At 64.1% G+C, this 224,275-nt stretch carries 221 protein-coding genes, 2 tRNA genes and 1 pseudogene (2 of these 224 running past the window's edge); 126 read left to right on the forward strand and 98 right to left on the reverse strand.

All coding sequences use genetic code 11. From position 1 onward, the window contains the following. Positions 1–311, reverse strand: the 5' portion of a protein-coding gene (locus FJ414_RS03055; protein ID WP_140641167.1) for a DUF899 family protein. Its footprint begins 439 nt before the window's first position; only the first 311 of its 750 coding nucleotides appear in the window; the start codon lies at positions 309–311; the stop codon falls past the left edge of the window. Positions 312–432: 121 nt separating this feature from the next. On the opposite strand from FJ414_RS03055, the gene FJ414_RS03060 reads away from it, so the two are divergent. The 3 genes from FJ414_RS03060 to FJ414_RS03070 all read left to right on the forward strand — a co-directional run bounded on the left by FJ414_RS03060 (position 433) and on the right by FJ414_RS03070 (position 3,429). Continuing rightward, positions 433–1,653 carry a helix-turn-helix domain-containing protein gene (locus tag FJ414_RS03060; protein WP_140641169.1) on the forward strand — a complete coding sequence of 407 codons (1,221 nt, stop codon included), beginning with the start codon at positions 433–435 and terminating at the stop codon, positions 1,651–1,653. A 28-nt stretch (positions 1,654–1,681) separates the two neighbouring features. After that, positions 1,682–2,686: an NAD(P)-dependent alcohol dehydrogenase gene (locus FJ414_RS03065; RefSeq protein ID WP_140641171.1), complete on the forward strand. Its 1,005-nt coding sequence runs from the start codon at positions 1,682–1,684 to the stop codon at positions 2,684–2,686. 101 nt (positions 2,687–2,787) lie between these two features. Further along, positions 2,788–3,429, forward strand: a complete 642-nt coding sequence (locus FJ414_RS03070; RefSeq protein ID WP_140641173.1) for a DUF5074 domain-containing protein — start codon at positions 2,788–2,790, stop codon at positions 3,427–3,429. 25 nt (positions 3,430–3,454) lie between these two features. Here the strand turns inward: FJ414_RS03070 and FJ414_RS03075 are convergent, their stop codons facing one another. The 3 genes from FJ414_RS03075 to FJ414_RS03085 form a co-directional block, all read right to left on the reverse strand. Continuing rightward, positions 3,455–4,543, reverse strand: a complete 1,089-nt coding sequence (locus FJ414_RS03075; RefSeq protein ID WP_140641175.1) for an acyltransferase family protein — start codon at positions 4,541–4,543, stop codon at positions 3,455–3,457. A 108-nt stretch (positions 4,544–4,651) separates the two neighbouring features. After that, a complete protein-coding gene (locus tag FJ414_RS03080) occupies positions 4,652–5,914 on the reverse strand; it encodes an MFS transporter (RefSeq protein ID WP_246672282.1) in 1,263 nt (420 codons plus the stop codon). Beyond that, positions 5,911–6,642, reverse strand: coding sequence for an MBL fold metallo-hydrolase (locus tag FJ414_RS03085; RefSeq protein ID WP_140641179.1), 732 nt, complete (start codon positions 6,640–6,642; stop codon positions 5,911–5,913). Before FJ414_RS03085 ends, FJ414_RS03080 begins: the two co-directional genes overlap by 4 nt. A 112-nt stretch (positions 6,643–6,754) precedes the next feature. Between FJ414_RS03085 and FJ414_RS03090 the strand changes: the two genes are divergently transcribed. After that, positions 6,755–7,420, forward strand: coding sequence for a metalloregulator ArsR/SmtB family transcription factor (locus tag FJ414_RS03090; protein ID WP_140641181.1), 666 nt, complete (start codon positions 6,755–6,757; stop codon positions 7,418–7,420). Positions 7,421–7,575: 155 nt separating this feature from the next. Here FJ414_RS03090 and FJ414_RS03095 read toward each other — a convergent pair whose 3' ends face one another. The 3 genes from FJ414_RS03095 to efp all read right to left on the reverse strand — a co-directional run bounded on the left by FJ414_RS03095 (position 7,576) and on the right by efp (position 9,647). Then, positions 7,576–8,298, reverse strand: a complete 723-nt coding sequence (locus FJ414_RS03095; RefSeq protein WP_140641183.1) for a DUF899 family protein — start codon at positions 8,296–8,298, stop codon at positions 7,576–7,578. A 102-nt stretch (positions 8,299–8,400) separates the two neighbouring features. Next, a complete protein-coding gene (locus FJ414_RS03100; RefSeq protein ID WP_140641185.1) occupies positions 8,401–8,784 on the reverse strand; it encodes a VOC family protein in 384 nt (127 codons plus the stop codon). A 293-nt stretch (positions 8,785–9,077) separates the two neighbouring features. After that, positions 9,078–9,647 carry an elongation factor P gene (efp, locus tag FJ414_RS03105; RefSeq protein ID WP_140542739.1) on the reverse strand — a complete coding sequence of 190 codons (570 nt, stop codon included), beginning with the start codon at positions 9,645–9,647 and terminating at the stop codon, positions 9,078–9,080. Positions 9,648–9,776: 129 nt separating this feature from the next. Between efp and epmA the strand changes: the two genes are divergently transcribed. Further along, positions 9,777–10,817: an EF-P lysine aminoacylase EpmA gene (epmA, locus tag FJ414_RS03110; protein ID WP_140641189.1), complete on the forward strand. Its 1,041-nt coding sequence runs from the start codon at positions 9,777–9,779 to the stop codon at positions 10,815–10,817. A gap of 2 nt (positions 10,818–10,819) precedes the next feature. On the opposite strand, the gene FJ414_RS03115 is transcribed toward epmA, so the two are convergent. After that, positions 10,820–11,926 (reverse strand): glycosyltransferase family A protein, encoded by a 1,107-nt coding sequence (locus tag FJ414_RS03115; RefSeq protein ID WP_140641191.1) that lies wholly within the window; start codon positions 11,924–11,926, stop codon positions 10,820–10,822. Further along, the gene (locus FJ414_RS03120) at positions 11,926–13,737 is read right to left on the reverse strand and encodes a glycosyltransferase (protein ID WP_140641193.1); all 1,812 of its coding nucleotides are present in this window, start codon (positions 13,735–13,737) and stop codon (positions 11,926–11,928) included. Before FJ414_RS03120 ends, FJ414_RS03115 begins: the two co-directional genes overlap by 1 nt. Positions 13,738–13,990: 253 nt before the next feature. Between FJ414_RS03120 and FJ414_RS03125 the strand changes: the two genes are divergently transcribed. The 6 genes from FJ414_RS03125 to lpxK all read left to right on the forward strand — a co-directional run bounded on the left by FJ414_RS03125 (position 13,991) and on the right by lpxK (position 19,652). Beyond that, complete coding sequence (locus FJ414_RS03125) at positions 13,991–15,334, forward strand: TldD/PmbA family protein (RefSeq protein ID WP_140641195.1); 1,344 nt, start codon at positions 13,991–13,993, stop codon at positions 15,332–15,334. Further along, positions 15,321–16,130, forward strand: coding sequence for a 3'(2'),5'-bisphosphate nucleotidase CysQ (locus FJ414_RS03130; protein WP_140641197.1), 810 nt, complete (start codon positions 15,321–15,323; stop codon positions 16,128–16,130). The genes FJ414_RS03125 and FJ414_RS03130 overlap by 14 nt, the downstream gene beginning before the upstream one ends. A gap of 75 nt (positions 16,131–16,205) precedes the next feature. Continuing rightward, positions 16,206–16,451, forward strand: coding sequence for a DUF4170 domain-containing protein (locus tag FJ414_RS03135; RefSeq protein WP_140641199.1), 246 nt, complete (start codon positions 16,206–16,208; stop codon positions 16,449–16,451). Positions 16,452–16,456: 5 nt separating this feature from the next. Beyond that, positions 16,457–17,236, forward strand: coding sequence for a lysophospholipid acyltransferase family protein (locus tag FJ414_RS03140; RefSeq protein ID WP_140641575.1), 780 nt, complete (start codon positions 16,457–16,459; stop codon positions 17,234–17,236). Next, the gene (gene waaA, locus FJ414_RS03145) at positions 17,233–18,549 is read left to right on the forward strand and encodes a lipid IV(A) 3-deoxy-D-manno-octulosonic acid transferase (RefSeq protein WP_140641201.1); all 1,317 of its coding nucleotides are present in this window, start codon (positions 17,233–17,235) and stop codon (positions 18,547–18,549) included. The genes FJ414_RS03140 and waaA overlap by 4 nt, the downstream gene beginning before the upstream one ends. Positions 18,550–18,623: 74 nt before the next feature. After that, entirely contained in the window at positions 18,624–19,652 is a 1,029-nt protein-coding gene (gene lpxK / locus FJ414_RS03150) for a tetraacyldisaccharide 4'-kinase (protein WP_140641577.1), read from the forward strand. 70 nt (positions 19,653–19,722) lie between these two features. Here the strand turns inward: lpxK and FJ414_RS03155 are convergent, their stop codons facing one another. The 3 genes from FJ414_RS03155 to FJ414_RS03165 all read right to left on the reverse strand — a co-directional run bounded on the left by FJ414_RS03155 (position 19,723) and on the right by FJ414_RS03165 (position 21,909). Next, positions 19,723–20,679 (reverse strand): UDP-glucuronic acid decarboxylase family protein, encoded by a 957-nt coding sequence (locus tag FJ414_RS03155; protein WP_140641203.1) that lies wholly within the window; start codon positions 20,677–20,679, stop codon positions 19,723–19,725. A 98-nt stretch (positions 20,680–20,777) separates the two neighbouring features. After that, positions 20,778–21,542 (reverse strand): glycosyltransferase family 92 protein, encoded by a 765-nt coding sequence (locus FJ414_RS03160; protein WP_246672283.1) that lies wholly within the window; start codon positions 21,540–21,542, stop codon positions 20,778–20,780. Positions 21,543–21,675: 133 nt separating this feature from the next. Continuing rightward, complete coding sequence (locus FJ414_RS03165; RefSeq protein ID WP_040986608.1) at positions 21,676–21,909, reverse strand: DUF2093 domain-containing protein; 234 nt, start codon at positions 21,907–21,909, stop codon at positions 21,676–21,678. A gap of 114 nt (positions 21,910–22,023) precedes the next feature. Between FJ414_RS03165 and FJ414_RS03170 the strand changes: the two genes are divergently transcribed. Then, positions 22,024–22,626, forward strand: a complete 603-nt coding sequence (locus FJ414_RS03170) for a hypothetical protein (protein ID WP_140641207.1) — start codon at positions 22,024–22,026, stop codon at positions 22,624–22,626. A gap of 236 nt (positions 22,627–22,862) precedes the next feature. Here the strand turns inward: FJ414_RS03170 and FJ414_RS03175 are convergent, their stop codons facing one another. Continuing rightward, a complete protein-coding gene (locus FJ414_RS03175; RefSeq protein ID WP_140641209.1) occupies positions 22,863–23,789 on the reverse strand; it encodes a LysR substrate-binding domain-containing protein in 927 nt (308 codons plus the stop codon). Positions 23,790–23,879: 90 nt separating this feature from the next. Between FJ414_RS03175 and FJ414_RS03180 the strand changes: the two genes are divergently transcribed. Further along, the gene (locus FJ414_RS03180) at positions 23,880–24,773 is read left to right on the forward strand and encodes a DMT family transporter (protein WP_140641211.1); all 894 of its coding nucleotides are present in this window, start codon (positions 23,880–23,882) and stop codon (positions 24,771–24,773) included. Positions 24,774–24,891: 118 nt separating this feature from the next. Then, positions 24,892–25,650 carry a hypothetical protein gene (locus tag FJ414_RS03185; protein WP_140641213.1) on the forward strand — a complete coding sequence of 253 codons (759 nt, stop codon included), beginning with the start codon at positions 24,892–24,894 and terminating at the stop codon, positions 25,648–25,650. Between the two features lie 49 nt (positions 25,651–25,699). Here FJ414_RS03185 and mutL read toward each other — a convergent pair whose 3' ends face one another. Both mutL and FJ414_RS03195 read right to left on the reverse strand, forming a co-directional pair. Next, on the reverse strand, positions 25,700–27,574 hold the full coding sequence (gene mutL, locus FJ414_RS03190) for a DNA mismatch repair endonuclease MutL (protein ID WP_140641215.1): 1,875 nt from the start codon (positions 27,572–27,574) through the stop codon (positions 25,700–25,702). 61 nt (positions 27,575–27,635) lie between these two features. Then, a complete protein-coding gene (locus tag FJ414_RS03195) occupies positions 27,636–28,598 on the reverse strand; it encodes a helix-turn-helix domain-containing protein (protein ID WP_140641217.1) in 963 nt (320 codons plus the stop codon). Between the two features lie 114 nt (positions 28,599–28,712). On the opposite strand from FJ414_RS03195, the gene FJ414_RS03200 reads away from it, so the two are divergent. Beyond that, positions 28,713–29,021: an antibiotic biosynthesis monooxygenase gene (locus FJ414_RS03200; protein ID WP_140641219.1), complete on the forward strand. Its 309-nt coding sequence runs from the start codon at positions 28,713–28,715 to the stop codon at positions 29,019–29,021. Between the two features lie 52 nt (positions 29,022–29,073). On the opposite strand, the gene FJ414_RS03205 is transcribed toward FJ414_RS03200, so the two are convergent. Beyond that, the gene (locus FJ414_RS03205; RefSeq protein ID WP_140641221.1) at positions 29,074–29,976 is read right to left on the reverse strand and encodes a LysR substrate-binding domain-containing protein; all 903 of its coding nucleotides are present in this window, start codon (positions 29,974–29,976) and stop codon (positions 29,074–29,076) included. An 89-nt stretch (positions 29,977–30,065) separates the two neighbouring features. Between FJ414_RS03205 and FJ414_RS03210 the strand changes: the two genes are divergently transcribed. The 4 genes from FJ414_RS03210 (at position 30,066) to FJ414_RS03225 (ending at position 34,544) form a co-directional block, all read left to right on the forward strand. Beyond that, positions 30,066–31,616, forward strand: a complete 1,551-nt coding sequence (locus FJ414_RS03210; protein WP_140641223.1) for a trimethylamine methyltransferase family protein — start codon at positions 30,066–30,068, stop codon at positions 31,614–31,616. Between the two features lie 64 nt (positions 31,617–31,680). Then, on the forward strand, positions 31,681–33,330 hold the full coding sequence (locus tag FJ414_RS03215; protein ID WP_140641225.1) for an ABC transporter substrate-binding protein: 1,650 nt from the start codon (positions 31,681–31,683) through the stop codon (positions 33,328–33,330). 100 nt (positions 33,331–33,430) lie between these two features. Beyond that, positions 33,431–33,904 carry a DUF3828 domain-containing protein gene (locus FJ414_RS03220; protein ID WP_140641227.1) on the forward strand — a complete coding sequence of 158 codons (474 nt, stop codon included), beginning with the start codon at positions 33,431–33,433 and terminating at the stop codon, positions 33,902–33,904. A 4-nt stretch (positions 33,905–33,908) separates the two neighbouring features. Continuing rightward, a complete protein-coding gene (locus tag FJ414_RS03225; RefSeq protein ID WP_140641229.1) occupies positions 33,909–34,544 on the forward strand; it encodes a hypothetical protein in 636 nt (211 codons plus the stop codon). Between the two features lie 92 nt (positions 34,545–34,636). Here FJ414_RS03225 and queF read toward each other — a convergent pair whose 3' ends face one another. Then, positions 34,637–35,098, reverse strand: coding sequence for a preQ(1) synthase (queF, locus tag FJ414_RS03230; RefSeq protein ID WP_140641231.1), 462 nt, complete (start codon positions 35,096–35,098; stop codon positions 34,637–34,639). A 120-nt stretch (positions 35,099–35,218) separates the two neighbouring features. On the opposite strand from queF, the gene FJ414_RS03235 reads away from it, so the two are divergent. Next, the gene (locus FJ414_RS03235; RefSeq protein ID WP_140641233.1) at positions 35,219–37,264 is read left to right on the forward strand and encodes an NADH:flavin oxidoreductase; all 2,046 of its coding nucleotides are present in this window, start codon (positions 35,219–35,221) and stop codon (positions 37,262–37,264) included. Positions 37,265–37,392: 128 nt separating this feature from the next. On the opposite strand, the gene FJ414_RS03240 is transcribed toward FJ414_RS03235, so the two are convergent. Beyond that, positions 37,393–37,800, reverse strand: coding sequence for a hypothetical protein (locus tag FJ414_RS03240; protein WP_140641234.1), 408 nt, complete (start codon positions 37,798–37,800; stop codon positions 37,393–37,395). Between the two features lie 139 nt (positions 37,801–37,939). On the opposite strand from FJ414_RS03240, the gene FJ414_RS03245 reads away from it, so the two are divergent. Then, on the forward strand, positions 37,940–38,377 hold the full coding sequence (locus tag FJ414_RS03245; protein WP_140641236.1) for a MarR family winged helix-turn-helix transcriptional regulator: 438 nt from the start codon (positions 37,940–37,942) through the stop codon (positions 38,375–38,377). Here FJ414_RS03245 and FJ414_RS31710 read toward each other — a convergent pair. From FJ414_RS31710 to FJ414_RS03255, 3 genes are all read right to left on the reverse strand, one after another. Continuing rightward, positions 38,368–38,568 carry a hypothetical protein gene (locus tag FJ414_RS31710; RefSeq protein WP_246672284.1) on the reverse strand — a complete coding sequence of 67 codons (201 nt, stop codon included), beginning with the start codon at positions 38,566–38,568 and terminating at the stop codon, positions 38,368–38,370. The genes FJ414_RS03245 and FJ414_RS31710 overlap by 10 nt on opposite strands. Beyond that, complete coding sequence (locus FJ414_RS03250; RefSeq protein WP_246672285.1) at positions 38,547–39,101, reverse strand: polysaccharide deacetylase family protein; 555 nt, start codon at positions 39,099–39,101, stop codon at positions 38,547–38,549. Before FJ414_RS03250 ends, FJ414_RS31710 begins: the two co-directional genes overlap by 22 nt. Before the next feature lie 249 nt (positions 39,102–39,350). Further along, positions 39,351–41,420, reverse strand: a complete 2,070-nt coding sequence (locus FJ414_RS03255; RefSeq protein ID WP_140641238.1) for an EAL domain-containing protein — start codon at positions 41,418–41,420, stop codon at positions 39,351–39,353. Positions 41,421–41,719: 299 nt separating this feature from the next. Between FJ414_RS03255 and FJ414_RS03260 the strand changes: the two genes are divergently transcribed. From FJ414_RS03260 to tdh, 3 genes are read left to right on the forward strand one after another with little or no spacing between them, the layout of a single operon-like run. Further along, positions 41,720–42,907 carry a glycine C-acetyltransferase gene (locus FJ414_RS03260; protein WP_140641240.1) on the forward strand — a complete coding sequence of 396 codons (1,188 nt, stop codon included), beginning with the start codon at positions 41,720–41,722 and terminating at the stop codon, positions 42,905–42,907. A gap of 28 nt (positions 42,908–42,935) precedes the next feature. Then, positions 42,936–43,379, forward strand: a complete 444-nt coding sequence (locus FJ414_RS03265; RefSeq protein WP_140641242.1) for an SRPBCC family protein — start codon at positions 42,936–42,938, stop codon at positions 43,377–43,379. 45 nt (positions 43,380–43,424) lie between these two features. Next, positions 43,425–44,459, forward strand: a complete 1,035-nt coding sequence (tdh, locus tag FJ414_RS03270; protein ID WP_140641244.1) for an L-threonine 3-dehydrogenase — start codon at positions 43,425–43,427, stop codon at positions 44,457–44,459. Between the two features lie 200 nt (positions 44,460–44,659). On the opposite strand, the gene FJ414_RS03280 is transcribed toward tdh, so the two are convergent. Continuing rightward, entirely contained in the window at positions 44,660–45,133 is a 474-nt protein-coding gene (locus FJ414_RS03280) for a MarR family transcriptional regulator (RefSeq protein ID WP_140641246.1), read from the reverse strand. Positions 45,134–45,216: 83 nt separating this feature from the next. Between FJ414_RS03280 and hmgA the strand changes: the two genes are divergently transcribed. The 4 genes and pseudogenes from hmgA to FJ414_RS03300 form a co-directional block, all read left to right on the forward strand. After that, positions 45,217–46,530 (forward strand): homogentisate 1,2-dioxygenase, encoded by a 1,314-nt coding sequence (gene hmgA, locus FJ414_RS03285; protein WP_140641248.1) that lies wholly within the window; start codon positions 45,217–45,219, stop codon positions 46,528–46,530. After that, a complete protein-coding gene (locus FJ414_RS03290) occupies positions 46,527–47,426 on the forward strand; it encodes an MBL fold metallo-hydrolase (RefSeq protein WP_140641250.1) in 900 nt (299 codons plus the stop codon). Before hmgA ends, FJ414_RS03290 begins: the two co-directional genes overlap by 4 nt. After that, entirely contained in the window at positions 47,423–48,436 is a 1,014-nt protein-coding gene (locus FJ414_RS03295) for a fumarylacetoacetate hydrolase family protein (RefSeq protein ID WP_140641252.1), read from the forward strand. Before FJ414_RS03290 ends, FJ414_RS03295 begins: the two co-directional genes overlap by 4 nt. Positions 48,437–48,544: 108 nt before the next feature. After that, positions 48,545–48,640, forward strand: a pseudogene (locus tag FJ414_RS03300) (BrnA antitoxin family protein); the annotation flags it as partial. 29 nt (positions 48,641–48,669) lie between these two features. Here the strand turns inward: FJ414_RS03300 and hppD are convergent. Beyond that, the gene (gene hppD / locus FJ414_RS03305) at positions 48,670–49,785 is read right to left on the reverse strand and encodes a 4-hydroxyphenylpyruvate dioxygenase (protein ID WP_140641254.1); all 1,116 of its coding nucleotides are present in this window, start codon (positions 49,783–49,785) and stop codon (positions 48,670–48,672) included. Positions 49,786–49,923: 138 nt separating this feature from the next. Between hppD and FJ414_RS03310 the strand changes: the two genes are divergently transcribed. Continuing rightward, positions 49,924–50,391, forward strand: coding sequence for an Lrp/AsnC family transcriptional regulator (locus tag FJ414_RS03310; protein ID WP_140641256.1), 468 nt, complete (start codon positions 49,924–49,926; stop codon positions 50,389–50,391). A gap of 44 nt (positions 50,392–50,435) precedes the next feature. Here the strand turns inward: FJ414_RS03310 and FJ414_RS03315 are convergent, their stop codons facing one another. Beyond that, on the reverse strand, positions 50,436–50,774 hold the full coding sequence (locus FJ414_RS03315; protein WP_140641258.1) for a TIGR01244 family sulfur transferase: 339 nt from the start codon (positions 50,772–50,774) through the stop codon (positions 50,436–50,438). A gap of 286 nt (positions 50,775–51,060) precedes the next feature. Here FJ414_RS03315 and FJ414_RS03320 point away from each other — a divergent pair, with 286 nt between their 5' ends. Continuing rightward, positions 51,061–51,405: a RidA family protein gene (locus FJ414_RS03320; protein WP_112098006.1), complete on the forward strand. Its 345-nt coding sequence runs from the start codon at positions 51,061–51,063 to the stop codon at positions 51,403–51,405. A gap of 267 nt (positions 51,406–51,672) precedes the next feature. Here the strand turns inward: FJ414_RS03320 and hutC are convergent, their stop codons facing one another. Continuing rightward, entirely contained in the window at positions 51,673–52,419 is a 747-nt protein-coding gene (hutC, locus tag FJ414_RS03325; protein ID WP_140641260.1) for a histidine utilization repressor, read from the reverse strand. Positions 52,420–52,433: 14 nt separating this feature from the next. Then, a complete protein-coding gene (locus FJ414_RS03330) occupies positions 52,434–53,789 on the reverse strand; it encodes a formimidoylglutamate deiminase (RefSeq protein WP_140641262.1) in 1,356 nt (451 codons plus the stop codon). 97 nt (positions 53,790–53,886) lie between these two features. Between FJ414_RS03330 and hutI the strand changes: the two genes are divergently transcribed. The 8 genes from hutI to FJ414_RS03370 all read left to right on the forward strand — a co-directional run bounded on the left by hutI (position 53,887) and on the right by FJ414_RS03370 (position 71,734). Next, positions 53,887–55,116, forward strand: a complete 1,230-nt coding sequence (gene hutI, locus FJ414_RS03335; RefSeq protein WP_181181509.1) for an imidazolonepropionase — start codon at positions 53,887–53,889, stop codon at positions 55,114–55,116. Beyond that, the gene (hutH, locus tag FJ414_RS03340; RefSeq protein WP_140641266.1) at positions 55,113–56,654 is read left to right on the forward strand and encodes a histidine ammonia-lyase; all 1,542 of its coding nucleotides are present in this window, start codon (positions 55,113–55,115) and stop codon (positions 56,652–56,654) included. Before hutI ends, hutH begins: the two co-directional genes overlap by 4 nt. After that, positions 56,654–57,472 (forward strand): N-formylglutamate deformylase, encoded by an 819-nt coding sequence (gene hutG, locus FJ414_RS03345; protein ID WP_140641268.1) that lies wholly within the window; start codon positions 56,654–56,656, stop codon positions 57,470–57,472. Before hutH ends, hutG begins: the two co-directional genes overlap by 1 nt. Positions 57,473–57,497: 25 nt before the next feature. Next, the gene (hutU, locus tag FJ414_RS03350; RefSeq protein ID WP_181166972.1) at positions 57,498–59,171 is read left to right on the forward strand and encodes a urocanate hydratase; all 1,674 of its coding nucleotides are present in this window, start codon (positions 57,498–57,500) and stop codon (positions 59,169–59,171) included. Positions 59,172–59,286: 115 nt separating this feature from the next. Next, the gene (locus tag FJ414_RS03355; RefSeq protein WP_140641270.1) at positions 59,287–59,874 is read left to right on the forward strand and encodes a HutD family protein; all 588 of its coding nucleotides are present in this window, start codon (positions 59,287–59,289) and stop codon (positions 59,872–59,874) included. 268 nt (positions 59,875–60,142) lie between these two features. Beyond that, the gene (locus tag FJ414_RS03360; RefSeq protein ID WP_140641273.1) at positions 60,143–68,725 is read left to right on the forward strand and encodes a glucoamylase family protein; all 8,583 of its coding nucleotides are present in this window, start codon (positions 60,143–60,145) and stop codon (positions 68,723–68,725) included. Between the two features lie 374 nt (positions 68,726–69,099). Continuing rightward, positions 69,100–70,869, forward strand: coding sequence for a glucan ABC transporter ATP-binding protein/ permease (locus FJ414_RS03365; RefSeq protein WP_140641275.1), 1,770 nt, complete (start codon positions 69,100–69,102; stop codon positions 70,867–70,869). A gap of 106 nt (positions 70,870–70,975) precedes the next feature. Continuing rightward, on the forward strand, positions 70,976–71,734 hold the full coding sequence (locus FJ414_RS03370) for a heme ABC transporter permease (RefSeq protein ID WP_140641277.1): 759 nt from the start codon (positions 70,976–70,978) through the stop codon (positions 71,732–71,734). Positions 71,735–71,766: 32 nt separating this feature from the next. On the opposite strand, the gene FJ414_RS03375 is transcribed toward FJ414_RS03370, so the two are convergent. Next, the gene (locus tag FJ414_RS03375; RefSeq protein WP_140641279.1) at positions 71,767–72,825 is read right to left on the reverse strand and encodes a D-TA family PLP-dependent enzyme; all 1,059 of its coding nucleotides are present in this window, start codon (positions 72,823–72,825) and stop codon (positions 71,767–71,769) included. Between the two features lie 202 nt (positions 72,826–73,027). Between FJ414_RS03375 and FJ414_RS03380 the strand changes: the two genes are divergently transcribed. After that, positions 73,028–73,714 carry a D-lyxose/D-mannose family sugar isomerase gene (locus tag FJ414_RS03380; protein WP_140641281.1) on the forward strand — a complete coding sequence of 229 codons (687 nt, stop codon included), beginning with the start codon at positions 73,028–73,030 and terminating at the stop codon, positions 73,712–73,714. Between the two features lie 15 nt (positions 73,715–73,729). On the opposite strand, the gene FJ414_RS03385 is transcribed toward FJ414_RS03380, so the two are convergent. Genes FJ414_RS03385 through FJ414_RS03410 form a run of 6 tightly spaced genes read right to left on the reverse strand, consistent with a single transcriptional unit; the run spans position 73,730 to position 79,647 of the window. Next, entirely contained in the window at positions 73,730–74,608 is an 879-nt protein-coding gene (locus FJ414_RS03385) for an RDD family protein (RefSeq protein WP_140641283.1), read from the reverse strand. Continuing rightward, positions 74,595–75,611 (reverse strand): stage II sporulation protein M, encoded by a 1,017-nt coding sequence (locus tag FJ414_RS03390; RefSeq protein WP_140641285.1) that lies wholly within the window; start codon positions 75,609–75,611, stop codon positions 74,595–74,597. The genes FJ414_RS03385 and FJ414_RS03390 overlap by 14 nt, the downstream gene beginning before the upstream one ends. Further along, a complete protein-coding gene (locus FJ414_RS03395) occupies positions 75,608–76,912 on the reverse strand; it encodes a DUF58 domain-containing protein (protein WP_140641287.1) in 1,305 nt (434 codons plus the stop codon). The genes FJ414_RS03390 and FJ414_RS03395 overlap by 4 nt, the downstream gene beginning before the upstream one ends. Next, complete coding sequence (locus tag FJ414_RS03400) at positions 76,909–77,865, reverse strand: MoxR family ATPase (protein ID WP_140641289.1); 957 nt, start codon at positions 77,863–77,865, stop codon at positions 76,909–76,911. The genes FJ414_RS03395 and FJ414_RS03400 overlap by 4 nt, the downstream gene beginning before the upstream one ends. Beyond that, positions 77,852–79,066 (reverse strand): DUF4350 domain-containing protein, encoded by a 1,215-nt coding sequence (locus FJ414_RS03405; protein ID WP_140641291.1) that lies wholly within the window; start codon positions 79,064–79,066, stop codon positions 77,852–77,854. Before FJ414_RS03405 ends, FJ414_RS03400 begins: the two co-directional genes overlap by 14 nt. After that, positions 79,063–79,647, reverse strand: a complete 585-nt coding sequence (locus FJ414_RS03410; protein WP_246672286.1) for a DUF4129 domain-containing protein — start codon at positions 79,645–79,647, stop codon at positions 79,063–79,065. Before FJ414_RS03410 ends, FJ414_RS03405 begins: the two co-directional genes overlap by 4 nt. Positions 79,648–79,838: 191 nt before the next feature. Between FJ414_RS03410 and FJ414_RS03415 the strand changes: the two genes are divergently transcribed. Next, positions 79,839–80,621: a hypothetical protein gene (locus tag FJ414_RS03415; protein ID WP_140641295.1), complete on the forward strand. Its 783-nt coding sequence runs from the start codon at positions 79,839–79,841 to the stop codon at positions 80,619–80,621. 31 nt (positions 80,622–80,652) lie between these two features. Here FJ414_RS03415 and FJ414_RS03420 read toward each other — a convergent pair whose 3' ends face one another. The 8 genes from FJ414_RS03420 to FJ414_RS03455 all read right to left on the reverse strand — a co-directional run bounded on the left by FJ414_RS03420 (position 80,653) and on the right by FJ414_RS03455 (position 89,199). Further along, positions 80,653–82,338: a tetratricopeptide repeat protein gene (locus tag FJ414_RS03420; protein ID WP_140641297.1), complete on the reverse strand. Its 1,686-nt coding sequence runs from the start codon at positions 82,336–82,338 to the stop codon at positions 80,653–80,655. A 132-nt stretch (positions 82,339–82,470) separates the two neighbouring features. Beyond that, positions 82,471–84,111, reverse strand: a complete 1,641-nt coding sequence (locus FJ414_RS03425) for an ABC transporter substrate-binding protein (RefSeq protein ID WP_140641299.1) — start codon at positions 84,109–84,111, stop codon at positions 82,471–82,473. A gap of 263 nt (positions 84,112–84,374) precedes the next feature. Further along, complete coding sequence (locus FJ414_RS03430) at positions 84,375–85,418, reverse strand: alpha/beta hydrolase (protein WP_246672287.1); 1,044 nt, start codon at positions 85,416–85,418, stop codon at positions 84,375–84,377. 5 nt (positions 85,419–85,423) lie between these two features. Then, a complete protein-coding gene (locus tag FJ414_RS03435) occupies positions 85,424–86,101 on the reverse strand; it encodes an isochorismatase family protein (RefSeq protein ID WP_140641301.1) in 678 nt (225 codons plus the stop codon). 8 nt (positions 86,102–86,109) lie between these two features. Beyond that, positions 86,110–86,370 (reverse strand): hypothetical protein, encoded by a 261-nt coding sequence (locus FJ414_RS03440; protein ID WP_140641303.1) that lies wholly within the window; start codon positions 86,368–86,370, stop codon positions 86,110–86,112. Beyond that, on the reverse strand, positions 86,370–87,674 hold the full coding sequence (locus FJ414_RS03445) for a Xaa-Pro peptidase family protein (protein WP_140641305.1): 1,305 nt from the start codon (positions 87,672–87,674) through the stop codon (positions 86,370–86,372). Before FJ414_RS03445 ends, FJ414_RS03440 begins: the two co-directional genes overlap by 1 nt. 122 nt (positions 87,675–87,796) lie before the next feature. Next, positions 87,797–88,774: a GlxA family transcriptional regulator gene (locus tag FJ414_RS03450; protein WP_140641308.1), complete on the reverse strand. Its 978-nt coding sequence runs from the start codon at positions 88,772–88,774 to the stop codon at positions 87,797–87,799. Then, complete coding sequence (locus FJ414_RS03455; RefSeq protein ID WP_140641310.1) at positions 88,771–89,199, reverse strand: NUDIX domain-containing protein; 429 nt, start codon at positions 89,197–89,199, stop codon at positions 88,771–88,773. The genes FJ414_RS03450 and FJ414_RS03455 overlap by 4 nt, the downstream gene beginning before the upstream one ends. Before the next feature lie 90 nt (positions 89,200–89,289). Here FJ414_RS03455 and FJ414_RS03460 point away from each other — a divergent pair, with 90 nt between their 5' ends. After that, the gene (locus FJ414_RS03460; RefSeq protein ID WP_140641312.1) at positions 89,290–89,799 is read left to right on the forward strand and encodes a GAF domain-containing protein; all 510 of its coding nucleotides are present in this window, start codon (positions 89,290–89,292) and stop codon (positions 89,797–89,799) included. Between the two features lie 25 nt (positions 89,800–89,824). Here the strand turns inward: FJ414_RS03460 and FJ414_RS03465 are convergent, their stop codons facing one another. Next, a complete protein-coding gene (locus FJ414_RS03465) occupies positions 89,825–90,844 on the reverse strand; it encodes a YeiH family protein (RefSeq protein WP_246672295.1) in 1,020 nt (339 codons plus the stop codon). 388 nt (positions 90,845–91,232) lie between these two features. Here FJ414_RS03465 and FJ414_RS03470 point away from each other — a divergent pair, with 388 nt between their 5' ends. The 3 genes from FJ414_RS03470 (at position 91,233) to FJ414_RS03480 (ending at position 93,704) form a co-directional block, all read left to right on the forward strand. After that, positions 91,233–91,697 (forward strand): GNAT family N-acetyltransferase, encoded by a 465-nt coding sequence (locus tag FJ414_RS03470; RefSeq protein WP_140641316.1) that lies wholly within the window; start codon positions 91,233–91,235, stop codon positions 91,695–91,697. 29 nt (positions 91,698–91,726) lie between these two features. Next, entirely contained in the window at positions 91,727–92,110 is a 384-nt protein-coding gene (locus tag FJ414_RS03475; protein WP_140641583.1) for an ACT domain-containing protein, read from the forward strand. A 160-nt stretch (positions 92,111–92,270) separates the two neighbouring features. Then, the gene (locus tag FJ414_RS03480; protein ID WP_140641318.1) at positions 92,271–93,704 is read left to right on the forward strand and encodes an aldehyde dehydrogenase family protein; all 1,434 of its coding nucleotides are present in this window, start codon (positions 92,271–92,273) and stop codon (positions 93,702–93,704) included. Positions 93,705–93,790: 86 nt separating this feature from the next. Here FJ414_RS03480 and FJ414_RS03485 read toward each other — a convergent pair whose 3' ends face one another. Beyond that, positions 93,791–94,573 carry an aspartate/glutamate racemase family protein gene (locus FJ414_RS03485; RefSeq protein WP_140641320.1) on the reverse strand — a complete coding sequence of 261 codons (783 nt, stop codon included), beginning with the start codon at positions 94,571–94,573 and terminating at the stop codon, positions 93,791–93,793. A 139-nt stretch (positions 94,574–94,712) separates the two neighbouring features. Between FJ414_RS03485 and FJ414_RS03490 the strand changes: the two genes are divergently transcribed. Next, positions 94,713–95,627 (forward strand): LysR family transcriptional regulator, encoded by a 915-nt coding sequence (locus tag FJ414_RS03490; RefSeq protein ID WP_181181511.1) that lies wholly within the window; start codon positions 94,713–94,715, stop codon positions 95,625–95,627. 15 nt (positions 95,628–95,642) lie between these two features. Here FJ414_RS03490 and FJ414_RS03495 read toward each other — a convergent pair whose 3' ends face one another. Both FJ414_RS03495 and FJ414_RS03500 read right to left on the reverse strand, forming a co-directional pair. Then, positions 95,643–96,086, reverse strand: coding sequence for a hypothetical protein (locus FJ414_RS03495; protein ID WP_246672288.1), 444 nt, complete (start codon positions 96,084–96,086; stop codon positions 95,643–95,645). A gap of 489 nt (positions 96,087–96,575) precedes the next feature. Next, entirely contained in the window at positions 96,576–96,755 is a 180-nt protein-coding gene (locus FJ414_RS03500; RefSeq protein ID WP_140641327.1) for a hypothetical protein, read from the reverse strand. A gap of 307 nt (positions 96,756–97,062) precedes the next feature. On the opposite strand from FJ414_RS03500, the gene FJ414_RS31355 reads away from it, so the two are divergent. Then, a complete protein-coding gene (locus tag FJ414_RS31355) occupies positions 97,063–97,236 on the forward strand; it encodes a hypothetical protein (RefSeq protein WP_181181512.1) in 174 nt (57 codons plus the stop codon). A gap of 126 nt (positions 97,237–97,362) precedes the next feature. Here the strand turns inward: FJ414_RS31355 and FJ414_RS03505 are convergent, their stop codons facing one another. The 3 genes from FJ414_RS03505 to FJ414_RS03515 all read right to left on the reverse strand — a co-directional run bounded on the left by FJ414_RS03505 (position 97,363) and on the right by FJ414_RS03515 (position 98,993). Further along, positions 97,363–97,596 carry a hypothetical protein gene (locus FJ414_RS03505; RefSeq protein ID WP_127306973.1) on the reverse strand — a complete coding sequence of 78 codons (234 nt, stop codon included), beginning with the start codon at positions 97,594–97,596 and terminating at the stop codon, positions 97,363–97,365. A gap of 188 nt (positions 97,597–97,784) precedes the next feature. Continuing rightward, a tRNA-Gln gene (locus FJ414_RS03510) sits at positions 97,785–97,858 on the reverse strand. 202 nt (positions 97,859–98,060) lie between these two features. Continuing rightward, positions 98,061–98,993, reverse strand: coding sequence for a YbhN family protein (locus FJ414_RS03515; protein ID WP_140641329.1), 933 nt, complete (start codon positions 98,991–98,993; stop codon positions 98,061–98,063). A 265-nt stretch (positions 98,994–99,258) separates the two neighbouring features. Here FJ414_RS03515 and FJ414_RS03520 point away from each other — a divergent pair, with 265 nt between their 5' ends. Together FJ414_RS03520 and FJ414_RS03530 are read left to right on the forward strand one after the other, a co-directional pair. Next, positions 99,259–100,626, forward strand: coding sequence for a Ppx/GppA phosphatase family protein (locus tag FJ414_RS03520; protein ID WP_140641331.1), 1,368 nt, complete (start codon positions 99,259–99,261; stop codon positions 100,624–100,626). Positions 100,627–100,963: 337 nt separating this feature from the next. Next, complete coding sequence (locus FJ414_RS03530) at positions 100,964–101,677, forward strand: RlmE family RNA methyltransferase (RefSeq protein WP_140641333.1); 714 nt, start codon at positions 100,964–100,966, stop codon at positions 101,675–101,677. Positions 101,678–101,803: 126 nt separating this feature from the next. On the opposite strand, the gene FJ414_RS03535 is transcribed toward FJ414_RS03530, so the two are convergent. Further along, positions 101,804–103,225 carry an MFS transporter gene (locus FJ414_RS03535; protein WP_140641335.1) on the reverse strand — a complete coding sequence of 474 codons (1,422 nt, stop codon included), beginning with the start codon at positions 103,223–103,225 and terminating at the stop codon, positions 101,804–101,806. Positions 103,226–103,431: 206 nt separating this feature from the next. On the opposite strand from FJ414_RS03535, the gene FJ414_RS03540 reads away from it, so the two are divergent. The 4 genes from FJ414_RS03540 (at position 103,432) to FJ414_RS03555 (ending at position 106,363) form a co-directional block, all read left to right on the forward strand. Beyond that, complete coding sequence (locus FJ414_RS03540; protein WP_140641337.1) at positions 103,432–103,668, forward strand: type II toxin-antitoxin system prevent-host-death family antitoxin; 237 nt, start codon at positions 103,432–103,434, stop codon at positions 103,666–103,668. 162 nt (positions 103,669–103,830) lie between these two features. Further along, positions 103,831–105,333 carry an IMP dehydrogenase gene (gene guaB, locus FJ414_RS03545; protein ID WP_140641339.1) on the forward strand — a complete coding sequence of 501 codons (1,503 nt, stop codon included), beginning with the start codon at positions 103,831–103,833 and terminating at the stop codon, positions 105,331–105,333. Further along, complete coding sequence (locus FJ414_RS03550) at positions 105,257–105,925, forward strand: hypothetical protein (RefSeq protein WP_246672289.1); 669 nt, start codon at positions 105,257–105,259, stop codon at positions 105,923–105,925. Before guaB ends, FJ414_RS03550 begins: the two co-directional genes overlap by 77 nt. Before the next feature lie 18 nt (positions 105,926–105,943). Then, on the forward strand, positions 105,944–106,363 hold the full coding sequence (locus FJ414_RS03555) for an MAPEG family protein (protein WP_140641341.1): 420 nt from the start codon (positions 105,944–105,946) through the stop codon (positions 106,361–106,363). A gap of 71 nt (positions 106,364–106,434) precedes the next feature. Here FJ414_RS03555 and rnd read toward each other — a convergent pair whose 3' ends face one another. Further along, positions 106,435–107,586, reverse strand: a complete 1,152-nt coding sequence (rnd, locus tag FJ414_RS03560) for a ribonuclease D (RefSeq protein ID WP_140641343.1) — start codon at positions 107,584–107,586, stop codon at positions 106,435–106,437. Between the two features lie 321 nt (positions 107,587–107,907). Next, positions 107,908–109,134, reverse strand: coding sequence for an MFS transporter (locus tag FJ414_RS03565; protein ID WP_140641345.1), 1,227 nt, complete (start codon positions 109,132–109,134; stop codon positions 107,908–107,910). Between the two features lie 119 nt (positions 109,135–109,253). On the opposite strand from FJ414_RS03565, the gene FJ414_RS03570 reads away from it, so the two are divergent. Together FJ414_RS03570 and aspS are read left to right on the forward strand one after the other, a co-directional pair. After that, the gene (locus tag FJ414_RS03570; protein WP_140641347.1) at positions 109,254–110,012 is read left to right on the forward strand and encodes a DeoR/GlpR family DNA-binding transcription regulator; all 759 of its coding nucleotides are present in this window, start codon (positions 109,254–109,256) and stop codon (positions 110,010–110,012) included. 114 nt (positions 110,013–110,126) lie between these two features. Next, complete coding sequence (gene aspS / locus FJ414_RS03575) at positions 110,127–111,920, forward strand: aspartate--tRNA ligase (protein WP_140641349.1); 1,794 nt, start codon at positions 110,127–110,129, stop codon at positions 111,918–111,920. Positions 111,921–112,155: 235 nt separating this feature from the next. Here the strand turns inward: aspS and FJ414_RS03580 are convergent, their stop codons facing one another. After that, positions 112,156–113,346, reverse strand: coding sequence for a hypothetical protein (locus FJ414_RS03580; RefSeq protein ID WP_140641351.1), 1,191 nt, complete (start codon positions 113,344–113,346; stop codon positions 112,156–112,158). 415 nt (positions 113,347–113,761) lie between these two features. On the opposite strand from FJ414_RS03580, the gene parC reads away from it, so the two are divergent. Both parC and FJ414_RS03590 read left to right on the forward strand, forming a co-directional pair. Then, the gene (gene parC, locus FJ414_RS03585; RefSeq protein WP_140641353.1) at positions 113,762–116,017 is read left to right on the forward strand and encodes a DNA topoisomerase IV subunit A; all 2,256 of its coding nucleotides are present in this window, start codon (positions 113,762–113,764) and stop codon (positions 116,015–116,017) included. A gap of 332 nt (positions 116,018–116,349) precedes the next feature. Beyond that, a complete protein-coding gene (locus tag FJ414_RS03590) occupies positions 116,350–117,549 on the forward strand; it encodes an AI-2E family transporter (protein WP_140641355.1) in 1,200 nt (399 codons plus the stop codon). Here the strand turns inward: FJ414_RS03590 and FJ414_RS03595 are convergent. The 4 genes from FJ414_RS03595 to FJ414_RS03610 form a co-directional block, all read right to left on the reverse strand. After that, on the reverse strand, positions 117,537–118,433 hold the full coding sequence (locus FJ414_RS03595) for a DMT family transporter (RefSeq protein ID WP_140641357.1): 897 nt from the start codon (positions 118,431–118,433) through the stop codon (positions 117,537–117,539). The two genes, FJ414_RS03590 and FJ414_RS03595, sit on opposite strands and share 13 nt — an antisense overlap. A gap of 123 nt (positions 118,434–118,556) precedes the next feature. Beyond that, on the reverse strand, positions 118,557–119,321 hold the full coding sequence (locus FJ414_RS03600) for an arginyltransferase (protein WP_140641359.1): 765 nt from the start codon (positions 119,319–119,321) through the stop codon (positions 118,557–118,559). Positions 119,322–119,470: 149 nt separating this feature from the next. Beyond that, a complete protein-coding gene (locus FJ414_RS03605) occupies positions 119,471–119,941 on the reverse strand; it encodes an RDD family protein (protein WP_073989170.1) in 471 nt (156 codons plus the stop codon). Positions 119,942–120,049: 108 nt separating this feature from the next. Next, positions 120,050–120,730 carry an isoprenylcysteine carboxylmethyltransferase family protein gene (locus tag FJ414_RS03610; RefSeq protein ID WP_246672290.1) on the reverse strand — a complete coding sequence of 227 codons (681 nt, stop codon included), beginning with the start codon at positions 120,728–120,730 and terminating at the stop codon, positions 120,050–120,052. 185 nt (positions 120,731–120,915) lie between these two features. On the opposite strand from FJ414_RS03610, the gene sthA reads away from it, so the two are divergent. Continuing rightward, complete coding sequence (gene sthA, locus FJ414_RS03615) at positions 120,916–122,304, forward strand: Si-specific NAD(P)(+) transhydrogenase (RefSeq protein ID WP_140541258.1); 1,389 nt, start codon at positions 120,916–120,918, stop codon at positions 122,302–122,304. A 37-nt stretch (positions 122,305–122,341) separates the two neighbouring features. Here the strand turns inward: sthA and FJ414_RS03620 are convergent, their stop codons facing one another. The 5 genes from FJ414_RS03620 to FJ414_RS03640 form a co-directional block, all read right to left on the reverse strand. Continuing rightward, positions 122,342–123,448 (reverse strand): hypothetical protein, encoded by a 1,107-nt coding sequence (locus FJ414_RS03620; protein ID WP_140641361.1) that lies wholly within the window; start codon positions 123,446–123,448, stop codon positions 122,342–122,344. Continuing rightward, positions 123,448–124,065 carry a 5-bromo-4-chloroindolyl phosphate hydrolysis family protein gene (locus tag FJ414_RS03625; protein ID WP_140641363.1) on the reverse strand — a complete coding sequence of 206 codons (618 nt, stop codon included), beginning with the start codon at positions 124,063–124,065 and terminating at the stop codon, positions 123,448–123,450. Before FJ414_RS03625 ends, FJ414_RS03620 begins: the two co-directional genes overlap by 1 nt. Before the next feature lie 8 nt (positions 124,066–124,073). Then, positions 124,074–125,645 carry a substrate-binding domain-containing protein gene (locus tag FJ414_RS03630; protein WP_140641365.1) on the reverse strand — a complete coding sequence of 524 codons (1,572 nt, stop codon included), beginning with the start codon at positions 125,643–125,645 and terminating at the stop codon, positions 124,074–124,076. Positions 125,646–125,655: 10 nt separating this feature from the next. Then, positions 125,656–126,735, reverse strand: a complete 1,080-nt coding sequence (locus tag FJ414_RS03635; protein ID WP_140641367.1) for a toxic anion resistance protein — start codon at positions 126,733–126,735, stop codon at positions 125,656–125,658. A gap of 107 nt (positions 126,736–126,842) precedes the next feature. Beyond that, a complete protein-coding gene (locus FJ414_RS03640) occupies positions 126,843–127,529 on the reverse strand; it encodes an alpha/beta hydrolase (protein WP_140641589.1) in 687 nt (228 codons plus the stop codon). A gap of 192 nt (positions 127,530–127,721) precedes the next feature. Here FJ414_RS03640 and opgC point away from each other — a divergent pair, with 192 nt between their 5' ends. Next, positions 127,722–128,936, forward strand: coding sequence for an OpgC domain-containing protein (gene opgC / locus FJ414_RS03645; protein WP_140641369.1), 1,215 nt, complete (start codon positions 127,722–127,724; stop codon positions 128,934–128,936). A gap of 57 nt (positions 128,937–128,993) precedes the next feature. Here opgC and FJ414_RS03650 read toward each other — a convergent pair whose 3' ends face one another. Continuing rightward, positions 128,994–130,073 carry a LacI family DNA-binding transcriptional regulator gene (locus tag FJ414_RS03650; protein ID WP_140641371.1) on the reverse strand — a complete coding sequence of 360 codons (1,080 nt, stop codon included), beginning with the start codon at positions 130,071–130,073 and terminating at the stop codon, positions 128,994–128,996. Between the two features lie 176 nt (positions 130,074–130,249). Between FJ414_RS03650 and FJ414_RS31360 the strand changes: the two genes are divergently transcribed. Next, complete coding sequence (locus tag FJ414_RS31360; protein WP_181181513.1) at positions 130,250–130,393, forward strand: hypothetical protein; 144 nt, start codon at positions 130,250–130,252, stop codon at positions 130,391–130,393. A 59-nt stretch (positions 130,394–130,452) separates the two neighbouring features. Beyond that, complete coding sequence (locus FJ414_RS31365; protein WP_181181514.1) at positions 130,453–130,590, forward strand: hypothetical protein; 138 nt, start codon at positions 130,453–130,455, stop codon at positions 130,588–130,590. Between the two features lie 14 nt (positions 130,591–130,604). Here the strand turns inward: FJ414_RS31365 and FJ414_RS03655 are convergent, their stop codons facing one another. Then, positions 130,605–130,979, reverse strand: a complete 375-nt coding sequence (locus tag FJ414_RS03655) for a DUF423 domain-containing protein (protein ID WP_140641373.1) — start codon at positions 130,977–130,979, stop codon at positions 130,605–130,607. 38 nt (positions 130,980–131,017) lie between these two features. Then, positions 131,018–132,265 carry an MFS transporter gene (locus FJ414_RS03660; protein WP_140641375.1) on the reverse strand — a complete coding sequence of 416 codons (1,248 nt, stop codon included), beginning with the start codon at positions 132,263–132,265 and terminating at the stop codon, positions 131,018–131,020. A 130-nt stretch (positions 132,266–132,395) separates the two neighbouring features. On the opposite strand from FJ414_RS03660, the gene FJ414_RS03665 reads away from it, so the two are divergent. Both FJ414_RS03665 and FJ414_RS03670 read left to right on the forward strand, forming a co-directional pair. After that, positions 132,396–133,061, forward strand: coding sequence for a GntR family transcriptional regulator (locus FJ414_RS03665; protein WP_140641591.1), 666 nt, complete (start codon positions 132,396–132,398; stop codon positions 133,059–133,061). Between the two features lie 115 nt (positions 133,062–133,176). Then, a complete protein-coding gene (locus tag FJ414_RS03670) occupies positions 133,177–134,148 on the forward strand; it encodes a glycosyl transferase family 90 (RefSeq protein ID WP_140641377.1) in 972 nt (323 codons plus the stop codon). 16 nt (positions 134,149–134,164) lie between these two features. Here the strand turns inward: FJ414_RS03670 and FJ414_RS03675 are convergent, their stop codons facing one another. Next, positions 134,165–135,208, reverse strand: a complete 1,044-nt coding sequence (locus FJ414_RS03675) for an aldo/keto reductase (protein WP_140641379.1) — start codon at positions 135,206–135,208, stop codon at positions 134,165–134,167. Positions 135,209–135,463: 255 nt separating this feature from the next. On the opposite strand from FJ414_RS03675, the gene ppk2 reads away from it, so the two are divergent. Continuing rightward, positions 135,464–136,384 (forward strand): polyphosphate kinase 2, encoded by a 921-nt coding sequence (gene ppk2 / locus FJ414_RS03680; protein ID WP_140641381.1) that lies wholly within the window; start codon positions 135,464–135,466, stop codon positions 136,382–136,384. A gap of 245 nt (positions 136,385–136,629) precedes the next feature. Here the strand turns inward: ppk2 and FJ414_RS03685 are convergent, their stop codons facing one another. The 5 genes from FJ414_RS03685 to FJ414_RS03705 form a co-directional block, all read right to left on the reverse strand. Continuing rightward, positions 136,630–137,277, reverse strand: coding sequence for a dihydrofolate reductase family protein (locus FJ414_RS03685; RefSeq protein ID WP_140641383.1), 648 nt, complete (start codon positions 137,275–137,277; stop codon positions 136,630–136,632). Positions 137,278–137,467: 190 nt separating this feature from the next. Continuing rightward, entirely contained in the window at positions 137,468–137,827 is a 360-nt protein-coding gene (locus tag FJ414_RS03690) for a HepT-like ribonuclease domain-containing protein (protein WP_140641385.1), read from the reverse strand. After that, positions 137,827–138,123, reverse strand: a complete 297-nt coding sequence (locus FJ414_RS03695) for a nucleotidyltransferase domain-containing protein (RefSeq protein ID WP_140641387.1) — start codon at positions 138,121–138,123, stop codon at positions 137,827–137,829. Before FJ414_RS03695 ends, FJ414_RS03690 begins: the two co-directional genes overlap by 1 nt. 49 nt (positions 138,124–138,172) lie before the next feature. Further along, the gene (gene hemB / locus FJ414_RS03700; RefSeq protein ID WP_140641389.1) at positions 138,173–139,204 is read right to left on the reverse strand and encodes a porphobilinogen synthase; all 1,032 of its coding nucleotides are present in this window, start codon (positions 139,202–139,204) and stop codon (positions 138,173–138,175) included. A 122-nt stretch (positions 139,205–139,326) separates the two neighbouring features. Next, positions 139,327–140,148: a DUF2066 domain-containing protein gene (locus FJ414_RS03705; RefSeq protein ID WP_140641391.1), complete on the reverse strand. Its 822-nt coding sequence runs from the start codon at positions 140,146–140,148 to the stop codon at positions 139,327–139,329. 90 nt (positions 140,149–140,238) lie between these two features. Between FJ414_RS03705 and FJ414_RS03710 the strand changes: the two genes are divergently transcribed. The 21 genes from FJ414_RS03710 (at position 140,239) to FJ414_RS03810 (ending at position 160,663) form a co-directional block, all read left to right on the forward strand. Beyond that, positions 140,239–140,484: a hypothetical protein gene (locus tag FJ414_RS03710; RefSeq protein ID WP_140641393.1), complete on the forward strand. Its 246-nt coding sequence runs from the start codon at positions 140,239–140,241 to the stop codon at positions 140,482–140,484. Between the two features lie 111 nt (positions 140,485–140,595). Further along, the gene (locus FJ414_RS03715; protein WP_140641394.1) at positions 140,596–141,639 is read left to right on the forward strand and encodes an enoyl-CoA hydratase/isomerase family protein; all 1,044 of its coding nucleotides are present in this window, start codon (positions 140,596–140,598) and stop codon (positions 141,637–141,639) included. Further along, a complete protein-coding gene (locus tag FJ414_RS03720) occupies positions 141,636–142,058 on the forward strand; it encodes a DUF6163 family protein (protein WP_140641396.1) in 423 nt (140 codons plus the stop codon). Before FJ414_RS03715 ends, FJ414_RS03720 begins: the two co-directional genes overlap by 4 nt. Positions 142,059–142,360: 302 nt before the next feature. Next, positions 142,361–142,876 (forward strand): MarR family winged helix-turn-helix transcriptional regulator, encoded by a 516-nt coding sequence (locus FJ414_RS03725; RefSeq protein ID WP_040983294.1) that lies wholly within the window; start codon positions 142,361–142,363, stop codon positions 142,874–142,876. A 485-nt stretch (positions 142,877–143,361) separates the two neighbouring features. Beyond that, positions 143,362–144,615, forward strand: a complete 1,254-nt coding sequence (locus tag FJ414_RS03730; RefSeq protein ID WP_140641397.1) for a L,D-transpeptidase family protein — start codon at positions 143,362–143,364, stop codon at positions 144,613–144,615. 488 nt (positions 144,616–145,103) lie between these two features. Then, on the forward strand, positions 145,104–146,105 hold the full coding sequence (locus FJ414_RS03735; protein ID WP_140641399.1) for a LacI family DNA-binding transcriptional regulator: 1,002 nt from the start codon (positions 145,104–145,106) through the stop codon (positions 146,103–146,105). Between the two features lie 53 nt (positions 146,106–146,158). Further along, positions 146,159–147,148 (forward strand): BMP family ABC transporter substrate-binding protein, encoded by a 990-nt coding sequence (locus FJ414_RS03740; RefSeq protein ID WP_181167104.1) that lies wholly within the window; start codon positions 146,159–146,161, stop codon positions 147,146–147,148. An 83-nt stretch (positions 147,149–147,231) separates the two neighbouring features. Beyond that, the gene (locus FJ414_RS03745; protein ID WP_140641403.1) at positions 147,232–148,767 is read left to right on the forward strand and encodes an ABC transporter ATP-binding protein; all 1,536 of its coding nucleotides are present in this window, start codon (positions 147,232–147,234) and stop codon (positions 148,765–148,767) included. Then, complete coding sequence (locus FJ414_RS03750; protein ID WP_140641405.1) at positions 148,767–149,795, forward strand: ABC transporter permease; 1,029 nt, start codon at positions 148,767–148,769, stop codon at positions 149,793–149,795. Before FJ414_RS03745 ends, FJ414_RS03750 begins: the two co-directional genes overlap by 1 nt. Positions 149,796–149,806: 11 nt before the next feature. Next, positions 149,807–150,724: an ABC transporter permease gene (locus FJ414_RS03755; protein WP_140641407.1), complete on the forward strand. Its 918-nt coding sequence runs from the start codon at positions 149,807–149,809 to the stop codon at positions 150,722–150,724. Then, positions 150,721–151,680 carry a nucleoside hydrolase gene (locus FJ414_RS03760; RefSeq protein ID WP_140641409.1) on the forward strand — a complete coding sequence of 320 codons (960 nt, stop codon included), beginning with the start codon at positions 150,721–150,723 and terminating at the stop codon, positions 151,678–151,680. Before FJ414_RS03755 ends, FJ414_RS03760 begins: the two co-directional genes overlap by 4 nt. Continuing rightward, on the forward strand, positions 151,677–152,432 hold the full coding sequence (locus FJ414_RS03765; protein ID WP_140641411.1) for a glutamine amidotransferase: 756 nt from the start codon (positions 151,677–151,679) through the stop codon (positions 152,430–152,432). The genes FJ414_RS03760 and FJ414_RS03765 overlap by 4 nt, the downstream gene beginning before the upstream one ends. A gap of 1 nt (position 152,433) precedes the next feature. Next, a complete protein-coding gene (locus FJ414_RS03770) occupies positions 152,434–153,195 on the forward strand; it encodes an alpha/beta hydrolase (protein WP_140641413.1) in 762 nt (253 codons plus the stop codon). Continuing rightward, positions 153,180–154,118, forward strand: a complete 939-nt coding sequence (locus tag FJ414_RS03775) for an acetamidase/formamidase family protein (protein WP_140641415.1) — start codon at positions 153,180–153,182, stop codon at positions 154,116–154,118. Before FJ414_RS03770 ends, FJ414_RS03775 begins: the two co-directional genes overlap by 16 nt. A 104-nt stretch (positions 154,119–154,222) precedes the next feature. Beyond that, a complete protein-coding gene (locus FJ414_RS03780) occupies positions 154,223–155,863 on the forward strand; it encodes a Na+/H+ antiporter (protein WP_140641417.1) in 1,641 nt (546 codons plus the stop codon). A gap of 126 nt (positions 155,864–155,989) precedes the next feature. Then, on the forward strand, positions 155,990–157,303 hold the full coding sequence (glyA, locus tag FJ414_RS03785) for a serine hydroxymethyltransferase (protein WP_140641419.1): 1,314 nt from the start codon (positions 155,990–155,992) through the stop codon (positions 157,301–157,303). 110 nt (positions 157,304–157,413) lie between these two features. After that, positions 157,414–157,998: a hypothetical protein gene (locus FJ414_RS03790; protein WP_140641593.1), complete on the forward strand. Its 585-nt coding sequence runs from the start codon at positions 157,414–157,416 to the stop codon at positions 157,996–157,998. A gap of 113 nt (positions 157,999–158,111) precedes the next feature. Beyond that, a complete protein-coding gene (nrdR, locus tag FJ414_RS03795; RefSeq protein WP_027167964.1) occupies positions 158,112–158,591 on the forward strand; it encodes a transcriptional regulator NrdR in 480 nt (159 codons plus the stop codon). 2 nt (positions 158,592–158,593) lie between these two features. Further along, on the forward strand, positions 158,594–159,721 hold the full coding sequence (ribD, locus tag FJ414_RS03800) for a bifunctional diaminohydroxyphosphoribosylaminopyrimidine deaminase/5-amino-6-(5-phosphoribosylamino)uracil reductase RibD (protein WP_181181515.1): 1,128 nt from the start codon (positions 158,594–158,596) through the stop codon (positions 159,719–159,721). A 60-nt stretch (positions 159,722–159,781) separates the two neighbouring features. Continuing rightward, positions 159,782–160,399: a riboflavin synthase gene (locus FJ414_RS03805; protein ID WP_140641421.1), complete on the forward strand. Its 618-nt coding sequence runs from the start codon at positions 159,782–159,784 to the stop codon at positions 160,397–160,399. Between the two features lie 99 nt (positions 160,400–160,498). Then, positions 160,499–160,663 (forward strand): hypothetical protein, encoded by a 165-nt coding sequence (locus FJ414_RS03810; RefSeq protein ID WP_181181516.1) that lies wholly within the window; start codon positions 160,499–160,501, stop codon positions 160,661–160,663. A gap of 13 nt (positions 160,664–160,676) precedes the next feature. Here FJ414_RS03810 and FJ414_RS03815 read toward each other — a convergent pair. Continuing rightward, positions 160,677–161,428 (reverse strand): IS5 family transposase gene (locus FJ414_RS03815; protein ID WP_210239633.1). Its coding sequence is split into 2 segments (ribosomal slippage): positions 160,677–161,098 and positions 161,098–161,428, totalling 753 coding nucleotides; the frame shifts between segments, so codons are not numbered across the junction. A gap of 64 nt (positions 161,429–161,492) precedes the next feature. Between FJ414_RS03815 and FJ414_RS03820 the strand changes: the two genes are divergently transcribed. The 9 genes from FJ414_RS03820 (at position 161,493) to FJ414_RS03860 (ending at position 171,249) form a co-directional block, all read left to right on the forward strand. Further along, entirely contained in the window at positions 161,493–162,311 is an 819-nt protein-coding gene (locus tag FJ414_RS03820; RefSeq protein ID WP_140641423.1) for a methyltransferase, read from the forward strand. A 140-nt stretch (positions 162,312–162,451) separates the two neighbouring features. Further along, complete coding sequence (ribH, locus tag FJ414_RS03825; RefSeq protein WP_140641425.1) at positions 162,452–162,946, forward strand: 6,7-dimethyl-8-ribityllumazine synthase; 495 nt, start codon at positions 162,452–162,454, stop codon at positions 162,944–162,946. Beyond that, positions 162,943–163,437 carry a transcription antitermination factor NusB gene (gene nusB / locus FJ414_RS03830; protein ID WP_140641427.1) on the forward strand — a complete coding sequence of 165 codons (495 nt, stop codon included), beginning with the start codon at positions 162,943–162,945 and terminating at the stop codon, positions 163,435–163,437. The genes ribH and nusB overlap by 4 nt, the downstream gene beginning before the upstream one ends. Further along, positions 163,434–164,657: an MFS transporter gene (locus tag FJ414_RS03835; protein WP_140641429.1), complete on the forward strand. Its 1,224-nt coding sequence runs from the start codon at positions 163,434–163,436 to the stop codon at positions 164,655–164,657. The genes nusB and FJ414_RS03835 overlap by 4 nt, the downstream gene beginning before the upstream one ends. A gap of 158 nt (positions 164,658–164,815) precedes the next feature. After that, a complete protein-coding gene (locus FJ414_RS03840; RefSeq protein WP_140641431.1) occupies positions 164,816–165,727 on the forward strand; it encodes an ABC transporter substrate-binding protein in 912 nt (303 codons plus the stop codon). Between the two features lie 278 nt (positions 165,728–166,005). Next, positions 166,006–167,172: an ABC transporter permease gene (locus FJ414_RS03845; RefSeq protein ID WP_140641433.1), complete on the forward strand. Its 1,167-nt coding sequence runs from the start codon at positions 166,006–166,008 to the stop codon at positions 167,170–167,172. Further along, complete coding sequence (locus tag FJ414_RS03850) at positions 167,169–168,107, forward strand: ABC transporter ATP-binding protein (protein ID WP_140641435.1); 939 nt, start codon at positions 167,169–167,171, stop codon at positions 168,105–168,107. The genes FJ414_RS03845 and FJ414_RS03850 overlap by 4 nt, the downstream gene beginning before the upstream one ends. Further along, positions 168,104–168,853 carry an ABC transporter permease gene (locus tag FJ414_RS03855; protein WP_140641437.1) on the forward strand — a complete coding sequence of 250 codons (750 nt, stop codon included), beginning with the start codon at positions 168,104–168,106 and terminating at the stop codon, positions 168,851–168,853. Before FJ414_RS03850 ends, FJ414_RS03855 begins: the two co-directional genes overlap by 4 nt. 254 nt (positions 168,854–169,107) lie before the next feature. Further along, positions 169,108–171,249, forward strand: coding sequence for a sodium-translocating pyrophosphatase (locus FJ414_RS03860; RefSeq protein WP_140641439.1), 2,142 nt, complete (start codon positions 169,108–169,110; stop codon positions 171,247–171,249). Between the two features lie 96 nt (positions 171,250–171,345). On the opposite strand, the gene FJ414_RS03865 is transcribed toward FJ414_RS03860, so the two are convergent. From FJ414_RS03865 to FJ414_RS03875, 3 genes are all read right to left on the reverse strand, one after another. Continuing rightward, positions 171,346–172,335 (reverse strand): glycosyltransferase family 2 protein, encoded by a 990-nt coding sequence (locus FJ414_RS03865; protein ID WP_140641441.1) that lies wholly within the window; start codon positions 172,333–172,335, stop codon positions 171,346–171,348. 1 nt (position 172,336) lies between these two features. Then, positions 172,337–172,882, reverse strand: a complete 546-nt coding sequence (locus FJ414_RS03870; RefSeq protein WP_246672291.1) for a dTDP-4-dehydrorhamnose 3,5-epimerase family protein — start codon at positions 172,880–172,882, stop codon at positions 172,337–172,339. 130 nt (positions 172,883–173,012) lie between these two features. Continuing rightward, positions 173,013–173,537, reverse strand: coding sequence for an outer membrane protein assembly factor BamE (locus FJ414_RS03875; RefSeq protein ID WP_140641443.1), 525 nt, complete (start codon positions 173,535–173,537; stop codon positions 173,013–173,015). A 117-nt stretch (positions 173,538–173,654) separates the two neighbouring features. On the opposite strand from FJ414_RS03875, the gene FJ414_RS03880 reads away from it, so the two are divergent. The 7 genes from FJ414_RS03880 to FJ414_RS03910 all read left to right on the forward strand — a co-directional run bounded on the left by FJ414_RS03880 (position 173,655) and on the right by FJ414_RS03910 (position 178,433). Beyond that, positions 173,655–174,197 (forward strand): ubiquinol-cytochrome C chaperone family protein, encoded by a 543-nt coding sequence (locus tag FJ414_RS03880; RefSeq protein ID WP_140641445.1) that lies wholly within the window; start codon positions 173,655–173,657, stop codon positions 174,195–174,197. A gap of 11 nt (positions 174,198–174,208) precedes the next feature. Continuing rightward, positions 174,209–174,757: a DUF177 domain-containing protein gene (locus tag FJ414_RS03885; protein WP_140641447.1), complete on the forward strand. Its 549-nt coding sequence runs from the start codon at positions 174,209–174,211 to the stop codon at positions 174,755–174,757. Between the two features lie 130 nt (positions 174,758–174,887). Further along, positions 174,888–175,955, forward strand: a complete 1,068-nt coding sequence (gene plsX, locus FJ414_RS03890; protein WP_140641449.1) for a phosphate acyltransferase PlsX — start codon at positions 174,888–174,890, stop codon at positions 175,953–175,955. A 9-nt stretch (positions 175,956–175,964) separates the two neighbouring features. After that, the gene (locus FJ414_RS03895) at positions 175,965–176,936 is read left to right on the forward strand and encodes a beta-ketoacyl-ACP synthase III (protein WP_140641451.1); all 972 of its coding nucleotides are present in this window, start codon (positions 175,965–175,967) and stop codon (positions 176,934–176,936) included. Between the two features lie 104 nt (positions 176,937–177,040). Further along, the gene (locus FJ414_RS03900) at positions 177,041–177,364 is read left to right on the forward strand and encodes an integration host factor subunit alpha (protein WP_023815657.1); all 324 of its coding nucleotides are present in this window, start codon (positions 177,041–177,043) and stop codon (positions 177,362–177,364) included. Positions 177,365–177,496: 132 nt separating this feature from the next. After that, positions 177,497–178,036 (forward strand): MerR family transcriptional regulator, encoded by a 540-nt coding sequence (locus FJ414_RS03905; protein ID WP_042640150.1) that lies wholly within the window; start codon positions 177,497–177,499, stop codon positions 178,034–178,036. 94 nt (positions 178,037–178,130) lie between these two features. Beyond that, positions 178,131–178,433 carry a DUF883 family protein gene (locus FJ414_RS03910; RefSeq protein ID WP_140641453.1) on the forward strand — a complete coding sequence of 101 codons (303 nt, stop codon included), beginning with the start codon at positions 178,131–178,133 and terminating at the stop codon, positions 178,431–178,433. Positions 178,434–178,508: 75 nt separating this feature from the next. On the opposite strand, the gene FJ414_RS03915 is transcribed toward FJ414_RS03910, so the two are convergent. The 3 genes from FJ414_RS03915 to FJ414_RS03925 form a co-directional block, all read right to left on the reverse strand. After that, positions 178,509–178,769 (reverse strand): hypothetical protein, encoded by a 261-nt coding sequence (locus FJ414_RS03915; RefSeq protein WP_140641455.1) that lies wholly within the window; start codon positions 178,767–178,769, stop codon positions 178,509–178,511. A 567-nt stretch (positions 178,770–179,336) separates the two neighbouring features. Next, positions 179,337–179,531, reverse strand: a complete 195-nt coding sequence (locus FJ414_RS03920) for a hypothetical protein (RefSeq protein ID WP_140641457.1) — start codon at positions 179,529–179,531, stop codon at positions 179,337–179,339. Positions 179,532–179,754: 223 nt separating this feature from the next. Then, the gene (locus FJ414_RS03925; protein WP_140641459.1) at positions 179,755–180,363 is read right to left on the reverse strand and encodes a hypothetical protein; all 609 of its coding nucleotides are present in this window, start codon (positions 180,361–180,363) and stop codon (positions 179,755–179,757) included. Between the two features lie 297 nt (positions 180,364–180,660). Here FJ414_RS03925 and FJ414_RS03930 point away from each other — a divergent pair, with 297 nt between their 5' ends. From FJ414_RS03930 to FJ414_RS03960, 7 genes are all read left to right on the forward strand, one after another. Beyond that, positions 180,661–180,927, forward strand: a complete 267-nt coding sequence (locus FJ414_RS03930) for a helix-turn-helix transcriptional regulator (RefSeq protein ID WP_140641461.1) — start codon at positions 180,661–180,663, stop codon at positions 180,925–180,927. A 154-nt stretch (positions 180,928–181,081) separates the two neighbouring features. Continuing rightward, entirely contained in the window at positions 181,082–181,540 is a 459-nt protein-coding gene (locus tag FJ414_RS03935; protein ID WP_140641462.1) for a YbaK/EbsC family protein, read from the forward strand. A 257-nt stretch (positions 181,541–181,797) separates the two neighbouring features. Further along, entirely contained in the window at positions 181,798–183,126 is a 1,329-nt protein-coding gene (locus FJ414_RS03940; RefSeq protein ID WP_140641463.1) for an NAD(P)H-dependent oxidoreductase, read from the forward strand. A 2-nt stretch (positions 183,127–183,128) separates the two neighbouring features. Further along, a complete protein-coding gene (locus tag FJ414_RS03945; RefSeq protein WP_140641465.1) occupies positions 183,129–184,157 on the forward strand; it encodes a thiamine pyrophosphate-dependent dehydrogenase E1 component subunit alpha in 1,029 nt (342 codons plus the stop codon). Next, positions 184,157–185,155 carry an alpha-ketoacid dehydrogenase subunit beta gene (locus tag FJ414_RS03950; protein WP_140641599.1) on the forward strand — a complete coding sequence of 333 codons (999 nt, stop codon included), beginning with the start codon at positions 184,157–184,159 and terminating at the stop codon, positions 185,153–185,155. Before FJ414_RS03945 ends, FJ414_RS03950 begins: the two co-directional genes overlap by 1 nt. A 3-nt stretch (positions 185,156–185,158) precedes the next feature. Next, positions 185,159–186,508 (forward strand): pyruvate dehydrogenase complex dihydrolipoamide acetyltransferase, encoded by a 1,350-nt coding sequence (locus FJ414_RS03955; protein ID WP_140641467.1) that lies wholly within the window; start codon positions 185,159–185,161, stop codon positions 186,506–186,508. Between the two features lie 137 nt (positions 186,509–186,645). Continuing rightward, positions 186,646–187,809 carry a DUF930 domain-containing protein gene (locus tag FJ414_RS03960; RefSeq protein ID WP_140641469.1) on the forward strand — a complete coding sequence of 388 codons (1,164 nt, stop codon included), beginning with the start codon at positions 186,646–186,648 and terminating at the stop codon, positions 187,807–187,809. 84 nt (positions 187,810–187,893) lie between these two features. Here the strand turns inward: FJ414_RS03960 and FJ414_RS03965 are convergent, their stop codons facing one another. Then, positions 187,894–188,568: an HAD family phosphatase gene (locus FJ414_RS03965; RefSeq protein WP_140641471.1), complete on the reverse strand. Its 675-nt coding sequence runs from the start codon at positions 188,566–188,568 to the stop codon at positions 187,894–187,896. Positions 188,569–188,657: 89 nt separating this feature from the next. Then, positions 188,658–189,299, reverse strand: a complete 642-nt coding sequence (locus tag FJ414_RS03970; RefSeq protein WP_140641473.1) for a hypothetical protein — start codon at positions 189,297–189,299, stop codon at positions 188,658–188,660. 190 nt (positions 189,300–189,489) lie between these two features. On the opposite strand from FJ414_RS03970, the gene FJ414_RS03975 reads away from it, so the two are divergent. Genes FJ414_RS03975 through ptsP form a run of 5 tightly spaced genes read left to right on the forward strand, consistent with a single transcriptional unit; the run spans position 189,490 to position 194,211 of the window. Then, positions 189,490–189,927: a transcriptional regulator GutM gene (locus tag FJ414_RS03975; RefSeq protein WP_140641475.1), complete on the forward strand. Its 438-nt coding sequence runs from the start codon at positions 189,490–189,492 to the stop codon at positions 189,925–189,927. 53 nt (positions 189,928–189,980) lie between these two features. Continuing rightward, a complete protein-coding gene (locus FJ414_RS03980) occupies positions 189,981–190,748 on the forward strand; it encodes a PTS glucitol/sorbitol transporter subunit IIC (RefSeq protein WP_127867858.1) in 768 nt (255 codons plus the stop codon). Positions 190,749–190,763: 15 nt separating this feature from the next. Then, positions 190,764–191,768, forward strand: a complete 1,005-nt coding sequence (locus FJ414_RS03985) for a PTS glucitol/sorbitol transporter subunit IIB (RefSeq protein WP_140641477.1) — start codon at positions 190,764–190,766, stop codon at positions 191,766–191,768. 27 nt (positions 191,769–191,795) lie between these two features. After that, complete coding sequence (locus tag FJ414_RS03990; protein ID WP_140641479.1) at positions 191,796–192,176, forward strand: PTS glucitol/sorbitol transporter subunit IIA; 381 nt, start codon at positions 191,796–191,798, stop codon at positions 192,174–192,176. 49 nt (positions 192,177–192,225) lie between these two features. Continuing rightward, complete coding sequence (gene ptsP, locus FJ414_RS03995; RefSeq protein ID WP_140641481.1) at positions 192,226–194,211, forward strand: phosphoenolpyruvate--protein phosphotransferase; 1,986 nt, start codon at positions 192,226–192,228, stop codon at positions 194,209–194,211. A gap of 17 nt (positions 194,212–194,228) precedes the next feature. Here ptsP and FJ414_RS04000 read toward each other — a convergent pair whose 3' ends face one another. Then, positions 194,229–195,014: a hypothetical protein gene (locus FJ414_RS04000; protein WP_140641483.1), complete on the reverse strand. Its 786-nt coding sequence runs from the start codon at positions 195,012–195,014 to the stop codon at positions 194,229–194,231. Between the two features lie 152 nt (positions 195,015–195,166). On the opposite strand from FJ414_RS04000, the gene FJ414_RS04005 reads away from it, so the two are divergent. Then, positions 195,167–196,180 carry a sugar-binding transcriptional regulator gene (locus tag FJ414_RS04005; RefSeq protein WP_140641485.1) on the forward strand — a complete coding sequence of 338 codons (1,014 nt, stop codon included), beginning with the start codon at positions 195,167–195,169 and terminating at the stop codon, positions 196,178–196,180. 61 nt (positions 196,181–196,241) lie between these two features. On the opposite strand, the gene FJ414_RS04010 is transcribed toward FJ414_RS04005, so the two are convergent. The 5 genes from FJ414_RS04010 to FJ414_RS04030 all read right to left on the reverse strand — a co-directional run bounded on the left by FJ414_RS04010 (position 196,242) and on the right by FJ414_RS04030 (position 200,998). Continuing rightward, positions 196,242–196,318: transfer RNA gene (locus FJ414_RS04010), tRNA-Pro, on the reverse strand. A gap of 54 nt (positions 196,319–196,372) precedes the next feature. Then, on the reverse strand, positions 196,373–197,665 hold the full coding sequence (locus FJ414_RS04015; protein WP_140641487.1) for an O-antigen ligase family protein: 1,293 nt from the start codon (positions 197,663–197,665) through the stop codon (positions 196,373–196,375). Continuing rightward, the gene (locus FJ414_RS04020) at positions 197,662–199,197 is read right to left on the reverse strand and encodes an undecaprenyl-phosphate glucose phosphotransferase (protein WP_140641489.1); all 1,536 of its coding nucleotides are present in this window, start codon (positions 199,195–199,197) and stop codon (positions 197,662–197,664) included. Before FJ414_RS04020 ends, FJ414_RS04015 begins: the two co-directional genes overlap by 4 nt. 96 nt (positions 199,198–199,293) lie before the next feature. Beyond that, entirely contained in the window at positions 199,294–200,424 is a 1,131-nt protein-coding gene (locus FJ414_RS04025) for a glycosyltransferase (protein ID WP_140641491.1), read from the reverse strand. 10 nt (positions 200,425–200,434) lie between these two features. After that, the gene (locus tag FJ414_RS04030; RefSeq protein ID WP_140541319.1) at positions 200,435–200,998 is read right to left on the reverse strand and encodes a polysaccharide biosynthesis/export family protein; all 564 of its coding nucleotides are present in this window, start codon (positions 200,996–200,998) and stop codon (positions 200,435–200,437) included. 262 nt (positions 200,999–201,260) lie between these two features. Between FJ414_RS04030 and FJ414_RS04035 the strand changes: the two genes are divergently transcribed. Together FJ414_RS04035 and FJ414_RS04040 are read left to right on the forward strand one after the other, a co-directional pair. Beyond that, on the forward strand, positions 201,261–203,498 hold the full coding sequence (locus FJ414_RS04035; protein ID WP_140641493.1) for an exopolysaccharide transport family protein: 2,238 nt from the start codon (positions 201,261–201,263) through the stop codon (positions 203,496–203,498). Between the two features lie 275 nt (positions 203,499–203,773). Beyond that, positions 203,774–204,208, forward strand: coding sequence for a peptidylprolyl isomerase (locus FJ414_RS04040; protein WP_140641495.1), 435 nt, complete (start codon positions 203,774–203,776; stop codon positions 204,206–204,208). 98 nt (positions 204,209–204,306) lie between these two features. Here FJ414_RS04040 and FJ414_RS04045 read toward each other — a convergent pair whose 3' ends face one another. Both FJ414_RS04045 and FJ414_RS04050 read right to left on the reverse strand, forming a co-directional pair. Next, on the reverse strand, positions 204,307–204,543 hold the full coding sequence (locus FJ414_RS04045) for a hypothetical protein (protein ID WP_140641497.1): 237 nt from the start codon (positions 204,541–204,543) through the stop codon (positions 204,307–204,309). Positions 204,544–204,669: 126 nt separating this feature from the next. Further along, positions 204,670–205,899, reverse strand: a complete 1,230-nt coding sequence (locus tag FJ414_RS04050) for a GNAT family N-acetyltransferase (RefSeq protein ID WP_140641499.1) — start codon at positions 205,897–205,899, stop codon at positions 204,670–204,672. A gap of 91 nt (positions 205,900–205,990) precedes the next feature. Between FJ414_RS04050 and FJ414_RS04055 the strand changes: the two genes are divergently transcribed. Next, positions 205,991–207,049 carry a polysaccharide deacetylase family protein gene (locus FJ414_RS04055; RefSeq protein WP_140641501.1) on the forward strand — a complete coding sequence of 353 codons (1,059 nt, stop codon included), beginning with the start codon at positions 205,991–205,993 and terminating at the stop codon, positions 207,047–207,049. Positions 207,050–207,062: 13 nt separating this feature from the next. Here the strand turns inward: FJ414_RS04055 and FJ414_RS04060 are convergent, their stop codons facing one another. Together FJ414_RS04060 and FJ414_RS04065 are read right to left on the reverse strand one after the other, a co-directional pair. Beyond that, on the reverse strand, positions 207,063–207,467 hold the full coding sequence (locus FJ414_RS04060) for a hypothetical protein (protein WP_140641503.1): 405 nt from the start codon (positions 207,465–207,467) through the stop codon (positions 207,063–207,065). A 100-nt stretch (positions 207,468–207,567) separates the two neighbouring features. Next, positions 207,568–207,783, reverse strand: a complete 216-nt coding sequence (locus FJ414_RS04065) for a DUF2842 domain-containing protein (RefSeq protein WP_140641505.1) — start codon at positions 207,781–207,783, stop codon at positions 207,568–207,570. Between the two features lie 151 nt (positions 207,784–207,934). On the opposite strand from FJ414_RS04065, the gene FJ414_RS04070 reads away from it, so the two are divergent. Next, positions 207,935–209,026, forward strand: a complete 1,092-nt coding sequence (locus FJ414_RS04070) for a COX15/CtaA family protein (protein WP_140641507.1) — start codon at positions 207,935–207,937, stop codon at positions 209,024–209,026. Between the two features lie 3 nt (positions 209,027–209,029). Here FJ414_RS04070 and FJ414_RS04075 read toward each other — a convergent pair whose 3' ends face one another. The 4 genes from FJ414_RS04075 to speB form a co-directional block, all read right to left on the reverse strand. Then, positions 209,030–209,344 carry a hypothetical protein gene (locus tag FJ414_RS04075; RefSeq protein ID WP_140641509.1) on the reverse strand — a complete coding sequence of 105 codons (315 nt, stop codon included), beginning with the start codon at positions 209,342–209,344 and terminating at the stop codon, positions 209,030–209,032. 84 nt (positions 209,345–209,428) lie between these two features. Next, positions 209,429–210,262: an aminoglycoside phosphotransferase family protein gene (locus FJ414_RS04080; protein ID WP_140641511.1), complete on the reverse strand. Its 834-nt coding sequence runs from the start codon at positions 210,260–210,262 to the stop codon at positions 209,429–209,431. Positions 210,263–210,268: 6 nt separating this feature from the next. Beyond that, a complete protein-coding gene (gene argC, locus FJ414_RS04085; RefSeq protein ID WP_140641513.1) occupies positions 210,269–211,201 on the reverse strand; it encodes an N-acetyl-gamma-glutamyl-phosphate reductase in 933 nt (310 codons plus the stop codon). Between the two features lie 29 nt (positions 211,202–211,230). Further along, positions 211,231–212,232: an agmatinase gene (gene speB, locus FJ414_RS04090; protein ID WP_140641515.1), complete on the reverse strand. Its 1,002-nt coding sequence runs from the start codon at positions 212,230–212,232 to the stop codon at positions 211,231–211,233. Between the two features lie 125 nt (positions 212,233–212,357). Here speB and FJ414_RS04095 point away from each other — a divergent pair, with 125 nt between their 5' ends. Both FJ414_RS04095 and FJ414_RS04100 read left to right on the forward strand, forming a co-directional pair. Next, entirely contained in the window at positions 212,358–213,572 is a 1,215-nt protein-coding gene (locus tag FJ414_RS04095; protein WP_140641517.1) for an acyltransferase, read from the forward strand. 166 nt (positions 213,573–213,738) lie between these two features. Further along, positions 213,739–214,797 carry a glycerophosphodiester phosphodiesterase family protein gene (locus FJ414_RS04100; RefSeq protein ID WP_140641519.1) on the forward strand — a complete coding sequence of 353 codons (1,059 nt, stop codon included), beginning with the start codon at positions 213,739–213,741 and terminating at the stop codon, positions 214,795–214,797. A gap of 200 nt (positions 214,798–214,997) precedes the next feature. Here FJ414_RS04100 and FJ414_RS04105 read toward each other — a convergent pair whose 3' ends face one another. Beyond that, positions 214,998–215,870, reverse strand: coding sequence for an aldo/keto reductase family oxidoreductase (locus FJ414_RS04105; RefSeq protein WP_140641521.1), 873 nt, complete (start codon positions 215,868–215,870; stop codon positions 214,998–215,000). Between the two features lie 95 nt (positions 215,871–215,965). Here FJ414_RS04105 and FJ414_RS04110 point away from each other — a divergent pair, with 95 nt between their 5' ends. Beyond that, a complete protein-coding gene (locus FJ414_RS04110; protein ID WP_140641523.1) occupies positions 215,966–216,874 on the forward strand; it encodes a LysR family transcriptional regulator in 909 nt (302 codons plus the stop codon). A 125-nt stretch (positions 216,875–216,999) separates the two neighbouring features. On the opposite strand, the gene rpsI is transcribed toward FJ414_RS04110, so the two are convergent. The 3 genes from rpsI to FJ414_RS04125 form a co-directional block, all read right to left on the reverse strand. Next, positions 217,000–217,470, reverse strand: coding sequence for a 30S ribosomal protein S9 (gene rpsI, locus FJ414_RS04115; protein WP_140641525.1), 471 nt, complete (start codon positions 217,468–217,470; stop codon positions 217,000–217,002). Further along, positions 217,470–217,934, reverse strand: coding sequence for a 50S ribosomal protein L13 (gene rplM, locus FJ414_RS04120; protein WP_140641527.1), 465 nt, complete (start codon positions 217,932–217,934; stop codon positions 217,470–217,472). Before rplM ends, rpsI begins: the two co-directional genes overlap by 1 nt. Positions 217,935–218,164: 230 nt before the next feature. Beyond that, the gene (locus FJ414_RS04125; RefSeq protein WP_140641529.1) at positions 218,165–218,629 is read right to left on the reverse strand and encodes a PaaI family thioesterase; all 465 of its coding nucleotides are present in this window, start codon (positions 218,627–218,629) and stop codon (positions 218,165–218,167) included. A gap of 136 nt (positions 218,630–218,765) precedes the next feature. On the opposite strand from FJ414_RS04125, the gene FJ414_RS04130 reads away from it, so the two are divergent. The 6 genes from FJ414_RS04130 (at position 218,766) to FJ414_RS04155 (ending at position 223,481) form a co-directional block, all read left to right on the forward strand. After that, positions 218,766–219,587, forward strand: coding sequence for an enoyl-CoA hydratase (locus FJ414_RS04130; RefSeq protein WP_140641531.1), 822 nt, complete (start codon positions 218,766–218,768; stop codon positions 219,585–219,587). 44 nt (positions 219,588–219,631) lie between these two features. Beyond that, a complete protein-coding gene (locus FJ414_RS04135) occupies positions 219,632–220,414 on the forward strand; it encodes an AAA family ATPase (RefSeq protein ID WP_140641533.1) in 783 nt (260 codons plus the stop codon). After that, positions 220,395–221,174 carry a GNAT family N-acetyltransferase gene (locus FJ414_RS04140; protein WP_246672293.1) on the forward strand — a complete coding sequence of 260 codons (780 nt, stop codon included), beginning with the start codon at positions 220,395–220,397 and terminating at the stop codon, positions 221,172–221,174. The genes FJ414_RS04135 and FJ414_RS04140 overlap by 20 nt, the downstream gene beginning before the upstream one ends. Then, a complete protein-coding gene (locus FJ414_RS04145; RefSeq protein WP_140641535.1) occupies positions 221,171–221,692 on the forward strand; it encodes a CoA-binding protein in 522 nt (173 codons plus the stop codon). The genes FJ414_RS04140 and FJ414_RS04145 overlap by 4 nt, the downstream gene beginning before the upstream one ends. Before the next feature lie 162 nt (positions 221,693–221,854). After that, complete coding sequence (locus FJ414_RS04150; RefSeq protein WP_140641537.1) at positions 221,855–223,135, forward strand: O-acetylhomoserine aminocarboxypropyltransferase; 1,281 nt, start codon at positions 221,855–221,857, stop codon at positions 223,133–223,135. A 1-nt stretch (position 223,136) separates the two neighbouring features. Beyond that, positions 223,137–223,481, forward strand: coding sequence for a cupin domain-containing protein (locus tag FJ414_RS04155; protein WP_140641539.1), 345 nt, complete (start codon positions 223,137–223,139; stop codon positions 223,479–223,481). A 362-nt stretch (positions 223,482–223,843) separates the two neighbouring features. Here FJ414_RS04155 and FJ414_RS04160 read toward each other — a convergent pair whose 3' ends face one another. After that, on the reverse strand, positions 223,844–224,275 hold the end of the coding sequence (locus FJ414_RS04160; RefSeq protein ID WP_140641541.1) for a cytochrome P450. Its footprint extends 807 nt past the window's final position; the window shows 432 of its 1,239 coding nt (coding positions 808–1,239); its start codon lies off the right edge, out of view; the stop codon is at positions 223,844–223,846.

Here is a 224,275-nt window from a genome sequence, read left to right on the forward strand (position 1 = left end):
CCGACCTGGTCAGCGCCGAGCGAGCAGCCGCGGCAGGCATGTTCGGGCCAGCCAAAGACGCCGGGCTCGAAGAAGGCGCGGTAGACGACAAGCTGCCGGCGGCCTTCGAAGAGGTCGAGAAGGCTCGCCTTGCCGTTCGGGCCTTCGAACACATAGTCCTTCTTGACTTCCATCCACGGCATGCGGCGGCGTTCGGCGGCCAGAGCGTCGCGGGCGCGGGTGACGGCCTTTTCCTTCACCAGCATCTCTTCATAGGCGCCTTCCCACGCTTCCTGCGAAACGACCGGCGGTGTCTTCATGTGTTGGGTCATTGCTCTTGTCCCGTTCTTGGGTTTGGTTGGGGGTGACGAGGACAGACATAGGGCCGCATCCGGCGATGGTGAGAGTTACAAGTGTGGCGCGATTTGCTGCAGCGGGCTTTGAGGCGGCGGCATGGACTCGCTGATCAACGCCGCCGGCCGCGCGCTTGCCGCGGGCGATCCGCTCGGCGCCTTGAAGCGCGTCGCGCTGCGCGACGATGCGCCGGCGCTGGCGCTGCGCGGCATCGCGATGGCGCAGCTCGGCGATTTCGCCAAGGCCAAGGCGTTGCTGAAGGACGCCGCCCGCGCCTTCAGCCCGAGGGAAGCGGTAGCGCGTGCGCGTTGCGTCGTCGCCGAGGCCGAGATCGCGCTGGTCTCGCGCGATCTTGGCTGGCCGGAGAAGGCTCTGCGATTCGCCCGTGCGACGCTCGCCGCGCGTGGCGACCGGTTGAACGCTGCCTATGCCGGCAGTCTTGAGGCGCGCCGCCTCATCCTGATCGGCCGCCTCGACGAAGCCGAGCGCCTGCTGGCGGACTTCGATCCGGCGCCGCTGCCGCCGGTGGCGCGCGTCGCGCATGAACTGGCGGCCGCCGGCATAGCCGTCCGCCGCCTCAGGACCAAGGCGGCGCGCTCGGCCTTCGGCCGGGCATCGCTTGCCGCCTATCAAGCCAACATCCCGGCATTGAAGGCCGAAGTCGAAGCGGCGTCCCTGGTGCTGAACACGCCGGTTGGCCGGCTGATCGCGCGCGGCACCGAGAAAGAACTGCTGCTCGACGAGGTCGAAGCGCTGCTGACCTCGGGCGCGCTGGTCGTCGATGCCTGCCGCAACGTCGTACGCCAGGCCGACGCGGTCGTTTCGCTTGCGACCCGGCCTGTATTGTTCGCGCTGGCGCGCACGCTTGCCGAGGCATGGCCGGCGGATGCCTCGCGCGAAGTGCTGCTGAGGCGCGCCTTTCGCGCCAGGCACGCCGATGAATCGCATCGCGCGCGGCTCAGGGTCGAGATGGGACGGCTGCGCGCCGAGCTCGCCGGGCTGGCGGAAATCAACGCGACGGCCGCCGGTTTCACGCTCACGCCGGTCAGCGCCGCTGAGGTCGTCGTGCTGGCGCCGCCGGTTGAGGAGGAGCATGGTGCGGTGATGGCCTTCCTGACCGACGGCGAGGCCTGGTCGAGCTCGGCTCTGGCGATCGCGCTTGGCGCCAGCGCGCGCACCGTCCAGCGCGCACTGGAGCAGCTTTCGGCCGAACACAAGGTGCAGGCCGTCGGCCGCGGCCGGGCGCGCCGTTGGATGATGCCGCCGGTGACCGGATTCCCGACTGTGTTGTTACTCCCGGGTCCGCTGCCCAGCGACTAGTTTCCCGATACTGGATCGAGGAGACGTCATGAAACTGATCAGATTGCGGGCGCCAGGCGGCCTGGAAAAACTGGAACTGGTTGAGGAGGATCGGCCCGAAGCCGGATCGGGAGAGTTGCTGGTCCGGATCCGGGCGTGCTCGCTGAATTTCCACGACAGCATGGTTGTCACGGGCAAGAAGCCCTGCGCCGACGGTCGTATTCCGCTATCCGATGGCGCGGGCGAGGTGGTTGCTGTCGGGGACGGTGTCGAAGCATTCAAGGCTGGCGATGCCGTCGTCAGTTGCTATTGGCCCGATTGGCTGGGCGGCGAGGCTTCGCGCGCGAACAAGCGGGGCGAATTGGGCGACGATTTCGATGGCTATGCGCGGGAGTATGCGTGCATGCCCTGGCAGGCTTTCACAAAAGCGCCGGCGGGTTACACCCACGTGGAGGCGGCTACACTCACTTGCGCCGGGGTCACTGCCTGGAGAGGCCTGGTGGTGTGCGGTCAGGTGAAGCCCGGCGATACGGTGCTGATCCTCGGCGCGGGCAGCGTGTCGCTGTTCGCGCTGCAGTTCGCCAAGATGGCTGGTGCCCGTGTTATTGCTACATCCTCCTCGGATGCGAAACTCGAAAAGCTACGGCGACTCGGCGCCGATGCTCTCATCAACTACAAGGCCGTGCCGGACTGGGGCAGCAAGGCGAGGGACCTGACCGATGGACGCGGTGTCGATCATGTAGTCGAGGTCGGCGGTCCAGGCACGCTGGCCCAGTCGACAACGGCTTGCAGGATAGGCGGCCACATCGCTCTGATCGGGGTGTTGACCGGCTTCGCCGGAGAAGTGTCGATCCCGGCGCTGTTTTCCAATCAGATCCGCGTTAGTGGAATTTCCATCGGGAACAGGGCTGACCAGGAAGACATGATCCGGGCGATAACGGTCAATGGCCTCAGGCCCGTGATCGGTCGCAGTTTTCCGCTGCACGAGATTGCTTCGGCCTTCAGGTCGTATGAGAGCCAAAAGCATTTCGGCAAGGTCTGCGTCGAACTTTAAGGCGCCGGCTTCGGTAAATTCGCGACTGTGTTGTTACTCTCAGGTTTGAAGTCGGGCGGCTAGAGTCGAAGCTGACACAAGAGACCGATGGAGATTGGAAAATGAAACGAGCCGCTGCCGAGATCCTGCGTGAATTCGGACCGTTCCCCGGCGTCGAGCGCGTCAACGGCGTTACCTATGACGGCGAAAATGTCTGGTTCGCCAGTGGCGACAAGCTGAACGCGCTCGATCCCGACAGCGGCATGATCGTGCGTACGATCGATGTCGCCTCACATGCCGGTACTGCCTTCGACGGCGAATATCTCTACCAGATTGCCGAGGATCGTATCCACAAGGTCGACCCGAAGATTGGCAAGGTCGTCGCAACCATTCCTGCCCCCGGCAACGGGGGTGACTCAGGCATGGCCTGGGCCGAGGGTTCGCTCTGGGTCGGCGAATACCGGGCACACAAGATCCATCAGATCGATCCTGAAACGGGCAAGGTGATCCGCACGATCGAATCGAAGCGCGTCGTCACCGGCGTCACCTGGGTCGATGGCGAGCTCTGGCATGCCACCTGGGAGGGCGAGGAGGGCGATCTGGTGCGCGTCGATCCCGACACAGGCGACGTGCTGCAGGAACTGGCGATGCCCTCCGGCGTGTCGGGGCTGGAATCCGACGGCGGCGGCTGCTTCTTCTGCGGCGGCGGGAGCAGCGGCAAGATCAAGGCCGCGCGGCGCCCGGGACACAGCGGTGGCAAGTAACGGGCTAATGGATGGGGCGGCCTGATCAGGCCGCCTCGCGTGCCGGCCGCGGCATGGGCTTGCTGGAGGCCTTGGCGGCGTTCGGCCTGTCGACATGCGCCCAGGCCGGCCGCTCGAACAGGAAGGTGCCGAAGCCGATGCGCTTGACGATGAAGTAGAGCACCACCGGGCTGACGACCGAGACGAGCAATACGGCGAGGCTCAGCATGCCGGTGTCGGTCAGAAGGCCGCTTGCCAGCATGACGCCGCGGAAGATCGACATCGGGATGGTGAAGGCGACATAGACGACCAGCGAATGCTCGCCGAGCCAGCGCAGCCATTCCATCGAGGCGAATTTCGACAGGAAGCCGCCGGCGACGCAGAGCGCCACCGCGCCGGCTACGGCAAGCGACAGATGCAGCGGCGGCCATGCCGCCAGGCCCATCTGCATGCCGACCGGCTGCACGGCGTAGCCCGGCGAATAGACGAGCAGGCCGTTGACGAGCGCCCAGGCAAGCAGGCCCGCAACGGCGATCGCCGAGCGAGCCTGTGTCCACTCGACCAGCCGGAATATCAGCGGCGCCAGGACGAAGCCGAGATAGAAGAACACGAAATAGGCCGCGAACTGCTCGAGCGCGTAGCTGTCGGGCTTCGGCGCCCACATCTGCAGCGCGGCGGCAGCCAAGATGACGATCCAGTGCGGCACGCGAAGCTCCCGCAGCAGTCGTATGACGATCCCGAAAACCGCCAGCATGTAGATGAACCACAGGACGCCGTAGGGCTGGACGGCGGCCATCGCGAGATCGTGCAGCATGCCGGCGGGGTCGCGGCTGAAAATGCCGATCTTCAGCCCGATCGAGATGATCGCCCAAAGCACATAGAAATAGAGGTAGTGGACGACGCGGCGGTCGACATAGCGCCGCCATGGCCGGTCGATCACCTGCGACAGGAACAGGCCCGAGATCAGGAAGAATTCCGGCATGCGGAACGGCGTCGCGAAGCCGATGACATAATGCAGGAACCCGACGCCGCCGGTGTATTCACCGGTGTTGTAGGCCGAGTACATCATCACCACCAGGAGGATGGAAAGACCTTTTGCCGTATCCACCCACGGCATGCGGTTCGGATTGCTCATGAACGATCTCGAGGAAAATTCAACTGCCGCAATTGTAGCGGACGGGCAAATCCCGCGCAGCATCAAGCTTCCATTAACGTAAACGCGGCCCTCGTTTCGGAGGCGGTCTCAACTGTCGGCTGATGTCGGAACCACGGCGGCGGCACGCGTCTCGCGCATCGCTATCGCGACGATCGCACCCGACAGGAAGGTCAGCGCCGCGATTGCCCCGATCGCCGCTGAGAAGCCGAAGAAGTCGGCGATCAGGCCTGCCGACAGCGCCCCGATCGCATAGCCGAGGTCGCGCCAGAAACGGTAGACGCTGAGCGAGCGCGCCCGCCAGGAGGGATGCGATGCGTCCGACACCGCCGCGATCAGGCACGGATAGACCATCGCCGTGCCGAGGCCCAGCAGCAGGCTCGCCAGCAGCCACCAGCCGAAATCGCGCGTCATGGCGGTCAGCAGAAGCCCGGCCGCCTGCACCCACATGCCGGCGACGATCAGCCCTTTGCGGCCCCAGCGGTCGCTCAACGGTCCGGTCGCGACCTGGAGGATGCCCCACACCGCCGGATAGACCGCCTTGAGGATGCCGATGCGCTCGATGCCGAGCCCGTTGGCAACGAAGAAGAGCGGAAACAGCCCCCAGCTCATGCCGTCGTTCAGATTGTTGACCAGGCCCGCCTGCGAGGCCGCGAACAGGTTGCGATCGCCAAACGAGGTCCGCATGAAGATCTCGCGGAAGCCGAGCGGCGAAGCTGCTTTCGGATGGTTCGCCAGCTCCAGCCGCACATGCTCGCGCGTGTCGCGCACAAGCAGGATCGATAGCGCCGCACCCAGGATCGCATAGCCGACGCCGAGATAGATCGGCACGGGACGAAAGCCGTAACGGCTTGCGAGATAGCCGGTCAGGAATGCGGTGACGCCGACGGCGAGGTAGCCGGCGAACTCGTTGAGGCCGACGGCGAGCCCGCGCGATTTCGGCCCGACCAGGTCGACCTTCATGATTACCGTCATCGACCAGGCGAAGCCCTGGTTGATGCCGAGCAGCGCGTTGGCGGCGACAATCCAGCCCCAGCTCGGTGCTGAGATGATGATGAAGGGCACAGGCAGGCCGAACAGCCAGCCGAGGATCAGCACGCGCTTGCGGCCCCATGTGTCGGCGAGCTGGCCGGAGACGAGGTTGGCGCAGGCCTTGACCACGCCGAAGCTGACGATGAAGGAGACGACCAGTGTGGTGGAAGCCACGCCGAATTCCTCCGCGCCGATCAGCGGCACCACGGTCCGCTCGATGCCGACCATGCCGCCGACGAAGGCGTTGATCAGCACCAGCAGCGCGAACTGCTTCCAGTTGGCCTTGAGGCCAAGCGCGACGGCGGGCGCCGCTGTGCTCAAGATTTCGCCCCGGCGTTGACGGCCCGGGTCCGCGCTGCCTCCGGCGGCGGGGGAGGGATGTCGGCGGTCATCGCGGCCACGAACTCATCCTCGTCCTCGATGCGGAAGGCCTTGTTGAAGCGCCGTTCGAAGCCGATGGTCGATGTCGGCTTGCCGCTCAGCGAGCGGCCGCAGACCGAGCCGGAATAGGCGCCGGGCAGCACCTCGATGTGGTCGGGCAATTCCTTCAGGCGACGCACGCTGGCGTAGAGCGCGCGGGCGCCGTCCTCGGCGTTTGAAGCAAGCTCGGTGCGGCCGAGATCGCCGACCATCAGCGTGTGCCCGGTGAGCACGAACCAGGGTTCGGTCGATCGCGTCCGGTCGGTGACCAAAAGGCTCAAATGTTCCGGCGTGTGGCCCGGCGTATGCATGACGGTCGCCGTCACATTGCCAAGCTCCAGCACCTCGCCGTCCTTGACGCGCCGGAACGGGAAGTCGGCCGCAGCGCCTTCGAACAGCACGTATTCGGCGCCGGTCGCTTCGGCAAGCGCCCGGCCGGCCGAGATATGGTCGGCATGGATATGCGTGTCGACGACATAGAGGATGCGCATGCCGGTCGCGCGCGCCGCCTCGACATAGGGCGCGATGTCGCCGAGCGGATCGACCACGGCCGCAGAAGCCTTGCCGCCGCAGCCGAACAGGTAGGAGGCGGCCACCGGGTCGCTATGCAGGAACTGCCTGAGAATCATCGCTTTTTCCTCCGAGCAGGCGAACGGCCGGGCAGCGTGCCCTGCTTGACAGTCCGAGCTGAAACTGTCATTCAATAATTCTATTGAATGACGATGCGTTAGTAAAAAGGCGATGTCAATCCGCAATCCGAAACAGGCGCTGTACGAGCAGTTCGCGATCGTCGCCAAGGCGCTCGGCCATCCGCTGCGCCTGGAAATGATCGAGCATCTGGCGCAGGGGCCGCGCAGCGTCGAGGCGCTGGCGGTCAAGCTGGGCCAGCCTGTCGCCAACATCTCCCAGCATCTGCAGGCGCTGCGCCGCGCCGGCATCGTCTCGGCCGAGCGCGACGGCAAGTTTGTCCGCTACGCACTCGCTGATGAAAGCGTGCTCTCCGCTTTCGCCTCGGTGCGCGGCGTCGCCGAACGGCATCTCGCCGAGGTCGACCGCATCGTGCGCGGCTATTTCGACGCGCGCGACGACATGCGGCCGGTCACGCGCGACGAGCTCCGCACGCTGATGCGCGACGGGCTGGTGACGCTGGTCGACGTTCGTCCTGCCGATGAATTCGCGCTCGGCCATGTGCCCGGCGCCATCAATGTGCCGTTGGGGGAAGTCAGGGCGTGGTCTGCCACCGTCGCTCCCGACCGGGAGGTCGTCGCCTATTGCCGCGGCCCGTGGTGTGTGATGTCCTTCGAGGCTGTCGCGGCGTTGCGCTCGCTCGGGTATTCCGCGCGCCGCCTTGAGGACGGCATGCCGGAATGGAAAGCCGCCGGCCTGCCGGTGGAAGTGGCGGCCTGATCGTGACCAATTGGACAGCGCGGAATGCTCGCAAGCGGATAGGCCGCTGAGCGCCAATTGCAGATGCTTGGTGACAACATGGCGAATGCCTTGAGCGGGGCCGTGAGCCGATTAAGCAGGTCTCCGCCCTTTTCCGGGCGAACCATCTCGACCGCTTAGTAGGTGATCTTCGGGTACCAGTCGGTCCCGCGGCCTTCCGGCGTCCAGTCCAGGACGTTCCACAGCATCATCAAGTCCGGCTCGGTTGTCGGGTCTTTGCCCGGATCGGCTGACTCGAAACCCAGCTCCGCGCCCCAGAAGTGCCGAATGGTTCCGTCGCGTCGGGTGAAGACGTTTTCGGCGGCGGTATCGGTCCCATCGTCCATGATCGCGTGGTAGTCCCGGCTAAAATTCCCGTTGACGTCGGCGTAGAAAGGCAGGTTCTTCCAGCCACGCTCTACCTTGAAGGCGATCTGCCGCTCGATGACCGAAAGGCCGACGACGGCGAGGGCGATTCGCTGGCGGAGGTGGTCGGCGTTGCCATCCAGGCAACTCAGGAGCGCGGTGCACATTGGGCAAGGGCGCTGGCGCTTGGGGCCATACATCCAGTTGTAGACGAACAGAGTATCCTTATCGCCGAAGAGCTCCTCGAAGCCGACGGGATTGGCGCCGGCCACGCTACTGGCTTCGCCAATGAACTGATAGTCGCCCTTCACCTCGCCGCCAGGCGGCAAGGCGCGACGCTGGGCGGCGACGCGCGCGATGTGGCGGTTGAGTTCGATCTCCTCGATCAACAGGGCCTCGCGCGCCTTGCGGTACTCGACGCTCTCGTTCGGCTGGCGGGCGCGGTTCTTGTGAGCGATCGTAGCAGCGGGTTGCAAGGTGGAACCGTCGGCCATGACGTGTCTCCTTTCCAATCCCTTTCAACTGGTCACCCGCCTTGGGGTTCCGCCTGGATCGCTGCTGCGCGCGATACGCAGACTGTCGTATTAAACGGTGCTTTATTGCGCTTCGTAGAGTTCCAACGGCAATCCGTCCGGGTCGCTAAAGAAGGTGAAGCGCCGATCCGTATATGGGTCGATCCGGATTGGCTCTACGGCAACGCCGGCGGCTTCCAGGCGCACAACCACGAGGTCGATGTTCCCCACAGCAAATGCCAGGTGCCGCAGCCCTGTCGCCTCTGGATAAGACGGCCGCGGCACCGGGTCAGGGAAGGAGAATAATTCCAACTGGGCGGATCCGATTCGCAGGTCGGCCTTCCAAGACTGCCGGTCCTCCCGATAGACCTCGCGGATCAGGTCCAGGCCGAGGAACTCGACATAGAACCGTCGCGACCGATCGTAGTCGGTGCAGATAAGCGCGACGTGGTGAATGGCGTCCAGCATCTTTCGAACTCTAGCCAAGCCGGGCTTTTGGGCCAAGGTCAGAGCTGCCGCGCGGGGAAGTGCCATGTCGGCTTTTCGAGCGCAACATTTGCCCGAGGTAAACGTACGGCGCCTTTCAGGATTGGCTCGCGGTCGTTGCACGGCGACATTTGAGCGCGGCTGCCGTTCACGTCGCGGCAAATGTAAATTCGCTTCGGGTCGGAGCCTGACATCCAGGCGGCGGACAACCGTACCATGGCCCGCTTGGTCGCGGGCGGGCCATGGCGGTTGGGCCGCTGTGAAACTGCGGACTCTCAGTCCTTGGCGCGCTCGACATAGGAGCCGTCGGCGGTCATCACCACCACGCGCGTGCCGGCGGAGATATGCGGCGGCACGGCGGTGCGCACGCCGTTGGAGAGCATTGCCGGCTTGTAGGACGAAGACGCCGTCTGGCCCTTGGTGACCGGCTCGGTGTCGACCACCTCGAAGGTGGCGCGCTGCGGCAGCACCAGCGAGATCGGCACGCCGTTGAACTGCGCGAGCTGGACGGCCATGCCTTCCTGCAGATAGGGCGCCATGTCACCGACCACGGCTTCCGAGGCCACGACCTGGTCGTAGCTTTCCGGGTTCATGAAGTGAAAACCTTCGCCGTCGGAATAGAGGAAGGTGTGCTCGCGCTCCTCGACATAGGCGCGCTCGACCATTTCGGTCGTGCGGTAGCGCTCCGAGACCTTCACTCCGTCGCCGATGCGGCGCATGTCGAGCTGGGTCACCGGCGTGCCCTTGCCAGGGTGGATGTTTTCGGCAAAGAGGATGACATAGAGCTTGCCGTCCTTATCGACGACGTTGCCTTTGCGTAAGGAACTGGCGATGACCTTGACCACGGTATTCGATCCCATTCGAGTTTGTCGGCCTGCAAGCGTCGATTTCCGCGAAGCGGCGACGGCGGCCATCGCCTGCGCCGTAGCGCATCTTGCGCTGAACCGCCAGCCTGCCGAGCGATTTTCCTGCCCATGACCGCCGCCTCGCCCTGGTGGACGCCGTATATCCATGCCGACCGCCGGCCACGGCTGATGGCGCGCAATGCCATCGCCGCCGCCCTTCGCGGCTGGTTCGCGCAACGCGATTTCGTCGAGGTGACGACCTCGGCGCTGCAGGTTTCACCGGGCAACGAGGCGCACCTTGCCGCCTTCGCCACCGAGGCGATCGGGCCCGACGCGTCGCGCCGGCCGCTCTATCTCCACACCTCGCCCGAATTCGCCTGCAAGAAGCTGCTCGCCGCCGGCGAGGAACGCATCTTCAGCCTCGGCCCCGTCTGGCGCAACCGCGAGCGCGGGCCGCTGCATCACCCTGAATTCACCATGCTCGAATGGTACCGCGTCGGCGATACAGTTGAACGTCTGATGGACGATTGCGCCGACTTCCTGGCGCTCGCCGCGCAAAAAGCCGGCGCCACAAGCTTCCGTTTCCGCGGTCGCGAGGCCGACCCGTTCGCCGAGCCGGAGCGGCTGAGCGTGGCCGAAGCCTTTACTCGATATGCAGGCATCGACCTTCTTGCGACCGTCTCGGTCGACGGCGGCACCGATCGCGACGCGCTTCACGAAGCGCTGGTCCGAGCCGGACTGCGCACCGCGCCCGACGACAACTGGGCCGACCTGTTCAGCCGGGTGATGGTCGAAAAGATCGAGCCGGCGCTGGGGCAGGGGCGCGCCACCATCCTTTACGGCTATCCGATTTCGGAAGCGGCACTCGCCCGGCCGAGTGCCGAGGATCCGCGTGTTGCCGAGCGCTTCGAGCTTTATTGCTGCGGTGTCGAGCTCGCCAACGCCTTCGGCGAGCTCACCGACCCTGCCGAGCAACGTCGCCGCTTCATCGCCGAGATGGACGAGAAGGAGCGCGTCTATGGCGAGCGCTATCCGCTGGACGAGGATTTCCTCGCTGCCCTGGCCAACATGCCGCAAGCCAGCGGCTCGGCCCTCGGCTTCGATCGGCTGGTGATGCTGGCGACGGGCGCCGCAAGGATCGACGACGTGATTTGGGCGCCGGTGGCGTGATGTCAGCGGCCGTTGGCCTTTGAGTCAGGTCGGGATTTTCCCCGACTCTGCAAGGCCAGGAATTGTTTGTAACCTTTGCGCCCCATGCGGGCGCGCAAAGCCTCGCGCGTCTCGGCTTCTCCGCATGCCGCCAGGATCTCGTCGAAATGATCGGCCAAAATATCCTGAATTGCAGGGTCGTTGAAATATGCGTTCAACGGAACCCCATCCGGCACGCTGGGGGCATCCATCAGGGTCCAGAAAGCACGTCCGTGGGTCGAGACAAAATCCCGGGCACGTGAAGCCAGTTCGCGCACGATGGCGCTTCGCCGCGCGCACGAGCGCTGATGGGCGGCTTTGCTGAATGTCCTCAGGCCCGGCATGGAGGGCTGCGCGCCATGCGCGTTGCTTCCGTGAATTCGGTAGGCCGAAAGCGGAAGATCTATGCAGGCCGAACCAGCCAAGGCATGCACGAACGGCATGAAATAATTGTCGGTCGCGGCATTGCCGACAACGGCCCGAGATGGCTTGCATCGGGCAAGATAATGCCGCTTGTACATGTTCGCCGTTCCAGGCGACCAGTGCCAGCCGGGTTCGTGCGGTTCTATCACTGTTGAGTGTTGCCAGAGCAACTCGCGCTCTCGTCCTCCCAAGATCATGTGATCTGAATTTGAGCGATCGGGATCGAAGGGCCTGCCCACCCTGCGGTGCAGCAGCCATGCAAAACCGGAAGACAGCGGCCGCCCGGCATGGTCGGTTTCAAGAACGCCGCTCGACGTTGCCGCGATCGTCGGGCAGTCGCGATGAAGCTGGGCGTGGAAGGCCGCGAAGGTCGCGAACAGGAAATCGTCGGCGTCCACGATACAGACCAATTCCCCCGCCAGGCGATCCACGACGTGAAGGAATGCGCCCATCTGGTGCAGGTTGCTGTCCAGATATTCGAACGCCAGCCTGGGGTCGGTATTCTCGAACTCCGCGATGACATCGCGGCTGTCGTCGGTCGAGGCGTTGTCGACGACGAGGCATTCGAAGTCGTCATAAGTTTGCGACAGAACGCTCGATATCGCCTGGCCGACATAGCGGCTGTAATTGTGGTTGATGATGAGGAAGCTGATTTTCGGCGCGGTCATTATCGTCTCGGCTTCCTCTTCAGGAAGGCGCGGAGATCGCGGGACAACATTTTGCGAAGGACGCGCATCGGAATTCCGCCTCCGAAACCGGCTCTGAGGATAGATCTTGCCTGTGCGCCGGAAAACCGGGCCGTGACCTCCCTGCTGAATCCTTTGGCACCGAAGACAGACCTCAATTGCGGCGCGTTGCGCTTGAATATCTCGACCGCGGTCTCATTGCTGAAATAGTCGCGCAACTTATCAGGGTTTTCCCGTGTGACCCGGTCTACGACAGGCCAAAACTCTGCCCCCAGAAGCCAGTCGAAACGGTCGCTTTGTTCGATCAGGAATCTTACGCTTTCATATGTGAATTGCTCCAACTTGACAGTGTAATCTCTTGTTCCGCTACGCATGCCCTCGATGCTTTCACCGGTCGCGAAATAGTTGCTCGAGTGCAGGCGATAGCCGGACAAGGGCATGTCGATCAGAGCGCTACCGGCAACGGCATGGCAGATCGTATTGAAATAGCCGTCCGCCGACGTCATCCGCGGGTTGCTGCCGTCGTCCAGGCTCAACAGACGCAGCACCGATGTACGGAACATGTTCGCGCTACCCGGTGCCCAGAGCCAGCCTATTTGCCACCGCGGTATGGTCGCCGTGTTGGCGTCGAGGAGCCGGTATTGCGAGGGGGACACCGTCGGCAGTCTCAACACGGTCTGCTCGCCTCGAAGGCCTCGTTGCGCGTCCGGTCTGTTCAACTGGAGTTGCTGGTAGGAGGCCGTCAGGGCCTTGCCAGTCGAATCCATCTCGGCGACGTTGGCTGACGTGAAGCCGACGCTTCGTTGCAACGCCATGTGCACCTGGATGTGCGTCGAAGCGTAGTTGTCGAACAGCACATCATCCGCGTCCACGAAGGTCACGAATCCGCCATTCACCTTGTCCAGCGACCACAGGGCGGCGCCGAGCTGGCCGCCGTTTTGCGCCAGCGTCTCGACCCGGAAACGCGGATCGCCCTCGACATGCCGGGCAATCACCTGCACGCTGTCGTCGGTCGAGCCGTTGTCGATGACGATGCACTCGAAATGCGGATAGTCCTGCCGGCGTATGGAATCGATCGCGGCGCCGACATAGCGGCCGTAATTCCAGTTGATGACGACGAAGCTGACGAGCGGCGGCGACAGCGCGCCGCCGGCCAGTTCCCCGATGTCGCGTCCAGCGATCGTGAATGACTTGGCCGCGACGATCCCGTTCTTGCGAATGGCGATCTGCCGGTCCCGGTGCAACAGCTCGTATTCCCCGGCGACCTGGTTCAGAAAGGCTTCGATCCCTGCCTCGGGGCGCCTGGCCATCGGCAGATCCGGTCCCCACCGATGATCGTCCAGGATCATCACGCCGTCATTGTCGAGCAGGTCCCAGGCCAGTCGGGCATCGCTGTAAGTGGCTGTGGCGGAATGGTCGCCGTCGACATAGATCACGTCGTATAGCCGGTGTTCGGCGGCAAGGCCCGGCAGGATCGTTACCGTGTGGCCCTTGCGTTTCTCGACCCGGCCGGCGAAGGGCTTGAGGTTGCGGTCGAAGCGCCGTTCGACCTCGGCCATGTCCGATTCATACTTCGAGCCGACATGCTCTTCGCCGATCTGGAAGCTGTCCACGCAGGTGATGCGGGATTTTGGCAGGAACTGCAGGAAAAACAGCGCCGAACGGCCCTCGAAGGAGCCGATTTCGAGCACCGCCGTCGCCGTGCCGGCCTTGTCGCCGAGAAGCTCCTCCCAAAGCTTCAGGTGATGGGAGGTCCAGTCATACGCAAACTCTCCACCGACGAAATAGTCCATCCTTCCCCCATTTTAGCCGGGCGCCATCAGCTCGGCGCTGACGCAGGCGGCCAAACCCCTTCATCAGAGCGTGAACGCTCTTCCCGCGATCGGAACCCCTTCCTGTCGCTTTGGGCGATTTGGTCGCGGTATCCTGATTGCCCGCCGCCCATTGCACAAGCGGCAATGGAACAATAGATGGTGCGGTGGCAGCCACGGATGGACGCGGCCGGATCCGGCTTGGCAGACGGCGTGAACAAACAGGAACAACCTTATGACCGATAAGCTCGACGCAGCGAAATTGACCGATCGCGTCGCGGCGCTCGTCGAGGCTGCCAGGCGCGCCGGCGCCGACGCGGCCGACGCGGTCGCGGTGCGCGGCCGTTCGGCCGGCGTCTCGGTCCGGCTGGGCAAGGTCGAGGGCACTGAATCGTCGGAGAGCGAGGATGTGTCGCTGCGCGTCTTCGTCGGCCAGCGTGTGGCGAGCGTCTCGGCCACCGCCGCATCCGACCCGAAGGCGCTTGCCGAGCGTGCCGTTGCCATGGCCAGGGTTTCGCCCGAGGATCCGTTCCAGGGCCTCGCCGATCCCGCGCTGCTCGCCCGCAATTTGCGCGATCTCGATCTCTTCGACCCGACCGAAGTTTCCGCCGACCAGCTCAAGGAAGCTGCCCTTGCCGCCGAAGCGGCCGCATTGGCGGTCAAGGGCGTCACCAATTCCGCGGGCAGCAGCGCTGGCGCGGGCCTTGGCGGCCTGGTTCTCGCCACCTCGCATGGCTTTGTCGGCCAGTATGTCGCCTCACGTTTCTCGCGCTCGACCAGCGTCATTGCCGGAGAGGGCACGGCGATGGAGCGCGACTATGAATTCTCCTCGCGCCAGCATTTCGCCGATCTCGACGCGCCGGAAGAGATCGGCCGCAAGGCCGGCGAACGCGCGGTGCGCCGCCTCGGCGCCCGCAAGGCGGCGACCGGCCCGGTCGACGTGGTGTTCGATCCGCGCGTCGCGCGCGGCATAGCCGGCCATCTGGCCGGCGCCATCAACGGCGCCGCGGTCGCCCGCAAGACCAGCTTCCTGCGCGACATGATGGGCAGAGCGGTGGCCTCGGCCGCCATCACCGTCACCGACGAGCCTTTGCGGCGGCGCGGCCAGGCCTCGCGCCCGTTCGATGGCGAGGGCGTCGAGGGCGACAAGCTGCTGATGGTCGAGAAGGGCGTGTTGAACCACTGGTTCCTGTCGACCTCGGCCGCGCGCGAGCTCGGTCTCGTCACCAATGGACGCGGCTCGCGCAGCGGCTCGTCGGTTTCGCCGTCCTCGACCAACTTTGCCATCGAGCCGGGCGAGCGTTCGCCGCAGGATTTGATCGCGTCGTTGAAGAGCGGCTTCTATGTCACCGAGGTCTTCGGCCAGGGCGTCGACATGGTGACCGGCGAATACAGCCGCGGCGCTTCCGGCTACTGGATCGACAACGGCGCGCTGGCCTATCCGGTGGCCGAGGTGACGATCGCCTCGAACCTGAAGACCATGTTCCTCAACATGGTGCCGGCCAACGATCTCGACCGCAATTTCGGCACGGCGGCGCCGACGCTCCTGATTGAAGGGATGACCCTTGCCGGCGCTTGACCAATTGACTTCGAATGAGGCCCGCGACGACCTCGCTCTGCTGCGCGAGGCCGCCCGCGAGGCCGGCGCCATCGCCATGCGCTATTTCGGCAACAGCCCGCAGGTGTGGATGAAGGGCGGCACCTCGCCGGTAAGCGAGGCAGACCATGCCGCGGACGCCTATCTGCGCGAGACCTTGCTCAAGGCGCGTCCGGATTATGGCTGGCTGTCGGAGGAGACCGCCGACGACCATGCCAGGCTGTCGGCCCGCCGCACCTTCGTCGTCGACCCGATCGACGGCACGCGCGGCTTTCTCGACGGCCTGCATTCCTGGTGCGTCAGCGTCGCCGTGGTCGAGGACGGGCGTTCGCTGGCCGGCGTGCTCGAATGCCCGGCCAAGCGCGAGACCTATTGGGCGCTGCCGGGCGAGGGCGCCTATCTGAACGACAAGCGCATCCATGTGCGTCCGCTGGGCGAAAGCGTTGATATCGGCGGACCCAAGCCGCTGGTCGACTTGATGCCGGAGGCCTGGCAAGACAGGCTGCGGCGGACGGCCTACATTCCTTCGCTTGCCTATCGGCTGGCGATGATCGCCGCCGGCAAGCTCGACGCCACCTTCGTCAAGCCGAGCGCGCATGACTGGGATATCGCCGCCGCCGATCTGATCCTCACCGAGGCCGGCGGCGCATTGCTCGACCGTACCGGCAAGCCGCCGCGCTACGCCGGCGAGGTGATCAATCACGGCGCGCTCGCCGCCGGCAGCGGCGAGCTGCTTGCTGTGCTCGCCGGCGTAATTGCCGGCATTGACCAAGGGTGAGTCGGCCCGCAGTTCCAAAATCGGCCGCTTTGGGCTAAACGTTTCACAAAACTCATGAATCTGCGAAGGGTCGGCATGGCCGTGGAAGACGGAAAGAAGCAGCTTTTGCACCTGGTTTTCGGTGGCGAGCTGAAAAAGCTGGGTGGAACCGAGTTCCGTGACCTCGACTCCCTCGACATTGTCGGCATCTATCCCGACTATCAGACCGCGCTTGGCGCCTGGAAAGCCAAGGCGCAGGCCAGTGTCGACAATGCCCATATGCGCTATTTCGTTGTTCATCTGCACCGTCTGCTCGATCCAGAATCGAAGGTCGGCGGTTGACGTCGATGGAGCATGAAGCGGTGAAAGGGGCGACCAGGCGGCGCGCCGCCAGGCGCGGCGGAACGCGCACGCTGTGGCGGCGTATCCGCGAGCCGTTGGCGCAGTCGAGTTTCGTCAAGAACTTCATCGCCAGCCTGTTCGCCTGGTTCCTGCGGCTGATTCGCCTCACCAGCCCGCTGGTCGAGGGCTCGACCCAGGTAGCTGGTGGCGCTTATGCCCATCTCGAGCCCGGCATCATCGCGCTCTGGCACGGCCAGCATCTTTTGACCCCCGCCTATTATCCCAAGGGCCGGCAGCTGGTCGCCATGGTTTCGCGCAGCGCCGACGCCGAGCTCCAGGCGCTGATGATCGAGAAATTCGGCATCGAGGCGGTGCGCGGCTCGGGCGGCCGCAACAGTTCGAGGCATCTCGACAAAGGTGGCGCCAAGGCCTTGATCGCGCTCAAGAAGTCGCTCGTCGCGGGCAAGAACGTCGCCATGATCGCCGACATCCCGAACGGCACGCCGCGCGACGCCGGGCTTGGCATCGTTCTCCTGGCAAGGCTTTCCGGCCGGCCGATCCTGCCCTCGGCGATCGCCACCAGCCGCCGCAAGGTGCTGGAGAAGAGCTGGGACAAGACCACCATCAACCTGCCTTTCGGCCGCTCCGCGGTCATCGTGGGGCCGCCTGTCTTCGTGCCCGCCGATGCCGACGACGCCGAGATGGAGCGCAAGCGCCAGGAGCTCACTGCCTCTCTCAATGTCGCGACGGCTGAGGCTTATCGCCTCGTGGACGGCGGCAAATGAGCGAGCGCTGGGCGCGTGCGGCCCTGACTGCCTATCGCTATGCGGGGGCGGCCGCCTATCCGCTGATCGGCCCCTATGTCGCCTGGCGCGCCTCGCGCGGCAAGGAGGATCGCGTCCGCCGCCGCGAACGCTATGGCGTCGCCGGCCGTCCCCGTCCGGAAGGGCCGGTGATCTGGATCCATGCCGCAAGCGTGGGCGAGACGATCGCGGTGGTGCCGCTGGTCCAGAGCATCCTCGACTATGGCGTCAACATCGTCCTGACCACCGGCACCGTGACCTCGGCCAAGGTCGCCGAAGAGCGTCTCGGCAGCCGCATCATCCACCAATATGTGCCGCTCGATCTCAAGCCGGCGGTAAGCCGCTTCCTCGATCACTGGCGGCCGGAACTGGCGATCATCGCCGAATCGGAAATCTGGCCGATGACCATCCTGGAGCTTGGCGCCCGCAACGTGCCGCAGGTTCTGGTCAATGGCAGGTTGTCCGACCGCTCCTTCATGTCCTGGAAGAAGCGCGCCGGCGTTGCCGAGGCGCTGTTCGAGAATCTTGCCCACGTCATCGCCCAGTCGGATGTCGACGGCGAGCGGTTCCGCGCGCTGGGCGCCAGGCCGGTCACCGTCTCCGGCAACCTCAAGGTCGACACCAGCCCGCCGCCGGCCGACGAGCGGGCCTTAGCCACCCTGCAGCGCCAGATCGGCGGCCGTCCGACCTGGGCTGCGATCTCGACCCACGATGGCGAGGAGGTCGTGGCCGCGGAGGTCCATGCCAGCCTGCACAAGCGCCATCACGGGCTCTTGACCATCATCGTGCCGCGTCACCCCGATCGCGCCGATGCGCTGGCCGCGCAGATTTCCGGCATGGGCCTGTCCGTGGCAAGGCGCGGCAAGGGTGACCGCATCTCCCACGATACCGACATCCTTCTCGGCGACACGATCGGCGAAATGGGCCTTTATCTGAGGCTGACGGAGATCGCTTTCGTCGGCCGCTCGCTGACTTCGCAAGGCGGCCAGAACCCGCTCGAGCCGGCGATGCTCGAAACCGCAGTATTGGCCGGCCGTAACGTGCAGAATTTCCGCGAGGCCTATCAGCGTCTGCTCGACAGCGGCGGCGCCAAGCTGGTGCGCGACCGCGACATGCTGACCGGAGCCGTCAATTTCCTTTTGAGTAACGAAGTGGCGCGCCACGAAATGATGGCGGCCGGTGCTGCCACCGTCGACGAGATGCGCGGCGCGCTTGCCCGCACGCTGAAATCGCTGGAGCCCTATATCCAGCCGCTGGTCGTCAAGGCGCGCCTGAAAGGCGCAAACGGGCGCTAGATCATGATGCCAAAAATCGGGACCGGTTTTTGGAAAAGTCCATGCGCGAAGCCGAGACGCATGGGGCAAGCGCGATGACCAGCGAAGCGCCACCCTTCTGGTGGGAAAAACCGGACTGGCGCGTGCTTGCGCTGTCGCCCGCATCGGCGATCTATGGGCTGGTCGCCGGCCGCCGCATGCGCCACGCCCCGCGCGAGAAGGTCGCAGCGCCGGTCCTGTGCGTCGGCAACCTTACCGTCGGCGGCAGCGGCAAGACGCCGGTCGCCATCGCCTTGGCCAGGCAGGCCAGGCGCATGCAGCTCACGCCGGGCTTCCTGTCGCGTGGCCATGGCGGCTCGTTCGCCAGGCCGCATGTGGTCGATGCGCATCACGACGCCGCCAAGCATGTCGGCGACGAGCCGCTGCTGCTGGCCGAACATGCGCCCGTCGCGGTGACGGCGAACCGCGCCGCCGGCGCGAAGCTGCTCATCGAGGAACATGGCTGCAACTTCCTGATCATGGATGACGGCTTCCAGTCGGCGCGAATCCACATCGACTATGCGCTGGTCGTGGTCGACGCCCGCTTCGGCATCGGCAACGGCCGCGTCATCCCGGGCGGGCCGCTCCGCGCCAGGGTCGTCGACCAACTGGTCTTCACCAGCGGCTTGCTGAAGATGGGCGAGGGGGCCGCCGCCGACGGCGTCGTGCGCCAGGCGGCGCGCGCCGGCCGGCCGATCTTCCTGGCGCATGTCGAGCCGGCTAACCCGTCACGCTTCGCCGGCGGCCGCTTCCTGGCCTTCGCCGGCATCGGCCATCCGGAGAAATTCTTCGACACGGTGCGCGGCGCGGGCGGCGAAGTCGCGCTGTCGCGAGCCTTCCCGGACCATCATTTCTACGCCCAGGACGAGCTAGGCGACCTCCTGACGCTTGCCCGGCAGGAGGGGCTGCGCCTCGTCACCACGGCAAAGGACGCCGCGCGGCTGCGCCATGGCGAGACGCCCTCCGGTTTCCTCGACCAACTGGACGTGCTCGATATCGAGGCCGTGTTCGAGCTCGATCATGTGCCCGAACGCATCGTAGACGAGACGCTCGACGCCTGGCGCCTGCGCAAGATGCGGGGCTGAGCTTCGAGCGTGGTGCCGAAAAGCGTCAAGCGGTCTTCAGGTCCAGCGCCGGCTTGCCCGGTGCCCGCCGTCAATTGCCGTCGATCAGCCGGCGGAAGTAGCGAACCGTCTCGCCGAGCCCATCTTCGAGAGCGACGCGAGGAGACCAGTCCAGCGTCGCTCGCGCCAGGCCTATGTCGGGTTGGCGCTGGCGGGGATCGTCCTGCGGGAGGGGCTTGAACTCGATTTTGGACTTGCCGCCGACGATACCCAATACAAGTTCGGCCAGTTCCAGGATCGTGACTTCCGTCGGGTTCCCAACGTTGAGGGGGCCCACGAAATCGTCGGGCGTAGCCATCATCCGAACCATCGCGTCGACGAGGTCGTCGACATAGCAGAAGCTGCGCGTGTGGCTTCCGTCGCCGTAGATGGTTATGGGGTCGTTCCGCAGGGCCTGGACGATGAAATTGCTGACCACCCGTCCATCCGACGGGTGCATGCGCGGCCCGTATGTGTTGAAGATGCGCATCACCTTGATCGGTAGTTTCGACTGGCGCCAGTGGTCGAAGAACAGCGCTTCGGCACATCTCTTGCCTTCGTCGTAACAGCTGCGCGGCCCGATCGGATTGACGTGGCCCCAATAGGCCTCGGTCTGAGGATGGACTTGCGGATCGCCATAGACCTCGGATGTCGATGCCTGAAGAATCCTGGCTCCGGAAGCGCTTGCGAGATCGAGCATGTTGATCGCTCCATAGACGCAGGTCCTGGTCGTCTCGATCGGAATGCGCTGATAGTGAACGGGCGAGGCCGGGCAGGCGAGATTGAAGATCTCATCCGTTTCGACTTTGAGCGGCACGGTAACGTCGTGCCTGAGAAACTCGAAATTTGGATTGCCCAGAAGGTGACGGATGTTTTCCTCCGAGCCGGTCGAAAAATTGTCGGCACATATTACCTGGCGTTCCCGTGCGAGCAGCAGGTCGCATAGATGCGAGCCGATAAAGCCGGCCCCACCCGTCACAAGAACCTTCACGATAACCCCCGTACCCATCGCCCTTTGCTGTCCAATAGCCTCAGAAATGCGAAAGTGTCAGCACTGAAATGACGGCCTGGGACCGTCGATGGGAGGGGAAGAGGAGGTGGCTACGGCTATCGTGCGCGCCGCATCGCCTTCAGGATCGCCTCGTCGCGCTCGACATTGAGCTTGCTCTCGAAGTCGAAATGCCAATCCCTGTCGCGCAGCGCGGAAGTCGAGGCGTCGCCGCGCCGGATTTTCTGGTCGAGGTCGGCGAGCGAGCGCGACCAATAGTGATTGATCCTCAGGATATCGAGCTGGGGAGGCACGCCGGGCGCGATGGTTCGTCGATGGGTGTCCATCCCTTCACCGGACAGGAATTTCGACTGATGGACGCCCGGCTTGTAGACCATGCGGGGATTGAGGATTGTCTTGACCGTCGTGATGTCCGGCCCGGCTCGCATCGTGTATGCCTCGACCACCCGCCGTTCCGGTCGCTCGACATGGCCGGAGGAGCCATAGAACGCTTGCCAGACGCAAACGCCTGGCAGGTCGCGATAGTCCCTCAGAACCGAGGGCACGTCACGTCCGTCGGGCGCGAAAAGAAACTCATCGATGTCGAAGAATCCGATCCACAACGCGTCACGCCAGTGCCTGCGGATGCAGTCCCTATAAGCCGACAACTGCCCCACCGGCCGCGGCCAGTCGACCAGCGTAACCAGCCCCTCCTGGATGAACGGGTTCAACACGGCTTTGAAGTCGTCGGTCGAGAAGTTGTTGTAGAGATAGAAATGCTCAAATCCCACATTCTGGTGGAACCTGATCCATTCGGCCAGGAACGGCGCTTCCTCACGGAAGATGGCGCAGGCCGTCAGCTTGAATCGGGGCGCTCTCGACACCGCCCGATCGCGCAATCTCGCACGCATGACAAGCGGCATGCGAACAAGGGTCTTGAGAGATTTCCTGAAGTTTTTCAATGCAGTGCCCTAAGCGGTCGAGGTCGATGGCCGCGGTGCCATGGGCTCGCATGGCCTATCCCCGCTTGCGCAATTCCGGGTGCATCTCGATCTCGCGGGCAAGCGAGACCGCCGCGTTCACATAGGGCTCCTGCCGGGCGACGCTCCAATATTTGAGCTCGTCGAGGGGAATGTTCTCGCCCGTCACCGCGCAGCGCACGAAAGAGCCGGGACTGGTGACCTGGAAGTCGCCGTCGAGATAACGGATCCGGGCTTCCCTGCCGCCCGGGCCTTCAAAACGGTTCATCATGAAAGGGCGCTTGAGTTCATCGGGTTTCAATCGCCACAAATCGCAAGCAACGTCAAGCTTGACGCAATGCTCATCCAGTATGGCTGAGCGGCAAAACGGTTTCCGGAATCCGGCATGGACATCGCCTCGACCCGCCTGAACACGCTGATCAATGAGGCGCTCACGCCGCAGGCGGTGCCGTCGCCCAAGGCCGATCCGGCGACGACGGCTTTGATCAAGGCGCTGATCCAGCCGCCGGCGCCCACGACGGGGCAGGCGGCGCAAATCGCGGCCCAGTCGCTGCAAAGCGCGCAGCCGCGCCAGGCCGCTCAGGCATCGCAACGCCTGTCGTCCTCCGAGGTCGAGGACGCCTACCGGGCCGTCATGGAGCCCGATGCCGCCGCCGACGGTACGCCGGCAAGACCCTCGACCGGCAGGGCGGCGACGGATACCGATCAGGCCCCACGCGGCTTCGTCCCGCCACCGGCAGCGGTTACCGACAATACGTCCAGGCCCGCGGTTGCGCCCACATTATCCACGTTTTCGCCGGCCATCGCTTCCGCTTCAGCGCTGGTCGCGGCCAATGCCAATGCGCCTCAGCCGCGCGGTGCCTCCGTCCGCCCGGCTGGACACGCCCCGCGATCGGAAGCCCCGCCGATATCCCTTTGGACGATCTCGGTTGTCACGGCCATCGTCTCTGCGGTGACGGCAACGATCATGGTGCTGCTGCTTCGCTAACCCCGCTCAGAGCAATTCCAGGAAAAGCGCGAGCGGTTAGGTCCGGCGACTTCGCCGTAGCCTTTCCGTCCGGAATTGCGTCAAAAAATAAGGAGATGGAGCGGTTCGCCGTTTTCGTGAAACGGTGAAACGCTCCGATGCATGTCACCCGGAAGTGCGCAGCGGTTCTGGGACAACGACATGCATCAAAACAAAGACTTAAGCTCGTCGCTGAATCCGTTTCAGCGCGACGCGCTTTAGCCGTCGTCCTGAAGGAAAGCTTCGGGCTTTTCCGGAGCAAGCCCTGCCTGTTCGGCGATGCGCCTGGCAAGGTCCGCCGCCGCCGCGCGCGGCCGGCCGACCGGGCGGTCCATCCAATAAGACACCGGATTGAGCGCGACGCGCTCATCGACGGCGACGATACGGCCGGACCCGATCTGGTCCGCCGTGAGTGGCGGTCGCGCCAGCGCGATACCCAGCCCGTGCGCCGCCGCGTCGAGCACCAGATTATAGTCTTCGAAACGCCGGTCCTGCGGGCGCGGGCGATAATCCACGTCCTGCGCCGCGAACCAGGCGCGCCAAGCGGAAGCGTCGGAATCGTTGATCAGCGGGAATTTCAGCAGCCGGGCTGGGTCGCCTCGTCCGATCTCCTTCGCCAGCTCGGGCGAGGCGATCGGGAAAATATGCTCCTCAAACAGCTGCACCGAGACGCGGCCCGGGATGCGGCCGCGCCCGCAGCGCACCGAAAGGTCGATGCCTTCGTCGGCGAGGTCGGCCTGGCGGTTGTCGACGTCGAGCACGATGCGCAGCTTGGTCGGATGGTTCTCCAATGCGGCCATGCGCGGCATCAGCCATAGCCCGCTCACCGACGGGATCGAAGCCAGCCGCACCACGGCGGTGCCGCGCGGCTCGACCCAGCGGTCGGAGTTGACCGAGATCAGCGCGAAAGCCTCGGTGGTCCGCAAATGCAGGCGGTTGCCCTCGATCGTCAGCGTCACGCCACGCGCGTTGCGCTCGAACACCTTCAAGCCAAGCCAGTCCTCCAGCTTGGCGATCTGGCGGCTCACCGCGCCATGGGTGAGGTTGAGTTTTTCAGCCGCCGCGGAAAAACTCCCCATACGCGCCGCCGCATCGAAGGCGCGCAAGGTTTCGAGCGGCAGTATCTGGTTAGAGCTGTGATCCATATTCACAGCTGACCCTCGAATTGGTCGTTTGTCAATTGCCCGGCAATGGCGTTTTCTGCGTCCATGACACGGAAAGACGAGGTTACGGCAATGAGCGCTTACACCGGCACGTTGAATGAGACACAGCGCATGGACACCACCGCCGCGATCGCGGTGACGTTGACGGTCATCGGCTGGGCCTCGGCTTTCCCGGCAATCCGCGCCGGCCTTGCCGCCTTCCAGCCGCTGGAGCTCGGCGCGCTGCGCTTTACCATCGCGGCGGTCCCGGCCGCCATCTTCCTCGCGGTGAAGCGCCCGGCGCTGCCCAGGATCGACGAATTGTGGCGCTTCGGCTTCGGCGGCGCCATCTTCGTCGCGCTCTACACCGCCATGCTCAATTTCGGCGAGCTCACCGTCTCGGCGGGCGCGGCCGGCTTTATCATCAATGTCAGCCCAATCTTCACCGCCATCATGGCGATGGCGCTGCTTGGCGAGCGCTTCTCGGGGCTTGCCTGGCTGGGCACCGTCATTTCCTTCGCCGGCATCGGCATCATCGCGGTCGCCGATGGGCACGGCCTGCATTTCAACGCCGGCGCGCTGCTTGTCTTGGGTTCCGCCCTGTGCTCCGCCGTCAACACCATCGTCCAGAAGCCGCTCTTTGCCCGCCATCATCCGCTGACGATATCCGCTTCCAATATGGTGCTCGGCGCGCTCTGCCTGTCGCCGTTTCTGCCGGAAGCGTTTTCGCAGGCGGTGGTCGCCGACACCGCCGGTCTCGGCGCCGTCATCTATCTCGGCATCGTGCCCTCGTTGATCGCCTATGCCGCCTGGGCGACCGCGCTCTCGCGCCTGCCTGCCGCACGTGCGTCGAACTTTCTCTACCTCGTCTCGCCGACCTCCGCCTTGATCGGCTTCTTCTGGCTGGGCGAAGTGCCGTCGCTGCTAGGCATCCTCGGCAGCGCGCTGGCGCTGGGCGGCGTGATCGTGGTGAATTTGAAGCGGTAGATCAGAGAGTTGTGATCGTTTCCCGACTCGATTGATGATTTGCGATCCGTCACCGATGCCCTCTGTGATGTAGGCACAGGGCGAGCTATCCTGATCGGACTTGATGAGGGGGACCGGGATGGGAAGAGGGCTTGTAGCCGCGTTTTTCTGTTTGCTCATGCTGAGCGGGAAAGCCTTCGCGGGCTGGTATCAAGTGGAAAACTACGAAGGCTCCATCGGGCCGAACCCGGTCCATTTCTCCCTGCAGCGCTATGCCAGCTTCGGCAGCGGCATCACCGTCGAAGGAAGCTATTTCTACGACGCCAGGCAAAACCCGATTGCGATCTACGGCAAGGCGGAGGGCTCAAAGCTGACGCTGTGCGAGATCGCGGACGACAAGGAATTTCAACGCGTCCTCGTCATGGGGTCGAGGACACCCGTCGACACCACGGGATGTCCTTTCTCTCTCGAGATCAGTGACAGCGGCGGGGTGGGAAGCTGGAGCAAAGGCGCGGACAAGCTTCCCGTTACGCTCAGAAAGGTCGCGAGTCTCGACGATACAGGCGACCTGAAGATCGACGGGACCGTCGAAATTCCCTTTTGGGCTGAAACGAACCGCGACAGATTTGCGGGGATCTACACAAAGTCCGACGCCGGCATCTGCATGACGAAAATGCTGGTGATCGACAAGAAGAAAAAGAAGGCCGTTCAGGAGATCGGCTTCGACGACGAGGACTGCAACGCCGGTATCTCGACGACGCCCATTTACATGAACGTGCAAAAATGGGTGGAGGGCGGCAAGGTCATCATTTCAGTGGATTTTGGAGGCGGCAAATTCGCAAGCGCGAACGACTATGTCCTCAACCTCAAGACAAGAAAATACCATCTGAAGAAATGATGCTCAGGCACATCTCACCAAACCTTGGCAATGCGCAACAGCCAAGAGATCACCGCCGCCCGAACAGCCTTTCTATGTCGGCGAGCTTGAGCTCGATATAGGTCGGGCGGCCGTGGTTGCAGGTACCGGAGCCGGGCGTCGCCTCCATCTGGCGCAGCAGCGCGTTCATCTCCTCGGCCTTGAGCAGCCGGCCTGACCGCACCGAGCCGTGGCAGGCCATGGTCGCGGCTATTCTGTCCAGCCGTTCCTTCAGCGTCTCGACGGTGTCGTTGTCGGCGATCTCGTCGGCAAGGTCGCGCACCAGCTGCTGTACATTGGTCTCGCCCAGCATCGACGGCGTCTCGCGCACCGCCACCGCGCCGGGGCCGAAGCGCTCGAGGCCGAGGCCGAATTTGGCGAGCGTGTCGGAATGCATCGCCAGCCGCTCGGCATCTTCTTCCGGCAGGTCGACGATCTCGGGCAAAAGCAACATCTGCGAAGGCACCGCGCGCGCATGCAGCGCATTCTTCAGCGCCTCGTAGACCAGCCGCTCATGCGCGGCATGCTGGTCGACGATGACGAGCGAATCCCGCGTCTGGGCGACGATGTAGTTCTCATGCACCTGCGCGCGCGCCGCACCCAGCACCATGCCGAGCAGCGCCTCAGTCGGCTCAGCGACGCCGGCCCGAGCGTCGGCACTGGCGAGCGGGCCGGTGTCGAAGGCGGCCTGCTCGTTTTCGGCAAAGCCATTGGACCGCGGCCTTGGTTCAGCGTAGCCCATGTCGAGTGGCCGCTGCGCCGAGCGCAACGGATCGAAGCCTCCGGAGCCGGAAGCGTGATAAGCGGCCTCGTAGCTGCGATGGCCGTTGGCCGGGCCGGCATGCGAGTAGGGCGCCGCCCCCGGCCGGAATGCCGCCATCATGCCGGCGGCCCCCGTGGTCGCCGCGCGGATGCCGGCGCCGGCCAGCGCCTCGCGGATGGCGCCGACGATCAGCCCGCGCACCAGTCCGGGATCGCGGAACCGCACATCGGCCTTGGCCGGATGGACATTCACGTCGACGGTCGATGGATCAAGCGACAGGAACAGCACCGTCACCGCATGCCGGTCGCGCGGCAGAACGTCGGCGAAGGCACCGCGGATCGCGCCGGCGATCAGCTTGTCGCGCACCGGCCGTCCGTTGACATAGGCATATTGCTGCAGCGCGTTCGCCCGCGTGTAGGACGGGATCGAGACGTGGCCGGCGAGGTGGACACCCTCCCGCGCGGCATCGATGGCAATGGCATTGTCGGGAAAATCCTTGCCCATCACCTGCGCGACGCGGGCAAGGCGGCCTTCCGGCGTGTCGTCCGTAGCCGGCAGTTCCAGCGTCGAGCGGTCGGGACCGGCAAGCGTGAAGCGCACGGCCGGGAAAGCGATCGCGATGCGCTTCACCACGTCGCTGGTGGCCGAGCTTTCGGCGCGCTCGCCCTTCATGAATTTGAGCCTGGCCGGCGTGGCGAAGAAGAGGTCGCGCACTTCGACCGTGGTGCCGCGATTGGCCGCCGCCGGCTTCACCGGTAAGACGCGCCCGCCGTCGATGGCGATCTCGGCCGCGCTGTCGCCGCTTGCCGTGCGCGAGCGGATCGACAGCCGCGCGACGGAACCGATCGAGGGCAGCGCCTCGCCGCGGAAGCCGAGCGAGCGGATGTCGTGGATGTCGTCGGAGAGCTTCGAGGTGCAGTGCCGCGCGATCGCCAGCGCCAGCTCCTTTTCGGGAATGCCCGAGCCGTCATCGGTGACGCGGATGAGGTTCAGACCGCCGCCCGCCGTGACGATCTCGACGCGCGAGGCGCCGGCATCGAGGGCATTCTCGACCAGCTCCTTCACCACGCTCGCCGGACGCTCGATGACCTCGCCGGCAGCGATCTGGTTGATCATCGTTTCGGAAAGCTGGCGGATGGGCATGCGGTCATTATAGGCGGATTCGCGGCCGGTGGGGGAGGGACAGAATGACGGCGGCGGTGGATCAGCTGGCGGCGCGGATCTCGCGCACCCCCTTGCGCAGCCGTCGCCGCAACAAGTTGCGCAACGTCACCCCATCGCCGTAGCCGACCTTGGCCGCGATCTCCTCGACGCTGTCCGATGTGGTTTTCAAGAGATGCACCGCCTGTTCGACGCGCAGATCCTGGAAGAAGGACAGCGGCGTCTTGCCCAGCACATCGTTGACGCGCCGTGACAGTGTGCGCTTGCTGGCGCCGAGCGCCGCGGCCGCCTCATCGAGGTTGAAACCGTCGGCAAGCCGTCCACGCGCCCAGCGTTCGAAGCGCTCGACCAGCGGATTCGAATGGGCAAGGTGATCTGAAATTGCGTAGGCAGATTGGAGCGGCCGGCTGTCGACGATCAGATATTTCGCGGTCATCGCAGCGAGTTCCGGACTTGCCTGCCGGATCACCAGCAAAGCGAGATCGATATGGCCGAGCGCTGCGCCCGCGGTGACGAATTGGCCGTCATTGACCAGCATGCGTGAAGCGTCGAGCCGTACTCCGGGATAACGCTGCCTGAACATCGGCGCCAACCACCATGTCGTCGTCGATGGCCGTCCGTCGAGCAGGCCGCTTTCGGCGAGAACGAAGGTGCCGATGCACGCCGCGCCGATGCGTGTGCCGTCGCCGGCACGAGCCTGCAGCGCTTCGACCGCCGCGCCGACATCGTTCCGCTTCAGGGCAGCGCCTAGTGGCTCGGGCATTTTCTGGCCGAGCGCAGGGATCAAAAGCCAGTCGGGGGCTGGTTCGCTGCCAATCGGCACGGCTGGCACTTGCATTCCCTGTGCGGTGCGCACGCTGTCGCTAACCCCCACGATGGTGGTGACGAAGCGGTTGGGCGGCGCCGGCAGCATGGCGGCGAGTTCGTTGGCCGTGCCGAAGACGTCCAGAACGCAGGCCAGCCCGGTGTCGAATGCGCCGTCGAGAACAAGTACGGAAATGTTCATGGCAAGAATGGTATCAAAGAAGTCATTTCTGCCAATACTGTTTTCGCTTCAGTGCTGCGACCCTGCTCCGCGACGGTCGATCTGGCCGTGCACCGAAACCGAAGGAGAGAAGAAATGATCAAGCTTGCACTGTTCGCCCGTTTCGAAGCCAAGCCCGGCAAGGAAAAGGACGTCGCCGCCTTCCTGCAGGCCGGGCTGCAGCTTGCCAACCGGGAGGCCGGGACGCCGATCTGGTTTGCCCTGCAGCTTTCGCCAAGCGTCTTCGGCGTTTTCGACGCCTTTCACGACGAAGCCGGGCGCGAGGCGCATCTCACCGGCGAGATCGCCAAGGCCTTGATGGCCAATGCCGAGACGCTGTTTGCCGGACCGCCGACCATCGACAGGATCGATGTGCTCGGGTTGAAGAACGACGGCTCGGTGTGAGCCTGTCGGCCGCACCGTGAACTGGCTATGCGCCGGCTTGCGGTGCGCAGTTTCACGCCTGCGCCACCAGCCAGTCCCTGACCCTGCGCGCATTGTCGCTGAGGTCGCGGTTCTTCGGCCAGATCACGTGGAAGCCGATGCCGGTCCGCATCACATGGTCCGTCACCGGCACCAGCAGCCCGGACGCAACCAGCCGCTCGACCAGATGCCGCCATCCGAGCGAGATGCCTTGCCCCTCCATCACCGCCTGGATCACCAGCGCATAATCGTTGATGCGCAAGCCGCGCTCTGCGTTGCGCAGGCTGGTTCCGGCCGAAGCAAACCATTCGTCCCAGTTCGGCGCCTCGCGATAGGGCTCCTCGAGATGGATCAGCCGGTGCGTGGCCAGTTCCTCGACCGTCCTCGGCTTGCCGAATTTGGCGAGATAGCTCGGTCCCGCGACCGGGAAGATCTCCTCATCGGAGAGCGACAGCGAGTGATAGTCCGGCCAGTCGCGCGGCACGCCGCCGCGCACCCCGAGCGGAATGCCCTCGGCGATGATGTCGAGATCGCGGTCGGCGGTCTGGATGCGCAGGTCGACGCCCGGCAGTTCGTCGCGGAACTGCTGCAGGCGCGGCATCATCCAGAACGAGCCGAAGGCTGTCGAGGCGGCAAGCGTCACGTGCCCGCCCGTCGCCTGCAGGCGCAGGTCCTCCGCCGATTTGCGGATATGCGACAGGCCGAGCGAGACGTCGGCATGGAAGCGCTCGCCGGCCTCCGTCAGAATCACCTGGCGGTGGCGCCGTTGGAAGAGCTTGGCGCCGAGCTGCTCCTCCAGGCCGCGCACGGCATAGGAGACGGCCGCCTGGGTCATGCCGAGCTCGCGTCCGGCGGCGGTGAAGCTCGACAGCCGGCCCGCGGCTTCGAAGACGATGAGGCTGCCGGCTGAGGGCAGGAGGTGGCGCAGGCTTCGCATAAGGTGAGCTTATACAGAAGATCAGGATTTTCCAGCGTCACAGCCATATTTTGCCTCGCTAACGTGAGTGGCGGGAAGAAGGAGGCTCCATGAACGCACCGGCCGTTGAATTGACCGAACAGACCCACCGCCGCGGCGGTGGCCGTCTTGGCCGCAAGGCGCTGAGAAGCACGCCGATCGCGTCCTTCCCGACCCTTGTCCGCAAGATCCCCGCTTACGAGATCGTGCCTGACGAGGCGGTGGAGCTGATCCACGAGGAATCGCTCAAGATCCTCGAGGAGGTGGGGTGCGAATTCCGCGACGACGGGGCGATCGAGCTCTGGAAAGCGGCCGGCGCGGACGTGCGGGAGACGCGCGTCCGTATCGACCGCGCTTTGCTGATGGAACTCGTCTCGAAGGTTCCGGCGGAATTCACGCTCAACGCGCGCAACCCCGAGCGCACCGTGCGCGTCGGCGGCAAGAACTCGATCTTCGTGCCGATGTATGGCGCGCCCTATATCCGCGACCTCGACAACCAGCGCCGTTACGGCACGCTCGCCGACCTCAACAATTTCCACAAGATGGCCTACATGGCGCCGGCGCTGCATTCGTCGAGCTCGGTCATCTGCGAGCCGATGGAAATCGCCGTGCCGAAGCGGCATCTGCACATCATCCATTCGGCCCTGAAACATTCCGACAAGCCGTTCATGGGCATCGTGACGTCGAAGGAACGCGCCGAGGACACGATGGCGATGGCTGGCATCGTCTTTGGCGAGGACTTCGTGCGCGACAACCCTGTGCTGGTGGCGATCACCAACTGCAATTCGCCGCTGGTGTGGGATGCCACCATGATCGACGCCATGCGGGTCTATGCCAGCCACAATCAGCCGCTGATCCTGGCGCCCTTCGCGCTGTGCGGCGCGTCGACCTCGGCTTCCGCCGTCGGGGCCGTGGCGCAGGTCAACGCCGAGGCGCTTGCCGGCGTGGCCCTGACCCAGCTCATCCGCCCGGGCTCGCCGCAGATCTACGGCCAGTTCATGGTCACCGTCGACATGAAGACCGGCGCTCCGATGGGCGGCACGCCGGAGGCGGCCCAGATGATGTATCTGATGGGTGCGCTGGCCAGGAAATACAAATTGCCCTGGCGCACCTCCGGCTTCCATGTCGGCTCCAAGCTCAACGACGCGCAGGCCGGCTATGAGGCGAACATGCTGATGCATGCCGCGATCCTCTCCGGCGCCAATTACATCTGGCATTCCGCCGGCTGGCTGGAAGCGGGCCTCACCTGCGGCTATTCGAAATTCGCCACCGACTGCGAGCAGCTGGTCGGCTGGTACAAATATGCCGGCGGCGTGCCTTTCGACGATTTCAAGGAAGCGATGGCGGCGATCCGCGAGGTCGGTCCACAAGGGCATTTCCTCGGCACGCAGCACACGCTCGAGCATTTCGAGAGCGCCTTCTTCATGCCGAACATCATGGACTTCAATTCCTTCGAGCAATGGAACGCCGAAGGCGCGAAGGACCATGACACGCGCGGTCGCGAAAAGGCGCGCGCCATGCTCGCCGACTACCAGGAACCGAAGCTCGACGAGGGCATTGCCGAGGGTCTCGCGGATTTGATCGCGCGGCGTGAGGAAAAGCTGCCGGACAGCGTTAGTTGATGGATAGCAGCGTTAGTTGAAACCAACCGGGCGAAGACCTGAAGAAATCAATGGGAGAACGAGAATGACACTTTTCAGAAGCAATGGTGACAGGGTCCCGGCCGCTATCGAAGCGATGGCAGAGGAAGCGCGGGCGGGTCGTGTCGACCGGCGCGAATTCCTGGCTCTGGCGAGCGCCTTCGGCGCGTCGACGGCTTTCGCCTATGGCATGCTCGGCCTTGCCGTGCCGACCAAGGCACTCGCCGATGAGCCCAAGAAGGGCGGAACGCTGCATGTCGCGATGTCGGTCAAGGCGCAGAAGGACCCGCGCACCTATGACTGGACGGAGATGGCGAACATCACCCGCACCTGGCTGGAGCCGCTGGTGCGCTACACGCACCAGTTCACCTTCGAGCCGGTGCTGCTCGAAAGCTGGGACGTCAATGACGACGCCACCGAATACACGCTGCATCTGCGCAAGGGCGTCACCTGGAACAATGGCGATGCCTTCAACGCCGACGACGTGGTCGCCAATCTGAACCGCTGGTGCGAGAAGGGGGCGTCCGGCAATTCCATGGCCGCCCGTGTCGGCGCGCTGATCGACGCCAAGACCGGCAAGGCCAAGGATGGCGCGATCACCAAGGTCGACGACCACACGGTCAAGCTGAAGCTCAACGAAGCCGATATCGCCATTATCCCGGGCCTCACCGACTATCCGGCCCTGGTCGTCCACCGGGACTTCGACAAGGATGGCGCCGATCCGATCAAGAAGCCGATCGGCACCGGAGCCTTCGAGCTGGTGTCTTATTCGGTGGGGTCGAAGGCGGTCGTCAAGCGCCGCGAGAACGGCAAGTGGTGGGGCGGCGAAGCACCGCTCGACGGGGTCGAGTTCATCGACTACGGCACTGACTTCAACGCCACGCTGAATGCCTTCGATTCCGGCGAGATCGATCTCGATTTCGAGACGCCGGCCGACTTCATCGACCCGCTCGACAAGATGGATCTGGTGAAATCGGAGGTGGCGACGGCAACCACGCTCGTTGCCCGCACCAACGTCACGCACAAGCCCTATGACGACAAGCGGGTGCGCAACGCGCTGCAAATGGCGGTCGACAACAACCAGGTGATGCAGCTCGGCTACAATGGGCGCGGCACGGTCGGCGAGAACCACCACGTCAGCCCGATCCATCCCGAATACTATCCGCTGCCCAAGAAGGAGCGCGACGCCGCTGGCGCCAAGAAGCTGATGGCCGACGCTGGCCAGGCCGACTTCGAGCATGAGCTGATCACGGTCGAGGACGAATGGCAAAAGAACACCGGCGACGCGATCGCCGGCCAGTTGCGCGACGCCGGCATCAAGGTGAAGCGCACGGTGCTGCCGGGCTCGACCTTCTGGAACGACTGGACGAAATATCCTTATTCCATGACCATCTGGTACATGCGCCCGCTGGGCGTCCAGGTGCTGGCGCTCGGCTACCGCACCGGCGAGGCCTGGAACGAAACGGCTTATTCCAACCCGGATTTCGACGCCAAGCTCAAGGAGGCGCTGTCGCTCGTCGACGTCGCCAAGCGCAAGGAGGTGATGAAGGATGTCGAGACGATCCTGCAGGACTCCGGCGTCATCGTCCAGCCCTTCTGGCAGAAGCTCTACTGCCATATGAACAAGAAGGTGAAGAACTACTCGATGCACCAGACCTATGAAATGGACTTCCAGAACGTCTGGCTGGATGCCTGAGAAGGACAGCGCAAGGACTTCATGAGCCGCAAAAAAGCCGATATGCAGGATGCGTGGTGGCGATCTTGCCACCACGCCGCCGAACGTCCGGAGATCCTGCATGAAGCCGATAGTGCTTGCCGCTGCCATGTCGATTGCGTTGCCCGGCGCCGCGCTTGCCGGGCCGGCGTCCAACGCCGTGAAGTTCTTCTACGTGCCGGAAGTGAAGTTCGAGGCGGACGCCAAATATCGCGACCGCTTCACCGAGCCGGTCACCAGGCTGTTCGAAGCCAACGACAAGGCGCAGAAGGAGAAGCCCGACGAGGTGTCCTGCATCGATTTCGACCCGGGCCTCGACGCCCAGGATTTCGATCAAAAGACCCTGTCGAAGACGCTGAAGCTCGCCGAGACCGTCAATGGCGACACCGCCGAGGTGACAGCAAACTTCAATCTTTTTCCGGAAGGCGATGACTCCAAACGCGAAATGGTGTGGTCGCTGAAGAAAGTGGACGGCAAGTGGAAGATCGCCGACATCACCTCCAAGACCAGCGGCTGGAAGCTCAGCGCGCTGGAATGCGGCGCCTCGACGGAGTGATGCCGTGCTTCGTCATCTCGTCCTTGCGCTGTCGAGCTTGTCGATGCTGGCCGCGGGGCTGAACGGCGGTGCCTGTGCGCAGGGGCTCTTCGGCGCGCCGCCGCCGAGCGCGTCCTCGGGCGACAATGCGCCGGCGGATAACACTTCGCCTCCGGCGGTCGACAAGTCGCCGCCTGCGGTCGATACCTCGCCGCCCGCCGCAACCCAGGCGCCGGAAAGCAAGCCGGTCGAACTGCCGCCGCCCGCGCCTGTCCTGCCTGGATCGCCGACGGCGGTGGTCAAGCCTTTCTACGAACATCTCGGGCTCGAGCTCGATCCGGTCCAGCGCAAGAACTTCGTCGATCCGGCGAAAACCGTGCTCGACAAGAGCGATGCGCTGCGCGCCTCGGGGCAGGGCGAATGCCTGGATCCCAACATGGCGCTCGACAATGCCGATTATGACAAGCTCGCCATCGACAAGAGCCTGCGCACCATCGAGGCCGTCAACGGCGATGAGGCCAAGGTGGTCGTCGCCTTCGTCGTCGAAGGCCATCAGCATCGCCTCGAATGGAAGCTGAAGAAGGTCGGCGGCGGCTGGAAGATCTCCGATCTTCTGTCGGTGACCGGCGAATGGGCGCTCAGCCAGTACCAGTGCGAGTGATGGCGATTAAAGATCCGCGCCGGCAATCCTTCGCGCCCCCTTCTGTCCTGCACAGAGGGGGGCGCTGTCCCGCCGGCTTCTCGCAACAAATTTCAGCCCCTTCCGCGATAAGGCGCGACGCCGGTATCCGGCAGCCATACGTCCTTGGGCGGCGCGCCGGTCTGCCAGAAGACGTCGATGGGGATGCCGCCGCGCGGGAACCAGTAGCCGCCGACGCGCAGCCAGATCGGTTTCGTCGCCTCGACGATGCGGCGGCCGATCATCACCGTGCATTCCTCATGGAAGGCGCCGTGGTTGCGGAACGAGGTCATGAACAACTTCAGCGACTTCGATTCCACCAGCGTCCGGTCGGGCGCGTAGTCGATAACGATGTGGGCGAAGTCGGGCTGGCCGGTGACCGGACAGAGCGAGGTGAATTCCGGGCAAGTGAAACGCACGATCGCCGGCGGGCCGTCGCCGCGCTGGAACGGCACGGTCTCCAGGACCGCCTGTTCGGGGCTCTGTGGCGTCTCGACGTGCTTGCCGAGCTGGGTGAGGTTCTTGGCGTCGGTCATGGGCAACTCCTTGCTGCCGCCGACGGGTTCGACGGGCGGCAGCGCAATCATTTGGCGCCGCGTTCAATCGGGCGCGGCGCGCTCATTAGCACAATTTGATTTTGAAACGGCAGGAAGAAGATGACCAGCAACGACCCGCTTCTCCAACCTTACCAACTCAAGCACCTGACGCTGAAGAACCGGGTGATGTCGACCAGCCATGAACCGGCCTATTCCGAGGACGGCATGCCGAAGGAGCGCTACCGGCTCTACCACGCCGAAAAGGCCAAGGGCGGCATGGCGCTGACCATGACAGCGGGCTCGGCGATCGTCTCGCGCGACAGCCCGGCCGCCTTCGGCAATCTGCATGTCTATGACGACAGGATCGTGCCGTGGCTGGCTGAGCTCGCGGATGCCTGCCATGAGCATGACTGCAAGGTGATGATCCAGATCACCCATCTCGGCCGCCGCACGGGCTGGAACAAGGCCGACTGGCTGCCGGTGCTGTCGGCCTCGCCGGTGCGCGAGCCGGCGCATCGCGCCTTCCCGAAGACCATCGAGGAGTGGGACATCGAGCGCATCGTCGCCGACTATGCTTCGGCCGCGCAGCGCTGCCAGGCGGCCGGCCTCGACGGCATCGAATTCGAATCCTACGGCCATCTGATGGACGGCTTCTGGTCGCCGCTCACCAACCATCGCGACGACGAGTTCGGCGGCTCGCTCGACAATCGGCTGCGCTTCACCGACATGGTGCTCGACGCCGTGCGCGCCGCGGTCGGTAAAGAATTCATCGTCGGCATCCGCATGGTCGCCGACGAGGATTTCGAAAAGGGCATCTCGAAGGAAGTGGGCGTCGAGATCGCCAAGCGGCTCGCCAATTCCGGCAAGGTCGATTTCCTCAACATCATCCGCGGCACGATCGAGACCGATGCGTCGCTGACCAAGGTCATTCCGGTGACCGGCATGCGCTCATCGCCGCATCTCGATTTCGCCGGCGAGGTGAGGGCGGCGACGAAGTTCCCGACCTTCCACGCGGCGCGTATTTCCGACGTCGCCACCGCCCGCCACGCCATCGCCACCGGCAAGCTCGACATGGTCGGCATGACGCGCGCTCATATCGCCGATCCGCATATCATCAAGAAGGTAATGGAAGGCCGCGAGCACGAGATCCGCCCTTGCGTCGGCGCGACCTATTGCCTCGACCGAATCTATGAGGGCGGCGAGGCGCTTTGCGTCCACAACGCCGCGACCGGCCGGGAAGCAACCGTTCCGCACATCATCGCAAAGAGCGAAGGACCGAAGAAGAAAGTCGTGGTCGTGGGCGCCGGCGCCGGCGGTCTGGAAGCGGCTCGCGTGGCGGCCGAGCGCGGCCACCAGGTCATGGTGCTTGAAGCCTCCAGCGAGGCGGGCGGCCAAGTGCGGCTCGCCACGCAGAACCCGCGCCGCAAGGAGCTGATCGGCATCATCGACTGGCGGCTCGCCGAATTGGATAGGCTCGGCGTCGAGATCCGCTACGATACCTGGGCCGAGAAGGACGATGTGCTGGCGCTGGCGCCGGATGTGGTGATCGTCGCCACCGGCGGCCTGCCGCAGAACCCGCCGCTGACGGCCGGCGACAATCTCGTCACCTCGAGCTGGGACATCATGGCCGGCAGTGTCAAGCCGGCCGAGAACGTGCTGCTTTACGACGACAATGGCGGCCATCAGGGCATGGGCGCCGCCGAGCTCATCGCCAACAGTGGCTCCAGGCTGGAGCTTGTCTCGCCCGAGCGCTTCTTCGCACCGGAAATGGGTGGCCTGAACCACGTGCCCTACATGCGCGTTTTCCATGAAAAGGGCGTCACCGTCACCATCAACACGCGCCTGCGCTCGGTGCGGCGCGAGGGCAACCAGCTCATCGCCGAGCTGGCATCGGACTTCGCCGATGGCTGGCGTGGCGAGCGGCGCGTCGACCAGGTGGTGGTCGAGCATGGCACCGCACCGCTCGACGATCTTTATCTGTCGCTCAAGCCCCTGTCGAAGAATGGCGGTGCGGTCGACTATGAGCGGCTGGTGAGCGGCGGCGACATCTTCCCCGCGCGCAATGCCGAAGGCGGCTTCGTGATGTTTCGCATCGGCGACGCGGTTGCCTCGCGCAACATCCACGCCGCCATCTATGACGGCATCCGCTTCGGGATCCGGATCTGATTGGCCGGGGCATGATCCCCGAGATCATGCTCAAAAAACAGGCGCGCAACGGACCATTGCAAGAAGAGCCACCTGCCGCTTCGGTCCGTTGCGCGCCGCGCCCGGTCGGTTTCGCCGGCCGTGCGATTTCAAAATAGCTTGGCAGTCGCCATGCAAAACACGGTGACGACCAGCAGCCCGCCGGCGATGCGTTCGCCTCTGGTCATTTTCGCCCGCAACTGGGTCTGCGTGGCTTGATCGGCGCCGGCCAGCTGCCTGCTGGCGGAGGCAACAAGCGCGCCCTGCACGCCGGCGGCGATCAGCGCCGTCAAAATGCCGAGCGCCAGCACCTTCTCCATCGAGCCGAACGCGCCCTCGTGGAAGAAATACCAAAGCAGTATGCCGGTCAGGAAAACTATGCCGGAGGCGCCGAGCTGCGGCCGGATGAAACGCTCCGCTTTGATCTCCGGATCGCGGGCGACAGCGATGGTCGTGCCGGCCCAGAATACGCCGGCCATGACGTGCAGGCCGATGGTGACGATATAGACATATTGCATGACCGCATTCCTCTCTGCCGCCCGCCGCGCGTCGCAGCATGTCGACGCCATCAATAAGACAAAGTTAGATATCTAACGGTTAGATGTCAATCATGAAGCCAGGTTTCATGTTCCAATCGCTTTGCTCTACTGTCAGGTCATGACACCGTTTGACCGTCCGCCCGTCGGCATGAATCTCGCCCGCACCTCGAAAGTGGTGGCGCAGGCTTTCGATGCCGCGATGGTCGAGGCTGGCGGCACGCTGCCGGTCTGGGTGACCCTGCTCTCGGTCAAGTCGAAGGAACTGGCGAACCAGCGCGAGCTTGCCGGAATGATCGGCATCCAGGGCGCGACGCTTACCCATCACCTCAACGGCATGGAGGCGCAAGGGTTGCTGACACGCCGCCGCGATCCGGAAAACCGCAGGGTCCACCAGGTGGCGTTGACGGAAGCCGGCGAAGCGCTGTTCGAAAAGTTGCGCCTCGCGGCGGTCGCCTTCGACAAGCGTCTGCGGGCTGGTATCCCCGATGACAAGCTCGCCGAATTCACGGAGGTGCTTGCCGCACTTAGGCGCAACGCTGAGCCGCCTCAGTCGTAACCCGCTATCGCGCCGAAGGCGTAGTGGCGCAGCTTGAGCGCCGCGATCAACGCGGTCAGCTTCGCCTTGCCGTCGAAGGTGTCCTGGAACATCTCGTCATGCATGAGCAGGATCAGCTTGTTCGGCTTGGCGAAATGACCGTAGCCGAACAGATGATCGATCTCGCTGATCAAGTGGTCGACGCTCTGCACCGGCTTGCCGCTGTCCTCATGTACCCATTCGTGTCCCAGCCATAGAGCCAGAAGCCCGACGCCGCGACGAACTTGTAGTCCGGATCCTCGCGCCCCGCCTCCGCCAGCCCGAGCGAATTGTCGTCCTTCGAGTAATTGGGCAGCCGGAACACGTCGCGTCCTGGCAGCCGCGCATGCACGGCCGGCTTCAAGCCCAGCACGGCGTTCGCCCTGAGCATGTCGGCGACCACGCCTTCGGTGTCGCCGTAGAAATGCCGGTAGTGATTGTAGGCATGGCTGTAGCTGTGGTTGCCGATCGTCACCAGCGGCATCGATTTCGCCCGCTGCAGCAGTGCCCGGTTGGTGGCGTTCGCCTCGGCATGCATGCCGACCATGAACAGCGTCGCCGGCACCTGCTCGGCCTGCAGCACGTCGAGGATGTTGCTGGTGCCGTTCAGCGGCCCGTCGTCGAAGGTGAGATACACGGTGCAGTCGGCGGCCAAAGCCGGCGACGCGACAAGCAGCAGAAGCGACAGGATAAAACGAAGCGGCATCCGCAAGAACTGCTTGCGATCATGGCAAGACGCTATGGCAGCGTGGGTCTTATCGAGCATGGCTGGATGCCGAGATGCGTTGAGATTCAGGTCAGGCCGAATCGAAAATGGTGGTTTCCGAGAACCGGCCTAGGCCGGCCGTAGCCCTAATTTAACTGCCACGTCACTCAGGAATGCTTCGGCCGGCGAAGGCCGGAAGCGCAGGAAGCCGCCATTTGCTGCCCGGCCTCACCTGAATATCGGCGCATCTCAAGCCAAGCTGCCTTGCAGCACTTTCAGCTTCGCCTTTTTCGGGCTGCGCGCCAAAAGCCATTCGCGCGCCTTGTCCTGCGGCATCGGGAAGGCGATCGAATAGCCCTGCACCTGATCGCAGCCGATCGCCATCAGCGAGTCGAGCTCGGCTTCAGTCTCCGCACCCTCGGCGACGATCGAGATGCCGAGCCCGCGGGCAAGCTCGGTGATGGCGCGCACGATCTTGGAATTGTCGCCGTTCTCGTTGATGTTCTGGACGAAGCGGCGGTCGATCTTCAGCCGGTCGATTTCGTTCGGATTGACGTGGCTGAGCGAGGCGTAGCCGGTGCCGAAATCGTCGAGCTCGAGATGCACGCCGGCGGCGCGGATGTGGCGGAGCTTGGCGGCGATGCCGGTCTTCTCGTCGTCGAGGATGACGGATTCGACAATTTCCAGCGCCAGCTTCTGCGGCCGCAGCCCGGCACGCTCCAGCGTGCCGAACAGGAAGGTGTCGAAATCGGACTCGCGCAGCTCCGTGCCCGAGACATTGACGGCGATGCGCCCGAAATCGATGCCGGCGCGGTCCCATTCGGCGGCTTCCTCGATCGCCTTGCCGATGACGATGCGGCCGATATCCGGCATGAAGCCGCATTTCTCGGCGACCGGAATGAACTCGCCGGGCGATATCATGCCGCGCGTCTCGTGCTTCCAGCGCACCAACGCCTCGATGCCGCTGATCTTGCCGCTGGTCAGCGACACCTGCGGCTGGAAATAGACCTCGAAGCTCCTGTTGGCGATCGCCGTACGGATGTCCTGTTCGAGCTGCTTGCGATAGTCGAGCTCGCGGCGCAGTTCTTCGGAGAAGAAGGAGAAATTGCCGCCGCCGAGTTTTTTGGCGGAATAGAGCGCGAGATCGGCATGGACGAGCAGGTCCTGCGCGTTGTCGGCGTCGACCGGATAAACCGCTATGCCGGCGCTGGCTCCGGGCATGATGGTCGTGCCCTGGAACGTGATCGGCTCGTTGATCTCATCGAGGATGCGTTTGGCCAGCGCATGGATGTCCTCGGTGGTGCCGGCGCCGTTGAGGATCATGACGAACTCGTCGCCGCCAAGCCTGGCGCACAGATCGGACGCCCGGCAGGAATCGCGCATGCGCTGCGCCGTCACCACCAGCACATAGTCGCCGGCGGCATGGCCAAGCGTGTCGTTGATCTGCTTGAAGCGATCGAGATCGAGCTGGATCACCGCAAGGCGCTCGCGGCGGCGGTGCGCTCCCTTGATCAGCGTTTCGAAATGGTCGGTGAGGAAGGTGCGGTTGTGCAGCCCTGTCAGGCCGTCATGCACGGCGATGAAGGCCATCGAGTTGCGGGCATCGACCAGCTCGCGCGTCTTGCGCAGGATGGCGTTGGACATCGGCCGGAAGATGAACAGCGCCACCAGCACGATGACGCCGAGCGTGGCGAAGAACAGCGTGCGATGCAGGTCGAGGATGTTGCTGGATTTTTCGTCGGCGAAGGCGCTGATGCGCTGGCCGAGCGCGGCATAGCCGGACATCGTCGCATTGGCGACGGAGGCGTCGAGGCCGACGCGTTCGCCGCTGCCTTTATAGCCGTCGTTCTGCATGCCAAGCTGCGAGGCGAAGGACGAGACCAGCCTGTCGCCATTGGCGACGAGGCCGATCGAGAAGTAATCGAGGTGGAAAGGCTTGCTGAACAGCACGTATTCGATCGACTTCGGGTCGTTGCGCGCCGGCGAGAGCGGGTCGGCGCCGGTCTCCTTGAGCAGCCGGTCGTAGTTGGTCTCGAACTCGCCCGTCGCCTGCTTGAGCGCGGTGACCAGTGCCGGCTGCTTGTCGCGCGAGGCGGCGCCGGTGGCGCTGGCCAGGAAGACGATGCGCTGCGACAGCGCCTTCTGCGTCGAGACGATGTCGAGCAGCGCATGATTGTGCTGCTGCTGCGCCATCAATTGCTGCAGAAGAATGAAGGAGGCCACCACCATGGCGGCGATGATCGCCAGCGCCAGCCAGTAGCCGGTCTTGATGAGCAGGATCAGCTTGCGCGAAACGCTATGCACTGGCTGCTGCGACATAACTGGGTGACCCCTCCGGTCGACGGATTTCTGCCTGGATTCGTGGCGGGAAAACGCTTGCCTTGAAAGGGTTAACAGGTCGGCAAGGGACGCTGGCGGCATGAGCGGCGGCGCGGCAAAGCTCGCAAGATGGTTATCATGTCCTTTCCCGCTCACCCCATTTTTGATCGTATCGCGGCCGCGCCTTCGCAAAGAATTGCGAGCGGGCTTTCGCGGCGCCACCGAAGCGGTCGCTTTTGCGATGGATTTTTTGCAGCCATGGCGCGACAGTCCGGCCTCGAACCGAACAGGGCAGGACCATGAGCAAAGCATTCCTTTCCCACATCGACAGCGAGCTCCAGGGCCTCAAATCGGCCGGGCTCTACAAGTCCGAGCGGGTGATTTCCTCGATGCAGTCCGCCGAGATCGAGGTCGGCGGCGAAAAGGTGCTGAACTTCTGCGCCAACAACTATCTCGGCCTCGCCGATAGCCCGGATTTGCGCGAAGCGGCAAAGCACGCGCTCGACCGCTATGGCTATGGCATGGCCTCGGTGCGCTTCATCTGCGGAACGCAGGAGGAACACAAGCAGCTCGAGGCGACGATCTCGTCTTTCCTCGGCATGGACGACACCATCCTCTACTCCTCCTGTTTCGACGCCAATGGCGGCCTGTTCGAGACGCTGCTCGGCGAGGAGGACGCCATCATTTCGGACGCGCTGAACCACGCCTCGATCATCGACGGTGTCCGGCTCTCCAAGGCCAAGCGCTTCCGCTACGCCAACAACGACATGGCCGATCTTGAAGCGCGGCTGAAGGAGGCGAAGGACTGCCGCTTCCGGCTGATCGCCACCGACGGCGTGTTCTCGATGGACGGCATCATCGCGAATTTGCACGGCGTCTGCGACCTCGCCGAGAAATACGACGCCATGGTCATGGTCGACGACAGCCATGCGGTCGGCTTCGTCGGCAAGAACGGCCGCGGCTCGGCCGAGCATTGCGGCGTCGAGGGTAGGGTGGACATCATCACCGGAACGCTCGGAAAAGCGCTGGGCGGCGCCTCCGGCGGCTACACGTCGGGCAAGAGCGAGGTGGTCGACTGGCTGCGCCAGCGCTCGCGGCCCTATCTCTTCTCCAACACGCTGATGCCGGCGATCGCCGGCGCCTCGATCAGGGTGTTCGACCTGATCCGTCATGGCGACGCGCTGCGCCAGCGCCTATATGCCAACGCGGACCGGTTCCGCTCCAAGATGGGCAAGCTCGGCTTCACGCTGGCCGGCGCCGATCATCCGATCATCCCGGTGATGCTGGGCGACGCCGCACTGGCGCAGGAGATGGCCGCGCGCATGCTGAAGCGCGGCATCTACGTCATCGGCTTCTCCTTCCCGGTGGTGCCGAAGGGCCAGGCCCGCATCCGCACGCAGATGTCGGCCGCCCATTCCAGCGCCGATATCGACAGGGCGGTCGCGGCCTTCGGCGATGTGGGAAAAGAACTGGGTGTAATCGCTTGACCCACGCCGAGGAAAACAGAAGTCGGCCATGACGATCGATGTCACGAGCAGGATCGAGATCGCCAGGCCACGCGCGGTCGTCGCCGCCTTTTCCGCCGATCCGGACAACGTGCCCCGCTGGTACGTCAATATCAAATCGGTCGAATGGAAGACGCCCCGACCCGCGCAGGTAGGATCGAGAATTGCATTCGTGGCGCAGTTCCTCGGACGGCGGCTTGTTTACACCTACGAAATTGTAGATCTCGTGCAGGGCGAGCGGCTGGTGATGCGAACTGCCGAAGGACCGTTTCCCATGGAAACGAGTTATGCATGGCGCGATACCCGAGAAGGCGCTACCCATATGGCGCTCCGGAACCGCGGCATCCCGACAGGCTTTTCCCGTCTCGTGGCACCGTTTATCGCCCTGGCCGTTCGGCGTTCGACCGATCGAGACTTGCTCCGGCTGAAGAACATTCTGGAGGCGGCGCACTGATGAAACCGATCCATCGAGACAGGCAAGATTTTTGAGGAGCGTCTGATGTCCAACATGATGAAGGCGCTGGTGAAAGCCAAGGCCGAGCCGGGCATCTGGATGGAAGAGGTGCCGGTGCCGGAGATCGGCCCCAACGATGTGCTGATCAAGGTCAAGAAGACCGCGATCTGCGGCACCGACGTCCATATCTACAATTGGGACCAGTGGGCGCAGAAGACGGTGCCGGTGCCGATGGTGACGGGCCACGAATTCGTCGGCACCGTTGCCGACTACGGCGCCGCGGTCACCGAATATAAGGTCGGCCAGCACGTCTCGGGCGAAGGCCATATCGTCTGCGGCCATTGCCGCAACTGCCGCGCGGGCAGGGGGCATCTCTGCCGCAACACGCTGGGCGTCGGCGTCAACCGCCCCGGCGCCTTCGGCGAGTATCTGGCCATCCCGCAGCACAATGTCGTGCCGATCCCCGACGACGTGCCGGACGAGATCGCGGCGATCTTCGATCCGCTCGGCAATGCGGTACACACCGCATTGTCCTTCGATCTCGTCGGCGAGGACGTGCTGGTCACCGGCGCCGGGCCGATCGGCATCATGGGCGCGCTGGTCGCGCAATGCGTCGGCGCGCGCAAGGTCGTCATCACCGATATCAACCCGGTGCGGTTGGATCTGGCGCGAAAACTCGGCGTCCAGCACGTCGTCGACGCCTCGAAGGAAAAGCTACGCGACATCATGCCGTCGATCGGCATGACCGAAGGTTTCGACGTCGGGTTGGAGATGTCGGGCGCCGCCCCCGCCTTCCGCGACATGATCGACACCATGAACAATGGCGGCAAGATCGCCATCCTCGGCATCGCGCCCACCGGCTTCGAGATCGACTGGAACAAGGTGATATTCAAGATGCTGCATCTGAAAGGCATCTACGGCCGCGAGATGTTCGAGACCTGGTACAAGATGATCGCCCTGGTGCAAGGCCCGCTGGATGTCTCGGGGCTTATCACGCATCGGATCGGGATCGACGATTTCCAGGTCGGATTCGACGCGATGCGCAGCGGCAGTTCGGGCAAGGTGGTGATGGATTGGTAGGGGCCTGAGGAGAAGTAGAGTTCCTTCGCCCCCCTCTCTGTCCTGCCGGACATCTCCCCCTCAAGGGGGGAGATCAGCAGCTTTGGCGGCGGCGCTCATCTTGCAACGTCTGCGATTGGCGAAGGCCAGCGTGACGGCCAATCTCCCCCCTTGAGGGGGAGATGTCCGGCAGGACAGAGAGGGGGGCCTCGCGTCAACATCTATACCCTGTCTGACGCCAAGCTGGCCTCCAGCGCAGCCACACCCTTCGCTATCGCCGTCCGTTCCTCCGCACTCAACCTCCCCAGTAACGCCTGCTCAAACATCTTCGCCAGCGGCACCATCTCGCGATAGGCGGCGAGCCCCGCTTTGGTCAGCGCTAGGTGCTCGACACGCCGGTCGTTCTCGTCCGGCGTGCGCACCAGCCAGCGCCGGCGCTCCAACTCGGCCACCGCGCGCGACACCTTGGTCTTGTGCATGGCCGACTGCTCTCCGAGCTCCGTCGCCGTCATCGTTCCGCGTTCACCCAGCCCGGAAAGCGTGCGCCATTCCGGCCGCGTCAGACCGTGGCGCTCCTTGTAGATGCGCGAGAACTCGCGGCTGACCGCATCGGCAAGCCGATAGAGCCTGTAGGGCAAGAAGCTTTCCAGTTCGAGGATTTCAGGGTCGTTGACCGCGTCGCTTCCGTTTATCATGTCCCGCGTCTCAGCGTTGCCATTGATAGTTACATTTTCAATGGTTACAAATGAAACCAGTTTGGTCAATCCGGGAGGAACCGATGGGCTTTTCCTACATGCCGGGTTTCGGCAATGATTTCGAGACCGAGACGCTGCCCGGCTCGCTGCCGCAGGGCCGCAACTCGCCGCAGCGGCCGGCCTACGGCCTCTATGCCGAGCAGCTTTCCGGCTCGCCCTTCACCGCGCCGCGCGGCACCAATGAGCGGTCCTGGCTCTACCGCATCCGTCCGAGTGTGAAACACACCGGCCGCTTCAAGGGGGCGAGCTATCCCTTATGGAAGACCGGGCCGAATATCGGCGACCACGAGCTGGCGCTCGGCCAATATAGATGGAATCCGACGCCGATGCCCGGCGAACCGACGGACTTCATCTCCGGCATGCGCACCTTCACCACGGCCGGCGATGCGGTCGGCCAGTCTGGCATGGCCGCGCATGTCTATGTCGCCAACCGCTCGATGGTGGATGACCATTTCTTCAACGCCGACGGCGAGTTGCTGGTCGTGCCGCAGGTCGGCGCGCTGCGCTTCGTCACCGAAATGGGCGTGATCGAGCTTCGGCCCGGCGAGATCGCCGTGCTGCCGCGTGGCCTCGTCTTCAAGGTCGAGCTCGCCGATAAGGAAGCGCGCGGCTATGTCTGCGAGAATTACGGCGCCAAGTTCACCATGCCCGACCGCGGCCCGATCGGCGCCAATTGCCTGGCCAATCCGCGCGACTTCAAGACGCCCTGCGCCTGGTTCGAGGAGAAGGAGACGCCCTGCCGGCTGATCGTCAAATGGTGCGGCTCTTTCCATGTCACCGAGCTCGGCCATTCGCCGCTCGACGTCGTCGCCTGGCACGGCAACTATGCGCCCTACAAATATGATCTGGCGACGTTTTCGCCGGTCGGCGCCATCCTGTTCGACCATCCCGACCCGTCGATCTTCACCGTTCTGACGGCGCCGAGCGGAGAAGAGGGCACGGCCAATGTCGATTTCGTCATCTTCCCGCCGCGCTGGCTGGTGGCGGAAAACACGTTCCGGCCGCCCTGGTACCACCGCAACATCATGAGCGAGTTCATGGGCCTGATCCACGGCCAGTACGACGCCAAGGAGGAAGGGTTTGTCCCCGGCGGCATCAGCCTGCACAACCAGATGCTGGCGCACGGGCCGGACGCCTCCGGCTTCGAAAAGGCCTCGCGCGCGGAGCTGAAACCGGTCAAGCTCGAACACACCATGGCCTTCATGTTCGAGACGCGATTCCCGCAAATGCTGACGCGCTACGCTGCGGAACTCGGCACCTTGCAGGAGAACTACATCGACTGCTGGGCCGACCTGAAGAAGCGTTTCAACGGCACGCCCGAGGGCGACTGGTCTTGAGTACCGAAAAGCTGGATCGGCTGGTCGTGCTTGGCTCCAAGGGCGGCCCAGCGGTCCGGCCGGGCGGACCTTGGCCGAGTTCGTCGCTGCTGGAGATCGGCGGGCGCAATATCGTCGTCGATTGCGGGCTGGGCGTCACGCGCGGCCTGGTCGATGCCGGCATGGGCCTCAAGGCGCTCGACCTGATCTTCATCACGCATCTCCATTCCGACCATCTTCTTGAGCTCGGGCCGCTGATCCACACCGCATGGACGGCGGGTTTGGCGACACCGGTGACGGTCTACGGGCCGTCAGGCACCCACGACCACTGGCTGCATTTCTGCCGGGCGATGGAGTTCGACATCGAGATCCGCATCGTCGACGAGGGGCGGCCAGATATTCGCGAACTGGTCTCCGTCAAGGAATTTGGCGAGGGGACCATCCTGGCGGAGGGTGGCCTGACGGTGACGGCGCTGCGCGTCGACCACCCGCCGGTGATCGACTGTTTCGCGCTGCGTTTCGAACATGGCGGCAGAAGCGTGGTGTTTTCCGCCGACACGGCGTTCTTTCCGCCGCTGGCCGACTTTGCCAAAGGGGCCGATGTCCTCGTCCACGAGGCCATGCTGGAGGAAGGTGTGGAAAGGCTGGTCGCTAGGACCGGCAATGGCGCTCGGCTGAAAGAGCACCTTTTCGCCAGCCACAGCCTCGCCGAGGAGGCGGGTCACATCGCCAACGATGCCGGCGTGAAGCGACTGGTGCTCAACCACCTCATTCCAGCCGACGATCCCGCGATCGGCGAGGCGGACTGGGTCGCCGCTGCTAGGAAATCGTGGGCCGGTGACTTGACGATTGCCCGAGACGGCCTTGTTGTGGGGTTAAGCGGTCAGAAGGCCGCGTCAGGAGAGGAAACCGCATGAAGCTTGCCACATTGAAGAACGGGACGCGCGATGGAAAACTGGTCGTCGTCTCGCGCGATCTGACCCGGTTCACCGACGCTTCGTTTCTGGTGCCGACGCTGCAGGCCGCGCTCGACGATTGGCGCCGCATCGCCCCGCATCTGGCGGCGATGGCGGAATCGCTCGAGACCAATGCGGTGCCTTCGGCGCGCTTCCACGAGCATGACGCCCATTCGCCGCTGCCGCGCGCCTATCAATGGGCGGACGGCTCGGCCTATGTGAACCATGTCGAGCTGGTGCGCAAAGCGCGCGGCGCCGAGATGCCGGCAAGCTTCTGGACCGATCCGCTGATCTACCAGGGTGGCTCCGACTCCTTTATCGCGCCGCGCGACCCGATCCGTATGGCCGAGGAAGCCTTCGGCATCGATATGGAGGCGGAGATCGCCGTCATCGTCGACGACGTGCCGATGGGCGTCGGGCTGGACGCGGCAAGAGAGGCGATCCGGCTGGTGATGCTGGTCAACGATGTCACGCTGCGCGCCATCACCGGACCGGAACTGGCCAAGGGCTTCGGCTTCTTCCAGTCGAAGCCATCTTCGGCCTTCTCGCCGGTCGCGGTCACGCCGGACGAATTGGGCGACGCCTGGGACGGCGGCAAGGTCAGCCTGCCGCTGCTCGCCGATCTCAACGGCAAGCCATTCGGCCGCGCCAATGCCGGCATCGATATGACTTTCGACTTCCCGGCGCTGATCGTGCATGCCGCAAAGACCCGGCCGCTCGCCGCTGGCACCATCATCGGCTCGGGCACCGTCTCCAACAAGCTCGATGGCGGCCCGGGGAAACCGGTTTCGGCGGGAGGCGCCGGCTATTCCTGCATCGCCGAGCTGCGCATGATCGAGACCATTGACAGCGGCGAGCCCAAGACGCCTTTCCTGCGTTTCGGAGACACGGTGCGCATCGAGATGAAGGACAAGGCCGGACATTCGATCTTCGGCGCCATCGAGCAGAAGGTCGAGAAATACGAGGGCTAGGCGATGCCTGGCGAAGCGCTCTATGTGCTGTTCGGGCTCTGGGCGCTGGCCATGCTGGTGGTCTTCGTCCAGGCGACGCGGCTGAGCTACCGCATCGAGGCGCGTTCGCGCCTCGACAGCGATGTGGTCGCCCGCTTCCGTGCCGGCGGACCGGGCTGGCAGAGCCGGATAAACGAGATTCTGCGGAAGGCCGCCGGCCTTTAGGATAGCCGGCGGTTTGGTCCTTCGGCTGGCTACGCCGCCTTGCCGTCCAGCTTGATCACGCCGCGCTTGATCTGGTCCTGCTCGATCGACTCGAACAGCGCGCGGAAGTTGCCTTCGCCAAAGCCTTCGTCGCCCTTCCTCTGGATGAACTCGAAGAAGATCGGTCCGATGACGGTCTTGGAGAAGATCTGCAGCAGGATCTTGGTCGTGCCGCCGTCGACGACGCCTTCGCCGTCGATGAGGATGCCGTGCTTCTTCATGCGCTCGATCGGCTCGTCATGGCCGTTCACGCGGGTCTGCGACATCTCGTAATAGGTGTCGGGTGGGCCGGGCATGAACTTCAGCCCGTTGGCGGCGAGCTTGTCGGTGGCCTCGTAGATGGCGTCGGTGCCAACCGCGATGTGCTGGATGCCCTCGCCATTGTACTTCTTGAGATACTCGGCGATCTGGCTGGTCTCGTCCTTGGACTCGTTCAGCGGAATGCGGATCTTGCCGCAGGGCGAGGTGATGGCGCGGCTGACCAGGCCGGTGATCTTGCCGTCGATGTCGAAGAAATGGATCTGCTTGAAGCCGAACAGGTCGCGGTAGAAATCCCACCACTTGTCCATGTTGCCGCGATAGACATTGTGGGTGAGGTGGTCGAGGAAATAGAAGCCGACGCCTTCGGGCTTCGGGTCGCGCTCGGCCAGCCATTCGAACTCGGCGTCATAGGCCGAACCCTTTTCGCCATAGGCCTCGATGAAATAGAGCAGCGAGCCGCCGATGCCGACGATGGCCGGCACGTCCAACGCCTTGTCGGCGCCTTCATAGGGCGTGGCGCCCTTCGATACGGCGTGGTCGAAAGCATGCTTGGCATCGACCACGCGCCAGGCCATCGAGGCGGCGCAGGGGCCGTGCTTTTCGACGAACTTCATCGCATGCGAGCCGGGCTCGGCATTGACGACATAATTGATGTCGCCCTGGCGCCAGACGGTGATGTCCTTGCTGCGATGCTTGGCCACCGCGACATAACCCATGCGGGTGAAAAGCTCCGCGAGTTTTTCGGGCTCTGAATGCGCGAACTCGACGAATTCGAAACCGTCGGTGCCGGCGGGGTTTTGCTTGCTGATCCTGGCGGGTGGGGCGTCGTGCGGGAAGGGGCCCATGGCAGTCCTCCGAAAGCTGTTGCGGCCGTGCTCGGCCAACTTTCATGACAATAGCGCGGAGCGTCCGCACGGTGCTTGCATTCAACCGCTTGAAATGCTCATCATGCGCGCAAATTGTGCATGGTTGGAGAAAAATCCATGGATGATGCGCGCCTTGACCAATTTGACCGCAAGATATTGGCGCTTTTGCAGGATGATGCGCGATTCACCAACAACGATCTGGCAGAGCGGGTGAACCTCTCGCCATCGCAATGCTCGCGCCGCCGCCTGCGGCTGGAGGACGATGGCTATATCAAGGGCTACCGCGCCGTGCTCGACCGCGATCGCCTGGGCTTTTCGCTGGTCAACGTCATCTCCGTGACTTTAGCCACCCACAACCGTGACAACGCGCGCCGCTTCGGCGAACTGGTGGCGCGCCTGCCCGAAGTGCAGGAGGCGCACGCGCTGACCGGCGAGATGGATTACATCCTGAAGGTGGTGACGCGCGACCTCAAATCATTGTCCGAGTTCGTCAACGGCGTGCTCTTGCCGCACGAATCCGTACAGCACGTGAAGACGGCGATCGTGCTGGAGACGCTGAAGGAAACCGGCGCGCTGCCGATATAGAGAAGCGGATTTCGCGGATTGGCATCGTGCCAACGCGCTAAACCTTAGTCTCTCTGCTGCTGGATCAGCCCGTAAAGGTTGGTGCAGCGCGCCCCTGAACGGCAATAGGCGAACACCGGGCCTTCGAGTTCGTCGAGCGCCTGGGCCTGGTCCTCGACATTGTCCATGGTGATCTGGCCGCTGATCACCGGGATATAGCGGAAGCCAAGCCCGGCTGCCTCGGCCGCCGCCTGGACGCTCCCGGCGGAAGGCTGGCCGGGCTGCTCGTAGTCCGGCCGGTTGCAGATCACACTTTTGAAGCCGGCGTCCTTGATGGCGGCAATGTCCTGCGGCTGGATCTGGCCGGAGACCGAATAGTCGTCGCTGATCTGGCGGTATTCCATGGTATCATCCTCGCAATCTCTTTGGCCGCAGTCTTGCCACTCCGGGTGAGGGGCGGCAATCCATGCCGCCGCAATTCCCTGCCAAATAGACATAGCCGGCTGGAAAATCCAACTAGGCCAATTTTGACCCGGTTGGGAACGCGCCTGGATCCGCAGCAGAGCGTGGCATGCCGGGCTATTGGCACAACTCAATCTTCTTGCGCGCCGCATGGATTTGGCGACCCGGCCTTGCCCGGAGTTGGAAGCGACTTTAAACAGGCGCGACCCTCAAACGAAGGAACCTCCAATGAGCATTCGTCGCATCGATGTCGGCCCGCGCATGAGCCAGATCGTCATTCATGGCAACACCGTCTATCTGGCCGGCCAGGTCGGCGAACCCGGTGGCAACGTCGCATCGCAGACCCGCGACATCCTGAAGACCATCGACGAATTGCTGGCCAAGGCCGGCACCGACAAGACCAAGATCGTGCAGGCGATCATTTGGCTGGACGACATGAAGACCTTCGCCGAGATGAACGCGGAATGGGACAAGTGGGTGCCGCAGGGCCACACGCCCGCCCGCGCCACCGGCGAAGCCAAGCTCGCCACCCCGGAATATCTGGTCGAGATTATTGTCACGGCGGCGCTGTAAGGGCGCGGTGCCGGAACTGCCAATCTCCCCCTTGTGGGGAGATGCCCGGCAGGGCAGAGGGGGGCGCTGTCCCGCCACGCCACCGCGATCGTCATCCTCGGGCTTGACCCGAGGATCCATGCGGTGACCTCTGACGTAGGGCGCAACGGTGCAGAATTCTGTAAACGTTGCAAAGCCTTAGCGTCACGGCATGGATTCTAGGGTCTGCGCGCGTCGCTTCGCTCCTTGCTTCGCCCTAGAATGACGACAGCGATGGGCGGGGATCACTCACCCCTGCGACGGCGTGAACCGCGCCACCAGCGTATGGCTCTCCGCCGGATAGACAAAGCGCACATGCGTCACCGGGTGCTCGGCGCTCCAGGTGCGGCGTTCGACCACCAGGCAGGGCGCGCCCGGATCGATGTCGAGCGCGTCGGCGATTGTCTCGTCGGCGGCCATGGCGCGGATTCGGTGCTCGGCCTCGCTCCACGGCACGCGGCCGATCAGCCAGGGGCCGGGCGCGATCTCGAGAAATTCCTCCTCGCTGGCCTCGGCCACGGCTGAGAGATTGATCAGCCGCTGCTCGAGCGCGAACGGCCGTTCGCCGGCGAAATGCAGGCCCTCCAGCGCCAGCACCGGACCCGGAGCGGAAAGCCCGAGCAGCGCGCGGTCCTCGGCGCTGCTGCGCCGCTTGAGGCGTTCCAGCCGCTCATAGCGATAGGGCAGGCCGAGCGCCTCGACCTCGATCCGGATGTCGTGCAGTTCCAGCACCGCTGCCTGCGATTGCGGCTGGCGCACGAAGCTGCCGGAGCGGCGGCGGCGCTCGATCAGCCCGGCCTTGGCGAGTTGAGACAGCGCCTTGTTCACCGTCATGCGCGAGCAATTATAGTGAGCCGTCAGCTCATGCTCGAAGGGGATGCGATGGCCCGGCGCCCAGGCGCCCGAGAGGATCTTTTCGCGGATGTCGGACAGGATGCGCTGATGCAGCGAGAGGATCTCGCCGCCCTCGACATCATCCGTTTCGACAAGGCTCATTGGATGTTTCCTGTTCAGCTCTGCGAGAGCGCGGTCATGACATCGCGGAACCGCTTGGCAACCGCCTCGCGCCTCGCATGCTTGCCGCCGCTGACCTGCTTTTTGCCCTGCACCCAGACGCAATCGACATTGCTGCCATTGGCAAAGATCCAGGCGTCGAGGATCGCGTCGCCCGCCTTGCCGGCCAGCGATGGATGGTTTTGGTCAAGCGAAACGAGATCGGAAGGGCCGCCGGCGGCAATTCGCGACGGGCCGGCGCCAAGCGCCTGGCTGCCGCCGTCGAGCGAAGCGTCGAACAGCGCGCGTCCCGTGGATCCGCCGGCGCGGGCCAGCACATTGCGGGCACGGTGGACGAGGCGCTGCGAATATTCGAGCTGCCTCAACTCGTCCGGCAGACCGATCAGCACATTGGAATCGGAGCCGACGCCGAAGCGGCCGCCATGCTCGATGAACAGCGGCGCGGCAAACGTGCCATCACCGAGATTGGCCTCGGTGATAGGGCAGAGCCCGGCGATGGCGCCGCTTTTGGCCATGGCGATCGTTTCGGCCTCGGTCATATGCGTGGCGTGGATCAGGCACCAGCGCTCGTCCACCGTGGCATTGGAGAGCAGGAATTCGACCGGACGCTTGCCCGACCAGGCGATGCAGTCCTCGACTTCCTTCACCTGCTCGGCGATATGGATATGGATCGGCCCGTTCGGCGCCATCGCCGCGACGGCATTGAGCTCGTCCGGCGTTGCGGCGCGCAGGCTGTGCGGCGCGACACCGACGACAGCCTGCTCCAATGGGCGAACGCCCTCGCGAGCTTTCTCAAGCAGCCGTCCGAAATGCTCGACATCATTGATGAATCGCCGCTGGCCCTCGTTGGGTGCGGCGCCGCCGAAGGCTGAATGAGCATAGAAGACCGGCAGCAGCGTCAGCCCGATGCCGGTGTCGGCAGCCGCGGCGGCGATCCGCTCCGCCATCTCCGCGATATTGGCGTAAGGCTGTCCGTCGCGGTCGTGATGCAGGTAATGAAATTCGCCGACGCGCGAGAAGCCGGCCTCCAGCATTTCGACATAAAGCTGTGACGCGACCGCCTCGACCTGGTCGGGCGTCATCGACAGCGCGAAGCGGTACATCACCTCGCGCCAGCTCCAGAAACTGTCGGCCGAAGGGCCGCGCAATTCGGCAAGACCCGCCATGCCGCGCTGGAAGGCGTGGCTGTGCAGGTTAGGCATGCCGGGCAGGACGATGGCATGACGCTCGTCGCCGGCTTGCGCGGAAGCGCCGGCCTCGACCGTGGAGATGCGGCCGCCATCGAAAGCGATCCTCACATTGCCCTGCCAACCGCCGGGCAGCAGCGCCTGTTCCGCAAAGATCAACGTCACCTTTATCTCCGAATCTCGATGCGAGAGCGACATTACCACTTGCGCCGCTTTTCAATATGTATATACATAATGGTCGTCCAAGCAAACGGAAAAGATGATGGGTGGAGCAAACGGGAAGAGCGGCCTTCGGGTCTGGCGCAATGCGCGCCTGGCGACCATGGCCGAGGGGGCGGCCGGCCTCGGCATCGTCGAGAAAGGCGCGGTCGCCGCGCGTGATGGGCTTATTGTCTATGCCGGTCCCGAGGCCGACATGCCGGCCGCTGCCGGGCAGGGCGCCGAGGCCGTCGATTGCGAAGGCCGCTGGATCACGCCCGGCCTGATCGACTGCCACACGCATCTTGTCTATGCCGGAAACCGCGCCAACGAGTTCGAGATGCGGCTGGCCGGCGCCACTTATGAAGAAGTGGCGCGCGCTGGGGGCGGCATCGTCTCCTCGGTCAAGTCGCTGCGCGCCGCCAGCGAGGACGAGCTCGTCGCTGAGACGCTGCCGCGTCTCGACGCGCTGATGGCCGAAGGCGTCACCGCCGTCGAGGTGAAATCGGGCTACGGCCTCGACCTCGAGAACGAGAAGAAGTCGCTGCGCGCCGCCCGCCGGCTGGGCAATGAGCGCCCTGTCACGGTCCGCACGACTTGTCTTGCCGCGCACGCGCTGCCGCCCGAAGCCAAGGGCGACAAGGACGCGTTCATCGATCTCGTCTCCGGCACCATCCTGCCGGAAGTCGCCGCCGAAAAGCTCGCCGACGCCGTCGACGGTTTTTGCGAGGGCATAGCCTTTTCGCCGGAGCAGATGGCACGCGTCTTCGACAAGGCCAAGGCGCTTGGCCTGCCTGTAAAACTGCACGCCGACCAGCTTTCCAACCTGCATGGCGCGGCCCTTGCCGCCCGCTATGGCGCGTTGTCGGCCGACCATCTCGAATATACGGACGAGGAGGGCGCCACGGCGATGGCCAAGGCCGGCACCGTGGCGACGATCCTGCCTGGCGCCTACTACTTCATCCGTGAGACGAAGAAGCCGCCGGTCGACCTGTTCCGCCGCCACGGCGTGAAGATGGCTGTGGCCACCGATTCCAATCCCGGCACCTCGCCGCTCACCTCGCTGCTGCTCACCATGAACATGGCCGCGACGCTGTTCGGCATGACTGTCGACGAATGCCTTGCCGGCGTCACCCGCGAGGCCGCGCGTGCGTTGGGGCTTCTCGACAAGACCGGCACTTTGGAGACCGGCAAATCGGCCGATCTCGCCATCTGGGATATCGAGCGCCCGGCCGAACTCGTCTACCGCATGGGCTTCAATCCGCTCCGTGCCCGTATCTGGAGAGGACAATGACCGAACTGACCCTGACGCCCGGCAACGCGACGCTTGCCGACTGGCGCGCCATCTATCGCGGCGCCGTGCCGAAGCTTGACGCCGCTTGCCGGCCGAAGATCAAGGCCAGCGCCGAGGCGGTCGCCCGCATCGTCGCCAAGGGCGAGCCCGTCTATGGTATCAACACCGGCTTCGGCAAGCTCGCGAGCGTCCGCATCCCGGCCGACGATCTCGAAACCCTCCAGCGCAACATCGTGCTTTCGCATGCCGCCGGCGTCGGCGAGCCGATGCCCGTCGCCGTCGTGCGGCTGATGATGGCGCTGAAACTCGCCAGCCTGGCCCAGGGCGCCTCCGGCGTGCGGCCTCAGACCATCGAATTGCTGGAAGCCATGCTCGCCAACGACGTCATCCCCGTCGTGCCGGCGCAAGGCTCGGTCGGCGCGTCCGGCGACCTTGCGCCGCTCTCGCATATGACCGCGGTGATGATCGGCGTCGGCGAATGCTTTACCCCACATGGCCGCTTTCCGGCCAAGGTCGCCTTCGTCTCGCATGGGCTGGAGCCGGTGACATTAGGCGCCAAGGAGGGCCTTGCGCTGCTCAACGGCACCCAGTTCTCGACCGCCTATGCTCTGGCCAGCCTGTTCGAGGCCGAGGTGCTCTACCAGTCGGCGCTGGTCGCCGGCGCGCTGTCGACCGACGCGGCACGAGGCTCCGACGCGCCCTTCGACCCGCGCATCCATCTTTTGAGAAAGCATCGCGGCCAGATCGAAACGGCGGATGCCCTGCGCAATCTGATGGCCGGCAGCGCCATCCGTGAATCGCACCGCGTCGGCGACGAGCGCGTGCAGGACCCGTACTGCCTGCGCTGCCAGCCGCAGGTGATGGGCGCCGCGCTCGACGTGCTGCGCAAGGCCGCCGACACGCTTGAGACCGAAGCCAATGGCGTCACCGACAATCCGCTGATCTTCGCCGAGGACGACACCGCGCTTTCGGGCGGCAATTTCCATGCCGAGCCTGTGGCTTTCGCCGCCGACATGATCGCGCTTGCCGTCTGTGAGATCGGCTCGTTGTCGGAGCGGCGCATCGCCATGCTGGTCGATCCGGCGCTGTCCGGCATGCCGGCCTTCCTGACGCCGAAGCCCGGCCTGAACTCGGGTTTCATGATCCCGCAGGTCACGGCCGCGGCGCTTGTCTCGGAAAACAAGCAGAAGGCCTATCCGGCAAGCGTCGATTCGATCCCGACCTCGGCCAACCAGGAAGATCACGTCTCGATGGCGGCGCACGGCGCTCGCCGCCTGCTTGGCATGATCGAGAATGCGACCGCCGTCATCGGCATCGAGCTACTGGCCGCGGCGCAAGGTTGCGACTTCCATCAGCCGCTTGCGTCCAGCGAAGCGCTGGAAGCGGTGCGCAAGCTGGTCCGGGCCGAGGTGCCGCATCTCGACAATGACCGGCATTTCCATCCCGACATGGAAAAGGCGATCGCCATGGTCCGCAGCGGCGCCACCGTGAAGGCGGCGAGCGCCGTGGCGCTGCCGTCGATTGCGGGAGCCGCATGATGGCTGACTCGCCCTGGCTCACCGTCACCCAAGGCACGGCACCCCTGCTGGTCTCCATCCCGCACACCGGCATTGACCTCGCTGGCCTCGACAACCGGCTGGTCTCGACGTGGCTCGGCCGCCGCGACTGCGATTGGTGGATCGACAAGCTCTATGACTTTGCGATCGATCTCGGCGCGACCGTCGTGCACACCGCGATCTCGCGCACCGTCATCGACGTCAACCGCGATCCGTCGGGCGTTTCGCTCTATCCCGGGCAGGCGACGACGACGCTTTGCCCCACGGATACCTTCGATGGCGATCCGCTCTACCGCATGGGCGAGGAGCCGACGCCGGCCGAGATCGACCAGCGCCGCGAGGCCTATTTCAAGCCTTATCACGCCGCCCTGCAGGCCGAGATCGATCGGCTGCGCGGCATGCACGACAAGATCGTGCTGTACGACTGCCATTCGATCCGCTCGGTGCTGCCGCGGCTGTTCGAAGGCACGCTGCCGGTCTTCAACCTCGGCACCAATGACGGCAAGAGCACCGATCCTGTGCTGCAGCAAAAGGTTGCCGCCATCCTCGCCGCGACCGGCGAGACCTGGGTGGTCAACGGCCGCTTCAAGGGCGGCTGGATCACCAGAAGCTTCGGCCGGCCCGAAAATGGCGTGCACGCGCTGCAGATGGAGCTCTCCAACCGCGGTTACATGCGTGAGCCGTCGGAAAGGGGTTCGCCGGAAAATTGGCCGGTGCCTTACGACGCCACCTACGCAGCGCCGATCCGCGCCACGCTGAAAACCATCCTCGAAACCGCCATTGAATGGGCCGGGCGCTGAGGCGCCGCCTTACTCGAAAGGGACAATGATGAACGATCCCCGCCACAACATCCGCGAAGTGCGCAGCCCCCGCGGCGACAAGCTCAACGCCCGCTACTGGACGACCGAGGCGCCGCTGCGCATGCTGATGAACAACCTCGACCCGGAGGTCGCCGAGAATCCGAACGAGCTCGTCGTCTATGGCGGCATCGGCCGGGCGGCGCGCACCTGGAACGACTTTGACCGCATCGTCGCGTCGCTGAAGACGCTGGGCGAGGACGAGACGCTGCTGGTGCAGTCCGGCAAGCCGGTCGGCGTCTTCAAGACCCATTCCAATGCGCCGCGCGTGCTCATCGCCAACTCCAACATCGTGCCGCATTGGGCAACCTGGGAGAAGTTCAACGAGCTCGATAGGAAGGGCCTGATGATGTACGGCCAGATGACGGCTGGCTCCTGGATCTATATCGGCACGCAAGGCATCGTTCAGGGCACTTACGAAACCTTCGTCGAGGCCGGCCGCCAGCACTACAACGGCAACCTCAAGGGCAAGTGGATCCTGACCGGCGGCCTCGGCGGCATGGGCGGCGCCCAGCCTCTGGCCGCCGTCATGGCCGGCGCCTCCTGCCTTGCCATCGAGTGCAACCCCGACTCGATCGATTTTCGCCTGCGCACCCGCTATCTCGACGAGAAGGCCGAGACGCTCGACGAGGCGATGGAAATGATCGACCGCTGGACCAAGGCCGGCGAGGCGAAGTCGGTCGGGCTGCTCGGCAACGCCGCCGAGATCGTGCCGGAGATGTTCAGGCGCGGCATCCGTCCCGATATGGTCACCGACCAGACCTCGGCGCACGACCCCATCAACGGCTATCTGCCCAAGGGCTGGACCATGGCCGAATGGCGCGAGAAGCGCGTCTCCGACCCCAAGGCCGTCGAGAAGGCCGCCCGCGCTTCGATGCGCGAGCATGTCGAGGCGATGGTGGCGTTCTGGAACGCCGGCGTGCCGACGCTCGACTACGGCAACAACATCCGCCAGGTCGCCAAGGACGAGGGTTTCGAGAACGCCTTCGCTTTCCCGGGCTTCGTGCCGGCCTATATCCGCCCACTGTTCTGCCGCGGCATCGGTCCGTTCCGCTGGGCGGCACTCTCCGGCGATCCGGAAGACATCTACAAGACCGACGCCAAGGTGCGTGAGCTCACCCCCGGCAACACCCATCTGCACAACTGGCTGGACATGGCGCGCGAGCGGATCTCCTTCCAGGGCCTGCCGGCGCGCATCTGCTGGGTCGGCCTTGGCGATCGCCACCGGCTCGGCCTCGCCTTCAACGAGATGGTGGCCAAGGGCGAGCTCAAGGCGCCGGTCGTCATCGGCCGCGACCACCTCGATTCCGGCTCGGTCGCCTCGCCGAACCGCGAGACCGAAGCGATGAAGGACGGCTCGGACGCCGTTTCCGACTGGCCGCTGCTCAACGCGCTGCTCAACACCGCGTCCGGCGCCACCTGGGTGTCGCTGCATCATGGCGGCGGCGTCGGCATGGGCTTCTCGCAGCACGCCGGCATGGTGATTGTCGCCGACGGCACGGCGGATGCCGCCAAGCGCTTGGAGCGCGTGCTGTGGAACGACCCGGCGACCGGCGTCATGCGTCATGCCGATGCCGGCTACGACATCGCCATTGAATGCGCCAAGGAGCACCAGCTCAACCTGCCGGGCATTCTGGGCTAGAGCATGATGCCGAAAAGTGTGAAGCGGTTTTCGGACAACATCATGCTCCCAACCAAAAAGACAGAGCCGGATGATTTCAGGTCGAATCGACTTGAAATCGTCCGGGGCTAGGCCGATGCGCATCCTTCGTGCCGCCGATTACCGCGTCATGCCGTGGAAGAATCGCGGCGGCACGACGACCGAAATCGCCGTTTCCCCGGCCGACGCCGGGCTCGAGGATTTCGACTGGCGCATCTCCATGGCCCGCGTCGAGACCAGCGGGCCGTTCTCCAGCTTCGCCGGCATTGACCGCACATTGTCGGTGCTGGAGGGCGAGGGGGTTATCCTCGACATCGCCGGCCAGCCGCCGGCGCGGCTGACCACGGCTTCAGTGCCGCTCGCCTTTCCGGGCGATGTGCCGACCGGGGCAGCGCTGATTGGCGGTCCGATTACCGATCTCAACGTCATGACCCGGCGTGGTCGCATGGCCCACAAGGTCGAGTGTCGGCCGCTTGCCAGTGAGATTCGCATCACGCCGCGCGCCGACACGACGCTGGTTCTGGCCGTCGGCGGAAGCTTCACGCTCTTCACGGGCGATGCGCCGAGCCTGGGACCGCTCGACACGCTGATCCTCGACCGCGACAGCCCGGAATTGCGGCTTCAACCCAAGGGGCAGGGCCGGCTTTTCGTGATCGAACTCCATCGCCTCGCCGCCAACCATTAACGGCTGTTGCCAAACATGATCGCGGCTTGGGTGAATTATCGCCCGGCCCCTTGCATGTATCACGAAAAAGCCTGAATTCTTGCCCTGATCCAATCGGGGCGGAGAGCGAGGGGCGTTCGCCCACGAGCTGTCGAAAGGGCACGCCCTGTTGTGGTGCGCAAGACAAACTTTCGGCCAACCAGTCATGCAACCAATTGCAATTGAACCGGTTTTAGGGGCATTGCCGTGGCGGTGACGCCGCATTGCGCCCCCGCTTACGGAATTTTCAATGAACATTCAGACGAACCCGAACAAGATCGAACAGACAAGCGCCGGCTTCCCGGTGGTGACGGAAGCGCCGATACGCTCCAATTTCCTGCCCGAGGACCGGCTGCGCGCCTTGGGCGTTGCGCTCGCCAAGGGCGAAGTCAAGGAATTGTTCGGGCTCGCTCCGTTCGAGTTCCAGGCCCGCATCCGCGACAGCGCCAAGAAAATACTCGAAGTCTACCGCTCGACCAACGCCGCCCAGGCCGAGGGCGAGACCATCACGCCGGCCGCGCAATGGCTGCTCGACAACAACTACCTGGTCGAAGAGACCATCTTCCAGGTCAAGCGCGACCTGCCGCGCCGCTTCTATCGCCAACTGCCGACGCTGACACTCGGCGACGGCACGGTGCTGCCGCGCGCCTTCGTCGTTGCCTGGGGCTATGTCGAGCATTCCGACAGCTCCGTCTCGGCCAATATGTTCAAGGCGATCGTCGAGGGCTTCCAGTCGGTCGAGCCGATGAAGATCGGCGAGCTCTGGGCGCTGCCGTCGCTGCTGCGCTTTGTGCTGATCGAGAACCTGCGCCGCATCGCCGTGCGCGTCGATCGTACCAGGCAGATGCGCCACATCGCCAACGAGGTCGCGGACCGTGTTCTGGCGACCGACGACAATGCCGACCGCACGAGGATCCTGTCCAACTACGGCACGCATGCGCAGGACACCACCTTCGCCACCCAGCTGCTCTACCGCTTGCGCGACGGGTCGCAGAACGCCGGCCGCGCGCTGGAATGGCTGGAAGGCGAGCTCGAAAAGACCGGCTCCGACGCCGAGGAGATCATCATCTCCGAGCATCAGACGCTCTCCAGCGGCAACGTCACGACCGGCAACATCATCCGCGGCCTGCGCCTCATCAACGACGTCGACTGGACGGTCTGGTTCGAGGGCGTCAGCCGCATCGACACGCTGCTGCGCCAGAAGACCGATTTCGCCGACCTCGACTTCTTCTCGCGCGACCAGTACCGCACAGCGATCGAGCAGCTGGCGCGCCGCTCGGATCTGTCCGAATACCGGGTGGCCGAAAAGGCGATCGAGCTTGCCGGCCACACGCCCGGCGTCACCGACGCGTCCGGCGTGCCCGAAACCGCCGACCCCGACGTGCATACCGATGTCGGCTTCTTCCTGGTTGGCCCGCGCCGCCAGGAACTGGAAAAGGCGATCGGCTACCGGCCGCCTTTCTATGTGACCTTCAAGCGCGGCTTTGCCAGCGCCGGCTGGTTGGGCATCGTCGTGCCGGTCTTCCTTTTGACGGCGCTGCTGCTCGTGCTGTCGGGCAGGGCGCTTGCCAATCTCGGCCTGTCGGTGGAATCGATCACGCTGATGCTGGCGCTGTTCGCGGTGCCGGCAAGCGAAGGCGCTCTAGCCTTCTTCAACACCGTGGTGGCACTGTTCCTGAAACCGACCAGGCTTGTCGGCTACGATTACAACAAGCACGGCATCCCGGCTGAATCGCGCACCCTGGTCGTGGTGCCTTCGCTGATCGGCTCGCGCGACGACGTCGAGGAAAATATCCGCAACATCGAGGTGCATCATCTCGCCAACACGGCCGAGGAGATTCACTTCGCGCTGTTGTCCGACTGGCCGGATTCCAAGACCGAGATCGACGCCGCCGATATCGAGATCCTGCAATATGCCCGCGACGAGATCGCCAGGCTGAACACCCGCTATCCGTCGGAAGGCTCGCCGCGCTTCTATCTCCTGCATCGCCGCCGGCTCTACAATCAGGCGCAGGGCTGCTGGATGGGATGGGAGCGCAAGCGCGGCAAGCTGCATGAGCTGAACCTCCTGCTGCGCGGCGACAGCGACACCACCTTCCTGCCGCTCAACGTGCCGCTGCCGGAAAAGGTCGTCTATGTGATGACGCTCGACGCCGATACGCGCACCACGCGCGATGCGGTTTCGGACCTGGTCGGCAAGCTTGCCCACCCGCTCAACCGCCCGCATTTCGATCCGGTCAAGCGCGTCGTCACCGCCGGTTACACCATCCTGCAGCCGCGCATCACCGCTTCGCTCACCAGCGGCGACGACGCCTCCTTCTTCCAGCGCGTCTTCTCGGCCAATCGCGGCCTCGACCCTTATGTGTTCGCCGTTTCCGACGTCTATCAGGACGTCTTCGGCGACGGTTCCTTCACCGGCAAGGGTCTCTACCATGTCGACGCCTTCGAGGCGGCGCTGAAGAACCGCATCGACGAAAACACCATCCTCAGCCACGATCTGCTCGAAGGCGCGCTCGCGCGAGCCGCACTGGTGACGGATGTCGAACTGGTCGAGGACTATCCGACACGCTACTCGGTCGACGCCTCGCGCCACCATCGCTGGGCGCGCGGCGACTGGCAGTTGCTCGGCTACATCTTCGACCCGCGCTCCGGCGTGCCTGCGCTGTCGCGCTGGAAGATGGTCGATAATCTGCGCCGCTCGGTCACCCCGATCTTCTGGGTGATGGCCTGTATCGCCGGCTGGACGCTGCTGCCCTTCACCCAGGCGGCGCAGTGGCAGGCCCTTCTGATCCTCAGCCTGTTCATGGCGCCGACCTTCGACATCGTGAACGGCATCCTGCCGAAGAGCGGCGACCAGACGCCGCGTGGCCATTTCTCCGCCTTGGCGCGCGACACCGTGTTCGGCACCGCGCTTGTGGCGCTCAAAGTGCTGTTGATGGCGCATCTCGCCTGGATGATGGGCGATGCCATCGTCCGCACCATCTACCGGCTCTTCGTCAGCCGTCAGAACCTGCTCGAATGGCGCACCGCCTCGCAGGCCGCCAAGAACAGCGGCAGCGATCTCGGCGCCTATTACGGCATGATGTATGGCGCGGTGATCATCGGCGTCGTCGGCCTCGCGATTCCGGTGCTGGCCGATTCCACCGGCGCTTTCGTCGCTTTCTTCTTCGCCATCTTCTGGATCGCTTCGCCCGCCGTCGCTTGCTGGATCAGCCGCTCGGCCGAGACCGAGGACAGGCTGCGCATCTCGAGCGCCGACATCCACGCGCTGCGCACCTTCGCGCGCCGCACCTGGCACTATTTCGAGACCTTCGTGACGGCCGAGCAGCATCATCTGCCGCCGGACAATTTCCAGGAAAGCCCGGCGCCGGTGGTGGCGCCGCGCACCTCGCCGACCAATATCGGCGTCTATCTGCTTTCGGTGGTGTCAGCGCGCGATTTCGGCTGGATCAGCCTGTCGGACGCCATCACCCGCATCGACGCCACGATGACGACCATCGAGAACATGCCGCGCGATCGCGGCCATCTCTACAACTGGTATGACACGACGACGCTGAAGCCGCTCTATCCGCTCTACATCTCCGCTGTCGACAGCGGCAATCTCGCTGGACATCTGGTTGCGGTGGCCGCCTCCTGCGCCGAATGGGCCGAAGCGCCGTCGGTGCACCTGCAGGGCGATTTCGAAGGCATCATCGACACCGTCACCATTCTCGACGAAAGCCTGGACGAGCTGCCGGACGACCGTCGGCAACTGCGGCCGCTGCGCCAGCGCCTGGCCGACCGTCTCGACGGGATGCGTCGCGCGGTTGCGACCATCAAGGCACAGCCTGAGATGGCGTCGATCCGCACTATCAACCTTGCCGTGCTGGCTGGCGAGATCCGCAAGCTCGCCACCGCCATCCACACCGAGGCGGCCTCGCCGAAAAGCGATGTCATCGCCGACTGGGCGGAGCGGCTGGAAGCGACCTGCGAGGCGCATGTGCACGATTCGCACAATGACGAGAGCGCGGTCGCCGCTCTGCGCGCCAAGCTGCTTGCGCTGCGCGAGCGCTGCCGCCGCTATGCCTTCGAGATGGATTTCTCCTTCCTGATGCGCCAGGAGCGCAAGCTGCTCTCGATCGGCTACCGGGTCGAGGACCGCCAGCTCGACGAGAGCTGCTACGACCTGCTTGCCTCGGAAGCGCGGCTCACCAGCCTGTTCGCCATCGCCAAGGGCGACCTGCCGACCGAGCATTGGTTCCGTCTCGGACGGCCGATCGTCGAGATCGGCTTCCAGGGCGCGTTGATGTCCTGGTCGGGCTCGATGTTCGAGTATCTGATGCCGCCGCTGGTGATGAAGGAGCCGCAGGGCTCGATCCTCAACCAGACCAGCAAGCTCATCATCAAGCGCCAGATCCAGTATGCGCGTTCCAAGAACGTGCCCTGGGGCATTTCGGAAGCGGCCTACAATGCCCGCGACCGCGAGCTCACCTACCAGTACACCAATTTCGGCGTGCCCGGGCTCGGCCTGAAGCGCGGCCTTGGCCAGAACACCGTGATCGCGCCCTATGCGACGATCCTGGCCGCCCAGTTCAGTCCGCGCGAGGCGGTGCAGAACCTGCAGCGGCTGCGCTCGATCGGCGCGCTTGGCCGCCACGGCTTCTACGACGCGGTCGATTTCACACCGCAGCGCGTGCCTGAAGGCACCGACCACGCCGTGGTGCAGAACTACATGGCGCACCATTCCGGCATGTCGATCGCCGCGGTAGCCGACGCCATTTTCGAGGGCCGGCTGCGCGAGCGTTTCCACAGCGATCCGGTGATCGAGTCGGCCGAGCTTCTGTTGCAGGAGAAGGCGCCGCGCGACATTCCGACCGCAACCGTCAGGACAGAAGCGGACGAGCGATCCAAGGACGAAACCGAGACCGAGAGCCCCGACAGCCGCGTCATCCTCGATCCGATCAAGGCGCTGCGAGCGACCAACGTCATGTCCAACGGCCGCTATTCGGTCATGGTCACCGCGACGGGCTCCGGCTACAGCCGCTTCGGCGAGCTTGCCGTCACCCGCTGGCAGCCGGATCCGAGCGAGGACCGGCTCGGCTCCTACATCTTCCTGCGCGACACCGCGACGGGTGACTGGTGGTCGGCCACGGCGGAACCGAAGCGCGCCGAGGGCGAACGCGTCCAGACGCTGTTCGGCGACGACAAGGCGAGCTTCACCAAGACATTGGGCTCGCTGCGTTCCGAAGTCGAATGCATCGTCATTTCCGAAGGCAATGGCGAAGGCCGCCGCATCACCCTCTACAATGACGGCGCTGCCGACCGGCATATCGAGGTGACCTCCTTCACCGAACTGGTGCTCGGCAACGAAGCCTCTGACAACGCGCATCCGGCATTCTCCAAGATGTTCGTCGAGACCGAGATCGCGCCGAACAACGGCGCGATCTTCGCCACGCGGCGCAAGCGCGACAAGAACGACCCCGACCTCACCATGGTGCATTTCGTCACCGACCCGTCGGGCCCGTCGCGCGATGCCGAGGCCGAGACCGACCGGCGCGCCTTCATCGGCCGTGGCCGCACCATTGCCGATGCCGTCGCTTTCGATCCCGGCGTCAGGCTTTCGGGCAGCCAGGGCTTCACGCTCGACCCGGTGGCAGCACTTCGCCGCCAGGTGCGCGTGCCGGCCAACAAGAAGATCTCGCTGACCTTCTGGACCGCCGTCGGCGCCAATCGCGCCGAGCTCGACGAGGCGATCGCCCGCCTCGACCACCAGGAGAGCTTCGCCCGCCAGGCCATGCTGGCCTGGACGCGGAGCCAGGTGCAGACGCGCCATCTGGGCCTCAGCCTCACCGACGCCGCCAATGTGCAGAAGCTGGCGCGCTACCTGATCTATCCCGATCCGTTCCTGCGCCTGCCGGCGGAATCCATCGCGTCGGGCCTCGGCCGCCAGTCGAGCCTGTGGCCGACCAGCATCTCCGGCGATTTCCCGATCTTCCTCGTGCGCATCGGCGACGTCGCCGATCTCGAGATCGTCGCCCAGGCGCTCCGTTTCCAGGAATATATGCGGGCGCGGGGCATGATGATCGACTTCGTCGTCGTCAACGAGCAGGCCTCGTCCTATGTGCAGGACCTGCAGCGCGCGGTGGAGACGCTGTGCGAGAACAGCCGCCTGCGCGGCCGCGAGCTCGGGCCGCGCCAGCACATCTTCGCGGTGCGCCGCGACCTGATGGATGAGCCGACCTACAAGACCTTGCTGTCGGTGGCGCGCGTCGTGCTGCACACGCGCAACGGCACGATCTTCGACCAGCTCGAACGCGCCGAGACCGCGGCCCTGCAGGCCCGCGATGCCTTGCTTCAGGCCGAGGGCGGCTCGCCGCGCGAACCTGTTCCGCCGCTGCCTTTGCCGGTGCCGGCAAGCCATGGTGGAAGTGATGTCGCCGCCGACGGCAGCGGTCTCAGCCTGTGGAACGGCTTTGGCGGCTTCGACGGTGACGGCCGCCACTATGTGACGCGGCTGACCGGACGGCGTTCGACGCCGCAGCCCTGGATCAACGTCATCTCCAACGCTGCCTTCGGCTTCCACGTCTCGGCCGAAGGCGCCGGCTTCACCTGGAGCCGCAACAGCCGCGACTACCAGCTGACGCCGTGGTCGAACGACCCGGTGTCCAACCGGCCGGGCGAGGGCTTCTATGTCTTCGACCACGCCAGCGGCAAGGCGTTCTCGCCGATGGCCGCGACGGTCCGCGATCCGTCGATGACCTATGAGACCTGGCACGGCCAGGGCTTTTCCACCTTCCGCTCGAAGCGCGGGCCTCTGTCGATGGACCTGACGCAGGTGGTCGATCCCGTCGATCCGGTGAAGATCACCCGGCTGCGCATCCAGAATTCGGGCTCCGTGCCGGCGCGCCTGCGTGTCTATGCCTATGCCGAATGGGTGCTGGGCGGCCACCGCTCGCGCACCGCGGCGACCATAGTGCCGACTCGGGACGCGGCGACAGGCGCGCTTCTGGCGCAGAACCCCTATGGCCTCGATTTCGGCGAGCGTGTCGCCTTTCTGGGGGCCAGCCATCCGATCCATTCGGTGACCGCTGACCGCTCCGAATTCGTCGGCAGGCACGGCACGACGGAGTATCCGCAAGCCGTGCTCGGCGGGCTTGCGCTTTCGGGGCGCATCGAAGCGGGCGACGACCCTTGCGCGGTTGTCGCCAGCGACATCGACATTCCGGCCGGTGGCGACGTGACGCTGCTCTGGCTGCTTGGCGACGCGGCCACGCCCGCCGAGGCAAGCGCCCTGGTGCAGACCCATCGCGGCAAGGATTTCGACCAGCGCCTGGCCGACAATGAAAAGGCCTGGCGCGGCTTCCTCGACACCATCCAGGTCGAGACGCCCGACGAGGCGATGAACGCCATGGTCAACCATTGGTTGCCCTATCAGGCCGTTGCCTGCCGCATCCGCGCGCGCTCGGCCTTCTACCAGGCGAGCGGCGCTTTCGGCTTCCGTGACCAGTTGCAGGACACGCTCTCCCTTCTGGCGCACGACCCGAAGCTGGCGCGTGACCAGATCCTCAATGCCGCGCGCCGGCAGTTCCCGGAAGGCGACGTGCAGCACTGGTGGTTGCCGCGCACCGATGCCGGCGTGCGCACCATGATCTCGGACGACGTCGTCTGGCTGGCGCATGCGACGGCCCGCTACATCGAGGTGACCGGCGACGCCGCCATCCTCAAGGAGCAGTTGCCCTTCATCGACGGGCAGCAGCTCGGCGAGGACGAGCATGACGCCTTCTTCACGCCCGAGATCACCAAGAACACCGCGCCGCTCTATGACCATTGCGCGCGGGCGCTCGATCTAGCGATCAAGCGCAGCAGTCCTGCCGGCCTGCCGCTCATCCTCGGCGGTGACTGGAACGACGGCATGAACCGTGTCGGCGAGGGCGGCAAGGGCGAGAGCGTGTGGCTGGGCTGGTTCCTGCTGAAGACGCTCACCGACTTCGCGCCTGTCGCCAAGGGACAGGGCGACGCCAAGCGGGCGCAGGCCTGGGTGAAGCACGCGGACGCGCTGAAGCGGGCCCTGGAAAGCACCGCCTGGGACGGCCAGTGGTACCGGCGCGGCAGCTTCGACGACGGCACGCCGCTCGGCTCGCACAATTCGCACGAGTGCAAGATCGATTCCATCGCTCAGTCCTGGAGCGTGCTGTCGGGCGAGGGCGATCCCGCGCGCTCGACGACGGCCATGGAACAGGCGACCGAGATGCTGGTCGACGACGATCTCAAGATCGTAAAGCTGTTCACGCCACCCTTCTCGAAAAGCGAGAAAGACCCCGGCTATATCAAGAGCTATCCGCCGGGCGTGCGCGAGAATGGCGGCCAGTACACCCATGCCGCCACCTGGTTCGTCATCGCGCTGGCCGAGATGGGCCGCACCGACGAGGCCTACCGCTGCTTCTCGATGCTGAACCCGGTCAATCATGCTGCGGACGAGGCAGCGGCCGAGCACTATCGCGTCGAGCCCTATGTCGTGGCCGCCGACATCTATGCCGGCGAAGGCAAGGGCGGCCGTGGCGGCTGGACCTGGTATACGGGGTCGGCCGGCTGGCTTTACCGCGCCGCGGTGGAAGGCATCCTCGGCATCGAGCGGCGCGGCAAGGAGATCACGTTTAGGCCGAAGCTGCCCGTGCACTGGGACGGCTACGCCGCGACGCTCAAGATGTTCGACGGCGAGATCAAGCTTCGCGTCATCCGCGACAAAAAGACCAAGTCGATCTCGCTAGAAGTCGACGGTTCGAAGAAAAAATCGGCCTCTTTTGAGCCGAAGGCCGGCGGCAAGGCAGAGGTCGTCGTCAGGATACCAGCGTAAAATCAAAGGCTTGGGCTATCGGCCGCGCGTCCATCGGGATGCGCGGCCGATCGCCGTTTTTTACTTGGCGAGGCTCCCGCGCCCGGGCGCGTGCCTTACTTTAGGGCAGGCTAAGCAAGAGCTTGTGATTAAAAATGTGGCAGCGCGGGGCAAGTGCCATTATTTTGCCGCAAGGCTGACATTTCACCTTTTATCTCAAACCGTTAGGCGATCACGTCAGATTTCGTACCGTCGTCATCTTTTGTTCGCTAAATGGGAACGGAAGGGATAGACGACGCATTGTTTCGCGACACATTAACCGATACGTGTCAAAAAATGGTGCGGTGCACAATACGGGCATTGAGCACGGACAAGAGTTTGGCGGAGTAGCTGAAGTGTCACTTCTGCAGATCTACTTTAGAGCGCTGGGTTATCTGGCGGCCGACAAGAAGCGCGTCGCGCTGATTTGCTGCGCCAATGTCGCGCTCGCGGCGATCGCAATCCTCGAGCCGATCCTGCTCGGGCGGGTGATTGGTGCCATCTCGGAAAAAGGCCCGGTGTTTTCGACGCTCGCCGTCTGGGCCGCGCTCGGCATCTTCAACGTCGTCGCTTTCGTGCTCGTGGCGCGCGGCGCCGATCGCTTCGCCCATGCCCGCCGCTCCGAAGTGCTGTGCCAGTCCTTCGAGCGCGTGATCACCATGCCGCTCGCCTGGCATCACCAGCGCGGCACGTCCAATTCGCTGCACACGCTGCTGCGCGCCGTTGAGACCCTGTTCAGCCTGTGGCTCGAATTCATGCGCGTGCATCTCTCGACCGCCATCGCGCTGGTGCTGCTGGTGCCCACCGCACTCGCCATGGATATCCGCATGTCCATCGTGCTGCTCGGCCTCGGCGTGCTCTACGTTGGCATCGGCCGCATCGTCATGCGTCGCACCAAGTCGGGGCAGACCGCCGTCGAGCGCCACTACCACACCGTCTTTGCCCATGTCTCCGACAGCGTCAGCAATGTCGCCGTGCTGCAGAGCTACAACCGCATCGGTCATGAGACCGCGACGTTGAAGCGTTACGTCAAGGACCTGCTCGACGCGCAGAACCCTGTGCTCGACTGGTGGGCGATCGCCAACGCGCTGAACCGCCTGTCGTCGACCATCTCGATGATGATCGTGCTGTCGATCGGCGCCTATCTCGTTACCCGGGGCCAGCTCCGCGTCGGCGACGTCGTCGCCTTCACCGGCTTTGCCGGAATGCTGATCGCCCGTCTCGACCAGATGTCTGCCTTCACCACCCAGATTTCCGAGGCGCGCGCCAAGCTCGAGGACTTCTACCGCCTCGAGGACTCGGCCGCCGAAACCGTCGAGCCCGATGGCCTGCGCGAGCTCGCCAACGTCACCGGCCATGTGCGCTTCGAGGACGTCAGCTTCGAGTTCGCCAATTCCGGTCACGGCATCGAGGACGTCTCGTTCGAAGTCCAGGCCGGCCAGACGGTCGCCATCGTCGGTCCGACCGGCGCCGGCAAGACGACGCTCATCAATTTGTTGCAGCGCGTCTTCACCCCGTCCAGCGGCCGCATCCTGATCGACGGCGTAGACACCCGCACGGTGACCCGCAAGTCGCTGCGCCATTCGATCGCCACCGTCTTCCAGGATGCCGGCCTGCTCAACCGCTCGATCGAGGACAACATCCGCGTCGGCCGCGCCGATGCGAGCAATGACGAGGTGCACGCTGCCGCCAATGCCGCCGCCGCGCAGGACTTCATCCTCTCCAAGAGCTGCGGCTACGATACCGTCGTCGGCGAGCGCGGCGGCCAGCTCTCGGGCGGCGAGCGCCAGCGTATCGCCATTGCCCGCGCCGTGCTGAAGGACGCGCCGATCCTCGTGCTCGACGAGGCGACCAGCGCGCTGGACGTGGAAACCGAGGACCGCGTCAAGGAAGCGATCGACGAGCTGCGCCGCAATCGCACGACCTTTATCATCGCTCACCGCCTGACCACGGTCCGCGACGCCGACCTCGTCGTCTTCATGGACAAGGGCAAGGTGGTCGAGTCCGGTGGCTTCACCGAACTGTCGCTGCGCAACGGCCGCTTCGCCTCCCTGCTGCGCGCCGGCGGCCTGCTCAACGACGAAGAGGTCCGCCGCCTCAGCCGTCCGGTTACGGAAGCGGCGTAATCCTAGAGCTCCCCCTTCTCCCGCAAGGGGAGAAGGCAAGGGCGCGCTCCCGCCTGCGACATCCGTCCAATTGCCCCAAACCTCATGCCGGTCTATTTAGGTCGGCATGAGCGACACCACCTCACGGCTAGCCGCCTGGACCGATCTCGCCAACCCGACGCGCTTCGTTGGGCTGGCGGACAAGATCATTCCGTGGCTGGCGGCGGTCGCGGCGATCCTGCTCGCCGTCGGCCTCTATATGAGCTTCACCGCGCCGGAGGATTTCCAGCAGGGGATCACCGTGCGCATCATGTACATCCACGTGCCTTTCGCCTGGCTGGCCATGATGTGCTACACGATCATGGCGATCGCGGCGCTGGGCACCCTTGTCTGGCGTCATCCGCTGGCCGACGTGGCGCTGAAATCGGCGGCCCCGATCGGCGCCACCTTTACAGCACTGGCCCTGATCACCGGCTCCATCTGGGGCAAGCCGATGTGGGGCACCTGGTGGGTGTGGGACGCGCGGCTGACCTCGGTCTTCGTGCTTTTCCTGATGTATCTCGGCATCATCGCGCTGACCCGGGCGCTGGATGATGCCGGCCGCGCCGCCTGGGCCGCCGCCATCATCACCCTGGTCGGCTTCATCAACATCCCGATCATCAAATTCTCGGTCGACTGGTGGAACACGCTGCACCAGCCTGCCTCGGTCTTCCGCCTCGGCGGCCCGACCATCGATCCCTCGATGCTGTGGCCGCTCGCCGTGATGGCGCTCGGCTTCACCGTGCTGTTCTTCGCCCTGCATCTGATGGCGATGCGCACGGAGATTTTCAGGCGCCGCGTGACCGCGATGCGCAGGGTCGCGGCGCGACAGGCGGAGCGGGCTTAACCTTCTCCCTAGGGGAGAAGGAAATGCGCTGCTCACCCCATCCGTCCCCTTGCCGCCACCGGCAGCGTTTCCAGCACCTTGTCGCCGTCGATCAGGTGCACCTGGTCGAACAAATTCGTCACCACGCAGCAATGATCGGGCACGACGCGCACGCGCTGGCCGATGCCAAGGCCCGCGCCGTCCGAGAGTGTCACGGTGCCATGCTCTTCGCTCAATCCGGTGACCCGCGCGCCCGGCACCCCGAGCAGCTCGCCGAACTCGGGCAGCCCGAGCGTATCTGAAGACAGCGCCTTGCTGCCGCTGTCGAGGATGGCGCGGGTCGCAGTCGGATGGCTGACCACCGTGGCAAGCACCGTCAGCGCGCAATCGTCCAACGTGCCGACGCCTTTGGCGACCTGGTAGCGGTCGAGATAGATATAGGTGCCGGGCCGGTATTCGGTGACGACGCTGTCTTCGCCGGAGCGCCACATGTCAGGCGTGCCGCCGCTGGAGATGCGTTCGCATTCGAGTCCCGCCGCGGCAAGCGTATCGCGCGCGGTCTTCAGCCAGGCTTCCGCCTCGCCGGCGCGCCCCGCGGCCGGATAGGTCATCAGCCCGCCGAAGCTTAGGCCCTCGGCCTTGTCGATCACCTTCGCCAGCGCCAGCGCGTCGTTGGCGCTCTGCACGCCGCAACGGCCCATGCCCGTATCGCACTCGACCAGCACGGACAGCGGATGACCGGCATCGGTGAAGGCGGCGGCAAGCCCTTCCAGCGTATCGTGGCTGTCCGCCGTCACCGAGAGTATGACACGGCCATGCAGCGCCTTCAGCCGCTCCAGCTTGGCGCGGCCGAGGATGTTGTAGGGCAGGAAAATGTCGGTCAGCCCGGCATCGGCCATCACCTCCGCCTCGCCGATCTTCTGGCAGGTGATGCCGATGGCGCCCGCCGCCACCTGCTTCTTTGCCCAGTAAGGCAGCTTGTGCGTCTTGATATGCGGCCTGAGCTTCAACCCGCGGGCATCGGCATGCGCCTGCGCCTTTTTGATGTTGGCTTCGGCGCGGGCCGCATCGATGAGGATCGCCGGGGTGTCGAGGTCGTCTATGCTTGCCATGGGATCACCGTCCAAAGCATGTCTTCCGAGCGGCAACCGCTGCGGGATAAGACATTGCGTTAAAACAAATCAGTTGGGTTTATGGCCCCGAAAGCCGCCCATGTCACGGGGCCAACCCGTCAGTTTGCGTCGACAGCGGGCGGGCATTGGGCTATTCGGATGGGCAGATTTCAGCAGGCAACGGCCGGGAGGAAACACGACCATGAAGCGCTCCAAGATCAACGACATCATCCGCGAAGCCGACGCCTTCATCCGCTCCTTCGGCTATATCATGCCACCCTTCGCCTATTGGTCGCCAGAAGAGATGAAGGCGCATAAGGCCGACTCCTCGGCCATCTTCACCTCGCGCCTCGGCTGGGACATCACCGATTACGGCCAGGAGAAGTTCGACGAGCTAGGCCTGTTCCTGTTCACCGTACGCAACGGCCGCTACGAGGACATGAAGCTCGGCATGGGCATGCTCTATGCCGAAAAGATCATGATCTCGCGCAAGGACCAGCTGTCGCCGATGCATCGACACAACATCAAGGCCGAGGACATCATCAACCGCGGCGGCGGCAAGCTGGTGCTGGAACTCTTCATGCACGATCGCGACGGCGGCATCGACCCGAAGGCGGAGGTGTCTGTGCCGGTCGACGGCACCATCCACCGGATGCCGGCCGGCGGCCTGCTGAAGCTCGATCCGGGTCAGAGCGTGACGCTCCTGCCCGGCGTCTGGCACGCCTTCTGGGCCGAGGGCAAGGACGTGCTGATCGGCGAGGTCTCGACCGTCAACGACGATTTGACCGACAACGTCTTCCGCGAGCCGATCGGCCGCTTCTCCAACATCGACGAGGACGTCGCGCCGCTGCACCTCTTGGTGTCGGATTATGAGAAGTGGGTGGGGTAGGCGAGGGATGCTTCACTACCGAGCGTACTTATCCGCCTTGCGGTTCCCAAGCAGCAGCTTGCGTTCCAGATGCGCTCGGAGCTCGCCGTAATAGGCGGTAAGAAAAGCCTTTGAATCGATCGGCTCGACCCTGGCGCCGATCTTGCGGGCGATGGTCTCGGCCACCGCCTTCAGCGCCGAATAGTCATCGCGGCGCAACACTTCCTCCAGCTTCTGCAACTCGGCAATGCCATAGGCGTCGAGCTGTGCGGGGCTGAACTGGAAGCGGGCCGCGACCAGGTCCTTGCGCTGCGAAAGGTCTTCGACCAACGCCACTTTCGGCGCCTCGACCACCCAAGTGCCGGCGAGCAGGTCGCCGATCCTCAGCCGATCGCGGTTGAACAGCGGAAACAGCGAGAACAGCAGCGCCCAGACCAGGCCGAAGATGGTCGTCAGCGTGTCGGCGACATCGGCGCTGGCGCGCGCGGCGAGGATCGACAGCGGCAGGAACACTTCGATCTCGCGCATCAGATTGCGCGCGATGACCTGGTCGATGGTGAGGCCGGCGCCGCTGCGCGACGCGACTCTTGCGCCAACCATGCGCTTGCCCGGCGTGGCTGCCCGCCGGCCCGCCTCGAAGGCGATGAAATAGACGTTGCGGAGGAAGAAGATGAAGATGATCCAGACGATGAACAGTGGCTGGGCATCCTGGATACCAAGCCCGGCAAGGCCGAAGATCATCACCAGCGAGACGACCACGGCCGCGACGGCGATGATCACCACGTCGAGCAGGAATCCGGAAGCGCGGGTGCCGGCATCCGCCAGCTTGACCCGCAGGTCCACGCCTTCGGGTGTCACCAGCGGACGTATCAGCGCGGCAGGGTTCTTTGCCTTGGCTGTCCTAGCGGTCGCCATGCCGCACCATCCGCAACAGGTAGAAATATGAGATCCAGAGCGCCAGCATGCCGCCGCCGATCGAATAGCGGGCGAGGTCGCTGGTGATCGTCTGCCGGCCGATGCCTTCCAACAGTCCGGCAAAAAGCAGCATCACCGTGACGCCGATCATGGCGGTCGCCGCCACGCGCCCGGCTCGCGCCGCGGCCGCCATGCGGGTCAGCTCGCCGGGAAAGGCGATGCTGGTGCCGATGCGCATGCCTGCCGCACCCGCGATGGCGATGGCGAACAGCTCCGTCGTGCCGTGGATCGAAAGCCAGCCGCCGAGCTCGAAGCCCAGGCCCTTGGCGGCATAGATCTGGAAAATGGCGCCGAGCATGCAGCCATTCATCAGGATGATCAGCACGCTCGGCACGGCGAAGGCGAAGCCCAGCGCGAAGGCCAGGATCGACACCTGCGTGTTGTGGGTGAAGAGATAGGCCGCGAAGCCCGACAGGAAATGATCGCCGCCGCCGTAAAGCACGCTGCGCAGCGTCTCGGCCGACGAATCCGGGTTGCGCCCGCCCGCCAGGCTCGGCGCGATGATGGCGTCGTACCAGCGCTTGTCCGAAGCGACCAGCCAATAGCCGGCAATGGCACCGATGACGGTGAGCCCGACCGATGTCCATACTTCGCGCCAAAGGTCGCGGATCGCCGCCGGCCAGTCGTGCAGGAAGAAATCGCCGATGCGCGTTCTCAAGCTCCGCCGGGCGCCATAGAGATAAAAATAGCCGCGCAGGCACAGCGCCTCGAGATAGGCGATCAACGCGCTGTCGAGCGAGGTCGCGCGCGCCACCGAAAGCGACGACAGCGCCGAACGGTAGAGGAGCGGCAACGACAGCAGCTCGTCTTCTGAGAGCGCGCGCGGCGCGCGTTTTTCGACGCGCGCGAGCAGCGCCTCGAAGGCTTTCCAGTCGGCCTCGCGCTCCTGGCGGAAGCTTGCCAGCGACTGGCGCACGGAATCGGTGCCGGCCGACAGCGTCATAAGAGGTTCTCCTCCTTGAGCTGGATATAGCGCTCGACCAGCGCCGGACCGAGCCGCTGGTGGTCGGCCTCGATGACATGCGCGCCAAGCAGCCTGAGCCTGCCGATCACCACCTGCCGCTGCCGCAAGAGGTCGCCGGCGGTGACGGAGCGGGCGACATCCTCGGGCGCCGCCGGCGCCATGTCGGCCAGCGTTTCGAGTTCCACATCCTTCATCAGCATGAACAGCACCAGATGCCGCTCGGTAAGCCGGCCAACGGTGCGCAGCATCAATTCGGCGCTGATCGGATCGACGAAATCGGTAAAGACGATGACCAGCGAGCGCCGGTCGAGCTTCGCCGAAAGCGTGGTGAGCGCCAGGGTGAAGTTGGTCTCCTCGGTCGAATAGTCGATCTCGGCGGCGCGCTTCTGGATCATGGTGAAGCTCGGCGAGCCGCGCACCGCGCCGCTCGACACGCGCGGCCTGGCATCGAAGGAGAATAGGCTGACGAGGTCGCCGCCCTTGAGCGCGATGAACGCCGACAGAAGCGCCGCCGTCACCGCCCGGTCGACCTTCGGCACCCCGTCGACCGGCTCGCACATCAGCCGGCCGCTATCGATGGCCAGAACGATGTTGTTGTTCTCCTCGATCCGGAACTCGCGCGCCAGAAGCTTGCCGTGCCGAGCGCTGCGCTTCCAGTCGATCATGCGCCGCCCCATGCCGGGCTGGTAATCCTTCAGCGCTTCGAACTCGCGGCCCTGGCCGGCACGCTTCTGCGTATGGCCGTCGGCAAGGGCGGAACGGTGCAAGAGCGTGATCGCTTCGTCGCGCGCGCTGTCGACATTGGGCAGCACCGCGACCTTGCGGTCGACCGGCAACACGACCTGATTCCAGATCAGCCCGAATGGACCCTGCCAGCGCAGCCAGAGACGGTCGAAGCCGGCGATGCCGCGGCGGATGGCCTCGAATTCGAGATCGAGCGTGCCGCCACTGGCCGGCAGCGCACCGCCGGTTCCCGCGACCGGCTGCAGCCGCTGGTCATGCCCGACACGCGCCTGCAGGCGCCGCAGCTTTGCGCCGGCGCCGGCCGCGACGTGCAGCGTGAAGCGTCCGCCGACGCCGACTTGCGGCGGCGCCGTCAGCGTGGCCTTGAGCGAGGCGCGGCCCCTGCCTGCGGCCGCGTCCACCGCCAGGAAGGCAAGCAGTAGGCAGATCCACAACAGGCCGAGATACCAGACATGCGGCAAAACGAGCGCGATCAGGAAGGCGGGGATCGCCCCCGCCGCCGCTGCCCAGACCGCTCGGCCGCTCGGATAGATCAACGCGGAGCTTCCGTATTGTCGACGAGGTCGGAGACGATCTGCTCGACCAGCCGCCCGTCGATCTGCGCGGCCGGCGAGAGAACGACACGGTGGCGCAGAGCCGGCACGGCCAGCGCCTTGACGTCGTCGGGGATGACATAGTTGCGGCCGTCGAGCGCCGCCCTGGCGCGCGCGGCTCTCGCCAGCATGGCGCCCGCGCGTGGACTCGCTCCCACTTCTAGGTCAGGGCTTTCGCGCGTGCCGCGCACAAGTGCCGCGATATAGCCGACGACATCGTCGACCAGCGTGACGTCGCCGACCGTGGCCAGCGCTGCTTCCAGCGTCTTGCGGTCGGTCCGCGCCTTGATGCCGTATTGCTCGATATCATGCGAGGCCGAGCCGCCGCCGTGATGGACGATGATGGCGCGCTCTTCGGTGAGATCCGGATAGCTCACCCGATGCTTGAACAGGAAGCGGTCGAGCTGCGCCTCGGGCAGTGGATAGACGCCCTGATGCTCGATAGGGTTCTGCGTCGCCACCACCATGAAATTCCGGCCGAGCGAATGGGTGGTGCCGTCGAAGGTGACGGCATGCTCCTGCATGGCCTCGAGCAGCGCGGCTTGCGTCTTCGGCGGCGTGCGGTTGATTTCGTCGGCGAGCAGAAGATCGCAGAAGATCGGGCCGCGCGTCAGCGTGAACTGCCCGCTCTGGAAATTGTAGATGTTGGAGCCGACGATATCGCCGGGCATCAGGTCGGGCGTGAACTGGATACGGCCATAGGCGACGCCGAGCGCCTGCGCGAAGCAGCGCGCCGTCATGGTTTTGGCGGTGCCCGGCGGGCCTTCGAGCAGGATATGCCCGCCGGCAAACAAAGCCGTCAGCATCAGGTCGACGGTATCGCGCTGTCCGGTGATCGCTTTCGCGACTTCTTCCCTGATCGCGCCCGCCAGGGCTTTCACTTCATCGACGTTCACCGAGCCTCCTTGCCGTCCAGTCATGCAGCTGTTCGGCTGCTTCATGCATTGCGGCCAAATTGTTGGATTCATTCGCGGCCTTGAAGCGCCGGCTGAAGCCATGCGTCTCGCCCTTGTCGCGGGAATCGAGCCAGTGGTCGAGCGCTTCGCCCTGCAGCCCGTGCGGCGCGCCGAGCAAGGCGCCGGCGCGCTGCCGCATCAGCGTTGCATAGCGGTCGCCAAGTTCTTGCAGCCGCCCGGCGCGCCTGAGCAGCATCGCCGTCGTGTCGACCAGCGCCTGCTTGCCGAAGGCGATGGCGCGGCCTTCCGCGCGCGGCGGGCCGAAGCGGCCGAGCCCATGCAGAAAGGCGAGCGCGGCCGCCACCAGCACCGACAGCGTCAGCGCCAGGAAGGGCGGTTCGACCAAAAGCTTGGCAAGATCGTATTTCTGGCCGATGCCGTGCAGTGTCAGGTCGAACATGACGGCGCCCTTGGCGGGCTCGATCATGGCGATCATGTCGAGCGCGGCGGCTGCCGTCCGCTCGTCCTTGAGCCCGGCATTGTTGATGAAATCGGGATCGGTGAGGATGTAGAAGGGTTCGTTGTCGAGCTCGGTCAGGATAGCCCTGCCGTTTCCGGCCGCGATCAGCGGATGGTCGTCCGCCACCCATTGCAGTTCCTCCGGCGCGGGCACCGTTCGGCCGGCGATATTGATCTGCGAGAGCGTGTTCTTCACCTCGCCGAGCTTCGCCTTGGCGATGCGGCCGAGCCAGTCGTTGACAACAGTATTGGGCAGCCGCTCGACCTTGGTCTCCCAGCCGTCATGGCTGAACAAGGGAAAGGTCTGCCATTTCGGCAGGACGAAAAGCGTGTCCTTGCCGGAGCGCAGCTTGATGATGCGGTCGAGCGCGGCCGGGTCGCTGCCCGGCGCGATGGTGACGATGAGCAGAAAAGTCGAGGCCAGCGGCGACCCCAGGTCCTTCTCGCCGCGCTCCATCGGTGGCGCCTGTCCGTTGGCGAGCTTCAGCCATTCGACAAGCCCTGCATAGCCGGTGCCACCCTTCGAAAACGGCGTGGCGCCGCCCTCGGGCTGGCGGAAATCGGGCGCATAAGTGGACAAAAGGAAAAACCCGGCCGCCGCCAGCAGGCTGGCGAAGATGCCCCAGAACAGGGTTCTGCGGCTGAACGGTTCTTGCGCTGCGCCTGTCATCTGCGCGGTCATGCCCAGGCGTCCCGGAAGGCGAACCGCTCATAGGCGCCGCGCGCCTGCCGCCAGCCCTCGGCGCCGACGGGACGGCGGGCAAACAAGGCCGCCTCGACGATGCGGGCGATCTCGCTGAACGCGGCGCGGGGCCGCGTGGGGATAGAGCCCGCGGCGGCGATATCGCGCGCGGTGAGCGACGGGCGCAGGAAGTTGGGCAGCCGGGTGGCTATGTCGGCGACGCTGCGGCGCAACAGAAGATGCACCGCCTCGTCAAACTCGCCGCGCGCTGCGAGCGCATCGGCCTCGGAGAGCAGAACCTGGGCGGCCCCCGCGTCAGGGCGCCATTCTTCCCTCGCTTCGGTTTCTTCGCGTTTCCGCCGCCATGGCAGGCGCCAGGCAACGCCTTTGGCCTCGAGAAAAAGCAGGAAAGCAATGATCGCGACGCCGATGATTACCGCGCCCCAGAACAGATAGATCATGTAAGGGCCGAGCTTAGCTAGGCCCTCCAGTACAGGCTTCAGCCATTCGGGAGGCTCGGGCCGCACATAGGTCGGCAGCCCGAACTGGATCGAATCGTCGGCCAGCAGCTGCTTGTGCAACTGCGCCAGCCGTCCGGCCTCATCCGTCGCTGCGGCTGTCACCCGCTCATTCCCCCTGCAACCTGCGGTTCGGGGCCGACACTGGCAATACGCCATGACAATTGCAAGCGCACTGGACTTAGCCCTTCAACCTTGGCAAATTTACTTTGAAGTCATCGGTCGGATACGGTGGTGACTCGGGGGAAATTATCATGACTACTGCGACATTGGGGCAACCCGGCAGATTCGAGATCGGCAGGGTATTCAGCAACACCTTCGGCGTGATTGGCCGAAACATCGGACTTTGCGTGGGCTTGGCGGCTTTGTTTGCGGGCCTGCCGGCATTGCTCGTCAGGCTGTGGACCCAGCCGCAGATCGACGCAATGATGCAGCGCGACCCCGCCACCATGGCCGACCCGGGCGCCATGTTTCGCAATTCCTACATCACCATCATCGCCGGGCTGATCTCCTTTGTGTGCGCGCTGCTGCTGCAGTCGGCGCTGGTGCGGGCGACCATCGAGGACCTCAACGGCAAGCGCCCGTCCTTCGGCGACTGCATCCAGATTGCGATCCGCTTTCTGCTGCCGACGCTTGGCATCGGCCTTCTCGTCGGTCTCGGCGCGGGTATCGGCCTGATGCTGTTGATCGTGCCGGGCATCATCCTCTGGCTCGGCTGGTCGATGTCGGTGCCGGTTCTGATCCAGGAGCGGCGGGGCGTGTTCGGCTCGATGTCGCGCAGCCGGGTTCTGACCAAGGGCAGCCGCTGGGCGCTGTTCGGCCTGTTCCTCATTCTCATCATCATCGCGATGATCATCCAGTGGGGAATATTGCTCGTTCTTGTGCTGTTCGGCGGCATCATAGCCGAGATCGGAGCCGCGCTGGTGCAGACCGTGGTGTCGATGGTGCTGTCGATCGCCACGGCGGTGAGCTACGTCGAACTGCGCCAGGCGAAGGAAGGTGCAAGCATCGACGAACTGGCGGAGATATTCTCGTAAGAAACGCCGCGGGGCGCCGAACCCCGCAGCCTCAATGACAACAGCAATGGTCTGCCTGCACGCTGGTCCGGCACAGGCACGACGAGGTTATCGCCACGTCCGCCTTGGCAAGTGCTGCCGCGAGCTTCGCCTGCAATCCCAGCAGTTCCTCCTTCTCGCCGCGTCGCTTCAGGCATTCGACCAGCCCGTGCAGCGCCCAGATATTGTCCGGGTGCTGGGCGCAGCGCTGCACGGCGCCGCTCAGGCCCAGATCGTCGCGATAGACCTGCTCGGCCTCCGCGGCGTGGCCCTGGTCGAGAAGGAGTGCTGCCAGCGCGTGGCGCGGCGGGTGCATCCAGGCCCACGGCTCGGTGTAGGAGAGATTGTCGTCGAGCTCGACCGCGCGCCGCAGATGCTCGTAGGCTTCATCATACCGCCCCTGGTGATAGGCGAGTTCCCCATCGAGCAACGCCGCGCCCACGGCGAGCGAGGCTTTCGTCGGGTTGCTGAGGAAGCGGCGCTCCGGTGCAATGCTGTCGATTTGCCGGCTAAATAGTTCGCGTTCGCGCTCGGCCGCCGCGAATTCGCGCAGCGTCGCATGCGCCACGCCCTTGGCGTAGTGTTGCAATGCGGTGGTCACCACATAGAGTTCAGGCTCGCCATTCATCGGCTCGTCGATGATCTCGCGCCAGCGCCCGAAGCGCACCTGCACATGCGATTTCATCGCGTGGTAGCCCTCGACCGTCTGCGTCAGTTTCGGCCGCCCGGCAATGCTGACGACGTCGCGCGTCACCAGGCTGCGCACCTTGTCGGCGGCCCACAAGGCAGGGCGGTACTGGCCAAGGAACATGCAGGTGAACATCATCAGATGCAGGTCGTGGCAGCATCCAAGCAGGTAATAGGTCGGCTCGCCGGCATAGGCGAGGTAGAGATCGTTGGCGCGCACCGCCTTCTCGCTGGCGATCTTCGCCTTCTCATACTCACCGCAGAGTACGTAGATATGTCCGGGCATGTGGTTCATATGGCCGGCATCGGGGCACATCGTACTCAGCCGTTCCGCCGAGCGCGTGCCACGCTCGGGCTGCGTCGACATTTCGAGCAGGTGGATGTGAAGATGCAGCGCCGCCGGATGCGGCGCGGCACCTGCCTCGTCCGAGAGCCGGATCGAACGTTCGCAGATCTCCAGCGCTTCGAGCACGTCGGAATTCGGTGCCGGCGCGCCGGTCTTGAGGTTCCACAGGCGCCGCACCGTGCGCATCATCAGCGCCTCGACCGTCAGCGCCATCACGTCATGGTCGTCTGGAAAGTCGCGATAGACCTTTCGCATGGCAGTGGCATAGGCGTCGTCCCATTTTTCGAACTCGGCCGCGCTCACGCCATGCGGCTGCTGGAATCGGGCGGCCAGCGCCTCGATCAGCCGCCGTTCGACAGGGCTCGCGCTTGCCGCGTTGGCTTGCGCAAGCCGCGCATGCTCGAAGCAGCGCCTGGCGGCATGGTCGGCCTCGGCCTTGCCATGTTCCTTCCAGGTCAGATTGTAGAAAGGCCCGGCGGCATAGGCGATGCCCCAATGCACGAAGGCGCAGCCGGGATCGGTCTCCAGCGCCCTCTCGAAGCATTTGATGCCTTCCTCATGGTTGAAGCCGTAGCACCAGTTCAGCCCGATATCGAACCAGCGTTGCGTTTCCGCCGAGGATGTAGAGATGGGGCGCCGATAGGTGCCGAGATCGAAGTGGTCCATGCCTTGCTGCTTCTCGCATTCCCCCGGCGGACAGCCGGTCGGCGCACTCTGTGCCGAAATGCGTTGGCTTGGCAAACAGCAAACGGCCGGCGCGGCCTTGAACGCCGCGCCGGCCGCTCGGTCCTGGGAGGATCAGGACTCCAGCCACACCTTCTCGAAATGCTGCTCGAGGGCCTGATGCTGTTCGCAGCCCTGCACGCCCTTGCGATAGGTGCGATAGACCGAGCGCCAGTAGGGCTGGATGATGATGCCGGAGTCGCGCAGATTGGTCTCGATCTTGGCCATGATCTCCTTGCGCGCCGCCGCGTCGGGCGTTGCCAGCGCCTTGTCGAGCAGTTCGTCGAACTCCTTGTTCGCGTAGGCGCTTTCATTCCAGGCCGCGCCGGACTTGTAGGCTAAAGCCAGCACCTGGACGCCGAGCGGCCGGCCGAGCCATTCGGTGCAGGAATAGGGGAACTTGCTCCAGTCGTTCCAGAAAGTCGCGGCCGGCAATACCGTGCGCTTGACCTTGAGGCCCGCCTCGCGGATTTGCGCCGCGATCGCATCGGCGGTGCTCTTTTGCCATTCGATGTCGACCGAGATCAGCTCATATTCGTGGTCGGCCTTGCCGGCTTCGGAAATCAGCTTCTTGGCCTGATCGACATCGCGCACCGCAGGGCCGATATCGGCGAATTCCGGATGCATCGGGCCGACATGGTGGTTGTCGGCGGGTTTTCCGCGACCGTCGAGGCCGAGCTTCAGCACGGCCGCATTATCGACGGCGAACTGGGCGGCGCGGCGCACCTTGACGTCGTCATAGGGCGCGTTGGAGACATTGAAGCGCGCGACGATGGTCGAGCCGGTGGCGATCTCGGAGTTCTGCAGGCCCATCTGGTCGGTCTGCGACACGGCGTCCGAAGCGGTCTCGTGATCGGTGTCGATCTCGCCGGATTCGAAGGCCGACAGCATGGCGTTAGGGTCCGAGCCGTAGTCGACCCATTTGATGCCGTCGAGATAGAATTCGCCCTTCCACCATGGCTTGTCCTTGCGCTTCACCTCCGCGCCCGTCTCGGCGTCCCAGCTCACCAGCTCGCATGGGCCGGTGGTGATGGCCAAAGCCTTCTTCGGGTCGGCATCGCCCTCATAGGAGCGGTGCATGATCAGCGCCGGATAATCGGCCATGCCGGCGATCAGCGAGATGTCGGGCTTTGGCAGGTTGATCTTGACGGTATGGTCGTCGATCTTCTGGATGCCGCCGTCGACCGGCTTCTTGGTGTCGGCGTTGACCAGCGCGCCCATGCGCGCGGCAACCGAATTGCCGGCGACCGAGGCGTCGCACCAGCGGTTGAGGTTGTGGATCACATCGTCGGCGTTGAAAGTGTCGCCGTTCGACCAGGTGATGCCCTTGCGCACGTGAAGCGTGATCGTCTTGGCGTCATCGCTGGTTTCCCAGCTTTCCAGCAGCCAGGGCTCGAAAGAAAAGTCGGTGTTCCAGCGCACCAGATATTCGTTGCACTGACGCGCGACATTCGACATCTCGACGCCGTCGAAGGTGCGCGGGTCTTTAAAGCCTTTGACGTTCATCGCCACGCGCAGCACGCCGCCCTTTTTCGGCTCGGCGGCGCGGGCAGGCGAGGGAGCGATCCCGCCCAGCGCCATCGCGCCGGCGGCGCTGACGCCAAAGCCGGCCATCAGCGCCAGATATTCGCGCCGGCTGATCGCGCCCTTCCTGAAATCGTCGGCGATCGGCCTGGCGCGCGGGTGCAGTTTTCTGTCGGTCAGCATGAACTTCATCGTCGTTCCCTCTGTTGTTGGGCGCCCCGGGGACGCCATGCGCGGGGGCGGATGCGACCGCCGGAGCGCCATTGCCTGCGAAGGATGATAGGTCCGCTTTCCGCAGGGAAATGTTTGGTTTTCCGCAGTTCTTATGCGCTGTTCCGCAGGAGGACAGCTGATCTCCCCCCTTGTGGGGGAGATGTCCGGTAGGACAGAGGGGGGCGCTGTCCCGCCATACGTCTCAGCGGATTGGAGATGTCTTCTCAGACAGATGTCGGACGTTAGGAAACCGAAGGGTCCTGATCCTTCGCGCCCCCCTCTGGCCTGCCGGCCATCTCCCCCACGAGTGGGGAGATTAGCGCTCCGCCACCGGCACCCAGCCTTGCAATGTCGCTGATAATCCTTCGAAACGCCGCCGCCGCGCGCGGCACCGTCGGGCGCGCCCGCAGAAAGCTGTGCACCAGCCGCGGCTCCTCGCGCCACATCGCCTGCCCACCGGCGGCGAGGATGCGGTCGCGATAGGTCTCGCCCTCCGACGACAGCGGATCGCATTCGGCGGTGACGATCACTGTCGCCGGCAGACCGGAGAAATCACGAGCCATGAGTGGAGAAAGGGTCGGGTCCTCAGGCGATTGCCCAGGCGCCGAGCGGACGCGGCGGTAGAACTCGATGTCGGCGAGCGTCAGCAGCGGCGCCTCGGCGTGCTCGACATAGGAACGCCCGCTCTCGCCGCCGCCCAGGCCGGGATAGATCAACATCTGGCCGATGGCATGCCGCGCATGATGTCGCGTCGCTTGCGCCACCGCGGCGGCGAGGTTGCCGCCGGCGCTCTCGCCACAAAGCAAGATCGGCAGCGTGCTGGTCGCGGCGACCCATTCGAACACGGCAAGAGCATCGTCGAAGGAGGCTGGATGCAGATGCTCCGGCGCCAGCCGATAGCCGGCCGAGACTACCTCGAAACCGGTGCCGGCGCAGATTTCGGCACAGATGTCGTCATGGCTGTCGAGATCGCCGAGCACGAAGCCGCCGCCATGATAATAGACGACGATCGCCGCTGCCGCCTTGCCCGCCATGCGGTAGCGCCGGACCGGGATGGCATGCGCCGCCGTGGCGACAAGGCCGTCGCTGGTCGTCACGCCTTCGGGATGTCCTTGATGGAAAGCCACGCACATTCTGTCGTACACGGCGCGCTGCTCGGCGATCGGCGCGGCCACGATCTCCGGCGGGTACCAGCTGTCCACCTTGTCGATATAGTCCCACAGCTCCGGGTCGAGCCGATCGGCATAGTTGCCGCGCCTCGCCGAGTTGCTTGGGTTGCTGGCCACTGCCGTCAGAGCTCGGCGTAGAGCCGCGCCGCGTTCTCGAAGGTGAAGCGCAGCGGCACCGAGCCCTCGACCTGCCAGACATTGACCGTGTCGCCGGCCATCAGCCGGCAGGCGTCGAGCGTGTTGGCGACGGCGCCGCCATAGAGCCGGTTGGCGAGGTTGAGGACGCCGGTCTGATGCATGGCCGCACTTGCGCTGCCGCAGGCGTCCTTGACCAGCAGCACGCGAAAGCCTCGCGCCACCGCGTCCTTCACCGTGGCGTCGATGCAGGCCTCGGTCCAGACGCCGGCAATCACCAGCCATTCGATGCCGGCTGCCTTGAGCTTGTCGCCGAAATCGTTCTTGCCGAAGGCGCTGGCTTCCTGCTTGATCAGAGTGGCTTCGCCGTTTTGCGGTGCCACCTCATGGCAGATCGCCGTCAGCGGATCGTCCTTGTCCGAGAAGGCCGACTTGCCGCTTTCGTCCACCGGGTGGAAAGGCCGCGCCTCAGCAAGATCCACGATATAGGCCCAGTGGTGGAGCGGCACGAAATTGCGCCGCGCCGCCTCCTGCAGGCGCTGCACATTGGCGAGGATGTCGGCAAACCCCTCGACCAGATAGCGTCTGTCCTTGCGATGCTCCTCCTGGAGATCGATGAACACCGCGGCCACCGTGCCGCGTCGAATGGAAATGGGCGTTTTCATGCGTATGCTCAAACTTCGTCATTCCAGGGCGAAGCAGCCGCGTAGCGGCGTCGCGAAGACCCTGGAATCCATGCCGTTACCTTGATCGTCAATTGCTGCCTAACAGAATTCCGCACCGCGGCGAAGCGGAGACGGAACGGCATGGCTTCCAGGGTCTGCGCCGCGTCGCTTCGCTCCTTGCTTCGCCCTAGAATGGCGACGGCACAGGTGTTGCGGCCAATCGCCAAGGTTTGCGATGCCGGACCGGCGCTCATCGTGCTTGCCTGCATCAAACCTGCGGCTCCAGAAACTCATCCTCATAAGGAAAGCGCGAGAGCAGTTCGGTGCCGGTCTCGGTGATCAGGATCTCGTCCTCGAGCTTGACGCCTTCGCGGCCGCCTTTCTCGCCGATATAGCTTTCCACGCTCACCACCATGCCAGGCACGATGATGCCGTCGCGGCCATAGGTCTCGTAGTCCATCGAGTGCGCGATGAAAGGCGTTTCGCCATGCATGCCGACGCCGTGCATGACCGAGGTGTAGCGCTGGTCGACGAAGCGATCGGGGATTTTCCAGGCCTTCTCGGCAATCTCGCGGAACGCCATGCCGGGCTCCACGATTGAGATATTGTGCTGCACCTGGTCGTGCGCCATGCGGTAGAGCGATTTCTGATAGGGCGTCGGCTTGCCCGGGCCGCAGCGGAAGGTGCGCGAGAAGTCGGAATAATAGCCGTAGCAGCCGATCGTGTCGGTATCGAGCGCCAGCAACTCGCCCGGTCTGATTTTGCGGCCGCTTGCCTCGTTGAACCATGGATTGGTGCGCTGTCCCGAGGTGAGCAACCGGGTCTCGATGAACTCGCCGCCTTGCCGGATCACCTCGCCGTACATGATGGCGAACAGGTCGTTTTCGGAGACGCCGGGCTTGATCGCTTCGCGCACAGCCGCCACCGCGGCTTCGGCGCCCGCCATCGACACCTGCAGGCATTTGACTTCCTCCGGCGTCTTCACCGCGCGCACGGCGAGAATCTCGCCCTGGCAATCGCGCACCTCGCAGCCGCGCCTTTCCAGGGCCAGCGCCTGGAGATGGCTGCAGCGGTCGAGACCGAGCTTCATCGATCCGCCGCCATGCTTCTTCAGAAGCTCGGTGATCTCGTCGGCGAACGGCCCGGCAGTCTCGTCATCGCGGCCGGAGACGGAGGACCAGACGAGCTTGGAAGGCCGCGCCTCGTCGATGGTGTCGAGCACCATGGAGACGTGGTAGCTCTGCGGATATTCGAACAGCACGATCGGCCCTTCGGTCGGGATGAAGAAGTACCGCGTCGAGTTGCGCAGGAAATAGCCGAACATGTTGCGCGAGCCGGTGGCGTAGCGCTGGTTGTAGGGATCGAACAGCACCACGCCGCCATAGCCCGCCTCGCGCATCCAGGCGCGCAGCTTGGCGAGCCGCCCCTTGCGCAGCGCGTCGGCATCGATGAAGGACGGCTCGGTGTCGGACAGCCACATGCCGCCGGCCGGATCGGCCGCCGCCGGATGGCGCATGCGGTCCTTGAAGTCCACATCCTCGGTGCTGTCGGGGTCGAAAACGACGATACTCATGCGGGGTCTCCTGATGCGGAGAACATGAGCTATGCGTCACGCAAAATGTGTGCGGATTCCCGCAGATGTCGTGCCGAATGCCGCACCAACGACGAAGGAAACGGAGAGCCGCACCATTCCAACTAATGCCGCCGCATCGCCTTCGGCGCGTGCCCATGTTCCTCGCGAAACGCCCGCGCAAAGCTCGACATCGAAGCGAAGCCGCACGCTAGCGCCACATCGCGCACCATCAGCGTCGAATGCGCCAACAGGTCAGCCGCGCGCTTCAGCCGCAGCCGCCGGTAATATCCGTTGGGCGAGACATCCAGTTCGGCGCGGAAATTGCGCTCGAGTTTGTCGGACGACACGCCGAGCCTTGCCGCCAGCTCCGCCATGCCGAGCCGCTCTTCCACAGCGTCCTCCATGATGGCGATGGCCGACAGCACCAGCTCGTTCTGGACGCCGGTGCGCAGCCTGAGCGGCATCAGCTTGCGGTCGACGCTGGAGCGCAATGGAGAATGCACGAACCATTCGGCGACGCCCGCCGCAATCTCGGCGCCACAGTCGCGCGTGATGATCTCCAGCATCATGTCGAGGCTGCCGACGCCGCCGGCCGAGGTGAAGCGCTTGCGGTCGATGACGAAGAGATCGCGCCGAAGCTCGATATCCGGAAAAGCCTCGCTGAAGGCGGCCTGGCTGGTCCAGTGCAAGGTGCAGGCATGGCCGTGGAGCAGGCCGGCGCGGGCGAGGAAGAAGGCGGCGTCGGCAACAGCGCCAATATGCGCGCCGCCGCGCAGGCTTTTGCGGATCCAGCTCATCGCCTCGTCGGCCACGACATGGTCGGCATCGCCGCCCGAGCAGACGACGATGCGGTCGACCTTCGGCGCGTCGGAGGCGCAGAAGCCCGGCTGGATGACGACGCCGTTGGAGGCCTCGACCGTGCCCCAGTCTGCGCCGACGATCACCCAGCGGTAGCATTCGCGCCTGGCAAGCACGTTGGCCGCGCGCAGCGGCTCGATGACGGAAGAAAACGCCATCATTGGAAAGCCGGGAAAGACCAGCACCGCGAAGGTCAAAGGCGCTCCGCCCGCCGCCTGTTTTGGCTGGTTGCGTGAACTCATGGCTGGCGGCCGTAGCGCGGCAGCACGATATGGGCTGTGATCGGCGCGAGTTCCATGCCGCTCGCCAGCTCCGGGTTCAGCCAGATCATCTCCTCGATCTCTGCCGCCGGGACTGGCTCGCCGGTGATGGAGAGTTCGAACAGCTCGGCCTCGACGCGGGCGTCAGGCTCATTGGCGGCGGGCGCCGAGAAGGAACCGAGATGGAAGGCCTCGGCCGGATCGACGGCAACGCCCAGCTCCTCGCGCAATTCGCGCGCAAGGGCGGCGGCCGGCAACTCGCCCGGCTCGATCTTGCCGCCGGCCTGCATGAAGGCGCTGGTACCGCGCTTGCGCACCAGAAGCAGCCTGCCGCCGTCGTCGCGGATGACAGCGGCGGCGATGCGGATCGTCCTGGCCCTCGCTGATCTGGAATGACTGGAGGTCACGATAGGCTGTTTCCCGACGGCGGTTTTGGTGGCACAGAGAGGTGAACTGTAGCCGGCCGCGCGGCCGGCTTGCAACGGAGAGATCAAACGATGTTCGCGGCAACGGCAATCGACACAAGCAACAAGCCGGCCTTCTACAAGGAGTTGGCCACGCAATTGAAAGCGCTGCTGGAAGGCGAGGGCGATTCCGTCGCCAATGCCGCCAACACGGCGGCGCTGATCTACCAGATTGTGCCCGATCTCAACTGGGCCGGCTTCTATTTCCTCGCCTCCGAGGACGAGCTGGTGCTCGGGCCCTTCCAGGGCAAGCCCGCCTGCGTTCGCATCGCTGTCGGCAAGGGCGTCTGCGGCAAGGCCATCGAGCTCGACATGTCGATGCTGGTCAAGGACGTCAACGAATTTCCCGGCCACATCGCCTGCGATGCCGATTCGCGTTCCGAGCTGGTGGTGCTTTTGCGCGATGCCGAAGGCGCGTTCGGCGTGCTCGACCTCGACAGCCCGCTGCCCGGGCGCTTCGACAAGGATGACCAGGCCGGCATCGAGAAACTCGCCGCGATCTATGTCGCGGCGTGCTCGTTCGAGGACGATGACGGCGACTGAGAGGTGAGGCCGGCCCCGGCCTGCCTCAGGCGAACCTCACCAGCACCAGGCTGAAGCCCGCGATGAAAATGAAGGCGGAGAAGGCCAGCATCAGCGGCCGAAGACCGCGCGAGCGCAGCTCGGAAATGTCGGCCTGAAGGCCCATGGCGGCAAGCCCCATGGTCAACATCACCTGCGCGGCCAAAGCAATTGCTGAGTGGAGCTGAGCCGGGATCGCGACCAGGCTGTTCAGCGCCACGACCGCGACGAAGGCAGCCACGAACCAGGGCATCGGCGGCTTGGCTCCGGATGCGTCGGTGCTGCCACGGCGCGCCATCAGGCCGAGCGCGATCACCATCGGCGCCAGCATGGCGACCCGCGTCAGCTTGGCGACGGTCGCGGTCTCGCCGGAGAGCGTGCCGTTCTGGAAGCCGGCGCCGATCACCTGCGCCACCTCGTGGATCGAGGCTCCCGCCCACAGACCGAAGGCGTGCTGATCGAGCCCAAGAACCGGCGCCAGCAGCGGAAAGCCGAGCATGGCGACGGTGCCGAACAGCGTGATCGCGGCAACGGCGTAGGTGACGTCCTCGTCGCGCGCATCGGTGACGATGTTGGTGGCGACGATCGCCGAGGCGCCGCAGATCGAGGTGCCGGCGGCGATGAGTTGCGCGAGCTTCCGGTCGACGCCGATCAGCCGGCCGAGCGTGATGGTGAAGAGGAAGGTGGCGCCGAGCGTGGCGGCGACGATGCCGACGCCGCCAAGGCCGATGCCCGCTACCTGGCCGAGCGTGAGCTGGAAACCCAGCAGCACGATGGCGAAGCGCAGCAGGCGCTTTTGCGAAAAGGCGATGCCGGCCTTGGCATGGGCGGGAAGGCCGAGCACGTTGGAATAGACCATGCCGGCGACGACCGCCAGGATCATCGGGCTGAATAAGGTGAGGCCGGAGAAACCGCGCGCAGAGTAGGCGACACTGGTGATCATCGCCACCAGCACCAGTCCCGGCACGACGCCGGTTGAGATCGAGGTTGGGGCAGGGCGCTTGCGCTCGGCGTTGGCCGAGTTCAGGCGATTTGGAAGATCGTTCGCGGTGGCGGGCAGGAAGGACAATTCAATTCTCCAGGCGCTTCGCAGCCGGAATGCCATTCCAGAACCAATCTTTCCAACGAATTATTCGGGTTATAATGATCGATTTTTACGAACGATGCGGGAGAGGTTCGCCGGATCGGGCGAGATGCCTGCCGTGTCGACGCTGCCGGCTTGACAGCGTCTCGGCTCCCGGTCCAATTTCCGACCATGACCGCCTTTTTCGCAAATCCGCAGCGACGCCGCCGTTCGAAGGAGCGGCAAGCTGATTGCGTGAAGACAAAGGCCGGCTAGCAAGTCACCCGGTTCGTCCGTCCCAGCCCCGCCCATCGCAACGATCGGCGGGTTTTTTGCATTTTGGAGTGTCTGAATGAGCGTCGTTTCTTCCCTGGAGTTTCGGCCAGCCGAGCCGGCGGACGCCGCGGCAATCAAGGCCGTCGTGCGCGAAGCCTATGCCAAATGGGTGCCGGCGATCGGCCGCGAGCCCTTGCCGATGCGCGCCGATTACGACAAGGCCGTCCGCGAGCATCGGTTCGAGCTCGCCATCGAGAACGGCTGCATCATCGGCCTGATCGAAACCATTGCGCGTGACGATCATATTTGGATCGAGAATGTCGCCGTGGCTCCCGAGGCGCAGGGCAGGGGCATCGGGCGCAAGCTGCTCGACAGCGCCGAGCGCAAAGCCGTTGAAGCAGGCCTTCGCGAGCTTCGCCTGCTGACCAACAGTGCCTTCATGACAAATGTGTCGCTGTACAAAAGGCTCGGCTATGCCATCGATCGTGAGGAGCCGTTCATGAACGGCACGACGGTCTATATGAGCAAGAGCCTTTCATGACCACGGCAACCAGAGACGGAATTCGACGAATGCCTGCCCGGATCAGATTGAAGCAACTTCCCGGTCTTTATGCGATTGCACGGCTTGAAGCTGGAGAAACTATTCCTGACTGGGCAGACGGACCAGGCTTCGTCAGCATCAGCAGGACGGACGACGAACTGTCGATCGCCTGTTTGCAGGAGCGTGTCCCGGCTGCCGTCAGGCAGGACAACGACTGGGTCGCCTTCAAATTCGAAGGCCCATTTGCCTTCGGCGAAACCGGCATCGTGCTGTCTGTAATCAGACCGCTGTCGGAAAATGCTCTGGGCATCTTCGTCGTCTCTACCTTCGACGGCGACCACCTGTTGGTGAAGGCCTCGGACGAGGCCGCGGCGATCCGGTTGCTGGGCGAAGCAGGACACACACTGTTCTAACTCTGTGGCGGCGGCATTCGCTCTGGCGCAACGCCTGACGCGCTGGCTCAAACACTTCAAGCTTGCGTTTGACAGAGCACATGCCGCATCGTTATTTCTGGCGATATACGACGACCACCTCACCACAATCGACCAAAAGCGGCCCGCAGGGAGCGAAACCATGTCACACGATCTGCAATTCTATATCGACGGCGCCTGGGTCGATCCCGTGGTGCCGAACACTCTCGACGTCATCGACCCCTCGAACGAAGACGCTTTCGCCCAGATTTCACTCGGCTCCAAGGCCGATGTCGACAAGGCGGTGGCCGCCGCCAAGCGCGCTTTCGCCACTTTCGGCTTCACCTCGGTCGAGGAACGGCTCGATATCCTCAACCGCGTCATCGAAGTCTACAAGAAGCGCAGCAAGGACCTTGCGCTCGCCGTTTCGCGCGAGATGGGCGCGCCGCGGCAGATGGCGCTGGACAGCCAGGTCGGGGTCGGCCAGGCACATCTGGAAAAGATGGCCGAGGTGCTAAAGAGCTTCCAGTTCCGTCATGTCAAAGGCTCCTCGCTCATCGTCAAGGAACCGATCGGCGTCGTCGGCCTGATCACGCCGTGGAACTGGCCGCTCAACCAGATCACCTGCAAGGTCGGCCCGGCGCTTGCCGCCGGCTGCACCATGGTGCTGAAGCCGTCGGAGATCGCGCCGCTCGACGCCATCATCTTTGCCGAGATCATCGACGAAGCCGGCGTGCCGAAGGGCGTCTTCAACCTCGTCAACGGCGACGGTCCGGGCGTCGGCCAGGCGCTGGCCAGCCATCCGGATGTCGACATGATGTCCTTCACCGGTTCGACCCGAGCCGGCATCCTGGTCGCCAAGGCGGCGGCCGACACGGTCAAGCGCGTGCATCAGGAACTCGGCGGCAAGTCGGCCAACATCCTGTTCCCCGATGTCGATCTGGAGCGGGCCGTCACCAAGGGCGTCGCCGGCTGCTTCGGCAACAGCGGCCAGTCCTGCAACGCGCCGACCCGCATGTTCGTGCCGCGCGACCGCCACGACGAGGCGGCCGGCTATGCGAAGAAGGCGGCGGAGAAATTCACCGTCGGTCCGGCCGACGCTCCCGCGTCCAAGCTCGGCCCGGTGGTCAGCCAGATCCAGTTCGACAAGATTCAAGCTTTGATCCAGAGCGGCATCGACGAGGGCGCCACGCTGGTGGCCGGCGGCCCCGGCCGCCCGGCCGAGCTCAACCGCGGCTACTACGTCCGCCCGACCGTCTTCGCCAATGTCACGCACGACATGCGCATCGCCAGCGAGGAAATCTTCGGGCCGGTTCTGTCGATCATGCCTTACGACACGGTGGAGCAGGCGGTCGAGCAGGCCAACGACACCGTCTTCGGCCTCGCCTCTTACATCCAAGCCAGGGACATCGAGAAGGCGCGCGACGTGGCTGCCCGCATGCGCTCCGGCAATGTCTACATCAACTACCCAACCTGGGATGCGGGCCTGCCTTTCGGCGGCTACAAGCAGTCCGGCAATGGCCGCGAATATGCCGAATACGGCCTGGAGGATTTTCTCGAGATCAAGGGCATCGCCGGTTACGAGGCGGCGGAGTAGGCATCACGGGTCGAACCAGGCCTCCGAAGAAGCTTATGAAGGGCGCGGCCTCGGCCGCGCCTTTTCATTCGGGCTGACCGCGCAGGTCAGACGTGGCCGTAGAAATCCCGGTGCACGGCGACGGAATAGGCATAGTCCAGCAAGGTCGACCAGCTGAACACGGGCATGTCGATTTCGCGCTGTATCGCCCGGCCAAAGGGCTGAAACCCGGTGCACTCCAGGACCATGGCTCCCATGTCCGAATGGGCGGCGGCGAAATCCTTCGCGACCTTGACGATGTCGCGCTCGGCCAGGTCATAATCCGCGGTAGGGATTTCGGGCCGGATGTCCTTTGTCCAGAGATTGTCGAATTGTGGGGTCTTGCCGTCATCCTTGGCGCCGTGGACGACATAGTTCGTTCCGAGCGTCACGCCGACCGAAGTCAGGTGCCGGTCACTGAGCCGGTCGCCCTCGGCGACGAGAATGCCGACGACCTTTTCGGGACCGATGATCATCTGGGCGAGGGGCACCTGCAGCAGGCTCGACGCGAAAACCGGCACATCGACGCTGGCCGCGATCTCCTTCTGGAACCAGGCGAAGTAGCCGCATTCGGCGGCGATCGCCCGGCATCCCATGCGTTCCAGCTTCCGCGCGGCCCCGACGATCGGCTCGAGCAGGGCTTTCTTGTCGTCGCCGCGGACGAGGTTCTGGATGTCCACGCCTTCGGCGATTTCATACTGGATCGGAAAGGGATAGGCGCTGGCGTTGCGCACGTCGCCGGGGAACCCGGGATACACCTCGTCGAGAATGATGATGCCCAGGCCCATTCCATAGCAGGAATGATTTTTGCGGGCATGAATTCGTTGAACCCCTGAATCGCGAGCCGTCATCCAAATCTCCGCACATCGTTGCGGCGAAGCTAGTTGCTTATGAATGCGCCAGGAAATAGCGTTTCGTTATGGTCATCCAAAGACGCTTATGAAGGTGCCCGTCATGCTTTCCCGACGCGGTGAGATATCCGTGCGCCGTGTGCGCAGCCTGCTGACAGTGCTGGAACTGAACTCGTTCACCCAGGCCGCGGAAGAGCTGGGCCTTACCCAGCCGGCCATCTCGCAGCACGTCACGCAGCTGGAAAAGCAATTGGGCTTCACGCTCCTGGTCCGCGACCGCGAAGGGCTTCGGCTCAGCCCCGCCGGCAGTTCGCTGCTGCCCGGGCTGCGGCGGCTTGTTGCGGGCAACGAGGCGATCGTCGATCAGCTCGCTTCGCTCAGCCTCGGCACCGAGCAGATCCTGCGGGTTGCAAGTGTGGCGTCCTTCGCCGCGATGTTCATTGGCCCCGCCTTTCATGCGCTGCGGCCCCGGTTCCCGAACCATGTGCTCGATATCGTGGAGATCGACAGCGAGGAAACGTTTCAGCTCGTGAGGTCGAACGAGATCGATTTCGGCATCAGCAGCGTGTTCGTTCCGTCGCCCGGTCTGCTGTTCGAGCTGCTCTGCCAGGACGGCGCCTGCGTGGTCCTGTCGACATCGCATCCTCTCGTCGCCAGATCCGAGCTTGCCGATGAAGAGGTGCTTGCCGAACCTTTCATCCGCTTTCCCTCGGGAACGACATCGGGCAATTGGCTGGCCATGATGTCGGAGCGGTCCGGCCTGCAGCCGAGAACCGTCGTCGAGGTGCGCCAGCTGATGACCGGCTGCCAGCTCGCGCGGCAGAACATCGGCCTGACCGTCGTCCCCGAGATCGCCGCCAGATCGTGCCCGCTGCCCGGCCTTGCCGTTGTTCCGTTGCGGGATGGCCTGCCTCCGAGAAAGCTGGGCGTGGTCACCAGCGAGTTTCACCAGCCGTCGCAATTCGAGAATGCCGTTCTCGCGGAGCTTCGCAGGATGACCCAGCCAGTCGAGGTTAAGCCGAGAGACGCCCTTCGGCGGCAGGCAGATGGTTGAAAACCGCCGACCTGATCACGAGTCCGTCCGCCGCGCGAAATGCTCATACGTCACACGCCAGGGATCGCCATCGGCGGCTCTTTCCTCCCCGATCCAATGAAAGCTGTCGGCCGTGATCTCGGTGAAGCGCCATCTCGCTTGCAGGCCCCGCCAGTCTTCCCCGATCTGGACGATGTCCTTGCCCTCGGCCCGTCCGATCTGGCGTGAATAATCCTGGTTGAGCGGATCGCTCCAGATGATGTGCCAGCCACCGATCCCGGGATCGAAGATGCGCAAGGTCGTGCCGTACATGGTGGACGGGGCAGGGCGCTTGGGCCTGATCCAGAGGTCCTGGATGGCGCGGCCTTCGAGCACCCAGCCGAAATGGCATTCGCCAGTCGATTTCTGGATGGCGCCGTCATCGAGGTGATGGATCGTATCCATGTCCCAGCTCCCGACCAGCCATCCATAGAGACTCATCTCCTTCCGCCGCTCGGTTGGAGAACCTTCGGACGTAAGGGCAGTGAAAAACGAGGATATTGGCATGATCTTTCTCAACCGAACGGCAGGGCAGCGGCCATGCGCTGACAACCCTCGCAGCGTTGCCGGTTCCGGGCTTGGGAAAAATTGCTGTAATGCGGCGATGGATCAAACTGCCGGCAAGGCGACTGGCGTCCACGCACCATGCTTTGAATGCGAGACGTCAGCGCGACGCTGGTGGGAAATATGCCCCCTCTATTCCCCGTCAATCCGGCACCATCTCGCGATCCGGGCAAGCTCATTTGCTGCTGCTCCGCATCCATGTGGAGGCGTCGCCCACCGGATAGCCGCGCAGGTCATGCCCAGATATCGATACCGACCGGGAGGTTGGCCTTGCTGACTGAGGGCGGCGAGCGGCCCGGCAGCACTTCGAACAGAAAGAGCCCCGCCGGCGAGATGCCTGCGGGGCTCTTTCAGCGGACGTGTCGATTACCGACGATCGCTTCCGCGGCCATCATGGTGGCTGCCATGCGCACCGTTCAGGCACTGGGTCCAGTAATCGTCGTGATTGCTGCAGGAGTTGATAGTCGCCTGCTGAGCATAAGCCGAGCCAACGAGCCCAGAAGCAGCAACAATTGCAAGAACTGCATTACGAAGGAACTTGGTCATTTCATTTTCCTTTGTTTTTAAATCCGGTCGAGCCGGTCGATGACGGTTTTGCCGCGCATTCGTTTCGGTCCGATGGCGCCTGGGCGCGTATTTGTTTCGAAAAGGAAACTGCGCGATGGCGGCAGATCGATTCGGCCGGGGGCCTTGAACTCATTTGCACGCAAATGTTTCAGGGCGAACTGTTCCGGTTACGGGCCTCCTGTTTCCGTGCAATGCGACGGAAACATTCATCGATCATTTAGCTCGCCATAACGAAGGCAGCAGGGATCGACCCCCTCCCTGCCACGGCGAACCAGGGATGAGATCTATGTCGATACTGAAGACGTTGAACCGCATGGGCGCGGCCTTGAAATATGCGCAGGATGCCCGCAACCCGACGCGGATGCGGAACGGGCTGCCGTCCGACAATCAGTCGGATGTTTGCTGGCAAGTAATGCCGACAACCAAACATTTGTCGTCGAACACTTGGGGCGCGATCTGAAATAGCGATCGCTCCCAAGCCGGATCATTGATGTGCAGATGGCACGATCACGTTGCAAGCTTCGGGTAACGGGCCGCAACCGCGCCTCTCGGCACCTCCCGAGCTCGTCGCGAGTGTGTTTGCGGCTTACCCACGTCCCGCCTCGATGATACCGACCATTGCCCGGGTAAATTCGACCATGCTGTTTGCCGTCATGGCTGCATTGTCGGGAGACTGCCCGATATGCTCGGCCGCTCCGCAGCATGACCGGCGGATGCTGTCGTAGTATGGATCTCTCTCATCGTCCGGCATCGTCGCCAAATTGAGGGCGCGACGATGGATCATGCGCAACAGCTGCGCCAATGCCGTTTCGACACTCATGCGTTTGCTCCGCATCGGTCGGGCGTCTCGGCATACTGGGTGCCGGATCGTCGATCGGGGGCCTCCCGATTCGAACAGGCTGCGCCTCAGCCGTTAACATATCGTTTATTGCTAATATAACTGCAGATCGGGCGGAGCTCAGCCCATGGCGAAGCGCACTGTGATGTTTGGTAATTCGCGGAAACTTGTGGCTGGGGAACCTGGATTCGAACCAGGACTAACGGAGTCAGAGTCCGTGGGTCTACCGTTAACCTATTCCCCAGCAGGCGCGATTGGTATCGCGCGAAGCGGGCGGCTTATGCGCCGCGAGCGCTGCCTTGTAGCCGCCATCGAAAAATAGTCAAGCCCGCAGCAGAGATCAACCGCAGGCTTTTTGAGCCTTTGTCCGATGCATGTCGTTCGCCCAAAACCGCTCCGCGCTTTTGGGCGACAGCATTGGCTCCGCCGCCAGACGCCGAAGGGCTTCAGTTCTCCTCGCGGCTATATTGCGAATGCTCGAAATAGAGCACCACGCCAAGGCCGATCAGCAGCGGGATGATGAGATAGAACAGGCGGAACACCAGAAGGGCGGCGAGCACGCCGACTGGGTCCATGTCCGAAAGGCCGGTGAGGAAGACGAACTCGAACACGCCGAGCGCGCCCGGCGCGTGCGACAACAGCCCGATCGAGAACGACACCATGAACACGCCGAGCACGACGAAATAGCCGGGATTGCCAACCTCGGGCAGGGCAAAATAGATGATCGCGGCGGCCCCAAGCAGTTCGACCGGCCCGATCAGCAATTGCCGCGCCACGATCGGCAGCGCCGGATAGTGCAACTGGAAGCTGCCTATCTTAAGCGGTCTGAGCCGCAACCAGCTGCCGAAGGCGTAGGCGCCGACAAGGATGAGCATGGCGAGCCCGGCGGCGAAGGCCGCGCCGTGATGCGGCGCGCCCGTGAAACGATCGATGATCTGGGGTTCGAGCAACAGCACGAGGCCGCCGAGGAAAACGCTGGACAGGATGAAGGTGAACCAGCAGATCGCCACCAGCACGCCGACCTCCTGGCCGGTCAGTCCTCTCGTGGCGTAGGCGCGGTAGCGGATGACCGCGCCGGAAAACACCGAGCCGCCGATATTGTGCGACACCGCGTAGGTGGTGAAGGAGCACAGCGTGACGAACAGCCACGATACCTTCTTGCCGATATGCAGCAACGCGATGTGGTCGTAGCCGGCGAGCGCGGCGTAGGCGACGATTGAGCTCAGCGCCGCGAGCAGCCAGCCGCGCGGCGGGATGGCGGAGATGCCGATCCAGACATCGTTGAGCGAAATGCCGCGCAGTTCGTGAATGAGCAGCCACAGCGAGAATGCGACGGCCGCGATGCCTATGACCGGCCAGAAATAGCGCCTCCAGTTCATGGCGTCGTCATCATGCGTTGCAGCTCATTGATAGATGTGCCCAAAACCCTTTCGAACCCTCATTTGAGACATGCCCGATTGAAGCCGGCTATTCAACCGGCAAGACATTGCCCCAACGTGACGCTGGCAAAATGCGACGTTAGCGAAATTCGGCCATGCGCTCTTGGTGATTGCGAACGGCGCTGCTACTCTGCCCTCAACTTGAAACAAATCGAGGTGCCTGCTGCGTCCGTTCCCGGTTCGCGCGGCGCCGGAAGGAACTGAAGTGGAAGACCACGATACCGGCGCGGGCGCGTCGGCAGTGGGCATGTCCGGGGCATCGCCGACGCAATCGGCGGGCCAACACACGGCGCGATTCAGCCGCCACGCGGGTGCGCACCAAAGACATGCCGACCCCAGACATGCCAACCAGAGGCAGGCTGGCGCAAGTCAGGCCGACCAGCACGGCGATCAGCCGAAAGGCAAGACGCGCAAGCGCCGCAAGCGCAGGCGCGGCCGCAAGGTGTTCGCGCGCGACGACAGCGGTACGCTGCCGCATGCCGCGCCTGCCAGCACGGCGGCAAACCAACCTCGGAACGCGCCGCCACAGGTTGAGCCAAGGCTGTCGATCCCACAGCGTCCGCCGCAGCAGGAATTGCCGGTTTTCGCCGCGCTCGACCTCGGCACCAACAATTGCCGGCTGCTGGTCGCGGTGCCCGGCCGTCACGGCCAATTCCGCGTCATCGACGCTTTCTCGCGCATCGTCAGGCTGGGCGAGGGGCTGACGGCCAGCGGCCGGCTAAGCCAGGCCGCGATGGACCGCGCCGTCGAGGCGCTGAAGATATGCGGCGAGAAACTGCGCAACCGCAAGATCAGGAAAGCCAGGCTGATCGCCACCGAAGCCTGCCGTTCGGCCGCCAACGGCGTCGAATTCCTGGACCGCGTCGAGCGCGAGGCCGGGCTGAAGCTCGAAATCATCGACCGCCAGACCGAGGCCCGCCTTGCCGTTTCCGGTTGCGGCTCGCTGGTCGAGCGCGACACGCAGGGCGTGGTGCTGTTCGACATTGGCGGCGGCTCGTCCGAAATCGCCCTGATCGACCTGACCGGGCGGCGCTCTCCGCGGCTCGCCAATCACATCGTGTCGTGGACTTCGCTGCCGGTCGGCGTGGTGTCGCTCGCCGAGCGCTTCGGCGGACGCACGGTGACGCGCGAGACCTTTGCCGCCATGGTCGACGACGTGGCCGCGCGGCTGAAGGTCTTCGACGGCCGCGATCGGCTCGCGCATGTGCTGGCCAGCCCGAACTTCCATCTGCTCGGCACCTCGGGCACGGTGACGACGCTGGCCGGCGTGCATCTCGATCTCGAGCGCTACGACCGCCGCCGTGTCGATGGCCTCTGGATGGATCGCGACAGCGTCGATCGTATGATCGAGCGGCTGATCGGCTGGGATTTCCAACAGCGCTGCGCCAATCCCTGCATCGGCGCCGACCGCGCCGACCTGGTGCTCGCCGGCTGCGCCATACTGGAAGCGATCCGCGGTGTCTGGCCGTCCGAGCGGCTGCGCGTCGCCGACCGCGGCCTGCGCGAGGGAATCCTGAGCGAACTGATGGCCGATGACGGCGTCTGGCGTGGCGATGGTGGGCGCCGGGCATGATCCCAAAAGGTGGCCGCGTTGTTTTGATCAGCAGTCGACCCCCGCTCCGTCGAGCTTCGCTCGACACCTCTCCCCCGATCGACGGGGAAGAGGAAAGGCGCGAGGTCGCCAGCCTTGGCTCCCTTCCTCTCCCTCCGGAGGGGGGAGAGGTGGCGCCGCGAAGCGGCGACGGAGTGGGGGAAGCCCTCCGTGAAACGCGAAGCCGTCGCAAAACCGGCACGATGAAGCGAGCGAGAAAAAGCGGACCAGAAATCCTGATGCCGAATCTCAAGACCGGGCCAGCGAAAAGTGGCGATCGGTTTTCTCACAGGATCATGCTCGGGCAAGAAATCAGGCAATGACCAAGAAACCCGAAAAGCCAGGATCTGCCGGCATTCGCGTCCTCAAGACCAGGATCAAGAAGAAGAGCGGCTTGAAGGAGTCTTCGCGCCGCTGGCTCGAGCGCCACATGAACGATCCTTATGTGCAGCGCTCCAAGGCCGATGGCTACCGCTCCCGCGCCGCCTACAAGCTGATCGAGATCGACGACAAGCATCGTCTGCTGAAGCCCGGCATGAAAGTGATCGACCTGGGCGCCGCGCCCGGCGGCTGGTGCCAGGTGGCGGCGGCGCGGACGAAGTCCACGGCGGACAATCCGCATGTCGTCGGCATCGACTATCTCGAAATGGACGCGGTCCCGGGCGCCGTCATTCTGCGGATGGATTTCCTCGATCCCGACGCACCGCAAAAACTTGCCGAGGCGCTGGGTGGCCAGCCGGATGTGGTGCTGTCCGATATGGCGGCACCCACGACCGGGCACCGCCGCACCGATCATCTGCGAACCATGCATCTGTGCGAAGTCGCGGCCGATTTCGCTCTGCACGTGCTCAAGCCCGGCGGGCATTTCCTCGCCAAGACATTTCAAGGCGGCGCCGAGAACGAGCTTTTGTCACTGCTGAAGCAAAATTTCCGCTCGGTCCATCACGTCAAGCCACCGGCCTCGCGGGACGAGTCGGTGGAGCTTTACCTGCTGGCGAAGGAGTTCAAAGGTCCTGGAACTTCGTCATTCTAGGGTCTGCGAAGCGTAGACCCTAGAATCCTGTGTGTTGGTTCTGGCATGGATTCCAGGGTCTGCGCGCGTCGCTTCGCTCCTTGCTCCGCCCTGGCATGACGAAGTCACGCAGGGCGGCGCCGTGAGCTACTTCCCCGCTGTCCCCACCGTTTCCAGCGTCTTTGGCGTGGTCAGGTGGCCGTGGCCCGAGACGGCGTTGCCGGCGTCCGGCGCCAGCCGCATGAAGGTGATCGATGCCGCCGCCGAAACGGCCGCCACGATGAAGAAGGCGATGTGGAAGTCGCTGAGCGTCAGCGGCCCGCCATGGATGGACGTCGATACTTCGAGGATGCCGCCCGCAAGCGCAACGCCGAGCGCGATCGACAATTGCTGGAAAACCGCCGTGATCGGCGTCGCCTTGCTGGTGTCGGCGGGCGCGATCTCGGCATAGGAGAGCGCATTGACGCCGGTGAAGAACATCGAGCGGATGAAGCCGCCGACCAGAAGTATCGCCAGCATCAGCGCATAAGGCGTCTGCGGCGTGAACAAGCCGTAGATCGCGATCGAGGCGGCCGCGACAAGCGAGCCCCAGATCAGCACCCGACGGAAGCCGGCGAGGCGGAAAAGGAGTGCCGTGACGAACTTCATGCCGATGGCGCCGATCGCCGAGACGAAAGTGATCATGCCCGACTGGAAGGGCGTGAGCCCGAAGCCGATCTGGAACATCAGCGGCAAAAGGAACGGCACCGCGCCGATGCCGATGCGAAACAGCGAGCCGCCGAGCACGGAGGATCGGAACACCTGGTTGCGGAACAGCTCCAGCGCCAAGAGCGGGTTCCTGGCGCGCCGGGCATGGAGGAGATAGAGCATCCCCGAGACCACGCCGACGGCGACAGTGATGAAGCCCGCCATCGGCGGCAGCGCCGGCAGGCTGACGACGGAAAGGCCGAACACGACGCCGGAAGCGGCAAGCCCCGAGAGCACGAAGCCGGGGAAATCGAGCGGCGGCGTCTGGGCAGGCTCCGTCTTGGGCAGATAACGCGTGGCGAGCCACATGCCGATCAGGCCGATCGGCACATTGATGAGAAAGATCCAGTGCCAGGTGAAATAGGTGGTGATGAAACCGCCGATCGGTGGGCCGACCAGCGGGCCGACCAGCGCCGGCACGGTCAGCCAGGACATTGCCGCGACGAGCTCGTTCTTCGGCGTGGCGCGCACCAGCACCAGCCGGCCGACCGGCGTCATCATCGCGCCGCCCATGCCTTGCAGGAAGCGCGACACAACGAAAGCCGGCAGCGAATTGGCGAAGGCGCAGGCGACCGAGCCGGCGATGAAGACGCCGATCGCGGCGCGAAACACGTTCTTGGCGCCGAACCGGTCCGCCATCCAGCCGCTGATCGGAATGAAGATCGCCAGCGACACCAGATAGGCGGTCAGCGCCAGCTTCAGCGCGATCGGGCTAGTGTGGATGTCGACGGCGATCGCCGGCAGCGACGTCGCGATCACGGTCGAATCCATGTTCTCCATGAAAAGTGCGACCGCCAGGATGAGCGGGATGATGCGGTTCAAGGGAAACGCCCTGATTTGTCTTCGCGATTCTAGCCCGGTTTGGGGGCGAACCGGTGCGACGGGGCGGTTATCACGCCTCGGCCCGGATGTCGCATTAAATTGCTGTCACTTTTGCGGGATCGCAACCACTGGTAGGGCAAATTTTTCGGCGGAATGTCGTTCTACCGGGCGTATTGTCATACTACCGATCTGCATGGAGTGCTGGCATGGACGACATCGTCTCCATAGCTGACGTCGAACGCAAACTCTCCTTCATCCTGCGTGGAGCCAGTGAAGGACAGAGCTATGTCGTGGTCAGCAATGGGCGGCCTGTGGCGCGGATCGTTCCCGCCGACACGCAGGAACTATTGCCCTACTCGCGCGCAGCGTTGTTGTCGCGGCTCGAGCAACAGCCGGTCGTCGCTGTCGAAAACTGGACACGCGACGATACTTACGAACGCTAGCGATGAACGCTTTGGCTCGAAACGGGTGCTGTCACCTCGCAACGATCGGCTTTTCAACCGCCACAGGACGTGTTACCAGCCAGCGCCAATCCTGAAAGGGAAGATGAGAGTCGGCGCTGGCCAATCGGCCCAGCGCCTTTTCCGCATTCAAAAGGACTGGCCATGGCAAAAATCATCGAAACGTCCACCGGCGCGCTGGCGCTGACCTTCGACGACGTGCTCTTGCAGCCCGGCCATTCCGAAGTCATGCCGGGCGAGACCGACATCCGCACCCGCATTGCCGGCGACATCGATCTCAACGTGCCGATCCTGTCGGCGGCGATGGACACCGTCACCGAGGCGCGGCTGGCGATCGCCATGGCGCAGGCCGGTGGCATCGGCGTCATCCACCGCAATTTCTCGCCGGCCGAGCAGGCCGAGCAGGTCAGGCAGGTGAAGAAATTCGAGTCCGGCATGGTGGTGAACCCGGTCACCATCGGCCCGGACGCCACGCTGGCCGACGCGCTGGCGCTGATGCGCACCTATTCGATTTCGGGCATTCCAGTGGTCGAGAATGGCGGCAGCGGCGGCCACACGGTCGGCCGGCTCGTCGGCATCCTCACCAACCGCGACGTGCGCTTCGCTTCCGATCCGGCGCAGAAGGTCTACGAGCTGATGACGCGTGAGAACCTGATCACGGTCAAGGAGAATGTCGACCAGGACGAAGCCAAGCGTCTCCTCCACAAACACCGCATCGAGAAGCTGGTGGTGGTCGACAGGAATGGCAATTGCGTGGGCCTGATCACCGTCAAGGACATCGAGAAGTCGCAACTCAACCCGCATGCCACCAAGGATGCCCAAGGGCGCCTGCGCGCGGCGGCCGCCACAAGTGTCGGCGACGACGGTTTCGAGCGCGCCGAGCGCCTGATCGACGCCGGCGTCGACCTTCTGGTCATCGACACCGCGCACGGCCATTCGCAGCGCGTGCTGGACGCGGTGGCGCGGGCGAAGAAGCTCTCCAATTCCGTGCGCATCCTGGCTGGCAATGTCGCCACCGCCGACGGCACGCAGGCGCTGATCGACGCCGGCGCCGACGCCGTCAAGGTCGGCATCGGCCCGGGCTCGATCTGCACAACCAGAATCGTGGCCGGCGTCGGCGTGCCGCAGCTTTCGGCGATCATGTCGGCGGTGGAGACCGCGCATAAGTCTGGCGTGAGCGTCATTGCCGACGGCGGCATCAAATATTCGGGCGATCTGGCCAAGGCGCTTGCCGCGGGCGCAAGCGCAGCAATGATCGGCTCGCTGCTTGCCGGCACCGACGAGAGCCCGGGCGAGGTCTATCTGCACCAGGGCCGCTCCTTCAAGGCTTACCGCGGCATGGGCTCGGTCGGCGCCATGGCGCGCGGCTCGGCCGATCGCTACTTCCAGGCCGAGGTCCGCGATACGCTGAAACTGGTTCCGGAAGGCATTGAAGGGCAGGTTCCCTACAAAGGACCTGTGGCTGGCGTGCTGCACCAGCTTGCAGGCGGCCTGAAAGCCGCTATGGGTTATGTGGGTGGACGTGACCTTGCAGATTTCCGCGAGCGCGCCACTTTTGTGCGCATATCCAATGCCGGACTTCGTGAAAGCCACGCCCATGACGTCACGATCACCCGCGAAAGCCCCAATTACCCGGGCGGACTTTGATCGAGAGGCCGATCGGCCCGACCGCCAGGGGCTGTGGCGTGGCTTGAGCGTGGCGGTGCTGCGGCTGTCGCGGCACGCGGCGGCGCTGTCCATTGCCTCGATCGCGCTTTTCCTCGTCATGACGGCGCTGGAGTTTCTTTATTTCCAGCGCTTGAGCGGCGGCTTGGCCGCGCTCGACATGCGCGTCGCCGGCTTCACGCCCGACGAAGGCATGGCGTGGCTCACAGCACTCGGCCGTCGCGGCGGCGAGATCATCATCGTCTGGCACTATTTGACCTTCGACCTTTTATTCCCGGCGCTGCTGTCGCTGACACTGGTCAGCCTCATCCTTGCCTTCGGGCGGCGGCTCAGCACCTTCCGCGCCATGCCGGCGCAGATGCAGGCCCTGTTCGCGCTCGTGCTGGTGTTGCCCTATACGGTCGCCGACTATGCTCAGAATTTTGCCCTGGCGCGGCTGCTCTCCGATTTCCAGCTGGCCAATCCCGATTCGCTGGCCTTCGCCTCTTTGCTGACCGTCACCAAATTCGCGCTGCTGGCCATTCCATTCTTTGTCGTCGCATTCTTCGCGCTGGCCGGGCAGCGGCGGCGCTGACGGGAGGGAGGCGGACAAATGCACCAGACCGCCATCTTCTGGCCGATGCTGGCGCATGTGCTCCTGGTCTACATCGTCTATCTGGTGATGCTGAAGCGGCGCTATCTCGCCGTGAAGTCCGGCGAAGCGAAGGTCGGCCAGTACAAGGTCCGCTCCACCGAGCCGGCCTCGAGCGTCACCGTCGCCAACAATCTGATCAACCAGTTCGAGCTGCCGGTTCTCTTCCACGTGCTCTGCCTGGCGCTGTTCGCCACCAATGGCGTGAACTACCTGACGCTGGCGTTGATGTGGCTGTTCATAGTCACGCGCTATGTGCACGCCTGGGTGCATCTCGACAGAAACTATGTGCTGCACCGCAGCCGCGCCTTCTTCCTTGGCGCGGGTATACTTCTAATCGCCTGGTTCTGGTTCGCGCTGCACCTGCTCGCGGTGGTGTGACGCTAGAGCGTTTCACCGTTTCACGGAAACGGTCTATCTCTTTGTTTTTACGAACTTTTCCTGGAATTGCTCTAAAGGTCGAACACCGCGATCCGGCGCTTGTCGAACTTGATGCCGATCTCGCCGCGCACCAGCCTCAGCGCCTGCTCGCCGAAAACGGCGCGCCGCCAGCCCTGCAGCGCCGCCACGTCGGCTTCGTCGCCCTCGGCGGCTATGCGGTCGATATCGTCGCTGGAGGCAAGCACCTTGGTGGCGACGCCTTCCTTCTCCGCGACGATCCTGAGCAACACCTTGAGCAGCTCCGACGCCGCGCTCGATCCTTCCTGCGGCTGGACGCTTTTCGGCAGTTTCGGCATCGCATCCTTGGGCAGGGAAAGGGCGGTATTGACCGCGCCAAGCAGCGCGGTTGCCGTCGCGGAGCGCTCCCAGCCTTTCGGCGTGGTGCGCAGCTTGCCGAGCGCCGCCGCGTCGCGCGGCGCCTGCTGCGCGATCTCGTAGATCGCATCATCCTTGAGCACGCGGCCGCGCGGCACGTCGCGCTCGCGCGCCTCCCGCTCGCGCCAGGCGGCCACCGCCTGCACGATCGCCAGCTCCTGCGGCTTGCGCAGCCGCATCTTCAGCCGCTTCCAGGCATCCTCGGGATGCGGATCGTAGGTCTCGCGCGAGGTGAGGACATCCATCTCCTCGTTCAGCCAATGGGCGCGGTCCTCGCGCCTCAGCTCGGCGCTGAGATGCTGGTAGACCTTGATCAGATGGGTGACGTCGGCGAGCGCGTATTCGAGCTGCTTGTCGGAGAGCGGCCGGTGCCGCCAATCGGTGAAGCGCGAGGATTTGTCGAGCCGGGCTCCGGTGACCTTCTGGACAAGCTGGTCATAGGAAACGCTGTCGCCGAAGCCGCAGACCATCGCCGCCACCTGCGTGTCGAACACTGGATGCGGCACCAGATCGCCGAGATGGACGATGATTTCGATGTCCTGCCGCGCCGCGTGGAAGACCTTCAGCACCGCTTCGTTGGCCATGAGCCGGAAAAACGGTTTCAGGTCGATGCCGGGCGACAACGGATCGATAAGCGCCTCAATCCCAGGCGCGGCGATCTGGATCAGGCAGAGGATCGGCCAGAAGGTCGTCTCGCGGATGAATTCGGTATCGACGGTAATGAATTCCGACTTTTCGAACGCCGCGACAACGCTCTCGAGTTCTTCTTGTGTGGTGATGACCTGCATCAAATCGCTTTTGGCACAATATTAAGCCTCTTTCAATTTCAGCCGCGCGCCCTTTCGTCAAGCCGCCGCAGCGTAAGCGGTGGCCCGATCGCCGGATTCTCCCATGCGAAATCGCGCCGCGTGCCGACGCGCCAACCTGCGATGTCCCTCAAGCCGTCGCGGTCCGCTCCACGGCTGCTTTCAGAATCGGCAGCGTGCCGCCCCAGTAGAGGCTGGCATGCGGGCGACATCTAGCCCTGCATCATGTCGGTTCGGTCACGCTGCGCCAGACGTCGGACAACGGTGCCGCAATCGTGATCGACTTGACGATGGGCGAGCGGTTCATGCCTCGTAGGCCCGCGCCGGTACTCTCTCTCCCGTCGTGTCGGATCCTGTTCCGTCCGTTACGGCGTTCGGCGACGGTCGCCGGCCGAGCGCGCCCGCTGCCGCCAGGCTGAGCACGATGAACGGTATGCCGATGCCATAGGCCGAGCGGATGCCCCAGTGATCCGAGACGAAGCCGAGCAGCGGCGGGCCGAGCAGGAAGGCGACGAAGGAGATCTGCGACAATGCGGCAACATTGATCGCGGCGGAGCGGTCCGTCATCTGCGCGGCCGCCGAAATCGCCAACGGAAAGATCGCGCTGCAGCCGATGCCCATGAGCGCGAAGCCCAGCATCGAGACGAAGGGCAGGGGCGAGAAGAAGACGATGAACACGCCGGCAGCCATCGTTGCCAACAACACGCGCGCCACGCCGCTCGGCGAGTGGCGGTCGACGATGCTGTCGGCGAAGAAGCGTGTCGTCGCCTGCGAGAAGGCGAACAGCGCCACGGTGATCCCGGCAACGAAGGGCCCTGAGTCGAACACAGTGCGCATATAGATCGCCGACCAGTCCATGCTGGCGCCTTCCATCAGCATTGCCGACAGCGTCACCGCGACGAGGATGAGGATCGGCAGCGTCGGCCGGGCGAACATCGGCGCTTTGTCGCCCGACGTGACGAAGCGGGCGGGCGCCGGTTGGAAGCCGCCGAGCAACAGCGCCACCGCAACCGCCACCATCGGCACCACCAGCGCCAGATGCAGTTGCGGCGACAGGCCGAGATGCGCCAGCGCGCCGCCGAACAGCCCGGCGCCGAAGAAGCCGATGCTCCAGAACGAATGCGCCCTGTTCATGATGCGGCGCTTGAGCAGGAACTCGGTCCTGTCGGCCTCGACATTCAAGATGATCTCGATGCTGCCGATCATCAGTCCGACCGGGAGCAGCATCAGGAACAACGCGGCCGGGCCCGGCGCGTGCACCGCGACGGAATAGGCAAGCGCCAGCAGCGGCACCAGCCACAGCAGCGCGCGGCGAAAGCCGACGCGCTCCAGGATCGGCGTCGCCAGCGTCAGCGCGATCAGCGTGCCGATCGGCGTCCCGATCAGGGCGAGTCCCAGCGTGCCGTCCTCGATCCGCATGGCATGCTTGATGTCGGGCAGGCGCGGGAAGATGTTGCCCATGGCGAAGGAATAGATCGCGAAGCCGGCATAGACGCGGTGCTGCGGAGCGAGTTTCAGGCCAAGGGTCATCACGGGCAATCCAACAAGGAGATTTTGGCGGGCGACCTCTTCGCGGTCCGCCAGCGATTCTGTTTCTTGCATGAACAGGCAAAACATGCAATAACGTGCACAAATAAATAGGATCGTGCATGCTCACCGAAGAACGCCACCAACTCATTCGCGACCGGCTTGCGGCGGACGGAAAGGTGCTGGCGGGAGAGCTCGCCAGCCGTTTCGGCGTGTCGGAAGACACGGTGCGCCGCGATCTCAGGGAATTGGCGAAGGCCGGGCAACTGCGCCGCGTCTATGGCGGCGCGGTCGCTTCCGCGCCCTTTGCCGCCGCGACGCTCAGCCAGCGCAGCCGTCATGCGGTCGAGGAAAAAACGCGGCTCGCCAGGGCGGCGGTCGGGCTGCTGAGCGCGGGGCAGTCGCTGTTCATCGACGGCGGCACGACCAATGAGGCTATCGCCAGGGCGATCCCGCGCGACATCCAACTGACCGTCGCCACCAATTCGCTGGGCGTCGCCTCGGCTCTGACGGACCTTCCCCTGGTCGAGCTGATCGTGCTCGGCGGCCGCTATGTGCCGGATCTCGGCACCTGCGTCGGCGCCGACACACTCGCCGCCGTCGCGCAACTCGGCGCCGATCTGTTCTTTCTGGGCTCCTGCGGGCTGGATGTCGCGCGCGGCGTCACCGCCTTCGATTCGGCCGAAGCCGAGGTGAAGCGCGCCATGGCGAAAAACAGCGCTGGTATCGTCATTGCCGTCACCAACGACAAGCTTGCCACCGCCGCGCCCTATCGCGTGGCGAAGGCGGATGCGATCCGCCATCTCGTGGTGGAAAAGAGCGCGCCTCCCGCCACGCTCGCCGCTTTCCAAAGCCAGGGCGCGCAGATCCACTTTGCTTGAGCGGCTGCGGCAGCGCGCCTGTGTGACCGCTTGCCTTGACAAAGCCGGCCTCTCATGCGCTTTTCGCGCCAATTTTCGAGCCGGGCCGACGCCCGCAATTTCCGGACTTTACCCATGACCACGCATCGTTACCGCAGCCACACCTGTGCCCAGTTGAGAAAGAGCGACGTCGGCAATTCCGTCCGCCTGTCGGGCTGGGTGCATCGCGTGCGCGACCATGGCGGCCTGCTTTTCATCGACCTGCGCGACCATTACGGCCTGACCCAGATCGTCGCCGATCCGGATTCGCCGGCCTTCAAGGTGGCCGAGACACTGCGCGGCGAATGGGTGATCCGCGTCGACGGCGAGGTCAAGGCGCGGCTGCCGGAAACCGTCAATCCAAACCTGCCGACCGGCGAGATCGAGATTTTCGCGCGCGAGATCGAAGTGCTGTCGGCCGCCAAGGAGCTGCCGCTGCCGGTGTTCGGCGAACCTGAATATCCCGAAGACATCCGCCTGAAATACCGCTTCCTCGACCTGCGCCGCGAGACGCTGCACCGGAATATCGTGGCGCGCACGAAGATCATCGCCGAGATGCGCAAGCGCATGGGGGAGGTCGGTTTCACCGAATTTTCGACTCCGATCCTCACCGCCTCGTCGCCGGAAGGCGCGCGCGACTTCCTGGTGCCGTCGCGCATCCATCCCGGCACCTTCTACGCGCTGCCGCAGGCGCCGCAGCAGTACAAGCAGCTGATCATGGTCTCCGGCTTTGACCGCTATTTCCAGATCGCGCCCTGCTTCCGCGACGAGGATCCGCGCGCCGACCGCCTGCCGGGCGAGTTCTACCAGCTCGACCTCGAAATGAGCTTCGTCGAGCAGGACGACGTGCTCAGCACGATGGAGCCTGTCCTCCGCGCGGTCTTCGAGACGTTCGCCGCCGGCAAGCCGGTGACGCAGAAATTCCGCCGCATTCCCTATGACGAGGCGATGCGCACCTATGGCACCGACAAGCCGGATCTGCGCAACCCGATCGAGATGCAGGCCGTCTCGGATCATTTTCGCGACTCCGGCTTCAAGGTGTTCGCCAACATCCTCGCCAACGATCCGAAGGCCGAGGTGTGGGCCATTCCGGCCAAGACCGGCGGCAGCCGCGCCTTCTGCGACCGCATGAATTCCTGGGCGCAGGGCGAGGGGCAGCCGGGGCTCGGCTACATCTTCTGGCGCAAGGAAGGTGAAAAACTCGAAGGCGCCGGCCCGATCGCCAAGAACATCGGCGAGGAGCGCACCGAGGCGATCCGCCAGCAGCTCGGCCTCGCCGATGGCGACGCCGCCTTCTTCGTCGCCGGCGACCCGAAGAAGTTCGTCACTTTCGCGGGCGCCGCGCGCACCCGCGCCGGCGAGGAGCTGAACCTCGTCGACCGCGAGCGCTTCGAGCTGTGCTGGATCGTCGACTTCCCGTTCTTCGAATGGAACGAGGACGAGAAGAAGATCGACTTCGCCCACAATCCGTTCTCCATGCCGCAAGGGGGCATCGACGCGCTGAATGGTGAGGAGCCGCTCGGCATCAAGGCGTTCCAGTACGACATGGTCTGCAACGGCTTCGAGATCGCGTCGGGCGGCATCCGCAACCACCTGCCGGAAACTATGGTCAAGGCATTCGAGATGGTCGGCCTGGACCGCGCGACGGTGGAGGAGCGCTTCGGCGGCCTCTACCGCGCCTTCCAGTATGGCGCGCCGCCGCATGGCGGCATGGCGGCGGGCGTCGACCGCATTGTCATGCTGCTCGTCGGCGCCAAGAACCTGCGCGAAATCACCATGTTCCCGATGAACCAGCAGGCCTACGACCTGCTGATGAGCGCGCCTTCCGAAGCCACCCCGCAACAGCTGCGCGAGCTGTCGCTGCGCGTCGCGGTGGCGAAGAAGGACTAAAGGCAGCCTAGCAACTGCCCTTTCTCCCCGTCACTATACGGGGAGAAATGTCCGGCAGGACAATGAGGGGCAGCGCGGATGCTGGCGATTTGCACGCGGTCGTAACAGCTGGGGCCTTCTGACAGGCAGTCGGTTCAGCACCGAATTACATATTCGCAAGCGTCGGCGCTGCCCCTCATCCGCCTGCCGGCACCTTCTCCCCGTATAGAGACGGGGAGAAGGGAACTGACTTCGATCAGTCCTGGTTCGCCTTGACCTTGACGCCCAGCGTCTTCGGCAGGTCGAGCGGGTTGGACATGGCGCCGGCCATGATCAGCGCGAACGGCACCGACGACGGCGGCTCGGCCGAGATTTCCAGGCTCTTCGGGTCGTCGAGGAAGGTGTTGACGGCAGCCGACACCTCGGCCGTCAGCTCGGGATTGTTGAGCTGCGCCATGCCGAACGGCACGATCGCCTTGGCCTGGTTGGCGACGTCCTTGGACGACATGCCCTGCTGCTTGCCGACATAGTCGAGCACCTTGCCGGTGAGCGAATCGTCCTCGAAGCGCACCGAGGCGCCGTTGAAGGAAAGCTGCTGCATCAGGCCGAGCATGGCCATGCCTTGCGCGGAATTGTCGGCGCCTTCCGGTTGGGCGGCGAGCTTCTTCTGCATCTCCTGCATCGACTTGATGAAGTCGACCGTGTAGCCGCCGAGGTCGAAGGTCATGCCGAGCGTGCCGGCATTCTCGACCGAGACGTCATATTTCGACAGCTCCATCTTGCCGTCGCTCGGCTGCCAGGTGCCGGCCATCGCGATGTTGCCCGAGATGTTCTGGTAGCCCAGCGCCTCGATCGCTTCCTTCGACTTCGGATCGTCGACCAGCGACAGGTCGGCGGTGAATTTTTCGGTGTTGGCGGTGAAGTCCATTGCCTTGCCGTCGGCCGGCGGGGTGATCTGGACGGCAAGCCCGTCCATCGCGAACGCGGTCTTGTCGCCGACTTTGACCGTCATGTTGGAGAGTTCCGCCGACTTGTACATCATCAGCGAGCCGAGCGGATCGGTGCCGCCTTCGGCGGGAACCTTCATGTCGTGGATGACCACCGGGCTGAGGTTGAGCGTCACGCCATCCTTGCTGTGTTCGAAAGGCGAGGTGGAGACGGTGGCGATCTCATAGCCGCCATTGGCTTCGCTGACCCCTTCCAGCTTCACGTCGCCGATCGGCAGCGCTTCCTTCTCGGCCGCCGGCTTGATGGACACACCCTGCAGCACGGCGTTCGAATCGTCGCCGGAGACGCCTGTCCAGGAAATGTCGACGCCCTGGGCGGCAAGGGCTGCCTTGATGCGCTCGGCCACCGCCGGATCGGCGGCGAAGGCCGCGTTGAGCGGCAGCGTCAGCAGAAAGGTCGAAAAAGCCAGTTTCTTGAGCGTTGAGCGTTGGATTGTCATGGCGAGTTCCCTGTCCTGATTGGCTATGTGAAATTGTTTTGAAATCTGCTCCATCACCATTCCGTGACGAACGGGACGGGAAAAAGGCATTTCCGGCCCCATTTGTCGAAAACGGCGATGAAAAGCAAACGCCGGTCGGCAGCCATTGCCCGATGCGGTGAATTTGTCATGAAGACCGCGGCTTTCCTTCGCCAGCGCGTTGCATTGCCAGATAGCGGCCGCATGTAACGGATTGATGTTGGCCGGCGTCGTGTTGCCGACTAAGCCTGTTGCAGATCGGCGGCAAATTGCAGCCGCCGCGGCGCCGCTTCCGTGAAATCCTTCACACCGCCGGCTGCGTGTCTATAGCCGCGGCGAATGCGCTGACGTTCACGCGGCGCTTGCCGCGAATCACCCGCTCGGCTAGTCCAAATCCATGGGAAAAAGGCTTTTGCCGCCTGATAACAATGGCGGCGGCGATAAAATCGAACCGGTCGATCTGAAGGAAGCGCTCGAGCGGCGCTATCTGGCTTACGCGCTGTCGACCATCATGCACCGGGCACTGCCGGATGTGCGCGACGGACTGAAGCCGGTCCATCGCCGCATCATGCACGCCATGCGGCTGCTCCGGCTCAATCCCGATCAGGGCTTTGCCAAATGCGCCCGCATCGTCGGCGATGTGATGGGCAAGTTCCATCCGCATGGCGACCAGTCGATCTACGACGCCCTGGTGCGCCTCGCGCAGGATTTCTCGATGCGCTACCCGCTGGTCGACGGGCAGGGCAATTTCGGCAACATCGACGGCGATAACGCCGCCGCCATGCGTTACACCGAAGCGCGCATGACAGAGGTGGCGAGCGAGCTGCTTGCCGGCATCACCGAGGACGCAGTCGATTTCCGGCCGACCTACAATGAAGAGGACGAAGAGCCGTCCGTCCTGCCGGGCGCCTTCCCGAACCTGCTCGCCAACGGTTCCTCCGGCATTGCCGTCGGCATGGCCACCTCGATCCCGCCGCATAACGCCGCTGAGCTTTGCGACGCAGCGCTTCATCTGATCGAGCATCCGGACGCGCCGGTGGCGAAACTAATGGATTTCGTCCAGGGTCCGGATTTCCCGACCGGTGGCATCATCGTCGACAGCCGCGCCTCGATCCTCGAAGCCTATGAAACGGGCCGTGGCGGTTTTCGCGTGCGCTCGAAATGGGGTCAGGAAGACCAGGGCAGAGGCACCTGGAGCATCGTCGTCACCGAAATCCCCTACGGCGTCCAGAAGGCCAGGCTGATCGAGAAGATCGCCGAGCTTTTGATGGCGCGCAAGCTGCCGCTGCTCGAGGACATCCGCGACGAGAGTGCGGAAGACATCCGCGTCGTCCTGGTGCCGAAGAGCCGCACCGTCGATCCCGGCCTCCTGATGGAATCGCTGTTCAAGCTCACCGAGCTCGAAAGCCGCTTCCCGCTCAACATGAACGTTTTGTCGCGCGGCAAGGTGCCGAACGTCCTGTCGCTGAAGGGCGTGCTGAAGGAGTGGCTCGACCACCGCCGCGAGGTTTTGATCCGCCGCTCGAAATACCGGCTCGGCGAGATCGAGAAGCGGCTGGAAATCCTCGCCGGCTATCTGATCGCCTATCTCAACATCGACGAGGTCATCCGGATCATCCGCGAGGAGGATGAGCCCAAGCAGGTGATGATGGCCCGCTGGTCGCTCACCGACAACCAGGCCGAAGCGATCCTCAACATGCGCCTGCGCGCGTTGCGCAAGCTCGAAGAGATCGAGATCCGCAAGGAATTCGACGGCCTCACCGCCGAGAAGAAGCAGATGGAGGCCCTGCTGGCTTCCGACGCCAAGCAATGGTCGACGATCAAGTGGGAAGTCACCAAGATCCGCGACACGTTCGGTCCGGAGACCGAACTCGGCAAGCGTCGCACCCAGTTCGCCGACGCGCCCGAGCATGACCTGACCGACATCGCGCACGCCATGATCGAGCGCGAGCCGGTCACCGTCGTTGTGTCGGAAAAGGGCTGGCTGCGCGCCATGAAGGGCCACCTGACCGATCATTCGCAGCTCGCCTTCAAGGAAGGCGACAGTCTGAAGCTCGCCTTCCATGCCCAGACCACGGACAAGATCCTGGTCTTCACCACCGGCGGCAAGTTCTACACCATCGGCGCCGACCGGTTGCCGGGCGGGCGCGGCCATGGCGAGCCGATCCGCATCATCGTCGACATGGAGAACGATCAGGACATCGTCACCGCCTTTGTCCATGATCCCAAACGCAAGCTGCTGCTCGTCTCCTACGACGCCAACGGTTTCGTCGTTTCGGAGGAAGAGGTCGTCGCCAACACCCGCAAGGGCAAGCAAGTGATGAACGTCAAGGCGCCGGACGAGGCCAAGCGCTGCATCCCGGTGTCGGGCGACCATCTCGCCATTGTCGGCGAGAACCGCAAGATGCTGGTCTTCCCGCTGGCCGAAATCCCGGAAATGGCGCGCGGCAAGGGCGTGCGCCTGCAGAAATACAAGGATGGCGGCGTGCTGGACCTGAAGACCTTCACCCTCGAGACGGGGCTCTCCTGGCAGGATTCGGCCGATCGCACCTTCACCAAGTCGCGCGAGGAGCTTGCCGAGTGGATCGGAGCGCGTGCCGCCGCCGGCCGCATGGTGCCGAAGGGTTTCCCCAGGACGGGCAAGTTCGGGTAGCGAGGCTCCCCTTCTCTCCTTGTGGGGTAAGAAGCGGTCCGCGTTAGCGGACGAAAAGCCAATTGCTTGGCTTTTCGAGCTTCGAACGCCCTGAGCCTGCAAAGGGCCGGGGATGGCCGATCCACCACCCGGCCGGGTCCCCGCTGCTTCGCAGCGTCCCGGCGTTCGCTGGCCTTTCATCGTGCCACTGGCACGATGAATTCGCTTCGCGAACCGGCTGCTCACCCCACAAGGGGAAGGCAAGGACGAACATTTGGACTATCGTCACGATTGCTGCACTATGATGGTGCATAAGCATCCATTGAACCATCGGGCATGGGAGAAACGCACGCTTGAAGCGGGCTGAAATCCAGAAACCGGGGCAGCGCCTGTTCGGCCTGTCGACGCCGCTCAGGGCGGCCGTCATCCCGCCGCTGTCGGCGGCGCGTTGGCTTCTGGTACTGATCGCCGCCGCCGGCGTCTATTTCTTCCACGGCTTCCTGTTCCCGGTGCTGGCGGCGCTCGTCATCGCCTTTGCCAGCTGGCCGCTCTACCGCCGACTGCTCGTTGGCGTCGGCGGCAACCGCACCGTCGGCGCGACTTTGGCGATCCTTTTCATCCTCACCTTCCTGGTAGTGCCGATCGCGCTTGCCGGCACCTATGCCATTAACGAGCTGCGCGAGTGGGTCACCTGGGCGATCGAGACCAATCGCCACGGCGCGGTGACACCGGGTTGGATCGCCGCCATACCGGTCGTCGGCCAGTGGCTGAACGAGCAGTGGACGGCCTATCTCGGCCACCCCGGCGGCATCGGCGAGTTGATCCAGCTGATCAGCGGCTCCAATATCGGCAGCATCTACCGCGGCGCCTTGGCTGCCGGCGGCAGCGCCTTCAGCCTGATGCTGACGCTTCTGTTCATGATGATCGCGCTGTTCTTCGCCTATCGCGACGGCGAGGCTTTCGCGGCCCAGATCGATCGCCTCGGCGAACGCATCCTGCCGACGCGCTGGGAGCGTATCTCGCGCGTCGTGCCAGCAACCATTTCCTCGACGGTCACCGGCATGACCATCATCGCCATCGGCGAGGGCCTGGTGCTCGGCATCGCCTATTGGCTCGCCGGCGTGCCGTCGCCGGTGACGCTCGGCGCGCTCACCGGCATCATGGCGCTGATCCCGGGCGGTGCGCCGCTCTCCTTCACCCTGGTGTCGATCTACCTCGCCGCCAGCGGCAAGCTTTTCGCCGGCGCGGCCCTGTTCATCTGGGGCGCGGTCGAGCTCTTCATCGTCGACAAGACCTTGCGGCCCAAGCTCGTTGGCGGCCCGATCAAGCTGCCGTTCCTGCCGACCTTTTTCGGCCTGATCGGCGGCGTCAAGACGATGGGGTTCCTCGGCCTGTTCATCGGCCCGGTGTTGATGGCGCTGCTCGTCGCCATCTGGCGCGAATGGCTGCGCGAGGTCGAGATCATGGACGAGCTTCCGCCTGTCGCCGACGAGGCCGGCGCGCCGCCCCGGATCGAGGCTGCCGCCGAGCCAAGGAAGATTCAGGCTGGGTGATGCACCGCGAGGTCCGCACGGCGCTTGCGGCCCACATGCAATTGCCAGAGCGAATGCGCGACCAGCGTTACGATCATGATGCCGCCGCCGATCAGGCTGTTGCGTGACGGTGTCTCGGCGAAGATCATCCACACCCAGACCGGCGCCAGGATCGTTTCCAAGAGATAGAACATCGCGACTTCCGCGCCCGAGATGTATTTCGGTCCGTTGGCGAGGCAGAAGAATGCGATCGGCATGACGATGCCGCCGTTCAGGATGATCCACCACGGCGCTTCGACTTGAAAGCCGGTCCTGGAGACCATGAACGCCGCCACCCCAAAAGGCAGGATCACGCCGATAAGCGCGGTAAAGCCCATGTCCTTGCCGCTGGCGCGCGAGATGGTGATGGCGCAGGCAATCAGGAAGGCCGAACACAATGCCATCAGGTCGCCGAACAAATATCCGGTGCCGACGGAATCGCCGACGATGATGGCGACGCCGACGATCATCAGCGCCATCGCGGCGAGGGTCAGCGGTCGCGGCCGCTCCTTCAGGAACAGCCACGACAGCAGCGCCGCGAAGACGGTGTTGAAGGCCAGGATGAAGACCAGATCGGCTGTCGATGTATGATAGACGGCTGTCATGAAGGCGACCGCGCCGAGCCCGTAAATCACGGCCACGATCAGCCCCGACCAGCCGGGTATGAGCTGCGGCGCATTCTTGCTGTACAAGCGCCAGATCGCCCACATGATCAGCGCCGCCGCCAAGGTGCAACTGGTGCGCAGCAAAAGGATGGTCCAAGCTTCGCCATCCGCGAGCCGGATCAGCGGAATATCTATGCTCAGCACCAGCCCGCCGATGGCGGTGACGAGGAGGCCTTTCTGGTGATCGGTGTGGGAAGACATGTGATCGTTCTCGAAACAAAGCGAGAGCAAGCGCCGGCGCGATTGCACACTTCTCGCGCGAGGGCGCGCAAGACCGGCGTCTTCTCCCTTGAAACACAATAAGAGCGGGTTCGGGAAAACTGTTTAGCGACTGACCGCTTCGTGGTCGTAGCGTTCCCAGCCTTTCGGGCCGAGATGCTCCTGCGGCATGAAGCGCATCTTATAATTCATCTTGCGCGAGCCGTTGACCCAGTAGCCGAGATAGACATGGGGCAGTCCCATCGCCTTGGCGCGGGCGATGTGATCGAGGATCATGAAGGTGCCGAGCGAGCGGTCCTCGAAGTCGGGATTGAAATAGGAATAGACCATCGACAGGCCATCGGCCATCTTGTCGGTGAGCGCGACCGCGATCAGCTCGCCATGGCCTTTGCCGGTGACGAACGTGTCGGGGCCGCGACGCCGGTATTCGATGATCTTGGTGTCGACATGCGTGTCTTCCACCATCATCGCATAGTCGAGCACGGTCATGTCCGACATGCCGCCACGGCGATGGCGGGCGTCGAGATAGCCGCGGAAGAGCGAGTATTGCTCGGTCGAGGGCTGCGCGTCATGCATGGCGCCGACGAGGTCGGCATTGTGCTGGATGACGCGGCGCATGTTGCGGCTGGGGCTGAATTCCTGTGCCAGGATGCGAACCGAGACACAGGCGCGGCACGACTCGCAGGCCGGACGGTAGGCGATGTTCTGCGAGCGCCGGAAGCCGCCTTGCGTCAGCAGGTCGTTCATCTCCGGCGCCTTGTCGCCGACAAGGTGCGTGAACACCTTGCGCTCGAACTGTCCCTCCAGATAAGGGCACGGCGACGGCGCGGTCAGGAAGAACTGCGGCGACTGGGTCGGATGCTGCGTCATCTAATCTTGGAAACGCTCCTGCGAATCGCCCTACCTTTGGCCCGGTCGACGAAAAATTCAACAGGATTGTGCGGACGCGACGGGCTTAACCTGTTCATATTTAAGCACAGGCGGCGCGGCGGTCTGATCGACACGGCCGTGGAACGCCGTCAGATATCGGTGCGGGTGACCACCGTGCCGAGCAGCAGGTCGTGCAGCGTGCGCTTGCGGTCGGAGAACAGCGTGACCAGGAGCACCAGCGGCGTCAGGATGACGTTGCCGGCCCAGAACAGCACCGAGTGAACCACGGCCGTCATGCCGTCGATGCGGCTGCCGTCGAGCTTCTCCAGGCGGATGCCCATGATCTTCATGCCGGTCGTCGCCTGGTCGCGGCTGCCCAGCGTGTTCCAGATGTAGAGAATGGCGACCATCGGCACCAGCACCGAAAACAGCGCCCAGCCGAGGCCGAAAGTCAAAAGCCCGAGAATGGCGACCAGGATGGCGAAGGGAATGGTCAGCAGCGCGACGAAGAAATAGTCGAGCAGGAAGGCGAAGATGCGCCTTGTCCGCACCCCGCGATAGGCGCGAGTGTCCTCGAACCTGGTCGTGATGATCTCGCCATCCAATACGCGTGCGTTCATATCCGTTCCTCAATCGCGGCATCCGCTTGAGGATGCCTGCCGCCCTTTTCAAATGGTGAGGGTGGCCCGGAATTCAAGGAAGGTGCCCGCCGGCGGACCGGCGCGATATCAGAAGATGCCGGGGCAGAGCCTGTAGCGAACTCGCCCGAGATAGTCGCGATATTCCTCGGTGAGCGCCAGGATGCGCTCCTCGCGCAGGATGCGATGGATCTGGAACAGGGTGATGATCGCGTAGACCGTGAAATTGTAGATAGAGAAGCTCGACAGCAGGAAAAGGATGTGCCCGGCCAGGTAGCCGGCATAGATCGGGTGCCGCACGAACCTGTAGGCGCCGCCGGTGACGACGCCGCGATTGGCGGGCAGGATGGCGAAGGAGCGGCCAAGCGACATCTTGCCCCAGATCACCAGCCAAAGCGCCAGGAATTGCAGCGGCGCCGCGATATAGAGCGGGATGATGGCGATTCCGTCCTGGAGCGATACGAAACCCGAGCCGAAACCGGCCGTCAGCGAGATGAATACCGTGAAAGGGCTCCAGTCGCGGACAATCGGTCGGCGCGCCAGCAGCAGCCAGGTAAAGGTCAGGACGTCGGAGATCATGAGCAGCAGGATGTTCAGCCGGCCCGGATCGATGACGAGGTGACGCGCACCGCGATAGACGAAGACCGCGGCGACCACCAACGCGATGAAACGGAACAGGCCCTCGCGAAGGTCGGTGAGGATCTCGCTGCTTCGCAGCCCGGACCAAAAACCGGTCTCTGCGCCAGGCAGCGCATCGCTTTTGGAAATCATCAACCCTGCCACCCCGGTGGTCCCCTCGACATGGACCATTGCACGCAAGCCTTGCCGTCCGGTTAAGGTTTCGCATGCTTTTGGTTGCATTGGCGGATTCGCCTGCCGAGGGAATGGTGTGTTGCCTGTTGAACATGACATTCTTCCCGGTCTAGCTTGCTGCGGCGCACAAAGGGGACGGGGACATGGACTACGACATGCTGGTCATCGGCAGCGGCCCTTCGGGGCGCCGCGCCGCGGTGCAATCGGCCAAGCTCGGCAAGTCGGTGCTGGTGGTCGACCGGGGCCGGCGCCTGGGCGGCGTCTCGGTGCACACCGGCACCATCCCGTCGAAGACGCTGCGCGAGACGGTGCTCAACCTCTCGGGCTGGCGCGAACGCGGCTTCTACGGGCGTGGCTACCGGGTCAAGCAGGACATTTCGATCTCAGATCTGGTCGACCGGCTGCACAAGACGCTCGACCATGAGGTCGAGGTGCTGCAGCATCAGTTCATGCGCAACACGGTGAAGAGCGCGCGCGCCGCCGTGAAGTTCCTCACGCCGAACAAGGTCAGCCTGACCGCCGACAATGGCGACTACAGCGAAGTTGGCTTCGCCAACGCGCTGATCGCCGTCGGCACCAGGCCGCACCGTCCGGCCGACGTGCCCTTCGACAAAAAGCGCGTCTTCGACAGCGACGAGATGCTGGAACTCCACCATCTGCCGCGCACGCTGACGGTGATCGGCGCCGGCGTTATCGGCGTCGAATACGCCACCATCTTTTCCGCCCTCGACGTGCCGGTGACACTGGTCGAGCCACGCAACACCATCCTCGACTTCATCGATCGCGAGATCGTCGACGACTTCATTCACCAGATGCGCGACCGCGGCATGACCATCCGCCTCGGCAGCACGGTGAAGGAGATCGCCTCGAAACCCGACCACGCCGAAGTGACGCTGGCCGACGGGCGCACCATCCGCTCCGAGATGGTGCTCTACGCAGCCGGCCGCACAGGCAATGTCGCCAGCCTTGGCCTCGACACGGTCGGCATCGAGGCCGACGCCCGAGGCCGCATCAAGGTCGATCCGCATACCTTCCAGACTACGGTTTCAAACATCTACGCGTCCGGCGACGTCATCGGCTTCCCGAGCCTCGCCTCGACCTCGATGGAGCAGGGCCGGGTGGCGGCTTGCCACGCCTTCGGGGTCCACCTGCCGCCGCCGCCGGAGAGCTTCCCCTATGGCATCTACGCCGTGCCGGAAATTTCCACGGTCGGCCTGTCGGAAGAGCAGGTGCGCGACAGCGGCGCAGCCTATGAGGTCGGCCTGGCGCGTTTTCGCGAGACCTCGCGCGGCCACATCATGGGCGTCTCAAGCGGCTTCCTGAAGTTGTTGTTCTCGGTCGAGACACGCCGCCTGCTCGGCGCCCATATCGTCGGTGAGGGCGCTACCGAGCTTATCCATATCGGCCAGGCGGTGATCAACCTCGGCGGCACGGTCGACTTCTTCGTCAACAACACCTTCAATTACCCGACGCTGGCCGAGGCTTACAAGATCGCCGGCCTGGATGCCTGGAACCGGATGGGGCAGGGGTGAGGGGTTCGGCGCTGCGGAATCTGGCCAAGCTGGCCGGTCAGCCTTCCATCTGCGACAGCAGCGAAAGCATGACGTCGGCCGAAGGCATCGGCAGCACCGCCTCGATCTCGGCCGGCCGCACGCCGGCGATGGCGTCTGCATCGCCCGCCACGGTACCGAGCGGCCCGCGAAACCCGTGCTTCGACCAGGCGAGTTGCTGCAGCTTCGGGCTGGTCAGCGCTTCGAGCAGCGGATCGACCGCCGGATCGATGACGATCAGCGGATGCGCCGAATAGACGGTGGGGCGCGGATAGAGGATCTCCGGCTTGGCGCCGGCGCCGGCCTGCACGCGCTGCCAGCGCCCCGGATCGGCAAGCGCCCATTCCACGAGCTGGTTTTCGTAGCCCACCACCATCGGCTCGGCGCCAAGCCCGCCGGCGATATACTGGTCGAACAGCTTGCCCGACGAGGACGATTTCAGGCCCATGCTGCGGAAGATCGACTTCGCCTCCTCGCCATGCCGGGCAAGCAGTTCCTGCGTCGCCACGTCGCCGCTCATCAGGCTGAGCACGAGCCCTGCGAACATGAAGCCGGAATTGGAGCGGTTGGGATCGGTGGAGACGATGCGTGCGCGGCCATAGAGTTCGGAAATGCCGAGATCCGACCAATTCTTGCCGGCCAGGATGGCGTCGAGCAGCGCCTTGAGGTCGAGCTGGTTGTAGCCGCCCTTGGCGGCGACGGTGACCAAGCCGCTCTTCTTCAGGCCTTCGACCACCGGGCCCCAGGTGTAGACGACGATCGGCGAATTGAGCACCACCTGGTCGTTGCGGATCGAGACGCCGCTCTTACGCGCGAGATCGACCATGATCGACGAGGATGGCCACAGGAATTGCGGCTTCTGCGTCAAGAGCGCCGGCTCGCGCACCATCTCGACCGAACCGGCGACACGCGCGTCGAGCTCCAGCCCGTAGCCGCCAAGCGCGCCGATCACATCGGGGTCGGCCAGGAAAGCCTGCTTCTCGCCGCCGACGAAGCCGAACAGATGCGCGCGGTTGCCGAGATAACCGCGAAACTCCGGCCGGTCCTTGAGCGTCAGATAGCCGCCCGTTCCGGCCGCGGCGGCGGCAAGCAGTCCCAGTCCGAAAGCGCGGCGAGAAAGGGCCATCAGCGACCGATATCCTCTTTCAGCGACTCCTGGATGAGTCGAAGGTCAACGTCGAGCGTGCCAAGCTCGGAGTCCGCCTGGCTGTCGGCATAGTGGACGAAGGCGTCCTGCAGCTTGGTGATCACCGCGCCGACAGTGGCAAGCCGCTGCTGGCTTGGCGCGCGGCGATCGGCAAGCGTGGCATAGCCTTCCGCGACTTCCGCCGCCTGCGGCACGTAATAGGTCAGGAAGCGCCGCACGGAAGCAGCGCTTGCCGGTTTCGCCTCGACCTTGGAGATGACGTCGGCGGCGATATCGGAAAGGTTCTTCACCTTGGCTTTTATGTCCTTGTCGGCGATAGAGCCGGCCGCGGCCGCCAGCCGGTCGGCCGCCGGCTGCGCCTGCGCCAGCAATTCGCGCGCGAACGCCACCTGGCCGCCGCCGATCGAGCGCAGGTCGAGCCCTTCGAAAAGCTGGCGTGGCGCCAGCACGAAGATCAATCCGGCAAAGACCAGAACCGAGATCACCGCCGAGACCAGGAAGGGGAAGTGGGTGAGTGTGCCGAGACCAATCAGCAGCGCGGCCGACACCAGCCCCGCCGCGATCCAGTTCCAGTCATTGCCGAACAAGCCGCGCATGGTTGGCCTTAGTTGTAGCCGCGCGCCGCGCGGAAGGCACCCGCAAGGTCGCCGCCGCCGTCGAAGACACGCGCCGAGGTCGCCTTGGCGAGACTGTCGAGCTGGCTCTTGTCGGCATCGCCGAAGGTGATCCCGAACACCGGCACCCGCAGCGGCGCCTGGCGCCACTCAGCCAAGAACGGCTCGGCGCTGCCGTCGGTGCGGCCGTCCGTCATGATGACGATGGCCGGCAGGTATTTCGGCAGGTCGGGCGTCGTCAGGATCTTCTGCAGCGCCTGCGAGGCGCAGGCATACATGTCGGTACCGCCGCCGGCGCGCTGCTGCGCCACGTCGCCAAGCAGCTGGTTCTGGCCCGCAGGATCACCGGTCGCGTCGAAAATGTCGCGCACTTTGCTGTCGAAAGGCAGCACGAAAATGTGGTCGGACGGCGTCCATTGCACCAGCACTTCGCTCGACTTTTCCGGCGTGAACAGGAACTGCGCGGCCTGCTGCAACTGCGTTTCGCCCTCGTTCTCCATCGAACCCGAGAAGTCGAAGCAGAGCGCCGTCAATGACGGTTTGCGCAGCGCCTGCTGGTAGAGGTCAAGCGCCTTGCGGATCACCGCGGGTTCCGGCATGCGGATCGACGTCACCAGCTTGCCCGGATCGAAATTCCAGTCGGACTCGGTCATCGCCTGGACCGCGGCGCCGCCGAGCGGCAGTCGCCGGCCAGTGTCGGCGATGCGCTTGCGCACCGTGTCCGACTGCAGATAGGCGAGCAGGTCGGCGAAGAACTTTTCGACATCGGCGCCGCGCCCGTGATCGATGAAGCCGAGCGGGGAATCGCCGACCGCGACGCCATCGGCCGGATAGACCGCGTAGAGCGGCTCGTCGCCCATTTGCTTCAGCCTGTCGTTGGTCTCTTTCAGCGTCGCCTCGTAATTCCACATCGCGTCATAGAGCGTGCCCTTGCGCGCGGAATCGACATAGAGGTCGGCCAGCCAGCCTGAAGACCCGGAAGAGCGCTCGACGCCCTGCAGCAGGGCGCCGACCGTGTCGTGCACGGAGAGGTTGTCGAGGTCGCCGGGCTGGATCACTTCCTTGCCGCCGAGCGCGCTGGAGAGCATCGCCAGATAGGCGCTGGCGCCGGAGTTGGACTGCGTGGCCGAGGTCATCAGGAATTTGAGCTTGCCGTCCTTCACCGCGGCAAGGATGTCCTTCATGTAGACTTGCCTGCCGATCCAGCCGAGTTCGGCGGCCTTGGATTTGCGCACGCCGAGGATGACCGGCATCTGCGCGATCGAGGTGAGGTTGCGTACCTTGCGGCCGGTATCGAACAGGTCGACCCAGACGCTCGACGCCGGCCAGACCGCGTCCTGATCGAGCCCGCTGGCCTTCTGCAGGCCGAGACCGATATCGAGCGAGCCTTGGTAGGAGATGGTGCAGGTCGCGCCCTGCTTGGCGCAGAACTCCTGCACGATCGGTTCCAGCACCGTGTTCTCGGAACCGGAGACGATCGAGAATTTGACGTTGCCCGAATTGCAGGCCGCCAGCAGCAGCGCGGCCGCCAACGCCAGAACGGACGAAAGCTTCATTGGCATCGAGGCCCCGTCAGCCCTGGGTGAGCGCTTTCTTGAGGTCGGCGGTCATCTGGTCCATCTGCTTTTCGGCGTCGGCCCGCTTTTGCCGGCCTTGCTCCTGGACCTTGAGCACACCTTGCACCGTGTCGATCAGATCGCGGTTGGCCTGCGCCAGCGTCTCGACATCGACGATGCCGCGCTGCGCCTGCTCCTCGATGGAGATGGCCTGATCCTTCATCATCTTCGATGTCTGGCGGATCATCTCGTTGGTGGCGTCCGTTACCGTCTTTTGCAGCTCCAGCGCCGACTTCTGGTTGGTCAACCCAAGCAGGATGACCATCTTCTGTTTCCAAGCCGGCACGGTCAGCACCGAGGTGGCCTGCAGGTTCTCGATCAGCGTCTCGTCGCCCGACTGCACAATGCGGATCTGTGGCAATTGCTGGATGCCGAGCTGGCGCGCCTGCACCAGGTAGAAGATGCGCTTTTCCAGCCGGTCGAGCGCCTGCACGGCGTCCTGGTAGGTTTGCGCCTCCAGGGAGCCGGCGGTGTCGGCGCTCTTCGCCTCCGCCGCGGCCTTCAGCTTCGGCAGCTCGTCGGCGCGGTATTCATCGACGAATTTCTTGCCGGCCTGCACATAGGCGTCGAGGTTGAGGATGGAGTCCTTGGTCTGCTCGTGCAGGTCGTCGAGCACGGCGATGTCGCGCCTGAGCGTGTCCTTATGACGGTCGAGCTCAAGGCCGATACGGTCGATCTGACCGGCGACATCCTCGTACTTTTCCTTGAAGCGCTCGAGCCGCGCCTTGAACGAGGAAAACAAATTGCTCAAGAACCCTTCTTCCTTTAGCGAAGCAGGGTCCAGGTTCCTGGCCTTCATGATGATGTCGGTAAGCAATGTGCCGGTGTCGCCGAGATCGCGGTTGCGGATCTGCGACAGGATCTTGTCGGCATAGTCGCTGACCGCTTGCTGGGCGCGGTCGCCGAAGACCGAAATCGCCGCTCGGTCGCGAATATCGATGCCGCCTTCGATCCTGGCGACCTCGCCCGGGCTGGCGGCAATGGCGGGCAACTTCGAAGTGTCGTCGAGCAGAGTGATGCTGTTCTCGTCGGCCATTGAGACCTCCCCCTCGGTGAACAGTATCTCGATAGACAGTGTGTGACAGACATATGACAATGGCCGGGCGTGGCGCTTGGGCCGTGAAATAGATTACATTTCCGCGCCTATGCGGAGGGACCCCTCGCTTCTGCAGCCGGCGCCGCCAGCCATTGTCGCACGATCGCGGCGTCCGCATCGCCGAATTCATGGCCCGAGGCGACGATGCGCGCGTCGACCTCGGCGCGGCGCTCGCTGAACAGCGTGACCAGGGCAGGAGCGAACAGACCGTAGGTCTGGTCGGCGGCGCCGGCGACGACCAGCACCCGTGTGCCGCTAAGATCTGACGTTGGAGGATTGTCGAGCACCGGCATTGCCCGCAAGAGTGCCGCCTGCCTGACAATGCCGGGATGGAGCAGCATCAGGCTGGAGACGACATTGGCGCCGTTCGAATAGCCAAGGAAGGTCGCGCGTTGCAGGTCGAGCCCATGTTGCTGCGCGGCTTCCGTCACGAACTGGGCATAGGCGGCCGTCTCGGCACGGATGGAGGTTTGCTCGAAACTGGTTGGCGTGATTCGCTCGAACCAGCGAAATCCGTCCTCCTGCCGAATGCGGCCGCGCGCCGCGACGATCACCGAACGCGGCGCGATCTGCATCGCCAGCGGCAGCATCGTCGTCTCGTCCACGCCTGACCCGTGCAGCACGAAGAGGCAGTCGCCGCTGGCGTTTGCCGGCTTCAGCAGACGGTAGGGAAATGTCAGATCCTCGCGCAGGATGCTGTTTTCGTCGCTATATTCGAACACGCTCACATCCATTTGATTCCATGAGAGATTCGTTGATTTGCCGGCTTCAAAACGGAATATTTTCGCGCTCCGCGAAAGTTGATTGAACCAGGCGCAATTCAGGCCGTTTTTCCGCCGATACACTCCCCCTGGGAGGAATCGAAGCGGTGCGCCCCGGGGGTCGCATTGCTGGCTATGAACAACCAGCTTTGAGGCCTTTTGTCGATGACCACCCCTGTTTCCAACGATCGCGACAAGCGTAACGATCGCGACAAGCGTATCGTCGAGCGCGATACGCGGATCGACGTGCTGCGCGCACTCGCGCTGCTCACCATTTTCGTCGACCATGTGCCTGGCACGGTCTTCGAGAATTGGACCTATAAGAATTTCGGGTTTTCCGATGCGGCGGAGGCCTTCGTGCTGATTTCCGGCATCTCGGTGGCGCTGGCCTATGGCACGAAGTTCAAGCCGGGCGGCCGATTGCTCGCGACCTTGAAGATGTGGCGGCGCGCTGGCGTGCTCTACATCTCCCACATCGTCATCACGATGGTGGTGATCGCGCTGTTTTGCGCCGCCGCGCTGTTCGCGCACCGGCCGGAAATCCTGACGATGATCAACATCGAACCCTTGATGCGCAACACGCCGCAGGTGCTGCTCGGCATCGTCACGCTCGGCCACCAACTCGGCTATAACAACATCCTGCCCGTCTATGCGGCGCTGCTTCTGGCGGCGCCTGCTTTCGTGCTGTTCGTCAGCTATCGGCCCGTGCCGGCGCTGATCGCGTCCGGCCTGCTGTGGTTCGTCGCCGGCATCTGGCAGATCGCGCCGCCGAACTATCCGGAGCCAGGCCTTTGGTTCCTCAACCCGCTGTCCTGGCAGTTCCTGTTCAACATCGGCCTTGCCGCCATGCTGCATGTGAAGCGCGGCGGGCGGATCCCGGTCAATCCGTGGCTGCTTGGTGCCGCCGGCATCTATGTGATCGGAGCGGCGATCTGGGTGCACAGCACGCTCTGGGGGCAGATCACCTGGTTCGACCTGCCGGTGGTGATCGGCGGCTTCGATAAGACCTTCCTGTCGCTGCCTCGGCTGCTGCATATCCTGTCGGTCAGCTATCTGATCGTGGCGCTGCCGGCTGTCTCGAACCTCTTCCGCGTCCGGCCCGACAATCCGCTGGCGATCCTGGGCAAGCGCTCGCTGCCAGTGTTCATCGCCGGCACGCTGCTTGCCATGGCGGCGCAGGTGCTGAAGCTGATCAATCCGGGCGGCCCGGCCTACGACACGCTTCTGATCGCTGCAGGCATCGCCATGCAACTCGCGCTTGCACTCTACCTCGAATGGCTTGCGAGCCTCGGCCCCTCCCGCGCCAAGCCGGTGCGCGAGGAGCCTGCGCGTGCGACGTTCGGCGTGCAGCCGCTGCCGGCGAGGGCGGGCGGCTACTGACCGCAGCGCAAGGAAAGTGCCGGGTGGTTCTATCCGCGCGGAATTACCTGAGCCCGCTCAGGCTTTCGGTGCCGGACCGGTCGAGCCTCTGACGACGAACTCGACGCCCATCGTCTCGCGCCGTACCGCGCCGTCATGGTCGAGGATCATGCGCGCGGCGCGACGGCCGATCTCGATGATCGGCTGGGCGATTGTCGTCAGCGGCGGCGTGGCCAGCGCGCCGTCCGGCACGCCGTCAAAGCCGACAATGGAGACATCGCCGGGAACATTGAGACCGCGTGCCCTCAGCCAGTCGATGGCGATCAGGGCCATGCGATCCGACATAGCCAGGATGGCGGTCGGCGGCTCCCCCTTGGCAAAGATCGCCTCGAGGCCGGCCCTGGTGCTTTTTTCTTCGTTCTCGGTCTCATAGACCGGGATCTTCGCCGTATCGATGCCGAAGCGGGAAAGCTCCTCGAAGTAGCCGGCAAGGCGATCGCGCGTTCCGGTGTAGACCGCGCTGCGCACCGCTTCTGGCGTCGCGAAGCCGGTGCGATTGTCGGCAAAGCCGAGCGACAGGACGGCGAAGCGGCGATGGCCAAGCTCGGCGAGATGGCGGGCGGCAAGCTTTGCGCCTGCGACATTGTCGACTCCGATGGCCGACACGGTCTCGTCCTGGAAGCCGAGCTCCAGCGCAACGAAGGGCAGCCTGCGTTCGCGCGTCAGATCGACAAGGCGCGAGCCGCCTTCGATGCAGAACAGCACAAAACCGTCGACAAGCGCGCTCTGGATGTTCCAGGCGAGTTTTTCCTGGTTGGCGGCCGAAACCAGCGCGATGCCCGCGCCGGTGGCGTCGCAGGCTTCGGAAATGCCGGCCATCATGACGCGGGCGAAGGGATCGTCGAAGAAGTAGGAGAGGGGCTCCGTGGTGGCGACGCCGATGGCGTTGACCTTGCCGGCGCGCAGCAGGCGGCCTTTCGGGTCCGGGCCGGCATAGCCCATCTGCTCCGCGACCGCCTTCACCCGTTCCCGCACTTCGGCGCGCACGATCTCGGGGCGGCTGAAAACATTCGAGGCCGTGCCATGCGAGACGCCGGCGGCCTTGGCGATGTCGGCCAACCTGATCGGTCTTGCCTGGCCTTCGAGGAGTGATGCCATCTCGTTCCTCCGAATCCGGTCAACGTGACGAACATGACCGCTGAATTGTCGCCGGTCATCTAACATTTTTGTTGGATCGATTCAATTTCAGTTGACGTCGGGCAAATAAGGCCTATGATTTGAATCGATCCAAATTTCCGCTTCATGGTGGAGCGGATTTCGACAGGAGGGGTGCCATGCATCCGGTGAGCTATTTGTTCGAGGATATCTACCGCAACGATTGGGGCATCGCCTCGGTCATCGTCAGCGAGAAGCGGCGCGGCAGGTCGAGTCCATGGAGGCGCGCCCCGCGCTTTCTCGTGGAGAGCAAGCGCGGCTGAGCCGCGGTGATTTTCAACGCCGATAGATTGGATCGGTTCAATCCTAAGGAGAAATGGTCATGCATCCGATTGGTCATCTGTTTCAGGATATCTATCGCAACTATTGGGGCATCACGCCCGGAACCGAGCAGCCTGAACGGCGCCGCGTCGGCGAGTTGCCTGCACGCGAGCACAAGCGGCGGATCGGCCGAAAATAGCCGTTGAAAATAGCCTAAGGGCGAGGGCGCCAGAGCGCCGAGACGGCGATCGCCACCCAGCCGGCGATCAGAAGGGTGCCGCCGATGGGCGCCGACATCGGGAACAGCCGCGAGCCGAGAAAGTCGCGGGCGAGCAGATCGCCGCAGAACAGAAGCAGGCCCGCGAGCAGGACGAGGCTGGCGATCCTGAGGCAGCGGTTGCCGCCGGCAAGGCCGATGGCAAGGAACATGGGCGCATGCATCAGCAGGAAATTGGCTGCGGTGCCGGTGAAGGCGCCGCCGCGATGCGCGGCCGCCGCCGACAGCGCCACGCCGGCCGCGCCGACGAGGCCGGCTGCCAGCACGAGGACGCGGCTCCTGCCGTCTGATGCTTGCCCGGTAAGGCTCATCCCGGATGCTCCATGCTGCGGCTGGGCGGATACGCCGGTCAGGACTCGCCGGCTTCAAGCAGCATATGCCTTGCGCGGCGCGACTGGACAATCCAGTTGTAGGCGGCACCCAGCGCCATCAGCACCGATGTGCCCAAAAACACCGAGCGCATGCCGAAATGCCCACCGACGAAACCGCCCGACAGCGGTCCCGCGACCTGGCCGACATATTGCGCCGAGATCGCCAGTCCAAGCACATTGCCGCCGATCCCGTCGGGGATGTTGTGGCGGATGACGCTTGTGATGCAGGGCAACAGGCCGCCCAGCGCCAGGCCCATCAGGAAGCGCAGGCCGATCAACTGCCAGCCATTGGTGACGAAGGCCTGCGGAATGAGCAGCAAGGCCGAGACGGCAAGCGCGCCGACCACGACGTTCCAGTGGCCGACGCGATCTGCGAGTTTTCCCAACCAGGATGAGGACAGGATGGTGCCGAGCGCCGCCGCCGACATGACGACGCCAGCGACCATGGTCACCTTGCTCTGGTCTTCGACGAGCTGCTGCACATAGACGGTGATGATCGGCTCGATCGACATGGTGGCGAAGGCGAGCAGCATGCCGGTGGTCAGCATGGCGACGATCGGCCGCTTGTCGGGGATCTGCGACCAGCCGCTTTTCGGCTTCGCCGTCGAGGCGCGCTTGGGCGCCGGCGGATTCTCCTTGATCAGGAAAGTCGTCGCCAGGAACGCCAGGAAGATGACGGCGCCGGAAAGCAGGAAGGTCGCGCGGATGCCGATCAGCGGCGGCAGCAAGCCGCCGAGCAGCGGACCGACCAGCGAACCGGCGGTGATACCTGCCGCGAGCACACCCAGCGCCCAGCCCGAGCGCTCCTTCGGCGTCTGCATCGCGACTAGGATCGTGGAGCCCGACGAATAACCGCCGGCAAAACCGATCAGCAGCCGAAGCAGCACCAGTTGCCACACACTCTCAACCATCCCGGTCAGCGACATGCAGATCGCCATGCCGAACGAAGCGCGCACCAGCATCAGCTTGCGGCCGTAGCGGTCGCCCAGCCGTCCCCACAAGGGCGCGACCAGCGCGGCCGCGAAGAAGGTCGCGCCATAGGCGATGCCCGACCACTGCACGATCGCCGCGTGGCCTTCGGCGCCGAGCTGCTCGACGTAAAGCGGCAGGAACGGCAGCAGCAGCGTCATGGCGATAAGCGTGCTGAACGAGCCGGCGAAGCAGACGGCGAGGTTGCGTCGCCAATGGATGTTGAAGTCGCTCTGTTCGGATTCGTTAGGCGTCATGTCATGCGTGCCGATGCTGGGGTTGTTATGGATACCGATTTGGGATACCAAGCCGGTATTCGTCATGGACCTGACACTCACCGCTGTCAATGCGGGCGCTGTCGATGCGGCTTTGGAAAGCGAGACGACAATGTCGCAGATGCAAAATGTCGAAAGACAGCTTCGCGAAATGATCCTCGGCCTGGAGATCGGCCCGGGCGAACGTTTGACCGAGCGTTGGATCGAGAGCCGGTTTGGCGCTTCGCGAACGCCGGTGCGGGCGGCACTGCTGCGCCTGGAAACCGAAGGGCTGATCGGCCGCGACGGCCGCGGCTGGACGGTGGCGCCGATCAACCTGGCGGAGCTCGGGCAGATCGCCGTCTACCGCGAGGCGGTTGAGGTCGCCGCGGTTCGCCTGACGGCGGCGCTCGAAGACCGTGGCGGCACCGAGGTGATCGCGGCGATGCTCGAGTCCTGCGATGCCGAGACGCCGCGCGAGGAATGGCACCGCGTCGGCATGGATTTCCACATTGAGCTGGCCAGGCTTTCCGGCAACGAGTTTCTGCTCAGGGCCGTTCGCGACGCGATGACTAGGCTGTCGCGGGCGCGCTGGCTGGAGGTACGCGATGAAAAGGCGCTCGGTCGTGCCTGGGCCGAACATCATGCCATCCTTGCCGCCGTCAAGGCCGGCCACGCGGACGAAGCGGCGGGTCTGCTCTCCGCTCACATCGCCGGCAGCCGCGATCGGCTTGTCAGCTCCTTGCATGACGATCGGCGCGGCCTGCGCGCCAGAGGATTCGCCGTGGTCGCGGCGTAAGATGTCGTGTGGCCATTCGCATTAGCAGGCTTGCAACATGGCCGGGAGAATGCTGTAGGAGACGAGGGGGATGAAGGCAGACTACCGTTGACCATCTTGCTGAATTCGCGGACGCATGGCCACACTCTCACGAACCGCCGCAAAGCTGTTCTATTACGCGCGCAATTTCGCGCGTGACCGCGCACCGCAATCCCTGTTCCGCGACCGCCTGGCCAGCCGGCTCGAGCAGGCGAGGCTCTCGGGCAAGACGGTTCGCGAGCGACTGAATTACTACAACAAGCTGGAACACCCGTTCGGGCCAAGCCCCGACGCCGTGGCCGTCGGCAAGCTGCCGTCCGCGTCCAGCATGTATTATTACGATCTCAAGGAATTCGCCCGCTATTTCGATCCTGGCCTGCTGATCGATTTCGAATATGGCGATGTCGTCGGCATTCCGGAGGTGCCGAGGATCGTCAAGGACCGCCCCATTGGCGACGACAACGCCAACGGCGTGCTGATGAAGTTGAACAAGTTCCGCCACTTCTACATGCCGCCCGACAAGGTGTCTTTCGCCGACAAGCGGCCGATGGTGGTCTGGCGGGGGCATCTCAATAATCCGCTTCGCACCCGCTTCGTCGAAAAGGCCGCTGACCTGCCGTTTTGCGACGCGGGTTCCCACAAGCCCGACGCGCCGGACGGATACCGCAAGCCGTTCCTGAACATCGAGCAGCAGCGACAGTATCGCTACATCGTCTCGCTCGAAGGCAATGATGTCGCGACAAACCTGAAATGGATCATGAGCTCCAATTCGCTCTGCCTGATGCCGGAGCCGACCTACGAAACCTGGTTCGCGGAAGCCCAGGTCGAGCCCAATGTCCACTACGTGCCGCTGCGGCAGGATTTTTCCGATCTGGTCGACAAGGTGGCCTATTTCGAAAAACACCCCGCCGAGGCGGGGCGGATAACCGCCGCCGCCAACGCCTATTGCCGCAAATTCGGCAATGAGCAGGACGAGCAGGCGATCTCGCTGCTCGTCCTCTATAAATATTTCGTGCTGAGCGGGCAGATAAAGCCCGACGCGGAAGTCTGGCGCTTCATCGCCGGCTGAACGTCCAGCCGCAGCCCTAAGCGTGAGAGCGGTCGAACACCTTATCGGCCGGCCCGAAACGGTCCCTGGCGGTGAACTGCTGGTGCCAGTAGGGATAAAGCACCGGCGGCCGGCTGACGACGTCGAGGCGCTGCCGCTCCTCCTCGGTGAGCGAAAGGCTGGCCGCGGCGAGATTGTCCTTGAGTTGCGCCTCGTTGCGGGCGCCGATCACCAGCGAACTCACGGCCGGGCGGCCAAGCAGCCAGGCAAGCGCGACCTGCGCCCCTGAGACGCCGCGTGCCTTGCCGATCTCGTTGAGCACGTCGACGATGCGCCACAGGCGGTCCTCGTCGCGGATCGGCGGTTCCTTCCAGCCGCCGACCTGGCGCGCGGTCGGGCTGTCGCGATGGTATTTGCCGGAGAGCAGGCCGCCCGCCAGCGGGCTCCAGACCAGCACGCCCAGGCCTTGGTCGACCGAGATCGGCAGCAATTCATATTCGGCCTCGCGCGCTTCCAGCGTGTAGTGGATCTGCTGGGTGACGAAACGGGCCTGATGGCGGCTGTCGCTGACGGCAAGAGCCTTCATCACCTGCCAGCCCGAATAATTGGAGCAGCCGATATAGCGGATCTTGCCCTGGTTGACCAAGGTGTCGAGCGCCGCGATCGTCTCCTCCAGCGGCGTGAGCCCGTCCCACTGGTGGACGAAATAGATGTCGATGACATCGGTCCTGAGCCGCTTCAGGCTCTTCTCGCATTCGCGGATCAGATGGTGGCGCGACAGGCCTTCGTCATTGGGGCCGGTGCCGATGCGCATGCGCGCCTTCGAGGCGATCAGCACGTCGTTCTTGCGCTTGCCGCCAAGCGCCTCGCCGATGATCTCTTCCGACAATCCGTTGGAATAGACATTGGCGGTGTCGATGAGGTTGATGCCGGCATCGATGCAGGTGTCGATGATGCGTTTGGCTTCCGAAAGATCCGAATTGCCGACGGCGGCGAACGGACCGGCGCCGCCGAAGGTCATGGTGCCAAGCGTCAATGTCGAAACTTTCAAGCCCGATCGGCCCAGCGTGCGGTATTCCATGTCAGTCCTCGCAATTTGTTTGAAGAGGCGCCGTGGCGAGCGCCGGGAAGAGGCGAGGGGATTTGTAGGACAATTCCCGCCGCTTGTCGCCCCGCTATCGATACGGACCGATCACATATCTTCGAGGCCTGCTGTCGGGCGATTGCAATAAAACCGTCATTGCGCCTCTGTATCTCAGTCGACTTACGGAGTGTCCACCCGGAGCCGGAGCGGATTCCGAAGCGATGATGGCCGACAGGCAGACGGAGCTGCGCGATGAATGAAGTGAAACCGAATTCCGGGGCGAAGGACTGGCTGGAAGCCGAACTCGAGGATACGCTCGACGAGGACTATGAGCTGGAGCTTTCCGAGCCGGCGCTCTCGCTCGAGATCGCCAAGATCTACAAGAAGTCGCATCCGCCCTCCATGGAGCGCATGACCTATTTCCGCGAGCTGCTCAGGCTGCAGTCGGAATTGATCAAGCTGCAGTCCTGGGTCGCCTACCACAAGAAGAAGCTGGTGGTGGTCTTCGAAGGCCGCGATTCCGCCGGCAAGGGCGGCGTCATCAAGCGCATCACGCAGCGGCTCAACCCGCGCATCGCCCGCGTCGTGGCGCTGCCGGCCCCGACCGAGCGCGAGAAATCGCAATGGTATTTCCAGCGCTACGTGCCGCATCTCCCTGCGGGCGGCGAGATCGTGCTGTTCGACCGCTCCTGGTACAACCGCTCCGGCGTCGAGCGGGTGATGGGCTTTGCCAATGGGGACCAAGTCGAGGAGTTCTTCAACGACGTGCCGGAATTCGAGCGTATGCTGGTCCGTTCCGGCATCACGCTCGTCAAGTACTGGTTCTCGATCACGGACGAGGAACAGCAGATGCGCTTCCTGATGCGCATCCACGATCCGATGAAGCAGTGGAAGCTTTCGCCCATGGACCTGCAGTCGCGGGTGCGCTGGGAGCAGTACACCAAGGCCAAGGAAGAGACCTTCGCCCGCACCAACATTCCGGAAGCGCCCTGGTTCATCGTCGAGGGCAACGACAAGAAACGGGCGCGGCTGAACTGCATCGACCACCTGTTGCAGCAGATGCCGTATCAGGAGGTTCCGCACGAGGACATCTCGCTGCCCGACCGCGTCTTCAACCCGTCCTACGAGCGCCAGGTGCTGCCGCGCGAGCTCTACGTGCCGGAGAAGTATTGAGGCCTTTTCCTTCTCCCCGTTTCACGGGGAGGTGAGGAGTGGTCCGCGCAGCGGGCGAAAAGCCAATTGCTTGGCTTTTCGAACGACGAACGCCCGAAGGGCGAATGAGGGGAAGCGCCGGCGTCGGCGATTGAGCCCCAATTCGCGGCCATTACGAGCTTGCCGCTAATCTCAAAGGTCGCGCCGCCCCTCATCGCCCTGCCGGGTATTTCTCCGCGTATAGTGACGGGGAGAAAGAGCTGTACTCACGCTCGCCCGATCATCACATGCAAAGCGTTCGCCGTTGCCACTTGCTCGGTGCAGCGATAGCCGAGCTTCACCATGTCGAGGCCGGCGAAAAGATGCTCGCCCGAGCCGAGCAGCACCGGCGAAATCGCCAGATGCATCTCGTCGATCAGCCGTTCCTGGAGATATTGCCGGAAAGTCGAAACACCGCCGCCGATCCGCACATCCTTGCTCCCGGCCGCGGCCTTAGCCTGTTCGAGCGCCGAGTGGATGCCGTCGGTGACGAAGTAGAACGTCGTGCCGCCTTCCATCGCGATTGGCGCGCGTTTGTAGCGGGTCAGCACGAAAGTCGGAACATGATAGGGGGGGTTGTCGCCCCACCAGCCTTTCCAGTTGTCGTCCGGCCATTCGCCGCGGATCGGCCCGAACATGTTGCGGCCGAGAATGTAGGCGCCGACATTCTCGAAACTGCGGATGGCGAAGTCGTCGTCGACACCGGTCGCGCCGCCATCCTTGCCAATCACCATCTGGTGGAACGTCCGGGTGGTGACCAACCATTTGTGCAGGGTCTCGCCACCGACACCGAGCGGATGTTCAAGCGTCTGATCGGGACCGGCGCCGTAGCCGTCGAGCGACAGGGTAAAACCGTTGACACGCAGCTTGGACATGATTGCCTCCTAAACCAGTTGTAAATTGCAATCGGTTGTTGAGTAGCTTGGCCGATTGCGAAATGCAAGCGGTATTTTCCGGCGCGATCGAGTCGGGCAGCGTCGGGATCGTCGCCGGAAAGGTAGCTGCCCGGGATATTGGGCGAAGCGGGTAAGGGATGCCGTCGCAATTTTTCGTCGAGAAAAGCGATTAGCTGGGCAACTCTGGGCCGGCAGCATCAAGGATGCGTTCAATGGCAACGCGTAGCGCCGGCAAATTGTCTGTCACGACAGCCCAGACGATGGCTTCGGAAGTCTTGTGATATTCATGACGCAGGATGTTGCCTATGCCACGAACCTGTTTCCAGGAAATTTCTGGAGCAAGAGCGGTTAGATCGTCAGGAATGTGCCGGGTGGCTTCGGAAATAATCTCGATACCGCGCTCGACGCCGTGGCGGAGCAGCCAATCGCTACGGAAATCTTCCAATGTCTTGCCGGTCGTAGCAGCATCGATGCCATCCAGAGCCGCCACGATCTCGGCGAGGATCGGCTTGATCCGACGCGGAGCCATCAAAATATACGCACGGCCGATCGTTCGATATCAGCCTTCAACATCGGATGAAGGCTGTCCCGCGTGGTGATGTCGATTTCGGCCGACATTTTCTCTTCGAGAAATTGTTTGATGCCGACGAGGTCGATCAGGGAAAAGCGCCGCGCCGGATCATAGTCTATGAAGAGATCAAGATCGCTGTCTGAACGTGCGTCCCCGCGCGCGGCCGACCCAAACAGATAAAGCGAGGTCGCGCCCATGCCTCTGATGGCATCTGCGTTCTTCTGCAACCGTTCGATCACATCGTTCCTGCTCATAGATCCATTCTAACGGATCCCGTTAGAATTCCAAAATCGCGAGGCAGGCCTAGCCCTTCAGCATCTGCGCCACCACCGGCGCAAAATAGGTCAGCACGCCGTCGCAGCCCGCCCGCTTCAGCGAAAGCAGCGATTCCAGCATCGCCTTCTCGCCGTCGATCCAGCCATTGGCGGCGGCTGCCTTGATCATCGAATATTCGCCCGACACCTGATAGGCGAAGGTCGGCATCTGGAACTCGTCCTTCAGCCGGCGGATGATGTCGAGATAGGGCAGGCCGGGCTTCACCATCAGCATGTCGGCGCCTTCGGCGAGGTCCTGCTCGGCCTCGCGCACCGCTTCGTCCGAATTGGCGTGGTCGATGTAGTAGGTCTTCTTGTCGCCCTTGAGCAGGCCGGCGGTGCCGACCGCCTCGCGATAGGGCCCGTAGAAGGCCGAGGCGAATTTCGTCGCGTAGGACATGATCGCCACGTCCTGGAAACCGTTGGCGTCGAGCGCGTCGCGGATGGCGCCGATGCGGCCGTCCATCATGTCCGACGGCGCGATGATGTCGGCGCCCGCCGCCGCCTGGATGACGGCCGCGGCGGCGACCTGTTCCACCGTCTCGTCATTGACGATGATACCGTCGCGCAGGATGCCGTCATGGCCGTGGCTGGTGAACGGGTCGAGCGCGGCATCGGTGATGATGCCGATTTCCGGAACCGCGTCCTTGATGGCGCGCGTGGCGCGGTTGATGACATTGTCGGGGTCGAGGATATGCGATCCCGTCTGGTCGCGCAGCGCAAGCTCGACATTGGGGAAGGTGGCGATGGCCGGGATGCCGAGCTTGGCGGCGCGCTCGGCCTCCTTCACCGCGAGGTCGATGGACAGGCGGTAGACGTCGGGCATCGCGGCGATCGGCTCGCGCGTGTTCTTGCCGTCGACGACGAAGATCGGCCAGATCAGGTCGTTCACCGAAAGCTGGTTCTCCTGCACCAGCCGGCGCGACCAGTCGGCCTTGCGCATGCGCCGTAGCCGCCGGCTGCCGGTGATCTCGTCGACGCTGCGCGTGCCGGCAGGCTTTGCGGGGGTGAATTTGTTCATGGTCAAACTCTCTTTTGCGCCGGCTTTTTATCACGCGTCTCCGCCGCTGACCAATGCGACACGATTGTGCCAGGGACGTGGCACACGTTCCTTCCCCCACTTTGTGGAGGGCGAGGAACCTCCTAGGGCTGCCCGTTCCCCGACAGGATCTGCGCCGCGCCCCTGATCGCAACACGGAACGCCTCGTCGAAGCTGACGCCGCGGACCTGCCAGCGATAGGTCTTGCCGCGATCGGCCAGCCGCCAGTCGGCGATCCAGCCGAGGTCCTTGTCGCTCCACACGATGCTGCCGGCGAGCGCCCGGGCCGCTCCCGCTTTCTTCGCGAGTTTGTCGAGCTTTGCCATATTGGCCGCCGCGACCGCCTTTTCGTCGAGGCCGCCGACCTGCCTGGCCTTTGGAAAGGCAATGCGCATCAGCAGTGGACTTGTGGCGTTGGCGAAGGATTCCCTCATCGTCTTGCCGTGGTCCTCATCCGCCGTCAGCACGAAATGCCGCGAACCCTGCTCAGCGGTCATGAAGACGGCGATAGGCGGCCGCTCGCCGAGCCAGGGCCTGCTGCCGAGCTGGGCCAACAGCTTGTCGACGACGGCCGGCTTATAGAGGCAGGTGAGATCATGCGGCCTGTCATGCGTGCCTTGCTCGTCATGGATCGGGATGCCTTCGAGCCGGTCGCGATAGCGGAAGGATTGCACGAAGTCGGCCGCTTTGTCGCGCAGGGCCAGCATCTCCGGCTTCTGCGACAGGCGCTGGTCGCCCGAGACCTTGACCAGCACCTTGTCGAGGCAATCCTTGAAGCCGATCTGCCGGTTTACGTCTCCAGTGCCGGTGACGATGGTCTGAGATTGATAAAGCTCGTTCGCAGTCGCGGCCTCGGCAGGGCAAGACATCCGTAGGATGGCGTTCAGGCCGATCGCTGCAGCCGCGAGGCGGGAAAATCCGGGCATGGCTTGCCGTCCGGTTCAAGATGCCCATTTTCTAGCACCGGGTGCGTGCGGTGGCCAAGGCGGATTGCCGGCTAAACGAAGGAGCAAGGCATGACCTTGATCTGGTTCATCTATGCCGCCTGGCTGCTGCTGATTGTTTATCTGACCGTTCAGGCAATCGGCGTGAAACGCGATACCGAGCTGCATTTGCTGCAGAGCTTCGGTTTGATGTTTGCCATGATCGCCGCCTTCCTGCTGCCGCGCCTGCCGTTGTTCGGCTTCGTCAACTTCGCCCCCGTCAACGCAGCCCTGGGCGGCATCGGCGCGGTGAACGCGCTTATCCCATTCGTATGGTAGCCTGCTTGCGGCGAAAGACGCTGCCTTATCCGTGGCACTCGACAATTGACGTTGGCCCGGTCGCCGCTTAGCACTTCTCCTCCCGCAGGCGCGGGGGAGGATTCTCTCATTATGGATTTTGGCGGAGGCGACGAGATCCGCTTCGAGCGGCTGGGCAAGGCGGGTGTGGTCACCTTGACCCGGCCGAAGGCGCTCAACGCCGTCACGCACAACATGGTCAACGCGCTCGGCAAGGCACTCGATGCCTGGGAAGAGAACGCCGGCATCAATGTCGTCGTCGTCAAGGCCGAGGGCAGGGCGTTTTCCGCCGGCGGCGATATCCTGCACATCTATGAGGCCGGCCGCGCCGGCAAGCCGCCTGTCGACTTCTTCGCCGACGAGTACCGGCTCAACGCCCGCATCGCGCGCTTCAAGAAACCCTATGTCGCGCTGATCGACGGCATCGTCATGGGCGGTGGTGTCGGCATCTCCTTCCACGGCTCGCATCGCGTGCTGACCGAAAACGCGCAGTTCGCCATGCCGGAGGTCGGCATCGGCTTCTTCCCGGATGTCGGCGCCAGCCACCTGCTGCCGGATCTCGGCGGCTCATTCGGCATGTATCTCGGATTGACCGGAAATCGCATCCGTTACGGCGACGCGCTTTGGTCGGGGCTTGCCACGCACACGATCAAGGCGGAGGACCAGGCGGGATTGCTCGACGAGCTGACGACCAGCAACGATCCGAATGCCGAGCTGCGCGATTTCTTCGTGCCGGCAAAACGCGAGACGGAGCGGCAGGACCTGGATTCGATCGCGCGCCATTTCTCAAAAGGCTCGCTGGCCGATATCGTCGCCAGTCTCGAACAAGCCGCCGCCGGCGACGCTTTCGCCGCCAAGACGCTGGCGATCTTGAAAACCCGCTCGCCGACCAGCCTCAACATCGCCTGGCGCCAGATCAGCGCCGGCTCGACGCTGTCGATGGACGAATGCATGAGGATGGAGTTCCGCATCCTGAACCGCATGCTTGCCGGCCACGATTTCTATGAAGGCATCCGCGCCGCCATAATCGACAAGGGCTCTACACCCAAGTGGCGGCCGGCGAGGCTGGATGAGGTCGATGCGGCCGAGATCGACGCTTATTTCGCGCCGCTCGGGGATAAGGAACTCGCCCTGTGAGCGAAGTCACCTCCAGGCGCGTGGTGCTGCAGCCCTCGACCACCGAGGTGATCTTCGCCTGGTTCCAGCGCGTGATCGCCGGCTATTGCCTGTTGTTCGGCATCCTCTATTGGATCCGCCTGATCGGCATCTATCCGGGCGAACTGTGGCGCTTCGACCTGATGCCTGTGCACTGGCAGGTGGCGGCGGCCATGCTCGCCGTCTTCTTCCCCTTCGCCGCCGCCGGCCTCTGGATGCTGGCGTCGTGGGGACCGGTGATCTGGTTCATCTGCGCGGCGACCGAGACGGTGATGTATGCCGGCTTCCCCGATCTCTTCGGCCATCGGCTGCTGATCGTCGTCTCGCATGCCTGCGTGGCCTTGCTCTACATCGTCTTTCGCGTCACCATATGGCTGCAGAAGCGCCAACTTCGCCAATGAGCATGATGCCGAAAAGTGTGAAGCGGTTTTCGGATGACATCATGCTCCACCCATAAAGCCGGCCGATGGCCTGCCTCCGCGGGGCGCTTTCTCAGCCCCGTTTCACCCCAAGATCCATTGGCTAAATCTTTAGGTTAATTGTTCTTGCTCGGGTGACCGATCGTTAAGCGTCTTCCGAAACCTCTTACCGGTAAGCTCTTGTTAGCCCTGGCGTTTAAGTCGAATTTTATGAGTATTCGATAGTGTCGCGATCAAGGTGAAAAACAAAAAATCACCAAGGCGACAAACGAGAGGCAAAGACAATGATCAATTCGCGTCCGGCGGCGAAGACCGCAAACGTATCCGACGATCGCCGCGAGGCTATCCGCTCGCTGTACATGGAATCGCTGCAGCTGGTGGAGCGTCTGCACCGCCGCCTGCTTGACGTGATCAAGGACGAGTTCGACCGCAACGGCCGCTCCGACATCAACGCCATCCAGGCGCTGCTGCTCTTCAACATCGGCAATTCGGAACTGACCGCCGGCGAGCTGCGCTCGCGTGGCTACTATCTCGGCTCCAACGTCTCCTACAATCTGAAGAAGCTGGTCGACCTTGGCTTCATCAACCACCAGCGCTCGCGCATCGACCGCCGTTCGGTCCGCGTCTCGCTGACGCCGAAGGGCAACGAGGTGGCCGACGTCGTCGCCGGCCTCTACGAGCGCCATGTCGGCTCGATCGAGGCGGTCGGCGGCATCAACACCGACGAGTTCAAGCAGATGAACCGCGCCCTGCAGCGGCTCGATCGCTTCTGGAACGACACGATCGCTTACCGGATGTGAGTGCTTCGGAATTGGGACGGGAAAGCCGCGCCGAAGAAGCACGGCCCCGGGGGGAAAGAATAGGAGGCCGGCGCCGAAGCGCGCCGGTCTTTTTCTTTATTGCGAAGGCGGGCATCTGCGGGAGCTTGACCGTCGCTTCGCGCGCATGAAGGCTCTGCGCCTGAAGGGCAGGGCAAAGATTTCATAAGGACGCGCTGGCATCTTGCGATGCAAAAAAGCATCGCTGTCATTTCTTTCATCTGGCCGCCGCATGCAAATCGCGGGCCAAGGCCACGTTGCCGCCATAATCGCGGTCAATGCGAGTGGTGGGTGATGCTGCGGGCCTATGCCTTGCGCTCCTTGGAACCTGCGTTGCGGCGGCGCGTTTCTGGCGGCCGACCGATGCGGGTCATGGTTGGCGAATTGTTAAGTTTGCCACCCCTAGAGTGCGGACAAGCCGCCCGGCAAGCAAGTTGAGCGAGAGCGATAAAGCAAGAATGTCTGCCATGAGAACCAGCCGCCGTTTCTTCCTTACCGGAGCCTCCGCGCTCGCCGCCGCCGTGGTCGCCGGCCATGCGAGCGCCCAGGATGTGATCGGGGATATCCTGAAATCCTCGACGCGCGGCAATTGGGACGATCAGTTCGACGCCCGCGGCACCGACACCAACAAGGTCGCCTCGACGCTGCCGATCTTCAGCCAGCAGACGGTGGCCTTCACCGAGCAGGCCGTGGCGCAGTATCAGAACATCGTCTCCCAAGGCGGTTGGGAACAGGTTCCGGCGACCAAGAAATTGCAGCTCGGCGTCGACGACCCGGATGTCGTCCCGCTGCGCAAGCGCCTGATGGTGTCGGGCGACCTGCCGCAGAGCGCCGGCATTTCGACGGCCTTCGATTCCTATGTCGACTCGGCGGTCAAGCGCTTCCAGCTTCGTCACGGCCTGCCGGCCGACGGCGCCATGGGCAAATACACCTATGCCGCGATGAACGTGTCGGCGCAGGTCCGGCTCGGCCAGTTGCAGACCAACCTGCAGCGCCTGAAGGAAAAGGCCGGCACGCTCGGCGACCGTTACGTGCTGGTCGACATTCCGGGCGCCCAGGTCGAAGCGGTCGAGAACGACCGCGTCGTGCTGCGCCACACGGCGATTGTCGGCAAGATCGACCGCCAGACGCCGATCGTCAATTCGAAGATCAACGAGATCATCGTCAATCCGTACTGGAACGCGCCCGTCTCGATCGTGCGCAAGGACATCATTCCGCTGATGCGGAAGGACCCGAACTACCTCAAGGACAGCCACATCCGCCTGTTCGCCCCGGACGGCAGCGAGGTCGATCCGATGACCATCGACTGGTCGACGGACGATGCCGCGAAATACCGTTTCCGCCAGGATCCCGGCAGCAACAATGCGATGGCCTCGGTCAAGATCAACTTCCCGAGCCCGGACGGCGTCTATATGCACGACACGCCGCAGCAGAGCCTGTTCGGCAAGCTGATGCGCTTCGATTCCTCGGGCTGCGTGCGCGTCCAGAACGTGCGCGACCTCGTCACCTGGATCCTGCGCGACACGCCCGGCTGGGACCGCCAGCATTTCGAGGCGGCGATCAAGACCGGCGAGAACACGCCGATCAATGTGGTCAATCCGGTACCGGTCCACTTCCTCTACCTCTCGGCATGGTCGACGGCTCCGGGCGTCGTGCAGTTCCGCGACGATATCTACGCCCTTGACGGCGCCACCGAGCTGCAGATCAGCTCCGCGCAGTAAGCATCTGATTCTTAAAAGAAAAAGGCCGCTCTCGCAGCGGCCTTTTTGTTTGGGCGACGCAATGCGCGCCTTACAGCAATTCCAGGAAAAGTGGGTGCGGTTTTCCGTCCGGAATTGCGTGAAAGTAAAGAGATAGAGCGGTTCGCCGTTTCCGTGAAACGGAGCTTGGGCATGGAGGCAGTAGGGGCGCGTCTTCGGCTTTCCGAGCGGCCTGCAACAAGACAATCGCGCCAGCATGGCAAGGCCCTTGCGGTACCCGGGCCGCGCGGCGCGGCCTCAGATGGCGCCCCGCGGATATCCGGTGGGCTGCTGGCACGTCCTGCCGATGACCCCGTGACAAGAATGACAAGCCCGCCGCCGCGGCGATGGCCGCGGTCGGCGTTGAATGTCAGCGTAGCTCACAAAAGTCAGTAAACCACTTTACGCAACCGCTTTACTAGCCAAATTTTATGGGATAGCGTTTGGCTCGTTGCTGGGCAGGATCGGACATGAGCACCATCAATGAAGTCGCGATAATGGCGAGGGTGTCGACCACGACCGTGTCGCGCTATCTCAACAATCGCATCGAGCTTCCGGCGGAGACGGCGGCGCGCATCGACGCGGCCATCGTGGCGCTCGACTACCGCCCGAACATCCTCGCCAAGCGCCTGAGTCTCGGCCGCTCCGAGGCGATCGGCATGCTGACGCCTGAAATCGCCAACCCGTTCTTTGCCGAACTGGCCGCCGCCGTCGAGGATGAGGCGGAAAAGCACGGCTATTCCGTGCTGATGAGCAGCACCGGCGGCAACCGGGAGCGCGAGCTCGCCAGTCTCAGGCGGCTGAAGGACGGCCATGTCGACGGGCTGATCATGATGACCAACCGGGCGGACGACGGCTCGCTCGCCGCCACGCTTCACCATTACGGCCGTATCGTTCTGATCGACGAGGACATTCCGGGCGTCAACGTTCCGAAAATCTTCGTCGAGAATCGCGAAGGCGCTCGCGCCGCGACGCGCCACCTCATCGAGGCCGGGCACCGGCGCATCGCCCATATCGGCGGCCCGGCGAAGCTGTTCAGCGCCATCGAACGACTGGCCGGGTACCGCGACGTCCTGGCCGAGGCGGGGATAGAAGTCCACGACGGCGATGTCCGCCAGGGCGAGTATTCGCGCGCGTTCGGCCGCGCCGCCATGCTGGACATCCTGGCCGGCGGCCAGCCGCCGACGGCCGTTTTCGCCGGCAGCGATTTCATTGCTATCGGCATCATGGAAGCGGTGCGTTCCAAAGGCCTCAACGTGCCGCAGGACATCTCGCTGGTCGGCTTCGACGACATGCCGTTTGCCGACCTCCTCGCGCCAGGCCTCACCACAATCCGTCAGCCGACCGCCGAACTCGGCCGCATTGGGTTCAGCACACTCAAGGCGCTGATCGACAAGGCGTCGCCGCCTGAACTCACACGGCTCCCGGTCGCGCTGGTCAAGCGCAACTCGGTAGCGCCGCCGCGCTCCTGAGACAGACAGTTCGCAACCAAGAAAGGGGAATGAAACAAATGACAAGATCGATCATGAAATCAATAGCATACGCCGCTGCTCTGGGGCTTGGCCTGGTGGCCGGACCGACACTCGCCGCCGACTTCAGCGCCGTCTATGTGATGTCGGACAATCTCGGCGACATGGGCTTCAACGACAACGCCGCCACCGGCTTCGCCCGCGCCGAGAAGGAAGGCGTCAAGACGCGCCTGCTGCAGGCGTCGCCGACCGATCCGCAGCTCTGGCGCCAGAATCTCGAAGCGGTATCGAATTCGGGCGAATGGAGCGTCGTTTTCACCGGGCCGAACATGCACGACAACCTGGCCGACGTCGCGCCGCAGCACCCCGACCAGAAATATGTCTTCTTCGACGATGAGTTGAAGCAGCCGAATGTTCTTTCGGTGAAATACGCGCAGAACGAAGGCTCTTATCTCGCCGGCGCGCTAGCCGCGATCGCGGCGACCGACAAGAAGGATTTTCCGCTCACTTCCGGCGATCCGAAGATCGCTGTCGTCGCTGGCATGGACCTGCCGGTCATCCAGGACTTCATCCTCGGCTTCAAGCAGGGCGCCAAGACCGTCGTGCCGGACATCGACGTGCAGGTGATCTTCATCGGCAACTTCAACGATGCGCAGAAGGCCTACGACCTGACCAAGACCGCGATCCAGAACGGCGCCAACGTCGTCTTCAACGTCGCCGGCCCAGCCGGCCTCGGTATCCTCAAGGGCGCGGCGGACTCCAAGAAATACGCCATCGGCGTCGATTCCGACCAGAGCGGCCTGCACCCGGACAATGTGATCGCCTCGATGATCAAGCAGATCGGCAACTCGATCTACGACTCGATCAAGCAGATCCAGGACGGCAAGGCCGAGTTCGGCAAGCTCAAGGTCTATGGCCTCGCCAATGAGGGCGTCGGCCTTGTCTACAACGACAAGCTGGTGCCCGCCGACATCAAGGCCAAGGTCGACGCCGCCAAGGCCAAGGTGGTCAGCGGCGAGATCAAGGTCGACACTGCTTTCAAGTAAGCCTCCCAGGACCTTGAAACGGGACGCTGCCAAGGCGGCGTCCCGTCATTCCGACCAGGAAGCGTGCCCCAGGAAGCGTGCCGATGAGCGACCCGGATATCATCTTGCGCCTTGCAGGCATCGCCAAGTCGTTTGGCGAGAAGGCCGCGCTCAGTCATGTCGACCTCGATGTCCGGCGCGGCGAGGTTCATGTCATCTGCGGCGAGAACGGCGCCGGCAAGTCGACGCTGATGAATATCCTTGCTGGCATTCACCAGCCGAACGCTGGCTCCATCGTGCTGAATGGCAAGACCGTGACGATCGCGGACCCGATTGCCGCGAGCCGCCTCGGCATCGGCATGGTGCACCAGCACTTCACGCTGGTGCCGTCCATGAGCGTGGCTGAGAACCTGTTTCTCGGCCGCCAGCCGCGCCGGCTGGGTATCTTCTCCGACCGCCGGCAGATGGTCGAGCGCGCCCGCGAACTGGTCGCGCGCTACAACTTCCGCCTCGATCCGGAAGCGCCGGTGCGCACGCTTTCGGTCGGCCAGCGCCAGCGCGTCGAGATCCTGAAGGCGCTGGCGTTCGACGCGGATCTCTTGATCCTCGACGAGCCGACCGCCGTGCTGACTCCGCCCGAAGTCGACGAGCTGATCGGTGTGGTCGACGGCTTGCGCGCCAGGGGCCGCACCATTCTTTTCATCACCCACAAGCTGCGCGAGGTGAAAGCCGTCTCCGACCGCGTGACCGTCATTCGCCATGGCCGCAGCATTTCGACGCGCAATACGGCCGATGTCACCGAAGCCGACATCGCCCGCGACATGGTCGGCCGCGACGTATTCCTGGTCGGCCGCAAGGGCAGTGGGCAGCGCAGCTTCGGCGCCCCGGTCCTGACGCTCGACAGTGTCAGCATGACCAATCATTCAGGCCGGCGTCTGCTCGACCGCATCTCTCTCCAGGTACGCGCCGGCGAGGTTCTGGGCATCGCCGGCGTCGACGGCAACGGCCAGACCGAACTCGCCGAGGCAATCGCCGGGCTGATGCCGGTGCAGGCGGGCAGGATCCGCTTCGGCGACCGGGATTTCACCGACGCTGATCTATGGGAGCGCCAGCAGGCCGGTCTCGGCTTCGTGCCGGAAGACCGCCTCGACCGTGGCCTGAGCGTCACGATGAGCGTCGCCGAGAACGTCGCGGCGACGAACTACAGCCGCGCCGGATTGCTGTCCGGCGGCCTGATCAATCGGCAGAAGCTGGACAGCTTCGCGGGCGAGAAGATCAAGGAGTTCGACGTGCGCGGCGCGCAGCCTGCCACGCAGGCCGGCTGGCTCTCCGGCGGCAACATGCAGAAACTGGTGATTGCCCGCGAGCTGGAGCGCGACCCATCGCTGCTCCTGATCTGCCAGCCGACGCGCGGACTGGACATCGGCGCGTCCGAATTCGTTCACGCGCGCATCCTGCAGGCCGCCGACCGGGGCCGCGCCGTGCTCCTGATCTCGTCCGAGCTCTCCGAGATCTTCGCGCTCTCCGACAGGATCGGCGTCATGTATTCGGGGCGCATGATGCGCGTCCTCGACCGCGCCGAGGCCGACGAGGAGACCGTCGGATATCTGATGAACGGCGGATCGAAGGAGGCTGCGTAATGGCGCCGGCGCTGTCCAATTTCCTGCGCGTCATTCGCGCGCCGCTCGCCGCGATCCTGCTCACGCTGGCGCTCGGCTTCCTGCTGGTCGCGTCGATCACGGATGAGCCGGTCCGCGCCTATCGCGACCTGTTGCTCGCCAATTTCGATTCGCTCGGCAACTTCGCCCTGTTCCTGAACCGCGCCACGCCGCTCACCCTGATCGCGCTCGGTGTCGTCTTCTCCTTTCGCGCCGGCATCTTCAATGTCGGCGGCGAGGGCCAGCTCTACGCGGGCGCGGTCACCACCACCGTCGTCGCCATCGCCGGCGCTTCGCTGCCGGCCTTTATGCTGATGCCGCTCGCCATCGTCGCCGGTTTTCTTGCCGGCGCGGTGGTCGGCTGGATTCCGGGCGTGCTCAAGGTGCGTCTCGCCGTCGACGAGGTGGTGACGACACTGATGCTCAACATCATCATTCTCCTGATCACCTCCTGGCTGGCCAACCAGGTGATCCGCGACACCACCGCCTATGGCGCGGTGAGCTGGATGGTGCCGAGCTCGATCTGGCTGCCGCCCTTGCCTTTCGTTCCGCGCGCCACCAGCGGCTTCCTTGTCGCCGCCGTGCTTGCCGTCGTCTCATGGATCGTGCTGTTCCGCACCCGATGGGGCGCGGAGGTTCGCGCGGCCGGCACCAATCTGCGCTTTGCCGAGGCCACCGGCGTGCCGGCGGCGCGGCGGGTGATCTCGGCGATGGTCATCGCCGGTGGATTGGCCGGGCTGGCCGGAGCGCTTTATGTGCTCGGCGTCGGACACCGCTTCGAGCAGAATTTCTCGCCGAGCTACGGGCTTGTCGGCCTCACCTGCGCCCTGCTTGCCCGCGTCCATCCGATCGGTTCGCTGGCGACCGCGCTCTTTTACGCCGCGATGCTGAATGGTGCTGCCTACATGCAGATTTCCACCGATGTGCCGCGCTCGCTGGTCAACCTTTTGACGGGCCTGCTCGTGCTGCTGATGACGGCGCGGCTGCGTCGCGCCGCCCAGGCAGCGTGAGGAGGTAAGGGATGAACCTCGCATCGCTGCTCGCCGCGGTTCTTGAACAATCGACCCCGATCCTGCTTGCCGCGCTGGCGGCAATGATCACCTTGCGCGCCAACATCCTCAATGTCGCGGTCGAGGGCATGATGCTGGCGGCCGCCTTCGCGGCCATCGCCGTCGGCGACTGGAGCGGCAGCGCCTGGCCGGCCTTCCTGTCGGCGCTGGTGGTCGCGGTGATGCTTTCGCAGCTTCTGGCGCTGCTGACCTTGCGCTTCTTCGCCGACTTCATCGTGGCGGGCCTTGGCATCAACCTGCTGGCCGCCGGCGGCACGCTCTTCATCCTCGAGCGCTACTACAACAGTCCAGGCGGGCTGAGGCCGATCGCCTTTCCCGACATCTGGCATGTGCCCGCCGGATCGCTGTCCTGGCTGCCGGTGCTCGGGCCGGCCTTCGAAGGCCAAAGCATCATCGTGCTGATCGCGCTTGTCGCGGTGCCGCTCACCTATGTCTTTCTCTACAAGACGCCGCTCGGCGCCAGCCTGCGGGCCGCGGGAGAGGACGAGCACGCCGCGCGCTCCGCCGGCATCCGCATCGCTGTCATGAAAGCCCTGTCCTTGGCGGTCAGCGGCTTGCTGGCCGGGCTTGCCGGCGCGCAGCTTGCCATGGACAAGCTGCATTTCTTCCTGCCGGACATGACCAGCGGCCGCGGCTTCATCGGGCTGGCCGCGACGCTGTTCGGCGGCGGCCAGCCCTGGATGACGGCGGCGGCGTCCTTCCTGTTCGGCTTCTTCGGCGCGCTGGGCGACCGCCTGCAAGTGTTCGCCATCCCCTCGCAGTTCGTGCTGATGCTGCCCTATCTCGCCGCCATCATCGGCCTGACTTTCGCCCGCTGGCGCATCCTGGCGCGTAACCGGCCGGCCAGAATTCAGGGCAATCCCCAATGACGAAGCCGATCATCCTCGACTGCGATCCGGGCAATGACGATGCCCTGGGCATCCTGGTCGCCGCCGGCCATAAGGCGCTCGACCTGAAGGCGGTGACGACGGGTGCCGGTCATCTTGCCGGGGACCGCACCGCGCGCAACGGCGCAATCGTCCTTGCCGTTGCGGGGCGCAAGGATGTCCCGGTTTCGGCCGGCGCCATGGGGCCATTGGTGCGCGAAAGGTTGATCGCCGGCATCCTCGACCAGACCTGTGCGCTCGACCCGGAGCGGCCGGATCTCGAAGCGGTCAACCTCGATCCACGCCACTCCAGCGACCTCATCGCCGAGATGGTCCTTTCAGGCGCCGCCGACACCGTCGTCACCACCGGTCCGCTGACCAATCTGGCCATGGCGCTGCGGCGCAATCCCGGCCTGGCGGAGAGGATCGGGCGCATCGTCTCGCTCGGCGGGGCCTGGGGGCTCGGCAACAAGACAGCGGCGGCGGAGTGGAATGTTCTATGCGATCCGGAGGCGGCAGCCATCGTGTTCGGGGCCGGCATTCCCTTGACGCTTCTTTCGATCGACGTGGGACCGCAGGCGGTTATCACCGAAGGATTGATCGCGGACGCCGAGGCGATTGGCGGCAAGGTCGGGCTCTTCGCTGCCGAGCTCCTGCGCTCCCTGAACACGACATTCCGCCCGGGTGTGTTCGGGCCCGTCGCAATGCCGCTCAACGATCCCGTGGCATCGCTCGTCACGGCCGAACCTTCCCTGGCCAGGACCGTTCCGGCTCGGGTCGAGGTCGAGCTCGCCGGCAAGTTCACCTATGGCCGCACGGTCATCGACTTTGCCGGACGCTCGGGGCCGCCGAACGCCGAAATCGCCGTCGAGCTTGATGGCGAGGGCATCCACGCCGCCTTCATCGCCGCATTGAAGCGGCTGGCCAGCCGGTCTTACAAAACGGGAGAGGAAGTATGACAAAGAGCCGTCGCGTCCTGATCGCGGGCGAATCCTGGACCGTTCATTCGATCCACCAGAAGGGCTTCGATTCCTTCACCACGACGGAGTACGCCGAAGGCGTGCGCTGGCTGCGCGACGCCCTCGAAGGCGGTGGCTGGGACGTTGTCTACCAGCCGGCCCATGTCGCCGCGCGCGACTTCCCCTTCAGCGCCGGCGAACTGGCGAAGTTCGACTGCATTATGCTGAGCGACATCGGCGCCAACACCCTGTTGCTCCATCCCGACACGTTCGTGCGGTCGAAGACGCTGCCCAATCGCCTCGAAGCGATACGCGACTATGTCCTCGGCGGCGGCGGACTGGTGATGGTCGGCGGCTATATGACCTTCCAGGGCATCGACGCCAAGGCGCGCTATCGCGACACCGAAGTCGCGGAGGTGCTGGGCGTGGCAATGGAGGCGGGCGATGACCGCGCCGAGCGGCCGCAAGGCGTGAAGCCGCGTGTTGCCGCAGCAAGTCATCCGATCGTCGGCGGCCTGGAAGCGGAGTGGCCGGCGCTGCTCGGCTACAATCGCTTTGCCGCCAGGCAGAAGGCGACGGTGGTCGCGACCGTCGGCAACGATCCCTTGATCGTCGCGGCGGAGTTCGGCAAGGGCCGGTCGGTCGCCTTTGCCTCCGATTGCGGGCCGCATTGGGCGCCGCCCGCTTTTGTCGATTGGCCGGGCTACACGACGCTTTGGCGGCAGATCGTCGGCTGGGCGGCGGGAGCCTGACATGGTGACGCTCAACATCATGCGCTGGGGCGACTGCGGCGCGCCGAAGACGATGGTGGCGCTGCACGGCATCACCGCCAATGCAGGCGCCATGACCGAGCCGGCGCGTGTGCTTGCCGCACGCGGCTGGCAGGTGATCGCTCCCGACATGCGCGGCCACGGCGAAAGCGCGCGAGGCAATGGCGACTTCTCTTTCGACAACCTGCTCTCCGATTTCGCCGGGAACCTCCCCGCCGGACCGGACGTGCTGCTTGGCCATTCCTTCGGCGGCACGCTGGCGCAGCTTGGCGTGCTGCGCGGCCTGTTCCGGCCGAAGGCGATGCTTCTGGAAGACCCGGTCTCGCATTTTGCCGACAAGGCGACGCCGAAGGGCATGCTGGACTGGGACGAAGCAAATCTGCCCCACGACATCGAGGGGCTGCTGAAACTCAATCCCGGCTGGTCGCGGCGGGACGCTGCCTGGAAAGTCGTGTCGCTCGAGCAGATATCGTTCGATGACGCGCGTTCAGCCTTCGCCGGCAACGCACCCTGGGACCTGCGGGATGAGGCGGCGCGCCTAGCCCGGATGCTGCCGACAGTTTGGGTCCTGCCGGAAGTGAGCCGGTTTGTCCCGCCCGACGACACCGCGCGCCTGCGGTCAGAGGTCGGCGAGCGGTCTGTCGTCGTGATGCCCAATGTCGGCCATAGTATCCATCGCGACGCCACGCAGGCATTCGTCGACATAGTCGAGACACTGGGAGCCGGCACTTGGTTCGACCGCTGAACGACGGGCACGATTTCGTCTTCCAACTGGGAGGGCATGCGCCGCGGCTTTCCGTCAGGGCTGGCGAGCAATTCACGGTGTTCACCGAGGACTGCTTTTCCGGCAAGCTGACGAGCGTCGACGGCAAGCCGCGCGAGGTCGCGCCCTATCCGAAAGTCAACCCGCTGGTCGGTCCGATCGCCGTCGAAGGGATCAGGGCCGGCGATATCATGGCGATCCGCCTGCATCGCCTGGAGCCCGCTCGTGACTGGGGCGTGGCGACGATTTCGCCGAATTTCGGCTTCCTGTCGGGAACCCGCGCCTCGCCCAACTTGCAGCAGGAGCAGGACGAGCGGGTGTGGATATGGCGCCTCTCGCCGGATCGAACGCAGTTGACCACACGGACCTCCTCCGGCCGCACGCTGCGCGCCGGCTACCGGCCTTTCCACGGCACGCTGGGCGTCGCGCCCGCTCATGGCGAGGTTCGCCTCGGCGTCGTTCCCGGCGACTTCGGCGGCAATTTCGACATCCCGGACCTGAGGGAAGGCGCGACGCTCTACCTGCGGGCCAATGTCGATGGCGGGCACATCTATATCGGTGACGGACATTACGCGCAGGGCGATGGCGAGATCGCGGGCACCGCGGTCGAGGGCGCCTTCTTCACGACCCTGTCCGCCGAGAAGGCGGTGCCGGATGAGAGCTTCGACTGGCCGCGCCTGGAGACCGAAAGCCATATCGGCGTCATCGGCTGCGCGCGGCCGCTGGACGACGCCGCCCGCATCGCGGTCGCCGGGCTGGTGCGCTGGGTGGCGCAACGGACAGGCATGGACACGATGGACGCGCATCAACTGGTCAGCCAGACCTGCAGCCTGCGCATCGGCAATGTCGTGAATCCCGCTTTCACGGCGCTTTGTTCCGTACCCAAGGCGGTTCTGTCGCATTAGCGGAACGGCGACGCGTCCGCGGTTGATACGGCCGCGTGACGTCCGGCCGGCTGGACGCGACGCCGGCAATTGCCCATGGTCGGTCGACCAGCCGGAGTCGCGCCATGGACGTCGCCGTCTTCATTCTCGTCGTGCTCGCCTTCGTAACCGTTTCCGGTGCGCTGGTGCGGCTGGTGCGCGTGCCGCTGCCGGTGCTGCAGATCGCGATCGGCGCCGCCCTGGCCTGGCCGGCACGCGGCCTGCATGTCGAGATCGACCCGGAGCTGTTCCTCCTGGTATTCATTCCGCCGCTTCTGTTCGGCGATGCGTTCTCGGCGCCGAAGCGCGAACTGATAGCGTTGCGCAGCCCGATCCTCGACCTCGCCATCGGGCTCGTCTTCTTCACCATCGTCGGCTTCGGTTACGCCTTGCACTGGCTGGTGCCGAGCATCCCGCTGGTCGTCGCCTTCGCTCTGGCCGCCGTGCTGTCGCCGACCGATGCGGTCGCCGTGTCCTCGATCGTCGACCGCAATGTCGTCCCGGCGCGGCTGATGCACATATTGGAAGGCGAATCCCTGCTCAACGACGCCTCGGGTCTGGTGATGTTCCGCTTCACCGTCGCGGCGGCGCTGACCGGCAGCTTTTCGTTCGCCGCGGCATCCCTGAGTTTCCTCTTGGCAGTGGCGATCGGCATTCTCGCCGGCATCGCGGCGCTGTTCATCGCCGCGAAGTCGTTGCAGATCCTCGGCCGCATCACCAGCACACCGGCCGAGGCGCAGGTGCTGGTCATGGTGCTGTTGCCCTTCGTCGCCTATCTGATCGCCGAGCATTTGAACGCGTCGGGCGTTCTGGCGGCTGTCACCGCCGGCCTGTTGACCGGATATTCCGGCATCGTCCGCCACATGGCTGTCTCGGCGCGCATCCAGACGATCTCGCTCTGGTCGACGCTGATCTTCATGTTCAACGGCTCGCTGTTCATCCTGCTTGGCCTGCAACTGCCCGACATCATCCGCAAGGTGCCGCCGGAACTGACGACCCGGCATTGGCTGTTCGAGCCGGCATTGACCGTGCTCTTGCTCACGCTCTGCCTGATCGGCCTGCGCTATGTCTGGATATGGATCGGCGACATGGGCGCCGTGCTTGCCGCGCGGCTCCGCAAGCGCAAAGCCGAACCCTTTGGTTTTCGCGTCAGGCTCGCCGGTTCGATCGCTGGCGTGCGCGGCGCCGTCACTCTGGCCGGCATCCTGTCCCTGCCGCTTACCTTGCAAGACGGCTCGCCGTTCCCGGCCCGCGACCTCGTGATCTTCCTCGCCGCCGGCGTCATCATATGCTCGCTGGCGATTGCGAGCCTTACCCTGCCTACGGTCGCGCGCGGCCTCGTCGAGCCCGGCGAGCATCCAGGTGCGGCCGAAGAGCGCCGCGCCCGCGTCGGCGCCGCCAACGCGGCCATCGCCAGGATCGAAGGCCTCGCCAGCGACGGCAATGAAGGGGAGGCGGCGGACATGAAGCTTGCCATCGCCGAGAGCGTCGCATCCATCTACCGGCGGCGCATCTCGCTCTCCGACGGCGCCGACGAAGCGCGCGCCGAGGCCCGCGAATCCGGGCGGATCGAGCTCGGATTCAGGCTTGCCGGCATCGAGGCCGAGCGGGCCGAACTGCAGGCGATGCTTCGCCGTGGCGACATCAATGACCATACGGCGCGCAAGCTGTTCACCGAGATCACCTTCTCGGAAGCGATCCTCAAGGGCCGCGAACCGCGGGATTAGAACTGGACGGGTTTGTCTTGGCGCAAACCGGCCAGCAAATTTCGCGCCGCAAACGTGGCGGCCCGGAAACAACTGTGTTAATGCGCGGCGACCTCGCAGACCTCCGGCCCCAAGGGAAAGCAAGCCATGTCAAACGCAGCGGCAGCCTCCAGCAAATTCGAATCCTTCTTCGAGACCACGCTTGCCGACGCCGATCCGGAAATCTTCGGCGCCATCCGCAACGAGCTTGGCCGCCAGCGCCACGAGATCGAGCTGATCGCGTCGGAAAACATCGTGTCGCGCGCCGTGCTCGAAGCTCAGGGCTCGATCATGACCAACAAATATGCCGAGGGTTATCCGGGCAAGCGTTACTATGGCGGCTGCCAGTTCGTCGACGTGGCCGAGGAACTGGCCATCGAGCGCGCGAAAAAGCTCTTTGGCTGTAACTTCGCCAACGTTCAGCCGAACTCGGGCAGCCAGATGAACCAGGCCGTGTTCCTGGCGCTGCTGCAGCCCGGCGACACCTTCATGGGCCTCGACCTGAATTCGGGCGGCCATCTCACCCACGGCTCTCCGGTCAACATGAGCGGCAAATGGTTCAAGGTCGTCTCCTACGGCGTGCGCAAGGAAGACCATTTGCTCGACATGGACGCGATCGAGAAGACCGCGCATGAGACGAAGCCGAAGCTGATCCTGGCCGGCGGCACCGCTTATTCGCGCATCTGGGACTGGAAGCGTTTCCGCGAGATCGCCGATTCGATCGGCGCCTATCTGATGGTCGACATGGCGCATATCGCCGGCCTCGTCGCCGGCGGCGTGCATCCGTCGCCGTTGCCTCATGCCCATGTCGTGACCACGACGACCCACAAATCGCTGCGGGGTCCGCGCGGCGGCATGATCCTGTGCAACGACGAGGACATCGCCAAGAAGATGAATTCGGCGGTGTTTCCGGGCTTGCAGGGCGGCCCGCTGATGCATGTCATCGCCGCCAAGGCGGTGGCGCTCGGCGAGGCGCTGAAGCCGAGCTTCAAGGCCTATGCCGAAAGCATCATCGCCAATGCCAAGGCGCTGGCGTCCAGCCTGCAGGAGACGGGCCTCGATATCGTCTCCGGCGGTACCGACAACCATTTGATGCTGGTCGACCTTCGGCCGAAGAACGCCACCGGCAAGCGCGCGGAAGCCGCCCTCGGCCGCGCCAACATCACCTGCAACAAGAACGGCATCCCGTTCGATCCGGAAAAGCCGTTCGTGACGTCGGGCGTACGCCTCGGCACGCCGGCCGGCACCACGCGCGGCTTCGGCCAGGCCGAATTCCGCGAGATCGGCAAGCTGATCGCCGAGGTGCTGGACGGGCTGAAGGTGGCGAATTCCGACGACGGCAATGCGGCCGTCGAGGCCGCCGTCAAAGCCAAGGTCACGGCGTTGACCGACCGCTTCCCGCTTTACCCCTATCTCGGCTGATCCACGCTCGGTTGCCCTCCGTCGGTTGACCGCGCGACATACGTCATCTTTTATCCTTGCGCTTCGCGCCGCTCCTTGATCGGGCGGCGCGGCTTATCGGAGACCTGATGATGCGCACTTTCCGTCTTGCCACCCTGGCCGTGTCCGGCTCGCTGGCCGTTTTCGCCCTGTCCGGCGCGGTTGCGCAGGAGCAGCCCGGCTCCGACATGCCGGCCACCAATACCTTCGGCAAGTGGACCACCATCATCGATACGCTCGATACCGGGCAGGATGCGCACAAGACCTGCGCCGCCTCGACTGCATTCGTCGACGGCGACGGCAATGCCGGTTCCCTGACGCTGTCGATCTCGACCGGCGATGCGCTGCCGCCGGACGCGTATCCGGCCATCATGTTCATCATCGACAACGGGAACCTGCCGACCGGCGACAAGATCGCCGCGACCTTCGGCGATCCTGGCGTGAAGGTCGCTGCGACCGTGACCTCCAACGGCGCCGCCGGTGGTCGTCCCAGCTGGATGGTCGACAACCAGGCCAAGACCAGCCTCGCCCTGCTGCGCGCCATGCGCAAGGTCACCTCGCTCGATGTCACCTTCGGCAAACAGAAGGTCACCAGCATCCCGATGGACGGCTTCACCAAGGCCTATCGCAACCTAGGCGCATCCTGCGGGTTTCCGACCAAGGATGTTGCGCCCTGACGCCTGTCGGCCAGCGGGGTGGGGCGCTGGCAATCTTGCTTATGCCTCGCTATCTCTGAGGCATGAAAGGCTCTAAGCCTTTCGCCCACAGAATCGCGAACCCAAGGCTCTCCATGCGCTGTCCCTATTGCCAGTCCGAAGATACGCAGGTGAAGGATTCGCGTCCCGCCGAGGACGGCGCGGCGATCCGCAGGCGGCGGGTGTGCCCCGATTGCGGCGGCCGTTTCACGACTTTCGAGCGCGTCCAACTGCGCGACCTTGTCGTCGTCAAGAAGTCCGGCCGCAAGGTGCCTTTCGACCGTGACAAGCTGCTGCGCTCCGTCGAGATCGCAGTGCGCAAGCGCAATGTCGACCCCGAGCGCATCGACCGCGCGGTCACCGGCATCGTGCGCCAGCTCGAAAGCTCCGGCGAAACCGAGGTTGCTTCGGGCGAAGTCGGCCGGCTGGTCATGGATGCGCTGAAATCGCTGGATGACGTCGCCTATGTCCGCTTCGCCTCGGTCTATCGCAATTTCCGCGAGGCCAAGGATTTTCATGAGCTGCTGGGCGAACTGAAGGGCGACGAGGAAAAGACCGAAGAGGACGCTGGCTGATCATGGCGGGACAGCGACTGGACGAGGCCGCGCAGGCGGCTCTTGATCGCCGTTTCATGGCCGCGGCCATCAGGTTGTCGCGCCGCAATGCCGGCCGCACGTCGACCAACCCTTCCGTCGGCACCATCATCGTGCGCGACGACGGCGCCGGCCCAATGATCGTCGGTACCGGCGTGACGGCCGTCGGCGGCCGCCCGCATGCCGAGACCGAAGCGCTGGCCGAGGCCGGCGAACTCGCGCGTGGTGCTACGGCTTACGTGACTTTGGAACCTTGCGCCCATCACGGCCGCACGCCGCCTTGCGCCAACGCGCTGGTCAATGCCGGCATCGCGCGCGTCGTCGGCGCGGCGAGCGATCCCGATCCGCGCGTCTCCGGCAAGGGCTACGCCATACTGCGCGCCGCCGATGTCGAGGTGGTGGAGAAAGTGCTGGCCGCCGACGCCGTCGAGCAGATGGCCGGCTATCTGACTCGTTCTCTGAAAAAACGCCCGGAAGTAACTCTGAAGCTTGCGCTTTCGAGTGATGGCAAGATCGGCCGCAAAGGCGCGGGCCAGGTCGCCATCACCGGCGAGATCGCGCGGCGCGATGTCTATCTGATGCGCGCCGAGTCCGACGCCATCCTGGTCGGCATCGGCACCGCTCTCGAGGACGACCCGGCGCTGACCGTGCGCCTTCCGGGACTGGAGAACCGCTCGCCGGCGCGCATCATCCTCGATCGGCAGATCCGGCTGCCGGAGACATCCAAGCTGGTATCCGGCGTCGACCGCGTGCCGCTCTATATCGCCGCCTGTCTGGAAGCCGACCCGCACCGGCGGGCGGCGCTCGAACGCGCGGGCGTGCGCTTCATCGGCACCGAAACCCACAATGGCGTGGTCGCCTTGCCGGAATTGCTGGAAGACCTTGCCGCGCTTGGCATGGCAAGCGTTTTGGTCGAAGGCGGCGCCAAGGTGGCCAAGGCCTTCCTCGAGGAAGACCTTGTCGACCGCATCGTCCTGTTCCAGGGACCGGAGGCGATCGGCGAAGACGGTATTGCATCGCCTATCGACGCCGACCATATCCCGGCAGGTTTTCGCAAGCTGCGCGACATGCGCTTCGGCGAAGACAGTTACGCCGAGTGGGTAAGACCATGATCCCAAAAAGTGGGAACCGGTTTTGGGTTAGATCATGGTCAAAATGAAAGACGCTCTCTGATGTTTACGGGAATTGTGACTGATGTCGGTACGGTTGCGAGCGTGAAGCCGCTCGCCGAAGGCATCGGCCTACGCATCGACACCGCCTATGATCCAGAAACGATCGCGATCGGCGCTTCGATCTCCTGTGGCGGCGTCTGCCTCACCGTCACGGCGCTGCCCGAGCATGGCTCGAACGCGCGCTGGTTCGAGGTCGAGGCCTGGGAGGAGGCGCTGAGGCTCACCACGGCTTCAAGCTGGAAATCCGGCACCCGGATCAATCTGGAACGGGCGCTGAAGATCGGCGACGAGCTCGGCGGCCACATCGTTTCCGGTCATGTCGACGGCACGGCCGAGATCGTCGAGCGCAAGGAGGAGGGCGATGCGGTGCGCTTCACGCTGGAAGCGCCGGGGCATCTGGCGAAGTTCATCGCGCCGAAAGGTTCGGTCGCGCTCGACGGCACCTCACTCACCGTCAACAAGGTCGAAGGCACCCGCTTCGACGTGCTGCTCATCCATCACTCGCTGAGCGTCACCACCTGGGGCCAACGCCAGGCCGGCGACCGCGTCAATCTTGAGATCGACACCATGGCCCGCTATGCCGCGCGCCTGGCGGAGGCGGCGAAAGAGGGGCTTTGACTAAAAGCAAGTCGTGAGGCCGCGCCGTTCAACATTGCGTCCCGCTTCACTTCTGCTCGCGCCCCTCGTAAGCTTTTCACCTGTCCGGAGGGGAAAGCCATGACCAACCCGTCGCAACAAGTCATGAGGCTGGGTTTCGGATTTGCCGTGTCACAGGCGCTGCGCGTCGTCATCGAACTCGGCATTCCCGATCTTCTGGCTTCCGGCGAGCAGTCAGTTGAAGATTTGGCGGCGGCCACGAAGACGGATGCGGAATCGCTCTAAGGCCTGTTGATATTCATCTGGAGCTTATGATGGCGGCGGCGAGATGGACGAAGGCGGAGAAGCTCTGGTCGGTTTTATCGGCGCGCATGGCGATACGTTTGAACTCTTTGAGTTTGCAAAAGAAATTCTCGATCAGATGACGCCATTTGTACATCTCGATGTCGAAGGGAAGTGGCTTGGCTCGTCGCGGATGCTGCGAGATGACGATCTTAGCGCCGCGTTGGTTGAGATCGGCGATGATAGAGTTGCTGTCGAAGGCTTTGTCGGCGATCAGAGCGTCGAAGGAGAGGTCGTTGATGAGCGGTTCGACGCCGACCGTATCGAAACGCTGACCCGGCAGGAGGACAAAGCGCACGAGATTGCCGAGGGCGTCCGTGAGCGCCCGGATTTTGGTAGTCATGCCGCCTTTGGAGCGGCCGATGGCCTGGCTCTGAGTCCCCCTTTTGCGCCTTGGCCATGGCGGTGAACCTTGACGATGGTGGCATCGACCATGGCGTACTCCATATCCGGTTCTTCGGAGCAGGCCTCGAAAAGCCGAACGAAAACATCGGCTTTGACCCAATTGCGGTATCGCGTGAAGACGGTGTTCCACTTGCCGAAAAACGGCGGCAGATCACGCCACGGACTTCCTGTCCGCGCGATCCAAAGCACCGCTTCGACGAACAGGCGGTTGTCCTTAGCGCTTCGTCCCGGGTCCCTCGGCTTGCCCAGGCAATGCGGTTCCATCATCGCCCATTGGGCGTCAGTCAGCACGAATCGTTCCATCCGAAGCTTGAATCATGATCAAGCCCGATGTGGAATCCTGAATATCAACAGGCCTTATCGCGTCATGCGGCTTCTGGCGCCGGAGGGGGTCTTCACTGAAGTTCGCCCTCGTCATTTTACCTTGATGGAGGTGGGCGCGGCGCTTCGTTCCGATCGACCCGGACCACGCGACTTCATCCGGATGGTCAACAGCGAGGCCTATCTTGCGTTCGAGCAGCTTCTGCATTCCGTCCGCACCGGAAAGCCGGCCTTCGACAAGGTGTTCGGAAGTCCGAGGTTCGATTGGCTTTCGGCCCACCCGGAACAGGCTGCCCTGTTTCAGCGAGCTATGATTGCCCAGGGCCAAGGCAGCAACGAGGCGGTCGCCGACGCCTATGATTTCAGCCGATATACGCGGGTCGTCGATGTCGGCGGCGGGCATGGACAGCTTCTCTCGGCCATCCTTGCCCGCAATCCCCATTTGAGCGGGGTTCTTCTCGATCTCGCCTCCGGAGTGGCGGCGGCGCGCCAGGAGGCCGGGAGCGATCCGTCGCGCACCGACTTCGTCGTCGGCGACTTCTTCGACAGCGTCCCCGTCGGCGACGTCTATGTAATCAAGAAGGTGATCCACGATTGGGACGATGAACGCGCCGAGTTGATCTTGCGCCGTTGCCGCGAGGCAATGCAAACGCATGGCAGGGTGCTTGTGGCCGAGACGCTCGTCCCTGCGGGCGACGAACCAGCCCAGATCAAGGCCATCGATGTGGTCATGCTCGCGGTCACCGGCGGCCTTGAGCGGACCGAGGCGCAATACGCCAAGCTGTTCGAGGCCGCAGGGCTGAAGCTCGAGCGAGTGATCGACACCACCGCGCCGATCTCGATCCTTGAGGCTTCGCCTGCCTAGCCAAACAAAGTACCGAAACATCGCGCTGCCCCGGGATCTGAATCCTTCGAGAGATACAGCGTTGGTGTCGGTCCGCCAATCTTCCGCTTGCGATAAACCCGGCTTCGGCCTAAGTCACCGGCAACCCCCCGGAGACTTTTATGGCAGGCACATCCCAACACGGCAAAGCGTTCATTCGCCCGAAGGCGAAGGCGCATCTGCTCATTGTCGAAGCGCGCTTTCACGACGATCTCGCCGACGCGCTGCTCGAAGGTGCGACCGGCGCGCTCGACGAGGCTGGCGCCACATATGACGTCGTCACGGTTCCTGGCTCGCTCGAAATACCCGCTGTCATCACCTTCGCGCTCGATGGCGCGGCCGAAGGCGGCACGCATTACGACGGTTTTGTCGCGCTAGGAACCGTCGTCCGCGGCGACACCTACCATTTCGACATCGTCGCCAATGAATCGAGCCGCGCGCTCATGGACCTTTCGGTGCAGGAGGCGATCGCGATCGGCAATGGCATTCTGACCACAGAAAACGACGCGCAGGCATGGGCGCGTGCGCGAAAGACCGAAGGCGACAAGGGCGGCTTCGCCGCGCGCGCGGCGCTGACAATGATCGCGCTCAAAGAGAAATTCGGAGCCCAATCGTGACCGAGCCCGCCTCGACCGGAGCGGTGCGCCACGTCAACAAGCGCGGCGCCGCCCGTCTTGCCGCCGTCCAGGCGCTCTATCAGATGGATGTGGCCGGCAGCGGCGTTTTCGAGATCACGGCCGAATACGAGACCTTTCGCCTCGGCAAGGAAGTCGATGGCGCGCTCTATCGCGAGGCCGACGCGCAATGGTTCCGCGCCATCCTGACCGGCGTCGTCGAGAACCAGAAGACCATCGACCCCGTCATCCGCCAGGCACTGACCGAGGACTGGCCGCTGTCGCGGCTGGATTCGACGCTGCGCGCCATTCTGCGCGCCGGCGTCTATGAACTGATGAAGCGCGAGGATGTGCCGGTGGCTGTCATCGTCTCCGAATATGTCGACATCGCCAAGGCGTTCTACGAGGAAGACGAGCCTAAGCTGGTCAACGCCGTTCTTGATCGCGTCTCGCGCCGGGTTCGCGGCGAGGGGCGTGGCAAGGACGCTTCGTGACAGCCGCAACGGCCGGGGTCGCCGAGGCCGGCAGGGAAGGGCGTCGCACTGCGGTGCTGCTCGCCGCCGCGCAGGCGATCGTCGGTTCGGCCGCGCCGATCGCCATTTCGCTCGGCGCGCTGGCCGGACAGTATCTGCTCGGTCCCGACAAGTCCCTGGCCACCGCGCCGGTCACCGGCTTCAACATCGGCGTGGCGCTCGGCGCCTTGCCAGCCGCCGCCATCATCCGTAGCCTCGGCCATCGCGGCGGCTTCATGATCGGCACCATCGTCACCGCGCTCGGCGGCCTGATCGCGACGCTCGCGCTCTATCAGGCGAGCTTCTGGCTGTTCGCCTTCGGTCTCTGCGTCATCGGTGTCGGCGGCGCCTTCGTCCAGCAGTTCCGTTTCGCCGCCGCCGACAACGCGCCACCCGAATTCAAGGCGCGCGCCATCTCCTTCGTGCTGGCGGGCGGCATCATCACCGCCATCCTCGGGCCGCAGATCGTCATCTACACGCGCGAATTGCTCGCCCCGGTGATGTTTGCGGGATCCTTCGCCTCGATCCTGCCCCTGGCGGCGGTCGGCGCGCTCATCCTGTCGTTCCTGCGCGTTTCCTCGCGGACCGACGCCGTCTCTGAAACCGCTGCAAGCGACGCCCGCCCCCTGATCGAAATCGTCACCCAGCCGCGTTTCGTCGCCGCGTTGTTCTGCACCGTCGGCAGCTACGCGCTGATGAGCTTCGTCATGACCGGCGCGCCGCTCGCCATGGTCGGCTGCGGCCTGTCGGAAGACAATGCGACGCTTGGCATTTCCTGGCATGTCATGGCCATGTTCGGGCCGAGCTTCTTCACCGGTTCGCTGATCCACCGCTTCGGCGCCGAACGCATCGTCGCGACTGGTCTTATCCTGCTGATCGGCTGCGGCGCCGTGGCGCTTTCCGGCCTGGCGCTGTGGCAGTTCTGGACGGCACTGATCCTGCTTGGCCTCGGCTGGAATTTTGGTTTCATCGGCGCGACCGCCATGGTCGCGGCCAGCTACCGGCCCTCCGAGAAGAGCAAGGTCCAGGGTTTCCATGATTTTGTCCTGTTCGGCTCCGTCGCCTTTGCCTCGCTGATGTCGGGCGCGATCTACAACGCCTGGGGCTGGACCATGCTGAACTGGATCGTTTTCCCGGTCGTAGTGCTTTGCTTCCTGGCGCTTGGCACGCTCAAGCTCCAGGGCTTGCGTTCCGCCAACTGACATTACGCTGTCGGGACCGGGCCGGGCACCGGCCTCGCGCGGGGAACAAAAATATTGCGCTGATCCCCCTACTTATGAAACCGTGTACCCCGACTGGCCGTTATAGCCGTGCTCATATGCGGCCACCGGATCCTCGGTTCATAGCAAGGGATTTCACAATGTTTTCAATCGGAAAGCTCGCCGTAGCTGCCATCGCGCTCGGCCTTGCCACCGCCTCGGCCAACGCCCAGGTGGTCGTCTCCTCGAAGATCGACACGGAAGGCGGGGTGCTGGGCAACATCATCCAGCTCGTGCTCAACGCTAACAACATCAAGACGACGGACCGCATCCAGCTCGGCGCGACGCCCGTGGTGCGCAAGGCGATCACCGCCGGCGAGATCGACATCTATCCCGAATACACCGGCAATGCCGCCTTCTTCTTCCAGAAGGCCGATGATCCGGTCTGGAAGGATGCCGCCAAGGCTTACGAAACCGCCAAGAAGCTGGACTACGACGCCAACAAGATCGTCTGGCTGTCGCCGTCGCCGGCCAACAACACCTGGGCGATCGCGCTGCGCAAGGAAGTGGCCGACGAGAACAAGCTCGTCACGCTTTCGGACTTCGGCAAATACGTCGCGGGCGGCGGCAAGGTGGTGCTCGCGGCTTCGGCCGAGTTCGTCAATTCGGCCGCCGCGCTTCCGGCCTTCCAGACGACCTACGGCTTCACGCTGAAGCCGGACCAGTTGATCACTCTCTCCGGCGGCGACACCGCGGCGACGATCGCAGCCGCCGCCAACCAGACCAACGGCGCCAACGCCGCCATGGTCTATGGCACCGATGGCGGCATCCAGCCCTCCGGCCTCGTCGTGCTCGAGGACGACAAGGGCGTGCAGCCCGTCTACCAGCCGGCGCCGATCATCCGCGAAGAGGTCTTGAAGCAGCACCCGGAAATCGAGGCGCTGCTGAAGCCGGTCTTCGCCAAGCTCGATCTCGTCACGCTGCAGGAGCTCAACGGCCGCGTGCAACTGGGCGGCGAGCCCGCGAAGGGCGTGGCGGAGGACTTTTTGAAGAAGAACGGGTTCTTGAAGTAGATCGCGGCATAATAAGTGCGGGCTGGAGAGGTGCGGTTGGCGGAACTGCTGACCTCCCCCCTTGCGGGGGAGATGGCCGGCAGGACGGAGGGGGGTGCTGTCCCGCCGACCCTTCAACCTATCGAAGGAAAGTCCTTCGGCGGGTTTACCTTTGAACGAGCTCGTATTCCAAGGTTGGCGTTCCTTCACCTCTGGCCTGCCGGCCATCTCCCCCGCAAGGGGGGAGATCGGTTCTCCCGCCGGCTTTCGCCAACCGCCAAGACCGCAAGGGGGAGGCCATGACCCTGCGTTTCGACAAGCTCGGCGTGGTCATCGCCGCGATCGTCGCCTACGCCGCTTTCCTGGCCCCCTTTGCCACGTTCCGCGCCAACCGCATCGTACCCGGGCAGGCGCGTTCGATCCTCGAGTCGTTGCCGCCCACGCTTGGCATGCTGTTGCTGGCGATAGTGATCGCGGCCGCCATCGTCGCCTTGCTCAGGACGCCGCTCGTGCTGAGACTGGCCGCCGGCATCGTGGCGCTCGCCGCACTCGCCGTCCTCATCGGCGTCGCCGGCGGTTTCCTGACACCGGCCGGCAACACGTTCGCCCGCATCGCCCCGGCGTCCGGTTTCTGGCTGCTGATCTTTGCCTTCACTCTGCTCCTCGCCGATGTGCTGACCAGGCTGAACCTTTCGCCCTGGTCACGCGTCGGCGTGCTCGTGCTTGCAGCGCTTGCCATCGCCGTGCTGCTCGTCTCGGGAAGCTGGGACAGCCTTTCCATCCTCAAGGAATATGCCGGCCGCGCCGACAGTTTCTGGGCCGAAGCCTCCAAGCACGTCACGCTGGCGCTTGGCTCGCTGGCCGGCGCGGTGATCGTCGGCATACCGCTCGGCATCTTTTGCCATCGCGTCGAGAAACTGCGGGCAGGCGTGCTGAATGTGCTCAACATCATCCAGACCATTCCGTCGATCGCGCTCTTCGGCCTGCTGATCGCTCCGCTCGGCTGGGTTGCCGTGCACGTGCCAGGCGCCGCCGCCATCGGCATCAGGGGCATCGGCACCGCGCCGGCCTTTGTCGCGCTCTTCCTTTATTCCTTGCTGCCGGTGGTGGCAAACACCGTGGTTGGGCTGGCTGGCGTACCCCGCGCGGCCAATGACGCCGCGCGCGGCATGGGTATGACCGACCGCCAGCGCCTGTTCGATGTCGAGTTCCCGCTCGCCTTTCCGGTGATCCTGACCGGTATTCGTATCGTGCTGGTGCAGAATATCGGCCTCGCCACGATCGCAGCGCTGATCGGCGGCGGCGGCTTCGGCGTATTTGTTTTCCAGGGCGTCGGCCAGACGGCGATGGACCTCGTGCTGCTCGGCGCGCTGCCCACCGTGGCGCTGGCCTTTGCCGCGGCCATTATCCTCGACGCGGTCATCGAAATGGCCGCCACCAGGCGCAGGGCAGTTGAAACGGCATGATCGAGATCGAAGGCATCACCAAGCGCTATGACCAAACGACGGTGGTCGACAATGTTTCGATGATCATCGAACCCCGAACTATCGCCACCATTGTCGGCACGTCGGGATCCGGCAAGACGACGCTGCTCAGGATGATCAACCGGCTGGTCGAGCCGACCTCCGGGGTCATCAAGCTCGACGGCGCCGACAACCGCTCCGTGCCGGGTTATCAGCTGCGCCGAAGCATCGGCTACGCCATCCAGGGTCACGGCCTGTTTCCGCATCGCACGGTGGCGCAGAACATCGCCACCGTGCCGTTGCTGCTCGGCTGGGACAGGGATCGCATCAAGGCGCGCGTCGACGAGTTGATGACACTCTACCAGCTCGACCCCCAGGCCTATGGACCGCGCTATCCGCACGAGCTTTCCGGCGGCCAGCAGCAGCGCGTCGGCGTCGCCCGCGCTTTGGCCGCCGAGCCCAACGTGCTTTTGATGGACGAGCCCTTCGGCGCGCTCGACCCGATCATCCGCACCAAGGCGCAAGAGGATCTGCTGGCGATCCAGAAGCGTTTCGGCACCACCATCATCCTCGTCACCCACGACATGGAAGAGGCTGTGCACTTGGGCGACAAGATCGCCGTCATGGATGCCGGCAAGCTGGTGCAATACGCCAAGCCGGCTGAAATCCTGGCGAGGCCCGCAAGCGATTTCGTCGAGACACTGGTCGGCGCCAGCGAAAGGCCGTTCCGGCTGCTGTCGCTGGGGCCTGTGCGCGATGCCGTGGAGCCGGGCGGCGCCGAAGGCGAGGCGATCCCAGGCGAAGCCACGCAGCGCGACGCGCTGGCCGAGCTGTTGTGGTCGGGCCGCCCTGCGCTGCCGGTGAAGGGCGCCGACGGCAAGCTCATTGGCCGCGTCACCATCGAATGCTTGGTGAAGCGCGCGGCGAGGCCGCAATGAAAGCCTGGCTGCCCGCGCTGCTGAGGCTGGCCGTTCTGGTGGTGCTGGTGGTCTTCATCACCAGCCCCAACTGGTTCGAGCCGCTGCTGAAGCCCCTGACCGAGAATGGCGCGCCGGCAATCTACAACCAGGGCAGCCTGCTGACGCTGACCTTGCAGCATCTGCGGATCGTCCTGGTCGCGACGGTGGCCGCGACGATCGTCGCGGTGGCGCTCGCCATCCTCGTCACCAGGCCGGCCGGCGCCGAGTTCCTGCCCTTGTCGCGCAGCCTGGTCAATATCGGCCAGACCTTTCCCCCGGTTGCCGTGCTGGCGCTCGCCGTGCCGGCCGTGGGTTTCGGCGAGAAGCCGACGCTGATCGCGCTCTTCCTCTACGGATTGCTGCCGATCTTCGAAAACGCGCTGACGGCGCTCACCACGTTGCCCGGCAACGTCATGGAGGCGGCGCGTGGCGCCGGCATGACCGGCTGGCAAAGGCTGATGAAGGTCGAGCTGCCGCTGAGCGCCCCGGTGATCCTCGGCGGCATCCGGCTCTCGGTCGTCATCAGCCTCGCCACCGCGACCATCGGATCGACCGTTGCCGCCAAGACGCTTGGCGAGGTGATCATCGCCGGCCTGATCTCGAACAACCTTGCCTTCGTGCTGCAGGGCGGCCTGATCGTCGCCGCGCTTGCCGTGCTGATCTATGACGGTCTGTCGGCGGTCGAACGCTACGCCGCGCGACGCATGGGGCAGGGGGCGGAATAACGCTACGTCTGCGGATTGGCGAATGTGCCCCAGCGTCATTTCAATCGATCTAATTCCAGGCTTGCGCTGGCACAACAATTCCTGCCCTCTTCTTTTGGGCGAAAGCCGGGCAAAAACCGAACAATATCTTGACGTTCCAAGCCCTGTTTCGCATACACCCCAGCCAAGGGGTGGAATCCGTGCGCGGCATCCATCTCCGTTCCAACGGCCCAGGGAGGGGTTCTTTTGGGCCAACAATCGAGGAAAATCCGGCAATGACCATCATTACCGCCGTCATCGCCTGCGGCTTGCTGTCAGTTCTGTACGCCATCTGGGCGACACGTTCGGTCCTTGCGTCCGATCAGGGCAATCAGCGCATGCAGGAAATCTCCGCCGCCATCCGCGAAGGCGCACAGGCCTATCTGGCGCGCCAGTACACGACCATCGCGGTCGTCGGTATCGTCGTTCTCCTGCTTGCCTGGTGGCTGCTTTCGATCACCGCCGCTATCGGCTTCCTGATCGGCGCGGTGCTCTCGGGTGCCGCCGGCTTCATCGGCATGCATGTCTCGGTGCGCGCCAATGTGCGGACTGCGCAAGCCGCTTCGAACAGCCTTGCTGCCGGCCTCGACATCGCCTTCAAGTCGGGCGCCATCACCGGCATGCTGGTGGCGGGTCTGGCGCTGCTCGGCGTCTCGATCTACTACGCCATATTGACCGGCCCGATGGGCCTGCAGCCGAATGACCGCGTCGTCATCGACTCGCTGGTTTCGCTCGGCTTCGGCGCTTCGCTGATCTCGATCTTCGCCCGTCTCGGCGGCGGCATCTTCACCAAGGGTGCGGACGTCGGCGGCGACCTCGTCGGCAAGGTCGAGGCCGGCATTCCGGAAGACGATCCGCGCAACCCGGCCACCATCGCCGACAACGTCGGCGACAATGTCGGCGACTGCGCCGGCATGGCCGCCGACCTGTTCGAAACCTATGCGGTGACCGTCGTCGCCACCATGGTGCTCGCCGCCATCTTCTTCGGCGGCACGGCCGCGCTGGGTGCGTCGATGCTCTATCCGCTCGCCATCTGCGGCGCCTGCATCCTGACCTCTATCGTCGGCACCTTCTTCGTCAAGCTTGGCTCGAACGGCTCGATCATGGGCGCCCTCTACAAGGGCCTGATCGTCACCGGGCTCTTGTCGATCGTCGGTCTCGCTATCGCCACTTCGGCCACCGTCGGCTGGGGCGAGGTCGGCAATGTCGCCGGCATCGCCATCACCGGCAAGAACCTGTTCATCTGTGGCCTCATCGGCCTTCTGGTGACCGGCCTCATCGTGGTGATCACCGAATACTACACTGGTACCAACAAGCGCCCGGTGAACTCGATCGCCCAGGCTTCCGTGACCGGCCACGGCACCAATGTCATCCAGGGCCTCGCGGTCTCGCTGGAATCGACCGCGCTGCCTGCCATCGTCATCGTCGGCGGCATCATCGCCACCTACCAGCTCGGCGGCCTCTTCGGCACCGCGATCGCCGTCACCACCATGCTCGGCCTTGCCGGCATGATCGTGGCGCTCGACGCCTTCGGCCCTGTTACCGACAATGCCGGCGGCATTGCCGAAATGGCCGGCCTGCCCAAGGAGGTGCGCCACTCCACCGACGCGCTCGACGCTGTCGGCAACACCACCAAGGCCGTCACCAAGGGCTATGCCATCGGCTCCGCCGGCCTCGGCGCGCTGGTGCTGTTCGCGGCCTATTCGAACGACCTGAAATTCTTTGCCGCCAATGGCGACAAGTATCCTTACTTCCAGGGCATGGGCGAGGTTTCCTTTGACCTCTCCAATCCGTATGTCGTCGCCGGCCTGATCTTCGGCGGCCTGATCCCCTACCTCTTCGGCGGCATCGCGATGACCGCCGTCGGTCGCGCCGCGGGCTCCATCGTCGAGGAAGTGCGCAAGCAGTTCCGCGAGGACAAGGGCATCATGGCCGGCACCTCGAAGCCGAACTATGCGCGCGCCGTCGACATCCTGACCAGGGCGGCGATCCGGGAAATGATCATCCCGTCGCTGCTGCCCGTGCTGGCGCCGCTCGTCGTCTATTTCGGCGTGCTGCTGATCTCGGGCTCCAAGGCCTCGGCCTTCGCGGCGCTCGGCGCCTCGCTGCTCGGCGTCATCGTTAACGGCCTCTTCGTCGCCATCTCGATGACCTCCGGCGGCGGCGCCTGGGACAACGCCAAGAAGTCGTTCGAGGACGGCTTCACCGACAAGGACGGCGTCAAGCACCTGAAGGGCTCCGAGGCGCATAAGGCATCGGTCACCGGCGACACCGTCGGCGATCCCTACAAGGACACCGCCGGCCCGGCCGTCAACCCGGCGATCAAGATCACCAACATCGTCGCGCTGCTCCTGCTCGCCGTGCTCGCGCACGGCTGATCGCGGCGGCTATTCCATGACAAAGCCCGCGGGAGCGATCCCGCGGGCTTTGTTTTTCGGCATGACATCCTTCATGCTTTCCGCCCCGAGGGGCACTCAACCGGCCTCTGGCCTTTCGCTGTCATGGCGATAGCGGGCCAGCAACGCTTCGGTATCCGGTTCGCGTTCGGGCATTGGCGGTAAGCCGCGAGTCTGGCGCAGCATGGCAATGAACGCGCCGTGGCGAAATTGGCGGCGGAAGGAACGCGCTCGCGGATGTATGCCGAGGGCAGCCAGCAGCCTGCGTTTGAGGTAGCGGAAGCGCTTGAGGGGAGCCGGTTCCTCGGCGTTGCCAAGAATCCTGACGCGCAACGCGTCTGGCGAACTCATCGCGTTCATCAGTTCTTCCTGCTCCTGCGCCGTATCACGCGCATAGCTGCCTTCGCGCTTGCCCGAATGCAGCATGAGCACGGTCAGATGCGGCATTGTCGCAATCACCGCACCGTTGCGCCATGCACGGAACAGCCAGTCCTGGGAACTCTCGCAGACGCAATGGCTGGCCGGGCGCCATGGCCCGAGCCTTGGCAGCGACGTTCTCCGGACCATTTGCGCGGAGCCGAAGCCGACTGTGGTGACCGGGTCATAGAAGCCGTGCCGCCCCGTCCCGAGGATCATATGCCTGGAACCTTTGCTCGCGGCCGACTCGATGACCGCACCCCGGGCGATCACCACATCGGCGCCGGTGGCGTCGATCCAGCCGCTCATGGACGTCAGATGGTCGGGAAACCATAGGTCGTCATGGTTCAATATGGCAACGAAACGGCCGCGTGCTCTGGCAAAGCCGATATTGTTAGGCCCCGACTGCTCGCCGAAGTTCACGGGAAGATCGATATAGGAGATGCGGGCGTCGCCGAAAGCGGCAACCGTTGTCGCGGTGTCCGGCCGGCACGCATCACCAATCACCATGGCTTCCCAGTCCTGCAGGGTCTGGCCAACGAGGCTCTTCAGCGTTTGATGCAGCACCGCCGGACGATTGTGCGTCGCTATCACGACCGAGACCAGCGGTTCGATCGGTCCGATCGCCGCGCCTTGACCGGCCTGTTCCACGCTACACCAGCTTGTAGGGGATCTGTTCGGTGTCCGGCGGCAGGCGCCAATGGTCGGGCGCGTCATAGGCGTAGGCCTTGTCGACGAGGTTGAGCACCAAAGCAGTCTCCGCTCCGAGCGCGACGACACCGTGCCAGACGCCGGGCGGAATGATGACGATAGCGGGCCTGACCGCTCCGACAATCTTGTGCCAAACCGTGCCGAATGTCGGCGAGGTCTTGCGACCGTCGAACAGCGAGATTCGAACGCTGCCCACCGAGCAAAAAAGCCGGTCGGTTGTGACGCCATGGGCATGCCATCCCGTCACCGCGCCGGGATAAAGCGTGCGCTGAAACACCTGTCCGACCGGAAGTCCGTCGAGATCCCATTCCTCGCGAAAAACCTCGGTGAGGTAGCCGGTCGAAGTCGCGACAGGTCGGATTTCCTTGAGCGCGACGCCGTCGATTGTCGGCGCTTCGACGACAAGCCAGTCAGGTGTCACGGTTTGCCGGTCAGGCGTGCCTGTCGCCATCCAACCTTGCGGCACAGTACGATCGCTGTTGCTCATGACCGGTCCCAATCCCCAGCAAATTGATAGGGGGACGCCGGAATATAAGCAAGTATGCGTCTTGGCCGCACCTAAACAAAACCCGCCGGCGAGGCGGCGGGTTTGATTGTTCTGCAGGCCGTCGATAGACTTAAGGCGTACCGCCGCTGCCGCCGCCGGGGATGCCGGGCGCCAGCTTGCTGGCGCCGCTGATGATCTGGCTGAGGAAGTTCTGGTCCTTGCCGCCGGTCGGCGTCGTCCTCGAGATGAAGTCGAAGATCTTGCCGTCCTTGAGGCCGTAGTTGGCGATCTGGGTGACGCGGCCGTCGGCGCCGAAATAGACCGCCAGCACATGCTGGTCGATGATGCGAGGGTTGTCGAAGGCGACATAGCGCTTGCGCGTTTGCGAGATGTAGTAGAAGGCCTCGTTGTCGAAGGTCGCCGTCGTCGACGGCGTGCCCAGCGCCAAAAGCACCTGCTCGCGGCTCGACCCGACCGGCACCGAATCGATCGCCTGCTGGTCGATGACGTAGCCTTTCGTCAGCGTTTCGCTCGGATGGAGATCGCCGAACATCTTGGACGAATTGCAGGCGGAAAGCGCTGACACCACTACCAGCAGCGAAGCCACGCCCAACGGGGCGGGCGCAAAGAACGACTTGAATTTCAGCGCACCCAACAACAATTCTCCATCACATCCCCGCAACTTGCGCTGGGCCGCAAAACCGGTAAACCAGCTTGCATGCCGATGCAACAAGGCCAAATCAAACAACAGGTCCCCGGGAGACCGCCCTCAATGTTCCAGCGCCTTTTTGGCCGCGAACGCAATGCCAACCGCGCTATCACCGACGCGCTCTACGCACGAATCGTGGCGGCGGCGCGGCAAGCGGTGTTTTATTCCGACTGGAATGTGCCCGATACGCCGCTCGGCCGCTTCGAGATGCTGTCGCTGCACCTGTATCTCGTCCAACACCGGCTGCGTGGCGAGCAAGGTGTGGCCGCCGAAGTCGCGCAAGTGCTGATCGACGAGTTCTTCCTCGATGTCGAGCATTCGCTGCGCGAACTTGGCATCAGCGATGTCGGCGTGCCCAAACGCATGAAGAAGCTCGCAAAGATGTTTTACGGCCGTACGGCCGCTTATGACGACGCGCTCAAGGAAGACGACCGGGTGGCGCTTGCGGCGGCGCTCGCCCGCAACGTCAGGCCGGACTCCGGCCCCTGGCCGCAGGCGCCGCTGCTGGCGGACTATGTCTGCGAGGCTAGCCAGAAGCTTGCCGCGCAGCCGACCGAATCGATCGTCGCCGGCGTCGCCGCGTTCCCTGCCGCCGGGGCCGCGTGAAGGAGGCCGGGATGAAAGACGCCGAACTGCGCAGCCCTGTATCCTTTGTCGCCAATGTTGCGCGGCTGCCGCAAAAGGGCCTGCCTGTCCTGGTCGAGGCCGACGAGCGCCAGCGTGAGGCGCTTGCCGCCGAATACGAACTGCTTTCGGTCGAGAACTATCGCGCCGAACTGCTTGTGGCCTCCTGGAAGCGCAATGGCGTCAAGGTCACCGGTCGCGTCGAGGCCGACATCACGCAGGCCTGCATCGTCACGCTCGATCCGGTCACCGCGCATATCGACGAGCCCGTCGAGGCGCTGTTTCTGCCCGAGCAGTCGAAGCTTGGGCGCGAGGGTTTCGAGGGCGGCGGCGAGATGATCCTCGACGCCGGCGGACCGGACAGTCCGGAAACATTTTCCGGCGACACCATCGATGTCGGCGCGCTGGCCGAACAGTTTTTCGGCCTGGCGATCGACCCCTATCCGCGCAAGCCGGGAGCCTCGCTCGACGTCGCCGGCGACGATCAATCCGAAGAAAGCGAATTCCAGAAAAAGCTGCGGTCGCTGCTCGGAAAATCCTGAGAGTGGTACGGATTTTGGAAAAGTTGGTTGTGCCTAGGCGCAAAACCGCTATTTTCGCCGAACCTTCGCGAGCCCCCTTACCCTGGCAGGCGTCAGCCGCAAGCCAGGCAACCCGTGAGAAAAGCACTACGTGATCAGGATTTCCATCGATGCCATGGGCGGCGATCACGGACCGAGCGTGGTCATCCCGGCGCTGATGACGGTCGCCATCCGCCGCCCTGACATCCGCTTCGTCATCTATGGCCGCGAGGACGTGGTGCGTCCCGAACTCGTCAAGTTCCCGAAACTCGCCGAGATAAGCGAGTTCGTCCATTGCGAGATCGCGGTGCGCATGGACGACAAGCCGAGCCAGGCGCTGCGCCATGGCCGCTGGAAGTCGTCGATGTGGAAGGCCGTCGAAGCGGTCAAGAACGGCGGCGCGCAGGCCTGCATCTCGGCCGGCAACACCGGCGCGCTGATGGCGATGTCGAAATTCTGCCTGCGCACCATGGCCACCATCGACCGCCCGGCGATCGCGGCGCTCTGGCCGACGACGCGCGGCGAAAGCGTGGTGCTCGATGTCGGCGCCACCATCGGCGCGGATGCGCACCAGCTTATCGATTTCGCCATTCTGGGCACCGGCATGGCGCGCTCGGTGTTCGGCATCGAGCGGCCCAGCGTCGGCCTGCTCAATGTCGGCGTCGAGGAGATCAAGGGCCAGGAAGAAGTCAAGGAAGCCGGCCGCATGCTGCGCGAGGCCAACATGGCTTCGATGAATTATCGCGGCTTCGTCGAGGGCGACGATATCGGCAAGGGCACGGTCGACGTGGTGGTTACCGAGGGTTTTGCCGGCAACATCGCGCTCAAGACCGCCGAGGGCACCGCAAGGCAGATCGCCGGCTATCTGCGCACCGCCATGAGCCGCACGTTCATGGCCAAGATCGGCTATGTCTTCGCCAAGGGCGCCTTCGACAGGCTGCGCGAGAAGATGGATGTCGGGCGCTCCAACGGCGGCGTCTTCCTTGGATTGAACGGCATCGTGGTGAAGAGCCATGGCGGCGCCGATTCGGACGGCTTCGCGGCCGCCGTCGAACTCGGCTACGACATGGTGCGCAACAATCTGCTTGACCGGATCGAGGCCGACCTCGATCTGTTCCATGCGCGCAATCCGACCGCGCAGGCAAACAGGAAATCCGGCGTCGCCGACGCCGAGGAATAGGACAGAGCCTTGATCAGATCAGTCGTGCGCGGCAATGGTGCCGCGCTGCCCCGCCGCATCATGAAGAATGCCGACTTCGAAGGCATGGTCGAAACCTCGGACGAGTGGATCGTCCAGCGCACCGGCATTCGCCAACGCCACGTCGCGGCCGACGACGAGACGACAGCCTCGCTTGGCGAGGCGGCGGCGCGCGCGGCGCTGGACAGCGCCGGCATGACGCCCGCCGATATCGACCTCATCATCCTGGCGACCTCGACGCCCAACAACACGTTCCCGGCGACCGCTGTCGAAATCCAGAACCGGCTCGGCATGCATCATGGCTTTGCCTTCGATATGCAGGCGGTGTGCTCGGGCTTCGTTTATGCGGTCGCCACCGCCGACCTTTATATCCGGGGCGGCCTGGCCAAACGCGTCCTGGTGATCGGTTCGGAGACATTCTCGCGCATTCTCGACTGGAGCGACCGCTCGACCTGCGTGCTGTTCGGCGACGGCGCCGGCGCGCTGGTTCTGGAAGCGGCAGACGGAGCGGGCGCGATTACCGATCGCGGCGTGCTGGCGGCGAGCCTGCGTTCCGATGGCGTGCACAAGGACAAGCTCTTCGTCGACGGCGGTCCTTCTACCACGGGAACCGTCGGTCATCTGAGGATGGAAGGCCGTGAAGTGTTCAAGCATGCCGTCGGCATGATCACCGATGTCATCGAGGCGACCTTCGGCGAGGCCGGCATAACAGCCGAGGACCTCGACTGGTTCGTGCCGCATCAGGCCAATAAACGGATTATTGACGCTTCCGCCAAGAAGCTCGGGATTGCGGAGCAGAAAGTGGTGGTCACCGTCGATTTACACGGTAACACCTCGGCTGCCTCGGTGCCGCTCGCTTTGTCGGTGGCCGTCGCCGACGGCCGCATCAAGAAGGGCGACCTTGTGCTTCTCGAGGCGATGGGTGGAGGTTTCACCTGGGGCGCGGTATTGCTCCGCTGGTAAGTGCCGAACTCGCCGGTTCGGTTCTTGACCTTGCCGGATCAATTACTTAGGCTCTGCCTTTACCTGTATCGATTTACGTTTTTGCGAGCAGATGGGACGGTCGCATGGGGGGAAAGACACTTACGCGTGCCGACCTTGCTGAAGCCGTTTACCGGAAGGTTGGCTTGTCGCGAACTGAATCGGCGGAGCTCGTCGAGGCCGTCCTCGATGAGATCTGCGAGGCAATCGTCCGCGGCGAGACGGTGAAGCTGTCGTCCTTCGCCACCTTCCATGTCCGTTCCAAGAACGAGCGCATCGGACGCAACCCCAAGACGGGCGAGGAAGTGCCGATCCTGCCGCGCCGGGTGATGACGTTCAAATCGTCGAACGTGCTCAAGAGCCGGATCCTGCGCTCGCATCAGAACAGCAAGGGCAAGGGCGGCAAATAGTTTGCTGGCGAATGCGGTTGAAAACCGTCGGCCATTTTGACGTCGGGCTTGAATATCGTTTCATAAATCGCTGAAATAAGGCACGATTCGGCATCATGAGCCGGATCGCGGTCCAGTGTGGAGGATTGGCCCATGGACAAGAGCCCCGACGCTTTCCGCACCATCAGCGAGGTCGCGGAAGATCTCGATCTGCCGCAGCATGTGCTGCGGTTCTGGGAGACGCGCTTCACCCAGATCAAGCCGATGAAGCGAGGCGGCGGCCGGCGCTACTACCGGCCGCAGGATGTCGAGCTGATCAAGGGCATCAGGCATATGCTCTACGATCAGGGCTATACGATCAAAGGCGTGCAGAAGCTGTTGCGCGAGAACGGCAACCATTTCCTGGTCGCCATCGGCAATGGCGACATGGCCGCCGTGGAGGCGATCGCCCAGCGCCGCCAGGCCGAGCAGGTGCCGCTGACGGCGGCCGCGCAGCCGCGCGGCGACGAAGACGCGCTGGTCGGTCAACCGAAGGTGAAGCCCAGCCGCCGTTTCTTCGGCCTCGGTAAGAGCGACGACGAAGGTCCGGTACAACCAGACGCCTCGAAATTGTCGCGTGACAATCGCGCCTTGCTGCAGGAGGCGCTGTTCGACTTGCTGGAATGCAAGCGCCTGCTCGACCAGGTTCGTTGAACGGTCGTTATTCGACTGGATGCCGCGCGCTCGGCCTGCCGGAACTGGCTCTGCGTCCATGCGTTAGGCCTTCTCGAAGAGAAGGACAACAAGCATGGCATCGTTTTCGACCCTCTCCGACGTTGATATCGACAAGCAGGTTGCGGCGCTTTCGCGACAATTGCACGATCTCAAGAAGGTTTTGGCCAGGCGCGGCGACGCCTATTACGAGGATGGCCGCGAGACGGCGTCCGACTATTATTCGCAACTTGCCGATCGCCTCCACGAGGCGCTGCCCGCAATAAGGCGCAGGGGCAGGGCGATTGAGCGTACGGCGCGAGATCATCCGGCGACGGCCGCCGCCGTCGGGCTGGTCGTGGTCGGATTGCTTGCCGGCCTTCTTATCAGCCGGCGCTGATCGATCGACGCGATATGAACAGAAATGGCGGCCGTCCTCGACGGCCGCCATTTCCGTGCCATTTGGCTACAGCGATCAGTTCGCGAGCTTGAGCCGCGTCTTCGGATCGACCTTCATAACCTCGCTGCACTTGCCGTAGACGGTGCCGTTCTTGTCGGTGGCATCGGTATAGGTGCCTTTGCAATCCAGCTGCAGCACCAGGCACGAGCCATGGCCCTTACAGACCGCGCCGCCGTCGCCGGTCGGATGGGTGCCGGCAAAGGCCGGAGCCGAGACCGAGCCGAAAGCCGAAAAGACGAGAGCCGCGGCGAGGCTGATACGGTTGAAGTTGGTCATTTGAGCATTTCCTTCCATTGGTTGTTGGGATCGCCGTCCTGGCGTCCCCGTTGGGTTGAGGAGCACCTTCGCGGTGCCCATGACCGCTTAGTGCTGGCCCCAATGGAAAGGTTCATATGCCGCGCGATTTTTTTCGTTTGGCCGGCGACGTCTGTGTTCAGCCGTCAAACTTATCGGTGCCCCGCATCGCGCCACGGGCAATTCGGGGTAGGCGGCGCGGATATACGCTTTCGCCGCCAGCTTGTCGGTCAGCGTCACGAACCGTGGATTGCGGTCGACGATCTTTCGCCACAGCATCAGTTCGTTATAGCGCCCGGGCGGCGGGATTTGGCCAATAGCCGAGCTTCATGGCGAAGCGGGCAACGAGGGCGGATGGCGAAGCGTGACGACGGCACGGGCGACCGCCAGTAGCAGGCGGTGTCTGGCCGAAAGATCGGCGCAGGCCCCCATTAGGCGCAATCCGGAGTGCGGTTCGGCATCGCCGGATGTTTAAGCCGAAGAGTCCGATGGGAAGACTGGTCCGCTCTGGCGGCGAAGGCCTGCCTTCCCATCGGCAGAAGGGAAGGATCAGGCCTTCTTCGGAGCCATCGTCTTGTGGTGGTGATGATGGTGGTGGTGATGGCGGTGATGATGCCTGTGGTGATGACGATGATGGTGATGCTTCTTCATCGGAGCCGCGTCGGCACTGGTGGCGCCGAGGATCGGCATGGTGAACGCCAGGGCCAGAGCCAGCCCGAGCGCGGAGAGGAGGGACTTCTTCATGACTTCGTTTCCTTTTTACGCGGGCCTTCCGAGATTCACCGGAGCAAATCGGTGACCCAAGCCTCGCGATAGGGACTATCCTCCTGGTTTTTTTCGACAATTTTTCCCAAATGTAGATTTTTGTTTCTGGATTGTTTCTGGGGAGCCCTCTTGCGCCGCGCGCCCGCCCTGGCCTACGAGGATTGCGCGCTCCTTGGAAATCCAAGGATGCGGCTACCTGGCCTCACATAGGCGGCGCGATGCCGTGATTCCCGACCACGACCCGGTTGGCCACGAGCTTGCCGTCGCCGCCGCGCTCGGCGTTGACGAACACCGCGATGCCCGGCGTGAGATCCGCCGGCGTGGCGGCGGCGAATGTCACGATCGGTGTCGTCTGCGGAATCGCGATCTGCTTCTTCTGGCCGTTGTCATAGGTGAGCGTGACCGTGCGGCCTTCGATCTCGGTGACGTCGGCGACGGTGCCGTTGGTCATGCGGCTGTTGGGCTGCAGATCCCAGTCGCGGTCGCCTTCTCCGGTACCCTTCAGGGCCGCCGGGAAGACCACGACTTCCAGCGCGCCGCTGCCGCCATCGGCCTTGGAAATCGAGGCGATGCCAAGAAAATCGCCTTGCTTGATATCGGCTGCCGATGCCTTGGCGACGCCCGAGATCTTCCAGCCGTCGGCAAGCGCGATCGCATCGGTCTTGCCGTCGCGGTCCTTCACCGTGAGCGTCGATCCGGCAACGCCGACGACGGTGCCTCGAACGCGTGTGGCGTACGCCGCCTGCGCTTCCGTCGCGCCGACGACGCTTGAGATGGCGCCAAGCAAAATTGCGAACGATTTCAAATTCATGGCATTCGATCCTTCCGTGAAACGCCCGGCGCGCGGGTTTGGCTGCCGGTGACGGTGAGCTAACGAATCGAGGCGTCGAAAATGCCGGCGAATCCGGTCGAGGATCTTCAAAAGAACTTGATTGAGCGCCGAGCGGCCTTACATCTACGGGGCCCGAGGCATTCGGCCAAAACGCAGCTTCACGATGGCGTGACGCCGTATGGGTGCTCTTGGCAAATCATTTGTTAACGAGCATTCTCCCGCCGTCTCAGGCAACACCACATTTCATCCGACCTGTTTCATCTTTAAGGAGTTGCCATGCCCAACACCGTACGAAACGCTGTTTCCAACGATATCATTGCCGCGTCCGGCCTCAATCCGTTGAAAGCCGCTCGCGAAACGAGGGGATACACGATCGAGGAACTTTCTTTGACCTGCGGCCTGGCCGTGGGCGAGATCGTCGACATCGAGGACGGCAAGGACGTCGACCCCGCCAAGCTCCGGCGCATCGCTTCCGCGCTGCAAGTGCCGGAAGAGGAATTGATCAGGGTGCCGTCCGCAGAGAATCGGCCCACACAGCAATAGAGACGCCAGAAGCGTCCATCCAGAAGCCCGCCGAGGGTTGGCCCGGCGGGCTTTTTAGTGCCTGCGAGGCGCAGGCGCTGGCTCTTGCCAATTACCGCCATGCTATGCGATTCGCCGAGCGCTGCTGTTCGACAGACCTGACGAGGGATTCACCATGAGCTTGGAATCGGTCCGCGCCTTTCTGGCCGAGCACGCGCCCGATATTGAAGTCATCGTCACCGAAGCAACTTCCGCAACAGTGGCGCTGGCGGCGGAGGCGCACGGCGTCACGCCGGCGCAGATCGCCAAGACGATCTGCCTGCGCGTCGCTGACGAGACCATGCTGGTCGTGACCAGCGGCATCGCCAGGCTCGACAACCGCAAATTCAAGGACAGGATGGGCGGCAAGCCGCGCATGCTCGGCGGCGAAGAGGTGCTGGCAGTCACCAGCCATCCGCCGGGCGGCGTCTGTCCGTTCGGCCTGCCGGCGCCGCTGCCCGTTTATTGCGATCTGTCGCTCAAAGCCTTCGGCGAGGTCGTTCCGGCAGCAGGCGCCACCAATGCCGCGGTGCGCATCACGCCGCAGCGCATGGCCGATCTGGTCGGCGCTGTATGGGTCGACGTTTGCCAGTAACAATTGCCGCCTAGATATCTTTTCATGGTTCGTCGGGGGCCGTGGCGCGGTTTTGACCGACGTTCGGCCGCGGCCCGCTCGTTTTCCATTTGGTTCGGTACGGGCGCCCGCTGCCCGTGCCTTTAGCCATTGCGCCTCGAGCCATTGGAAAAGCGTCGACCAATGGCCAAATTCTGGACATTAGTCTTGACAGAAATACATATGTTCAATACCCGTCAAGCAACCGAACAGCATGCGATATGGGAGGAATACACGGTATGGCATCCAACATTTCGTTGACGGGCCTTGCCCGCGATCTTGAGGAACGAGCCAAGTCGGGCAAGCCCATCCGCATCGGCCTGATCGGTTCCGGCGAAATGGGCACCGACATCGTCACCCGCGTCGCCCACATGTCCGGTATCGAGATCGGCGCCATTTCGGAACTCAACCTGCCGGCGGCCAGCAAGGCCGTCGATATTGCCTTCCAGGAAACCGGCCATGCGCGCGAGGTTTCCAACACTTCGGCGATGACCTCGGCCATGGAGGCCGGCAAGATCGCCGTCACCAGCGATTCCAGCCTCGTCATCGGCAATGACCTCATCGACGTCGTCATCGACGCGACCGGCGTTCCGGCCGTAGGCGCCGAGATCGGCCTGCACGCCATGGAGCATGGCAAGCATCTGGTGATGATGAATGTCGAGGCCGACGTCACCATTGGCGCCTACCTCAAGAGCGAGGCCGACCGTCTCGGCGTCACCTATTCGCTGGGCGCCGGCGACGAGCCGTCTTCCTGCATGGAACTGATCGAATTCGTCTCCGCCATGGGGCATCCGATCGTTGCCGCGGGCAAAGGCAAGAACAACCCGCTCAACATCGACGCCACGCCTCCGGACTATGAGGAGGAGGCGAAGCGCCGGCATATGAATGTGCGCATGCTGGTCGAATTCGTCGACGGTTCGAAGACCATGGTCGAGATGGCGGCGATCGCCAACGCGACCGGGCTGGTCCCCGACAAGCCCGGCATGCACGGTCCGGCGGCGACGCTTGGCGAATTGTCGAAGGTGCTGGTGCCCGAGAAGGACGGCGGCGTGCTGTCGAAGGTCGGCGTCGTCGACTACTCGATCGGCAAGGGTGTCGCGCCCGGCGTCTTCGTCGTCGCCGACATGTCGCATCCGCGCATCTCGGAGCGCATGGAAGACCTGAAGATGGGCAAGGGCCCGTATTTCACCTTCCATCGCCCCTATCACCTGACTTCGCTGGAAGTGCCGCTGACCTGCGCCCGGGTCGTGCTTTACGGCAAGGCCGACATGGTGCCGCTGGCCAAGCCCGTGGCCGAGGTCTGCGCGGTCGCCAAAAAGGATCTGAATCCCGGCGACAAGCTCGATGCCATCGGTGAGTATTGCTATCGCGCCTGGATCATGACGGCCCCGGAGGCCCATGCGGCGCGCGCCGTTCCCTGCGGCCTGCTGCAGGGCGGCTCCGTCACCCAGCCCATCAAGAAGGGCGAGCTCATCACCTATGCCAACGCGGCGCCCGCGCCGGGCTCGAAGATCGCCGAACTGCGCGCCCGCCAGGACAAGCTCGTTTACGGCGCTGTGGAGGCGTGATCATGGCTGGAGCCAGCAAAGCCGTCGTGGATAGCCGGGCCAACCTGCCTTTCGTCTATCGCCAGTACAGTCCGGAGCAGCTCCGGGAGGTGCTTCATAAGATGTACCTCATCCGCCGCTTCGAAGAGGGCGCCGAAGAGTGCTACATGCGCGGCCTCATCCACGGCACCATGCACCTGTCGATCGGCCAGGAAGCCAGCGCCATGGGCATCTGCATGCCGCTCGCCGAGGATGACCAGATCACCTCGACGCACCGCGGCCATGGCCATTGCATCGCCAAGGGCGCCGAGGTCAGCCGTATGTTCGCCGAGTTCTTCGGCAAGACCACCGGTTACTGCAAGGGCCGCGGCGGCTCCATGCACATCGCCGATGTCGCCAAGGGCAATCTCGGCGCCAACGGCATCGTCGCCGGCGGCATTCCGATCGCGGTGGGTGCCGCACTTTCCGCCAAGAGGATGAAGACCGGCAAGGTCGTGGTCTCCTTCTTCGGCGACGGCGCCAACAATGAGGGCGCCTTCCATGAGGCGCTGAACATGGCGGCGATCTGGAAGCTGCCGGTGATCTTCGTGTGCGAGAACAACGGCTACGGCATGTCGACCTCGACGGCGCGCTCGACCGCGGTGAAGAACATCGCCGAGCGGGCGGCCGCCTATTCGATGCCCGGTGTCATCGTCAACGGCAATATCTTCTCCGAGGTCGCCGAGGCGTCTTTCAAGGCGGTGGAGCGGGCGCGCGCGGGCGAGGGGCCGACGCTGATCGAATCCAAGACCTATCGCCATCGCGGCCATTCCAAGAGCGACCGCAACCGCTACCGCACCAAGGAAGAGATCGAGGACTGGATGGCGAACCGCGATCCGATCACGCTGTTCGAGACCGAACTGCGTGACTTCGGCTTCATCGACGACCAGGGCATCCAGGCGATCCGCGACGCGGTCGCCAAGGAGATCGCCGACGGCATCGAGTTCGCCAAGGCGAGCCCGGCGCCCGAGATCGCCGCCCTTGCGGACTACGTTTACACGGAGCATGCGTGATGGACGCCGTGGTGCGTGAACTGAGCTACGCCCAGGCGATCCAGGAAGCCATGGCTATCGCCATGGACATGGACGAGCGCGTCTTCCTGATGGGCGAGGACATCGGCGTCTATGGCGGCGCCTTCCAGGTGACGGGCGATCTTGTCGAGCGCTACGGCAGCGACCGTGTCATCGACACGCCGATCTCGGAACTGGGCGGCGCCGGCGTCGCGGTGGGCGCCGCCGTCACCGGCATGCGGCCGATCTTCGAATTCCAGTTCTCGGATTTCGCCACGCTCGGCATGGAGCAGATCGTCAACCAGGCGGCCAAGATGCGCTTCATGCTCGGCGGCGAGGTCTCGGTGCCCCTGGTGATGCGCTTCCCGGCCGGCTCCGGCACGGGCGCCGCCGCCCAGCACAGCCAGAGCCTCGAGGCCTGGCTCGGCCATGTGCCCGGCCTGAAGGTGATACAGCCGGCGACGCCGCACGATGCCAAGGGCATGCTGCTTGCCGCGGTCGCCGATCCGGACCCGGTCATGATCTTCGAGCACAAGCTGCTCTACAAGATGAAGGGCCATGTGCCGGAAGGCCATTACACCGTTCCGATCGGCAAGGCCGAGATCCGCCGCGAAGGCCGCGACCTCACCATCGTCGCCACCTCGATCATGGTGCAGAAGGCGCTCGACGCGGCGGCCGTGCTGGAGGGCGAGGGCATCGACATCGAAGTGGTCGATCTGCGCACGATCCGGCCGCTCGACAGGCAGACCGTCATCGACAGCGTGAAGAAGACATCGAGATTGCTCTGCGTCTACGAGGCGGTGAAGACGCTCGGCATCGGCGCGGAAGTGAGCGCGCTCGTCGCCGAAAGCGAGGCGTTCGACTATCTCGATGCGCCGATCGTGCGGCTCGGCGGCGCCGAGACGCCGATCCCCTACAATCCGGACCTGGAAAAGGCGACGGTGCCGCAGGTTCCCGACATCATCGCCGCCGCCCGCGACCTCGTGAAAGGGGTCCGCTGAGCGATGCCGACCGAAGTCATTCTTCCCAAGGTCGACATGGACATGGCGACCGGACAGATCTCGCGCTGGTTCGCCGAGGAGGGCGCCAAGGTCAAGAAGGGCGACGTGCTCTTCGAGATCGAGACCGACAAGGCGGCGATGGAGATCGATGCGCCGGCCAGCGGCACGCTGCGCAACGTCACCGGCAAGGAGCGCGTCGACATTCCCGTCGGCGAGCCGGTGGCGTGGATTTATGCTGATGACGAAGTCTACGCGCCAATCTCCCCCCTCGTGGGGGAGATGTCGGCGAAGCCGACAGAGGGGGGTGCTGTCCCGCCAACGTCTCATTCTGTCGCGCCCCCCTCTGGCCTGCCGGCCATCTCCTCCACGAGGGGGGAGATCAGCCAATCGCAAGGGCCCGCCCGAGCCACGCCTTTGGCTCGACGCTTGGCCCGTGAGGCAAATCTGGACCTCTCGGCTATAGCAGGCAGCGGTCCGCGCGGCCGTGTTGTGCGCGCCGACGTTGAGGCCGCAGTTGCCGGCAAAGGCGCGGCCGCCTCTGCTCAGCCGGCCGCCGAGATTCCGGCTGAACTTCCATCCGCTCCAGCGCCAGCACCCAAGCCGATGTCGGACGACCAGGTGCTGAAGCTGTTCGCCGAAGGCTCCTACGAGCTTGTGCCGCATGACAATATGCGCAAGACGATTGCGCGCCGCCTGGTCGAGGCGAAGTCCACCATCCCGCATTTCTACCTGACGCTCGACTGCGAGCTCGATGCGCTCTTGGCGCTGCGCACGCAGTTGAATGCGGCGGCGCCGATGAGGAAGACCGACAAGGGCGAAGCCCCGGCCTACAAGCTCTCCGTCAACGACATGGTCATCAAGGCGATGGCGATGGCGCTGATGGCGGTGCCGGACGCCAATGCCTCCTGGACCGACAGCGCCATGGTCAAGCACAAGCACGCCGATGTCGGCGTCGCCGTGTCGATCCCCGGCGGCCTGATCACGCCGATCATTCGGCATGCGGACGAAAAGACGCTGTCGGTCATCTCCAACGAGATGAAGGACCTGGCCAGCCGCGCCAGGAGCCGCAAGTTGAAGCCGGAAGAGTATCAGGGCGGCACCACCGCTGTGTCCAATCTGGGCATGTTCGGCATCAAGGACTTTGCCGCCGTCATCAACCCGCCGCATGCGACGATTTTGGCGGTCGGCGCCGGCGAGGAGCGGGCGGTGGTGAAGAAGGGCGAGATCAGAATAGCCACCGTGATGTCGGTGACCTTGTCCACCGACCATCGCGCCGTCGACGGCGCGCTCGGAGCCGAACTGCTCGGCGCCTTCAAGCGCTTGATCGAAAACCCGATGGGCATGCTGGTGTAAGCCAACCCTGCAGGCCCTTGATCCGGCTTGCTCTTAACGCCACGGACCCTCCGATCACCGACTTGTCAGGCCGGCAGCTCGTAGGAAACCCGGCCTAGCGCTTGAAGCCGCCGCTATTTCGTTCCACATCGGGCGCTATGAACGGCAAGATGCGGGAATGGTTTCGGAATTGGCGGTGGGCCTTGGCCGCATCGCTATTCCTGCATGCCCTGATTGCAGCGTTCTTGTTCCTTGGCTTGCCGAGACCCGACCAACAGCCGGATCAGCAGGAACAGCCGGTCAATGTCGCGATCGTGCCGCCGCCCGATCAGCCCAAGCCGAAGCCCGCTCCAAAGCCGCCGCAGCCGACGCCTGAAAAGAAGGCTGAAAAGCCGCCTGAGCGGGCCGTGCAAAAGCCACCGCCTCCGCAGCCGCCGAAACCGCAGGACATTCCGGTTCTGAAGCGCGTTTTCCAGTATGGCGAGAAGGATACCGGCCCGGAGAAATCTCTGAACGGAGGCAGCGCTCCAGCCAACGCGCCGTCGCCAGCCCAAAATGAACCAGCGAAGCCGCCGGTCGCACCGAAGCCAGCGCCCGACCAGCCAGCCGCTGCAACGCCCGAGCAGCAGGCGGATACCAGCAAGGTCCAAGAGAAGCCGGCAACCGCCCCGCCGGACGAAAAACCCGCGCAAAGCGAGGAGAAGCAGGCGACCGAGGACACTGACAGGCAGCAGCCGGACAAGGCGTCGCAACCCGCCGAGAACCAAGCGGCCGAAGCGCCAAAGCCGTTGACGGCCGAAGCCGGCGACAAGCCCGCACCTCCATCGTCAACCGAAAAGGCAAAGCCTAAACCTTCCAAGGCGATGAAGTTCAAATCGGCAAGAGCCTTGAGATCGCCAAGCGGTAACCCAGGAAGGTCAAACCCCGCCGACGCCGAGGTTGCGGGATCGCCGATCTATTCCGGTCTGCCGGGCGTCAGAAAGCTTTACTCGCCGGGTGCGACCGGCAACGCGCTGGCCACAAGCTCGATGGAGAACGTGCCGCGCGATCAGCGCGTTGCCAATCTTTGCGCCAACGTTCTGAACCAGGAATTGCAAAGTGCGGATTACTCGCCCAAATGGCTGCCGACTATTCCCCTGAAGCAGGGCAATGTTCTTAACCCTACGCAGGCTGCCTTCAGCACGACAACGCAATGGTACGATCTGAGCTTCCGCTGCGAGGTCGACGCCGATGCAACGAGGGTCCTGTCCTTCAACTTCCGTGTGGGGGGACTGGTCCCGCCCGGTGAGTGGACCCGGCGTCGTTTCCCCAGTCTCCGCTAGAGCATGATCCCGAACCGAAGGTCAGCGAATGCAAAAAGTGGGAACCGGTTTTCGGAGAAGATCATGCTCCAACAAAGAGTTGGATCAGGCCGGAACACCAAGCCCCGCCAATTGCCGGCCGACTTCGTGCCAGTCGGCGCAGACGAAATCGGCGCCGGCAGCCTTCAGCCGCGCACCGTGCTCGGGATAAGTGTGCCCGCCGCCGGTATAGCCGATCGCGATCATGCCGGCCGCGACCGCGCCTTGGACGCCGAGCGGCGAATCTTCGACGACGATGCAGTCGGCCGGCTTCGCCCCCATTCTCTCGGCGGCGTAGAGGAAGATGTCGGGCGCCGGCTTGCCGTTCTTCACCATCGAGGAGGAAAAGATCGCTTCGCCGAAGAAGCGTGACAGCCCGGTCACCGACAGGCTGTGGTTGATGCGTTCGACCGAGGATGACGAGGCGACGCAGCGGTCTCCGGCAAGCGCGCTCAGGAATGGCGCGATGCCCGGTGTCGGCTTCAGCTCCTCGGAAAAGAGCAGCTTGGTCTCGGTCCAGATATCGCCGTCGGCGGCGGGCGGAAACTGATGGCCGGTCAGTTCCTTGATTTTGACGATGATGTCGGACTGCTTCATGCCGATGCATTGGGCGATGATGCCGCCATGGACGCCGGGCATGCCGTGTTTCTCGTAGACGCGCTCATAGGCTTTGGCGGCCAGCGGCTCGCTGTCGACGAGAACGCCGTCGCAATCGAAAATCATCAGTCTAGGTTGCGCCACGCGCTTCTCCCGGCTCCTGTGTCAATGCGCACATCGCTATCGATAAAAAGTCAGATGTTCAATAGTCGGGCGGCTCCGTCCCCAACGCCTCAAAGCTGGCGCAGCGCCTCGCTGACCGGCGTGGATCCAAGCGCGCGCTGCATGGCCTGGCGCGACTGCGCGCGGTCGGGTGTGATCCAGTTGGGCTCGGCGCCGAGGAAGCGGTCGAGAAAGGCCACGGCATAGGCGGGCATTTCCGTTGCGTTCTCGCGGTAAGACCACCAGGTTCGCAGGTCGTCGGCGCATTTGTCGATGCTGGGCGCCGTGCCGAACTCCTGCTCGTGCACGGCCAGGATCGCCGATACGCAGTAGTTGGTATAGAGGAAGCCTTCCGGCCAGAAGCGCACGATTTCCGCCGTGCCGGCATTGGCCTCGCTCTCGATCATGTCGGTGAGGCCGGAAATCTCCCGCGCCGGCGCCTGCCGGATCAGCTCGCGCAGCACAAGCCCGGCGGCGAAGACGATGAAGTCCGCGCGGTCGACGGCAGCGAATCGCTTCTGCGCTTCCATGACTTCGATCCAGTCGAGGAAAGCGCGCGTCAACTTGGCCTCGTCGATCTCGAAGCGCACGCCGAACGTTTCGGACACCACTTTCGCGCTGCTGCGGAAGGTGGCGCGGAACCAGCGCAGCTGCCGCAGCCGGTGGCGAAGGTCCGGCATAAGCGCGAGTTCGTGCCTGAAAGGCAGGTCCATGTCTCACTTCCCGTTTGACGGCAGGCTAGCACAGGCGTTGCCGATGCCGAAATCGGTCAGCCACCTGTGGAGCGTTATGACGGCTAATATAATACATGTTGACATCCGAGGAAACAAATGTTCTCACTTTCGGGTCATCTCACCTCCGTCCAATATGTGTCGGAGGAACGAGAGTCGGGAGGAGTACCGAATGGCGATCTGGCAGTGGGCACTGCTTCTGCTGTTTGTTGTCTGGGCGCTGCAATCGCTGGGCGTCTGGCTGCAGATGCGGCATTATTCGGACGTCTTCAAAGGCGTCACTGGAGAGTTCAAGGACGGCTTCGTCGGCGCTGGCAATTTCCGCGGCCGGCTTGCCAAGGGCACCATCGCGTTGATCGTCGTGACGCCGGATCTGATCGTGCGCCGCATGATGGTCATGAGCGGCCGCTCGGTGCTGACCAAGTTCAAGCGACATGAAGAATTCGAGGGCGTCCCCCTCGATCGACTCCGGTCCAACCCTGCGATCATGGGGGAGGGGGAACCCGGTGTGGCCGAGGCCGTGAAACGGGCGATCGAGCAGATCGACCGCGCGCGGTCGGAGCCGGGGAAGAAGCCGGGCCTGTCCGGCTTGAACGTAGCAAGGGCATAAACGGACGCCGGCAGCCGGCTGGGAATGACCGGCAGGGGTCATAAGGAGGAGAAATGTCTGTAATTTCGTTATTGGCGCAGCATGCCGACCTGGCGGTGCATAACCTGCATGTCGCAGGCACCATGGTCTCGGATGCTGCCTGGCACGGCAAGCTCGGCGTCGAGCATGCCACCGATCATCTTGTTGTCCTGGCGCAGGCGACGACCGACAACGCGCCGGTCACCGCCGATCAGCTGAAGGAACAGCTGAAGAACGTGCAGCAGGAAGAGCAGCTCGGCTGGCTGACCGCGATCGGCAAGTATTTCATCGGCATCTTCCAGAAGGGCGGCGAAGTGTTCGCCGGCTTCGTCACCGGCATCATCCCGACGCTGGTGGTGCTGATGACCGCCTTCTACGCCGTCACCGAACTGGTCGGCGAAGAGCGCGTTCATGGCCTGGCGCGCGGCGCCGGCCGCATCGCGCTGACCCGTTATACGGTGCTGCCGGTCCTGTCGGTGTTCTTCCTCACCAACCCGATGGCTTATACCTTCGGTTCTTTCCTGGAAGAAAAGCACAAGCCCGCCTTCTACGACGCGGCCGTGTCCTACGTGCATCCGCCGCTCGGCCTGTTCCCGCATATCAACCCCGGCGAATATTTCGTCTGGGGCGGCATGCTGGTCGCGCTGCTCGACCTCGAGAAGCGAGGCGTCATCGCCAACGGCTACCACGTCAAGGTGGCCATCTGGTACGCCATCGTCGGCCTCGTCGTCATCCTGCTCAAGGGCATGCTGACCGAGCGCATCACGGCCATCATGGCACGCCGCCAGGGCGTCGAGCTCTAAGGGCGGGAGGACACCATGGCCAAGACATACAAGGCAGTAAAGATCTCGAAAGGGTCCACCGGCTGGGGCGGTCCGCTGGTCATCGAGCCGACCGAACAGCGCAGCAAGGTCGTGTCGGTAACCGGTGGCGGCATTCATCCGGTGGCGCAGCTTATCGCCGATATGACCGGCGCCGAGGCGGTCGACGGCTTCAAGGCGCCGCCGATCGAAAGCGAGATGGCGGTCGTCGTCGTCGACTGCGGCGGCACTGCGCGCTGCGGCGTCTATCCGCGCAAGCGTATCCCGACCGTCAATCTGACGCCGGTCGGCCAGGCGGGTCCGCTCGCCCAGTTCATCACGGAAGACATCTACGTTTCGGGCGTGAAGCCGGCCAATGTCACAATGGCGGACGGATCCGAAGCGGTCACCACTGCGGGGGGAGCAGCATCGATGAGTTCAAGCAACAACACTGCATCCAGGGCGGCCGAGCCGCTGCCGAGCGAGGGCGGGCTTATCGGCCTGATCAGCTCGATCGGCCGCGTCATGGGCCGCGTGGTCGGCATCTTCTTCAATTCCGGCCGCCGCACCATCGATCAGGTTATCCGCAACGTGCTGCCCTTCATGGCCTTCGTGACCATGCTGATCGGCCTGATCCTCTATACCGGCATCGGTGACGTGCTGGCGCAGCCGATGGGTCCGCTGGCCAACAACATCGTCGGCCTGCTGGTCATCTCGGCCATCTGCGGCCTGCCGTTCCTGTCGCCCATCCTGGGACCGGGCGCGGTCATCGCGCAGGTGATCGGCGTCGCCATCATCGGCCCGCAGATCGCCAACGGCACTATCTCGCCCGCGATGGCGCTGCCGGCGCTGTTTGCCTACAACACCCAGGTGGGCTGCGATTTCGTTCCCGTCGGTCTGGCGCTCGGTGAGGCCAAGCCGAAGACGATCGAAATCGGCGTGCCGGCGGTGCTCATCAGCCGCCAGATCATGGGCCCGGTCTCCGTGCTGATCGCGTGGGTCGTGTCCCTGATCGTGTTCTAAGTCGTCAACAATATCGAGGTTCGCCATATGTCGATTCTTCTCAAGACACGGGTCACTGCTATCGGACCCGAAGTGGCGGACCTCGCCGAAGGCGGCGTGGTCATCCTGTTCGCGGATGGCTCGCCTCCGGAACTGGCCGAGGTTTCCGTGCTTCATCTGGCAGAGCAGGGACCCAGTGACGACGCACCGCAAAAAGGCGCGTCGATCACGCTCGGACCGGTTTCGGCTGTGATAACGGCGGTCGGCTCCACCGCGTGGAGCAAGGTCCGCGAGATGGGTCACGTCGTCATCTCCTTCAACGGAGCGACCGAGGCTGAAAGGCCCGGCGAAGTCTGCGCATCCGAGGTCGATACCGGAGCGCTCGTGGCGGCGCTTACGCCGGGCACTGTCATCACTATCGCCGCCTGATAATATCCGCGCTGTCTGTCGACGGCGCCACAAACCTAGAGTTATTGCCATGGAACGCTCGACCATCGTCAGAGTGCATGAAGGTTTGCACGCCCGTCCCGCCACGCGGTTCGTGAAACTCGCCAAGGGTTTCGAATCCGATGTCGAGCTGGTCAAGGACGGCAAGGCGGTCAGCGCCAAGAGCTCGGTCAAGCTGATGCTGCTGGCGGTCAAGGAAAACCAGGAAGTCACCGTGCGCGCCAACGGCGCCGACGCGATCGAGGCTATCGAGGCGCTGATAGGCTATCTGGAGAACCCGCGCGCCGGCCTCGACGACGAGGGCGAGGCCGCCGAAGCTGGCTCCGAAGCCACAGCCGCCTTGTCCGTTCCGCAAGCCACGCCGCCGACTGCCGCGTTGCCGGATGGAGCACCAAAACTCCAGGGTATCGCCGCCAGCGAAGGCGTGGCCATCGGGCCGGCCTTTGCCCATTTCCCGCCGGAAATCGAGGGGCCGGGCAGGCGCCTGCAGGCCGATGAGATCGACAGTGAGCTCGAGCGCTTCCGCGGCGCTGTCGCCAGCGTCCAGGCGCGCATGGATCGCACGCTTGCGGAGAACAATCTCTCCGCCGGCGACCGTGGCATCGTCGCGGCGCTGCGCGACATCGCCGCCGACGACAGCCTGACCGGCGAGGTCGAAAGGCTGATCCGGGGCGGTGACGATGCAGTCTCGGCGGTCATTGCGGCCGCGGCCACCATCGCCGCCGATTTCAGCGCGGTCGACGACCACTATCTCAACGCCCGAGCCGACGACGTTCATGCCGTCGGCCGGCAGATCTGCCTGGTTCTGCTCGGCCAGGACGAAGTCAGCCTGGAGACGATACCCCAGGGCGCGATCCTCATTGCCGACGACATCGGCGCCTGGGATCTGGCGCGCGCGCCGCTGAAGCGCATCGGCGGCGTGATCTGCGGCCATGGCGGCGCCACCTCGCATATCGCCATCATCGCCCGCTCGCACGGCATTCCGGCGGTGTTGGGTCTGGGGGATAAGATCAACGAGTTGCGTGCGGCCAAGGAGGTCGCCATCGACGGCAATGCGGGGCACGTTCTCGTCGACCCCGACGAGGCGACGCGTACTGATTTCAACAGGCGCGTCGAGGCGGCGGCGCAGGAGCGCGCGGGCCTCAAGGCGTTCAAGGACGTGACCCCGAAGCGCGCCGACGGCACCGTGATCGAGGTCGCGGCCAATATCGGCTCGCTGGAGGAGATCGAGGCGGCGCAGGAAGCCGGCGCCATGGGCGTCGGGCTGTTCCGCACCGAGCTGCTCTTCATGCGCCACATGCATCTGCCGTCGGAGGACATGCAGGCCGAGACCTACAGCGCCTTGGCCAAGGCGTTTGCGCCGCATTCTGTCATCGTGCGCACGCTCGACATCGGCGGCGACAAGCCGATCGCCGGCATCGAATTTCCCGACGAGGAAAACCCCTTCCTCGGCTGGCGCGGCATTCGCATGTGCCTGGACCGGCCCGACATCTTCAAGCGCCAGCTGCGGGCGCTGCTGCGTGCCGCCGTCCACGGCAACATCAAGGTGATGCTGCCGATGGTTTCGGAAATCGCCGAAGTGACGCGCACCCGTGCGCTGGTCGATGAATGCGCGACGGAATTGAAGGCCGAAGGCGTTGCGCATGCAAGCTTCGATCTCGGCGTGATGATCGAGACGCCCGCCGCCGTGCTGATCGCGCCGGCGCTGGCAAGGGAAGTGGCGTTCTTCTCGATCGGCACCAATGACCTCACCCAGTACATCATGGCCGCCGACCGCCTCAATCCGACGGTCGCCAAGCTCAATGACGTCACCAATCCGGCGGTGATGTCGGCGATCGAGCTGACGGCCAGGGCGGGTGTCGCCGCCGGCATCATGGTGGGCATGTGCGGCGAGGCCGCCGGCCGGCCGGACCTGATCCCGGCCTTCGTCGGGATGGGCCTGACCGAACTCAGCATGAGCCCGGCCTCGATCCAGCGTGCCAAGAAGACGATCGCGGCCATGGCGGCCGAGCGATAGCGGATCCTCGCGGCGGGCTACGTCAGATGCGCGAGCAGCGTGGCGAGAACCGGTGTCAGTTCCTGGACGGCATTGGCCTGGGCGCAGGCCTGCCGGATGCGATCCTCCCGCACTTGGGCCGCCAGCACTGCGATCTCGAGAATGTCGGGCTCGGGCGTGCCGCCGTCCGCCTTGGTCGCCAGTCCGCAGGCAAGCACTACGGGCGCGAGGCACCTGATGTCGAGAGACAGGTCGCCGGCTATCGCCGGGCCTGTCCCGATCTCGCCAGGCTGAACAGGACGGTGGTTGAGGCATTCGACGAGGAGAGCCGCGCAGGCCGCCGCGACCTCATCCGTGGATGCCGCGTCGCCCGTCGCGGCAGCCAGAAGATCGGCGTGGCGCTTGCGCATCGCTGCGTGCACGGCGGAAAAGCCCGCCTCGTGAACGCGCGGATTGTCGATGCCGTAGCCGGCGAGAACCGCGCGGGTCAGATAATACATGTCACGCCTGAACTGGCGTTCGCCGCTGATCTGCCGGTCTTCGTCGCCTTGCGGGAAATAGGTCCGCAGGCTTTTGACGGTCGTGCCGTCGACCTTGAGCGGCCGGGAATGCGGAACGAAGGATTCGGCGATCGTCAGCGCCTCGTCGACAGCACTCGCGGCATGGCCAAGCAGGCTGCGGCCCGGGAAGGGCGGCAAATTGCCGGCGATGTCGTGCGAGGTATCACCGGCGCTGTCGTGGCGGTTCTGGCGGATCGCGTCGCGCAGTTCCCGAAGCCGGTCCTTCAGGTTGGCGCGGACGTCTTCGGAAATTTGTCGCAGCATCGCCAATTGCCTCGAAACGCTGAAGCCGGTCAGGGCTTGGGGCGCCAGTCACCCTCTCTAGATTGTTCGTCTCGATTGGTAGATCAATAGGCAATATTTAACCAGCATGCAGAATCGGCGAGGCAGCATCATCGCCGGGCTTGGAGGGGAAATTGGGCAGGCGGCGGCAGGGCGAATCCGAAAACGGCAGGGCGGCGGCTGAGGTATCCGAGCAGGTCGTCAGCGAAAGCCGGACCGACCGCCTCAGGATCCGCGCCGCCTGGATGTATTTCGTCGAGCAGATGACGCAAAACGAGATTGCCGACGTGCTGGGCGTCGGCCGCGTCACCATTGTGCGCATGCTGGCGGAGGCGAGGGCGCGCAACGAGGTGAAGATCACCATCGAGAGCGAGCTTTTGGAGATCGTGCGGCTGGAGCGGGCGCTGGAGAAGACCTTTGGGCTGCAGCAGGCGCTGGTCGCGCCGCTCACAGACCCCAACGCCGATCCAATTCCGGCAATCGCCGCCAAGACCGGCATGTTTCTGTCCGACGCGATGAAATCCGGCATGCGGGTCGGCGTCGGCTGGGGCGTGACGCTATTCCATACCTTGCCCTTCATCAGCGCCAAATCGCTGACTGATTTCAGCGTGATTTCGCTGCTTGGCGGCGTCGGCGTCGCGCGCCGGGTCAACCCGGCCGAGTTCGCCTGGCGCTTTGCCCAGATATTCCAGGGCGACGGTTATCTGATGCCGACGCCGGCCGTCGTCGACAGCGTCGAGACCAAGATCGCGCTGGTCGAGCGTTGCGGCCTGCAGGAGATTTTTGAAATGGCCGACGCGCTCGACGCCGTTCTGCTGAGCGTCGGCGGCATCGCTTCGGCCACCACCTTCTCGCGCGGCGGCTTTCTCAAGGAAGCCGACCGCGAGGCCCTGTTGGCGCGCGGTGCCGTCGGCGACCTTCTGTTCCATTTCTACGACCGCAACGGCGATCTGGTCGGCCATCCCGTCAACAGCCACGTTATGTCGGTGGATGTCGACCGCCTGCGCAAGGCGCCGATCCGCATCCTCACCTCCGGCGGCGCCGAGAAGACCGAGGCGCTGCTCGGCGCCATGAACCTGATCGCGCCGACCATCCTGATCACCGATGAGGAAAGCGCGCGCCGCATGCTGGCCGCGCATGCAGATTAGGCTGCAGGCATAAACTCGCCTGGCACATTCGTGCCGTCTTCGTGGGGGATTTCAAGGAAAATGGTCGGAGTGGCCGGATTCGAACCGACGACCCCTTGACCCCCAGTCAAGTGCGCTACCGGGCTGCGCTACACTCCGGACCGGGTGGCGATGTATCGTGATAAGGCGGTGCGGGTCAACCGAATTCGAAGCCTATCGCGCAGCTGAAATTGCAAGGAGGGGTTCAGGTCGCGCCAGCCGCAATTCCCGCTGGTGCCGGTACTCTAGCGCGATCGCGCCCCAGATCAATCCGAGCAACAGGTAGAGATGGCGCCAGTGGTCGATGTCGATGAAGGTGCCGAGCCCGATATTGCCGAGATGGGCGACATAGGCGCAAAGCAGATAAGGCTGCCACGGCCGGTCGCGTAGAAGGATGCGGAATCCGGCCCCGATCGTCCATAGCGTCAATGTCAGGAACGAGACGAAGCCGAGCCAGCCGTAATCCATCAACGCCTTCAGCCAGATGTCGTGCGTGTCCTCGCCATAGATCGTGCCGAAGACCAGCGGGCCGATGCCGAACGGGTGCTCCATCGCCAGCTGGAAGCCGATCGAATAGCGGGCGAAGCGGCCAAGCCGCGCCGTGTCGTAACTCTGCTCGAGTTGCGCGCGCTGCGTGAACATGTCCGACACGCCGGGCAACTGCAGGATGACGATGAAGGCGATGACCAGCAGCGCCATGGCCGCGATCGTCATCACCACCACGCGCAGCCGGAACCTGCCGCTGGCGCTCTGCAGGAAGAGGCACGCGGTGAGCAGCACCGCCGACACGGCGAACATGCCCCAGGCACCGCGCGAGAAGGAGAAGAAGATGCCGGCGGTGACGATGAGCAGCGGCACCGCCAGAAGCGGCATGCGCGACACCGGGCCGGTCAGGAGCAGATAGAGCAGGTAGGTGCCGGGCAGCACCAGGAACGGCCCGAACACGTTCGGATCCTGGAAGGCGCCGGCCGCTCGGTCGTATTTGGTGAACATCTCCGCGCCGGGAAAGGCATGGAAATAGCCGGCGATGCCAAGCAGCGACGTCGCCACCGCCGAGACGACATAGGCGATGAAGATAAGCCGGTAGAGGCTGGGCTGGACCGAGGTCACCGAGGCGAAGAACACCGCGCTGAAGGCCAAAAATAGCGAGACGGCGAGATAGAGCGGCGTGTTGGCGAGGTCCGCCATCTGCGTCATGGCGATCATGCCGCCGATGTTCAGCGCCACCAGCAGCACCAGCAACGGGACGATCGCGCGCGAGATTCGAAGCCCGAACAGCGCCCAGACCGCGATCAGCCCGGCCATGTAGATTTCGTAGGGCGCCGGCTCGCTGATGACGAAGCCGGAGAGCAGGATGCCGACGCCGATCGCGGTCGACGCGATCAGCGAAATCAGCTTGGCGTTGACCGCCGACGCCGGCAATTTGTTGACAGCTTGCGGCTGCAACGGATGGGCGATTGCGCTCAATAGGCGTTTTCCGTGTTGAGCAGGCGGATCGGCGTCAGGAACAGGATGCGCAGGTCGAACAGCATCGACCAGTTCTCGATGTAATAGAGGTCGTATTCGGTGCGCATGCGGATCTTTTCGTTGGTGTCCATCTCGCCGCGCCAGCCGTTGATCTGCGCCCAGCCGGTGACGCCGGGCTTGACCTTGTGGCGGGCGAAGTAGCCGTCGACCACCTCGTTGTAGAGCAAATTGTGCGACTGCGCGGCGATGGCATGCGGGCGCGGCCCGACCAGCGACAGCGAACCGAACAGCGAATTGAAGAACTGCGGCAGTTCGTCGATCGAGGTCTTGCGGATGAAGCGGCCGACACGGGTGACGCGCGGATCGTTCTTGGTCACTGTCTGCTTGGCGGTCGGGTCGGACCGGTCGGTATACATCGAGCGGAACTTGTAGACCTCGATGATCTCGTTGTTGAAGCCGTGCCGCTTCTGCTTGAACAGCACCGGGCCCTTGCTGTCGAGCTTGATGGCGATCGCGGTGGCGAGCATCACCGGCGAAAAAAGGACGATGCCGACAAGCGAGAAGAAGATGTCGAAGGCGCGTTTGGCGACCGAATCCCAGTCGTTGATCGGCTTGTCGAAGATGTCGAGCATCGGCACCGAGCCGATATAGGAGTAGGCGCGCGGCCGGAACTGCAGCGCGTTGGAATGCGCCGAAAGCCGGATGTCGACCGGCAGCACCCAGAGTTTCTTGAGCAACTGCAAGACGCGCGATTCGGCGGTCAGCGGCAGCGATACGATCAGCATGTCGATGCGCGCGATGCGGGCGAATTCGATGAGCTCGGAGATGGTGCCGAGCTTCGGATAGCCGGCGACGATCGGCGGCGAGCGCTTGTCGTTGCGGTCGTCGAAGATGCCGCAGATGCGGATGTCGTTGTAGGGCTGCTTCTCGACCGAGCGGATCAGCTGCTCGGCCGCCTTGCCGCCGCCGACGATGAGCGCGCGGCGCTCCATGCGGCCGTCGCGCGCCCAGCGCCGGATGAGGCTGGACATCACGAGTCTCAGGCCGAAGATCAGCACGAAGCCGACCACGAACCAGGTGCCGAACAGCAGGCGCGAATAGTCTTCCGACGCCTTGATGGCGAAGGCGGTGAGCGCCATCAGCGCGAAGCTGCCGGCCCAGACCAGCAGCACGCGGCCGAAGTTGGCCAGCGGGCGCATCAAAGCCTCGATCTGGTAGCAGTCGGTCACGTCGAGCAGCACCACGGCCAGGAACGACGTCGCCGCGATCGCCAGCGGATACTGCCAGGCCAGATAGCTGAAGAAGCCGACATAGTAGAAATAGACGCAGAGCCCAGACAGGAACAGCATCGCGAACTCGACCATGCGCAGCACGCCGCTGACCATGATCGGCGACATGGTATCGCGCCGGTATTGTGAGGCGACCTGGCGCGCCACATCGTTGATGCCGCCCGGCTTTTCGCCCCCGGCGGGAGTGTCGTAGTTGCGCACCGCATCCATGGAAAAGCGGTGCGCGGGGTCGATCTCATTCATGGGAACTGTCCGCGAGCTTCGCGCAACTGCATAGCAAAAGAGAGCTAAGAAAGCCTTGAAACAACCGGTGGTTTTGGAGTTGTTGCGGCCCGTGGCCTATTTGTGCAGTGCCGCGAAATAGGCCTTCTCGATATCGGCGGCCATGACGTCGGCGCCGAATCGGGCCTTCAGCTCATCGGCTTGCGGCATCAGTTTTCGATAACCGTCGAAGTCGCTGAGCGCCGTCCCCATTTTGGCGGCGAGCTGGGATGCGTCGGGCCGGATCAGGGCAGGGGAGTTTTCGCCGAAGATTTCCGGAATGCCGCCGACCGCGGTCGCGATCATCGGCATGCCGGCGGCCAAGGCCTCGAGCACGATATAGGGCATCGCCTCCGCGCGGGACGGCACGACGATCAAATCGGCCAGCGCGAAAGCATCCCTCGCCGGCATGGGCGGCAGGAAACGGACGTGGCTCTCCAGGCCGAGCCGCTCGGCCTGCGCGTGGTAGCGCGGCAGGTCGTCGCCGTCGCCGACCATAACTGCGCTTAGGGGGCGTCCGAGCTCGTTGCCGGCCAAGGCCAGCGCATCGATGAAGATATCTGGACCCTTCAGGTCGCGCATCATCCCGATGTACAGGAAATCGGCGGCATCCGCCGCCGTCGCCACCGGTTCGAATTCGGCGGCGCGCAGGCCGTTATAGACCAGCCGGTTGGGTATCGGCGGCTCGCCGACCTTGCGGCGATAGGTTTTCCGCTCGTAGTCGGAAACGAACAGCAGGCAGTCGGTGAAGCGCGCCATGAAGCGCTCCAGGCCGAAGAACAGCTTTCCCGTCACCGTCGTTTCGTCATAGTGGAGGGAGCCGCCATGCGGCGAATAGAGGCGGGCAACGCTAAACATTGATACCCGCAACAGTGAGCCGAACAGCCGGGCATAGGCGCCACCCTTGGCGCCGTGCCCGTGCAGCACGTCCGGCCGCAATTCCTGGATGATTCGGTAGGTGCGCCAGGCCGAGGCGAGATCGCCCGGCCCGACATGGCGCTGCATCGGCGTCCGATGGATGCCGAGCGCCAAACTGTCCTTCATCGCGTCGAACAAGCGCTCCTCATAGTCGCCGCCGGTGGTCGAGTCGCAGACGATTCCCACCGCATGGCCGGCGGCGACTTGCGCCTCGGTCAGGTCGCGCACGTGGCGGAAGATTCCTCCGACAGGTGAGCGAAAGCAGTGGACGATCCTGAGATTCACCGCCACGACGGGTTTTTCAGAACAGGCGTTCGCGGACGTAGACGGTGTCGCCGGGCAGGAGCGGATCGGATGTCAGCACCCGACCGGTCATCACCTTGCCGTTGATGTCGCGGGTGATGTCGACGCTTCCCTGATTGGCGCGCGGCGTGAAGCCGCCGGCGATGGCGACCGCCTTTTGCACGGTGAGTCCCGGCACGTAGGAATACTGGCCGGCAGCACCCACTTCGCCCATGACGAAGATCGGCCGGTAGCGGTCGATTTCGACCGAAACGTCGGGGTCGCGCAAATAGCCTTGGCGCAGCTTGTCGGCGATCGCCTTTTCCAACTGCTGCGCGGTGTGGCCGCGCGCCGGCACCGCGCCGACCAGCGGGAAGGAGAGATAGCCGGACTGGTCGACGCTGTAGGTGTTGGTCAACCCATCTTGCTCGAACACCGTGACACGGACGCGGTCGCCGGCGCCGAGTCGGTAGGGCTGATCGAGCACTTCATGGAAGGCGGCGGGTGTCGGGCGGTAGCTCGAACAGCCGGTCAGCAGCGACAGGGCAAGCAAAGCGCGAAAGAGGGAAGCAGTGCTTTTCATGACCGGCCAGGAACCTTCATCGCTCTTGCCGCAAGTCGCGGCCAACCCCAGGAAAGTGCGACCGTTATCATCCTGTTAGGGTTAATGGGTGGTAAAGGAGCTTGGTCCGGGAGAGCGGAGATCGGCAAAAAGCTCAATTGTTCTATTGCTTTCGCGCAATCTTCTTTGAGTGCTCTCTAATAAGCGCTCATTCTGATCTTAACGGGTGAGTTACCATAGTTGTTTACGCTCCATCCTCGACTCAAAGTTCGGAGCAGGATGCATGTCCGTTCAGTCCGCGGCCGCAGACGTCGATGTCGATCTGAGACAGCTCTTCGCCAGCCTGGCGAGGAACTGGCTGCGCATTGTCTTCGTGACGCTTCTGGTCACCGGGCTGGCCTTCGCCTTCGCCTGGCTCGCGACGCCTTACTATAAGGCGACAGCCAAGCTGGAGATCGGCTCGCGCGAATCGGAATACACCCGGCCGCCGGGCACCAACGATGACGACAAACCGATTCTCGACGAGCAAGGCGTTGCGACCCAAGTTCAGATCATTTCCTCGCCCGACATCCTCAAGCAGGTGGCGACTAAGCTCAACCTGGACAAGTTGCCGGAGTTCGACGAAACGCTGAAAATGTCGTCGCTCGGGCGCGTGCTTGTGCTCGTCGGCTTGAAAAGCGATCCCTTCGATATCCCGCCGGAAGAGCGCGTGCTGAATGCCATGCACGACAAGCTCAATGTCTACGCCGTTGAAAAGACGCGTGCGATCGCGATCGAGTTTGCCTCGAAGGATCCCAAGCTCGCCGCCGACATCGCGAACGGCATCGCCAACGCCTATATCGCTTCGAAGGGCGACGCCAAGCTCGAATCGAACGCCGCCGCCACCGACTTCCTGGCGCCGGAAATCGCCGACCTGCAGAATCGCGTCAAGGACGCCGAGGCCAAGGTCGCGGCCTTCCGTGCGCAGTCCGACCTCTTGATGGGCGGCAACAATGCGGTGCTTCCGACGCAGCAGCTCTCTGAGCTGTCGAGCGAATTGTCGCGCGTGCGCGCCAGCCGAGCCGCCGCCGAGGCGAGCGCCGAGAGCGTGCGCCGGGCGCTGCAGAATGGCGGTTCGCTGGACAGCGTGCCGGAAGTCCTGTCCTCCGAGCTGATCCAGCGCCTGCGCGAGCGCCAGGTGGAGCTCAGGGCCAACATCGCCGATCTTTCCACGACCCTGCTCGACAACCATCCGCGCATCCGGGCGCTGAAGTCGCAGCTGGCCGATCTCGACGGACAGATTCGCAATGAGGCGCAAAAGATCATCCGCGGCCTGTCGGCCCAGGCCCAGACGGCCAAGGCCCGCGAGGATCAGCTGATCGCGGACGTCAACACGCTGAAAGCCGCCTCGGCGCGGGCCGGCGAGCAGCAGGTGCAGCTGGACGCCTTGCAGCGTGACGCGAATGTTCAGCGCCAACAGCTTGAATCCTATATGGCTAGTTACAATGCGGTGGCTTCGCGCAAGGATCGCAGATACTCGCCTGTCGCGGCGAGCCTGATCGCGCAGGCCCAGGTGCCGTCCCAGCCCTATTTCCCGAAGATCGGGCCGATCACCGGCGCCGCCGCCGCTGCTTCGCTGCTGCTGATGGCGATCGGCACGCTGCTTGGCGAGCTGTTCTCGGGCCGCGCCATGCGTCCGGCCGCCGGCGCCCACTTCGCCGATATCGAGCAGGTGGCGATGCCCGCGACCAGGGTGGAACCGATGATCGCCGAAGCACATGGCGAAGGTCGGGCCTTTGCGCCTTACGAGGAAGCTGCGGCGGGGCATTCGATCGCCGAATCGGAACTACCGAGGCCGGCCGAGCACGAGTTGGCGGAGGTTCGCGCTGCGGTTGTCAAGCAGGCCGAGCCCAGCGAATCGGCCCCGGAGCCAAGGCAATCCATGCTGGGCGAGATCGATGTCGACAAGGCTGCGGAGAAGCTGATCGCTTCCGGCGCCGCGCGCGCGATCTTCGTGTCGCCGGAAGGCGACGAGGCGGCGGCGTCCGCCGTGCTGGTGGCGCGCGAAGTATCGGATGCCGGCCTGCGTGTGCTGCTGCTCGATCTCACAGCATCGGGCGCGGCGTCGCGGCCGATGCTGGACACAAGCCTCTTCCCCGGCATCACCAATCTGCTCGCTTCCGAAGCGCAGTTCAGCGACGTCATCCACCCCGATCTCTATTCGGATGCGCATGTCATTCCGGTCGGCACCGCCGATCCTGTCCGCGCCATGCGCGCCGCCGACCGGCTGCCGATCATCATGCAGTCGCTCACCACGGCCTATGATCTCGTCGTGGTCGAGTGCGGCCCGGCCGACGCGCAAGGCATCGGCCGCCTTGTCGGCGACGGCACCGAAGTCTTCCTGTCCATGTTGGAGGCCGACGACCAGGTGACGCAGGCCGCAGTGAAGCTGATCGAGAACGGCTATCCCAACCTGACGCTGGTCACGCCGGTCGGCCACGAACCGGGAGATCCATTGCCCGGACGCCGTTCGGCTGCATAAGGCTGGCTGTCCTGCGCTGCCGCGGCGCTTGATAAGGACAACCGCGAGGTACCGGAGGCCGAGACCGCAGCGAATCGAGCACGGCTCAGTCGGGGGGCATGACAGTCCTTAGGTGCAAGACCGAGCCGGGGCATTTCTCGGCGGCCCCCGCACTTTACATCGGCGGCATAGCACCTAGTTTTGATGTTTCGCGCTGCGCACTTTGGTGCGTGGATGATCAAGAGCGGACCGTGAACCCTAGGCCGGTCCCTCGAAACTCCCAAAGGATGGCTGTTATGACACAGGCCAAGAATGGCGACACTGTACGTATCAACTACACTGGGCGTCTGGTCGACGGCACCCAATTCGATTCTTCCGGCAGTGAACCGTTGCAGTTTACACTGGGCGAAGGACAGGTAATTCCTGGTCTCGAAACGCATGTCGAAGGCATGGAGGTCGGCACGAAAAGCACCGTCACCGTTCCCGCTGACGCCGCCTATGGCCCGCATCGCCCCGAAGCGGTCGTAGTCATCGACCGCGCCAGCGTGCCGGAAAACATCAACGTCGATATTGGCACCCGATTGCAGGCCCGCACCCGCGAGGGACGTCCCATGCAAGTAACGGTCATCGGCGCGGACGACGCCAGCGTCAAGCTCGACGGCAATCATCCGTTGGCCGGAAAGGACCTGGTGTTCGACGTTGAATTGGTCGAGATCGTTCAGGCGGCGTAGTTGGAACTGAACGACTGCCCCAGGATCGCGGTCAAGAGCGCTACGAGAAAGTTATTTCCGCGTGGCCCTCCAAGGGAGAGGCCGAGGAATCGCGATCGTCACGGTGCGCGATCGGTCAGGGCGTTGGCCCCTTCCTGCCCGGCGCAATGCGCGCAGCAATAGATGATATCGCCCTGCTCGACGCCATGTCCCATGATCCGCACCCTGCAATGCGGGCAGATCGGCGCAAGCTTCTGGATCGCGCACTCGAAGCTGTCAAACGTGTAGGTTTGCCCGCTCAAGCTCACTAGGAATGCCTTGTCATAGTCGTTGCCGCACTGGTCGCACTTAGCCATGGCCATTCTCCTTCTGGGTGCGAAAACCTCTCGGCACTCGATAGGTTCCGTCGAGTCCCTCAGGGTCTCGGCCCGCTTGCCGCATCGCCCCGGAACGCGACGGCGACTGTGCGACTCTTACCAAGCCTAGCTGTCGTCCTCGGTTGCGGCAGGTGCAGCCTGTCCGGCAGCCTTGCGGCGCAGCATCTTGGTCAACTTCCAGACCATCGGATTGTTCTTGATGAAGGCCTTGGCCCGCGCGCCTTGCCGCATCGTCGTCGCCAATGCGCGGCCTTTCAATGTCAGCGGCGCAAGCACCTCGAAATGCTGGATCTCGAGATCGCACCAGAGCCGTTTGTAAGGCTCGTCGCCGACCGAGAAGTCATAGACCTTGAAGCCGAGATCGCAGGCTTCCTGGATATTGTCGAAGAACAGGAAGTCGCCGGGGCTGGTGAAGGCGAGATCGTCCTCGGCGATGGCGCCAAACTCGCAGATCAGTCGCTTGCCGGAGCGGCTGCAGCCGGTAACCGCGCGCAGTTTTCCCGCCACGTCCAGGCCGTGCAGCAGGAAGGACGGCTTTTCCTCCGTCAGCGCATCGGCAAACAGCGTCCGGAAGAAGTCGCGCACTTGCCTGTCGCCGAAGACATTGGCGATGCCCATCTTGGCGAAACGCACCTCCTTCATCTCGAGGAAGGCGTCGAGCAGCCTGTCGACCTCTTCGCGAGTGTGCGCCTCGATGCGGCGGAAGGTGCCGACCGCCTCGAACTTGCGCGTCTGCGAACGGTGCTTCTTGCGCTTGCGCTTGCCGCTCGCGCGCGACAAGAGCGCGTCGAACCCGCCGTCGAGATCGACCGCGAGCGCAAGGTTCGGACTTGGAAAGCCGGATAGCGCGGCGAGCGGGTTGGCGACGCCGTCGAGGTCGGGCAGCAGCCTTTCCAGCGAGATCAGGTCGATGTCCGGCCGCGTTCGGGCGATGACCTTGAACACCGAGCGGATCGTCCGACCGTCGATAGCAGACAGGAAACGTGGATCGGCGGCGGCGAAATTGCCGTTGGCGTGGCGCCCGCCGGCGAAACGGGCAACCTTGAACGGGCCGCGCCCTACGACTTCCAGCGCAAGCGAAAGCGCCGGATGGCCATCGCAGGATAGCGTCGCGACAACCATGTCGGCGCCGGTCGCGGTTGCCCAGTTGTTTACCCAGGATGCGCTTTGCGCTGGCGCGAACAGCGCCGAGGCGCAGAATTGAACGTAGTCGGCAAGCCCGGCACCGTCTTTTGCGGTCGCAGTCCACCGACCCTGATCGGCTCGCATGGGTCGCGCGGAAGTCTCGTTGGCCGCGACCCAGTTGCCGTCAAATGACGCGGCGGCGTCAACCATCCCTCAATCCTTAAGACGTATTGGTTCCGACTTGGGGGTTCGCATAGGCGCAACTCGTGCTTGGATGAGCCTAGGCGCAAAAGGTGAAGGAATGATCGACGGGGGCGAGGCAATCCGGAAACTGGCGCTGAACCTTGCCCGCTACTCCGGTCTCGCGCCTCTGGCGCGGCCGTTTGTCGGCGGCATCGGCGCTATCCTGATGTTGCACCGCGTCACCGCGACACCGGAGAAGCCGAACAGCGTCAACCGGCATCTGAACATCGCGCCCGCCTTCCTCGACAGGTTGATCTCGGACATGAAGGGGCGGGGTTATGCCTTTGTTTCCCTTGATGAAGCGATCGAGCACATCAAGACGGGTGGCAAGGGCTGCCAGTTCGCCACGATCACCGCCGACGACGCCTATCGCGACAACATGACCGAGGCGCTTCCGATCCTGGAAAGGCACGGCGCGCCGATCGCCATCTACGTCGCCCCCGGCCTGATCGACGGCGCCGTCGATCTCTGGTGGGACGTGATCGAGGATATCGTCGACACCAGCTCGCGCCTGACGCTGACTATGGCGGGCAAGCCGACGGTGATCGATTGCTCGACGCCAGGCAGGAAGATCCAGGCCGTCGCGCGGCTGAACGCCTGGCTGACCTTGGAAGTCTCCGAGGAAGAGCAGGGCGCTGCGTTGCGCGAACTTGCTCGTTCCAATGGGTTCAAATTCGGCTCGGGCCGCCCATGCACCTTGATGAACTGGGATGAGCTTCGCACCATGGCCGCGCACCCGCTGGTGACTATCGGCGCCCACACCGTCAATCATCGGAACTTGAAGCGGCTGTCCGAAGCCGATGCGCGCCATGAGATCGGCGACGTCCGCCGCATCCTCGCCGAAAGGCTTGGCGAGGAGCCGCGTCATCTGGCTTACCCCTATGGCTATGCCAGCGCCGTCGGTTGCCGCGAGGTTGGCTTTGCCCGCGACGCAGGCTATGCCTCGGCGGTGACCACGCGGCATGGTGTGCTGCGCGCCGAGCATGCCGGCTTCCTGCACGCGCTGCCGCGCATCTCCGTCAATGGCCGCTATCAGAGCGTGGCGCATATCCGCACGATGCTGTCCGGCATCACCACGCCGCTCGCCAATGCGGGCAAGATGGTCGTTACGATATAGGCCTGCGCCTTGATCAGCACTTATGGAAATAACGGTAGGTGTCGGGCGCGCTCATCCATTTGAGCTGCGTTTCAAGCCCGCCATGCGCCTTGATCCAGCCTCTGATGTCGGATGCGTAGGCCTTCCACAACAAGGCGGTCATGTCGGGCCGGTGCGCCAGATGGAAGCCGAAGCTCGCCGCCGGCGTCACGCAGATGCGATTGCGTGGAACATAGCCGAGCAGCACGGTGCAGGCCGACTGGCATTTGCCGACGATGCGCACATCGACGCCGCGCGCCGCAAGCCCCTTCCAGCGCTGGCTATAGGCGGCGACGCTGCCGCCGTGAGCGTCCGAGACATTGATGGTTTCCGCTGTCGCGATCGAAGCGGCGAGCGAGCCGGTCAGAACGATCAGCACCGCGAACATGGTCCTCAGCATGCCGAGCCTCCCTGCCGAGCTATGAACGAGGCAGGGTAGGCGCGCGCCCGATCACGTCTGAATCACATTCGTGTTTTTGCTTGCCCGGCGCCGGCGAGGATCAGCCCTTCGGGCGCGGCTCGATGATCAGCCATTTGATGATGGCCATGGCCGGCAGAACCCAGAGAAAGCCGCTGAGCAGGAAGAAGAGGAGATGCGCCGTCGGCCCGTATTCGGCGAGCCTGGTGACCGCAACGGCTGAAGCGATCAGCGCGTAGATGACGATCAGCGCCACCAGCAATATGGTTCCGATCAGCTTTTTCAGGCGAATGGGCATGTCGCGGTTCCGTTGACCCGCTCCGCTTAGGCCGAATGAAGAAAGCGCGCAACCGTCGCGGCCCGGCGCGACGGCGTGCCGCGCTGTCCGGTCTTGCCAGTTGGACGGCCTTGGTCCACCACTTCAGCCTTCAACGACCGGAAAAACGCCTATGGCTGCCCTCACCGCCACGGCCCCCTATGCCGCTCGAGACCGCGACCTCCAGAACCGCGCACTGGTGCGTGGCTGGCTTTACGTCGTGCTGCTCGTGCTGTTCGCGCTGGTGCTTGTCGGCGGCTCCACTCGGCTCACTGGCTCGGGGCTGTCGATCACTGAGTGGCAGCCGATTCACGGCGTCATCCCGCCGCTCAACGACGTCGAATGGCAGGAAGAGTTCCAGCGCTACCAGCAGATCCCGCAATATACCGAGATCAACAAGGGCATGAGCGTCGAGGACTTCAAGTCGATCTTCTGGTGGGAGTGGGCACATCGCATCCTGGCGCGCAGCGTCGGCGCGGTCTTTGCCTTGCCGCTGCTGTTCTTCTGGGCGGCGCGCCGCATCGAGCGAGGCCTTGGACTGAAGCTCGTCGGCATCCTTCTGCTGGGCGGACTGCAGGGCGCAATCGGCTGGTGGATGGTGGCTTCCGGCCTGGCCGACCGCGTCTCGGTCAGCCAGTACCGGCTGGCGACGCACCTGACGCTTGCCGCGCTGATCTTCACCGCGACGATGGTGGTCGCGCGCGGGCTGGCGCCGCATTCGGAGCCCGCCGCCGACCGGTCGACGCAGCGGCTCGCCGGTTTCATCGTGCTTCTCGCGCTGGTCCAGATCTATCTTGGCGGGTTGGTCGCCGGGCTGCACGCCGGCCTTTCCTACAACACATGGCCACTGATGGATGGAAAGGTGATCCCGTCCGACCTGCTTCTCCTGAAGCCCGCCTGGCTGAACTTCTTCGAAAATCCGAAGACGGTGCAGTTCGTCCACCGGCTGGGCGCCTATACCATCTTTGCCGTGGCGCTCTGGCATATGATCGCGACATGGCGGCGCCAGCCCGGCACCACCCATGCCCGCCGGGCCACGCTTCTGTTCGCGCTGGTGGTGGTCCAGGCCTCGATCGGCATCGGCACGCTCTTGATGCAGGTGCCGCTGCACATGGCGTTGACGCATCAGGCGATCGCGCTTGTCCTGCTCGGCTTCGCCGCCGCGCATTGGCGAGGCACCAAGGGCGCTTACCCGCTTCCGACGGAGATTACCGTCAAGAGCTGACGGTCACATCGAGAACAGGTGCGACTGGGTCGTCGTCTCGTTGTCGAATTCCGCCTGGCGCGCAGCGGCGGCGGACGTCGTCGACTGGTCCTGATCGGCCTTTTTCGCGTCGGCCGCCTTGAGCGCGGCGAGCTTGGCCTCCAGCGCCGCGATCTGCTGCTGCAGCCTGGCGGCATCGACCTGGTCCTGGGCGGCCTTGGCCTGATCTTCCAGGGCCTGGATCTGCTTTTCGAGGTCGGCCTCCTGGGCCTCGCTGTCGGACGAGGTGGACGAAGAGTATTGCACCGCTTGGACGGAGCTGGAGATCGCGCTGACCATGGGAATTCCTTTGAGGAGGGCCGACTCCATCAATAGCCGATCATGGTGAATCGGCGGTTACCGCGGTCGGTCCTGCCTCGATGATCAGAATTGCGACCGAACCTTTCGAACGGCTTCGGCCACGGCCAGCTCGCGGTTCTCGTCGACCGCGTTCTTGTCCTCGCGATGCCACGCGGCCGACAGGCAGCCATAGGCGATCGCATGGTCGAGGATAGCGCGCGGCGACTGTCCGAGCGTTTTGCCAAACACTTCGGCCATATGCGCGATCCGTTGTGGACCAAGGCAGAGATCGTCGCGGTCGAGCGGATCGTAGAACATGTTCGCCGCGTCGAAGCCGGGATCGCCAAGCACGCCCTTGGGGTCGATCGCTAGCCAGCCGCGCGGCCCGAACAAGATGTTGTCGTGGTGGAGGTCGCCATGCAGCGGGCGGACTGCGTGCGGATCGGCAAGCAGCCGCTCGGCGATCGGCGCCGCGTCGACGTAAAGGGTCTCCCGGTTGGCATCGCGGTCGGCCCTTGCCGCCTTGAACAGGCTTGCGAACCTTTCCCGCAGCGGCTGCAGGTCCGATGGAGGCGCGTACTCCGAAGGCGAGAAAAGCCTGGTCATGACCTCGGCGGCAATCGCCGTCGCGGCAGCGTCGCCATGCTCCGCAAGATGTTCGGAAGGCAGCCTGTCGCCGGCATATTCGAGCAGCATGCAATTGCCGTCACGGCCGAGCAGCCGCACCGCGCCTTCGCCGCGCCGCCAGGCGAGGTAATGCTCGCCGCGCAACTCGTCCGCGACGTCGTCGAAGGGTTTCAGATCCTTGACGATGGCAACCGAGCCATCGTCCCGCACGACCTTCCAGATCCGGCTGGAAAAGGTCTCGGCAATGAGTTCGGGAGCGCTGACCTTCCAGCGCCCAGGGAACGCCTGCATGACCGCTCAGTGCTTGATGCCGAGCATCAGGTCGAGATTCTGCACCGCGGCACCCGACGCGCCCTTGCCGAGATTGTCGTAGACGGCCATCAGCAGCGCCTGCGCCCGCTCGTCATTGGCGAAGACGTAGACCTTCATCCGGTTGGTGCCGTTATAGGCCTCCGGATCGATTTCCGGCATGCGCTCCATATGCGTGTAGGGCGCGACCTCGACCACGCCGCCGTCGATCGACGCATAGTGATCGGCGATCGCCGCGTGAAGCTCCGCGCCTGTCGGCACGAGGTCGAGACCCCCGAGCTGAAGCGGCACCACCGTGATCATGCCTTGCGCAAAATTGCCCACCGCCGGCTGCATGATCGGATCGTGCGACAGCTTCGCATAGGTGCGGAGCTCCGGCACATGTTTGTGCTGCAGCGTCAGCCCGTAAGGCAGGAACTCGGGCGCGTCCTCGCCCTTGCCGACATAGTCCTCGATCATTGGCCGGCCGCCGCCGGAATACCCGGAGATGCCGTTGACGGTGATCGGGAAGTCGGCAGGCAGAAGGCCGGCTGCAACCAGCGGCCGCAGCGTCGCGATCGGCCCTTGCGGCCAGCAGCCCGGATTGGCGATGCGTTTCGCGCTGCCGATCTTCTTCGCCTGGTCCTTGTCCATTTCCGCGAAGCCATATTCCCAGCCCTCGGCCACGCGGTGCGCGGTCGAGGCATCGATCACCTTCGTGGTGTCGTTCGTAATCAGCGACACGCTTTCCTTGGCCGCCGCATCCGGCAGGCAAAGGATCGCGACGTCGGCCGCGCTGAGGAATTCGGCGCGGGCGGCGGCCTCCTTGCGGCGTTCCGTCGGGATGGAGATGATCTCCAGGTCGCCGCGGTCGGCCAGCAGTGCCCTGATCTGCAGGCCCGTCGTGCCGTGTTCGCCGTCAATGAAGATTTTCGGTTTCATCGCTTGCCAAATTCCTTGCGATTCCAATGTTATATGCCGTTGGCGTGATTTACTGCTACATGATTGCCGTTGCTCAGTTCGTCGAGCCGCGCCTTTCGCTCCGCCAACAGGCCGAGATAGTGCATGGCGATGATCGATCCGGCGATCGCCGTTATATCGGCATGATCATAGGCCGGTGCAACCTCGACGACGTCGGCGCCGACGATGTCGATCTGGCCGAGCTGGCGCAGCGTCGACAGCATCTTGGCCGAGGAGGGGCCACCTGCCACCGGCGTTCCGGTGCCCGGCGCGAAGGCCGGGTCGAGGCAGTCGATGTCGAAGGTGAGATAGGTCTTCTTGCCGCCGGTGCGCTCGACGATCGCATAGGCGATGTCGGAGGCGCGCATTTCCTCGACCTCGTGGCCATAGAGGATTTTTATGCCGAACGTGTCCGGTGCATGAGTGCGGATGCCGATCTGGATCGAGCGATCGGGGTCGATGATGCCTTCATTCACCGCGCGGGCGACGAAGGAGCCGTGGTCAATGCGCTTGCCGTCATCCGGCCAGGTGTCCTGATGCGCGTCGAACTGCACGAGCGCCAGCGGCCCGTGGATCGCGGCGTGCGCCTTGAGCAGCGGCCAGGTGACGAAATGGTCGCCGCCGAGCGTCAAAAGGAACGCGCCTGATTTCAGGATCTTGGCCGCCTCGCGCTCGATCGTGCCAGGGGTCTTCTGGTGATTGCCGCTGTCGAGCAGGCAATCGCCATAGTCGACCACCGAGAGGTGCTCGAACAGGTCGCGCGAGAACGGATACTGCGGATCGTTGTCGAGAATCGCCGAGGCACGGCGGATCGCCTGCGGCCCGAAGCGCGCGCCCGGCCGGTTGGTGACCGCGGCGTCGAAGGGAATGCCCCACACGACAGCGTCCGCGCCCTTCACGTCCTTCGTGTATTTGCGCCGCATGAACGACAGCGCGCCGGCATAGGTCGGCTCGAACGACGCGCCCGTCTTGGAACGGGCGGTGAAGGCATGGTCGATCTCGTTGTTCGCCATCAGGAATCCTCGGTTTTCATCGGGGCAGCCACAACTACAGAACCGGCACGCAACATGCCAGTCACAGCTTGCGGAAACGAAGCGGCGCTCGGCCAGTGCCACGCCAACACAGGATCTGTATCATTATGGCCGAGACGGCTCTGCTCAACCTTGCATCCGCGCCCGCGGCGACCCGTGTCGGCACGGCGGCCGGCGCGCGCTTCCTGGTGCTGGATTCCTGGCGCGGCATCTGCGCGCTGCTGGTGGCGCTGTTCCACTTCCCGACGACCTCGATGGTATCGCAGAGCGGTTTTGTCGGCGGCTCCTATCTGTTCGTCGATTTCTTCTTCGTGCTCTCCGGCTTCGTCATCGCCAGCGCCTATGGCGGCCGGCTCGCCGGTCAGGGCGACCTTGCACGGTTCGCGCTCGTCCGTTTCGGCCGCATCTATCCGCTGCATCTCCTGATGCTTGCCGCTTTCGCCGGCTTCGAGGCACTGCGGCTCGTGCTGCCGGCGCTGCATGGAACGGGACCCGCGCCCTTCACCGGAGGCTTCGACCTGAAAAGCCTCGTCGCCAACCTCTTCCTTTTGCAGGGCATGGGGGTCGAGGATCATCTGAGCTGGAACGCGCCGAGCTGGAGCATTTCTGCCGAGTTCTTCACCTATCTGCTGTTTGCCGCCGTCGTCTTCACCGCCGGGCAGCGCGCATGGATATGGTTCGTTGCCGCCGCGGTGACGGCGCCCCTTTTCCTGCTTGCGGTCTCGACGCGTCATATGGACGTGTCCTTCGATTTCGGCTTCATCCGCTGCCTTTACGGCTTCTCGCTCGGTGCGTTGCTTGCCTGGTTTCAGCACGATTCCATTGCAGAGGCGCGACAGGCCTTGAGCGGCGGGGCAGGGCGTCTCGCCTGGACGCTGGCCGAGTTGGCGATGATCGCTGGGATCGCGCTGTTCGTCTCCATTGCCGGCGCCAACGACCTTGGTATTGCGGCGCCGGTCGTCTTCGCGCTGGCGCTTTATCTCTTTGCCCATGAGGGCGGATGGGGCAGCGCCCTGCTGCGCAGCCGGCCCATGCTGCTGCTCGGCTCGCTCTCCTATTCGATCTACATGGTCCACATCTTCGTCCAGGCGCGCATGATCAATGCCGCCGGCCTGATCGAGCGCAAGCTCGGGCTCGGCATCGCCGGCGACCTGATGCTGCGCGGCGACCATGCGACCGGCTTCGGCACTGGCTCGCCTTGGATCGGCTTCGCGGCTTTGATCGCCATGCTGATCGCCGTCATCGTCGCGTCCTGGTTCACCTGGCGCTTCGTCGAGATGCCCGCGCTCGCCTGGTTCCGCCGCCTTTCCAAGCGGATTTGACCCAAGCAATTCCAGGAAAAATGTGAAGCGGTCAGGTTCGGCGACTTCGCCGTAGCCTTTCCGTCCGGAATTGCGCCAAACAAGGAAACAACTAGCCGGCTTCGTTCACCGGCCTGTCATGGGCATCGCCTAACCGGGTTCCGACCCGGAACGGAGCGATTCCCCGATGCGAACACTCTGGCTGAGCCTTCTTCTGTCCATCGCGCTTGCCGCAATCTCCGGCGAAGGTTTAGCCGGCGAGACGCGCGCCGCGCAAATCCTCGACCGCTTCGAGCATGCCAACCAGTGGCGCGATCATGTGATGATCGCCGCGCATCGCGCCGGCAGCATGCAGGCCGGCAAGACGCTCTACGCCGAGAATTCGCTGGCCGCGGTCGAGGGCTCGATCGCGATCGGGGCCGAGATCGTCGAGGTCGACGTCCGACGCGCGAGAGACGGCGAGTTCGTCATCATGCATGACAGCTGGCTCGACCGCACGACCACGTGCAAGGGCGAGGTGGTGAAATACACGCTTGCCGAGTTGAAGAAATGCCGGCTGGTGATCGAGGGCACGGGCGCCGTCACCAATGAGCCGGTGTCGACGCTGCGCGAGATGCTGCTCACGACCAGGGACAGGATCCTCATCAACCTCGACAACAAGCTGGAGGTGACCGACCTGCCGGGCATGATCGCCGAGGCGCGCGATCTCGGCATGGCCGATCAGGTGATCGTCAAGGAGAACCTCTGGAATCGGCAGCGCATTGACACCGCGAGCGCAGCGCTTGCCAAGGCCGGCGGCGGCTTCCAGTTCATGCCGATCCTCGCCGACGACGCTGTCCACGATGCAGCTTTCGCCGGCGAGGTCGACAAGGCGTTCGCGCCGCATGCCATCGAGCTGATCAACTGGCGCAACGGTGCCGAGACGCTGACTTCGACCGGCGGTCCGCTGTTCGGCAACCATATGCGGGCGGAAGCGGCCCGCGGCGACTGGCATCTCTGGGCCGATACCTACGCCATCGTCAACAAACCGGGCGGCTTCCTTGCCGGCGGGCGCGGCGACGAACTCGCCGTCGCCGCCAGCCTGCCGCGCGAAGCCTGGGGGTTTTGGGTCGACCGCGGCGCCACCATCATCCAGACCGACGAGCCGAAAGCGGCGATCGGGTGGCTGACGGTGAACGGTTATCGGGTGCCTTATCCGACGGAGAGCAAGCAGGCTGAGCCGGCGCATACGGCGAGTATTAATTAGAGCGCGCTGGCGCTTCACCCCACCCGGCGGTTCGCGCCGACCTCCCCATCGAGGGGAGGTAGAGCGTCGTGCGAACTCCTCTTCGCTACGCCTGCGAAGTCGATGAGATTAAGCGGATCTTCGAACGTATGGCTCGGCGCCCTACCTCCCCTTGATGGGGAGGTCGCGCCGCAGGCGCGGGCGGGGTGATAGCGCCGACCTCACGCCGCTTTCGCCACGCCCTCCAACGCCCGCAGCACATCCGCCGACAGCTCCAGCTCCGCCGCAGCAAGATTCTCCCGCAGATGCCCGACCGACGATGTGCCCGGGATCAGCAGGATGTTGGGCGACCGCTGCAGCAGCCACGCCAGCGCCACCTGCATCGGCGTCGCGCCAAGCCGTTCTGCGACCCCCGACAGCGCCGACGATTGCAGCGGGCTGAATCCGCCGAGCGGGAAGAACGGCACATAGGCGATGCCGTCGCGCGCCAGTTCATCGATCAGCGCGTCGTCGTCCCGGTGCGCCAGATTGTACTGGTTCTGCACACAGACGATGTCGCAGATCCTGCGGCCTTCCGCGATCTGCGCGCGGGTAACGTTGCTCAAGCCGATATGGCGCACCAAGCCCTTGCGCTGAAGTTCGGCAAGAGCAGCCAGGGGCGCCTCGATCGAGCCTTCCGCCGGGCCATGGGTGTCGAACATGATGCGCAGATTGACCACTTCGATCGCGTCGAGCCCGAGATTGCTGAGATTATCGTGCACGGCCTGCGTCAGTTCCTCGGGCGAGTAGGCCGGCAGCCACGAGGCATCGCTTCCGCGGCGGGCTCCGATCTTGGTGACGATGGTGAGGTCGTCAGGATAGGGCGCCAATGCCTCGCGGATCAGCTTGTTGGTGACGTACGGACCGTAATAATCGCTGGTGTCGATATGGTTCACGCCTTGCGCCACCGCTTCGCGCAGCACGGCGATGGCCGCGTCATGGTCCTTCGGCGGACCGAACACACCTTTGCCCGCAAGCTGCATGGCGCCATAGCCGATGCGATGAACGGAGCGGTCGCCGAGTTTGTAAGTGCCGGATTTGTCTACGCTGGACATCGTGGTTCTCCTTCGCTGTCGGCGAGGGAGATAGGACATGGCCGCTGTGCCGATAACCGGGTATAACCAGCACGACCTGTGCGGAATTAAGAACAATGGCGGCTGATCTCAACGATCTCCAGGCATTTATGGCAGTGGCACGCGCCGGCGGCTTTCGCGAAGCGGCCCGCGTGACGGCGGGCAGCGCGTCCGTGCTCAGTGAAGCCATCCGCCGTCTGGAAACCCAACTTGGTGTGCGGCTCTTCAATCGTACAACGCGCAGTGTCGCCCTGACCGAGGCGGGCGCCAGCCTGCTAGCCCGGCTTGCCCCGGCGCTGGGCGAGGTCGAAGCGGCGCTTGATGTCGTGAACGGCTTTCGCGACCGGCCCGCCGGCACCTTGCGCCTCAACGTCCCGATCAGCGCGTCTCGGCTGGTGCTGCCAAGAATCGTTCCGGGATTTCTCGCGGCCTATCCGGCCATCCGGCTGGAGGTGATCGCGGAGGAAAACTTTGTGGATCTGCTGGCGGCCAGCTGCGATGCCGGCATCCGCTATGACGAGCGGCTGGAGCAGGACATGATCGCGGTGCCGATCGGGCCACGCGTCCAGCGCTTCACCACCTCCGCCTCTCCGGCCTATCTCGATCGGCACGGCCGGCCGCAACACCCGCGTGACCTGCTTGGGCATGCGTGCGTGCGCGGTCGCTTTCCGAGCGGGGTCATGACGCTTTGGGAATTCGAGCGCGACGGCGAGGTGGTGCGGGTCGATACCACGGGGCCATTGGTCATCAGCATCGGTGGTGGCGTCGATCTCGCCATCGATGCGGCGATCGCCGGCGTCGGCATTCTCTGGCTCTTCGAGGACTGGGTGCGCCCGCATTTCGAGAGCGGCGCGCTGGAACCCGTGCTGGAGCCGTGGTGGCAGGAATTCTCCGGGCCGTTTCTGTACTATCCCGGACGCCGGCTGGTGCCGGCGCCGCTGCGCGCCTTCATCGACTACATCAAGACGCCAGCCGGACATTGGTGACGGAAAACAAAGAAAGGCCGCCCGAAGGCGGCCTTTCGGAAAGCTGGAACCCGTAACGCTTAGCGCTTCGAGAACTTGGCCCCAAGCGCTCTTTAGCGCTAGGAAAACTTGGCCCCAAGCGCCTCTTAGCGCTTGGAAAACTGGAAGCTGCGGCGAGCCTTCGCCTTGCCGTACTTCTTGCGCTCGACCACGCGGCTGTCGCGGGTCAGGAAGCCACCCTTCTTGAGCACCGTGCGCAGGCCCGGCTCATAGTAGGTCAGCGCCTTGGAGATGCCGTGACGCACAGCACCCGCCTGGCCGGAGAGGCCGCCGCCGATGACGGTGGCGACGATGTCGTACTGGCCGGCGCGGTTGGCCGCGACGATCGGCTGGTTGAGGATCATCTGCAGCACCGGACGCGCGAAATAGCTCGCGAATTCCTTGTCGTTGACGGTGATCTTGCCGGAGCCCGGCTTCACCCAGACGCGCGCGATGGCGTTCTTGCGCTTGCCGGTGGCATAGGCGCGGCCCGACTTGTCGAGCTTCTGGACATGCACGGGCGCGGCCGGCTGCGCGGCGACGGTGCCGAGTTCTGCGAGCGAGGAAAGCTCAGCCATTACGAAGCCCTCTTGTTCTTGGAGTTCAGCTTGGCCACGTCGAGCGTGACGGGCTGCTGGGCGGTGTGCGGATGCTCGGCGCCTGCATAGACGCGGAGATTCTTCATCTGGCGACGGCCGAGCGGGCCGCGCGGGATCATGCGCTCGACGGCCTTTTCGACGACGCGCTCGGGGAAACGGCCCTCGAGCAGTTGGCGCGCGGTGCGCTCCTTGATGCCGCCGGGATGGCCGGTATGCCAGTAGTAGACCTTGTCGGTGTACTTCTTGCCGGTGAACACCACCTTGTCTGCATTGATGACGACGACGTTGTCGCCATCATCGACATGCGGGGTGAAGGTGGGCTTGTGCTTGCCGCGCAGATGGTTGGCGATGACAGTGGCCAGACGACCGACGACGAGACCTTCGGCGTCGATCAGCACCCACTTCTTCACCACATCCGCAGGCTTCTGCGAAAAGGTAGCCATGGTTTTGCTCTCAGGTTGACCTTTCCCGTCCACGAGGGACAAGAGAAGGCGTTTCTTGTTGCTTGGATTGACGGGAGAGCCGGAGCCGCCCCCGTCAATAACAAAACGGCGGCCGTTACGGGCCGCTGCTTCGGGTCGACTTATAGGCGAGGGCGGCTGATGCGTCAAGGCAATCGAAAACGAGTTGCGCGGATAAAGTAAAGCAAAAACAATAGCTTGGTATAGTGGTATTATTTTACCACATCGTTTTCCCGCTTCCTCGGGATTGAATAGGTGCCGGTGGCGTGCGCGACGGTGTGACCGTCCGGGCCTGCGACGATGTCGATGTCGAACACCATCAGGCTCTTGCCGAGCTTCAGGATGCGGCAATGGCCGTCGATCGGACCGGCCTCGGCCTTGCGCATGAAGTTGATGTCGAGGTTGACCGTCACCGAAAGCGCGTCAGGCCCGGCGTGGCTGAGCACGCAGACGTAACCGCCGATGTCGGCCAGCGTAAACAGCGACGGACCCGAGACCGTGCCGCCGGGGCGCAGATGCCGCTCGTCGGCGTTCAGCCGCACCGTGCAGCCGCCCGGAAACACATCGATCGCCTCATAGGAGGTGAAATTGTCGTTGAGCTGCGGATAGACGCTTGCCATCAGCGCATTGACTTCCGCCGCGTTGAGCATTGGCTTCAGATTGCTTTGGGCTGGCATCGGCGCGTCCTATATGATGAGCAGTTCCGGGCAGTGCGCCTGGACCAAACGGTGCGACGGAGAAAACACGTCTCGCGGCTGTTCTTCAACCGGCAGCGTGCTAGTTCTGTTGCTCCATGAGCACGAGGTTTTGAAAGTGGCCGAAGTCGTCGCCATCAAGCCCGCCGTCACCGACGGCCCTGTTCTTGTCAGCCAGGACAAGGGCATCTTGCGCCTCACACTCGCCAACCCGCCGGCCAATGCGTTGTCGCTGGCGGCGATGGCGGCGCTGCAGGCTGAGTTCGATCGCGTCAAGGCCGACAGATCCGTGCGCGTCATCATCCTGGCGGCATCCGGCAAGGTGTTCTGTGCCGGTCACGACCTCAAGGAAATGACGGCGCACCGCGCCGAGCCGGATCGGGGCAAGGCGTTCTTCGAAAAGACCTTCGCGGCTTGCGCAACCTTGATGCAGACGATCGTGCGCCACCCAAGACCGGTGATCGCCGAGGTCGACGGTCTCGCCACAGCCGCCGGCCTTCAGTTGGTCGCCAGCTGCGACCTTGCCATCGCTTCGCACGAGGCGAGTTTCTGCACGCCTGGCGTCAACATCGGCCTGTTCTGCTCGACCCCCATGGTGGCGCTATCGCGCAACGTCTCGCGCAAGCAGGCGATGGAGATGCTGCTCACCGGCGAAACGATCGACGCGGCGACCGCCAAGGAGTTCGGCCTGATCAACCGCATCGTGCCGCGCGAATATCTGAATCAGGTTGTCAACAAATACGCGCAAACCATTGCTTCCAAATCGTCCTTGGTGGTCAGGACCGGCAAGGAAGCCTTCTACGCCCAGGCCGAAATGGGGCTCGCCGACGCCTATGCCTATACCGGCCGGGTGATGGTCGAAAACATGCTGGCGCGTGACGCCGAGGAAGGCATCGGCGCCTTCATCGGTAAGCGCAAGCCCGAATGGACCGACGAGTAGCCGGCTTGAATGGAGCCGCGCCATCCCATCGCTGAAGGTTCGACGTGGCTGCCCGCAAGCAACTGACGCGGCTGAAAGCGCCCTATCTCAAGCGCATCCTGCTTGAGCCGTCGCGCGTCTCAGACTGGGAGCAATACCCCTGGAACTTGCCGATCTTCCGGGATCGCGAATTCGAGTTCGAATTCACGAGCGCTATCACCGTCATCGTCGGCGAGAACGGCACCGGCAAATCGACGCTGCTTGAAGCCATCGGCGCGCTGGCCGGCTATGACGAGGCGGGCGGCGGAAAAGGTTACATGCCGGTCGACCATTCGCGTGCTGTCGACAAAAGCGGTGCTGCACTCGGCGCCACGCTCCGCGCCCACTGGCTTCCCAAGGTCACTGCTGGCTGGTTCTTTCGCGCCGAATCCTTCTACTCCGTATCGCGTTATCTCGACCGAGCCGCACTGGATGTTGGGGCGGCGCCGCCCGATTTCCTGTCATGGTCGCATGGCGAGGGCTTTATCCGCTTCTTCGAGGAGCGTTGCCGCAGACAGGGCATCTATATCCTCGACGAGCCGGAAAGCGCGCTGTCGCCGACGCGCCAGATCGAACTGCTGAAACTGCTTCGACGCATGGAGCGGTCCGGCACCGCGCAGGTGATCATGGCCACGCACTCGCCGCTGCTGATGGCTTGCCCGAACGCGCGGCTTTTTCGCATCAGCCGCTTCGGCCTCGACCGCATCGATTTTCAGGACACCGATCATTTTCGCATGATGCGCGATTTCTGCAGCGATCCTGGAACCTTTTTGGAGGAGGCGCTGCGGGATGACGATGAGTTGCAGTGAGCAAATGGCACAGGACGATCTCAACTGGCGGATGGAGCAGGCGTGTCGCGAGGCATGGCCTTCGGCGCTCGAGATCGTTGCCAATGGCTGGCTGTTACGGCGCTCGGGCGGCCGTATCCGGCGCAGCAATTCCGCCAATCCCTTGCGCGGCACACGCGGCGCGCCGGGGAAGGTAATCGATGCCGCTGAAGCGTTCTATGCCGGCCACGGCCAGACGCCGTTGTTTCGCATCCCCGACATCGCCGCCGAACTGGAGCCCGAGCTTGACCGTCGCGGTTACGGCAGGGAAGGCGGCACGATCCATCTTCATGCCGATATCGACGCGCTCGCGGGAGGCGGCTACGACGACGTCACGGTTTCCCCGGCGCCAAGCGAGCGCTGGTTCGAGGCACGCTTTCGCACGGGCGGTTATGACGGCGCGGAACGGCGGGTTTTTCGCGAGATGACGCGTTTGATTGCGGGCGACAAGGCATTCGTATCGTCCGCGCGCGACGATGAAGTCGTCGCCTTTGCCTTTGGCGTCATCCGCAACGGGCTGCTTGTCGTCGAGGCGGTTGAAACCGACGCCAGATTCAGGCAGCAGGGGTTCGGACGCAGGACGGTTGGCCGGCTGATCGGCTGGGCGAAGCGAGCGGGGGCCAAGGCGGGCTGCCTGCAGGTGGTTGTCGACAATACGCCCGCCCGCGCACTCTATGCTTCTCTCGGCTTCAGCCGGGAACTCTATCGTTACCATTACCGCAGGAAGACCGTCGCAGCATGAACCACGATACCTACGACAACAGCTACATCGCCGGCATCCTGAATTCGGTGAAGACGATCGCCATGGTCGGCGCCTCGCCCAACGATGTGCGGCCAAGCTACTTCGTGCTGAAATATCTTTTGGCCAAAGGCTTTTCGGTAGTGCCGATCAATCCCGGTCACGCCGGTAAGCAGATTCTCGGACAGACGGTCTATGGCAGCTTGGCCGATCTGCCGCATCCGGTCGACATGGTGGATGTTTTTCGGGCTTCGGCGGCAGTGCCGGGCATTGTCGACCAGGTGCTGAAGCTCGACCCGTTGCCCAAGGTCGTCTGGATGCAGCTTGGCGTGCGCAACGACGATGCGGCGGCGCGCGCCGAAGCTGCCGGCATCAAGGTGGTGATGAACCGCTGTCCGAAGATCGAATACGGCAAGCTGTCGGGCGAGATCGGCTGGACCGGCGTCAATTCCGGCGTGCTGTCGTCGAAGAAACCCTTGATGCGCCAGGGGTTCCAGAGCTTGGGCGTAAGGCAGAAATAGGCGCGCGGTAATTCGCGCAAAATTATTCCGGGAAGAATTTGGATTTTTTCCTGGCGTTCGTCGCAGATCGCACGCCGAAAGGTATTTTCTTCTTTGCATTCACGAGCGCGCTTCGGCATGAATGCCCGGCGATTTTCGAAAGGTTAGGAGAGGGAGGTTTCGATGACCCGTACGCCTGGTTTCAACACTTTAGCCATTCATGCCGGCGCCAAGCCCGATCCGGCGACCGGCGCCCGCGCCACGCCGATCTATCAGACCACCTCTTTCGTCTTCGACGATGCCGACCATGCCGCCTCGCTGTTCGGGCTGAAGGCCTTCGGCAACATCTACACCCGCATCATGAATCCGACGCAGGCGGTTCTCGAGGAACGCGTCGCGGCGCTGGAAGGCGGCACGGCGGCGCTCGCCGTCGCTTCGGGCCACGCCGCGCAGGTCATCGTCTTCCACAATCTGATGCAGCCGGGCGACAACTTCATCGCCGCCAACAAGCTTTATGGCGGCTCGATCAACCAGTTCGGCCATGCCTTCAAGAACTTCGGCTGGGAAGTTCGCTGGGCAGAAGCAAACGATCCTGCGACCTTCGAGAGCCAGATCGACGACAAGACCAAGGCGATCTTCATCGAGAGCCTAGCCAATCCCGGCGGCGTCTTCGTCGACATCGAGAAGATCGGCGACATCGCCCGCAAGCACGGCCTGCCGCTGATCGTCGACAACACGCTGGCCTCGCCCTATCTGGTCCGGCCGATCGAGCACGGCGCCGACATCGTCGTGCACTCGCTGACCAAATTCATCGGCGGCCACGGCAATTCGATTGGCGGCGTCATCGTCGACGGCGGCACCTTCGACTGGTCGAAGTCCGGCAAATACCCGATGCTGTCGGAGCCGCGCCCTGAATATGGCGGCCTCGTCCTGCACGAGACCTTTGGCAACTTCGCCTTCGCGATTGCCGCCCGCGTGCTCGGCCTGCGCGACATCGGTCCGGCGATCTCGCCCTTCAACGCTTTCCTGATCCTGACCGGCCTGGAAACGCTGCCGCTCAGGATGCAGCGTCATTGCGACAATGCCGCGAGCGTTGCCGGCTGGCTGTCGGACCATCCCAAGGTTGCCTGGGTGAACTATCCCGGCCTTCCAGGTGACAAGAACAACGCGCTGCAGAAGAAATATTCGCCGCAGGGCGCAGGCGCGGTGTTCACCTTCGGCCTCAAGGGCGGCTACGAGGCCGGCATCAAATTCGTCGAGGCGCTCGAACTGTTCTCGCACCTCGCCAATGTCGGCGACACCAAATCGCTGGTCATCCATCCGGCCTCGACCACGCACCGCCAGCTTTCCGACGAGCAGAAGGTCAAGGCCGGCGCCGGACCTGACACCGTCCGCCTTTCGGTCGGCATCGAGGACGTCAACGATATCGTCGCCGATCTCGAGCAAGCGCTCGGCAAGGTCTGATATGTCGGCCTTTCTTGCGGTCAACACCGATACCGTCGAACCGGAGGCCGGCGCACCGCCGCCGGACAGGGTGATTTCGGGTGATCCCAAATTCCGCACCTGGAATGTCGAGGAGGGCGACGCCGGCCTCTATGCCGGCTTCTGGGAAGCGACGCCGGGCAAATGGCGCATCGTCTATGACGAATGGGAGTTTTGCCACATCCTGTCCGGCGTCTCGGTGATCGCCGAGGATGGCGGCGAGGCGCGCACCGTGCGGGCCGGCGACAGTTTCGTGCTGCGGCCAGGATTCAAGGGCACATGGGAAGTGCTGGAAACGACGCGCAAGGAATATGTGATCAAGCTTTGAACGATGTGCCGGGATCTTCCTTTGTCGAAAGTGTCGACATGAGAGACATATTTATCTTCGCTGTGATGGCTGTTCTTGATGTCTGGCTTATCAAATTTTTCGTTTCCGTTGGCTACCCGGCGATAAAATCAGGAATCTATCCTGCCCGGGGCAGAGTTTATCTCAGAGATATGCACCCGATAAGGTTTTGGTTTGGGGTAATGTTCTTTCCAGCTCTTGCCTTCTTTTTTGGCGCTCTTATGCTGCTGCAAGTACACGTCTTGATCAGAGGCTGAAATATCGTGATGTCGGAGTGATCGACACGCCTTATCCGCTTGCCAGCAGTGTACAGGTGGCCCCTCGGGATCGACCGCGCCTTGGTATCAGTATTCGACAACAAGCCTTTCCAGCCCGTGGAAGTGATAAGTATCGCGAAAGCGCGGTTCGTCGGCGAGTTGCAACTTCGGCAGCCGATCGAACAGCGTCTTCAGCGACACCTGCAACTCCAGCCTGGCCAGCGGCGCGCCGATGCAGAAATGGATGCCGGCGCCGAAGGAGACATTCTTCTGGTGCGAGCGGGCCGGATTGAAGGTGTCGGGCTCGGCAAACGCCAACGGGTCGTGATTGGCCATGCCGAGCAGCAGCGCCACCACCTCGCCGGGCTTGACCAGAATGCCCGGCGACACTTCGATCTCCTCATAGGCATAGCGCAGGAACATGTGCAGCGGCGCATCGAAGCGCAGGCATTCCTCGACGGTCGCGACATTCGCCTCGGGTGTCGCAAAGAAGCGGCGCGGATCGCCGCCTTGCGCAAG

It is taken from the genome of Mesorhizobium sp. B3-1-6, assembly GCF_006439555.1.
Lineage (GTDB): Bacteria > Pseudomonadota > Alphaproteobacteria > Rhizobiales > Rhizobiaceae > Mesorhizobium.

Excerpts from the sequence above, each read along its gene's own strand:
- argC (WP_140641513.1), bottom strand. The coding sequence starts at position 211,201 with ATGAAACCGAAAATCTTCATTGACGGCGAACACGGCACGACGGGCCTG.
- FJ414_RS03185 (WP_140641213.1), top strand. The coding sequence starts at position 24,892 with ATGGGAAGAGGGCTTGTAGCCGCGTTTTTCTGTTTGCTCATGCTGAGC.
- FJ414_RS03850 (WP_140641435.1), top strand. The coding sequence starts at position 167,169 with ATGATCGAGATCGAAGGCATCACCAAGCGCTATGACCAAACGACGGTG.
- FJ414_RS03100 (WP_140641185.1), bottom strand. The coding sequence starts at position 8,784 with ATGCTGGACGCCATTCACCACGTCGCGCTTATCTGCACCGACTACGAT.
- FJ414_RS03200 (WP_140641219.1), top strand. The coding sequence starts at position 28,713 with ATGATCAAGCTTGCACTGTTCGCCCGTTTCGAAGCCAAGCCCGGCAAG.
- FJ414_RS03650 (WP_140641371.1), bottom strand. The coding sequence starts at position 130,073 with ATGGCATCACTCCTCGAAGGCCAGGCAAGACCGATCAGGTTGGCCGAC.
- FJ414_RS03500 (WP_140641327.1), bottom strand. The coding sequence starts at position 96,755 with ATGACCAAGTTCCTTCGTAATGCAGTTCTTGCAATTGTTGCTGCTTCT.
- FJ414_RS03180 (WP_140641211.1), top strand. The coding sequence starts at position 23,880 with ATGAGCGCTTACACCGGCACGTTGAATGAGACACAGCGCATGGACACC.
- FJ414_RS03125 (WP_140641195.1), top strand. The coding sequence starts at position 13,991 with ATGACCGATAAGCTCGACGCAGCGAAATTGACCGATCGCGTCGCGGCG.
- hutU (WP_181166972.1), top strand. The coding sequence starts at position 57,498 with ATGATGAACGATCCCCGCCACAACATCCGCGAAGTGCGCAGCCCCCGC.
- FJ414_RS03605 (WP_073989170.1), bottom strand. The coding sequence starts at position 119,941 with ATGAACGCACGCGTATTGGATGGCGAGATCATCACGACCAGGTTCGAG.
- ptsP (WP_140641481.1), top strand. The coding sequence starts at position 192,226 with ATGGAACGCTCGACCATCGTCAGAGTGCATGAAGGTTTGCACGCCCGT.
- queF (WP_140641231.1), bottom strand. The coding sequence starts at position 35,098 with ATGACCGACGCCAAGAACCTCACCCAGCTCGGCAAGCACGTCGAGACG.
- FJ414_RS04040 (WP_140641495.1), top strand. The coding sequence starts at position 203,774 with ATGACACAGGCCAAGAATGGCGACACTGTACGTATCAACTACACTGGG.
- waaA (WP_140641201.1), top strand. The coding sequence starts at position 17,233 with ATGAGCGAGCGCTGGGCGCGTGCGGCCCTGACTGCCTATCGCTATGCG.
- FJ414_RS03155 (WP_140641203.1), bottom strand. The coding sequence starts at position 20,679 with ATGGGTACGGGGGTTATCGTGAAGGTTCTTGTGACGGGTGGGGCCGGC.
- FJ414_RS04100 (WP_140641519.1), top strand. The coding sequence starts at position 213,739 with ATGCGAACACTCTGGCTGAGCCTTCTTCTGTCCATCGCGCTTGCCGCA.
- FJ414_RS03950 (WP_140641599.1), top strand. The coding sequence starts at position 184,157 with ATGGACGCCGTGGTGCGTGAACTGAGCTACGCCCAGGCGATCCAGGAA.
- FJ414_RS03245 (WP_140641236.1), top strand. The coding sequence starts at position 37,940 with ATGACACCGTTTGACCGTCCGCCCGTCGGCATGAATCTCGCCCGCACC.
- FJ414_RS03205 (WP_140641221.1), bottom strand. The coding sequence starts at position 29,976 with ATGCGAAGCCTGCGCCACCTCCTGCCCTCAGCCGGCAGCCTCATCGTC.
- FJ414_RS03415 (WP_140641295.1), top strand. The coding sequence starts at position 79,839 with ATGACTACTGCGACATTGGGGCAACCCGGCAGATTCGAGATCGGCAGG.
- FJ414_RS03760 (WP_140641409.1), top strand. The coding sequence starts at position 150,721 with ATGACGAAGCCGATCATCCTCGACTGCGATCCGGGCAATGACGATGCC.
- FJ414_RS03090 (WP_140641181.1), top strand. The coding sequence starts at position 6,755 with ATGTCAATCCGCAATCCGAAACAGGCGCTGTACGAGCAGTTCGCGATC.
- FJ414_RS03165 (WP_040986608.1), bottom strand. The coding sequence starts at position 21,909 with ATGATGAACCGTTTTGAAGGCCCGGGCGGCAGGGAAGCCCGGATCCGT.
- FJ414_RS04000 (WP_140641483.1), bottom strand. The coding sequence starts at position 195,014 with ATGCTGCGACAAATTTCCGAAGACGTCCGCGCCAACCTGAAGGACCGG.
- FJ414_RS03860 (WP_140641439.1), top strand. The coding sequence starts at position 169,108 with ATGACCATCATTACCGCCGTCATCGCCTGCGGCTTGCTGTCAGTTCTG.
- FJ414_RS03600 (WP_140641359.1), bottom strand. The coding sequence starts at position 119,321 with ATGACGCAGCATCCGACCCAGTCGCCGCAGTTCTTCCTGACCGCGCCG.
- FJ414_RS03280 (WP_140641246.1), bottom strand. The coding sequence starts at position 45,133 with ATGATAAACGGAAGCGACGCGGTCAACGACCCTGAAATCCTCGAACTG.
- hppD (WP_140641254.1), bottom strand. The coding sequence starts at position 49,785 with ATGGGCCCCTTCCCGCACGACGCCCCACCCGCCAGGATCAGCAAGCAA.
- FJ414_RS03770 (WP_140641413.1), top strand. The coding sequence starts at position 152,434 with ATGGTGACGCTCAACATCATGCGCTGGGGCGACTGCGGCGCGCCGAAG.
- FJ414_RS04155 (WP_140641539.1), top strand. The coding sequence starts at position 223,137 with ATGTCGGCCTTTCTTGCGGTCAACACCGATACCGTCGAACCGGAGGCC.
- hutG (WP_140641268.1), top strand. The coding sequence starts at position 56,654 with ATGGCTGACTCGCCCTGGCTCACCGTCACCCAAGGCACGGCACCCCTG.
- FJ414_RS03750 (WP_140641405.1), top strand. The coding sequence starts at position 148,767 with ATGGCGCCGGCGCTGTCCAATTTCCTGCGCGTCATTCGCGCGCCGCTC.
- FJ414_RS03215 (WP_140641225.1), top strand. The coding sequence starts at position 31,681 with ATGACACTTTTCAGAAGCAATGGTGACAGGGTCCCGGCCGCTATCGAA.
- hutI (WP_181181509.1), top strand. The coding sequence starts at position 53,887 with ATGGGTGGAGCAAACGGGAAGAGCGGCCTTCGGGTCTGGCGCAATGCG.
- FJ414_RS03985 (WP_140641477.1), top strand. The coding sequence starts at position 190,764 with ATGGCCAAGACATACAAGGCAGTAAAGATCTCGAAAGGGTCCACCGGC.
- FJ414_RS31360 (WP_181181513.1), top strand. The coding sequence starts at position 130,250 with ATGCATCCGGTGAGCTATTTGTTCGAGGATATCTACCGCAACGATTGG.
- FJ414_RS03120 (WP_140641193.1), bottom strand. The coding sequence starts at position 13,737 with ATGGACTATTTCGTCGGTGGAGAGTTTGCGTATGACTGGACCTCCCAT.
- FJ414_RS03250 (WP_246672285.1), bottom strand. The coding sequence starts at position 39,101 with ATGCCGCTTCGTTTTATCCTGTCGCTTCTGCTGCTTGTCGCGTCGCCG.
- FJ414_RS03820 (WP_140641423.1), top strand. The coding sequence starts at position 161,493 with ATGCGGCTTCTGGCGCCGGAGGGGGTCTTCACTGAAGTTCGCCCTCGT.
- FJ414_RS03470 (WP_140641316.1), top strand. The coding sequence starts at position 91,233 with ATGAGCGTCGTTTCTTCCCTGGAGTTTCGGCCAGCCGAGCCGGCGGAC.
- FJ414_RS03310 (WP_140641256.1), top strand. The coding sequence starts at position 49,924 with ATGGATGATGCGCGCCTTGACCAATTTGACCGCAAGATATTGGCGCTT.
- FJ414_RS03930 (WP_140641461.1), top strand. The coding sequence starts at position 180,661 with ATGCCCAACACCGTACGAAACGCTGTTTCCAACGATATCATTGCCGCG.
- FJ414_RS03870 (WP_246672291.1), bottom strand. The coding sequence starts at position 172,882 with ATGAGCAACAGCGATCGTACTGTGCCGCAAGGTTGGATGGCGACAGGC.
- sthA (WP_140541258.1), top strand. The coding sequence starts at position 120,916 with ATGGACTACGACATGCTGGTCATCGGCAGCGGCCCTTCGGGGCGCCGC.
- opgC (WP_140641369.1), top strand. The coding sequence starts at position 127,722 with ATGACCACCCCTGTTTCCAACGATCGCGACAAGCGTAACGATCGCGAC.
- ppk2 (WP_140641381.1), top strand. The coding sequence starts at position 135,464 with ATGAATGAAGTGAAACCGAATTCCGGGGCGAAGGACTGGCTGGAAGCC.
- FJ414_RS03940 (WP_140641463.1), top strand. The coding sequence starts at position 181,798 with ATGGCATCCAACATTTCGTTGACGGGCCTTGCCCGCGATCTTGAGGAA.
- rnd (WP_140641343.1), bottom strand. The coding sequence starts at position 107,586 with ATGCAGGTCATCACCACACAAGAAGAACTCGAGAGCGTTGTCGCGGCG.
- FJ414_RS03970 (WP_140641473.1), bottom strand. The coding sequence starts at position 189,299 with ATGGACCTGCCTTTCAGGCACGAACTCGCGCTTATGCCGGACCTTCGC.
- FJ414_RS04145 (WP_140641535.1), top strand. The coding sequence starts at position 221,171 with ATGAACCACGATACCTACGACAACAGCTACATCGCCGGCATCCTGAAT.
- FJ414_RS03390 (WP_140641285.1), bottom strand. The coding sequence starts at position 75,611 with ATGACGCTGTCGGCCGGCACCGATTCCGTGCGCCAGTCGCTGGCAAGC.
- FJ414_RS03780 (WP_140641417.1), top strand. The coding sequence starts at position 154,223 with ATGGACGTCGCCGTCTTCATTCTCGTCGTGCTCGCCTTCGTAACCGTT.
- rpsI (WP_140641525.1), bottom strand. The coding sequence starts at position 217,470 with ATGGCTGAGCTTTCCTCGCTCGCAGAACTCGGCACCGTCGCCGCGCAG.
- FJ414_RS04045 (WP_140641497.1), bottom strand. The coding sequence starts at position 204,543 with ATGGCTAAGTGCGACCAGTGCGGCAACGACTATGACAAGGCATTCCTA.
- FJ414_RS03210 (WP_140641223.1), top strand. The coding sequence starts at position 30,066 with ATGAACGCACCGGCCGTTGAATTGACCGAACAGACCCACCGCCGCGGC.
- FJ414_RS03935 (WP_140641462.1), top strand. The coding sequence starts at position 181,082 with ATGAGCTTGGAATCGGTCCGCGCCTTTCTGGCCGAGCACGCGCCCGAT.
- FJ414_RS03805 (WP_140641421.1), top strand. The coding sequence starts at position 159,782 with ATGTTTACGGGAATTGTGACTGATGTCGGTACGGTTGCGAGCGTGAAG.
- FJ414_RS03355 (WP_140641270.1), top strand. The coding sequence starts at position 59,287 with ATGCGCATCCTTCGTGCCGCCGATTACCGCGTCATGCCGTGGAAGAAT.
- FJ414_RS03810 (WP_181181516.1), top strand. The coding sequence starts at position 160,499 with ATGACCAACCCGTCGCAACAAGTCATGAGGCTGGGTTTCGGATTTGCC.
- FJ414_RS03905 (WP_042640150.1), top strand. The coding sequence starts at position 177,497 with ATGGACAAGAGCCCCGACGCTTTCCGCACCATCAGCGAGGTCGCGGAA.
- FJ414_RS03695 (WP_140641387.1), bottom strand. The coding sequence starts at position 138,123 with ATGAGCAGGAACGATGTGATCGAACGGTTGCAGAAGAACGCAGATGCC.
- lpxK (WP_140641577.1), top strand. The coding sequence starts at position 18,624 with ATGACCAGCGAAGCGCCACCCTTCTGGTGGGAAAAACCGGACTGGCGC.
- FJ414_RS04110 (WP_140641523.1), top strand. The coding sequence starts at position 215,966 with ATGGCGGCTGATCTCAACGATCTCCAGGCATTTATGGCAGTGGCACGC.
- FJ414_RS03375 (WP_140641279.1), bottom strand. The coding sequence starts at position 72,825 with ATGGCAAGCATAGACGACCTCGACACCCCGGCGATCCTCATCGATGCG.
- FJ414_RS04140 (WP_246672293.1), top strand. The coding sequence starts at position 220,395 with ATGACGATGAGTTGCAGTGAGCAAATGGCACAGGACGATCTCAACTGG.
- FJ414_RS03625 (WP_140641363.1), bottom strand. The coding sequence starts at position 124,065 with ATGCGCGGCTTGTTCGGCAATGACTGGAACTGGATCGCGGCGGGGCTG.
- FJ414_RS03460 (WP_140641312.1), top strand. The coding sequence starts at position 89,290 with ATGTTCGCGGCAACGGCAATCGACACAAGCAACAAGCCGGCCTTCTAC.
- FJ414_RS03555 (WP_140641341.1), top strand. The coding sequence starts at position 105,944 with ATGCACCAGACCGCCATCTTCTGGCCGATGCTGGCGCATGTGCTCCTG.
- FJ414_RS03380 (WP_140641281.1), top strand. The coding sequence starts at position 73,028 with ATGAAGCGCTCCAAGATCAACGACATCATCCGCGAAGCCGACGCCTTC.
- FJ414_RS03735 (WP_140641399.1), top strand. The coding sequence starts at position 145,104 with ATGAGCACCATCAATGAAGTCGCGATAATGGCGAGGGTGTCGACCACG.
- FJ414_RS03920 (WP_140641457.1), bottom strand. The coding sequence starts at position 179,531 with ATGAAGAAGTCCCTCCTCTCCGCGCTCGGGCTGGCTCTGGCCCTGGCG.
- mutL (WP_140641215.1), bottom strand. The coding sequence starts at position 27,574 with ATGCCCATCCGCCAGCTTTCCGAAACGATGATCAACCAGATCGCTGCC.
- ribD (WP_181181515.1), top strand. The coding sequence starts at position 158,594 with ATGGCGGGACAGCGACTGGACGAGGCCGCGCAGGCGGCTCTTGATCGC.
- FJ414_RS03475 (WP_140641583.1), top strand. The coding sequence starts at position 91,727 with ATGCCTGCCCGGATCAGATTGAAGCAACTTCCCGGTCTTTATGCGATT.
- FJ414_RS03320 (WP_112098006.1), top strand. The coding sequence starts at position 51,061 with ATGAGCATTCGTCGCATCGATGTCGGCCCGCGCATGAGCCAGATCGTC.
- FJ414_RS03450 (WP_140641308.1), bottom strand. The coding sequence starts at position 88,774 with ATGAGTTCACGCAACCAGCCAAAACAGGCGGCGGGCGGAGCGCCTTTG.
- FJ414_RS03705 (WP_140641391.1), bottom strand. The coding sequence starts at position 140,148 with ATGCCCGGATTTTCCCGCCTCGCGGCTGCAGCGATCGGCCTGAACGCC.
- FJ414_RS03855 (WP_140641437.1), top strand. The coding sequence starts at position 168,104 with ATGAAAGCCTGGCTGCCCGCGCTGCTGAGGCTGGCCGTTCTGGTGGTG.
- FJ414_RS04105 (WP_140641521.1), bottom strand. The coding sequence starts at position 215,870 with ATGTCCAGCGTAGACAAATCCGGCACTTACAAACTCGGCGACCGCTCC.
- tdh (WP_140641244.1), top strand. The coding sequence starts at position 43,425 with ATGTCCAACATGATGAAGGCGCTGGTGAAAGCCAAGGCCGAGCCGGGC.
- FJ414_RS03550 (WP_246672289.1), top strand. The coding sequence starts at position 105,257 with ATGCCGGACTTCGTGAAAGCCACGCCCATGACGTCACGATCACCCGCG.
- FJ414_RS31365 (WP_181181514.1), top strand. The coding sequence starts at position 130,453 with ATGCATCCGATTGGTCATCTGTTTCAGGATATCTATCGCAACTATTGG.
- FJ414_RS03925 (WP_140641459.1), bottom strand. The coding sequence starts at position 180,363 with ATGAATTTGAAATCGTTCGCAATTTTGCTTGGCGCCATCTCAAGCGTC.
- FJ414_RS04020 (WP_140641489.1), bottom strand. The coding sequence starts at position 199,197 with ATGAATGAGATCGACCCCGCGCACCGCTTTTCCATGGATGCGGTGCGC.
- FJ414_RS03755 (WP_140641407.1), top strand. The coding sequence starts at position 149,807 with ATGAACCTCGCATCGCTGCTCGCCGCGGTTCTTGAACAATCGACCCCG.
- FJ414_RS03315 (WP_140641258.1), bottom strand. The coding sequence starts at position 50,774 with ATGGAATACCGCCAGATCAGCGACGACTATTCGGTCTCCGGCCAGATC.
- FJ414_RS04055 (WP_140641501.1), top strand. The coding sequence starts at position 205,991 with ATGATCGACGGGGGCGAGGCAATCCGGAAACTGGCGCTGAACCTTGCC.
- FJ414_RS03725 (WP_040983294.1), top strand. The coding sequence starts at position 142,361 with ATGATCAATTCGCGTCCGGCGGCGAAGACCGCAAACGTATCCGACGAT.
- FJ414_RS03845 (WP_140641433.1), top strand. The coding sequence starts at position 166,006 with ATGACCCTGCGTTTCGACAAGCTCGGCGTGGTCATCGCCGCGATCGTC.
- FJ414_RS03565 (WP_140641345.1), bottom strand. The coding sequence starts at position 109,134 with ATGACCCTTGGCCTGAAACTCGCTCCGCAGCACCGCGTCTATGCCGGC.
- hmgA (WP_140641248.1), top strand. The coding sequence starts at position 45,217 with ATGGGCTTTTCCTACATGCCGGGTTTCGGCAATGATTTCGAGACCGAG.
- FJ414_RS04035 (WP_140641493.1), top strand. The coding sequence starts at position 201,261 with ATGTCCGTTCAGTCCGCGGCCGCAGACGTCGATGTCGATCTGAGACAG.
- FJ414_RS03485 (WP_140641320.1), bottom strand. The coding sequence starts at position 94,573 with ATGACGGCTCGCGATTCAGGGGTTCAACGAATTCATGCCCGCAAAAAT.
- FJ414_RS03435 (WP_140641301.1), bottom strand. The coding sequence starts at position 86,101 with ATGAAAACGCCCATTTCCATTCGACGCGGCACGGTGGCCGCGGTGTTC.
- FJ414_RS03745 (WP_140641403.1), top strand. The coding sequence starts at position 147,232 with ATGAGCGACCCGGATATCATCTTGCGCCTTGCAGGCATCGCCAAGTCG.
- epmA (WP_140641189.1), top strand. The coding sequence starts at position 9,777 with ATGACCGCCGCCTCGCCCTGGTGGACGCCGTATATCCATGCCGACCGC.
- FJ414_RS03710 (WP_140641393.1), top strand. The coding sequence starts at position 140,239 with ATGACCTTGATCTGGTTCATCTATGCCGCCTGGCTGCTGCTGATTGTT.
- FJ414_RS03295 (WP_140641252.1), top strand. The coding sequence starts at position 47,423 with ATGAAGCTTGCCACATTGAAGAACGGGACGCGCGATGGAAAACTGGTC.
- FJ414_RS03975 (WP_140641475.1), top strand. The coding sequence starts at position 189,490 with ATGGCGATCTGGCAGTGGGCACTGCTTCTGCTGTTTGTTGTCTGGGCG.
- FJ414_RS03480 (WP_140641318.1), top strand. The coding sequence starts at position 92,271 with ATGTCACACGATCTGCAATTCTATATCGACGGCGCCTGGGTCGATCCC.
- FJ414_RS03220 (WP_140641227.1), top strand. The coding sequence starts at position 33,431 with ATGAAGCCGATAGTGCTTGCCGCTGCCATGTCGATTGCGTTGCCCGGC.
- hutH (WP_140641266.1), top strand. The coding sequence starts at position 55,113 with ATGACCGAACTGACCCTGACGCCCGGCAACGCGACGCTTGCCGACTGG.
- FJ414_RS04065 (WP_140641505.1), bottom strand. The coding sequence starts at position 207,783 with ATGCCCATTCGCCTGAAAAAGCTGATCGGAACCATATTGCTGGTGGCG.
- FJ414_RS04070 (WP_140641507.1), top strand. The coding sequence starts at position 207,935 with ATGGCTGCCCTCACCGCCACGGCCCCCTATGCCGCTCGAGACCGCGAC.
- nrdR (WP_027167964.1), top strand. The coding sequence starts at position 158,112 with ATGCGCTGTCCCTATTGCCAGTCCGAAGATACGCAGGTGAAGGATTCG.
- FJ414_RS04050 (WP_140641499.1), bottom strand. The coding sequence starts at position 205,899 with ATGGTTGACGCCGCCGCGTCATTTGACGGCAACTGGGTCGCGGCCAAC.
- speB (WP_140641515.1), bottom strand. The coding sequence starts at position 212,232 with ATGGCGAACAACGAGATCGACCATGCCTTCACCGCCCGTTCCAAGACG.
- glyA (WP_140641419.1), top strand. The coding sequence starts at position 155,990 with ATGTCAAACGCAGCGGCAGCCTCCAGCAAATTCGAATCCTTCTTCGAG.
- FJ414_RS03655 (WP_140641373.1), bottom strand. The coding sequence starts at position 130,979 with ATGAGCCTTACCGGGCAAGCATCAGACGGCAGGAGCCGCGTCCTCGTG.
- FJ414_RS03405 (WP_140641291.1), bottom strand. The coding sequence starts at position 79,066 with ATGACCGCGCAGATGACAGGCGCAGCGCAAGAACCGTTCAGCCGCAGA.
- FJ414_RS03070 (WP_140641173.1), top strand. The coding sequence starts at position 2,788 with ATGAAACGAGCCGCTGCCGAGATCCTGCGTGAATTCGGACCGTTCCCC.
- FJ414_RS03765 (WP_140641411.1), top strand. The coding sequence starts at position 151,677 with ATGACAAAGAGCCGTCGCGTCCTGATCGCGGGCGAATCCTGGACCGTT.
- FJ414_RS03620 (WP_140641361.1), bottom strand. The coding sequence starts at position 123,448 with ATGGCCCTTTCTCGCCGCGCTTTCGGACTGGGACTGCTTGCCGCCGCC.
- FJ414_RS03385 (WP_140641283.1), bottom strand. The coding sequence starts at position 74,608 with ATGGCGACCGCTAGGACAGCCAAGGCAAAGAACCCTGCCGCGCTGATA.
- FJ414_RS03955 (WP_140641467.1), top strand. The coding sequence starts at position 185,159 with ATGCCGACCGAAGTCATTCTTCCCAAGGTCGACATGGACATGGCGACC.
- ribH (WP_140641425.1), top strand. The coding sequence starts at position 162,452 with ATGGCAGGCACATCCCAACACGGCAAAGCGTTCATTCGCCCGAAGGCG.
- FJ414_RS03730 (WP_140641397.1), top strand. The coding sequence starts at position 143,362 with ATGAGAACCAGCCGCCGTTTCTTCCTTACCGGAGCCTCCGCGCTCGCC.
- FJ414_RS03660 (WP_140641375.1), bottom strand. The coding sequence starts at position 132,265 with ATGACGCCTAACGAATCCGAACAGAGCGACTTCAACATCCATTGGCGA.
- FJ414_RS03580 (WP_140641351.1), bottom strand. The coding sequence starts at position 113,346 with ATGACAATCCAACGCTCAACGCTCAAGAAACTGGCTTTTTCGACCTTT.
- FJ414_RS04075 (WP_140641509.1), bottom strand. The coding sequence starts at position 209,344 with ATGGTCAGCGCGATCTCCAGCTCCGTCCAAGCGGTGCAATACTCTTCG.
- FJ414_RS03065 (WP_140641171.1), top strand. The coding sequence starts at position 1,682 with ATGAAACTGATCAGATTGCGGGCGCCAGGCGGCCTGGAAAAACTGGAA.
- FJ414_RS03265 (WP_140641242.1), top strand. The coding sequence starts at position 42,936 with ATGACGATCGATGTCACGAGCAGGATCGAGATCGCCAGGCCACGCGCG.
- FJ414_RS03495 (WP_246672288.1), bottom strand. The coding sequence starts at position 96,086 with ATGAGTCTCTATGGATGGCTGGTCGGGAGCTGGGACATGGATACGATC.
- FJ414_RS03085 (WP_140641179.1), bottom strand. The coding sequence starts at position 6,642 with ATGATTCTCAGGCAGTTCCTGCATAGCGACCCGGTGGCCGCCTCCTAC.
- rplM (WP_140641527.1), bottom strand. The coding sequence starts at position 217,934 with ATGGCTACCTTTTCGCAGAAGCCTGCGGATGTGGTGAAGAAGTGGGTG.
- FJ414_RS03505 (WP_127306973.1), bottom strand. The coding sequence starts at position 97,596 with ATGAGTGTCGAAACGGCATTGGCGCAGCTGTTGCGCATGATCCATCGT.
- FJ414_RS03530 (WP_140641333.1), top strand. The coding sequence starts at position 100,964 with ATGACCAAGAAACCCGAAAAGCCAGGATCTGCCGGCATTCGCGTCCTC.
- FJ414_RS03425 (WP_140641299.1), bottom strand. The coding sequence starts at position 84,111 with ATGAAGTTCATGCTGACCGACAGAAAACTGCACCCGCGCGCCAGGCCG.
- FJ414_RS03685 (WP_140641383.1), bottom strand. The coding sequence starts at position 137,277 with ATGTCCAAGCTGCGTGTCAACGGTTTTACCCTGTCGCTCGACGGCTAC.
- FJ414_RS03135 (WP_140641199.1), top strand. The coding sequence starts at position 16,206 with ATGGCCGTGGAAGACGGAAAGAAGCAGCTTTTGCACCTGGTTTTCGGT.
- FJ414_RS03885 (WP_140641447.1), top strand. The coding sequence starts at position 174,209 with ATGAAAGACGCCGAACTGCGCAGCCCTGTATCCTTTGTCGCCAATGTT.
- FJ414_RS03690 (WP_140641385.1), bottom strand. The coding sequence starts at position 137,827 with ATGGCTCCGCGTCGGATCAAGCCGATCCTCGCCGAGATCGTGGCGGCT.
- FJ414_RS03240 (WP_140641234.1), bottom strand. The coding sequence starts at position 37,800 with ATGCAATATGTCTATATCGTCACCATCGGCCTGCACGTCATGGCCGGC.
- FJ414_RS04080 (WP_140641511.1), bottom strand. The coding sequence starts at position 210,262 with ATGCAGGCGTTCCCTGGGCGCTGGAAGGTCAGCGCTCCCGAACTCATT.
- FJ414_RS03840 (WP_140641431.1), top strand. The coding sequence starts at position 164,816 with ATGTTTTCAATCGGAAAGCTCGCCGTAGCTGCCATCGCGCTCGGCCTT.
- FJ414_RS03915 (WP_140641455.1), bottom strand. The coding sequence starts at position 178,769 with ATGACCAACTTCAACCGTATCAGCCTCGCCGCGGCTCTCGTCTTTTCG.
- hemB (WP_140641389.1), bottom strand. The coding sequence starts at position 139,204 with ATGAACAAATTCACCCCCGCAAAGCCTGCCGGCACGCGCAGCGTCGAC.
- FJ414_RS04125 (WP_140641529.1), bottom strand. The coding sequence starts at position 218,629 with ATGCCAGCCCAAAGCAATCTGAAGCCAATGCTCAACGCGGCGGAAGTC.
- FJ414_RS03075 (WP_140641175.1), bottom strand. The coding sequence starts at position 4,543 with ATGAGCAATCCGAACCGCATGCCGTGGGTGGATACGGCAAAAGGTCTT.
- FJ414_RS03540 (WP_140641337.1), top strand. The coding sequence starts at position 103,432 with ATGGACGACATCGTCTCCATAGCTGACGTCGAACGCAAACTCTCCTTC.
- FJ414_RS03420 (WP_140641297.1), bottom strand. The coding sequence starts at position 82,338 with ATGGACCACTTCGATCTCGGCACCTATCGGCGCCCCATCTCTACATCC.
- FJ414_RS03370 (WP_140641277.1), top strand. The coding sequence starts at position 70,976 with ATGAGCGACACCACCTCACGGCTAGCCGCCTGGACCGATCTCGCCAAC.
- FJ414_RS03095 (WP_140641183.1), bottom strand. The coding sequence starts at position 8,298 with ATGGCCGACGGTTCCACCTTGCAACCCGCTGCTACGATCGCTCACAAG.
- FJ414_RS03195 (WP_140641217.1), bottom strand. The coding sequence starts at position 28,598 with ATGAACATTTCCGTACTTGTTCTCGACGGCGCATTCGACACCGGGCTG.
- FJ414_RS03980 (WP_127867858.1), top strand. The coding sequence starts at position 189,981 with ATGTCTGTAATTTCGTTATTGGCGCAGCATGCCGACCTGGCGGTGCAT.
- FJ414_RS03900 (WP_023815657.1), top strand. The coding sequence starts at position 177,041 with ATGGGGGGAAAGACACTTACGCGTGCCGACCTTGCTGAAGCCGTTTAC.
- FJ414_RS03990 (WP_140641479.1), top strand. The coding sequence starts at position 191,796 with ATGTCGATTCTTCTCAAGACACGGGTCACTGCTATCGGACCCGAAGTG.
- FJ414_RS03910 (WP_140641453.1), top strand. The coding sequence starts at position 178,131 with ATGGCATCGTTTTCGACCCTCTCCGACGTTGATATCGACAAGCAGGTT.
- FJ414_RS04150 (WP_140641537.1), top strand. The coding sequence starts at position 221,855 with ATGACCCGTACGCCTGGTTTCAACACTTTAGCCATTCATGCCGGCGCC.
- FJ414_RS03255 (WP_140641238.1), bottom strand. The coding sequence starts at position 41,420 with ATGTCGCAGCAGCCAGTGCATAGCGTTTCGCGCAAGCTGATCCTGCTC.
- FJ414_RS03945 (WP_140641465.1), top strand. The coding sequence starts at position 183,129 with ATGGCTGGAGCCAGCAAAGCCGTCGTGGATAGCCGGGCCAACCTGCCT.
- FJ414_RS04095 (WP_140641517.1), top strand. The coding sequence starts at position 212,358 with ATGGCCGAGACGGCTCTGCTCAACCTTGCATCCGCGCCCGCGGCGACC.
- FJ414_RS03445 (WP_140641305.1), bottom strand. The coding sequence starts at position 87,674 with ATGAGTATCGTCGTTTTCGACCCCGACAGCACCGAGGATGTGGACTTC.
- FJ414_RS04060 (WP_140641503.1), bottom strand. The coding sequence starts at position 207,467 with ATGCTGAGGACCATGTTCGCGGTGCTGATCGTTCTGACCGGCTCGCTC.
- FJ414_RS03630 (WP_140641365.1), bottom strand. The coding sequence starts at position 125,645 with ATGCCAATGAAGCTTTCGTCCGTTCTGGCGTTGGCGGCCGCGCTGCTG.
- FJ414_RS03635 (WP_140641367.1), bottom strand. The coding sequence starts at position 126,735 with ATGGCCGACGAGAACAGCATCACTCTGCTCGACGACACTTCGAAGTTG.
- FJ414_RS03260 (WP_140641240.1), top strand. The coding sequence starts at position 41,720 with ATGAGCAAAGCATTCCTTTCCCACATCGACAGCGAGCTCCAGGGCCTC.
- FJ414_RS03570 (WP_140641347.1), top strand. The coding sequence starts at position 109,254 with ATGCTCACCGAAGAACGCCACCAACTCATTCGCGACCGGCTTGCGGCG.
- FJ414_RS03440 (WP_140641303.1), bottom strand. The coding sequence starts at position 86,370 with ATGCAGGCAAGCACGATGAGCGCCGGTCCGGCATCGCAAACCTTGGCG.
- FJ414_RS03235 (WP_140641233.1), top strand. The coding sequence starts at position 35,219 with ATGACCAGCAACGACCCGCTTCTCCAACCTTACCAACTCAAGCACCTG.
- aspS (WP_140641349.1), top strand. The coding sequence starts at position 110,127 with ATGACCACGCATCGTTACCGCAGCCACACCTGTGCCCAGTTGAGAAAG.
- FJ414_RS03610 (WP_246672290.1), bottom strand. The coding sequence starts at position 120,730 with ATGATTTCCAAAAGCGATGCGCTGCCTGGCGCAGAGACCGGTTTTTGG.
- FJ414_RS03595 (WP_140641357.1), bottom strand. The coding sequence starts at position 118,433 with ATGTCTTCCCACACCGATCACCAGAAAGGCCTCCTCGTCACCGCCATC.
- FJ414_RS03515 (WP_140641329.1), bottom strand. The coding sequence starts at position 98,993 with ATGAACTGGAGGCGCTATTTCTGGCCGGTCATAGGCATCGCGGCCGTC.
- FJ414_RS03960 (WP_140641469.1), top strand. The coding sequence starts at position 186,646 with ATGAACGGCAAGATGCGGGAATGGTTTCGGAATTGGCGGTGGGCCTTG.
- FJ414_RS03360 (WP_140641273.1), top strand. The coding sequence starts at position 60,143 with ATGAACATTCAGACGAACCCGAACAAGATCGAACAGACAAGCGCCGGC.
- guaB (WP_140641339.1), top strand. The coding sequence starts at position 103,831 with ATGGCAAAAATCATCGAAACGTCCACCGGCGCGCTGGCGCTGACCTTC.
- FJ414_RS03640 (WP_140641589.1), bottom strand. The coding sequence starts at position 127,529 with ATGGATGTGAGCGTGTTCGAATATAGCGACGAAAACAGCATCCTGCGC.
- FJ414_RS03175 (WP_140641209.1), bottom strand. The coding sequence starts at position 23,789 with ATGGATCACAGCTCTAACCAGATACTGCCGCTCGAAACCTTGCGCGCC.
- FJ414_RS03740 (WP_181167104.1), top strand. The coding sequence starts at position 146,159 with ATGAAATCAATAGCATACGCCGCTGCTCTGGGGCTTGGCCTGGTGGCC.
- hutC (WP_140641260.1), bottom strand. The coding sequence starts at position 52,419 with ATGAGCCTTGTCGAAACGGATGATGTCGAGGGCGGCGAGATCCTCTCG.
- FJ414_RS31355 (WP_181181512.1), top strand. The coding sequence starts at position 97,063 with ATGTCGATACTGAAGACGTTGAACCGCATGGGCGCGGCCTTGAAATAT.
- FJ414_RS03665 (WP_140641591.1), top strand. The coding sequence starts at position 132,396 with ATGTCGCAGATGCAAAATGTCGAAAGACAGCTTCGCGAAATGATCCTC.
- FJ414_RS03140 (WP_140641575.1), top strand. The coding sequence starts at position 16,457 with ATGGAGCATGAAGCGGTGAAAGGGGCGACCAGGCGGCGCGCCGCCAGG.
- FJ414_RS03715 (WP_140641394.1), top strand. The coding sequence starts at position 140,596 with ATGGATTTTGGCGGAGGCGACGAGATCCGCTTCGAGCGGCTGGGCAAG.
- FJ414_RS04030 (WP_140541319.1), bottom strand. The coding sequence starts at position 200,998 with ATGAAAAGCACTGCTTCCCTCTTTCGCGCTTTGCTTGCCCTGTCGCTG.
- FJ414_RS03790 (WP_140641593.1), top strand. The coding sequence starts at position 157,414 with ATGCGCACTTTCCGTCTTGCCACCCTGGCCGTGTCCGGCTCGCTGGCC.
- FJ414_RS03675 (WP_140641379.1), bottom strand. The coding sequence starts at position 135,208 with ATGGAATACCGCACGCTGGGCCGATCGGGCTTGAAAGTTTCGACATTG.
- FJ414_RS03880 (WP_140641445.1), top strand. The coding sequence starts at position 173,655 with ATGTTCCAGCGCCTTTTTGGCCGCGAACGCAATGCCAACCGCGCTATC.
- parC (WP_140641353.1), top strand. The coding sequence starts at position 113,762 with ATGGGAAAAAGGCTTTTGCCGCCTGATAACAATGGCGGCGGCGATAAA.
- FJ414_RS03170 (WP_140641207.1), top strand. The coding sequence starts at position 22,024 with ATGGACATCGCCTCGACCCGCCTGAACACGCTGATCAATGAGGCGCTC.
- FJ414_RS03670 (WP_140641377.1), top strand. The coding sequence starts at position 133,177 with ATGGCCACACTCTCACGAACCGCCGCAAAGCTGTTCTATTACGCGCGC.
- FJ414_RS03060 (WP_140641169.1), top strand. The coding sequence starts at position 433 with ATGGACTCGCTGATCAACGCCGCCGGCCGCGCGCTTGCCGCGGGCGAT.
- FJ414_RS03115 (WP_140641191.1), bottom strand. The coding sequence starts at position 11,926 with ATGACCGCGCCGAAAATCAGCTTCCTCATCATCAACCACAATTACAGC.